Below are 230,686 nucleotides of genomic sequence, written 5' to 3' on the forward strand. Positions count from 1 at the left end.
AATTGTCGTCACGGCATTAATATGTCCCGACATTGAATGGCCACCAATTTCGTCACCAAACTTTGCAGCACGCTCAATATTTACGCTATTTCCAGCAATGAGTTCGCCAAGGTTTGTTACCGCTAGCGTCTCTTGCATTAGGTCGAAAGAAACATTGTCTCCTTCAAGTTTAGTTACCGTTAGACAGCAACCATTGTGGGCCACAGAGGCACCGACTTCTAGCCCATCACGCATCTTGCCGAACAAGCGGACAACGTGAGTTTGAAACGCTTCTTTTTTATTGATGGCAATAACTTCGGCTGTACCCTGAACAATTCCGGTAAACATAACAACTCCTGCTGGTAAGCTAACTTTCAGCATGTTAACAGCAAACTAACCCGGTAAAAAGCAAGCCAAATTGCACTCTTAGGTTTTACCCTATATCCTCAGCACATATTCCCCCATTTATTGCAGATCACATTGAGTTGGACTCAACATGCTTACACACCTAAGACAGAATCTTAATCGGCACATACAGGTGTTAATGGCAATGTTGGTTGTTCTAACGGCACTACCTATCGGTTATCTTTGGCATCAAAGTGCTGAACGTATTGTTCATCATACGATTGAAAATATTTACAAACATGCTAGCCAAGCAGTGATAAACCACCTTGATGATTTTTTTTCTGATGCATACAAAGTTTACGACCATCAGGAGCGGATTGAGTCTAAGCTCAGCGGTACCATCAATGATCGAGAAGCAATACTTGGTCACATTACCAATGTTCTCAATCACCACGACGAGATTGATTATTTTTACTTTGCCAACATTGATGGCGGGTTAATATCTGTCGGTCACCAAAGTAACGACCGTTTTTACCTAATCGAAACCGAAACGGGAAAAGCCGGAAACCTTACACGCTTTGTTTCCGATCATAACGGTATCAAGGGGCCGTTTGTTGAATCGACAGCTAACTTTGATGCTCGAAATAAAAAGTGGTTTCAAGACGCTGCAGCGGTTAACTACCCCGTATGGAGCCATATTTATGCTGGTGCATTTGACCCAACCCTGCTCGGTATTACCCTGTCAAAAGCGCAGCGCGATACCAATGGTGAATTATTAGGTGTTTGGGGATTGGATTTAACCTTAAATACAGTCATTCAAGAGCTCAATAAAAGCAAACTAAGTAGCCATGGTGATGTTGTCTTGTTTTACAAGAACAATGTCATCTTAGCCAGTACAGCAAAAAACCATACTCCACATACTGGGAAGCTGAAATCTATCAACTACGAGATGACCCCAGTGTTAGATGAGTTAATAAGTCTCGACAATAACCAAGGCAATAACCTGATCCTTGTCGATCATGAAGGAAAACAATGGGCTGGATTTATTACCGACTACAGCCTAGCGCAGGTTGATCACGTTAAGATCGCTTTCTATTCGCCTATGAGTGATTTTGCCCCAGAGCTCAAGATTGCACAGAATGTTGGTATCCTGCTTACCTTAATTTTGGTTTTTATTGCTATCATGCTTGGTAAAAAAGCCGCCCGCCAAATTAGTCAGCCGGTTCAAGAGCTGACTCAAGCTGCAGAACAAATCAGCAAAGGACGGTGGGGACGAAAAATTACTGTAACTCGTGACGACGAGTTAGGTACGCTTGCTGAATCCTTCAATAAAATGCAGCATAATCTTGAGCAAACGATATACAAGCTAGATAGCGAACAACAAGAAACTCAACGCCTCAATGCCCTCTTAGAACAGCAAAACCAAGAACTCGAAGTACGCGTTGAAGAAAGGACCCTGGCCTTAAGTAATGCAAATACCAAATTACATCAAATGGCCTATTACGATGGACTTACTGGTATCGCTAATAGACGTTATTTCTGGCAGCAACTCGACGAAAAGAGTGAAGAGGACAGCGGCTGGCTACTCATCTTAGATATCGATAACTTCAAACAAATCAACGATGCTTACGGCCATATCGAAGGTGATAATATCCTAATGCACTTTACGGCAACCTGTCAGGAAGTATTACCAAACAGTTGCCTCTTTGGCCGTATCGGCGGAGAAGAGTTTGCCATTTGGTTAGAAGAGATGCCAAGACCGAGTGTCGAGGAGATAACAAATAAGTTATTATCGACGCTTGCCTGTTCGCCTTACATCAATGGTGAAACAACCGTGACAATATCAACCAGTATTGGCGCCTGCCATTGCGCCTCTCACCCACAGAAGGCGTATGCCATCGCGGACAAATTGCTCTATGAGGCGAAGCTAAGTGGAAAAAGTAAAGCAGTTATCGAAACTTAATAGCAGTAGTAGCACTAAAAAGCCTATACAAGCTACTGACTTAAAAGCAAAAGAATAAAGTTGTTCATTTTCATTCAATGTGAATTGTGTCGGCTCCCTTAACCGTTATAATTCCCGCGTTACTTCCCTTCTTATACCTGGAGCGCATCTGTGCATAATTATCGGCGTGAGACACGTCATCTACTCAAACTCGCGATTCCCGTGCTGATTGCTTCTGTCGCCCAAACCTCAATGGGGTTCGTTGATACCGTTATGGCCGGTGGTGTCAGTGCCACAGATATGGCCGCCGTCTCTGTTGCTGCAAGTATCTGGCTACCTGCTATCCTATTTGGCGTCGGCTTGCTTATTGCGCTGGTACCTATTGTCGCGACACTGAACGGCTCAGGGAAGCGTGACAATATTCCTTTCGAGGTTCAGCACGGCTTTATACTTGCCGCTTTAATCTCTGTTCCTATCATATTGGTGCTCTACAATGCAGGAGCCCTCATCGATATGATGGACGTTGAAGAAGCCTTGGCAGAGAAAACCAATGGCTACCTTTTTGCTGTCCTTTTCGCCGTTCCGGGTTTTCTCTTCTTCCAGACTCTGAAGAGCTTTACGGAAGGAGTATCGATGACCGTTCCTGCCATGGTGATCGGCTTTATCGGCCTTGCTGCCAATATTCCGCTAAACTGGATCTTTGTATACGGCAAATTCGGCGCTCCTGCTTTAGGCGGTGTCGGTTGTGGTGTTGCGACCGCCATTGTCTATTGGCTGATGTTCTTCTCGATGCTGGTTTATATTCGATTGAACAAAAAACTACGTAACATCGGCATTTTCGATCAGTGGCACAAGCCGCAATTCAAGGCTGTTATTCGTCTTTTTCGCTTAGGCTTTCCTGTTGCCGCGTCGATTTTCTTTGAAGTATCTCTCTTTGCGGCTATCGCATTGCTGATCTCCCCGCTTGGCTCAACCATCGTGGCCGCTCATCAGGTCGCCAGTAACTTCTCATCGCTTATCTTTATGATTCCAATGAGTTTAGGGGCCGCATTAAGTATTCGAGTCGGTCATTTATTAGGGCAACAAGACTTCACCGAAGCCAAAATTGCCAGCCGCTGCGGCTTGATTGTGGCATTTATTGTCGCCGCCATGACAGCCGTACTGACCGTTATACTGCGTGAGCCGATCGCCCAGATGTACACCAATAACCGCGAAGTCATTTTCATTGCTGGTCAGTTGTTGTTCCTCGCGGCTATTTACCAATGCACAGACGCAATCCAAGTTGTTGCCGCTGGCGCACTAAGGGGCTACAAGGATATGCGTGCAATCTTTATTCGTACGTTCATTGCTTATTGGATCCTTGGCCTGCCAATTGGCTACGTCCTAGGCATGACTGATTGGATTGTGGATCCAATGGGCCCTCACGGCTTCTGGATCGGTAATATTGTTGGTCTGACCGCTGCTGCTATCATGCTGGCGTCCCGCATGCTCTGGGTACATAAGCAAGATGAAGACGCACAACTGCAAATGTCATTGCGATAACCAGTTATTTACTGCACATTCAATAATTAAAGGCGGCCAATGGTCGCCTTTTTGTTTTGCCGCGTATACTTATTATATTCTTGGTACTGAATGGTTAGCATGTTTACCCAGTCTATTCTTTCACACATATCACGGTCTTTTATCCTAGAGCAATATACTGTGCGCGCATTCAAACTGTGCTGGTTACTTGTCTTTATTTTTGGGGTTACAGGTTGCGAACCCAATACCGCAAAACGAAGCTTTGAGACCTATAACGAAAGGCTTGCCAATGTGCTTGAGACTAAACCGATAAAAATCAAAGAAGGTGAACTCGAAACATTTCCCGAACCCCGCGAGCTACTACTGCCTATCGAAGATATTCGAATTGATCTGCTCGATGCCTATGAGCTGAGAAAATGTGGGTTATTTAATTTAATTGCCGAGCGTAACTCTATCCTAGGCAAAGTGCAGGATAGAACGCGTCAACTTCGCTATGAACTGATTCTGCTCAACGGGCTCAACCATTGCCAAAAAGTACTCCCGGAAGACTCAGACGTCCTCCCTTTACTGGAAGGGTTTAAGCAACAAAAACAATCCCAGATCCATCGCTATCTTTGGAATATGCTGACCAGTGAAAAAGAATGGCGGCAGCAGCTAACGATACATAACCACCCCTTTGAGCTAGGGGGCTTTTACGGATTTGATGAAAGTCTGAATGCATTTAATTTTCTGACTTTTATCCAACAACATCTCCAAGCAGGTACCAGTATCGAAGAAAAACAAGCCGATAGGATTATTCATCATCAAGAACAGCTCCATACCCATCATTATTTTGGTCAACTGATTTACTCAATACACCTTTCCACCCTGTGGCTGGAAGCTATTACCAGCATGCTCGAACAACATGAAAACACACTTATCTGTGGACCTAGTCGCAATCAGCACAAAGCGGAAATCTTGAGCAATGTATTCTATAAGTTCTTCGTTAACGAACTTCAACCTTACCTTGCCGAACTCGACTCCCAATACCGGCAAATTTCTCCCACACTCATCGAGCTCCTAGGCCCTGGACGACCTGGAAGCCCTGCCGTCACCTCTTATTTCGAGCAATACCTAGGAGGTAATTTGCATAATGATTTTAGGCAGTCGACGCTTCAGCATGTCGAATTCTGGAAGCGAACTTTCAAACGCTGCAACATAAAAGTAGGAATTCGCTAGCTTACCATTCGTTTTTATATAAATTCACAGACTAAGTGCAAAAAATTGTCCAGTCTTGCTATAAATGCAAAGCGACAGGCTCTAAGATGAAACGATAAACATCTAAAGGAGCCTAACATGAAGAAAAACAAAAACGACCCAAAGCTTTTAAAAAAAGCGCTAGAGCTAGGTATGTCCTTTGCGAAAAAACAAGGGTTTGAGGATTTAGACAAATCTGTCTCATCGAAAGACAAAGTCGAATGTGTTTACCGTTTACTGGTTGAATTCAAACAAATCACACCACTCCCCGAAGACAAGGAAGATGGCCCGAACATGAAACATAAGCTCATCTTGTGGATTTCTCGGCTGTTACCGCCTGATCACGAGTTGCTACAATAAGCATTGCAGCTCATATAAGGCTAATGTATTCTTTTTTCAAATAGTTACCAAGGTAGGTTCAAGCATTATGCGTCGTGTTGTCTTCAATCAAAAAGGTGGGGTGGGAAAATCCAGTATTTCAGCCAACCTTGCTGCCATCAGTGCCGCTAAAGGCTATAAAACACTGCTGATCGACTTAGATGTTCAGGGAAATAGTAGCCATTACCTTGGCTTTGATATCAATGTCGACAACGACAAAAATGTTGCTGAATTGCTCAACCAAACCGTTGGATGGTTCTCTGTTTCAACGCCGATCAAATCCTATCCGCAACCTACCTCCTTCGAAAATTTAGATATTATTCCATCCAGTCCAAAGTTGGAAAAAATCGAATCTGAGCTGGAACGTCGCTACAAAATATACAAGCTGCGTGATGCCCTAGACGAATTGGAAAAGGAATATGACCGTATTTATATTGATACGCCACCAAATTTAAATTTCTTTAGTAAAGCCGCGTTGATTGGCTCCCATAAGTTGCTGATCCCGTTTGATTGCGACAGCTTCTCGCAGCAGGCTTTGATGACTTTGCTCAACAACGTGTCGGAACTACGTGACGATCATAACCCTAAGCTTGAGGTCGAAGGTGTTATTGTCAATATGTTCAATGCGCAAGCAAAGTTCCCTGCAAAAATCATTGAAGACCTGAAAGACATCGGTTTACCTATCCTTGAGCCTTACCTGCCGTTGTCGATTAAAATGAAAGAATCCCATTATCACCAACAGCCGTTAATTCATTTATTACCGAACCATAAACTCAGCCAATCATTTGTCGAACTTTTCGCCACTTTAGAGCATACCGAAACGGAAACAGCCACTTAGGTCCTTTGGCTTTCTCTAGCAAATTGAACATAAAGCCAGCAATAGTCACCTCATGACCTGCTGGCTTGATTGTATTTATTTGCTCAGAGTGGAAACAGCTATTAATAAAAAGTGATTGAAATCACACTTTTATTCACCTTTGCGGCGAGAATTAATCCGCCGCGCTCAAAGCATAAGCAAACAGTCACCATAACTTAAAAAAGCGAACTCAAATGCTTGCACGAGGGATCATCAGTCGCTAATATGCTCATCGTTCTCTGAGAGAACACAGTACGACCGTAGCTCAGCTGGTTAGAGCACCACCTTGACATGGTGGGGGTCGGTGGTTCGAATCCACTCGGTCGTACCAATTTCTAGCTTTTAACTAGAACAAAAATGCGCCTGTAGCTCAGCTGGTTAGAGCACCACCTTGACATGGTGGGGGTCGGTGGTTCGAATCCACTCAGACGCACCATCTTCTTTTGAAGATACAGTACGACCGTAGCTCAGCTGGTTAGAGCACCACCTTGACATGGTGGGGGTCGGTGGTTCGAATCCACTCGGTCGTACCAATTTCTAGCTTTTAACTAGAACAAAAATGCGCCTGTAGCTCAGCTGGTTAGAGCACCACCTTGACATGGTGGGGGTCGGTGGTTCGAATCCACTCAGACGCACCATCTTCTTTTGAAGATACAGTACGACCGTAGCTCAGCTGGTTAGAGCACCACCTTGACATGGTGGGGGTCGGTGGTTCGAATCCACTCGGTCGTACCAACTTCTTACTTAACCACTAAGAAGAACAAAATTTGGGTCCGTAGCTCAGTTGGTTAGAGTACTACCTTGACATGGTAGGGGTCGGCGATTCGAGTTCGCCCGGACCCACCAAATTCCAGTAAACGCACTACCTCATTTGAGGCTCCCTAGCGTTTATTCGGGCGATTAGCTCAGTTGGGAGAGCACCTCCCTTACAAGGAGGGGGTCACTGGTTCGAGCCCGGTATCTCCCACCATATTCTTTTCGTAAGAAGCAAAAGCCTGCTTATTGAGCAGGCTTTTTTGCGTTAGGCACTCACTCTCATCTGATTGATTGCAATCTCACGTCCATCACAGTCCCCTTTTAATCATTGCTGACAACGACACTGATTATGCTGGCCTAATCACTGCAAGAGCGGGATTTCATGCATATACTTATGCTACATAACCGCTGGTTTCGTTGTTCAAAGGAAGATTGTTCAACGTCTTGTTATCGCTAAAAGGAATTAGGCAAACAATGAATCATATTCTTGACGTTACCACCTCACTGCTGGCTTCTACTTACCGTTGCTGGCACGGTACAGTGGCTGACAAATTAACCGAGCAACCAGCACAAACCCTGATGTTGTTTGATCAAGAAAGCAATGCAGAATGCAGACTAGTACGTGAAGCACTGACCCAGCTGAACTTAGATATTCTCATTGTCCCCTGCCCCAAGGGTGGCAAAAACCTCAAAGCACTGAAAACCAAGTCAGGTAAGGGTGATGATATCCAGCCACCTGTTTTTGTCGATAACAACCAATCCAAAGCCATGTACGGTGCGAAAGCTATCCTTAAGCACCTTAACCAACATTATGGTGCGGTAAGTGTATCAACTTCCCTACTTGGTAAAGTCACCAACCAAGTGAGCTCAACACTGGCATCAACCGTTCGGTTAAATGCCGGTTATAAAGCGCAACCTTCACATCAACTTGAGCTACCTTTGATTTTATACAGCTTCGAATCCAGCCCCTTTGCTAGGCTAGTCCGTGAAAAGCTTTGTGAATTAGAGCTAACGTATATTTTAATCAACCTTGGCAAACAACAGATCTCTGACATGGGGCCAGCAAAATTACGTTGGAGCCTGAAACCCTATCAACCGCTTCCTAACACAAAACGAGAAGCCTTCTTCAAACAATACGGCAATGTGCAGGTGCCGTTCCTGATGGATCCCAACACCAATAAGGCCATGTTCGAGTCGGCAGATATTGTGGGATATCTTGAACAGAGATATGAGCAATAAAAGAGAAGCCGTGAAGGGAACTTCACGGCCTCATTGAAATAACTGGACTATGGCTTCTCATGGACAGTGGTTTACTTGCTACTGTGCTTTTTTCAGCTTTTGCTCAGTTACCGCTTTTTCCTTTTTGTCATCCGTCTTCGCTTTAGGAGTAAACTCGACAACATGCTGGGTTTCTGCCGGGAAAGTAGTACCAAAGAACTTACCACCACGATCAATACTCAAGTTATCACAGTAAATGCTGCCTGATACGACACCTTTATCCAAAATCTCGATGGAATTAGCATGGCAGATGCCTTCTACTTGACCATTAACGATAATCTTATCAGCCCACACCTCTCCTTTTATTCGACCAGTGCGGCTGACAACCAGGCTTTTTTCCAGCTTCATTGTGCCATCAATGATCCCGTCAACCTGCATATCACAACTTAGCTTGAGTTCGCCTTGGATATCACATCCCGCTGCGATGACAGTTGTAATTGTTTGCTGACCTGCTGCTCCACTTTCTTTATTAAAGATGCCCATTGAATATTTCTCTCTTTTTCAAAAATATGTTCAAAATTATCTAAGCTCCAATCGACGAATGGCCGAGGATTCAATGCCCGTCCAACGAAGCGTATTTCGTAATGCAAATGCGGCCCGGATGACAAACCTGAATTACCGGAGTACGCAATAAGATCACCTTTATTGACGAAGTCACCGGACTTCACAGCAAATTTTTGTAAATGGGAATAAGACGACGAAAAACCAAAAGTATGCTGAAGGCGAAGGAAGTTGCCTGAACCTTCATTACTTGGACGTATTGTTTCGACAACTCCGTCGGCCGGAGCATAAATCGGCGTACCGGTATTAACCGCAAAATCCAGCCCGCGGTGTAACGTTCGTCGACCCGTTATAGGGTGAGTCCGATAACCATACTGAGAGGACTGCCTCACATTCCCCACCGGAGACCCATTAGGCAAACCCTCAAGAATGGTAACCCGGACAGCTGAATTAATGGCTGCGACATCCAAACGCTGTTCAATCGCTTTGGTTTCAACGGTCACATCAACACCTAACAAGGTTTCGAGTTCGCGAAGCCTATCCGAAACCCCACTCAACCTGTTTTCACGGGCATCCAAATCCGCTTCGAGGTCAAATTTTAGCGAGTTCAGCTGATCAAGCTCTTCAGTCAACGAAGATGACCGGGCTTCCAATTCCATTTGTTTATATTTCGCATCATCGGCTTCAGATTTTAAATACATCATCCAACCAACCGTCGTCACAGTAATCGTCACAACAGTAATTGCTAACCAACGTAGATTACGTTGAGCCATATTACTAAGTTGAAAATGTTTAGACCCGTGGATCGAGGAAACCGATATCGTGATTTGTTCCTTCATAGAGAGACCGCTTTTGATAAATCACTTCTTTTGTAAGCGACCGACGTACGATTTTCATTAAGCGACCCAGTTCAAATTCTTCAAATTAACATTCAAGCCATTTATTGTTAGTATGCAATTAACTGTTGTTAAAGCACTTTTGGTTACCCATTTTTAACAATGTATACTGATAATTTGATTACTAGGGACAGTGACAGATGGTATCAATCAAGGCACTTTTTCAGCGTAAACCTTGGATAATCTCCGCATTGATTTTGATCGGATTAAGCCTTTGGTTATTCAGTGGACACCAGCCCCCCTCCGATGAAACACCGGAATCCCAAGCAGTCAAAAACAATGCATCGACTCCTCCACCATTGGCTAAGGTGGTCACCGAACAGTTTACGGTGCAGCCTGTAACTCGTACTCTTTCGCTATACGGGCGTAGCGCCCCTAACCGCAAGGCCACCCTAGGTGCAGAAGTTGCCGGAAAAGTTGATAAGTTATTAATACGTAAAGGACAGCGTGTTAAAACCGGTCAACCACTGATCCAACTCGATAAGGCAGACCGAGAGCTTCAACTTGCTCGTGCTAATGCCATTCTCAAGGTCAGAAAGCAGGAATTCAATGCGTCAAAATCACTGAAAAAGCGTGGCCTACAGGGGGAAGTCGCCTTTAGTCAGGCCGAAGCCAACCTGATTGAAGCCAAAGCACAAGTCAGAAGCTTGGAGCTTGCATTAGCCAATACCGAAATCTATGCCCCTTTTGATGGTGTTATCGAGTTGCTCTATATTGAAAAAGGCGACTACTTAGGTGTCGGTGATCCCATCATTTCTATTGTGGATTTGGATCCGCTGGTGATCAGCGCCGATGTCAGTGAGCGTCACATCGATAAGGTCTACAAAAGCCAGCAGGCTGAAATCAAACTGGTAACCGGTTTTTCCGCAACAGGTACCCTCAGTTTTCGCGGTGCAGTTGCCAACGAGTCAACCAATACCTACCCTATCGAGGTGGAGATCAGTAATCCCAATATGACGCTGACGGCAGGTACCAGTGCCAACCTCGAATTGATGTTAGCGACCGAGCCTGCAATAAAAATCACACCTTCCATGCTAGCGCTGGATGAAGCAGGTAATCTGGGGATCAAAACCTTGGCAACTGACGATAAAGTACATTTCGTGCCTATTTCAATCGTCAAAGTTGAGCCAGATGGTGTCTGGCTGGGCGGTACTGAGAATACCGTAGAAGTCATCACTACAGGCCAAGGTTTTGTCAGAGATGGCGATGTTGTCATACCGGTTCGACGCAATTCAGTTGACCTCGGCGGGAGTGAATAATGTTTGCCATTATTGACGCGGCGATAAATCGCTCACGCACCATGCTCACCCTGTTGGTTCTGATCTTATTAGCAGGTGCCATCACATACCGAATCATCCCCAAAGAGTCCAATCCAGACATCACGATTCCGGTGATTTACGTCTCTGTTGGCCATCAGGGGATCAGCCCGATTGATGCCGAGCGACTGTTGGTAAGGCCGTTGGAAAAGGAACTGCGCTCGATCGAAGGGGTCAAGGAGATGAGTGCCATCGCCGCCGAAGGCCATGCCTCAGTAACCCTTGAGTTTATTGTGGGCTCAGATATCAATGTTGCCCTAACGGATGTTCGCGAGGCAGTTGATCTCGCTAAAACCAAACTACCAGATGATGCCGATGAGCCGACTGTTCATGAAGTGACTCTAGCCAGTTATGAGCCAGTGCTGTCACTGGTGCTCTACGGCACCGTACCAGAACGGACCACGATTCAAATCGCACGTGAACTGCAAGACAAGCTAGAGAGCTTCAAACAAGTCCTTGAAGTAGATATCGCTGGGGATCGGGAAGACGTCGTCGAAGTGATTGTCGAGCCGCTATTGATGGAGAGCTACGGCCTTGACCAAGAAGATGTCTTTAACTTGGTTGCCCGTAATAACCGCGTGGTAGCTGCAGGGTTTGTTGATACCGGATATGGTCGTTTTTCGGTCAAGGTACCTTCGGTATTTGACTCGCTGAAAGATATTCTTGAACTGCCAATAAAGGTGGATGGCAACAAAGTTGTCACCTTCAGCGATGTCGCCACAATACGCCGTGCTTACCGCGATCCTGACAGCTTTGCTCGCCTCAATGGCGATACTGCCGTTGTGCTCGATGTCAAAAAACGCGCAGGCGAAAATATCATTGAGACCGTCAAGATCGTCAAGGCAGTTGTCGAAGAAGCGCAAAAGCTGGATGAATGGCCGGATAATCTGTTGGTGGAATACACCCTCGACCAATCTGAAGATGTAAATACCATGCTCAACGATCTTCAGAACAATATTTTGTCGGCCATTATCTTGGTCGTCATTGTCATACTGGCCATTTTAGGAACTCGTACCGCCTTTTTAGTCGGTGTGTCAATTCCCGGCGCTTTTCTAACCGGTTTATTGATGCTGGCCGTTAGTGGCGTCACGGTTAACATGATTGTTCTTTTCGCCCTTATTATGGCCGTTGGTATGCTGGTAGATGGGGCTATTGTCGTCACCGAGTATGCCGATAGAAAAATGCAGGAAGGAACCGGACGCAGGCAGGCTTACCGAGAAGCCGCCAAGCGCATGGCGTGGCCAATTACCGCCTCAACCGCCACTACCCTCGCCGCTTTTGCACCCTTGCTATTTTGGCCGGATACCACCGGTGAGTTCATGCGTTACTTACCACTTACACTGATTGCGACCTTGTCAGCATCGCTACTGATGGCGCTACTATTCGTCCCAGTTTTGGGGAGCGTTGTCGGTAAACCCCAGTACACCACAAAGGCTGAACAACAACGAAAAATCGCCTTAGAAAAAGGCGACTTCAGCCAAGCTAGGGGGATCACCAAGCTTTACCTTTCAAGCTTAGCGGTCGCCATTAAGCACCCGATTAAGATCCTGATCTCCGCATTTGTTTTTGCTATTGCCGTCGGGTTTGCCTACAGCAAAGCCGGACTGGGTGTCGTCTTCTTTCCTGAGGTTGATCCGCCCCACTTTACCATCAAAGCTCGCTCCCATGGTGACTTGTCTATCTATGAAAAAGATGTGCTAATGAGCCAAATAGAGCAACGGATTATGGGTACCGAGGGGATTAAAAGTGTCTATACCCGAACGGGAGGCAGCGATGAAATCGGCCAAATCCAGCTCAACCCGATGGATTGGCAAGACCGCCGCCCTATAAAAGACATCATTGCTGAAATGCGAGAAAGAACAGCCGATATTGCCGGTATCGAGCTCGAGTTCAAATTTCCGCAGGCCGGCCCGCCTAGCGAACATGATGTCGTCATTGAAGTATCAGGTAACAATACCGAAGACATGAATGATGCTGTTCGCCAAGTCCGTTACTGGCTGGAATCGCACCAAGCTTTCACCAATATTTCTGATTTGGCAGATAAAGAAGGGATCGATTGGGAAATCAATATCAATCGTGATGATGCCGCCCGCTTTGGTGGGGATGCAACCTTGGTTGGCAATACCGTACAGTTTGTGACCAACGGGCTCAAAATCGGTGACTTCCTGCCTGATGATACCGATGAAGAAGTCGACATTCTGGTTCGTTACCCAGAAGACAAACGGGATATTGGCCGCTTTGATGAACTGAGGGTCAAAACACAATATGGCATGGTTCCTATTACCAACTTTGCCAGTATTACCCCCTCTCCGAAACAAGGCACCATCAACCGCCTTGATGGTAAGCGGGTAACTGAGGTGATGGCCGATATGGCAACGGGCTACAACCTGAGCTTACAGTTGCCCATCATTAACTCGGCTATCACAGAGATGCCGCTCGCCAAGGGGACGCAGGTTATCGTCAGAGGTCAGAATGAAGATCAGGAAAAATCATCTGCCTTCCTGAAAAATGCCTTTTTGGTCGCCCTCGCCGTGATGGGACTCATATTGGTCACCCAGTTCAACAGTTTCTATCAAGCACTACTGATACTCAGCGCTGTGTTGTTCTCTACTGTCGGCGTTTTCCTGGGACTACTAATATTCCAGCGCCCCTTTGGCATCATCATGTCCGGTATCGGGGTGATCTCATTGGCAGGTATTGTGGTCAATAACAACATCGTATTGATTGACACCTATAACCAGCTGCGTCATAGCGGGTTGGATAAAGTCACTGCCATTATGCACACCGGCGCGCAACGTTTACGCCCTGTTATGCTAACCACAATTACCACCATCTTAGGCCTGTTACCTATGGTGCTTGAAATGAACATTGACTTGATAAACCGATTAGTCGAGTTTGGAGCGCCAAGTACCCAGTGGTGGTCACAGTTAGCAACTGCGGTATCAGGGGGGCTTGCTTTTGCCACCTTACTCACATTGATCCTAACCCCATGCCTACTCATGCTAGGGAGAGATCATAAACAGCAGTTAGATGAGCGAGACTCAATGCCAGTACAAAGAGGCAGCCAGCCGGTAATGGGCGATCCCGAGGATGTGGTCGAGCAGCATCTGGGCAAAGTTTTTTCTTCATCTTCAGTATCAGCAGCAAGTACAACGTCAGATGAGTTAGACAGGCAGAATTAAAGTATCATTGATGGTGAGTTAACTAGAAGCCGCCAAATTTGGCGGCTTTCGAGTGATAACGCTAACCTAATGCCCATTTGATCACAATTGCAAGCAAGCTAACGGCCAAGATGCCGCCAAGATAAAGCACCGTAAACCACAACCATCTTTTAAAGCACGGGTTGATCATTAGTGGTACCCCTCATCTTCTTTCAGTTTGCCTCTGAATACCCAGTATGAATAAGCCGTGTAAGCAATGATCAATGGCAACAAGAAAACCGCACCGCTGAGCAAGAATTTCAAACTGGTATCTGGCGCCGCTGCATCCGCATATGTTATTGCATGAGGAACAATGTACGGATAAGTGCTGACTCCAAATCCTAGGAATGCCAGAAAGAACAAGCCAAGCACCACCAAGTAAGCCTGCACGGGCTTATGCTCCATTAAGTCTTTAAATAATAAATAAACCAGAAAAGCTGAACAGCCTGGTATCAATAAAAATAACAGTGCTTGAGGGAAACTAAACCACCGGTCAGCAATGACCTCATTACCCAGCGGAAGCCATAAACTGAGGATCCCTACCATCACCACCATAATCAACGCACACCGCTTAGCAATCACGTAAAAACGCTGGTGCATGCCGTGTGGCATTTTAATCAATAACCAGCAAGCGCCCAACAACGTATATGCCGCAACAGTGACAAACCCGCAATACACGCTAAACGGCGTAAACCAATCAAACCAACCGCCGCTGTATGCTCGCCCCGTCACTTCGACACCCTGAAGTAAGGTTCCGAGGATCATTCCCTGGGTAAACGTCGCAATTAACGAACCGAGGAAAAATGAACTGTCCCACAAAAACTGAGCGCGCTTGGTTCTAAATCGGTATTCAAATGCGACGCCTCTGAAAATCAAACCAAGCAACATCATGATGAGCGGCGCATACAAAGCAGGCATAGCCACCGCATAGGCCAAAGGGAAAACAGCAAACAACCCTCCCCCGCCAAGGACAAGCCAAGTTTCGTTACCATCCCAAACCGGGGCGATGCTGTTCATCATCAAATCCCGCTCTTTGGTAGACTCCGCTGAGATAAACAGAATGCCGATACCCAAATCGAAACCGTCCAGAATGACATAAGCGAATACGGCAAACGCAATGAGGATGTACCAAATCAATGCATAATCCATAATCGATTCCTCACATTGTCAGTTTGTTAGAAGCAGCCAAAGATTGTTTTTCTTTACCCCCGCTACCTACATCAGGAAGATGAGATGTAGGAGGCATCACATATTTCGTCGGTGGTTTACGCATTAAGCGAAGCAGATAAAAGATACCTGCACCAAAGACCGAGAAATACACGACGACAAATGCGGCGACTGAGACACTTACCGCTGCCGCATCCACGGGGGAAATAGAATCAGCCGTTCTGAGTAAGCCATAGACCGTAAAGGGCTGCCGGCCAACTTCAGTGGTTATCCAGCCACACAACAGAGCGATAAAACCCGTCGGTGCCATCGCGACACAGCAACGATGGAACAAGCTATGGTGGTAAAGCTCTCCTTTCTTGCGTAGCCACAAGCTATAAAGCCCTATTGCCAACATCATGAAACCCAAACCGACCATGATCCTAAAGCTCCAGAACACAATAGAGACCGGCGGATGTTCATCGTCAGGGAAGGCATCCAACCCTTTCACTTCACCATTCCACTCATGAGTTAAAATCAGGCTGCCTAAATGTGGGATAGCAATCTTGTAATCTACTTCTTTCGTTTCTTCGTTAGGTAATCCAAACAAAATCAATGGCGCGCCTTGCTGGGTTTCAAAATGCCCTTCCATTGCCGCCACTTTTGCCGGCTGATGTTCTAACGTATTCAAACCGTGCAAATCACCCACCACAATCTGGATCGGCGTGACGATTGCCGCCATCCATAGCGCCATTGAAAACATGGTTCTGGCTAAATGATTATTTTGCGAACGCAGTAAATGGTATGCACCTACCCCACCGACCACAAAAGCGGTTGTTAGGAATGCCGCTAGAACCATGTGCACGAGGCGGTAAGGAAAGGAAGGGTTAAACACGACGGCCCACCAGTCTTCAGGAATAAACTGACCGAGTTCATTCATCGAATAGCCAGCTGGCGTCTGCATCCAGCTGTTAACCGACAGGATCCAAAATGCGGACATTAAGGTCCCGATAGCAACAATCACCGTCGCCATGAAATGCAATTTCTTGCCGACTCGGTTCATCCCGAACAGCATGACACCCAAGAACCCCGCTTCAAGGAAAAAAGCGGTGAACACTTCATAGCCCATCAGAGGTCCAAGTACTGGGCCGGTTTTGTCGGAAAAAACGCTCCAGTTGGTGCCAAATTGATAGCTCATGACGATACCGCTGACTACGCCCATACCAAAGCTGATGGCGAAGATTTTTATCCAGTATTGATAAAGCTCGATATATTTGTGCTTACCCGTCTTGAGATACAGCCCTTCAAGCACAGCGAGATAACTGGCGAGCCCGATAGTGAAAGCGGGAAAAATAATATGGAACGAGACGGTGAACGCAAACTGGAATCTAGCGAGATCGACCGCGAGTTCATTCATGGTTTCTCCTTAGTACCTATCCTGAAAGCCTTTTACCGAATAGGCATGGCTATGGAAATAATGAAAGGATTGCCTTTTGTTTTACGCGTTGCTTAACAGTATGGTTCATCTTGCTCAGCTCGAAAGGTACGTTATAGTTAGATCATTGCTAATCGAATTTCCCACTCAGCCCGTAGCAGTAGTTATGCTGGCATACACCTTGCCAGACATTCGTGAGGGCTAAACAATGAGTCTGAAATCGACATTAGAGAAATTTGAGCACGCCTTTGAGCCAGGAGGCAAATACCAAAAGTGGTTCCCGCTCTATGAAGCATTCGCTACCTTGCTTTACACACCGGGGCAAGTGACCCACCGCCTAACCCATGTCAGAGACGGTATCGACCTGAAACGGATCATGATTATGGTCTGGTTGGCTGTTTTTCCTGCCATGTTTTGGGGGCTTTACAATGTGGGACACCAAACGGTTATTGCCCTAAATACCTTATATTCCCCAGAAGATATTCAGCAACTGGTCAGTGAGAACTGGCAATATTCAGCAACAATTGCCCTTGGCGGAAGTCTTGCCGAGTCTGCCGGTTGGGCTAGTAAGATGCTTCTCGGGGCATTCTACTTTTTGCCACTTTATATCACTGTGTTCATCGTTGGTGGCTTCTGGGAAGTCTTGTTTGCCATCATACGAAAACATGAAATCAATGAAGGGTTCTTTGTCTCTTCCATCCTATTTGCACTGATATTACCGCCAACGTTACCCTTGTGGCAGGCTGCGTTGGGGATCACCTTCGGTATAGTCGTTGCCAAAGAAGTGTTCGGCGGCACTGGTCGAAACTTCCTCAACCCTGCACTTGCCGGGCGAGCTTTCTTGTATTTTGCATACCCGGCTGAGATCTCTGGGGGAATGGTCTGGACCGCAGCAGATGGTTACACAGGAGCAACCGCATTAAGCCAATGGGCCGAGAGTGGTTCAACCGCCATGGTGCACAATGCAACAGGGGAAGCGATCACTTGGATGGATGCGTTTGTCGGCAATATTCCAGGCTCCATCGGTGAGGTTTCGACTCTGTTCCTATTACTTGGCGGCTTGATGATCATGCTGATGGGGATTGCTTCTTGGCGTATCGTCACTGGGGTTATGCTGGGGATGATAGTCAGCGCAACGCTACTCAACCTGATCGGCTCCGACACTAATCCAATGTTTGCCATGCCGTTCTGGTGGCACCTAGTATTGGGTGGCTTCGCATTCGGGATGTTTTTCATGGCCACCGACCCCGTTTCGGCAGCATTTACTAATAATGGTAAATGGGCATACGGGATCCTCATTGGTGTCATGACGGTGTTTATCCGGGTTGTAAACCCCGCCTACCCAGAAGGCATCATGTTAGCTATTTTGTTTGCTAATCTGTTTGCCCCACTGTTTGATAATTTGGTTTCCCGATCCAATGCTAAACGAAGACTGAGTCGGCACAGTTAGTCATTAATTAAACCAGACAATCGACAAAGATCATGGGTTCCTGATAGCGTACAGGAACCCCCTCTTCGATCAAGTCGTCGATGACATCATCGGCCATTTCTACAAACGCCTCACTGAGTAAATCGCAAATCGCTTCACCACCTTGGGTGATTGCCAATGCTGAAAACCACAGCTTCAACTGAATCGAACGCTGTGCCAATTTGCGAAATAAACCATCACAATCGGTTCGGGCAATATTGATGATCATCTTACACAAACAAGAAGCAAGCCCTTGCTCCCGAAACGCCTTTTTCACATAAATAGTATGCAAGGTCATTTCATAGAACAGCTCTGTCGACTTACGAGGATTTCGATAGTCTTCCAGACACCGACTAAATGTTGCCACGGCAGCTATCTCACCGTCCGCATAGACTTCTAGGGCAACATCGCTTGCTTCATCCAATTGGCGGCTATGAGAAACAGCCATCTGATTATCGTCAATCACAGCCTGCACCTGATGATAATCATCATCGAGGCTTTCGACCTCTTCTGTCAGCTGAGACAACGGCTTAATGATTAACTGCCAATCTTGCTTAGGCAACGGCGGTGTAATACCTAACAATGCTAATTCAGCCGTAGTAAGCAGCGCTAAGTTCAAGGAGTCAGAATGGATTGGTGAAGATACGTTGCGTGAAAATTCCATATAGTAACTCCCTTACATTTTGCAAAACCGGAGTGTACCAAAGTGCAATGAAACCAAGGAAGTGGCTTCAAGCTTCTGTGAGCTGGGTTTTATTCTGTAGGCGTAGAGTGAGAATAATTTCGACAATATACTCACTTCATATAGACATGCTGCACAACAATCAGGTTGCGTCTGAACTTGTAGAAAACTGATAACCGTTTCGCCCTGATGCTTTCACTTGGTACAAGGCCCTATCAGCAGCGATCAATAAAGATACCCACTCCCGGCTAAGTTGTTCGGCGCTAGCTGTAAAAATCCCGCCCATAGAAACTGTGACACAATGCGTACCGCAACTTAACACAAAGTCAGCATCCGTAATTTGTTGCTGGATACGCTTGAGAACCCGCTCGCTCTCACTTTCTCTGCATGCCAAAACCATGATAAACTCTTCACCGCCCCAACGAACAACAACATCTTGCTGCCGCACTACTGATTTTAAACGCTTGGCCATTTCCACCAGCACCTCATCACCGACACTATGGCCAAATTCGTCATTAAACCGCTTGAAATAATCAATATCGATAACAACAACTAAACCACCATTACGATACTCAGCAGTCGGTATTTCCTTGAGCCAATGCTCCAAATAACGTCGATTGTGCAATGTGGTCAAAGGATCTCTGTTTGATTGGGTCATCAGGTGGGCATTGGACTGTTCAAGAACCTGTTTGTCTTTGTTCAGCATGCTATAGCGACGATAGAACCAGTAAAGCAAAATAATCACCAGTGCAGTGCCGAGCTTCAGCATATTCTCACTGGCTTTTTTTTCTGCCAGGCGCGAACGATTCAGAGCATTTTCAGCCTTGAGTAACTGGATTTCCTTTTCTTTGACATGCGTGTCATAGCGCTCTTGCATATCAAAAAGCTCTTTTCTTCGAATATCAAATAAGTAGTTTTTACCCAACCCCGAATACTTCTTGTAATACAACAAAGCCTGCTGGAAGTTCCCGCTACTTTCATAGATTTTTGCCAATAATTCATACATATAAATCATACGATGTTGGATACGGTTATCTTCATAAACAGACAACGCCAATTGAGCATAATACAAAGCTTGATCTATACGCTGCGAAGATAGAAATGCTTCAGAAAGACTTTCATGACAGTTCGCTTCTGTGATGCCATTTGTGCCACCAAAACGTCTCGCCATGGTCAAGCATTGCCCGGCTGTCGCCAACGCTGCTGGCTCATCACCATGATCCAAGTAGTAAGAAGAAAGGTTAACCAAAGCAATGGTCTTGATCCTCACTGAGCGTGTTTTGTCAGAAAGTTTTACCGCCTTGTCGACATGAAACTTTCGTTGCCTTTCATTCACTAAATACTTATCAATCACGCCAGCGTTAATATGAAGGATAGATTCAATATAAGCGTTATTCAGATCACTTTTTTCATACAATTCGAAAGCGCGCTGGATATACTGTGAGGCTGTATTCCATTCTTCCATATTGATATAAACCGATGAAATATTGGAAAGCAACCTTGCCAATTGCTGATTATCAGAGTGCACAGAAAAAATCTCGTAGGCTTCCTGATATTTATCTAGAGCCTCATTATAATTAGAAATATCAACATCAATATTCGCTAACCACTTTAAACTTCTAGCACGCAACAATTGATACTCTAGTTCCTCAGCAGTATGTTTAACGGACTCAAGTTTCACTTGAGCTAGAGCGTACTCACGCTTATCCATAAGCATAAGAGCATCAAGAAACATGATTTCAGCCTTTATCCATGCCTCTCCGGAGCGCTCTGCAACAATCTCCAAATGGTGAATAAAGGAGGTAATATCAACTTCTGCTCGGTCTTCAGCCTGTTCGATGTTATGTCGTCCCAACCAATACAAGGCTTCCTCATTATCTGTCACACCTTCTTCAATTCGCTTTTGTAAGTACACCGTTTGCTTATCAGCAAGATAAGGATTATCTAAAGAGAGGCTATGGTACTTAATAAATGCATTATCTTTACTGTCTACCTTGCTGAATAAATAACACTGTTTTGAAGCAATAAGACCTGCTGCATGCACCACTGGAGATAAAACAGCGCCAGAGATAACGAATAGTAGCCCAATAACGAGCGCTTTAAGTGGAAAAGAAATAGGCATAGAACTACAGGTATAAAAATTCAACATCTTCATAATCACGTCACATCGAACAGTGTTTTTAACAAAATTTCAGATAGAAATACAGCAAAGCTATGCCACTAATGAGATTAAAATGTAAACCCTCTTATGCACCACTGGAATCTTACGTTTCCCACACACTCACTCATGAGCATACCTCACATTACAATGTGATCTTGTTAACATTTTTCACTTTTTCCCATCAAAAATAACTATTCGCTTTTACTGATAAGCTATCTGAATTAAATGTGATAATAAAACAAAGATCTAAATAGCCTCGGATATTTACTCACTATTACATTCTAGATGTACGGTTACGTAAAATTAATAGAAATTTAATATTAGAGAGTTATCACATTTCACCATTGATAATTTCCTTAATCTACAGCTAACCAAGCAAATTTATCAGCTTGGAAATAAATAATTATTAAATACAAATAAATACATATAAATACAAACTCTTTAATGGAGATACGATCATGCGCATAGTTCTAGCACTCGGCGGTAATGCCCTATTGGCACGTGGCCAAGCCCTAACAGCAGAGAACCAAAGAGAAAATATCCAGAAAGCAGCAGCCAGCATTGCTGCTATTGCTACTGATCACGAAGTAGTCATTGTTCACGGCAACGGTCCTCAGGTTGGCTTGCTCATGGAGCAAAACAGCGCTTATCAGGAATACTCTCCTGAAACGACTCCCTACCCAATGGATGTACTGGGCTCTCAAACCTGCGGTATGGTAGGTTATATGCTGCAACAAGAGTTGCGTAATATCGATGCTAATTTATCTGTTGCTACTTTGGTCACCCAGACTGAAGTTAGCAAAGATGACCCTGCTTTTGCCAACCCGACTAAGTTTGTCGGCCCGGTTTATACCGAAGGGCGCGCCAAAGAGATCATGGCAGTCAGTGACAAGGAATTCAAAGCAGATGGCGATTACTTCCGTCGTGTTGTTCCATCTCCAATGCCGAAAGCTATCATCGAACAACAACAGATTGAAACCATGCTGACAAGCGGTAATGTCGTGATTGCATGCGGTGGTGGTGGTGTGCCTGTGTGTCGTGAACAAGGACGTCTGGAAGGTGTAGAGTGTGTTATCGACAAAGACCTAACTGCCGAACTTCTTGCTGAAACCATCAATGCCGATTTGTTTGTGATCCTGACTGACGGGTCTATTTACCGTAATTACGGTAAAGAAGATCAAGCCGAGATGAAAGTTGCGACACCTGAAGGACTGTCTCACTTCAACTTCCCAGCCGGCTCTATGGGACCAAAAGTGGATGCCGTATGTCAGTTCGTCAACAGTGGTCGTGGTAATGCCGCTATCGGCTCTCTGTTCGAGCTTGATAAGATCTTAACCAACGAAGCAGGTACCTTGGTTAAAGCTGGCGAAGGCGTCGAGTACTACTAAACCAAATAACATAAAGTAGCCTAAACTAAGCCTCTGATGAGGCTTAGTTTTTTATAGGTATCAATAATGTTACCTGCGAACCAGTACCTTAGCGGCGAACTAAACTCCTCGCATTGGCGGCAACAATCAGGCGGTTCACCAGCACTTTCTTCTTCGTCTCAGAGACCGATTGTAATTCCCTAACAATACGGTTTATCTCACCATCTAGGTATTTGGCATTTTTGGTTTTCACCATTGCCCTGATCACTTTTTCTGCGTTATCCGGCAAAGGTTGCTGCATAGCCCATTTGTAGCTGTAGTCACTACTGGCGCTTGACCCCACATCACTTTGCATACTACCGCTGATACTCACCGCTTTCGCAACAGGCTTTTTCTTTATCTTCTTTACTGGAGGCTCAGCAACATCTTGCGTCCGTCCCATACGACGACAGTATTCTTCGGCAACAGGGCTTGAGTAATACGGTAACTCACCTTGCTGGTATAGCTTGGCTCCCAAATCCTGCGCTATATTAATCTTTCCTTCCAATACAAAACGGCTGGCATTGGTTGCTTTAGCCGAAGGTTTATCTGGCGCGGTGTAATACACTATGGCTTTCTCTTTGGCTCGGGTTAAAGCCACATACGCCAATCGGCGCTCTTCTTCCAAATCTGCACCCACGGTACCGGACGAACGATTGACATACGGGAAAGCCTCTTTGTCCCAGAAAGGCAAGTGGACATGATGGTATTCGCAGCCCTTGGCACGAAAAATCGTTGTCAGCTGAATAGAGTCTTGTCCTTCACTCTCTGAAGATCTTGTCTTTGTATTGTCGTTTTTCTGACCGGATTGCTGGGTGTAATACTCGAAGTATTGCAACGCTTTTTCACAGCTCTGATCCATCGCTTCCAGTACAGTTGCCACACTGTCTAGTCGCTCAACCGCTTCTTCGATTTCTGATGCAGTCGCTTCGGTTTTCCAAATCCAGCTATCGAGGCCACTTTCATTACGGTATTGCTTGTAGACCTCGACCGCTTTAAAACTCCCCTTGCGCATAAATCGCTGCAGCAATTCTACACGCTCGATCAGATTATCCAGCTTGAGTGTCGCATTGGCCTTTTCATAGCGACCAATAAACGTTAACCACTGTGAAGGCTCCATACCAGCTAGTTGCTCGCAAAGCGGCTTCAATGATTTGTTGGGTACGTAACAGTGGGGGAAACACATCAGACTAAACAACAAACCCGATTTTTGCGCCACAGGGAGATCAGCGAAACGTGGAGTGACTAAAGTGGCTAACTCCATCAGCAGTTTCACTTCCCGGCTATGGGCAAGCACTGACGGTACAGGCATGTGATAAGGCAATTGCTTGCTCAGAAAAGCCAGCTCGAACAACAAAGTTTGCGACCAACGGCGTACCAAAATAGCCACATCTGAAGGTTGTCCACCATCAGCTAGATACTTGCCTATTGCATTGGCAATTTCACCAACCTGGCGTGAAGAACCGCACTCTATAACTTGAGTGTCTGAAACCCCTTCCCCCGAAACCGTCAAAAATTCACTGAATCGCTCTTTATTATTGGCAATCAAATGGCTTGCTGCCAATGCGAGACTATGACCAAAGCGAAATGTTTGTGACAGGGTGTAAGTCTTTGCTGGGGCAAAGTCCTGTTCAAAATTGAGCATAAACTGCGGTGCACTGCCCCGCCATTTATAGATGCATTGGTCAACATCGCCCACCGCCAGCAACTGAGTGTGTGGCCCCAGCAACTGTTTCAGCAAGCGGTACTGAGCAGTATTAATATCCTGGAACTCATCGACCACGACCAGTTTGCAATGCTGATGAAAGTGCTCACGAATCACATCATCATTTTCGAGTAGCTTGACCGTTTCCACCAGCCAATCATCAAAAAACAACAAGCGCTGCTTTTTTCTCAGCGTCTCGAACTGCTCATAGGCATCAATAATAAACAGATAGTCACGATTAATTTCAGCAATCTTGAAAACTTCATGCGGCGATAACATGTAGGCTTTTACCAAACCAATAAAACTCAGCAATAGCTCAATGGTTTTCGGGTCTTTGATCATCTGCTGGCGCTGGTAGGTCTTTTCCAATCCAGAAAGCTCTCTCAAGATACTCTTCACCAGCGCCTTATCGCTTTCTCCGCTTTGAAAGTTAACCCTATACCCCGTATTGCGGATAAACCCGGTTTGATTAAGAAACTTGAGGCAGAAACTGTGAAAAGTATGCACCGGAACCTGAACTTGGATGCCGGTATCGCGCAGTTTTGCCTGAAAATCAGTGCGAATATCGCGGTTGAACATCAGTACCAGCATTTCTTGCGCCGGTATTACCGCCATTTTTTGCTCGATCAACCCTACCAAGGTGGTGGTCTTACCCGTCCCGGCCCCGGCAATACAAAGGGCATTTCCGCTCTGGTGGTGAATAAATGCCAATTGTTCACTGGTATAACGGGTCATGATGGGCCTTGCATCGAAAAATGGAGACTGATTTTGCCATACTTATGCCCCGTCCCCTGAATAAAATATGACCACTTGAAATCGCTTCACAAAAAATCACTCTTAGAATGGAAAATAAATTTGCGCAAACGTTTGCTTTTCTAGCTGAAAGGCCATGCGAGTTCTGTTATTATCGCCCCCATTATAGGTCTTACGACCTTGGCATGAACAAGTATTCTTGTCATGTAACTACGGTTTACCTTCGTTTAACTTTTGAAATAGGAATTCGCCATGAGCCTTGCTGATCAAGTTCTCGCTGTAAATGATGACCTGCCAATCCGAACCGATAAACCCGTGCATAGCGGTAAAGTTCGTTCCGTCTACTGGTTAACCGAAGAAGATAGCCGTCGCTTGATCAAAGAGAAAGGCTACAACGTTCAGCCTGATGCACCACTGGCTATCATGGTGATCAGCGATCGCATTTCCGCTTTTGACTGCATCTGGCATGCCGAAGGGGGTTTAAAAGGCGTACCGGGTAAAGGCGCAGCTCTCAACGCCATTTCTAACCATTGGTTTAAACTGTTCCGCGAAAATGGCTTAGCCGACAGCCACATCCTTGATATTCCGCACCCGTTTGTGTGGATTGTACAAAAAGCCAAGCCTGTTATGGTTGAGGCAATCTGTCGCCAGTACATTACCGGTTCTATGTGGCGAGCCTACAGCCAGGGCGAACGCAACTTCTGCGGTATCGAGCTGCCAGAAGGGTTAGAGAAAGACCAGAAGCTACCTGCGCTATTGATGACGCCGTCGACCAAGGGGATTCTTACCGGTATTCCAGGCGTGCCTGAAGTCGACGATGTTAACGTCACACGTTCTGATCTTGTGAACAATTTTGAGGCATTCAACTTCCGCAGTACAGACGATATCAGCTGTTATGAGCAACTACTGAAGGAAGGTTTTGATGTGATCAGCAAAGAGCTGGCATCTCTGGATCAAATCTTCGTCGATACCAAGTTCGAATTTGGTTACGTGACAGATGCCGAAGGCACTGAAAAGCTGATTTACATGGATGAAGTCGGTACGCCGGACTCTTCACGAATTTGGGATGGTGAGGCATACCGCAACGGTGAAATCGTTGAGAACTCGAAAGAAGGCTTCCGCCAGATGTTGCTCAACCACTTCCCAGATCCGGACATCATGCTGAACAAAGATCGTATGGACGAGCGTTTCGCCCTAGCCCGCGACAATGAGCTACCAGTTGAAGCCCTAATGAACCTATCGAAAGTCTATACAGAGATTGCCGAGAAGATCACTGGCGAGAAAATTATACTGTCTGAAAACCCGAAAGCTGAAATCGTCTCAGTGCTTCGTGAACAGTACGATTTGATTGACTAATCATCCGTTCATTATCTTGATAATAAAGGCAGCCCCTCAAAGGCTGCTTTTTAATATCTGCTATATTGGCTCACGACAAACTGATTTTCCTTTTGAAATTGTATATGCTTGAAATTAATCTCAGTTTTTGGATAGGTGAACCATGGCCGCTTTACGGGTTAGTATACTCATAGCGACAGTATTGATGTCAGGTATAGTCGGCGCAGAGGTAAACAGCTACTGGCAATTTGATAGCGATAATAATGGGATTACTATCTACACACATAAGCACACAGATGGCTTGATTGAAATTCGTGCTCAGATGTTCACTCCAACCAGTTACAGTGCTTTTTTATCTCTATTGGAAGATAGTGAGAATGTGCCTAACTGGATTGATAAAGCTAGCCACAGCCGAGTTATAAATCAGATATCTGCCACTGAAAATATCGTATATACCCAATTCACCGCCCCATGGCCTGCAAGAGATCGTAATATGATCACTTACTCTAAGTATTGGCTTAATGAACTAGGGTTCACGATAAACATTAAAGACGCTTCTGACTACACTCTTGTTGAACAAAGTGACGATATTCGCATCCGCTCCGTTGATGCCAGTTGGACACTAAGAAAGCTCCCCCATGGCACAACTTTGATTGAGTACAAGGCATTTGCTGACCCAGGCGGTTTACTACCTGATTGGTTAATAAACAAGCTTTCTAAACAAAGCGCCCGAACAACATTTGGCAACTTACGAGACCAACTACCCAAGTACCAACAATACTCTCATCCACAGATAGAAGAATAGTTTCAGCGCATTTTTAGACATTTCTGATTTAGATTCATTTATCCATACGTAAGGGATTTTCCAAAATTACATCGTCAGCATACTAAACATGTAACTAACACACTCACCGTCAGGCATACTGACGACTCCAACATCAGTATTGTAAACGTGTTAAATAACTCATCAATTACATTGTTCATAGAACAAGCTTAAACTCTAGATATAGCCAACGGGATCTGCTGTTTACCTATTGGCTTCGAGAAAGCTCATATTGATTATGAGCGAGAGGAAGAGTGTGCTTTGACGTATTTCTTGACCTTTTTCATTGCCATTTGACGCTTAAGAGGCGAAAGATAGTCAATGAACAAGTTACCAGATAAGTGATCAATTTCGTGCTGCATGACAATAGCTAAAAATTCATTACTTTCAATGGTGATTGGCTTACCTTCGCGATCTAATGCAGATACTACGACCGACGTAAAACGCTCTACATCCGCATAGTAATCAGGTACAGACAGACAGCCTTCTTGTCCAAATGCTTTATCACTACCACTGATTACTTCAGGGTTAACCAAAATTAATGGTTCATCTCGATTCTCTGAAAGGTCGATAATAACAACCGCTTCTTTACGACCAACCTGAGTTGAAGCTAAACCTATACCATTGTCAGTCGCATACAACGTTTCCAACATATCGTCGATTAACGTTTGTATCGACTCCAGGTCTTGCACTTTCCCCGCTTTGACCTTAAGCCTTGGATCGGCTGCTGTTAGAATTTCTAAAACTGCCATATTCACCTTAAATTATTGGATGTTTATATATATATGTATTAGCCGTAAGCAATGATTAATAGCGAAAATAACACAGCGAAGTGTCATGTCAACAAAGCCACTGTAATCACTAAACTTAATCCAAACCAAAAATGCCGACTGTTATACCCAAGCTACTTCAAGAGGTAGGTTCAGCGAGAATTTATAAGCTTATAGACAAGGCATTGTTTTGAAGATCTAGTGGCTCTAAATCAAGAAACAATAACGCTGTATATGAGCTTAGAAAACTCGCCCTTCGGGAGGGTGTCAGCCCATTCACTCCATCGTTGAAGCTTTTTGAAAGGGACTGCCATTCCTGCAAACCTTCGCCTTGTATTGAATGCGCTGACAACCCTCTGAATCCTGCACCTTGAGGTAACTTGGGTATAGAATCACTCTTGAACAGTTTTTATGTGCGCGCTAATTGAGGTACTTTTGCCAATGTTGCTGACCTTTAAAAACGACTCTGTAGTCTTCGTAATCGCATGAACTATAGAGATTTTTAGCTGCAACATTGTCATCACCCACCTCTAGTGTGATTTTGAGGTAACCATTATCACGGCAATACTGTTCAATACCATTCAGTTGCGCCTTTCCGACACCTTTCCCTCGAAAACAATCCAAAACCATAAAGACTCAAATATGCCCTTTCCCTCAATGCTTTCTGTTTCGATACGCCTAATTGTGATTTCCATATACATTTCCACCAAAGCACATAACAGCCTCACACAAAGACAATTTCATCTTTACAATTCATCATATCAACCAATTTACTCACGCATCGCCACACTCATAAACATATTAAATAATTACTTAACACCCAAAAGAGACATAACCTGCAGATTAGTGAAGAAGGATTATTCATATCCAAATCATCATTTTGATAATATATCTGCGTCTAATTTCTTTGTCATTTTTGAAGCAATAAAGGCATGTTTGCTATCCTGTCATTCTTGATTTTATTGCCAACCTTTATGACACAGAAACCTTATCATTCTGTGGCATATAATTCTTCAATCTCACAATAAAAAAGCAAATAAATGCAACCACAGATCACAAAACAAGTTAATTAAGATTAACAATTCCATTACCACGCCGACATTATAACTACTCTAGTTTCTGTGCTTGTTGAGGGATCTAATGAAGTTCAGCCATAAAGTTGTCGCAACATCGTCGGCAATCCTGTTGGTGGCACTCGCGCTACTGTCTGCCAACCAATATTTCAATACTAAAAACCAAATCCAGTCTTTGGTTATGCAAAGCATGGAGGAAATCATTTCCGGCATGAGCAATACGGTTAATGCCGAATTATCCAGTAAAACATCACTGGCAGCTTATACCGCCAGTCTGGTAACCATTGATATGTCTCTGGACAATATCCACACCGTCATTGAGCAACCCACTATCAAACACTCTTTTTTGCTCACTGGGCTGGGATTTGAAAAAGATGGTAGCTTTACCAGCAATGATCCTAACTGGAACCCTGGGGAGTCTTGGGAGCCACGTGCTCGCCCTTGGTATATGGATAGCAAACAAACCAGAGACATTGTTATCACTGCACCTTATGCCGACTCTGTCACCAATGAAATATTGGTTTCCATCGCTAGCCCATTGATTTCAAATGGACAGTTCCAAGGTGCGATCTTTTTCGATATGAGTCTGTCGAGCTTAGCCGAACTGGTTAACCAAGTGTCTTTGTTTAATGCTGGTTACCTCTTCATCGTAGACGGAAATGGGACGACCATTGCCCACCCCGACACAAAATATAACGGTAAGCCAATGGCCGATTTTCTTGGCAACCACCCCATTTCAACAGACGCCGTGCACGCTGAGCTAGACGGTAAAGGCGTGACATTATCATTTACCCAAATCACTGGCCAAGAATGGTATATAGGGGCAGTACTGGATGAGAGTGTCGCCTTTGCGGCCGTCAATCAATTACGAACAGATGCGATTATTTACTCCCTGATCGCCTTGGTCGCTGGGGTTATAGCTCTATTGCTATTGATCAAGGTACTGATGCGTCCACTTACCGACCTCAATACCGCTATTCAAGATGTGGCTTCCGGTCAAGGTGATCTCACCCGCCGCTTGGACACAAATACCGATCAAGAATTTGCCGTATTAGCCAAAGGCTTCAATGCTTTCACTGAAAAGTTGCAAAACCTGATCCTGCAATCTAAATCACTCAGCAGCGATATCTTGTTAGGCACCGAACAAACGGCTGAAGGGGCTCAGCATTCGGCGCAAGCGATGTCGAATCAGTTGAAAGAGCTTGATCAGTTAGCGACGGCAATGCACGAAATGGCAGCAACCTCGGTAGAGGTCGCCAATAATGCGCAAGGTGCCGCAACGGCTGCGCAGCAGGCAGATGAAGCTGTGCAAGACGGTGGACATACCGTCTCCCAAACCGCCAGTGCTATCTCTGAACTTTCAGCACAAATAGACCAAGCAGTCGACGTGGTTAAACAGCTGGAAGTCTCTACCGGTAACATTGAGTCGATTCTTAAAGTGATCAATGAAATTGCGGATCAAACGAACCTACTAGCACTCAATGCCGCCATTGAAGCCGCTCGCGCCGGTGAATCAGGACGAGGCTTTGCCGTGGTAGCCGATGAGGTGCGGACTCTGGCGCAACGAACACAACAATCAACCACCGAAATTCGCCAGATGATAGAACAACTGCAATCTGGAGCCAGCTCAGCGGCCAACGTGATGGGCATGAGCAAAGCAACCGCAGTCTCCACCGTAGAAAAATCGCAAGAGGCCGACGAAGCGCTGGTCAGGATCAGCGGGGCGATTCAGCAAATCAACGACATGAACTTACAAATCGCTTCTGCCGCTGAAGAGCAAAGCCTCGTGGCTGAAGAAATCAATACCAACACGCTAAACATAAAGGAGTTGAGTGTTCAGGTGTCTGATGCCGCTTCGGGTGCAGATCAAGCTTTAGAAGAGCAAATAAATAAAGTTCGTGAGCAAGACTCAATCATGAGCAAATTTGTCGTTTAGTTGAGCCTAAGCAAGCAAGGCAGCCAGTAAGGCTGCCTTTTTTAGATGATAGAATGAAGCTCATTTAAAAATAAAGCTGTACAAAAAACATACAGGTGTTAATATCTCGCTCGCTCTATTGTTTAGATAGTTATTAAATGCAACATCAAGTACAAGTTAAGCCTTTAGCTACACTTACGTTATCGTTTGTACCTCAATGCTTCCCTTATATTTATCGTAACATTAAATAATTCAACCATTTAGCACATCGCATTCTGGCGGTTTATTTACTAATTAATTTTATAAGGGGCATCATATGTCTAATTCAAATACTGGTATCGTAAAGTGGTTCAACGAAGAGAAAGGTTTTGGTTTTATTACTCAAGATAACGGCGGTGCTGACGTATTCGTTCATTTCCGTGCTATCGCTTCAGAAGGTTTTAAAACTCTTTCTGAAGGCCAAAAAGTTTCCTTTGAAACTGAACAAGGTCAAAAAGGACTACAAGCAGCGAATGTAGTTGCTTTGTAAGTCAAAGAATCTTATTCAGAAAATGCCGGCTATCAGCCGGCATTTTTTTATATCAGAGTTTTCTGCCGAGGCGTTTTTCAATTTGACGCTTTTCCCACTCTGCGCCAAAAAAGTTGAACACTTCAAAAGCACTCAAACCGTGTGACACAATCCCAATCCCCCATCCCATGGCAGGCCACCACGCCCAGATATAACTCGGATCAGTCATGAAATTAATCACAAACAGCATGGCAATAACCAGCACATAAGTGATCAAGTGAGAGTAAAAGCCTTTGATCTCTCTCACCTGCTCAATCACTTTGCTTTCCTCTGATGTAATTTGTGTTTTCTCGTTCATCTCTGGCTCTCCCTGAAGATCGGTAACTGAAATTTCGAATACAGCAGCCAGTGATTTTAAAGACTCCAACCCGGCCTTTTGGCCTCTTTCTATCCGCTGGATAGTCCGTACACTCAAACCCGACAGTTGTGATAAGTGCTCTTGAGACCAACCACGCTGTAGCCTTAATTTCCTGACAATCATCGTAGATTCCTTTCTGCTGTTTGAGTTAACTGTACTTTCCTTCACGAAGAAGGAGAACGACACAAGCCCGACATACAGATGACACGATTACTTTTTAATAACTTACATTCTACTGTGTCAGGTAAATGGCATATGTCACTGACACGACAAAGCCTGAACCAATTACATGGTAATATTTTGCCATTAATCTCTACACTACTGTAAAACCTCTACTCATTACCCAGTACGGTTCACAAGTTCTCCATGGTATACAAAAGCAAAAAAGCCATCGGATACTATCCAATGGCCTTTTACTTATTTAAATATTACTCGATTAGATGGTTGTCTTCGCAGGCTCTGCGTCTTCAACTTCTTCCGATGTCACCTTTCCGTGGAGTTTCTTCTCCCAGAAGTCAGCGTTCTTGATACCAAGCTTAACAGGGTCAAACGTAAAGTCTGTCACGCCCGCTTTTTGCTGTTCTTCATAATCTTTTAGCGCTTTTAGAGCGGGTTTAGATAGGAAGAAAATAATCAAAATACCGACGATGTTCAACCATGCCATCAAACCCACGCCCACATCACCCATTGCCCAGGCGAGGTTGGCTGTCTTCACCGTACCGTAGAATACCGCAACAATCAGCACTGCTTTCAGGACAAACATCATGCCAGGCACTTTTACTGAGCGGCGAATATACGCGATGTTAGTTTCAGCAATGTAGTAGTAAGCAAGAATTGTCGTAAAGGCGAAGAAGAACAGAGCAAAGGCAATGAATGGTTTACCTATGCCTGGCATTGCGCTCTCAATAGCCATCTGGGTAAATACCGGGCCGTTAGCACCAATGTCCGCCGCCAAGTTCTGAACAAGGAACATGTCCTCTGCACCACCGTGTACGTTGTATGCACCAGTAATCAAAATCATGAATGCCGTTGCCGAACACACTAGCAAGGTATCGATATAGATAGAGAACGACTGTACCAAACCTTGCTGAGCTGGGTGCTGTACATCTGCTGCCGCTGCTGCATGGGGACCTGTACCTTGACCTGCTTCGTTCGAGTAAACGCCCCGCTTAACACCCCAACCGATTGCGGCACCAACCCCTGCCATTGGCGTAAAGGCATCACCTACAATCATCATAAAGATACTCGGTACCATGTTGATGTTCAGTAGGATGATAATAAAGGCAACCACAATGTAGGCCAGCGCCATGAAAGGTACAACTATCTGAGTGAAGTTAGCAATACGCTTTACACCACCAAAGATAATGAACGCTAGGATAATAGAAACAAACGTACCGGTAACAATTTTCGCAAGGCTAATTGTACCTATGGTCGTTTCAATCATCTGACCAGGGCCAAAGGCCGCTTCAACCGCATTACCAATACTGTTGGACTGGACACCCGGAAGAAGTACACCACAGGCAAAGATTGTCGCGATAGCGAACAGCCACGCGTACCATTTCTGACCCATTGCTTTTTCAATGTAGTAAGCCGGTCCACCACGGAACTGACCATCTTCATCTTCTTCTTTGTAAATCTGAGCCAACGCAGACTCACTATAAGCGGTTGCAGCACCAAGGAAAGCAACAACCCACATCCAGAACACCGCACCCGGACCACCAAAACCAATAGCCGCAGCAACACCTGCAATGTTACCTGTACCTACACGCCCAGAAAGTGAAACGGCTAGTGCCTGAAAAGAGGAGATACCCTGAGCGGAGCTTTTACCAGATAACAAAAGACGCCACATCTCGCGGAAGTGACGAAGCTGAACAAAACGCGTAGTAATGGAATAAAACAGACCTGCACCCAGACACAGATAAATCAGCACTGGGCTCCAAATTATTCCATTGAGAAAATCGACTAACGACTGCATTAAAAAACTCCCTGTATGATTGGTTAATGCTTCGTCAGTATAATAATCACATTGTAACCTGATTGTTAAATATTTTATTTCATCATTCAATTTAGCGTGATCTACAGCTCATAAATCGAGGGTTATAAGCAAGTAGCAGTTAAAGCCCCCACCTTGCAACGTGATCTAGGTCGATTAATCCAAACTTGTTGCTATAGAATTGTTACCCCACTGTTTAAAAACCGAGCAAACAAACTTAAAACCCTCCTTTGCTCACAATTTTTCTCTGTTGAACCGTCCAAAAATCATTTATCGATAAGATAAATTAGCAATTTGATCAAAACCAACAAAGCAACCAATTGCGTTAAAGAAAAAGCAGTGATTTGTCGTTCAAGTGATTCTAAATCCTATAACTCAAATCTCTGAGGCATAAAAAAGACACTGAATCATCAGTGCCGTTGTTCTTTGCTTCGCTCGAACTCTACAAGCTAAAGCTGTAATTTAACCCCAATGAAAATATATTGGCTGAACGGTCGGTGATATCTGACACTTGAGGCGGGGTGAAGCTACCGCGGCGATCTTCCTTGGCTTTGGTATAGTGCCACTCACCCACTGCCGCGAGGTTAGGTAATATGTCATAGCGTACACCTAAACTAACACTGTCAGAACCATCTTTACTTCGCCCTTCCCCACCACTACGTTTGCCGTAGACAACATATGGTGTCCAGTCGTTATAGTAATAGAGCAAAGAGATATATCCGCCCCAAGGGCCATCTTTACTGATTGTGCCTTCAAAAATAGTGGTGAAATCTTGCCATTCATATTGCAGGCCGTACGACCATGTTTGGCTATCGATGGGTACCGACAATTTTTCGAATCTTATAGGAACATTAAACTGATTAAATTCAACCGGAACTATTTCATCAACGGTTGTAATATCAAGTCGGCTCTCAAAATAGTTGAGATAAATACTCCACACATCACTTTCGAGATCCAATCGCAAACCATATAGTTCTTTTAAGTCGACATCGTAATAGACATGATTAATTTCATTGTCATCTATTGAAGTTTTAAAAGCCGCATAAGGTTGAACTTGGAGTAATAAGCTATCGCTTAGCGTCCAAGTGTAATAAGCGTCAATACCATCGTATCGCGTAAAACCACCCGTTGTATCGTAAACCTCAGCCGGTAGTCGTACCCAAGGGTAAGCTTGATTAACAAAGACAACTTGGGAGTACATAAAAGTCGGTGAGCGTAATCGCCCTGCGCGGATTTTCAAATCGGTAATAGGCTCAACGGAAATATACGCCCACTCAAGATCAGGATCGCTAAAATCATCCGCAGGCCGTTTAACAACTTGCACTGAAGCATGAAGCCAATCGGTAGGGAATACATCAGCCTGCAAACCAACGATTGTATCGCAGTCAAAACACCAATCATCGGTAATGTTTCGAGTGTAATAGTAAGGTGTTTCATTATCACTTTTTGCTGCGGCGACAGAGGCAAAGCCTGAGATGGCAAGCCAATCAGGTAACTCAACGGCCTTTACCGTAACTGAAGATAGCAGCATAAAAACAACACTAATGGATCTCAAGCAAAACATTAAGTCCTCCTATTTCGCTAAGAGGCAAATAACCAACCGCAAAGGGTTTTTGACGCAGCCACTGGTGAACCAATTCTATATCATCTGATTTCATCTCCACCGGTGGCTTAGCCCGCCCAGAAAATGCAATGGATGACCAAATCCTTTTCATTTGTCCTTCACTCTTCCTTAAGATTTTATTATAAAACTCTTTTCTGTATTCACTTCCTGAAGGGAAATCAATCAACTCTATTTTTCCTATCCCCGGGAGTGTTTGCACTTTTCCAGAAAATAACAACCTCGCCTTAACTTTTGTCAGCTTTTCTGCTGGAGGGATAGCCGTTGAAGTGACAATGGCATACCCTTCCGCCATTGCGAATGATGAGAATAAGGCAAGAATCATTACTATGTAAACAGCAGTTCTATGAAATAAAAATGTCACATTTCCCTACCCACGATAATTTATTATACAAATATCCTAGGCATAATTTATCAGTAAGATGAATTATTAATTATTGATTTTGAATATGGTCACAAAAAATCTATTTATTAATTTATAATTATAGTAATGACTATTATTTGACACGCCGAAGTGTTTTATTTTGACGCTAGAGGAAAATCAGGTAACGAAATTTTACTCCTATTTTCATGTGGCATAAAAAAGGCGCTGAATCATCAGCGCCTGACATTTACGTCATTCTTCTTTAGGTTACGAATTACACATCGTAGGTTGTTGAAGAAATATCACCACCAGTACCGGTCCAGTTGGTGTGGTAGAACTCACCACGTGGCTTGTCAGTACGCTCATAAGTATGAGCACCGAAGTAATCACGCTGTGCCTGCAGCATATTGGCTGGTAGACGAGCGGTGGTATAACCATTTAGGAACGTCAGCGCAGAAGACATACACGGCATTGGCAGGCCGGTCTCGAATGACTTAGCCACAACTTTACGCCATGCTGGCAGGCAGCTTTCTAGGATATCCTTGAAGTAATTATCCAAACCAAGGAAAGCCAGCTCTGGGTTTGCTTCAAACGCATCGCGGATATTGCCAAGGAATGCACTGCGGATGATACAGCCACCACGCCACATTAGAGCAACATTACCGTAGTTCAAATCCCAGTTGTTAGACTCAGATGCTTCGCGGATCAGCATAAAGCCCTGTGCGTAGGAAATGATCTTAGACGCAAGCAGTGCCTGACGAAGGGCATCTAACCACGCAGATTTATCACCTTCAACAGCAGTAATTGGGTTGTTGAATAGTGACGCTGCGTGCTCACGCTGCTCTTTCAGTGAAGACAGACAACGAGCAAACACAGAATCAGTGATCAGTGTTAGCGGAATACCGTGGTCTAGGGCGTTAATACCGGTCCATTTACCAGTACCCTTCTGTCCTGCAGTATCGAGGATTTTTTCAACGAGCGGCTCACCGTCTTCATCGCGATAGCCAAGAATATCTGCTGTTATTTCAATCAGGTAGCTGTCCAGCTCGGTTTTGTTCCAGTCAGCGAACGTCGCCTGCATCTCGTCATGCGACATGCCTAGACCTTCTTTCATGAAGTGGTAGGCTTCACTGATCAGCTGCATATCGCCATATTCGATACCGTTGTGAACCATCTTAACAAAATGGCCTGCACCTTCGTTACCGACCCAGTCACAGCACGCTTCACCTTCTTCGGTCTTAGCGGCAATCGCTTGGAAAATTGGCTTCACATGCGGCCATGCTTCTGGATCACCACCCGGCATGATAGACGGTCCGAAACGAGCCCCCTCTTCACCACCTGATACACCGGCACCGACATAACGAATGCCTTTCTCGCGAAGCGCTGCCACACGGCGGTTAGTATCTGGGTAGTTAGTGTTACCACCATCAATGATAATATCGCCTTTGTCTAGCAGTGGTACTAGGTTGTCGATAAACTGATCAACAACGTCACCGGCACGAACCATCAGCATCACCTTACGTGGTGATTCCAACTGGCTAACCAGATCTTCAAGAGAAGTCGCACCGACAATGTTGGTACCTTTCGCCGGACCTTGCAAAAACTCATCGACTTTCGCAACAGTACGGTTGTAAGCAACGACTTTAAACCCGTTGTCGTTCATGTTTAGGATCAGGTTCTGACCCATTACGGCCAACCCGATAACACCAATATCTGCTTTCATTTACTTCTCTCCTTATGCCAGCTCTTTGGCTGCCTCTGAATCTAAATACCACTCGGTCGTGCCAGCCGTTGAGCTGACTTTGGCTGCGGGATATGTTTGTGCAGCCGGTGCGTTGTCAGCGATTTCTTTAATGACTGACGCTTTACTTGCACCTAGAACCAAGTAAGTAATACGTTTAGCGTTTGCCAGCAGGTGCGCCGTTTTCGTCACGCGGAGCTGGCGAGTCTCTGGATGTGCTGCGATAGCAGCAACTTCAGTTGTTTCGTAGTCTGTTTGCCCTGGAAACAAAGAGGCGGTATGACCATCAGTCCCCATACCGAGCAAGATCCAATCAAACTCTGGGGTCCCATTGTGCTCAGGGATTTCCGAGATCATCTCTTCAGCAAAGCGAATCGCTTCCATTGCTGCAAAGTCTTCACCACGAATACGGTGGATATTCTCGGCCGGGATCGAAATATGGTCAAACAACAAGGCTTTGGCTTGTCCGTAGTTACTCTGCTCATTATCCGGAGCCACGCAACGTTCGTCCCCCCACCAAAAGTGAAGGTTCTGCCATTGGATGGATTGGGCAAATTCCGAGGATGCCAAATAGGCAAACAACTGAGATGGCGTACTGCCGCCGGACAGTGAAATATGGACTGGACGCCCAAGCTCACTGTATTCCTTCAAGCTGTTCGCCAAAGCCTGGACAACTAGCTCTGAGCTTTCAAATTCCTGATAATTCATGTTACTCATAGCTCACAATAGTCGGTATTAGTCAGGTTCTTACAAGGGAAGCGCCATTCGCGATCATCACGAGACAGTAGCTCATCAGCTTCTTTAGGGCCCCATGTACCTGCCGCGTAACCATATAGGTGCTCGGGGTTTTCTTTGTAATCAAGGATTGGCTGAACAAACTGCCAGCATGCTTTCACCGCATCGGTACGTGCAAACAGGGTTGCATCACCCTTCATAGAATCAAGCAGCAAACGCTCGTAAGCGGTTAGCATGTGCGTTTCTTCAAGGCTTTCGTAATGGAAGTCCATGCTCACTTCCTTGGCCTCAAATCCTGCGCCTGGCTGCTTAAGACCGAAGCTCATCAGAATCCCTTCATCCGGTTGGATACGGATGATCAGTTTGTTTTCAGGTGCATTGGCACCAAAGACAGGGTGCGGCGTCTTCTTGAAGTGGATGACAACTTCGGTAACACGGGTAGGCAAACGCTTACCGGTACGAACATAAAAAGGGACACCGTTCCAACGCCAGTTATCGATAAACATCTTCAACCCGACGTACGTTTCAGTACGTGAATCTTCTGCGACACCGGGTTCTTCACGGTAACCTTTAAGGTGGTTACCACGAACATCTGAATCAGTGTACTGACCCAGCACCAAATTATTCTGCAGGTCTTTATCTGATAGCGGTTGAAGGCTCTTAAAGACCTTCATTACCTCATCACGCATAGAATCGGCGTTTATTGCAGCCGGCGGCTCCATCCCCACCATTGCCAATACCTGTAGCAAATGGTTTTGGAACATATCACGAACAGCACCTGCGCCATCGTAATATCCACCACGCTCCTCAACGCCAAGAAATTCAGCGGCAGTGATCTCGACGTAGTCGATGAAGTTACGGTTCCACAGGGGTTCAAACATGGTATTAGCAAAACGGAACACCAGTAGGTTTTGAACCGTTTCTTTACCTAGGTAATGATCGATACGGTAGATTTGGTGCTCTTGGAAGTGTGCGTGTAGGTCTTTATCAAGCTGCTCGGCGGTTGCCAAATCATACCCAAAAGGCTTCTCGACAATCAGGCGTTTCCAGCCATTGGCTTCGTTGTTCAAACCATGCGCAGCAAGGCATTGTGGGATCACGCTGTACAAGCTCGGCGGTGTTGCCAAGTAGAAGGTGGTGTTACCTTTGGTTTGATACTTCTGCTCGATGTCATCCAAACGAGTTTTCAGCTTGGCATAATCTTCAACACTTTTGGTATCAATGGCTTGGTAATGAAGACGTTGGCAGAAAGCATCTAGTACCTGAGGGTCAACTTTTTCGTTGGCAGTCAGCGACTCTTTGAGCTTCTGCTGGAACTCAGCGTCAGAGTAATGAGTTCGGCTTACCCCTAAAATTGCGAATTCTTCTGAGAGTAGTCCATTCGCAAAGAGGTGGTAAAAGGCAGGGATCAACTTGCGATGGGTCAAGTCACCCGACGCCCCGAAGATGACGATACAATTATTTTCAGGCTTAACCATAATGCTTTCCCACTCGCCTGAATCAATCAGGACAAGTTATTCATTTTATTGTGTTGTGAATGTAATCAACACGACTCAAAAGCACCAGAAGGTTTTACCTATCGCAGCGATAGGCAAAACCGTCAACTGGTCACATTCTAGTCGATAATGAGAACCATACCTTTTGGGCGACTCATTATGTAGGAGAAGCACATCACATCCCAGCTACAATTATCTGGTACTACCAGACGGCTCTAAACAACTGAAAGGGATACTAATTGCTTGGTGTAGTCTTGTTGTGGCTCACTAAACAAGGTTTGAGTTTCACCTTGTTCGACTACCTGCCCTTGGCGAAGTACCAAGGTATAGTGACAGAGTGATTTCACCACATTAAGATCATGGCTAATGAAAAGGTAGGTTAAGTTATACTTCTGCTGCAAATGCTTAAGCAGTGTAAGCACTTGAAACTGAACCGTTCTGTCCAGTGATGATGTCGGTTCATCTAATAGAATGAATGACGGTTTTAGTACCAGCGCCCGCGCAATCGCAACACGCTGTCGCTGGCCACCGGAAAATTCATTGGGATAGCGGTGACGTGTTTCAGGGTCGAGTTCCACATCGCGCATCACATCACAAATCATTTTGTCTTCTTGCTCTGGCGTTAAATTTTGATGAACTCTTAACCCCTCACCAATGATTTGTGCCACTGACATTCTTGGATTCAAAGCAGAAAACGGATCTTGAAATACCACTTGAAACTTACTGCGTAGAGGTAACATCTGCTTACGATTAAATGCCGAAATGTCCTCACCGCAAAACACTATTTCCCCAGTACTTTCTAGGAGCTTAAGAATAGCCATACCCGTTGTCGACTTTCCCGACCCACTCTCCCCGACTAAACCTACACTGTGGCCAGTACGCAGTAGAAAACTCACATCAGTCACTGCCTTGATATGATCTTTTACTCGCTTGAGGATACCGCCCTTAATAGGAAACCATACCCTTAAATCCTTAACTTCAAACATCGGACTTGCCGCCATATCAACAGGCACCGGCTCGCCACTTGGATCCGAGTTGATCAGTTTAATGGTATAGGGATCTTGAGGGCGATCAAATACTTCGATCATTGTATTGGTTTCAACCAACCGCCCCATTTGCATAACGGCAACACGGTCGGCAATCTTACGGACAATACTGAGATCATGGGTAATAAACAGTATCGCCATCCCCATTTCCCGCTGTAGATCGTTAAGCAAATCCAAGATCTGCGCTTGAACCGAAACATCCAATGCGGTGGTCGGTTCATCGGCAATCAATAATTCAGGCTCGTTGATCAGCGCCATTGCGATCATCACCCGCTGCCGTTCGCCACCTGAAAGCTCGTGAGGGTATGACTCTAAGCGTTGTTCCGGGTTTCTTATCCCGACTTTTTTCAACCATTCGAGCGCTTTTTTCTGCGCTTCCCGCTGCCGGGTTCCACGGTGTATGGCCAGTGTTTCACAGAGCTGACGACCAACCTTATGCAGCGGATTGAGTGACATCATTGGCTCTTGGAATATCATACCAATTCGATTCCCCCTCAGGCCACGCATCTCACGCTCGCTACATCGCATCATATCAATGCCATCATAATGGATATGACCACTCAAATAGTGCGTGGAAGATTTAGGCAACAGACGCAAAATGGCATTAGCCGTCACAGACTTCCCAGAGCCACTTTCCCCCACCAGCGCCAGTGTTTCACCGCGTCGGATATCCAAACTCACGTTGTAAGTCACCTGATTGACAGCTTTTCCGCTTTGAAAGCCCACCGACAGATTTTCAATGGTAATAATAGGTTGCGACATGGTTACCTCTGATGGTGGGGATCAAATGCATCACGCACGGCTTCACCAACAAACACCAGCAAACTCAGCATGATTGAAAGAACGACAAAGGCAGACAAGCCTAACCATGGTGCCTGCAAATTGGTTTTACCTTGCGCCAGTAATTCCCCCAATGACGGCGAGCCGGCAGGCAAACCGAACCCAAGAAAGTCTAACGACGTTAATGTTGTCACCGAACCGCTGAGAATAAACGGCATCATGGTGAGTGACGCCACCATGGCATTCGGCAACATGTGACGTAGCATAATACGCCCATCACCGACTCCCATTGCTTGCGCAGCCCTCACATAATCAAGATTTCGACAACGGAGGAATTCAGCACGGACAACCCCCACCAATCCCATCCAGCTAAATAACACCATAATCCCCAGTAACCACCAGAAATTAGGCTCGACAAAACTCGACAGAATAATCAGCAAGAACAAGGTTGGCATACCTGACCACACTTCAATAAAGCGCTGTCCGAACAAGTCTACCCACCCGCCGTAATACCCTTGGCAAGCACCGACGATGACACCAATAACGGTAGAGATAACAGTAAGGGCAAAGCCAAATAGCACCGATATCCGAAATCCGTAGATGATCCGTGCCAAGACATCCCGCCCTTTGTCATCGGTACCCAACCAGTTAACACGGTCTGGCGGTGAAGGGGCAGGACCTGATAGATCATAATTGATGGTATCGTAACTAAAGCGGATGATCGGCCAGATCATAAATCCGTCAGCCTCGATCAAGTCAGCGACATAAGGATCGGTATAGTCGGCTTCGGCATCGAACTCACCGCCAAATTCAGTCTCGGCGTAGGGAGTCACAATCGGGAAATACCACTGTGAATCAAATTGGATCACCAGCGGTTTATCATTGGCAACAATTTCTGCAAACAAGCTGCAGAAAAACAATAATGAGAAGATCCATAGCGACCAATAGCCCCGCTTATGTGCTCGAAATCTTGCCCAACGTTCCTTTGTTAATGGGTTAAGTTTCACTAACGTGCCTCAAAATCTATCCGGGGATCGACCAATGTGTAGGTAATATCCGAAATAATATTCATCACTAGCCCCAACAGGGTCATGATATACAGGGAGCTAAATACCACAGGATAATCGCGCTGTATGGTCGACTCAAAACCCAGCAACCCTATCCCTTCTAAAGAGAACATCACCTCAATCAACATTGCTCCGGTAAAGAAGATACTAATAAATGCAGCCGGGAAGCCCGCAATAATTATCAGCATGGCATTACGGAAAACGTGACGGTACAAAATGCTGCTCTCATCCAGCCCTTTGGCACGAGCCGTTACAACATATTGTTTATTGATTTCATCAAGAAACGAGTTTTTGGTCAGCATGGTCAGGGTCGCAAAACCACCGATGACCATTGCCAGAATAGGCAACGCTAAATGCCAAAAGTAATCGATAATTTGCTGGTACCAGTTCAGTTGATCAAAATTCGATGACACTAATCCGCGCAGCGGGAACCAACTGAAGTAGTTACCGCTGGCAAAGAAAATGATCAACAAAATTGCGAATAGAAAACCGGGAATCGCATAACCCACGATCACCACAGCACTACTCCACACATCAAAGCGCGAACCATGCTTGATGGCTTTACTGATACCCAGTGGAATAGAGACCAAATAAATGATCAACGTACTCCACAGACCAAGTGAAATGGAAACAGGCAAACGATCGATGATCAGATCAATAACGTTACCGCCCTTGAATAAGCTCTCGCCAAAATTAAAGGTCGCGTAATCTTTGAGCATATCGAGATAACGTTCGAGCAATGGCTTATCAAAGCCAAATTGCTTCTTAATAGCGTCGACCACTTCAGGGTCTAGGCCACGGGAGCCACGATAACCCGAGCCATTATCCGAAGGTTCTAGCGAGCCGACTTCCTGCCCTCCGCCAGTAAAGCGCTCCATGATCCCGGAGCTATGACCTTCAAGCTGGGCAACTGCCTGCTCAACTGGCCCGCCGGGGGCAATTTGAATCACAAAGAAGTTGATGGTGATGATCGCCCACAAGGTGGGGATCACCAACAACAGACGCCGAATGATATATGCCGACATAATTACCGCCGTTTCTCAGGTAACTTGGCCGCTTTTTCAGTATCAAGCCACCACGTATCTTTACCTAACGTATATTTCGGTCGTAACTCGGGACGGGAAAACTTGTCCCAGCTCGACACCCGGAACATGCTGATATGCCACTGTGGGATCACATAAAAGTTCCACTGCAATACTCTATCAAGCGCCCTGCCAAGGCTTAATAACTTATCGGGATCTTCCTGATTTTCGGCAATTTGCTCGGTCAGGTAATCAACCGCCGGATCTTTTACACCAGCCGTATTGTAGGTGCTGTCTATAAAGTTACTGTTCCAGGCGATCATTAAATTCGGGCTTGGATATGGATTGGCACCGTAGCCTGCAGACACCATATCGAAATCTCTGTCTCTCAAACGCTTGATATATTGCGTGGTATCTACCGTACGTAAGCGCATATCAATACCCAGCAACTTCAGGTTCTTTTGCAGCGGAATCGCTAGACGCTCGGTGGTCGGGCTGTACATCAGCAATTCAAAGGCAAAGGTTTCGCCAGTCTCGACATGGGTCATTACCTTATTCTGCACTTCCCAACCCGCCTCTTTCATCAAAGCCAGCGCTTTTCGAAGTTGAACCCGGATACGACCAGAGCCATCAGACTTAGGGGGTTGATATTCTGTAGTAAACACTCGTTCTGGCACTTTGTCTTTTACTGGGGCCAATACCGCTGCTTCTTCTTCAGATGGTAGCCCCTTAGCTTCATAATCGGTGTTCTGAAAATAGCTGCGAGTGCGGGTATACTGGTTATAGAACAGACTTTTGTTCATCCATTCAAAGTCCATGGCATAAGACAAGGCTTCGCGGACTTTAGGATCACTGAAGTAGCTTCGCTCGGTATTAAATACAAACGCCTGCATTGATTGAGGTATTTGATGTGGGATTTCTTCTTTTACTATATAGCCTTTGTCAAAGTTGGTTCCTTGATACAAGGTCGCCCAAAACTTGGCCACATTCTCTTCCCTGATGTCATACTCGCCAGCCTTGAACGCTTCCAGCGTTACCGTTTCATCCCGATAGTAATCGTATTTGATGGTTTGGAAGTTATGTCTGCCAACATTTACCGGTAAATCTTTTGCCCAGTAGTCCTTAGCGAGAGAATAAGTCACACTTTGGCCGGGTTTATAATCGGAGATTTTGTACGCACTGCTGCCAACAGGTGGCGTATTGAGAGGCTCGCTCAAATTTTTGTCTTTCCAAAAGTGCTCAGGCAGTACATTCATTCCCTGCACTAACGCTAACAGTACCTCGCGATTTGGTTTTACCATTTCTATCCGCGCGGTGCGCTCAGACTTAGCCGTTACCGATTTAACATCCTTGAAGTACACCTTGTACTGGGCGACCCCTTCTTTCATAAATTTATCAAAGGTAAAGGCAACATCAGCGGCGGTGATTGGCTTACCATCATGGAATTTAGCATCTGGATTGATATCAATTTCCATCCAGGCGTAATCATCGGGATAACGAACCTTTTCGGCAATGAGTGGATAATAGCTGTCGATTTCATCTTCTGACGACACAAACAAAGTGTCATAGATAGCCTCACTGCCTGCGACCGAGACTCCCCGCGAGGCGAAACGGTTAAAGCTGTCGTATGTACCAACCTGAGCATAAGTAACCTGACCACCTTTGGGGGCATCAGGGTTTACATAGTCAAAATGGGAAAAGTCAGCAGGATATTTAGCACTGCCAAACCCGACTAACGAGCGACTTTCAATCACCTCGTTAGCAGAGACAGAACCAGCTATAACCATCGCCACCAATAACGATGAGACGCATTTGTACATCTAGGCCTCCATGCTTGAATCTATTTTCAGGTAGCGTTTGCTGTACGCTATCTTACTCGTTGAATTAGATATAATTATTTTATGGTATATGTTTACGATAGGACACTAATGACAAATGAACAACCACTCAATAGGTAATATGAAAAGCTGTGATCACTTGCGGCAAGCTGTTGAAGTCGTTAATATCGCCCGCTTTCATGCTTTCGAGCTTGAAACTATCTTATTTAAGCCAGGAGCATCATATGTCTAAGTTCTTCTTTAAAGGCCGCATTGAGAAAAAGCCTAAGCACGAAAGCTACGGCTTCAATACCAATCAGGCCAAAAAGTTGGGAACTGAAATTAACCCGCTACAACTTGTTGTGAATAGCGATGAGAAAAAAGCTGAGACTGAAGCTCTACTCAAGCAACACGAACTATTTGCTACGATAACAGTAAACAGTGAGGCAGAAGAAAACCTGGTTGAACTTGAGACGCTGATCAACAAGCCAAAAACGACTGTTTTTGAGAAGACACCGAATCGTAATGATCCGTGTTCATGCGGTAGCGGCAAAAAATTCAAGAAGTGCTGTGGCTAACGTGCTAGCCCAGCAAGCAGGGTGATTGAACCCGGTGCCCTCTTTGTGCCGGGTTGTCCCTCTTTCATACGCTTCTATACTTCATTAGCCTTCCCCCTGCCATTTTCCGTCAGAATCCGTATAATCTCGCGCTGTTGAAAATTTCGGAAAGATACGAGTTATGAGCAAAGGTTACGCCTGTGTTGGGCTATTTAATCCCAAAACCCCTGAAAATGTTGGTTCTGTCATGCGTGCCGCTGGCTGCTATGGCGTCAATAGTGTGTTTTACACAGGCACACGCTATGACCTTGCTAAGAAGTTTTGTACTGACACCAAAAATACCATTCTCGATATCCCGCTAATTGGCGTCGAAGATCTCAAAAACATTATTCCACACGATTGCGTCCCGGTTGCCGTTGATCTGGTTGAGGGAGCAAAACCGCTACCTGATTACAAACACCCACAGCGGGCTTTTTACATCTTTGGCCCTGAAGACGGGACGTTGAAAAAAGAAATCACCGAATTCTGCCGTGAAACTATCTACGTGCCAACTAAGGGTTGTATGAACCTGGCCGCAGCAGTCAATGTCATTCTTTATGATCGCATGGCTAAAGGTGAGGGGTTTTCTAACCACTAGCACTGCACATCAAAACGGAATATGGACAAGTCCTAATCTTGGGGGGTAATTTCTGCGCCCCATTTTTCAACCATTTCCCTAAGCTCGGTACTTTGATAAGGCTTGCACAGAATATCATCCATACCAGCAGTAAAACATTCTTCCCGCTCAGCTTTAGTCGTGCCTGCCGTGAGCGCTATGATCGGTTTAGTATATCCTGCACTGCGTAAACGCTCTGTGGTAGCATAACCGTCGAGTACAGGCATGCGGCAATCCATCAACACAATGTCGAAATCCTGCTGCTTTAAGATCTCAAGTGCCTTTTGTCCATTGTCTGCAATCGCAGGGGTGATACCAAACTTACCTAGCATCAATTTGATGATCATTTGATTGGTTTTTAAATCTTCCACTACCAAGATAGTCAAATCATCAATTGAAGTTATACCGCCTTGCTGGCCACCTTTCTCGTCAGCCGTTGAGAGACTCACGTCTAATGGAAGAGTAACGGTAAAAGTAGTACCTCGGCCATCTTCACTGTCTATTTCTATCCTGCCCTTCATCTGCTCAGCGAGCTTTTTACAAATAGCTAACCCCAAGCCAGTACCTTCATGCTGCCGATTACTAGAATTATCGACTTGAGTAAAAGGCTGGAACAAAGTCCCCACTTTTTCTTTGGGAATACCACACCCAGAATCTCTCACTACAAACTTAAGAGCTTCGTCTTGCCAACCAATAGTGACGGATACATACCCTTTCTGGGTGAACTTAATCGCATTACCTATAAGATTCACAAAGATCTGCTTGATCCTATCTTCATCGCCCAATAACCATTGCGGCGTATCAGGCAGAAAGTGAATAGAAAAATCGAGTTGCTTTTCATTTGCAGGATGCTGGAAGATATCTTTCAACATATTGGTCATCAAACGGCTGTCGAAAGATTTAACCGTTAATTCCATCATGCCAGCATTTATCTTACTGTAATCCAGCAAGTCATTGATGATGGCACGGAGCAGCTCTCCAGAATGATGCAAGGTAGATAACAGTCCCCTCTGATGACATCCCAGTTCAGTATCCGACAGCAACTCCGCGGTACCCAATAAGCCATTTAGCGGTGTTCTCAATTCATGATTTATCATCGCCAAAAAATCACGGGTCGACTTCTCCGACTCCTCAGCCGACTTCCTCGCCCTAATTGCTTCTTCCAGTTTCAGTTGACGGTCGATAGATGTACGAAGCATTTCACCAATCAAGTTCATATGCTTGCGTATCGTAGTGTGCCACTCTCTCCTTTCATCGATTCTCGTTACAAAATACCCTTTAACAACAGAGTTACTGAGTGAAAACCAATGCAATTGATGATGCTCATCCCAACACTCACCGATTGAAGTCAGCTTTGCTGGGGGGGCTAACTTTTCATCAATACCAGAAAAATAACTAATATTGAGTGCCGGAGTAGAATCACAACCTATGTTTATCCCACATGCACTGGCTGCGTTACTCGTAATCAATGTATCGAGAAGCTCTTTAATGATACCTAATGAAGGCTGATATTTTAGGAACGTATGACCAAAGCGGAGCAGTAGGTTGTCCATCTTCTGCTGATATGACAAAAAATCAGACCCACTGGCTACCTTGTCTCTCATCTGTTCAAGGTTTTGCTCAACCAACTGTTTAGTCTGAAAGAGCTCTAAGCTTTTTGACTCCAATAGCATTTCTGCCATTTTTCTGGCTTCTCGCTCACGGTCAATTTTCTTCTGCATTAATGCAACGTGACGTTCCAGATCCATGCGTTCAAGGCCCATAGTTACTCCGCGTTTAGCGTCAGCGTAAATCGTACATGACTCTGGTCCTGATTAACGGGTTCCATTTTAATATCCATTTCTTCGTTGAAATGATGGGTACAACCACGGATCAAACCCAGGCAAACATGGGAAAAGCAACGAGCTGAAATGTAGTCGAGCACCATTTGGGCGGATGTTTTTGAAATGAAGTCAAATTGTGGTGGATTGGCATTGGGGTATAGCTTTTTCACTTCAATATGAATATGGCGCTCAACCCGCTCAATAAAGCTAAAGGTACCATTTGGTTTTTCACCATTATCCATTGGCATGGTGGAAAGTAAACGAGCAAACAATGCCTCACCGTAAACTTCCTGAAGTGCTTCTGGGGACACACCCGTAATTTTGCTCAGGCAGACAATCAATTTCACCAAAACCCGGTGGTCATAACTACCTACTGCTGTGTAAATGCCGTCAACACCGGCATCATCGAGCATCTGCTGGCAAACCTCTAACCCAAAGCGGTTTTCTACAACATCTAGAAACTCAGCAAAAATAATTCCTTTCATACACTTAATCTCCCTTACCCGTTGATTTTAGTATGGGAAACGAATCTCTAATGGTCAAAATTATTGCAACCTATTTCATTTGCTAAAAAGGGACTTATTTATTGAGTACATACTTGTTAACGTCAGATTTTCGAAAGCCATTAACTAGCATTATTTTGAGGCTAAATAACACAATATTGTGCGAACAATGAATCGTACTTTTCTATTCACCCTCTTTTATATACTCAGCGTACTTATCAGTACCTCTTCATGGGCCAATTCCATGCCTCAAGGCAACAACGAATCTGGCAAAGTAAAATCATTCTCCTGCCAGTTCTGCCACAGACAAAATGGCATTGCCAAGAAAGATGACTATCCCCCACATCAATAACTAAAATGACTTGTACCTTTATAACTCGATGAAATCCTACCAAAATAGAGAACGTAGTGGGGTATATGGAGAAATAATGAAGCAGCAGTTATCCGTCCTCAATGAACAGGATTTGGCTGACATCACGATCTACTTTTCCGCGCAGCCCTAAGCCTCTGCTCAACGCCAAGTTCAAAGCAATTTGCAGCATGCCACTGGTAGCTTTTATCTATTGATACTAGAATTAAGCGGATTTAGTGGCTTGCTAGCTACTATGAATCCATTAACATCGTTCACTGTTAGTGAACAATGAACCGGCAAAAAGCCGTTATGACTGTTCCTACGTCACCTTTCAAAGCGTAATTTAACGGTGATTGACGAAACAGATTGTGTTATGACAGGCTTGTCTTGTGGGTTTATTGAGCGTTTGTGCCATAAAACCCCAAAAGACGGAGCAAAAACAAGCAAATGTTCATTTTATCTTAAATGACCTATGTAATGTTTGTTGGAATCAGTGATATACTCCCCCACCGAATAGTGACACTAATTGTTTATAGAGAAAAACAATGGCAGATTTATCTAAATACAGAAACATTGGTATTTTCGCGCACGTTGATGCGGGTAAAACCACTACTACAGAGCGTATCCTTAAGCTTACTGGTCAGATCCACAAGACTGGTGAAGTTCACGACGGCGAATCAACTACTGACTTCATGGAGCAGGAAGCTGAGCGTGGTATTACTATCCAGTCTGCAGCAGTTAGCTGTTTCTGGAACGACCACCGCCTAAACGTTATCGATACTCCTGGACACGTTGACTTCACAGTTGAAGTATACCGTTCTCTTAAAGTACTTGACGGTGGTATCGGTGTATTCTGTGGTTCTGGTGGTGTTGAGCCTCAGTCAGAAACTAACTGGCGTTACGCGAACGAATCAGAAGTATCTCGTCTGATCTTCGTTAACAAACTAGACCGCATGGGTGCAGACTTCTTCAACGTTGTTGATCAAGTTAAGAACGTTCTTGGTGCTACTCCTCTAATCATGGTTCTACCAATCGGTCGTGAAGACGACTTCGTTGGTGTTGTTGACCTACTAAGCCGTAAAGCTTACGTTTGGGACGAAACTGGTCTTCCAGAAAACTACGAAATCAAAGATGTTCCAGCGGACATGGTTGACGAAGTAGAACAGTACCGTGAAGAGCTAATCGAAACTGCTGTTGAGCAGGACGATGACCTGATGGAAGCTTACATGGAAGGTGAAGAGCCTTCTATCGAAGACATCAAGCGTTGTATCCGTAAAGGTACTCGTGACATCGCGTTCTTCCCAACATTCTGTGGTTCTGCGTTCAAAAACAAGGGTATGCAACTTATCCTTGATGCTGTTGTAGATTACCTACCTGCTCCAACAGAAGTAGATCCTCAGCCGCTAACAGATCCAGAAACTGGTGAGCCAACTGGTGAAGTTGCAACAGTATCTGTTGACGAGCCACTAAAAGCGCTTGCGTTCAAAATTATGGACGACCGTTTCGGTGCCCTAACGTTCATCCGTATCTACTCTGGCCGCATGAAGAAGGGTGACACCATCCTTAACTCTGCGACAGGTAAAACTGAGCGTATCGGCCGTATGGTTGAGATGCAGGCAGATGACCGTAACGAGCTAACTGAAGCACAAGCTGGTGACATCATCGCTGTTGTTGGTATGAAGAACGTTCAAACTGGTCACACTCTATGTGATGTTAAGCACGAGTGTACTCTTGAGCCAATGATCTTCCCAACTCCAGTAATCTCTATCGCAGTTACGCCGAAAGACAAAGGCGGTTCTGAGAAGATGGGTATCGCTATCGGTAAGATGGTTGCAGAAGATCCATCATTCCAGGTTGAAACTGACGAAGAAACTGGCGAAACCATCCTTAAAGGTATGGGTGAACTTCACCTAGACATCAAGGTTGATATCCTTAAGCGTACTTACGGTGTAGACCTAATCGTTGGTCAACCTCAGGTTGCTTACCGTGAAACTATCACTCAACCAATTGAAGATAGCTACACGCACAAGAAACAGTCTGGTGGTTCTGGTCAGTTCGGTAAGATCGACTACCGTATCAAGCCTGGCGAAGTTGGTTCTGGCTTCAAGTTCAGCTCTGTTGTAGTTGGCGGTAACGTTCCTAAAGAATTCTGGCCTGCAATCGAGAAAGGTTTTGCTGGCATGATGGACACTGGTGTTCTAGCTGGTTTCCCTGTTCTTGACGTTGAAGTTGAACTATTCGACGGTGGTTTCCACGCAGTCGATTCATCTGCAGTAGCATTCGAAATCGCAGCGAAAGGTGCATTCCGTCAGTCTATGCCTAAAGCAGGTGCACAGCTTCTTGAGCCTATCATGGCTGTAGACGTGTTCACTCCTGAAGATCACGTTGGTGATGTTATCGGTGACCTTAACCGTCGTCGCGGCATGATCAAAGATCAGATGGCTGGTTCTACTGGTGTTCGTATCAAAGCTGATGTTCCTCTATCAGAAATGTTCGGCTACATCGGTCACCTACGTACAATGACTTCTGGTCGTGGTCAGTTCTCTATGGAGTTCGCGCACTACTCACCATGTCCTGCAAACGTTGCAGAGCAGGTTATTGCTGACGTTAAAGCTGCTAACGAGAAGAAGTAATTCTTTCTTAAGCTTTAATGGCTGATAAAAACCCGGTAGCTTGGCTATCGGGTTTTTTTATACCTTTAATATCAGACAGAATCATCGCTCCCCCGCCGCCCTGCGTGACTTACCTGCTTATACTAATCTGGATCAGTAGTTGCTCAAGTACTTATGTTGGCTGATATTAGTATTAAGAGTGACGGCTACAGTTGGCTAGGTAGTTCATTAGTCCATATTGCTGAAGCCACTCTAATTGCTCAGCCTGCTTAACCAGAAAACGTCCTGAATAGTTTATCCCATTGGCAAAAATACCCTCGATATTATTTGTGCTTCGGGGAAACAATAACATCCAACGTTCGGTGAGTAAGAGGTTATAAGGGGTACAATCCCCACCCTCGGTATCAGCTAGAAGCCCCAACTGCTTCATCATCGCCAAGTAATGTTTATACAGTACCTCAGCATCCAGAGCCTGTAATGGAAGTAAGCAATGTACGAAAGGCAACTCCCCTTGTGAGATAACCTGCTCCAATGGTAAAGGCGATCGCACTAACTGCATATGGCGGTGAGTTTGGCTCGCCCCTGCCTGCGGACCACTGTTATAAAAGCCAAAGACGTCGGGATGGTCAAAACCTGTCAGCCAAGCGTGGAAATCACTTAAAGTTAAGCGAGATTGCTGTGGGATAAAGCTTTTAGAGCAGATGAGTAAGTGTGGAGACAAAACGGGAAACTTATTCAACAGACAAACATGCTCTTGACCGGCTTCATCAACATAAAGTGATTGCTCATAGGGCAAGAACGGATTGCCTTGGACCGAGGTTGCCTGGAACTTTTTCGTCGCGTTGGCTGTAACAACATGGGCAAAGTACGAAATCCCCTCTTCTTCTATTAGCTGAGCATCAGTGACTATTGGCATCAAGCTCCCCGTAGCTAATGCGCGTTCAGAAACACGACTCGCCTTATCCCAAAGTGTTTCAGTTTCACCAAACATATCTATCTCCTCACCAACGTCTTTTCTATACCTAAGCAACATCAAGTCGCTCATTACGAAAGCATTCTTTCGCCATATTACACCTTATGGACGCCGTTATATTTGGTGTACACTATAGTTTACAATAATCGCCCTTTTCGGCATAAGTAGGATGAAGGCTAGATATAGCTGCCAACCACGAAAGTTTGTATTATCAATGCCATTGGAAAACACTGCTTTATCCTATTCCCAATAGTACTCCATAAAGCAGTTAGAAGTTTTTGTTTGGTCGCTAAAACTTCAACAGGTAGTTTTGTTTGGTCGCATCCTGCCTATCCAGCCTGCTTGCCTTGTGCATAAAACAGGTAGAAACAAAAAGGGCGTTTACTTAGTAAACGCCCCTCTTCTTATATTGTTTATTTATTGTTATTCACTGCGCTTAAATCAACTCAGCCGCAAGCAAGAAGCATCCGAACAGGAAGCTAAACCCCATCGCCAATTGACCACCAGATGCTTGATACAACACGCCCGAGGCATCAACTTCAAACGCGCTATCATCTTCTTCGCGAAGCTTTATAGTCATCGCCATTGGAATGAACACCGCAAGGAATACCAAGATAATACCTGCGTACCCTAATACTGACAGGAATTGATCGGCAGCGAACAAAGCACCAGCAAGTGGCAAAATAAAAGTGAGTACATAAGTGACAGCACGGTTTTGGCGGAATGTATCAACGTTCTGGTCAAACAACGCCATTGCAACACCCAAGAAAGAGGTCAGTAGCGCCAGACCAGTAAATACTGACAAGATAAGGTTAATCATACTGTGGTTTGAACCCAGCACAGCGATTAGCTCAGACACATTCTGGAAATCGACCATCTGCTCGGCACTTAGGTTACCCATTGCTGCATATAACCATAGTAAGTAGCTAAACAGTGGGACAAGAGAGCCAATCACAACCATATTCCGCAGTTGCTGGTGTGTGGCTTCTTTGTTGTATGTCACCAACGATGGGATCACTACCATAAAGCCGAAGCTGGTGAACAACACCGAACTGGTTTTGATCAGGTCAATCTTACTGTCGCTGGTGGCGACCATTAGATTGTCGATTGAAATGGTAGGAACCAAAGAAAGCAATGTCAGCACAAGCATGACGACCATCACTGCAAATAGCGCACGGTTTAGTTTATCAATAACTGCCGTCCCCGCAGCAACTACACCGCCCGCAAGCAGAGTAAAGGCTATTTGGCTTTGCATTAGGCTCAGGTCTAGGCCGATACTGGATAAGAGTTTCATAACCAAGTCACCTGCCCCAATGATGTACGCCATTAGTAGGCAAACCAATAGCGCGTAAAGTAGACCGTTAGTCACCAACTGGCCCCCCTTTCCAAGGGTTTTACGGGCTATCGTGTTCATGCCTAGACCGCCACCGGCCTTAATACTGGCTTCTAGCAACAACAGTGCCGCATACGTCGTACCCAGCCAGATCACTAGCATCAACAACGTCCCCCAGAGTAGGCCAAACTGGGCCAATACCATAGGAATAGCCAACATACCGGCACCCAGTGCCGTACCCGCAATAATGAGAGAACTACCAAGCAGTTTTAAATTCACAATTTTGTCTCGAAATAATGTGTATCCGCCACGTTTGAGGGCAGAAAACGAAAAGGTTTAAATAATCTATATATCAATGCGCTGCAGACGAAAAAGCAGCAATAGAGATTAGTGACTAAATCGGAATGCGGCAAAATAGCCGTAAAACTGAATGTTTGCGGAAGGTGCAGCGGGATAGGAATGGCAGGCACAAGCGTGCGTCAAGGTATCAGCAGAGGATAGATGGATCTTCCCCGTGGTTTTATGGTTCATTAATCGTACTCCAACAACGATAAATCCCTATAATCAAGGCAACCATCCATTGATTACCCTAGTTTTGTTTGGTCAGTTAGCAACTTATATGGTCGTTAGGAGCACTTCAACACTCGCAACTGAAATCTTACTTTCCAAAAATGGAACGCTTGGTTTTAAGTAAATAAAAACCCTTTGGACATTGGCCCAAAGGGTTCATTTTCACTCTGAAAGAGGGCTTAGGCTGACACAGCGACGCCAGACTTAGCAGCAATTAGCGTGAGTTTGTTAAAAGATGCTGGATAAACGCTGATGGTACTGCCATCGTCAAATAGAAGGCCATCATAAAAGTTACCACTCCATTTCACACGGGTAAAACGTGCATAGCGAGCTTTACTGTAAACCTCTTCGAGGGCATTAATGGCACCTTGTTTTTTCACTTGCTCCAAAATTGCCGAACTTAGTAACTTTTCTGCCACTGACTTGGCTGATTCGTTCATCCCTGTTTCTCTGTATCACTCAAATATACTTTCGTTTTACCAAAATCATGCCGAGTTGCAAGGGGCAATCACTCACATGGTTGCCCCATGGCTATTTACTCATCACTTTTGGTGAATATTGTGATTAGTGCACAATGGCGCTGTCTTCAATTTCAACTGTTTTACCACCAGACTCAATGAAGCTAACAATCGCTTGCTGTTGCATCGACATCGAAGCCTCAATATCACCAATATGCTCCATAAAGCCTCGATCACCTAGCGTCATAGGTCGGCCTTCAGGGTATAGTGGATCTGTGTAGATGACAGGCCCTTCATAAGGGAACAGGTACGTACCATGACCGCCATGCTTGGCTCTTACGACACCGCGAATAACTGCATCTTCAGATACCGTCGTATCGTCTGAAATAGCGGTCAGCTCTAAATGTCTAATCAATGGCTCAGTACCTACCAGTGGTTTACCCGGTACATTGTTTACGACAACATTATCAGGTATGTAGTCCACTCCTTCTACACAGGTCTCTGGCTTGTAGTAATCACAAGTCCCTGCGGCTTCAATTAACAAAATCGGCTGCTGTTTGTTTTCACGCTGGCGCCTGATAAAGTTAGCTGGGTCGCCTGCATCCACTGCCGCCTGCACCCCTGGGAACATATCTTTCGTCACCATAGAATAAACCGTATCTTCTATACTGGCAGCTTTATCAGCGTTTTCTGTACTCTCCGCCTTGTACACTTCCAAAGCATCTAAGCCTTCAACCTTGGTTTGCGTCTCTTCATCATACACCCCGACCATCGCAGCAACAGCTAGCTGAATATCACTTGAGCTTCGGATCTCTCCTTCAACTTCACCGCCAAGCAAAGGTGAATTCATTACAAGATCAGTTAGATGCATACCCGGCACTGCAAGAGTGGCCGTGCTAAAATTAAGCTCTGGATAATCCTGAGATAAATCACTCACCATGGTTGAGATAATGCCACCTAAAGAGTGACCGATTAAGCTCACATCCGATGAATCTACAAAATCAGTACGATTCAGGGCTCTCCTCAAGGTAAGCTGATCAAGTACAGCTTGACGCTGGTTATCACGTAAAGTTAAAGCACTAAGTAAGTTGAGATAGACTGATTTTTCTTGGTTTACTTCGCCACTTGAAGCCGTGATTTCCGGTTCAGGGTCTTCATCTAGGTTCACACCTCGCTCACCATGCAATGGCTGGTCGATAGCAAAGACTAGGCGATTGGTTTCTGTTACTCGCTTTGTCATAGTTTGCGCTGACTCTTTTTTGCCAGTAATACCATGAACGAAAATAGTGGCAGGCAAAGCAGTGATCTGAGAAGGTTGCCAGCCGTTTGGAGCATAGATAATAACCGGGATTTCCAGTGCTTCAATTGTCGCAGCAGGCTCTGGATTGCCACCATGTACAAATTCTCCATTACCCCCCTTCCACCAACTATACAGTGATTCACAGTGGCTAATTTTGTCAGCAGCAACCGTTTTATACTCGATACTTTCAGTGTCATCGTATAATTGTGGCACTTCACAGGTACCGTTCTCACCATTTATCTCTGGTAGCTCAAGATAGTAAGGAACCTTAATCGTCGCCGAATATGTCCATACGTCTGCGTTATCTGACTGATCGATCGGACTAACATTTATTACAGCCTGATCTGGAATATTGTTAATCGCAGCATCCATTACTGGATAGGCACTCAGAGTTGTAAAGCGTGCACTATAGACAATGCTGTCTTGAACACCTGCTGCTACTAAATCGTTGTGGTTACTTTGAATCTGACTCGCAAAAGCATCGCCTTTAGCATGATCTAAATTGTCACCTTCAACTAGGCTTTGATAAAAGTTAGACCGTCTTAATGTATTACCAGAAATGTCAGTAATACCATCCGAAAGCGCAAGAACGAAGGTTGTCGATTCTGGCAGCACAACTTTCGGCATCACCTGAATATCACCCGACTCGGTGACCTCAACGACATAGTCCTGATTGGGTTTGAGTAGCTCGCCAGTTGCAACATTCAAGATATAGGTTTTCTCAGTCAACGTCGTCGTATCAAGCGCATCCTCAGGGCCAGAAAGTGGCAGCAGAATGGGATAGCCGGTTGACCAACCATCGAGAGCACCGTAGACATTTTCGTAGTTCCTATAATCGACTTCGCCGCCATTCGCTTCTTGTTCTAGCTCTAAGGTACCATCACTATCGGTTAGTAGAATGTCGTTCGGATAGATCACCTGATCCAGGTTATAAGGCACATACTGCCGAGGATCTTCTGAGGTATCAATTTCATTACAGGCTGTGAGCGTAGCTGCAATGGCCAGAGCCAAGCATAGAGGTTGTGTATTTTTTATCATTATCGGTTCCATGAGTTTATTAAACTACTTTCAGACGCTCGGCTATCCTAAATGAAAATCTCATTCCCTCTGACGATAAACCCCGATTAAACGATTGATTTAATAAAATATTTATGTTTTTTATATGTTTTTTTGCCAAGTTATCATTACATAACCACACCAATTAAAGACCGGCGTCACATAGAATTATTTTTCTGTCACACAAGCTTCATAATCTGTAAGAAAACAACACAACTACAACGCTATCTCTTTCATATTTATTGTTTAAATCCCCCATATTTATTCTTGTAATACAATATTATATTAGTTAAATCATTGATTTACAAAAGGGTACCTCTTTAGGGTTATTCAAAACTGTAATTGATTTACGTCATATTTATTCACACTCTGTCTCATTAAGATTCCATTCAGAATTTATGACTTTGTAGTAGAGGATCTTATGAGCAAAGTGAGATTGGCCATCATCGGCAACGGAATGGTGGGCCATCGCTTTATCGAGGAATTAGTCGATAAAGCCAATATGGACAATTACGAGGTAACGGTATTTTGCGAAGAACCTCGTGTCGCCTATGATCGGGTTCACCTTTCATCGTACTTCTCCCACCATACCGCCGAAGAACTTTCGCTCGTTAAAGAAGGCTTCTACCAGAAACACTCCATCAATATTCTCCTCGGTGAACGTGCCATTAACATCAACCGAGAAAAACGCATCGTCCACTCCAGCACTGGTCGTGAAGTTCAATACGACAAGTTAATCCTCGCAACTGGCTCCTTCCCGTTTGTTCCACCTATCAAAGGCAATGAAAGCAAAGACTGTTTTGTCTACCGTACTATCGAAGATCTTAAATCGATTGAAGCGTCAGCAAAAAATAGCAAAGTCGGTGTTGTTGTCGGTGGTGGCCTACTTGGCCTTGAAGCCGCTGGTGCTCTAAAGGCACTAGGTGTACAAACCCACGTTGTTGAATTTGCGCCAAAGCTAATGGCTGAACAGCTAGACATGGCAGGTGGTAATCAGCTTCGCCAGAAGATTGAACGTATGGGCGTAAATGTCCACACCAGAAAAAACACGCTGGAAATCGCTCCGGAAGGTACTAATGCCCGTAACGTAATGCGTTTTGCTGATGGTACTGAGCTAGAGACTGATTTCATTGTTTTCTCAGCAGGTATCCGTCCACAAGACAAGCTAGCTCGTCAAATGGAGCTTGATGTTGCTCCTCGTGGCGGTATCGCTATCAATAACACCTGCCAGACGTCAGACGACAACATCTATGCTATTGGTGAATGTGCCTCTTGGAATGAAATGTTCTATGGCCTAGTTGCACCGGGTTACAAAATGGCACAGGTCGCTGTTTCACATATTATTGGTGAAGATAACCAATTTGAAGGCGCTGATATGAGCGCCAAGCTGAAACTGCTTGGGGTAAAAGTTGGCTCAATTGGTGATGCCAATGGTCGCACACCTGGCTGTAAAAGCTTTGTATACCAGAACGAAGAGCAAGAAGTTTACAAGCGCATCATTGTCTCCGAGGACAACAAGAAGCTACTCGGTGCTGTAATGGTGGGTGATACCTCTGACTATGGCGACCTACTTCAGTTAATGCTCAACGAAATCGACCTGCCAGAGCATCCGGACACATTGATCCTGCCTGCCCACGCCGGTGCTGAAAAACCCGCGTTAGGTGCAGATTCGCTACCTGATACTGCCGTGATCTGTTCTTGCTTCGATGTGACCAAGGCAAAAATTGCCCAAGCTGTCACTGACGGCAACCATACTCTAGCTGATATCAAAGCCGTTACCGGTGCCGGTACTGGCTGTGGTGGTTGTATTCCGCTGGTCACCTCAGTGCTCAATGCTGAATTGGCTAAATCAGGTATCGAAGTGAAAAACGATGTGTGTGAGCACTTCGCCTATTCACGCCAGGAGCTTTTCCATCTGATCCGCATCGAAGAAATCAAAACCTTTGATGAGCTCCTAGAGAAATACGGTAAAGGCTACGGCTGTGAAGTTTGTAAACCACTAGCAGGCTCTCTTCTGGCTTCGTGCTGGGGTGAACATATCCTCAAACCTCAATTGGTTAAGCTGCACGATACCAACGATAACTTCCTTGGTAACATCCAAAAAGACGGTACTTATTCGGTTATTCCACGTATGGCCGGTGGTGAAGTTACCCCACAAGCCCTTGGTGCACTTGCTGCGGTTGCCGAAGAATACAACCTGTACACCAAAGTAACCGGTGCTCAGCGTATCGGCTTATTTGGTGCTCAGAAAGATGATCTTCCAGTGATCTGGCGCAAGCTAATTGACGCTGGTTTCGAAACAGGCCAAGCCTACGCAAAAGCACTGCGTATGGCGAAAACTTGTGTGGGTTCGACGTGGTGTCGATACGGTGTTCAAGACTCTGTCGGTCTGGGCTCTTACATTGAGAACCGCTACAAAGGGATCCGTACTCCTCACAAGATGAAGTTTGGAGTCTCAGGCTGTACCCGTGAATGTGCAGAAGCACAGGGTAAAGATCTTGGCATAATTGCAACCGACGCCGGCTGGAACATGTACGTATGCGGCAACGGTGGTATGAAACCTCGCCACGCCGATCTACTGGCCAGCGACTTAGACCAAGAAACGCTCATCAAGTACATCGACCGCTTCATGATGTTTTACATCCGCACAGCTGCGCCACTGCAGCGTACCTCTGTATGGATGGACAACATGGAAGGTGGCGTTGACTACCTGCGAGAAGTGATTATTGATGACAAACTTGGCATCAACACCCAACTAGAACTGGACGTTGCCAAGTTAGTTGATGAGTATGAGTGTGAGTGGACAGCCACGATCAACGACGAATCGCAACTAACGCGTTTTGCCCACTTCATCAACGCTGATCTTCGTGATGACAACGTGGTATTTGTTGCCGAGCGTGACCAGCACCGACCTGCGACGTTCACCGAAAAACACCCCGATGCCGTTGGCGATATCCTGCACGTTGAATTGGAGAATTAATCATGGCTTTTGAGCTAATTTGCGATATCCAAGATATCACCCCAGGGACAGGCGTTTGTGCGCTATTCAACGGCCAGCAAGTTGCCATTTTCCGCCCCAGTGTTGCCGAAGAAGTGTTCGCTATCAGCAATATGGATCCGTTTGCCCGTTCAAACGTACTTTCTCGCGGCCTAATTTGTCAGCACCAAGACGCGCTTTGGGTTGCTAGCCCGCTGAAAAAGCAGCGCTTCAATCTATCTACCGGTGTGTGCATGGAAGATGAACGTTTCAACATTAAAGTATTTAATGCCCGAGTCACTAACGGCAAGGTTGAAATCGCAGCGTAAATCAAGAAAAAGTTAAGCCGCAAAAAAATTAAATAGCAAAAAGGCTCACTGCCCGACACTGGTATGCGAGCCTTTGACTATTCAATTTTAACTTTAACTTTTTGGAGTGACATGATGTCCTATTCAAAACCGATGGAATTCGTTCAGACAATGATTGACACTGGCGAAGCGAAAATGCGCACCTCTACACGTGACCTGATATTACGTGGCACGATGGCGGGTATTATTCTCTCGTTAGCCGTTGTGGTGGCGATCACCGCTATCACACAAACTGGGATTGGCATTGTCGGCGCGCTAGTCTTCCCTGTTGGCTTCTGTATTTTAAGCCTAATGGGCTATGACCTGGTTACCGGTGTATTTGGTCTTGCCCCACTGGCAAAATTCGACAACCGCAAAGGCATTACTTGGCGTCACGTTCTGCGTTGCTGGGGACTGGTTGGCCTTGGTAACCTGGTCGGCTCACTGATCGTTGCTTTCCTTATCGCTCTCTCATTCACCATGAACTTCAGTGTTGAACCTGGTGCAGTAGGACAAACTTTTATTAAGGCAGCAACAGCACGTACCGTTGGTTTCGAAGAACTTGGCGCAAATGGCTGGATCACCTGTTTTGTTCGCGGCATTCTTTGTAACTTAATGGTTTGTTTGGGCGTAATTGGTAACATGACGGCCCGTAGCGTAGCCGGTAAAATTGCAGCAATGTGGCTACCTATCTTTATTTTCTTCGCATTAGTATTTGAGCACGCAGTGGTGAACATGTTCCTGTTCCCACTCGGTATGATGCTGGGTGCAGATTTTGGTATTGCAACTTGGTTGAACTTCAACCTTATCCCAACCATCCTAGGTAACCTTGTTGGTGGCCTGCTATTTACGTGTATTCCGTTATACCTAACGCACGCAAAAACAGCGCCGGCAATTAACGTAGAAAATGATTCAGCGGTTAATGCAGAGCCTGCACTAAGCATTAAGTAATCCTTGCAACAGGCCCTGAATAGAATGTTCGGGGCCTGTATCTAACTTACACCACGTATTGTATTGTTTTGGCTATAAAAAGTAATAACTCCTTAAGGTGAATTTAGCCGGACGAGTGCTACTTTTTATATCCAAATTTTAAAAAGGCGTTGCTTATGACCACCAACCGCGCATTACCAAACAGCGGCTTTGTCTCCCTTGTCGGTGCCGGACCGGGTGATCCAGATCTACTGACAGTAAAGGGCCTAAAGGTTATCCAAGCTGCAGACGTCGTGGTGTACGACCGTCTGGTTTCAACAGATATCCTTGCACTGGCAGATGCATCAGCAGAGATGATTTACGTCGGTAAAAAACTCGATTTCCATTGTGTCCCACAAGATCAAATCAACCAGATTTTGGTTCAAAAAGCGCAAGAAGGTAAGCGTGTTGTCCGCCTGAAAGGTGGTGACTCATTCATCTTTGGCCGTGGTGGTGAAGAACTCGAAGAGTTAGCCAAATTTGGTATCAAATATGAAGTCGTACCGGGGATCACTGCCGCAGCAGGTGCTACCGCCTATGCAGGTATCCCGCTGACCCATCGAGACCACGCTCAAAGCGTCCAGTTCATCACAGGTCATGTCCAGAAAGACGGCCGCGAGATTAAGTGGGGCTCACTGGCACAGTCCAACAACACCCTAGTCTTCTATATGGGTTTGAAACAGAGCGGCCATATTTGCGACAAGCTGATCACCCATGGCCTTGCCGCAGAAACACCTTGTGCCATTATTGAAAACGGCACACGCCATGACCAACGCGTGCTTACCGGTACACTTGCAACGTTGCCAGAACTGGCAAAAGACGCTGTTAGTCCCGCATTAATTGTTATTGGCAGTGTGACGTCATTGAGTGAAACCTTGCAATGGTTCAATCAAGAATAATGTAGCCAGCCCAAAAAGGGCACTTATAGGTGCCCTCCCTTTAATCTGTCCCCACCCTTGTGCTCATTAGCGTTTGACCAGAGCAGCACCAGCCCCCATCCCTATCAACATCATCACAATAAAGACTAACATCGACGGGTTAAGCCCAAAGGTCGAAGTCACTGCCGGGCCGGGACAAATACCGGCAATCCCCCACCCTAAACCAAACAATACCGCGCCACCGACAAGCTTTTTATCAATCACTTTGTTGTTTGAGATCTCGAACGTCTCAGCACATACCGGAGCTGAACGTTTTTTTATCACCAATAGATATACCGGCAGAAAAACAGCGAGTGCGCCACCCATCACAAACATCAAACTCGGATCCCAAGCGCCAGCAATGTCTAAAAAGCCCAGTACACGATGGGGATCGACCATGCCAGATATCATCATCCCCAAGCCAAACAGTAGCCCTGTCAATAAAGCCACTAATTGAGATAACCCTTTCATCTTTGAGCTCCTGTTACAGCACATGCAAGCGAACAAAAACAGTGGCTACCGCCACGCCCATGAAAATGCAGGTTGCGACGATTGAACGTTTGGATAACCGTCCCATTCCGCAGATACCATGGCCACTAGTACAACCGTTACCGATTTTGGTACCAACGCCAACCAATAAACCGGCTATCCCAACCCACAAGAATGAAGATACCGGCAAGGTTTCAGGCAAAGAAAACCCTAATGCTGGTGCCAATAAGCCGCTGGCCAGCATGCCAATAACGAACAATAGCCGCCACGACACCTCACCTTCTTTAGGAGCCAATAAACCCGAGACAATACCGCTGATGCCTGCAATCCGGCCATTCAGCAATAACAACATTGAGGCAGATACCCCTAGCAATATTCCCCCGGCCAATGCATCCCATGGGATTTCAAATGCCATATCTTCTCCTAGCAGTTCACCTACATCATTTAATTAGAGAATACTAAAGTATAGGTTTCAGTCAACACTAATTTAGCACAAATTAAATTAGCTTTTTCTAATTTAATTATTTATATTGGAAGCCATCATGAATCGAGATACTGTAGCCCCCTAATTTTAGGGCAGACGGAGAATGCAATGACCAAGATTTTGATTGTGGGCGGTGTCGCTGGTGGCGCATCAGCAGCCGCACGTGCTCGCCGATTGAGTGAAGATGCTGAAATCATCATGTTTGAGCGAGGCGAGTTTGTCTCTTTTGCTAACTGCGGCCTGCCCTACCATATTGGTGGTGATATTACAGACCGCAGTAAGCTGTTGCTTCAAACACCAGAAAGCTTTCTTGCCCGCTTCAATGTCGATGTCAGAGTGATGAATGAAGTGGTCGCAATCGATCGTAAAGCCAAAAGTGTTACGATAAAGAATCTGTTCGATGGCTCAGAATACAACGAAACGTATGATTTTCTCCTGTTAAGCCCAGGGGCTGCGCCCGTGATTCCGCCAATTCAGGGCATTGATAATCCGCTGACACACTCTCTGCGCAACATCCCTGATATGGATAAGATCCTTAAAACGATCGAAATGAACAAGCCTGAACATGCGACTGTTGTTGGTGGTGGCTTTATTGGCCTTGAAATGATGGAAGCCTTCCACCAGCTAGGGATCAAAACCACACTGGTTGAAATGGCAGATCAAGTCATGACGCCCGTTGATCGTGAGATGGCCGGTTTTGTTCATCAGGAAATCCGAGACAAGGGCGTTGATCTTCGCTTAGGGGTTGCGCTTGAATCAGTCGAATACCGCCCTAGTACCTCTATCGCCAACGAAGATGCAGGCGAAAGCGCCGACCACCAGCACCTATGCGGTGAACTTAGCCTCCACCTCAATAATGGCGAGACGTTGAATACCGATATCCTGATTATGGCCATTGGCGTCCGCCCTGAAACAACGCTGGCTGCTGAAGCCGGCCTACAAATTGGCGAGCTTGGCGGCATCTACACCAACGCAAGTATGCAAACCAGCGACCCGTCGATTTACGCGGTCGGTGATGCTATCGAAGAAACTGATTTCGTCACTGGTAATCAAACATTTGTTCCTCTTGCCGGCCCAGCGAACCGTCAAGGGCGCATGGCTGCAGACAACATGCTTGGCCGCAGCGAAACCTATCAAGGTACTCAAGGTACCGCGATTTGCAAAGTCTTCGATCTGGCCGTTGCCTCAACAGGTAAGAACGAAAAGCAGCTAAAACACGAGGCTGTCGAGTACGAGAAAGTCTATGTTCATACGGCAAGCCACGCTAGCTACTACCCTGGCGCAGAAACGGTTTCACTGAAGCTCTTGTTTTCGCCAAGTTCTGGCAAGATTTTTGGCGCACAGGCTGTAGGTAAAGATGGAGTAGACAAGCGAATAGATGTACTTGCTGTCGCCCAGCGTGCAGGCATGACCGTTGAACAACTTCAGCACCTTGAACTAACCTATGCACCACCATATGGCAGTGCCAAGGATGTGATCAACCAAGCAGCATTTGTAGCGAACAACATCATCAAAGGTGATGCTACACCGATTCACTACGATGAAATTGGTACTCTTACTGATAACCAACTGCTGCTAGATGTTCGCAACCCAGGCGAGCTTAAGAATGTTGGTTATTTGGAAGGCGCGGTGAATATTCCTGTCGATCAACTTCGCCAGCGTTTAGGCGAATTGCCTAAGGACAAAGAGATCATCATCTATTGTGCTGTCGGCCTGCGAGGCAATGTGGCTTATCGCCAGTTGGTTAATAACGGCTACAAAGCTCGCAACTTAATAGGTGGATACCGCACCTACACGTTTGCTCAAAAATAGTGATGAATACATCTACGAAATAGAGTTGTTATAACAGTGAAGCCTGACGGTAACGTCAGGCTTCACTGTTTTCAATGTTCAATTCTATGATTTAATAAGATTTATTTCCTCGACCGCTGCTGTTGTCATAACGATCTTTGCCATATTGATGGCCATTGTTATAGCTATTATCTTTATCGCTCTTCTCGTAGCTGTCATCAGAACCATAGCTGTTATATGAGTAATCATTGTCATCATGACCGCTATCATCATGCTTACCATAATAGTTATCACTCTGATGCTCTTCATAATAACTATTATGTTCATAGCGATAGCGATATCTATCATACCAAGAGTTAAACTTCGGCTGATACTCTTCTAGTTCAATGATAAACAAGCAGTCAAAAAAGATTGGTGAGCCTTCCGAGCCGTCAAAGTTTGATAGGTCAACCATACCTGATAGGCGGGCAGTACCTTTGTGCCACTGATATTCACCGGAGGCTTTGATTACCGCATTTTCATCGCTAGAAGCACCGGTAATATGGGAAATAGATTTACCTTCGGGTGTCACTATCGTTGTCAGCACTGGCCGGACCGTGGTATCCCCTCTGGTCACTATCAACCCATCGGGTAGATAAAAAAACGTGGTACCAACTAATTGAAGCCCAACTCCAGGATCCCCGATAATTTCAGATAAACAATCCGTCGCCCAACCAATGTGCTCTCCATCGTGAATATTCTTCAACTCGACATCAAAGCATTCTGCATCCAATGGTGGCCCATATTTTTCTAAAGGGGGGACTGTCGTTGTGTACTTTTCACCAGTACCGACAAGATTCAACGCCAAGCGCTTTTTAGTATCATCACCATCGTCTTTGTCGTCACCCGAATCACCGCTATTGGAGTAGCCATCGCCATTAGAATAACCACCATCATTGGAATAGCCACCACTAGAATGACCTCCTCCACTGTTTGACTGATAGCTTGATGTGTAGCTATCACTGTCACTTTTCGAATATGAATCATCATCTTTTTTACTTGAATAGGACGAAGAATCATCACTGTCATCATATTTTCCTGACGCTAAGGTCCCCGCAGAGAACCCAACACAAACCGCCAATACCGAGAGTGCTATCTTGTTCATTCTCATCATGCTACTCCACGTAACGCTGTGGTTTTACTTAAATTAATAGCCAACCAATATGTCGTAAAAGATTTACCACCATCTGTAAAAAACATGCAATCCAGATGAAATCTCTAAATATTGGATTTAATTGTAGAGGATTTGGAGGATTGCTTTGGAAGGGCATTTAAAAGCCATAAAGGGCTAAACTATTAAATGAATTGGGTTTAGTCGGAAATACCGCATATTTCAAATAAGAGAAATCTGTGTCAGTTCTTAAAAATAATACAGTCCCATAAGATTGTGGCAGCCTGGAATGCTTATCCAGCTGCCACTCAAAACTTAGATCGAAAGGTTTATCGAGGAAGGATCTTTCGGGTTCGGACCGTATTCGTTGACCACGGGTTGGCTGTCTTGCACAAAGAAATACATCAATACCAACACACCGATTAGCGGGATCAAACCGAGCAGCATCCACCAGCCAGTTCGACCAGTATCATGCAGACGGCGCACACCAACCGCGATACTCGGAATAAGTATAGCAAGAGAATAAATTGTACCGATAAGCCCTGCACCTTCACCGGCCCCAGGGTTCCCCAGAGCTGAATCAATCATTGATAATGCGATGCTGATGATGATGTTAAACAAGAAGAAATACCAATATTCTTGGCGTCTAGCCCGACCTTTAAAGACGGCATATTTTTTTAATACGTGGATATACCAGTTCATAGCTGACCTTAGTAGAAACAGATTGAGATTATAATATTGTGTTAAAAATCAATTTTCTGCCAACCATCGCAAAAATATGGCCAAGAAAATTGTATGGCTTTGTAATAAAAATAAATTACTTGAGAATACACACTGCAACTTGGGAATTGGTCACATCTGAGCAATACTAGTTGAAACCCATTTCGGCAAGGTGCCCGTCATGAAACCGCTCCTGCTTTCACTCAGTTTATTGCTCGCTAGCCAATCATCACTTGGGGAACAACATACTATACACGAGCCGATCTTCTCCCCAGATAAAGGCGTACTCTGCGATCGACAAGCTGGGTTCTGTGTCGATAACTACGGGATCTCGATGGCCTTTACCAAAGAGTTCTTGGGTCAAGAAGCCCAAGACAACATGATGGAATTGATCAATAGAGTTGGCACCAATAACTTCGATACCACCCGCTATTCGTTCAGCAATAAGGTGTATTGTGACTCTGAACAAAAAGCCTGTTTTGTCGACCGGTTCTCTGAAGAGCAATTGGCTGATTATACCAGCATCTTATTTGACTAAACTCATCTCTTCATTTGAGCAAGTAGCTTTCTAGAAGACGTGCTGAATATCGAGATAGCGGGCTCTGATATGCTCTATCAGCAGCTTTATTTTTTGCGAAGGCTGGCGAGTATAGGGGTATACCGCATAAATACCTAAGCGCTTGCCCACCAACTCAGGAAAAAGATCAACGAGCTTCCCTTCCATGAGATCGTGATAAACCAAGCAACGCGGCACATAGGCTATTCCATACCCACCCAATGCCGCTTTTCTTAAAGCCGTTGCGTTATCGGTTGAAAAATTACCGCTAACACGAAGAATATAGTTACCCTGCTTACCGATAAATTGCCACTCCGAAGCCCCTGTCGTTTGATAGGCATACTGCAGGCAGTTATGATCGACCAGATCTTGTGGTACATCCGGCTTTCCGTTTCGGGAAATATATTTCGGCGCAGCACAAATCACCCACTGTGAGTCGAGGATATGCCTAGCAATCAGACTAGAGTCTTCCAAATACCCAGTACGGATCACCAAATCGTAACCGTCTTCAATGAGATTAACAAAACGGTTATCAAGTGACATATCGACCGTAAAGCCGGGGTGGTCGGTACAAAACTCTGCAACCGCATCTGCCAGCAGCAAGTCGCCCGAGATGGTTGGTACAGACATCTTGACATGACCGCTGACTTTTTCACCAAACCCACTAACCGCATCCAAGGCTTCCATCGCGGCTTGCTTCACATTTTTTGAACCCTGATATAACACTTTCCCAGCCTCACTGACCGTAAGTTTACGGGTAGTTCGGTAAAGTAGTTGTACCCCGAGATCATCCTCCAGACGGGCAATTCTCTTGCTAACCACGGAGTTTGTAAGGGAATTCAACTCTGCAACCTTACTGAAAGAGCCATGCTCTACTACCTGAGCAAACAAGATCAGGTCATCTGCTTTCGCCATTATTTATCCATTTTTGGAAGAAATGTTTTTCATTATTTCCCTATACCAAATAAAAATAAAGCTATATCGTCACACTCAGTTAACAAAACAAATATAAATCAAAAACAAATATGTTCATTGATGCATAGGTTATGCATTACAAAACAGCACTCCGAAGGATTGAAAATCATGAACGACACCCTACTTGCACTCGTTGCATTCTCACCGATAGTGGTTGCCGCTATCTTACTGGTTGGGCTGAACTGGCCCGCCAAGAAAGCAATGCCTGTTGCTTTCTTGCTAACCGTTGCCATCGCCCTGTTTTGCTGGGACATGTCTGCAAACCGTGTTTTGGCTTCTTCTTTACAAGGTCTCACCATTACCGTCTCAGTATTGTGGATTGTATTTGGTGCGATTTTTCTCCTCAATACGCTGAAACACACCGGAGCCATTACTACCATACGTAACGGCTTCACAGACATCTCCAGTGATCGCAGGATACAAGCCATCATCATTGCTTGGTGTTTTGGCTCGTTTATTGAAGGGGCATCCGGCTTCGGTACCCCAGCAGCAATTGCAGCCCCACTTTTGGTCGCTATCGGTTTTCCTGCACTTGCCGCTGTACTGATGGGCATGATGATCCAGTCTACCCCGGTTTCATTTGGCGCGGTCGGTACCCCTATTATTGTCGGTGTTAACAAGGGCCTTGATACTCACAACATCAGTGAAACCCTGATCAGCCAAGGTTCAAACTGGGATATTTACCTGCAGCAGATCACCACCAACGTGGCATTAATCCACGCCACTATCGGTACTATGATACCGGTGCTAATGGCAATGATGCTGACTCGCTTTTTCGGTAAGAACAAAAGCTGGACTGAAGGCTTGGACATCTTACCTTTCGCCCTGTTTGCTGGTGTCGCCTTCACCGTACCATACGCCTTGACCGGTATGCTGCTTGGACCTGAGTTCCCATCATTGATTGGCGGCTTGTTAGGTTTGGCTATTGTGGTTTCAGCCGCGAAGAAAGGCTTCCTTGTACCGAAAAAGCAATGGGACTTTGAAAGCGAAGATAAATGGCCTGAAGAGTGGCTAGGTTCACTGAAAATTGACCTTAAAGCGACCGATAAACCAATGAATCTAGTCATGGCTTGGACACCGTATGTCTTGCTTGCTGTTGTCTTGGTTGCAAGCCGGGTCAGCGCAGACTTTAAAGCCTTTTTAGTCAGTGTCAGTCTTTCATTTTCGAATATTCTGGGCGAAACAGGGATCAGTGCTTCTATCCAACCTCTATACCTACCGGGTGGCATTTTGGTGTTTGTTGCGATTGTGGCGGTATTGATGCAATCACGCCAGCTCAGCCCATTATCCGAAGCGTTCAAAGAGTCGAGCAAAACATTAATTGGAGCCGGTTTCGTCTTGGTCTTCACCATCCCGATGGTGCGTATCTTTATCAACTCAGGAGTCAATGCGGCTGACTTGGCCAGTATGCCAGTCACAACAGCAAACTTTGTATCTGATTTGGTCGGTGATTTCTTCCCGGCATTGAGTGCCACTATCGGGGCTCTAGGGGCTTTCATCGCGGGCTCGAACACCGTTTCCAACATGATGTTCAGCCAGTTCCAGTTCGAAGTAGCACAAACCTTGACGGTCTCGAGTGCAGCGATTGTCGCCCTACAAGCCGTTGGCGCTGCAGCAGGGAACATGATTGCAATTCATAACGTGGTTGCCGCATCCGCTACGGTTGGCTTACTTGGCCGTGAAGGTGCAACACTACGCAAGACCGTGATCCCTACGTTCTACTACCTCGTTATGAGCGGTATTATCGGCCTTTTCCTCATCTATGGCCTGCATATTACCGATGTACTTATGGGTTAAATGTCCCTAATCAATAAAACGTATCAGGCCAGCTAATTTCTGGCCTGCATCGCCAAACAACTACAGCAAGTACATTAAGTACGGCAAGTACATCAAGTACATCAAGTACATCAAACAAAATTTATAGCCCTAACTCTCAATCCCAACCAAACATTCCAACAATAGTGATTGATAACAGTAAGATAAATACAGCATTCAACCATTCAGTAACACTGACTGATGCAGGATCAGCAATGGAAAACAAATATCAACAGCTAGAAACCCTACTCGCGACCAAGATCGATCAAGAGCGGATCATCACAGAAGAAGCCAAGCGGCTTGCTTACGGCACTGACGCCAGTTTCTACCGACTCATCCCTGAGCTTGTTCTGCGCCTGAATCATTTAGATGAAGTCATTTTCACCATTCAAACCTGCCGTCAACTGGATGTGCCTTTCACTTTTCGAGCTGCAGGAACCAGCTTATCTGGCCAAGCCGTGTCAGATTCTGTGCTCATTACCCTGACTGATGACTGGCGCGGACATACCATTCTTGAACAAGGTGACAAAATACGCCTTCAACCCGGTGTTATTGGTGCCGATGCCAATCGCTATCTTGCCCCATACCAACGGAAAATAGGCCCAGATCCAGCGTCAATCAACACCTGTAAGATCGGCGGTATCGCCGCCAATAATGCCAGTGGCATGTGCTGTGGTACCGCACAGAATTCCTATAAAACCGTCGATAGTATGACCATCATCTTTACTGACGGCACTGTGCTCGATACGGGCAACGAAGATAGCATTGGCGCTTTCAAAGCCAACCGGCCAGATCTAATTGATGGTTTAACGCAGCTTGTACTGGCCACCCAACACAATACCGAACTGTCAGAAAAAATCCGTCACAAATACCGACTTAAAAATACCACCGGTTATGCCCTCAACGCCTTAGTTGACTATCACGACCCAATTGAGGTGCTTGAGCACCTAATGATTGGGTCAGAAGGTACCTTGGGCTTTATTGCCGACATCACCTATAACACCGTTATTGAACATCCGCACAAAGCTTCTGCTTTATTAGTTTTCCAAGATATCGAAACGGCCAGCCAGGCAGTGTCAGTGATTGCCAAAACCAATGTCTCAGCTGTTGAGATGATGGATGGCAGAGCATTGCAATCCGTCGCAGATAAACCGGGAATGCCGGACTATATTCAAGCTCTTGATCTGGAATCGGCCGCACTGCTGGTGGAAACCCGAGCCAGTTGCAGCCATCAACTAGAACAGCAATGTCTTGAGGTAATGACGGCGCTAGAAGGCTTCACCATTACGCATTCCACACCGTTTACCATCGATGCTAATACCGTTGCGAGTCTATGGGCTATCCGAAAGGGAATGTTTCCTGCCGTCGGCGCTGTTCGGGAAACAGGGACAACGGTGATCATTGAAGATGTCGCATTTCCTGTCGAGCACCTTGCAATGGGCGTACGGGAGCTGCAGCAACTGTTTGACAAATACCACTACAGCGAAGCGATTATTTTCGGCCATGCCCTAGAAGGAAACCTGCATTTCGTTTTCACCCAAGGGTTTGATGACGAATCAGAGATCAATCGTTACGGCAACTTTATGGATGACGTTGCCGAGCTTGTGGCGGTCAAATACCAAGGGTCACTCAAAGCGGAGCACGGAACAGGCCGTAACATGGCTCCATATGTTGAACTGGAATGGGGCAATGACGGCTATTCCTTGATGAAGCAAATTAAAACCCTGTTCGACCCAGAAGGGCTATTGAACCCGGGCGTAATCATCAATGATGATGAGCGAGCACATGTTTCCAACCTCAAGCCTATGCCTGCAGCTGACGAACTGGTTGATCGTTGTATAGAATGCGGGTTTTGTGAGCCGGTCTGCCCATCACGAGCACTCACCTTGTCACCACGCCAACGAATCGTCCTTTACCGCGAACTGCAACACCGAGAACGTCAATACCTAGCGGGTAACATCAAGCGACCACCGGTCGATGAATTAAAAGAAGTCTTTGAATACCAAGGCGTCGATACCTGTGCAGCAACGGGGCTTTGCGCTGATCGTTGTCCGGTAGGCATCAATACTGGGGATCTTGTTAAAAAGCTCCGTATCGAAAAATACCAGCGCTTTACCCCTATCGCTCGTTGGACTGCCGATCATTTTGGCACTACGACGACCTTGGTGAAAGCTGGACTTAGGAGCAACCAGATTGCCCGTAAAATTGTCGGTGATAATGCAGTAGGAGCGATGACCAATGGCTTTCGTAAAATCACGGGTGGTAAGATACCGGTCTGGATGCCAGAAATCCCGCAATCCAATACACATACAATCAACAGCGAGCGGTCTATAACATCAAGCAACAAAGTGGTGTATATGCCCTCTTGTGCCAGTCGCACCATGGGGCAGCAGGATTCCGCCAAAGACCAACGTCCGTTAACGGAAGTGACGCTGTCCTTACTTGAAAAAGCGGGCTTTGAGGTGATCACCCCAGAAAAACTCAACAGCCAATGCTGCGGCATGCCCTATGACAGCAAAGGCATGAATGATATTGCTACACAAAAAGTACAAGAGTTAGAAACCCTGTTGTGGCAAGCCAGCGAACAAGGCAAATATCCAGTGTTGATGGATACCAGTCCTTGTGCCAAACGCAGCATTGAAAACTTTACCAAACCATTGGAAGTACTCGAACCCGTTGGTTTTGTGTCGCGCTATTTGCTGCCGCACCTCACTCTATCTCCTATTCAGGAAACCGTTATGTTACACGTCACCTGTAGCTCACGCAGGATGGGGCTTGAAGCGGAGATGTTAACGCTGGCAAAAGCTTGCGCTGAAAATGTAGTGTTACCAGAGCATATCCAGTGCTGTGGATGGGCTGGTGACAAGGGGTTCACTACCCCAGAACTCAATGAAGCCGCTGTTTCACCGTTAAAAGAGCAAGTACCGACAAACTGTTCCCGAGGCTTTAGCAACAGCCGGACCTGTGAAATCGGCTTGTCGCACCATAGTGGTATTACGTACCAATCAATCCTCTACCTTGTCGACGAGGCAGCTGCCTAACTTACGGTTTCCAAAAAAGCCCATTCAGCTAATGCCGTTTGGGCTTTATTATTACGCTTATTTATTTACCCATTAGAGAAATTATAAAATACCTTCCAAGGCGGCTTGCTTTTGTTCCACTAGCCAATGTTCAATTTCTCGCGGAGCAAAAATCAGCGGATCACCGATGTCAACATCTTCAATATCCTTAAGTTGCTCAGGCAGAATATCGATAATCAACTCAAGATCTTCATGACTACGAATATGCTCCTCAAAAATCCTGACCATCTCATGGTTATGATCAATATCTCGCGCTTTAGCCGCGGTCGCCAAACCACTTAGCAATGTATACCAAGTGGTCATTGGCCCCTGTGTTATTGACGCAGATTCAGCATCAGAATCAATAAAGGCAAATGGTACTGTCAATAATGGATATTCACCTTTCATCGAGGCAAAGATCCAATCGGTATCAAATGAAAAATCATATACTGATGGCTTGATGAGAATATCTTTTATCACATCACGATCATATAACTTAAATGCAGCCTGAGTATCTTTAATATTATTACTAAAAATTGCCCGACCAATCATTCTCTGCATATGGCGCAACGTTTTAATGCCTACCCCCCAGCGCTCTTCTTGCTTCACCAAAATAGAATCCGGATGCTTACGGTTACCTAAGACGACTTTAGCGTTTTCTGATACATAAGGTTTAAGCAATAAGCCCAACTGGCCTAAATGCACCGAATTATCCGCATCGGTATACATGACACAATCTGCTTTATCAGCCATCGCTTGCTGACAGCCCAGAATAATTGCTCCACCTTTACGGGAGTCATCCGCCGATGCCAAGTTCTTCAATGGGCCAGTAGAAGCAGGTAATGCATCAGTAAGCCTTAATACCGTAACTTTCTCTTTATCCGGATTATTTTCGAGAATATTCTCTGCAATACCCGCACTATCATGTGGACATCCATCGTCGACCGGATACAAATGCCAGTCCACGACAGAGCCTTGGGCAATCCAGTTGAGCTGGTCCATTTTCATCCGTAGCGAATCTTCACCATTCGGATTCATCGATGTTTTTTCATTTAAGCGGTTATGCTCCCCCCACATGGCGAAAACCACGCCAACCATCAATGGCCGTTTTAATTTGAGAACATAACGCTTGGACTCCACTAATTTAACGGCTAATCGAAACTCAAGAGGGCAATTATCTGAAGATGCTAGCTGTTGATAGTAGTGAGTAGTGATATCAGTTAAACAATATAATGTATTGGCAAGTTGTAATAATCGTTTTTGATGTTGTTTTTCGGTCAAATCAAAAAAGTCGCTGGCGCCATTAAAAGCTTGTTGTACTATTATTTCTGATGCTGTCATTGCTTATCCCTCTTCGTTACTCCTTAAATACTCACCCACAACGACAACAGGGCTTAAATAAAGCTTAGTAACGGTAATAACAATGACAAATTTTTTACGCAATCAATTGCATTTAAGCGTGATTTTAAGGTGCTTTATATCACAGAGTGAACATTTACTTGTATCTATACCCCTATAGCTTCAATCGACAGGTTGGGAGACCACTCGTCCTTAAGTGTGCTAACCTGTTTTCGGGAACATTATGCTGGAAATATTTACTGAGAAATAGGAGCAAAACTTCTACGCTGTAAAGGGATAACCGTGTGTTTGTCAGGTTGTTCGAAGTGTCCAGAGGGAAGAGTAATTTGTTCCGACTCAATGCCTAACTGGTTATTATTACTCTGTTTTTTCGGCATAGCCATTTGCTTTAAGTCTTGCTCCTCGTACTCAATTGCTTCAAGAGGAGTAACGATCACCCTATCTGAGGCATCAACAGGAGGGGGGACTTCAGGTTTTTTTATTTCTATAACAGGCTCAGTGAGCGGCACAGTAATAGGGACTGACTCAGATAACGTTTGAGTTTTTTGGGGATCAGAGGATTGCGTCACTTTTACTGGGGTTGACCCTGATATATCGATCCCTTTGCTCATCACCGGCGCAGTTTCCAGCTTAACTTCGGTATCTGAGACAACCAAGTGTCGGCTTACCGATGACTCTGTAGGTACTAGAGCCTTCTTGCTACCTGGGTCAATTCCACTTCCTTCACGACTATGACCGCGGTCAGCTTCTACCACTTGGGGTGTGGTTGCTTCTGAGACACTCACTGAAGGGGCTGTGGATGACAGAGCTTGTTCTCCCGTTGGGATAACATGAAGCTCTTTGCTGTGTGACGTATTCAATCCGCTTAACTTCTTGCCACCCTGCGGCGGTTGATAAACAGGGCTCACTTTAGGTTGGATGCTCGTTGCCTGATTGAGAATGTCCCTCTCTTGTCGATCGGCTAAACCCAACTTAGGGCTTTCAAAGCTGAATATCGATAGTTTCTCATCCCAGCTTTGCAATACTGCTAACTCTTTTTCCCACTCGCTATCAATACTAGACGCTAAATCAGCGACCTGAAGCTGGGTGGAAAGTAAGGTGTTAGCATGCTCATAGCGCCGATGGAGCTTCTTCTTCATCTGCTTCCAGTTAGTCCCTCCTGTCATCAAATACCGGGTGCTATCAGCCCAATACTGGTAAGCCATGGCATCATTATCTTTGTCTGCCGATATGGCCGCTAATGCTTCTGAAAGCCCAGCATATTGCCACATCCGCTTACGCCCCAATTTTGCTTCTGAACTCAAAAACAGAATGGTCAACCGATGCCACTGTACTGATGCCTGCTGGTAACGGCCAGCGTTAACCAAATGGCTTGCTTTAGAGTAGTAGTTTAGTTCTACATCAACCGCAGAAGCCATGGCCTTGATTGGCATGAAAGCAACTAAACACGCTGTAATAACAAGTTGAAATAACCTACTCATCTAAATGTCTCCACCAAGCATTTTTGTGGGTGGTAAAAACGAGACTCAAACTGGACATCACGGTATTCACGCGCTTTTGTCGGTTGATACAACTTGCCATTGGCTTTGTAGAGCAATGCTTCAAGTACACCAGCATTGGTTTGCAGGGAAATGCTCTTTTCATAACTACTGGTTAATTCATATCGCCCTTCATACCAGCCACGCTCGGGATCATAAAGCTCACGAACAAGTGTCAACAAGCGATCGGTATAATCAGTCTTCCAAAGTGCCCACATTTGAAAAGCAACTCGGGTAGACACCAGCGCTTTTTCATCATGATCACTGCCGTCTTCCGCCACCGAAATCCACGGCGTACCCAGCGCATAGATAGCGTCGTAGACAAAATAAGGTTCGCCACTGACGACATGCTCTCCCCGAGCGGTATAGATACGATCAACATCCCAGCGAGACTCCTGAATACGGTAAACAGAATCTGCCATGGTGGCCAAGACCTCGTTGGTGTGATCAGAGTCGGATGATCGTCCATCGTCAATATCATCCCAGTTAAATTCCAACCCCAATAATAGGTACGGTGTACTATAGACCGGACGTAGAACATCGTAATCACGGGGATCACGGCCATCGAACAACAAATCGATACCGTTTATCGTCACCACTTCGTATGGATCTAGCATCATTGCCTTTTCAGGTACGATTTGCCAATCAAGATAACCATAGGCGGTATACTCTTCGATACCCAGTCGCCCTTCTTTATAACGGTGGACATTACCGTCATTGATCGCCGCCCCATAGAGTTCACCCTCTTCGGTCACTAATTCACAGAAGTTCCAGCGCAGCACCGCTTTATCTACATACTCAGAAAACTCAGGATTACGCTGCTTGACCATCGCCAGAGCGATAAGCAATCGACCAATATCGATTGAGGACCAGCCGAGTTCACCCGGCTGATTAGCATAATCGACCATCATTCTGGTGCTAGTGCTATAGACCTTATTCGGTACACCCGTCAGCCCCAAGGGCATTTCATTAAGAAACGAGAGCACTAATGTTAATCGCTCATCGTGCTCCTTACTGGTGATAAACCCAAATTCCCGTGCAGCTATCAAGGCGATAAGGTAATCGGCCAAATTCGAAAGATTAGTCGTTGGGTAGTTATCCAGCGCATTCACCAACCCGGTAGTGAGGTTGGTATTGTTTTCAACATAGGTCCAAGCAATTTGCGCCCATTCAAGTTCTTGCTCGGTTAATGAGCCGTAACGGCCCTGACGCAGCATCTGCGACTCATTAACCGAAGTCATCCCACTTTGAACTCCTTGGTACACCACCCCACAAGAAGTAAGGCAGAACAAAGAGGCCGCAATCACCATATTTCTCAACATCTATTTCCTTTCAACGGCAGTTAGAGCTTACTATTAAAAGCCCCTTTACGAGGTAAGCACTGCCCCTCATAGCCAAACGGTGATTCAAGCGCTTTTTCCCACAGACTTGGTGCAACATTATCTTTATACTTCAGCAGCTTTCCTTCTTGTTTATAAAGAAGGATCTCTAAGGTGATACCATTGTTGTTAGACGTGAATGTATTTATCAAGCCAGTCCCATTCTCAAAGATCCCTTCATAGAAACCTTTTTCACGATCATATAAATGAGCGATATGGTCAAACAACAAATCGGTGTACTCGGTATCCCATAACACCCACATCCCCATCGCACCTTTAATAGCGACCGCGGAATATTGAGGAAGATACTCACCGGCTTCCGAAATGGTATTCCACGCAAAGCCATCGGTATAAATGGTGTCATAGACAAAATACGGAGGCCCAGCCAACTGATGTTCAGTACGTGCAGTGATAATACCCGTTTGCTTATAACGCTCTTCTTGAACGCGATAAATCTGCAAGGCGAATTCCGCAATCCAGTCATTAGAATAGTTATAGTCATGGCCAGAACGGTCTTCGACCAAATCCCAACCTAACTCGATACCATCCAATACATAGCTTTCCGTTACCACATAACTGTGAGCTTTCAGCTTACGAGGATCACGGGTATCGTAAGGGACATCATAGCCATAAAGGTTAATCGTGCTGTAGGGTTCAGCCATAGAGGCTTGAGTGGTATCAAAGCCCCATAGCTGGAAGCCTTTGGCGGCATACTCTTCGTAGCCTAAACGCCCTTCTTGCAGATACTGCACAGGCTTGTCTTTCTCCAGCAGAGCGCCAAACATGGTGCCGTTTTCGTCGACAACGTTACAGAAGTTCCAGCGTAAAACCGCGGAATCTACACTGGTTGCATATTCTGGATAACGGTGCTTGATGATATGTAACCAAATCAACAAACGACCAAGGTCAAGAGCCGAATAACCAATCTCACCAGGTTGGTTACCGTAATCAACCTTAGCCGCAGTTTGGGTGTTGTAAGCCTTATTCGGTAACTCATTCATGAACAGATCTAGCGTGTTCAAGGTTGTCAATATACGAATAAGGCGACGGTTAAATTCCTCTTTTTCAATGATCCCTAACTCATATGCACTTACCATACCCGCCATATAAGACGCTGAATCCCACCATGTTACTGAGGGGTAATTATTTACCGCATTAACAAGCCCGGTTGGTTCCTGGTAGTTATTTTCAAAATACTTCCAGGCAATACGAGCCATATCCATTTCTTGCTCCGTCAGCGTGCCCTGACGCGCCTTTGGAACACTCCAGTGACTTTTCCTGTCTACGACATCTTCAGAAAAACTATTGTATTTGTTACCGCAACCGGTAGCCAAAACCCCTAAAAGGCCAACAATGATATAACGCATTCGATACTCCCTATCATAGTTGCGGTTTACTTCACGCCTACGCTCAACAAGGCTCCATTTTCGATATAAGCAAGTGATTCCAAAACAATCCCATTGGTGTTAGCGGTAATTGCTTTATTAACACGGCCATCGACTTCATAACGGCCTGAATACCAGCCTTTCTCATCCGAGAATAATTCTTTCGCATCTTCAATCAGCAAATTGGTATAAGCCGTTTCATACAAGGCATACCACCCAAACGCCGCTTTTGTTGATAGCGTTTTAAGGTGTGAGGCATCATCACCTTGGTCGGTGATCGCATTCCACTCTTTACCGTCAGAAAATACGGTGTTGTAGACAAAGTACGGTGCCTCATCGACATTATCCTCACTGACCGCCGTCAGAATACCAGTACGTTCGTAACGGTTTTCCTGCGCTTTATATACACGATGGGCAAAAATCTTCGACACACTGTCGGCACCAAATTCCAAACTATCAAGAATATAAGATTCACTCACCACATAGTTGTGAGCATGGAATTTCGCAGGATCACGCAAGTCAGTTGGGATCTCGACACCATCGATATTTCGCATCTCAAGGTAGTCGATATATTTCATTGCATTGAAAACATCTCGCCCCATCAATGACATCGCTTTCGAAGCATATTCTTCGTAACCGATACGCCCTTCCTGAACCAATTCCATCTCAGTCCCACCATCTTTGTGGGGACGAGAGCCATACAGGTAGCCGTCTTTAATCATCACACCAACATCCCAGTGATTGAGCACTGCATTCACATGGGAATTAAATGCCGGGTACTGCCATACCATAATATTCAATGGTACAAGAATTCGGCCGATATCAATGGCTGACCAACCAATGCCATTTTCAACTGGGTTGTTCTGGTAATCCACCATTTGAACCGTTTGGGTGTTATACGCTTTATTAGGCAGTTTTCCATCAATCAACGGAAGGCGCGCAAGGGTGTGCAACACTTTTTCCATGCGCAATTCAAATGTGCTCTGACTGATTATATTCAGCTTTTCCGCCGCCAGTAGGCCCATTAGATAAGAAGCTGTATCCCACATTGTGGTCGACGGATAACCATCAACTGAATTCACCAAACCGGTATTTTCCTGATAGTTATTCTCAAAGTAAGTCCACGCCGTATTGGCCCAAGCAAATTCTTCTTCAGAAAGCACGCGGCTTTCTCGCACCGGGATCTCTTCAGTTGCTTCGAAAGTAATGTTGCCCAAAATATGCCCGTAGTCACGAGTTTCAATATTGAACGCAATGACCAGAGCCGTTAAAAGTCCGAATAAAAAGACAATATGATGCCGTGCATTTACGACTGCTTGCTTAAATTCCATATTCTAATTCCTCAGATTCCTGTTCTTGCTTCTTATCTGCTGGTGGTGGCGTCCAATAAGCGGCAGCAATCATTCCCCACATCGCCATCATGTTGTTAATGGTCCAAAAACTATTGAATACCAGCCCGCCGATAGAATAACTGCCAAACATGCCGGTGAAATAACTAAACCAAGCAAAGCACATGCTAAAGAAGCTCAAGCCAAAGACGAGTATCTGCGGTATAACCAAGTGGCCAAAAAAGCCATCCTGCCTTTCTTTTGGTGTCGCTGGAAAACTGATCTTACGACCACGTAGTACCGTCCACAATGCCCTCATATTGACTGGAAAAAAGGAGAGGAAGTTGGTTTTCCCTTTGTAGCCTGCGACTCCCCAGGTACCAACCATCATGGCAAGTTCAGCCGTTAATACGAACGGAATAAAGTGCAAGTAGAAAGTAACGTCATAAGCACTTACTGGTGCGATACTGGTTAGGAAATAAATGATCGGGCAAGTAAGGAAAATGATATTCCACACTGCCGACAAATTTGACCAGAAACTGGCACCGTACATCATCTTTTGTTTCAGGTTCATCCCCTTTCTAAACAGAGGATTATCATTCATGAATATATCAATTGAGCCACCGGAATACTTGAAACGCTGCACTGTCCAAGTCTGGAGATCCTGTGGTGACAACATTTTACTTTCCACCTCAGGGTGCTGAACCGAACGCCAATTTCTTTCGGTATCAGAATGCAAAACAATAGAGGTATAAATATCTTCTGATACATGGAATTTATACGGGGTAAATTCGGTATCGAAGATAATTTCTTGGCGAAGGTTATCAGAGACATCTCGATCAACGGCTTTCTCTTTGGTGATCTTACGGATCTGCTTTTCTATTTCATTATGCTCTTTGCTGATTTGCTCACTGTAACTACGAAGCGCCGCTTCCATTACTGCCTCACGTCGGTGGATCGAGCCTGCTCCACAACAGAAAGAAGCATTTACCCAGTTTCGACGACGCTGAATAACGTCATAGAACATTTGTGGATCATTTACATAAGGATCTTCACCAATTTTCACCGGCCCGTAGAATTTCTCGAACCCACGACCAAGCGGTGCTGCCCATTTACCCAGTTTACGCTGCAACCAATTCGGTAAACGTTCGCCTTCAGGTAAGTCAAAGAACCATTGTGGTGTTTGAACCCAAGCAACATCAGGATCGCGGAAGTAACCCATGGTATGTTCAAGAATGGTTGGGAATGGACGGGTATCAGCATCACAGATGACAATAAAGTCACCATAAGTCTGCTCTAGGGCGTTACGCAGGTTACCAGCCTTAAAGCCAATATTATTTTCCCGGGTTATGTACTCAACGCCCATCGCTTCCGCCAGCGCCTTCATTGCCGGACGCTTGCCATCATCTAGAATGAATATCTTAATTTCTATGTCATGGGGATAACGAATTTTCTGAGCATCTTCAATACTCAATCGTACCAATTCCGGCTCTTCGTCATAGCTTGGGAAGAAGACATCGATGCTGATAGGTCTTGTTTCATTACCCTCAGGACTGTCTTTAGCGACGCATTCATTAATCGTATGTGGCGGCGCTTTTTTCGGCTCGTCCTTGGTCTTCCATAAGTTGAAGGTAAATAACACCGAGCCAATAAAAGCACAGGACTCAGCGAAGACTAACGGGAATGAAAACCACATCGCGTCATAATTCAGTGCAAAAGACCAGCGCCACCACAGGTACCAAATACCCAACGTGAGATTACAAGTTGCAAGGTACTGGTAGAGTAATTCTCTCGGCATACTATGAGGCACCGGCTCCGGTGGCTTACGATGTTCGAATTCCTTGAAATAAAAATCCATGAGCTTTCACTCCGGTTAATAATGATTAAAGTAAGCGTGATGCACGGCAATCAAACCAATCAGACTGGCGTTGTAGTCAATAGCGAATTCATTTACTGCATACGACTTCTCACTATCTACGTAACTCAGCATCCCCATATTTTTCGGTGCTACTCCGGCTTGCGCCATTTCATTAGGCCCACCGACTAAGTAGCCAGGCAAGCTAACTCCAGTCGCAATGCGGTACAAATGGTGAAGGTTACGAACCGAGTAAGTACCACTGTTAGTGACAAAACTCATATCAAAGGCATTTGCCCCTAATAGATAATCTATTTGAGACTGAACAGACGAGCGGTTGTCCAATCGTCCTTTGGCAAAATCAGCCCACGCAATTAAAATCCCAGCTTCTGCCGTCATCTTATTTGAGCCCCAGATGAAACGCTGGTTAGCTACCCGAAATGGAGACTGATGGGCCTGCCGGGCATATTGCGAAGCCACTTGGTCCAAGTCACTGGCAAGTTGCTCCCTAAATTCACCTTTTTCTTCAGCCAGGATAAGGTGCCAAACCCCCATTACTGCAGGGTTTTTCCATTCAAAAATGTCTATCCATTGCGAGTCATAGTTTTCTTGGAAGGCGTGTTTAAACTTCTCTTGTCCTGTCGTGATATAGAGTTCTGCGTAAGCCCACAGACGATCATCAACATCAGTATCCAATGACGCTTCCGTATCGAATTTGTTCGCCATATAAGGGCCAGAGCCAGAGTCATCACCTTCCTGCCAATCAAAGTACTGACCATCCTGGCTTTCAAGGTAGTTCGCCGCATGGATAGCAGCACTAAGATATTGTCGGGACAGATCAGTATCGAATGGCTTTACTGTTCTTGCCGCAAAAGCCATGGTCGCAGCAAATTTTGCTGTCTCTGGTGTACTCACACCGTAGATATAACGAACCTGGTTGTCTTGCCATGGGCCAATTTTTGCCGGCCAACTCGCACCTGAGACTTTACGATACACAGCCCCATCTTCACGCTGCATTTTCAGCAGCCAATCCAGAGCATAAATAGATTCATCAATGATGGCTGGCTTGTCACTACCCGGTTGCTTGGTATCAGAATACAGCTGAGGGGTTTGTCGATAAGCTTCCAACAACCTCGCCACTGTTATCGTTGTTGTGGCAACATATTTGCCGAAGTCGCCGGCATCATACCAACCCCCGACGACATCCAAGTGGGTGCCGACTTTATGGAAGGCATCCGTTCGGTAAATTTTGCCATCTTGTATATGGCTTTGTGGACGATTCATACCTGTCGAACTATCTTTAACCGCCATACCTGAGCGTTGTAGATATAGAGCATGGACCAAACGTTTATTCAACGGCTCATAAGCGCCCACTTCGATGGGAAACGGAACGGATCGTCCGCTATCAGTCACCAACTGATACCAGCCCGATGCCTTTATCTGGCTGAAATCAACAGAGGCAACTTTGCGCTCATCGGGCAATGAAACAATATCAACGCTATCTAGCTTTGCTACTAAGCTTCCATCGGCTATGGCAACCAAGTTAACTTTGGAAGGCTCTTCTGCCAAGACATAGGCATATTTATCCCCACTCGGCAGATATCCCATTTGATTGACCATGATGTCGGCACAATGTACAGAAAACGATACACTTACAGCCAAAAGATAGCCAAATATCTTTGTCATAATTAACCTTCCAAGTCCTTAGCAAGGTAATGGTTCACGCTCAACGTCTCACCTTTGCTATCCTTCACTTCAAGTGACAGGTACGACCCAAGACCACTTAGAGGTTGATCAGTAGCCACAACCAATTTCGAGTTTGCTTCTATCAACAAGTCATTAAACTCCCAGTTAGCTTGGTTATAGCGGTTCGTAACAACCAAAGTGGCATCTTCAAATTGGTTTAGGGAGTCATTAATGATCGTCAGGGTCACTGATGAACGTCCTGAAAATAACTTTGCCTCGGCTACCGCCAACAAAGGCTGATATGACATCTTTAACGCCTGGTAGCCCGGCTTAGGGGTACGTTCTACATCCAATACAGACCAAGTAACCGATGGCCAACTATCAACAAACATAAATTGATAAATTGCAGCGACCCCTTCACCTTTATTCAACCTTAGATGCTCAGCTGCAAATTTGGTTACTAACCTTTGATATTCCTGAGAATTATTCCAAAAATGTGATAGAGATTCACCTTGTTGCACATGGGCGATATTCAGTGTTTCATGATGCTGGTAATTGTGATAATCGAGTGTGTTTAAAACATCTTCTCTCAGGGGCCACCCCATCTGACCTTGTAGGATCTCATCCATCAAGGCCCAACTCGGCATGGCCTGAGCCCCGAATTCACTGACAATCATTGAGGGCTGGTAAGTGCGGTAATCTTTATATGAACCTGAATACCAGCCCAACCATGGATGCTCGTGGGTGTATGAAGCTTTGCGCACCACCCTTCCGTCTCCTGCTCTGGTAAGTGCTTGATAGACGCTATCAGTTAAATGTTTGTTTTGATTCAGCTGGTATGAAGGGTATTTATACTGCATCCATGATGCATCCCAAGGCGGTTCATTATGCCCAGACCAGAATGCTATTGACGGATGGTTATACAATAAGTCAGTCATTGCTTTGGCTTGACGAACCGCTTCCAAGGCAAAACTCGGTGTATCGCTATAGCCCCACTGCAAAGGAAAATCTTGCCAGACAACCAAACCCGCTTTATCGGCTAAATCATAAAACACTTTGCCTGCAACGTGAGCATGTACCCGAACACTGTTGATATTGGCTTCTTTCATCAAGGTAAGATCTTGCTGGTATTGCTCAGTGGTTACTTCGCCAAGCCATTGGCTAGCAATATAATTGGTTCCCCTGACAAAGTAGGGCTGCCCGTTTACCAGAAACTGTTTATTCTCACTATCAAGTTTCGTCTCCCTAAAGCCGACAGACACTGTTTTCTGATCGGTCAGTTGACCATCAATAAAAACAGAAATTGAAAGATCGTACAGATTTGGTTTGCCCCAATCCCAGGGCCACCACAGCGCTCGAGGCGCTTGAGGTAAAGCAAGTTCAAGCGAAGTTTGGCCTGACTTAATGTGTTCATCAATAACGTAATGCTCAGAATCGTGGCCGTCTTGGTGCTGTAGCTCCATCTCTATGGTTGCCGGCACGTCACGGACGGAGTCCACGTCGAGCTGGATGCCTGCAGACGTGATACTTTTTTCAAAATCATTCACTTGGGAGCGTACTTTCACTGCCTGTAAAGCAATCGGGCCAGTCTGCCTGATAGTTACATCTCCCCATATCCCCCCAGAGTTCCAATCTTGGCCTTTATCGGACCAAGCCCCACCAGGGCGGGTATCATGATGATTCAATACACCTTTTATAAGTGTTTTATGCAGTGACCAGTCGTCTGTTTGTTGTTCATTGGGGCTATTAACCCACACATTTAATGAATTATCGCCAGACTCAATTAGGTCGGTGACTTCCATCTGGTGCGGGATAAAATAGCCAACTTGACGTGAAGTATATTTGCCGTTGAGAGTTACAGCAGATTCATAATCTACACCAGCAAGTTCAAGCCAATAACGTCCATGGCTACTTAGGTCGTCAAGCTCGAATTGGGTGTCATAATAAACAGCGCCCGCATAATTGATGCCCGACGTTTTCCAATGCCCGGGAACAGTGACATTATATTGTCCAGCCCAACTATCATTTTCATCAATTATCTCTAGGCGCCATTTCCCATTCAATGATTGCATATTAACAATCCAATCATTATTACCTGAAAAAGAAGCACAAGAAGATAATGAGAATAACGTCAACAAAATTATTATTCTCATATTTCCCTTTTGAAAGTTCTACTTTGCGCGCTTTAAAATTTTAAAAGTGTTTTTATTACCACTTTGAATATATTCAAGATCATCAGTCAACTGCACCACGATAATGAACCCTCGTCCCGATGTCGTCCACGTTTCCGGGTCTTCAGGGTCAGGTTCAATAAACTCGCCATTAACAACTCGGTTAAACTCATCTTTGGTCATCGATTTTCCATAATCAGATACTTCGAAGACCAATTCGTTATCCGAGTTAAAAAAGCATGAGCATTCTATCGGCAATTTATCCGAATATTGATAAGCATGCTCATACGCATTATTGACCACTTCCACAAGACATAGCTCAACTTGATCTATGATCTCTTGTGAGACTTGATTACTCCGCAGGTATTGCTGCATATCATCAGCAATATCACGGGATACATCTGGAGAACTGCTGTACTGCTTACTAAACCGCTCAGTGACTAAATCCATCAGGTAAGCCCCACTTAACTAGTTGAGAATCTGTTCCTCTTTATCAGGTGCAGAAGGCACATACGTAGAAATACTGCCTATCGCCCCCATCATTGACTGCACTTGACGTCGATCATTGAGCATGTTTACAGCATTCAGCTCACTTAAAGATTGTGTGTACCCATCATGGCTAATGAAATAGTCACCAAACACGGTTTTCTCTTCAACAAAGGCTGCTGAAGCGACATGAATGTATTCACTCACCAAGCTCTGTTTGATAATTGCGCCCGATTCCACTTTACTATTTGCCCCAATAACAACTGGACCTTCTATAGTTGCTCCAGGTTGAATTTCACACCCGCTGCTAATAATGATTGGAGGCGTAATATTGCAGCTGTCAAAATCAAAAACTGTATTAATACCGACCCATACTCCCGGCTTGACTTGTGTCCCCGGTATTGGATACCCCGGCACTTTGCCTTTCATTATGTCACTGGTTACCGTCCATATATCACTGATATTACCGACATCCAGCCACTGAAATTCCATACTGGTTGCAAAGAAATCTACATTGTTTTCGACCAATTTGGGGAACAGCTCACTACCAATATCGTACTCTTGTTCAGTAGGAATAAAATCAAATATGGCTGGCTCAAAGATATAGATACCCGTATTAATTTGCGTCGATAGCGCTTCTTCTACTGAAGGTTTTTCTTGGAAGCTCGTGACCTTTCCGTAATTATCGGTAACAACCACACCATACTTAGGCACCTCCTCCAAATCGACATCGCGCGTCACGATGGTCGCAATACCGCCGTTTTGCTTATGGCGTCTTACCGCTTCGGTCAAATCAAGATCTATCCATGCGTCCCCACACACAACCACGAAGGTTTCATCAAAAAAGCCAGAAAAGTCCTGAATCTTTCTCATGCCACCAGCTGAACCCAGCGCCTTACTGACAAAATTGCCATCCACAATTTCACCTTCATAGGAAAATGAAAGTTGAACATTAAAATGATGTCCATCACCAAAGTAATTCTCGATCACTTCAGCTAAGTGACTGGTATTGACAACAATTTTATCAATCCCGTGGGCAGAAAAAAGCTGGATCATAGACTCCATGACCGGCTTACCCAGTATGGGAATCATCGGCTTGGGGATTATCTGAGTTATCGGCCTAACTCGTGTTCCTTTCCCTGCGGCGAGGATCATACCTTTCATGCCATACTCCTTTACGCCATGGTTGCGACTGCATCTTCAATGGTATCGTAACTGGTGATCAGCTTATCCATACGCGTTAACTTCAATAACTCTTTAACGGCACGTTGTGGGTTAACCACACTGATTTTTTTACCTCGCAGCATTTTATAAACAGCCATTACAGAGCCCAAGCCACTGCTATCCATAAAACGAACTTCGGATAAATCAAGCACGAGATGACTACCAATATCCTCCGACAGTTTCTCGACCACTTCTCTGAAACTTGGTGCTAACTTCGCATCAAAGCGCTCTTCTTTTATTTGAAGAATTGTGCATTGACCTTGGTTGATAGTTTCATATTGCATAGCTGCTCCCTTTCTGGATTGCCTTTCCATTCAACAACAAGCACGCTGACATCATCATCAAACTGCTCAGCCTGCTGCCAATCTCTTACACTGTTGACTAACAACTCTGTTTGTAACGTTGTTGGTTGTTCATTTAATTGAACCACCGCTTTTCGGAAACCTTCTTCCGAAAACATTTCACTGCCTTTTTCTGCTTCCGTGATCCCGTCGGAGTACATCCACACTTTATCGCCCGGCTCTAGCTGAATATAAGACGTTTCATACTCAACGAAATCAAAAGCCCCAACCACAAAGCTTTCCTGGCCAATAAATTCAGCATCTCCACGCAAAGAATGCAGCCACACCAAAGGTGGATGGCCAGCACTAGAAAACGCCACCTTTCCGGTTTTAATATTCAGCACGGCATAGACCATGGTGAAATACAGTAAATTCTGATCATTACTTAGGTATTGCTCATTCAGATGCTTTAATACCTCATGGGGCTGGTTTATCCGGTAATATGGCGGCTCATCAATAACTGTTTTCACTATCGAGCTGTGCCCAGAGCTCACAGCAATACTCTGCTGCACTGAAAATGATAACAGAGCCGATGAAACCCCATGCCCTGCAACATCCAGCAGATATATAGCCACATGTTCTTCGTCCAGATTCATGTAACCCAACATATCCCCACCGATTTGCGCACTGGGTATAGAGACATAACTCAGCTCAACACCTGACATGGACTTTTCTGTCGGCAGTAGCCTCTTCAATAGCTCGCCGGCCGATTCCAAATCTTTTTTAATGGTGGCGTAAGCATTATCTAGAGCATCATTCTTCGTCGTTATTTCATTATGCAATGCTAGCGTTCGAAACCCGGCCTGAATGCGAGCAACCAACTCATCAACATGAGTATCTTTCACAACAAAGTCATCAGCACCGGCATTAATACCACTGACAATAGACTCTTTGTCGTCTTTGCCAGACAGCAGCATGAAAAAAAGATATCGTCCATAATCTGCCGACTTCACCCTTGAGCACAATTCAATACCGTCCATTTCGGGCATCATCCAGTCACTCAGAACAAACTGAATATCTGGACGCTCCTCCAACACTTGCAAAGCATGCATACCATCACTGGCCGTAATGACGGTAAATCCTCGCTTGGATAAGACTTTCTCCATAAATAAAAGCATGGTTTTGCTGTCATCAACCAGTAAGATTTTTTTCATTACGTCACCCGCAAACCATGCTACTCAGGTATAAACTCATTGTTGCACAACAATTTTTTTTTCATCAACTGATATGCAATCACTTTTATGTACAACTACATTCTAGTAAGGTTTATTAGACACAACAAAAAATTGTTCTTTTTCTGTTCGTTACCTCAAACATTTACTCGCAATCGATTTACTTTGCATATGAAAAGAGCCACTAATAGTGGTTGATACACCTCAGCACACAAGGATGATGGGCTTGCGTTGTTTCTGTATTGTTTTTTCGCTTCTATTCTTTTGTGTGCCCTGCGTGGCAGATGAGTTTATGAGTGAAACGCGCAAGCACGCTCCTGAGCCCAGCTCTCCTTCACTGACACCGTCAAGTCAGATCCCTGTTATAGGAAAAGACGAAGAACCAACAGAAGCGGATTTGATTTGGAAAGGCGTATCCAGTTCATTTTACCTGCCCTTCGAGGAATGGGGTGAGAATGAAGATAAGTCTTTTTTACATGGCTTAAGTGGCAACCTCGGCTTTGGGTACCCTTTACTGGAGACACCAGCAGCCAATATACCGGCCAACGCAACCAATGGGCCGGCCAATACCAATATGACCACTACCCTTTCCCTCAAATACACCATTCTAGGCAACTGGTTTGTCTCTGGAACCCTCTATTATTATTGGGATCATGACCAACAGCAGCCTTGGAACCCTGACTTCACTTATGTGTTCGGTTACAGCGACTGGCGCCCTTATACCTTCAGCCTAATGTATGCCAATTACGGGGGTAACCGTTTCAAAGCAACAGACGAGCAACCTGTCACCAATTTTAATCAGGGGACATGGTCATTGGGTTGGAAGTTTCCGGTGGTCGACCCGATCAAAAGCTGGCTAACGTTTACTGATGAAGGAGCCATTGGCTGTCAAGTTGACTTTAATTACACGCCTGAGTATTTCGACCTTGCCAGCACCTCTTATATGTCAGGCCACCAAACCCTTAGCCTTGGGTGTAAGTACTCCATTTTTGGTAATTGGTATGTCAACGGTACTGCCTTTTATTACTTTGACAGCTCCCAGAAACAACCATGGAACCCTGATTACACCTATGGCTTTGGCTACTTTGACTGGCGGCCTGGAACTATAACCATTCAATACAACAACTATTCTGGTAACCGTTGGAATTCATCTGATCGGGCCGAGGGAACCGGACGCTTTAAAGATGGTTCTATCTCTATAGCCTACTCTTTCTCTTTCTAAATCACATTTCGCAATCTGCAGCTGCAGATTGCAAAAAATCCATATAGCAATGCCTATAAATCCGTCTATTCTTGATGTTACAGCAACATATAAACTTCATTGCATAATGATTTGATTTTATCATTTAAGATAAATGTTTAAAAACAAAAAGTTAACTACAAATAATTTCTTTGCCACCACCATAAAATTAATTGGCATGCAATGTGCTGTATATCTAGTAACCATTACCGAGTTACCAACATTCACAGTGAGGTCAATATGGAAGGGACTAAGTACGACGACAAAGTAACCGGAACAGAAAACGATGATAGCATCGATGTCCTTTCTGGTAGTGATGCAGTGGAAGCAAAAGGCGGTGACGACTTTGTTGTTGGTGGTGAAGGTAGCGATAAACTATCCGGTAACGAAGGCTCTGACACCATCTTTGGTGATCTGCAGTACGGAGAGGAACCACCTGCTGAACCCGCTCCAGATGATAATTGGGGAAATGCACAATCTGTTTACCAGTATACCGCATCAGATGAACCAGAAGAGACCATCACTCACAGTGTCCGTTTAGGTAACTATTTAGTTGATAACACAGGCTCAATCAACGCCAAGTTCACCACCAACCAAACCTATGATGCAATTTTTGTACAGCTTGTAGACAGCAATGGGAATGTGGTTGATAAGGTTCCTGCTACAGTCACCGAATCCGGTGAGTTTGTCTTGGAATACTCCTATAACAGTGACAAATTCAGCTCTGACGAATTGATTTCTTTTGAGCTTGTCGATCCCGATGGTAACCCTGTTTCTGACATCGACTCGGTCGAAGTGATCGCCAACAATATCTACGACGACACCATTAGCGGTGGTAGCGGCAACGATATCCTTTTCGGCCAACAGGGCTCTGACACCATCTACGGTGGCGAAGGCAACGACTTTATTGATGGAGACATCAACGACGATACCCTGCATGGCGGCACTGGCGGTGATGTATTAGTCGGCGGCAACGGTGATGACGTCCTTTATGGTGATTCAGGCAACGACACACTACTTGGGAGTGACGGCGACGATACGCTATATGGTGGTGACGGAGACGACACCCTACTCGGCGAACTGGGTGATGACACCATCGAGGGCGGAGCCGGTGCTGATATCCTTGTCGGTGATGATGGCAATGACACCTTATCTGGCGGTACCGGAGACGACAAACTGTTCGGCGGCTTAGGTGACGATGTCATCTCAGGCGATGAAGGAAAAGATGAAATCCACGGTGATGCAGGTATTGATAACCTCTCTGGAGGGGCCGGTGATGACTTTATTATGGGTGGCACCGGTGACGACATTATCAATGGTGGTGCGGATAATGACCTCCTGCTCGGTGGGGATGATAACGATACTCTTACTGGCGGTGAAGGTAATGACCAACTATTTGGTGAAGTCGGAGACGACAATCTTGATGGCGGCACTGGTGACGATGAAATCTATGGCGGGATAGGCAATGACGTACTGGCTGGTGGTAATGGCCATGACAGTCTATTTGGTGGTGAAGGCAGTGACGTATTAGATGGCGGAGCTGGCAGTGATAACCTCCATGCCAATGAAGGCGATGACATCATAAAAGCCGGTGCGGGTGATGACTTCGTTTATGCCGGAGACGGTAATGACATCATCGATGGTGGCGAAGGTAACGACACTATTTTTGGTGAAACCGGTAATAACCAGATCACCGCTGGAACAGACGATGATACCGTTTATACCGATGCGGGTAACGACACCATCGACACCGGTGATGGCCACGATACGGTGTATGCCGGTGCTGGTGACAATGTCATTAGCACGGGAGCGGATAATGACACGGTCTACGCCGAAGGCGGTAATGACCAAATTGATGCTGGCGAAGGACATAATATTGTCTACGCCGGTGATGGCGACAACACGGTAACAGCAGGCAGCGGTGATGATGATATTTTCGCAGGAGCTGGCATCGACAACATTCAGGCCGGTGCGGGCAATGATGAGATATTTACCGGGGCTGGCAACGATATTATTGATGCCGGTACAGGTAGCGATAAGGTCTACGCTGGAGACGGTGACGATGTCATTCAAGGCATCAGTGGCAATAATGATCTATTCGGTGAAGCGGGTAATGACACCATCAATGCCGGCCTTAATGCCTCTACCCTTTATGGTGGTCAGGGCGAAGATACACTAACTGGTTCTGATGAAAATGATTACCTTCACGGCGGCACAGACAACGATGTGTTAATCGGCAATAAAGGTGACGACACCCTTGAAGGTGCAGCAGGTAATGATGAGCTTTCAGGTGGTGAAGGTCATGACGTTTTGCTAGCTGGTGCCGGAGACGACAACCTCTCTGGCGGTACAGGCGACGACACCTTAATCGGTGGCACCGGTAATGACACCCTACTGGGCGAAGACGGTAAAGATATATTAGTCGGCGGCGCAGGTAATGATGTGCTTGATGGCGGTACAGGTGTTTCGGAACTATACGGTGAAGATGGTGACGACACCCTAATCAGCTCGGGTGACAATGACTTACTCAGTGGTGGTGCAGGTAATGACACCATTAACTCTAATGCTGGAAACGATACCGTTTTTGCTGGAGCTGGTAATGATGTAATCGATACAGGTACAGGTGACGATACGGTCTACGGTGAGTCTGGAGCCAACACCATCAATACCGGTGAAGGCAATGATATGGTCTACGGTGGTATTGATACCGACACAATCACCACAGGCACTGGCGATGATCAAATCTTCGCTGGTGCGGGTGCTGATACCATTCGTGCGGGCAGTGGCACTGACCACATCGATGCTGGTGCGGGTAACGATGTCATACATGCCGGGGACGGAGATGATAGTGTCTTCGGCGGTGCTGGCAACGATACCCTTATCGGTGGTGTGGGTGCAGACTACCTAGCCGGTGGTGATGGTGACGATACCATTACCGACGATGGGGCCGATACAGTTCTGGGTGAAGGCGGCAACGATACGCTTACCGCTGCGGTTGGTGGTAGCCATCAAATTTATGGTGGCGAAGGTGACGATACCTTAATCGGTAGCGAAGCCAGCGATACCCTTTATGGCGGTGCCGACAACGATACCATCACTGGTGGCGGTGGGGCGGATATCCTTTACGCCGGTGAAGGCAACGACCAAATTGACGCAGGTGAAGGTGACGACACCGTATACGGTGAAAATGGCAATAACACTATCACCTTGGGTGAAGGCACCAATACCTTGTTCGGTGGTGCAGGCAATGACACAGCTACCGCAGGAAGCGGCAACGACACCATGTATGGTGCGGCGGGTAATGACAATCTATCCGGTGGTGCGGGTGACGACCTTCTCGAAGGTGGTGAGGGCAAAGATACCCTATCCGGTGGTGAAGGTGTTGATACCTTGGTGGGTGGCGCTGGAAATGACCAAATCAGTGGTGGCCTAGGTAATGACAAGCTGTTTGCCGGTGAAGGTGATGATACCTTGTCAGGCGGAGAAGGTGACGATGAACTTCACGGCACGGCAGGTAGCAATACCCTATTTGGCGGTATAGGCCAAGATACCATCTACGGCGGCACCGGTAACGATACCGTCGATGGCGGTGAAGGTGATGACAAAATTGAAACCTTTGCTGGTAATGACAATATCCAGGGTAATACGGGTAATGACACGATAGATGCTGGTGAAGGCAACAATATTATCGATGGTGGTGAAGGTGATGATGTTATCGTGGCAGGCGACGGCAACAATACTGTCAACGAACTCTCCGGTGGTAATGACAGCATTAACCTAGGCAGCGGTAACAACACGGTTGCTGCTGGCGCAGGTGCAGATATCATTACAACGGGATCGGGCCATGATGTCATTGATGGCGGCCTAGGTAATGACACCATTAATGCCGGTGATGGTCACAACCAAATTACTGCAGGTGACGGTAACGACAATATCACATCAGGCAGCGGTAATGACCAGATTGATGCAACTCTGGGTAGCAACACCATCAATGCAGGCGATGGTGACAACACCGTTAGCGCAGGCGCTGGCGATGACAAAATTACCGCAGGTAGCGGCAATGACCAAATCGATGCCGGTGACGGTGACGACACCATATCTGCTGACAACGGTATCAACACGATTCTTGCTGGTGCTGGTAATGACACGGTCACTGCAGGTACGGGGAATGATTCTATCGATGGTGGTGAAGGTAACGATACCATCAAAGCCGGTAGTGGTGATGACGTCCTAAAAGGCGGGCTAGGCAACGACAAGCTTTATGGTGAATCCGGCAACGACAGCCTTGAAGGTGGCGAAGGTAATGACTCGATGTACGGCGGCTCTGGCAATGACTTACTGCGCGGGGAAGCCGGTAATGACTTTATCAAAGGTGACGGTGGTGATGATACCCTCTATGGTGGTGGCGGTGCTGATACCCTAAGGGGCGGTGGTAACAACGATACCCTTTTCGGTGAAGCCGGTAATGATACCCTAGACGGTGATGGGGGTAACGATACCTTATTCGGTGCCGAAGGTGACGATAAGCTCATCGGTGACGGCGGTAACGATACTCTGTCTGGCGGTGTAGGCAACGACACCCTGCTAGGTGGCAGCAACAACGATAACCTCGATGGTGGTATCGGCAACGATAGCCTTGATGGCGGCAGTGGCGACGATATCCTGTTTGGTCAAGAAGGTAATGATATCTTGGATGGCGGTACGGGCCTTGACCAACTCTACGCAGGTAGTGGTAATGACATTTTGGTCTTCGATAAAGAAGATATCGACAATACCGACGGTGTCAGCGTCCACTTCAGCGGTGGTGAAGGCTTTGACTTGCTGCAAGTCGGTAACGCGGGTGATGGCCAGATCATCGATATGACAGCCACAGCCTACCAAGAGCTGGAAGCCGTTGTTATCGATGCCACTGACGCAGAGCTTAAAGTGGGCCTCGATAAGATCCTTGCCAATAATACGGCAGATGATACCAGCAACGGCCAGTTTGTCTGTACAGGTGCAGGTAAATTAGATCTTGAAGGGTACGGTTGGGAAATGGCCACCGAGGCGCCTGAAATGTCAGCAGATCTCCGTGCGGCCTACGAAGCCAGCAATATCGAGACGGCGTCACTTCAGGGCTATACCTTCTCCAATGACGAGGGTAAAGAGGTCACTATCTGGAGTGACAATGAGAGCGACCAAATCAGCTTCAATGGCTCTGAACTCTAGGATCTTAAGCGACTAATCATTCCAACAATGCTTAATCTAAACCCCGGTATTGCCGGGGTTTTCTTTTATCCCCCCGACATAAGCTGTCTATTTCATGAAGCAATTTGTCTCTTCTTACAGGCTTAGGGACATAAGCATCCATACCAGCATCGAAACATGCTTGAATATCATCGTCGACCACACTGGCCGTTAGAGCGATGATCGGTATTTTCGGCAGTTGGCTTTGACCTCGAACTCTCTGATCTCTTTCGTTGCTTCAAAGCCATCTTTTATCGGCATCATGCAATCCATTAGAATCAGTGAGAAAGTACGGTCAGATGAAAACATTTCGACAGCTTCCTGACCATTATTCGCAATGTCGTAATCATAACCCGCCTTCTTTAGATGAAGTGATGCCACTTTCTGGTTTACCAGGTTATCTTCCACCAGCAACACATGCGGTATTTGATTCTGGTCGCTAGATGCATCTAGCTTGACGTTGACTACCGACCGTCAGTTCATAGAAATGTTGGAAAGCTTTCAACAAACGATTGCCAAGTAATGGGTAAGTGAGTAGCGAATCGATACTGTTACCAAAATCAACTGCCTCGCTATTCATGTTCCTAATTAGGCACAGTGTCCGATGCTCACTTTTAAGCCCTTCAACTAACTCGATAAGTGTACTCAAAGGCGTAAGGCTATTCTCACTGACTATCACAACTTGCTTGTTATTTTCTGCAGCCAGTGCAAGTTGTGATGACGCATCAAGCCGAGTATTTATACCGATGCCAAATAGCGCCCCAACATCATTACGTAAATCACTTGCAAGGCTATAATTGCTTTGTTCTTTATTTTCCACAATAGCAAGTCGGTTTGAGAAGTGATACTGAGACAAGTCTTCTAAAAACTTAACAGCATGTTGAGCTTTTTCAAGAGAAGCAACCTGAAGAATAATGTGTGTAAGTTGGCGATTAACCAACAAAAAGCGAAAGGCACAATGGCATCCCAACCAGAAAAAACAATTTATGCTTTATAAGTAACCTATTCCAAAACTGACTAAACACGGTTTTCATCCTGAATTATTGATAAATTCAGTAATTTTTTTCGCCACTTGCCCTGTTGTATGAGGGGACAAAATATCCCCCACTAAAACATGTTGAAGCTTGTCACCACTACCAGAAATAACAACTGATTGGCGATAATTTTCAGGTAAGCGTTCAAGCATAGCTTGTGTTTTTGCTATATCCACAATACGGTCTTGCTCTGAGTAGAAGGTCAAAACCGGCGTTTCGATTTGCTCAAGAGGTTGATTGCGCGTTACCTCAACCACCCCCATCATGGTCACCAATGCCTCAACAGGATAACGTGTCGTCCAGTACCGAGCTTGCGCGTCATTCACAGGCTTCCATTCACGGTAGTCACCGATAACTAACTTGGCAATTTCATTTCCCATCGGCATCAGCAGTAGCTCGGCGTTGCTATCGGCAGGCCCCATATTAGGAGAAATCAAAACGGTGTGGCTGAGTTTTAACAATTCAGGTTGAGACGCTAACCATAAAGCAAGTGTCGCACCGGTTGATAAGCCTATAACAATAACCTTATCCCCGAGCAACTCTCCTATCTCATAGGCATGTCGAGCATCATTGAGCCAATCATTCACCGTTACCTGCTTCATGCTATCAGCTGGGCGACCATGTCCTCTCAAGCGCGTTTCAAATAAGTTCGCGCCAAGCTCACTGGCGACCAATTGCGCTAATGGCGCTGTATCTTGCCGTGACGATGAAAATCCATGTAAGTAAACAACCGCATACTCTGTCGAACGATTCAGTTCACCAGCCCAAGTGATCTTTTTTTCCGTACCTGGAGTGATATCAGAAAACTGCTGCTCCTTCGTAACAATAAAATGATCAACTTGTTGAGGAATCGAAACCTCAACATAAGTATATGAAGTATCAACCCGAGGGCTAAATACATAAAGAGCAGCAATGACCGCAAAACAAATGATAACCCACTGCGATTTTTTCATTCGGTCCCTCGTACTTCATACACCTTCAATACGCTTATTAGGTATAACTAAAGTAAGCCTACCTAATCAACCACACATAACTTACGATTTTGTGAGTTAATCATGCTGTCGTTGGAAATCACGTAATAATAAAACTCTTCACGCATTTCGTACTTTTGAATAAATGTTCTTATATGGTTGAGCAAGCTTTTTGCTTCATTGTAACGGTACAAGTAATCTTTATCGCATTCATTGACCACGCCCAGATCAACACGCAGCTCATTAAATTGATCCATTAAGTTATTCACCCGCTCTTCATTCTGCTTTTCAAGCGCTGAACTTGCATACAGTTTCTCAAACTCTGCACGTTTTCTTTCCCACTCATCGACATCAGAAATCTTGGCACTGATTTCAGCCTCTTGAGATTGGAGTTGAGCAAGCTCTTGGTCCACCATCAATTGAGATTCCGTCAACTGCCGGCGCTCTTTTGCAATAGCACTGTTCACGTCTCGCTCAAAACGCCGCTGTACACTATAAAGCTGTGAGCTTTTCTTCTTCAGCGCTTGTTGAGAATCAGCATACTTTTGTTCAAGGACTGCAATTTCACTGTTCTTGTCAACCAGAATGGTACTGACAGTACTAATCTCCTGCTTTAAAGACACATATTTTTCATCCAGCACGATTAAACGTTCATCGAGCTCATCTATCACTATCTGCTGCTCTTCTAGCTGCGCTTGCTTAGATACTAGTTGCTGCTGAAAATCATCAATCAGCCGCTGCTTATCCAATAATTGTTGCTCATACTCATCAAACTGCCTTTGCACAGACTGATAATCAACCAACCCTTGGTTATATTGCCAATAGAAGTAACCGACTTGAGCGAGCAACACCGTCACTATAATGCCTGCAAAAGCCACTACTCTACGCTGGGAAAACATTGATGTTATCTCAGTCTGAACCAATGGAGATAACGATGTAGTCAATCTTTGCTTGGTTCTTTGCTTTCCTCTGTTCATATCATCCTTCTTGCACAGTTGTTGCATTGACACCAACTTTTACATGGCACTTTGGACAGATATATGACCGCTTGTTAATCTCAGCATGACATGATGGGCAGGTAACATGCCTTCGATCCTTACTCAGATACATCAGCAGTGCGCCAATGGGACCTAAGACATATCCCAATAAAATACCTGCGATCAAATTGCCTTTTTGATAGCCCAAGTAGGTGGATAAACAGAAAAAAGACAAATAAAAAAAGAACCAAAATACGATATCAAATTCCATATGCTCACCACTGATTATGACTCTCTGAATGCCCGGTAATAGGAGTTGAATAACGGTGCCGTGAAGTAATCCCACATCGTTTGTGCTTCCAACAAAATAAACACTTCTGTAGGCATACCCGGATATAGCTCTATGTGGCCAAGGGAGGCCACTTCGTCTTTATTCAGTTTTACCCGAACCAGGTATCCTGTGGGGTGCTGTTGTGATTTAGGCTGCAATCGGTCAGCCGCAACATAAATCACCTCGCCCTGAACTGGCGGAGTACGTCGCACATTGTAAGCACTAAGCCTTACTCTTGCTTCTAGACCATTGTGTACCACATCGATATCTTCCGGTTTGACCAAAGCTTCGACGATCAGCTCATCGCTGTCTGGTACGATTTCCAAAATAACGTCACCAGGATTAATAACACCACCAATACTGTGTACGTTTAACCCCACCACCGTACCGGTATGCTCGCTGCGGATTGTCACCCTAGAACGAATATCACTGGCAGCGTTCAAAGACTGGGCCACATCCCGCCATTCCCGCTCGACAGTAGCTAGTTCAACCGCACGCTGTTGCTCCCACTCTACCTTTTCTGACTTGTAATCCTGCTCAAGGGAACGTAGCTGTCCCTCTAGCACATCAATTTGAGCCGTGAGCTCTGCTACTTGGGCCTCAATACCGGCTTGATGCCGTTGAAGTTCCAGCATACGAGTCTTCGACACATACCCTTTCTCCAATAGCCCTGCTGTCATAGCTATCTCTTGGGTAACAAGGGATAGCTGCCGATTAATGGCTTTAAGTTGAAAACTGGCCCCGCGCAGTTGCTCTTCCAATACCAAGTTTTTCTGCTGATACTGCCCTTCAGAAAGATCGCGACGCAGTATTGACTGTTGAAACTGCAACTGCTGAGTATTAATGATATTGGCCAGCTCTGTTTCATCGACATCATGGCGCCCCTGATAGGTCCAATTGATCTTACGCTCCTGGGCTAGCTCAGCATTCAAACGATCATGGCGTGCATTGAGGGTTGCAGAGCGAAGCACCAAGCGTCGATAATCCGATTCAGCCTTGGTATTCGACAGCTCTAATAGCACATCGCCAGCTTTTACGTGCTGACCTTCCTGTACATAAATCGCCTTTACCCAACCGCCTCGCAAATGCTGAACCTTTTTCCGTTGCGACTCAACGACCAGCGTACCTTGGGCAATAGAAGCCGAATCAAGCGGGGCTGTTAACGCCCACCCCAAGAAGCTGCCAACAGTTAAAAATAAAAAAATACAGCCAAAAAGTATGATGCTCCGGGTATCAAAGCGTTGTTTATCCATGTTGTACTCCTTGCCCTGAAGCTTTTGTGGCCGTTTTCACTGCAGCTTCAGCACTATTGTCAACACCAGACATCGCTCCCAAAAACTTGTCGCATGTCCCTGCTTTTTCTATTTTCCCGTCCTTAAGAACGATGACCCAATCCATCTGTCTCAGAAAGCCAGGGCGATGACTGATCATCACCACCGTGATCTGATTCTCCTTGCAGTACTGAAGTACAATGGCTAAAGCCACCTCCCCTTCCGGGTCGAGGTTGGAGTTAGGCTCATCAAGCACCAGTACACTCGGATTGGAAAAAATCGCTCTCGCCAAACCTATTCGTTGCTTCTGCCCGCCTGAGAGTTGTACCCCACCTTCCCCCAAATAGGTGTCATAGCCTTGCGGCAGAGAAATAATAAGTTCGTGGATACACGCTAAGCGAGCGGCATGAATAATATCTTTAGCGGGTGCTTCTGAAAAACGACAAATATTCTCGGCCACCGTGCCCGCCAACAAGCCCACCTCTTGCGGTAAATAACCGATATGCTTGCCGAATTGCTCTTCCGGCCAAAGATCGATGGCAGCACCATCGATCTTGATGCTGCCCATACTGGGTTTATGGATCCCCATGATCAAAGCAGCCAGGGTTGATTTACCCGACCCACTATTGCCCATAATGGCCAAGGCATTACCCGCACCAAGTTTGAAGCTGATATTCTGCAGGACAGGCTGACCTTGGTGCTGGAATTTAAGCCCGATATTATGGAGTAAGAGCTCTCCTTTAGGGTCTGGTAGCTCTGTCTGCGGCTCAGACTGTTGACTGTCTTCGTATTGGTTAAGCCGTTTATACGCCTGCAAAGCACTGAACCAACTCTTCCAACCACTAACAGCCTGCTCAAAAGGTGACAATACCCGTGCCATAATAATTGAGCTGGCAATAATAGCCCCGGCTCCTATCTGGTTTTGTAATACCAAGACCACACCTGCGGTTAAAATAATGGCTTGAAGCAAGGTTCTAAAGTAGCGGCTGATTGACAGCAACTGACCTGTACGGGCATTGAGTCGCCATTGCAAATCCAATAGCTTGACGTTACGGCGATTCCACAGCGTACCAACACTATCAGCCATGCCCATCGCCCTCAATGTTGGAGCATTTCGCAAAAAGTCATTCAACTCCATGCTGGTTTTGATACTTAAGTCATGGGCTTGCTCACTGGGTTTCTTCGCCGAGAGCATCATGATTACAGCCAGTACGCAAAAGACAAAACACCCAACTAGCGCAATAGTGCCAAGCAACGGATGTAATACAAATAAGATAAGTAAGAACAGAGGCACCCAAGGGATATCGAAAATCGCGGAAGTCGAAGGGGTCACCAAGAACTGGCGAATTTCAGTCAAATCTTGCAGCCCTTGCTTTTCAATCCGGTTCATTTTGGAAGAACGGCGAATACTATCAGCTAGCAATGATGAACTCAGAGAGACATCCAGTTTTAATCCGGAGCGCTGTAGCAGTAGTGTTCTGACATGTTCAATCACCGCTTGAGCAGTCAACAAACCAACCGCGACGACCATCAAGGCCATAAGGGTATCTAAGCTTGCACTACTAAGCACCCGATCGAATAATTGCAAGCTATATACAGGCAGCGTCAATACCAGAAAGTTAATCGCCAGACTAAACAAAGCGACAAAAAACAAATCCTTTTTACACGCTGTCAACGCAGTTGCTAACGTTTCCTTAAGCAAGATCCTTCCCCATACGCCACTTGTGGTATATGAATTATAGGACAAGTAAAAAATTTACAATAAAGAATTTTCAGATAATTAATTAAACATCAAACAGTTATCTCCGAGAGCAGCGTCACAGTTTTGCTCTGCATCCATAGCAAACTATCCCAACGCATGGATTAAACCGATATAACTTATTAAGTTGTCACAAAAAGGAAAGAAGAGGTAATGCTGAAAGCGATGCTACAACACAAAAGCCTGCTGAAAATAACACCAGTATTGACTGCATTACTGATGCCGCTGTTTGTGTTCGCTGCTTTCAACACTGAAACAGAAGAAGCCGAGCCCAGCTTTTATGGTGGTCGCAGCGTAACCCATAACAATACGGATGTAGCGTCGAGCGATATAGAGTTTCAGCGCCGAACAATTGCTCCCCCTATTATCATTAAAGAAACTGAACTCGAAGAGAATCTCTCAGAGATTGAAACCGCTTCTCCAGCCATGGCGGCGACATCAGGCACAGAAATATCCACAGACATACAAGCCCCTGTCGAACTCACCCGCAACGAAAAGTTGTTAGCCAAAAAAGCTTATTACTATGTTGAGCAAAATTGGAACGATGAAACTGGCCTCATTAACTCAGTACAAGGCTACCATCACAGTACGATGTGGGATGTGGCCAGTGGAATAGCAGCGATTCTCGCCGCTGAGGGCCTTGAGCTGATCTCATCCGAAGAAGCTAACAGCAAACTGCAAAAAACACTCAATACCCTATTGGGTTTACCTCTCTATCGTAACGCCCTGCCAAACCGCGAGTACAATACTCATACCGCTGACCCCTCTGGCCGGTTCAGTTCTAGCCGTTCCAACGGCAATGGCTGGTCTGCTTTAGATATCGGCCGGCTCTTAATTTGGTTAGAGATTACCCAACGGAAAAAACCAGAGTTCGAAGCCTCTGTTGTACGTATCTTAGAGCATTGGCAATTGGATAAATCAGTATACCAAGGTACATTGTACGGCGAGCTTAAAACGTCCAAGAAAAAAGATTATCGCCAAGAAGGTCGGTTAGGATATTTGCAATATGCCGCCTACGGATTCGATCTCGCCGGATTTAACGTTTCTGCGGCCTATGAACAACAAGATATAGAAAAAGTCTTAGTGGATGGGATCCCACTGTTAGTTGATAAGCGTAACTTACCGTATTTCACGACGGATCCCTATGTTCTTGCTGGTATAGAAATTGGTGCTGAAGATCAATGGTGGAACCAACTGGACACCTTATACCGGTTACAAAAAAACAAATCCTCGCAGCAAAAAGTCCCATGGATTTTTGCTGAAGATGCCATGAGCCGTTCGCCTTGGTTTTCGTACAACAATATCTATATTTATGGCAGTGCTTGGCTGAGTATCGCGCCTGGTGGTAAGCCAGTGGAGAATCCTCAAATTTTTAGCAATAAAGTCGCTTTTGGCTTGAGCGTCTTATTTAATGATGATGACTTCAGTCAACAACTTGCTGACAGAGTCATAAATAACAGCCTCACACACCGTTCTATCCCTACCGGTATTTATTTAAACGAAGGCCCGAACAGTGCTTATAACATCAACACTAACTCACTCATTTTAAGTGCACTATGGTACAAAAAACGGAATTTTGTCCCACTTATTAGACCTGATTAATTTGCATTCTAGACACAACATTACAAACTGCGTCGCATAATTTAATTATACGTCTCAGAACCAATACAGCTTTACAGCTCTAGGGCAAAAAAATCCTGCTAATTTAATAATACCCAAGAGACTTCATGTTACGTGGGCATTGTGCTGGCTCTATTTTCCTAAGGATCTGTATTTATGTTGTTGCGATCACTCACCCAAACGGCAGGCTTTATCACCATGCTATCGTTTACCCCTCTCGTGCTTGCCGATACCTCTATAGAAGACCCCTTTACCGAACTCAATTCTGAACTTTGGTGGAAATCCGACGGCTGGAGTAACGGCTTTCCTTTCTTCAACCGCTGGGAAGGAGAAGCGATTTCGCATTCCACTGACGGCATGGCAATAACATTAAGCCATGCACCTAATGGAGCGGATGACTTTGAATTTCAATCTGGTGAGTTAAGAAGCCATGGATATTATGGCTATGGATGCTATGAAGTGGAAATGAAGCCTATTGCCGAACCCGGAGTCATCAGTTCATTCTTCTTATTTTCCGGCCCTTATGACAAGCCTGAAGATGGCAATGGTATGCACAACGAAATTGATGTTGAATTTCTAGGTCACAACACCAATGTCATGCAGGTAAACTTCTGGACCAATGATGACCGCTATACTCGTAGTCATGAGCAACTTATTTATTTGAATTTCGATGCATCACAAGACTTCCACCGTTACGGCATCAAATGGACCAAAGGCGCGATCAAATGGTATATCGACGGCAAGATGGTTTATAAAGTGAAAAACACGAACAATGATCCCATCCCGTCAGTCACCGACAGTCGTCTGCGAATCATGGCCAATGTCTGGGCAACGGATGAGCGGATCTCAAATTGGGCGGGAGATTTTAGCAAAGATCCAACCACCTCAGTCACCGCCGAATACAAAAACTTCCGCTTTATCCCTGGGCGGAAGTGTTCGTTAAGGAACTAGAGCAGGCTTATGCCCGCTTAATTCGCACGACCTTCATCACTTCAAAGCTCAATCCAGCCACAACCTCCGTGGCTGGATAATAGGTCAAGTTCACCTTCGCTCCAGCGAGCGATTGATACTTTTTCTTGCGCTTGAATTTAAATGGGACATCGTAGCCTTCGAGCATTATGGAGTGCATAACCCAATCCTCAGCCTCACGTTGGGTATGTGATGCGACCTTCTTATCTTCAGAATGAACAAGCTTGTTATGTTGATTGAGCAACTTATCAACGTCAGATTTCATCTCATCGCCTATATCTGAATTTATATCACTTGTGAGACAGACACTACCGGATTGGCTACATATACTCAAATGGTCCTTAGGTCTTATATCGCAGTACAAGTGATCGTAGTGTGGATTCACTACTGATACATACAAAAACAGAGTGCATTGCACTCTGTTTTTTTGTTCGAGGTATTATTTTGCCACCGTTAAAAAGACAAGAAGACACCAGCAATTGTTGCGCTCATCAAGTTTGCCAAGGTCGCAGCAAAAATGGCCTTGAAGCCTAAGCGAGCTATGTCAGGGCGTCGGCTAGGGACAACACCGCCCAAGCCGCCCATTAGCATGGCAATGGATGTAAGGTTTGCAAATCCACACAGAGCAAATGTCACAATCGCCTGCGAGTGGCTGCTCAGTTGATCTTTCACCGCCATCAAATCGGCAAATGCAACAAATTCATTAACTGCGATCTTCTTACCAATCAAACTCGCAGCAACGGTAGCTTCAGACCAAGGCACGCCAATCAACCATGCCACAGGGGCAAAGAGATAACCGAAGATAAATTCCAGGCTTAGATTGTCAATACCGGTCCAATCACCGACATGCGCTAGGCCGCCGTTGATCATTGCAATCAAACTGATGATGGCCAATAAACTCGCACCGACAGCCATGACGATCTGCAAACCGCTCAATGCACCCTGTGTCGCCGCATCGATAATATTAACGGGTTCATCATCGCCACCATCATCGATAGCGTCATCTTCATTGATCGTTTCAGTCTGAGGTACCAGGATTTTAGCCATCATCAAACCAGCAGGAGCAGACATAAAACTGGCTGCTATCAAGTAACTAATATCTACCCCTAAACCTGCGTAGCCCACCAAGGTACCACCAGCGACAGAAGCTAGACCACCAACCATAACGGCAAACAATTCAGAGCGGCTCATTTTTGCCAAATAGGGACGTACAACCAGTGGTGCCTCAACAGACCCCACAAAAATATTCGCTGTTGCCGACATCGATTCGGTGCGGCTAGTACCCAGAAAACGCTGTAGCAAACCACCAATACTGCGGATGATAAAACCCATCACGCCCAAATAATAAAGCACAGATATTAATGCAGAGAAGAACACGATCGTCGGTAGAACGTTAACCGCAAAAATGAAACCTAGTTTGAACTGAGCCAGTTCACCAAACAGGAATTCAGTGCCAACACGGCCATAGTCAATAATGCCTGAAACTGCCGATGAAACAGAGTTGAGGATCTCACGCCCTACAGGCACATATAAGATAAAGCCTGCAAAAACTAGCTGAATGGCAAATGCGCCACCCACGGTACGCCAGTTAATTTCACGACGATTTTCAGAGAATAGAACTGCAACCGCAAAAAGCGTAATAACGCCTAGTGCACTGACCAGATAGCTCATGGTCAAACTCCACAAATTTGTTAGTAAACGATTGCGGAGGCATTCTATTGAGAAATAAAACTGTGACAAGGATCAACTTGTTACACATATTTACACTTTTGACACATAGAACAGAGATTTTGCTTATATAAACGCCAATTCATGCCAGCTATCCATGATTGGTGCACCAGGGGGATACTATTGTCACCATAGTTGACAATATTCCCCCCTAATACCGACATAAAACGAAAACGATTTCGTGCACTGAGGTTAGTTTGGTGATTAAAGCACCTTGTCCCAGTACACCGGCTCACCAATTTTGTCTCGGATGAAGCTGAGAAAGGCTTGTACCTTCTTGGGCAAATACTGATAACGAGGATAGATTGCATATAAAGGCATATACTGTGTCAGCTGCCAGTCCGGCAATAAGCGAACCAACCGTCCTTCCTGAAACTCCTTATCAAGTAGATAAGTGGCCAGATAACCGATCCCATGGCCTGATAAGGTGGCATCAAGGATCGCATCCGCCGAGTCTACCCGGTAATTCCCTGCTACCTTTATATTTTGCTGCTCGCCATTTTGCTGGAAACTCCATACATTATCTTTTCGCTCACGACTGTAATAAGTAATGCAGTTATGGATATCAAGATCTTTAGGCTTATAAGGCACACCACAGCGCGCAAGGTAATCCGGGCTAGCGGCGAGGACAAAATGACAGTCAGCTAAATGACGGGCAACAAACCCTTCAGGAGGAGAGTCTGTCATCCCTATCCACAAGTCCAATTGCTCAGCGATGAGGTCGACCTTGTGATCAAACAAGCTCATCTCTACATCCAACTGAGGATATAGCTGATGGAAAGAGGCAAGATAAGGGGCGATATGGTGACGGGCAAATGACTGGGCGCTGCCCACCCTCAAGATCCCCTGCATGCTATCACTATTCTGCAAGAGCTCACTTTCTGCTTCGTTCATTTCAGCAACGATATTGGCGCAATGTGCAGCAAACCGCTCTCCCGCTTCGGTCAATGCAAATGAACGCGTTGTGCGCTGCACCAACTGTACACCTAGCCTTTGTTCCAATTGCTTAACCAGTTTACTGACTTGGGTGCGTGAAATATCAAGCAGCTGTGCTGCTTTGGTAAAACTGCGCTGATGGGTCAGCGCGTTGAACACCACCATCTGTTGGGCTTTCTTAATCATTCTTTGTGTGTTTCTACGAACTCTGTGGAGTAATTGTACCAGAGCCAAGGCCAAGTATTGCTCTCACAATGCTTTTCTGTCTCGGCCACTCTCTATGATGTTTCTCATACCTGGCCACTGTCATAAAACGACAGAAGCACTCATCGCTTGGTGACAAAAGCAGCAAATGAAGCAATCAAGCACTGCTCTTGAAAATAATTAAGAAAAAATCAGCAATAAATTTTTTAATAATTAAAAACTGCAACTTTTATCAAGGATTGCAGCCTTGTAACATTACCTTCATGTACTAGCATTTCCGCAGACCAAATCAAACAGAAAAACAACGCCAGACAATTAAACCAACAAAGAATAACAACTAAGCATTAAACACCGCAAACCATCGTCACCGACACTCCAAATCGACCTTATAACTACCCAAAATAAAAAAGATATGCACAATGACGCACCAAGCGAGAAAGCCACTATATACCCATTCGCTATACATGTGATTCCTTTGGGAATTGCCAGGTTATAGCAATACGCACAAAATAAAGAAGTGGAATCAAGATCAAATTGGACACTTATTAAACATTTATGAATAGCGTCATAGAGTGTTCAAACTACTGAAACATTACTGTCATACTTCTTCCCTAATCTTTGCCTCGTTCATTCAAAACCTATTGGCAATCAGGCCAGCTTTTTAAGGATTAGGAAAATGAAAACAAAGGTTATTGGTGCTCTAGCCCTAGCAGGTTCAATGGTATTCAACACTGCAGTAGCAAATGAAACTATTTCAGTTGTAGGTTCTAGCTCCGTATCACCAATCATGGAAGTTCTCGGTGAAACCTACGCACAGTCAAACAGTGTGACAGTCGAAGTTCAGGGCCCTGGCTCTTCTGCGGGTGTTCGTGCTGCTCACGATGGTTCTTCTGACCTTGGTATGAGCTCTCGTGATCTTAAAGATTCAGAGAAAGCTAACAACATTCAAGAAATTGTTATCGCTCGTGACGGTATCGCAGTCGTCGTACACAACAACAACACAGTTGATGACCTATCTATCGAAGAAGTTTCTAAAATCTATAAAGGCGAAATCACTAACTGGAAAGAAGTGGGTGGTGAAGACAAGCCAATCGTAGTTGCGACTCGTGATACAGCTTCTGGTACTCGTGGTGCTTTCGAAGACATCATGGACCTAAAAATGAAAGTTAACGATATTTCAGTTTCTGCCATTTCACAGCGTGCACAAGTTGCAAGCGGTAACGGCCAGCTGAAAACGATTGTCGCGAACAACCCATTTGCAATCGGCTATATCTCTCTAGGTTCTGTAGACGAGTCTGTTAAGCCTCTATCTATCGACAACCATCAGCCATCTGTTGAAGCTATTCAGGCTGGTGATTACGGTGTACAGCGTCCATTCCTAGTTGTTTACAAAGATGGCCGCCCTTCAACTGCCGCTCTGGACTTCCTTAAGTGGGTAAAAGGTCCTGAAGGCCAGAAGATTGTTGCTGACAACGGCTTCATCGCTGTTAAGTAAGTTATAAGTTTAATTTACCGGTCGTCATCAGTTGATGACGACCGGGTTTTTGTTGATTCCTTGGTATTCGGATAAACCTTGTTTAACCAATATCTGGAGTAAGAATATGACCATCGCAAATAACATTGAAAGTTCAGCTAAGCGCTCTTCGCTAAAAGCGAAAGATAAAGTCGACTGGCGTGAACTGTTTTTTAAATATCTATTTTTATCGAGTGCTGCACTTGGCATTCTTTCGCTAATTTTAATTGGCTATTTTATCTTCCGTGAAGGTTACGCTGCCTTTGCCGAAGCTGGTGTTGGCGGTATTGTTCTAGGTACAAACTGGCTACCACCCGCGCTATACGGTATTGCCCCAATGATTGTGGCATCGGTGGTATCAACCGCTGGCGCAGTTGTTATCGGTGTGCCAATTGGCGTACTAACTGCAATTTTCATTTCGGAAGTTGCACCGAAACGCCTTGCAGATATCATTCGTCCGATGATCGAACTACTTGCTGGTATTCCGTCTGTTGTTTACGGTTTCTTCGGCTTAGTTATCATCGTACCTCTAATTCAAGATGTATTTGCTGTACCAGCAGGTAACACCATCTTAGCTGGTATCATCGTACTTTCGGTGATGATTCTGCCAACCGTTATTACGGTATCAGAAACATCCATTCGTGCTGTACCGCGTACTTACAAAGAAGGTTCGTACGCACTGGGTGCATCGCAAATGTTCACAATCTTTAAGCTGCTTGTACCTGCAGCACGCTCAGGCATCATGACCGGCGTTATCTTGGGTGTTGCCCGTGCGCTTGGTGAAACCATGGCGATTATCATGGTCATGGGTAACTCACCGGCCATGCCGCGAGGTATCTTGGACTCAGCCCGTACGCTAACGGCAAACATTGCGATTGAGATGTCATATGCAACTGGCCTCCACGCAAGTGCACTATACGCAACGGGTATCGTTCTTCTGGTGTTCATTATGGTACTAAACGGCGCGCTTCTTTACTTGAACCGTGAGCGTGCGAGGTAATTACGATGGCTTTACAAGGTACAAATACACAAAAGCAGCAGATGAAAGATAAAATTTCACTCGTGCTTATCTGGTCAGCCGCATCTATCACTGTCGGCTTTCTACTCTGGGTTGTTTGGTACATTCTGAGCAACGGCCTTTCACATGTTGATTGGACGTTCATTTCCAGCGACTACACCACCATCGGCCAAGAGTCAGGTATCTGGCCAATGATTGTTTCCACCCTGTACATGGTTGCCGCTTCAATTGGTGTGGCAGCCCCACTGGGTATTATGACCGCTATCTACCTAACCGAATACGCAAAGGTAGGTAGTAAGCTAGTAAAAGTGATTCGTTTCTGTACAGAATCACTGGCCGGTATTCCGTCGATTATCTACGGTCTATTCGGTATGACTTTCTTCGTTGTTGTTATGGGCTTTGGTTACTCTATCCTGTCAGGTGCCCTGACCCTGAGTATCCTCATCCTGCCGGTTATTATCCGTACAACTGAAGAAGCACTAATGGCTGTACCTCAGACTTACCGCGAAGGTTCATATGGTCTGGGTGCATCTAAAATTTACACCATCTGGAGACTGATTCTACCAAGCGCAATGCCAGGTATTGTTACCTCCATCATCCTCAGTGTAGGTCGTGTTATCGGTGAATCAGCACCGGTCTTCATGACTGCAGGTATGGTTGCCCGTATTCCAGAGAGCATGTTCGACTCTGGCCGTACGCTAACCGTTCACCTGTACAAACTAACGCAGGAGCTATACACGATTCACGAATGGAACCAGGCGTACGCAACAGCCACCATTCTGATCATTATCGTTCTTGTTATTAACTTGTTAACAAAGCTTATCGCTAGCCGATTCAATACTGCGACTTACTAATCTTTGAGGAAGAGAACCATGAATAAATTTAATATTGAAAATCTAGACCTATACTACGGCGAAAACCAAGCACTTAAGCAAATTAACCTGCCGATTCCAAACCGTCAGGTAACCGCACTCATTGGTCCGTCAGGCTGTGGTAAATCAACGCTTTTACGTTGCCTTAACCGTATGAACGACCTAATTGAAGGCGTAAAAATCGAAGGTCACCTTTCGATGGATGGGGAAGATGTTTACGGCAACATTGACGTTGCTCAGCTTCGCATCAAAGTCGGCATGGTATTCCAGAAGCCAAACCCGTTCCCAATGAGCATCTACGAAAACATCGCTTATGGTCTTCGTGCTCAGGGCGTTAAAGACAAGAAAATCCTAGACGAAGTTGTAGAGAGATCACTTCGCGGCGCAGCACTCTGGGATGAAGTAAAAGACCGTTTGAAATCACACGCATTCGGTCTGTCGGGTGGTCAGCAGCAGCGTCTGTGTATTGCCCGTACAATTGCAATGGAGCCAGAAGTGATCCTGATGGACGAACCAACATCAGCACTTGACCCTATTGCCACCAAAAAAATTGAAGATTTGATGGAGACTCTGAAAAAAGACTTCACCATCGTTATCGTTACCCACTCAATGCAGCAGGCACGTCGTATCTCTGACCGTACTGCTTTCTTCCTAATGGGTGAACTGGTTGAGCACGATTCAACAAGCGTGCTATTCAACCAGCCTGCTGACGACCGTACACGCGGTTATGTAAACGGTGACTTTGGTTAATAGACTCTTTAATCGCTTCCTCAAATCGTATGCAGAATTTTGACGAATAATAACAGCGATGGTAAATATTGCCCCCTCATGTAGGGGGCCTTTTTTTGCCTGGCTTTCACATAACAAATCTTGTCGAGTTAAACTAAACTGTTGAGTAATATTTTGGAGTATTAGTGGTCTCACCCGCCCATTCGGTACCAAATTATTTAAAATTCGATCATATTTTGGTTGATTGGCCTTAACAGGAGCCTCGACATGCAGATCGCTATAGCAATAAGAATACACACTTACCTGATTTTGCTATTTGCTGCCATGGGGTGTTTCGCCAAGGACGATACCCGTTCCGAACGGGTACAGTTCCAACCTGGCACCAACAATGCGGTTATTGAATCTTCTATCACAGGCTATGAGACAGTAGATTACCTGTTAGGGGCGCAGGCCGGTCAGATAATGAATGTCAGCCTCGCCACACAACATAGCGCGACCTACTTTAATATTCTCGCTCCTGGCGAAAATGAAACTGCCATGTTCAATGGCTCTATCAATGGAAATCAATTCGAAGGCACCCTGCCCTCAAGCGGTGACTACAAAATTCGAGTCTATATGATGCGCTCAGCTGCGCGCCGCAACGAAGTCGCTCAATACCGGTTAGAGGTGATCATTGATGGCGAAGGAGCCAAAGAGTGATTTGTCCCCTGCACCTTGTTAACACTGGCACATGACCATTCAACTTTCAGCCATCTCGAACCTTTGGCTTTATCTCTTTTCTTCCAACATTTAAGCCACCTTCACCCCAAATCATCTCTATGTTTATTGTTAGGTAGTTACATCTCGGAGTCCGTTCTCTATGCGCTGGCTAGTCATCATTACTCTTTTCTTCTCACTGTTTTCCTTTGCCGAGGAAGCCGAACAAGTACCTGAACCCAAGCCAGATGAATTTGCTCAGATAGAGCAAATGGAAGTGGAAATGGCGGAGCTCTATAAAGACTCACAGGGTAAAACCGGCACTGCTAAAAATATCATCGATATGCAGATGCTGAAGAAAAATGAGGATATCCGTGCAGAACTGCAGAAACTCATCAGCAAGCGTACAGAGGAAAACACACCAAGAGTCATTGGGTTTGTGCATGATCAAATCGAATACCTCACCCTGGCCATTGACTTTTTAGCCGATCAAATCACCAAGCTACAAACTGATTTAGACAGTGCCGATCAAGAGCAAAAGCTTATCATCCAAAAAACGCTCCATGAAACAACCGCTTTCTATCATACGATTCTCAAAGAGCAGTGGGTGAACTTTGGCTGGTTGGAATTGCTCGATAAACCTGATGATGAAAAAAAGAAAAGTTTGATCAAAGACGTCGTTCAAAGACTAGACTTCCTTTCTGCCAAGCTTTCATTCGATAACCAACAAGAAAGCATGTTAGCAGGCCAAATCAAGTCTGCTACCGAGGAGGAAAAAGCCTCCTTGCAACTGCAATATATCCTTGCCCAGCGACAAGTTGTCGGTGATATCGAAGGACTGCAGTTTATCGTCGACCTTGCCAGCAAAATGGGGATCGACACCACTGGCTACACCAAACAACTATTCGTCGTATCGGGCAACCTCACCAATGAAATCCTCAATATCAAAGTACTCTGGTCATTGCTCTCAGATGGCCTGAAGGACTTCCGTGACTGGCTGGTACAAAACACCCCAGCAGCCCTGTTCAAGCTCTTCATCTTTCTCGTTATTATATTTATCTTCAAGATTTTCAAGAATATCACCCGACGTATTGTCACCCGTGCGGTCTCCTCACCTACCTTGCGCATGTCACAGCTGATGAAAGACTTCTTCATCTCAATCAGTGGCAATACCATCTTGTGCATCGGTATATTGATTGCCCTGTCGCAAATTGGGCTTAACTTAGCACCTGTCCTAACCGGTTTCGGGGTTGCGGGTGTGATCATTGGCTTTGCTCTACAAGACACCCTATCTAACTTTGCTTCCGGTATGATGTTGCTGATCTACCGTCCATTTGATGTCGACGATTTTGTCGAAGCCGGCGGTACCTCGGGAAAGGTCAGCCATATGAGCTTGGTCAGCACCACGATCAAGACCTTTGATAATCAAATCTTGATCGTGCCCAACAGTAAGATTTGGGGAGACACCATCAAAAATATCACCCATGAAAGGGTACGTCGGGTCGATATGGTGTTTGGCATTGGCTATGGTGATGACATTGAAAAAACCGAAAAGGTCTTGGAGGCCATTTTGGCGGATCACTCGATGGTGCTTCGCTCACCTGAACCAACCATCAAACTTCATGTCCTCAATTCATCCTCCGTTGATTTTATTGTTCGCCCCTGGGTCAAAACCGAGGATTATTGGGATGTTTATTGGGATGTCACCCGAGAAGTGAAAATGCGCTTTGACCGTGAAGGTATTTCTATCCCATTCCCGCAACAAGATGTCCATTTACATATGATAAATAAGGAAGACATACCCAAGTAACGTCAAACTGCAAGATTCAGAGCCTCATCAGTGGCGAATATACTTGGGTATAGATAAAATGACGTAGGCTTAACATTTTTTCTTTTTGTCTCGATTAAACTACTCTTTGTTCTGGGTAAAACCAAATCGAACCTGAATTTTGCAGTGTAAGTGAGTTTTAGATATTCCTTCACACCAAAATCTGATATATATTGTAAAATAACATAAAAAACAACGTACAATTAATTACCCAACCCTAAGTATTCAGGGTAGTAATACTTTATTGGGTAATTATCACGACTTCTGGGAATTTATAATGATGAAGAAACGTATTCTTGCTGCATTGGCCGTACCTGTCATTCTGGCCGCTTGTGCATCTAACACTGAAAGCGAGCCAACGACCGCTATGCTCACCAATACTGACCTTGCTTCTTTCAACTGGGTACTTAACAAAGTTGACGGGAACGCTCTTGAGATCACAGAACCGTTCCAAGCACCAAACCTACAACTCTCTGCAGATCTAGCTGCCAATGGCCATGCCGGCTGTAATCGTTACTTCGGCCAAGCCGAACTTAACGAAAATAAACTGCGCATTGAGAAAATGGGGATGACCATGATGGCATGTCCTGAGCCAGCGATGGAACTAGAGCGCGTAATGAGCGCGACCCTTATGGATTGGAGTGCAGCGACTATCGCAGGCAACCAACTAACTCTGACTGGTGCTGAACACACGCTAACCTTTACGCGTACAGAAGCGAATTAAGACCTCTTACTGAGTATAATACTCCTGCTTTTTGCGGGAGTATTTATGCCCCCAGATGCAGGGGGGTATATATCAATATCCTTAATTCACAAAACTTTCATGTTTTGTCAGATAAGTTATCTCTAGCCAATATCCCCTTCCTTGATTGTGACCAACTCGACACTTTTTACTATTTTTTCAATTGGTTATATATTTTTAATACTGAGCCTAAAAATATATAACATGTTATATACCAGCTCTTATTGATAGATTTTTAAATTAAAGTTTTGTAAATCATGCCATTCGCGTTTTTTTATCATCTAAGCTTACTATGTCCAAGTCAATTGGGCATATACAACTCGGTAAACATTTCACTTTTGCTAAGGTAGGCTGCCATGAAAAATATCGCATTAATTATTGTAGGGCTATTTGTTGCCAATTCAGCTGTCGCTTACGAGCTCCAAGGCCGCAATGACAACAGTGAAGTATCACCACAAAAAGTAATATATCAACCATCCAATTTTGTCCCAGCAAGTAATGAATTACAGGGACAAAACGATAGAACGCATTTCCCTAAGTTAAAAACCAAATATACCAAATCAGAGTACAAACCTAGCTTTGATGACATTAAAGGGCGTTCTTAATAGCTAAAAAGTCCTGGAGTTAACCCTCCAGGGCTTTACACTTATCAAATATCACGAGTTGGCATTATTTCTACACTACTTTCGCTTTATACTGCTCACGTAGTGTTTTCGCCGCTTCAACCATGTTCGTCAGGGCTGCCTCTGTTTCTTCCCAACTTCTTGTTTTTAGTCCGCAATCAGGGTTGATCCATAACCTTTCAGCCGGAATTTGCGCTTCAGCCTTTTCGACCAAATCAATAACCTGTTCAACTGTTGGGATATTCGGTGAGTGGATATCATATACACCCGGACCGATCTCATTGGGATAGTCAAATTCTTCAAAAGCTTTAAGCAACTCCATATCAGAACGAGATGTCTCAATGGTGATCACATCAGCATCCAGCGCAGCCACGGATTCAATCATATCGTTGAACTCGCTATAGCACATATGGGTATGAATCTGTGTTTTGGGCTCGGCACTGGCCGCTGATATCTTGAACGCTTTCACCGCCCAATCTAAGTACGCTTGCCATTGGCTGGCTTTGATCGGCATCCCCTCGCGAATGGCTGGCTCATCAATCTGGATGATCTTAATTCCCTTGTCTTGCAAATCTTCCACTTCATCCCGTAATGCCAGTGCTATCTGATTGGCGATGACTTCACGGCTAAGATCTTCACGTGGGAACGTCCACCCCAAAATCGTCACAGGACCGGTAAGCATCCCCTTCACAGGCTTGTCCGTTAACGACTGGGCATATTGCGCCCAAGCAACCGTCATTGGTGCCGAGCGATAAATATCAGAGACAATAACGGCAGGTTTTACGCACCGCGAACCATAACTCTGCACCCAGCCAAAGCGGGTAGCAGCAAAGCCTTCAAGCAGCTCTGCAAAATATTCTACCATGTCATTACGTTCTGCTTCGCCATGCACCAATACGTCAAGGTCTAGCTTGTTCTGGCGCTCAATCGCATCACCTATATGGCCCTTCATCGCCGCGATATAATCTTGTTCATTCAGGCGACCAGCTTTGAAATCTCGGCGCTGGGCTCTGATTTCATTGGTTTGCGGAAATGAGCCAATGGTTGTTGTCGGCAGCAAAGGTAATCCCAAAGATTGACGCTGCTGACGGGCACGCTCTTCATAAGGCTGCTTTCGCTCTGCCAATGCATCCGTGATTGTTGCGCTGCGTTGACGCACCTGTTCATTATTTACCAAAGAGCTGGTTGCGCGGGCTTTGATCGGAGCACTGTAGTGGGCACACTCTTCAATGGCGATTTCGTTGCCATCAATAGCTTGGGCCAACAGGGTTAGTTCACGACACTTTTGCTTGGCAAAGGCTAACCACTGTCGTATTTCTGGGTCCACATCCGTTTCTAAGTCCAAGTCCATTGGACTGTGAAGAAGTGAACACGACGAGGCTAACCACAGTCGCTCTCCTAGTTTCGCTTTGACAGGTTTAAGGCACTCCAACAGCGCGCTCAGATCAGCACGCCATACATTACGCCCATTGACGACACCTGCGGATAGCACCCAATGCTCAGGTAAACGATCTACCACTTCATCCAGCTGCTCAGGAGCCGCTGAGATGTCCACATGCAAACCATCAACTTTGAGTTTGGTGATGGTATCCAGTTGATGAGTAATATTGTCAAAATACGCGGTCAGTAACAGCTTAGGTGCACCATGCAGTACTTGGTAAGCAATGTTGAATGCGTCAGCCCACTCTGTTGGTAGCTCTAATGCTAGGGACGGCTCATCAATTTGTACCCACTCAACGCCTAGTGCCGCTAATTTATTAAGGATTTGCTGATAAGCCGCCAGTAGTCTTGGCAGTAAAGACAGCCTATCGAAATCCGATTCTTTTTCCTTGCCAAGCCATAAGTAAGAGATCGGCCCCAACAGCACAGGTTTCACCTTGTGGCCTGCTTTTTTTGCCTCGGCGATTTCCTCAAACAGTTGCGGCCAGCTAACAGTGAATTCATCATCGGCGCTAAATTCCGGCACAATGTAGTGATAGTTAGTGTTAAACCACTTGGTCATATCGGATGCTGCACACGCACACCCTGTTGGTGCTTTACCTCTAGCGACACGAAACAAGGTATCTAGGTCAGGGAAACCGTTACGGTGACGCTTGGGTAAATGACCCAGCAACATACTGGTGCCCAATACATGATCGTACCAAGCAAAATCACCGACAGTGACGACATCCAGCCCCGCTCCTGATTGCTCTCCCCAATGGCGGTGGCGCAGCAAACTCCCCACTTCCTTCAGTTCAGCTTGTGAAATTTCACCTCGCCAGTATTTTTCTTGGGCAAACTTCAGCTCACGCTGGCTGCCAATACGCGGGTAACCCAAAATATGTGTTGTTGTTTTTACCGTCATTGCTGTTCCGTCCCTGCATTCTTTGTCGTTGTTGTCATCACAATGACCTAGCCTCTGAGCATGAGCAATTTCTTATCACTAATGTTTATCTTGAATAAAATTCATATGACAAGCTATGCTTAAAACCCTATTTAGACGTCTAGATGTTTACACCGCCATGTTTTACAGATACAGTAAAACCAGCATGTTAAGGAAAGCATGGCCACAAAATGGTAGAGGAAAAGATTTGATTGAGATTAAGCACTTAAGAACACTCACTGTATTACGGGATACCGGTTCACTGACAGCAACCGCCAACACGTTGTGCCTAACGCAATCAGCCCTGTCTCACCAGCTGAAAGATTTGGAGCAACGGCTGGGCAGCCAGCTTTTCCTGCGCAAAACCCGCCCGGTAAAATTCACTGCAGAGGGTGATATTTTACTACGGCTAGCCGATGACCTCTTCCCTCGCCTTGCCCAGGCTGAGCATGAACTTGCCAGCCTCAAAGAAGATACCAATGGCCGACTCCATATGGCTATCGAATGTCACTCATGCTTCCAATGGCTAATGCCAGCATTGAAAGAATACCAACATCATTGGCCTAATGTGACATTGGATTTTTCATCCGGCTTTGGCTTCGAGCCTTTACCTGCACTCGGTGCTGGTGAGCTGGATCTCGTCATTACTTCAGACATCCAAGCTCGCAGTGAAATTCACTTCGAACCTCTGTTTGATTTTGAAATGCGCTTGATCGTTGCCCCTCAATCTCCATTGGCATCTAAAGACATTATCTCCCCAGAAGATTTAGCCCATGAAACCATGCTCAGCTATCCCGTTCAGCGAAACAGGCTGGATGTCGTGAAGCATTTCATGCAACCCGCTGGTGTAGAGCCCGCCAATTGGAAGCAAGCAGACAATACTCTCATGCTGATCCAAATGGTGTCAGCGGGCTTAGGTGTTGCAGCACTACCTAACTGGGCGGTATTTGATTTTGCTCGTCAAGGACTTATTGTCAGCAAACCATTAGGTGATGGTCTTTGGCGACGTTTGTTTGCAGCAATAAGGGCTCAAGAGCGTGAAAGGCATTATTTATCGGCGTTTTTTGCGACAGCAAAACAGCAGTGCCAAACTCACTTAGAAGGGATCAAGGCTGCATAAAAGGCCATTTACGCCAAAAATGCAGCCGGTAAGATAATCAGAAGGGATTATTATTACTTGAATTGATTATTGATAGGATCGTAGTGATAACCTAACGATTCCATTTTTTGGTTCAGCTCATTGAAGTCGAGTTCATATCGGCTGACCAACTCTTCGACCGTCGAACACTCAAGGCGTAATCGCTCATTCACGATACCGAGAACGATGTTGCCATCCATGTTCAAAAGGTTACTAATCTCCATACTGCCTGCCCCTCGGTAAGTATTTACTCATGAATAAGCATAGACAGAATGAGGCGGAAAGAAAAAGCGCCGCCTCACATTTCGATAATAGTGTCGCAGCTTAAATCAATGCCACCTGCATGTTGACAGACAGAACTAAAATTCCCGCCGCAATCACTAACTGCCAACGATTGACAGTTTTTCCTGTCAATAAGTGCATTGACCACACCAATAGGCCTGCAACCAGCAAGACCAGTGACGCCACAATGTTGGTTGTTAGCAAGGCCAATTGGCTTTCATCGAACTGGTAAGCAAGCCATAACAGACAAAGCACGCTCACCATCGCGCTGACAAAACCAGCAAAAGGCAACAGCCGGTGGAAAGCCTGAAGACGCGTTCTAGCTTGGGTGAGGAGAAGGTGCGCGAGTAATGAGCCAAACAGCGCAACACTTACCAAGCTCATCACTGCCACGGGCAATGTCAGGGTAAGTAGCATTGAAAACCATACGAAGAAAGCCAGGACATTAGCCACATAGAAAACGTTTAGGGGGCCTGCATCACGTGTTTTGCCCGTCTTGACCTTAAGAGTGAAATACCCCAAAGCCGCTAGTGGTAAAAACGCATATGGCTGGAATAGTGCAACCACCAACCACCCTACAAGCAATACAGGTAGGGTTTTATGTACCCTTCCCCGCTGCCCCGGACAAATATCTCCCTTGGTGAGTACCAGTGTTAACACCAGCTGGGCGCCGAGCAAAGCTGGGATCAGATAAATTAAAGCTGTGTTCATAGGATAATCTTGATAAGGCAAAACAAAGTGCGGGGATGATAGCAATTACCCGGTTCGATACCAACAATGAAAAAACCAAAGTCACTAAGCGGCTTTTTTATGTCACTGGATTTGTTAGCTCGACTAGGCACAATCGCCTTATTTTTTGGATCAACATCACTGAATAGCAAGTGCCACCATGGCATAATGACAACTTATAGCAACCAAGAATCGATAGCGGTTTAGATCTGTGACTAACGGGAATTAGCAAGGGCAAACGCTATTATGATGTCTTCATTGCACTCACTACTGAAAAAGCTCAAGCTTTACATCCCTGATCTTTGGAGCGCCAGCGCCCATTCCACCAGTTTTAAAAATACCCGCAGTGGCTACCTTCGCAGTCGAATCACTATGCTGTCTTCAGTATGGGGGGGCTTGGTGATCTTATGGTTACCATTTGACTTATTGTTTCTAGATCAAACGTATACTCTCCCAATCGCCTGCGCCCGACTGCTATTAGGCGGATTGCTTCTCTCCCTTGCATGGCAGAACCATCGGCATACTACCCTTCAGCGTGCTCAATGGTATATGGGCTTAATGGTTGCCAGTATTAATCTGTTCTACCTGTATACCTCTTGGGTTCTTAATTTCCCAACGGTATATAGCGGCTTTATCTATGGCTATACCCTGTTGCCTATTATCCATGTCGCTATTTTGACCATTCTTCCTGTCACGCTGAAAGAAAGCCTTGGTATGCTGGCTGTTACTGCTCTGACACAGCTTTTAGTCGATTATCTGGCAGGCCGTCTGATGAGCCCAGAGAATATTGCCAGTTATTGGCTACAAAACGTCTTGGCACTGATGGTCATTTGGTCTCAATTGTCAAAGCTGCACATGCTTATGCGACTTTACCGCCAAGCCACGCTAGATCCCCTTACCGGTATCTATAACCGAAGGATGCTATTGCAGCTCGCCGATAAACACTTGGTCGCCTGTGTACAAAAAAGACAACCTTTCTCAGTGATGTTGTTCGATATTGACCGCTTCAAGCGGATTAACGATGCCTGGGGACACGGAGTTGGCGATAAGGTATTGAAGGAATTTGCCAACTTCATGCAAGAGCGTATTCGCAAAACTGACCTTTTCGGTCGTTTCGGCGGCGAAGAGTTTATTCTTTTTTTACCCAACTGTACTGCTAGCGATACCGAACATATTGCTGAACGAATGCTATCGCGCATTCGCGCCTTGGAAGTAGCGACCGGTATTGATAACACCGCCATCTCATTTACCACCAGCATTGGGATAGCCAACTATAGTGACAGTGACTCACTATCATCACTCATCGAACGGGCCGACAGAGCGCTCTATGACTGCAAAGACGCAGGTCGAGACTGCTTCCGTTTCCATCCTATCGACTACCTTCCCAACCTCAGCGAAAGGCGAAAAGCCATCGCCTAGCTAATCGGTCCCCAAAAACGGGATATATATCCGCTTTCGTTTATCCACATCTTCACTGATTTACGGCCTATCCAGCACTGCAAGTGACTTCCTTTCTGTAAAGGTGTTCCTTTTTTAATCAAACAACCACATTTGAGCGCATTCGAATGCGCGAACGCTCATAATTGTGTAGCCGATCAAGTATTACCCTTATAAAAAGTGGCATATTACAAGGTATAAAGTAGAAGGAATTTCCCATTTCCTGATCCACGGACCAAAACAATAAGCGAAAACGAACATGAATAGTTGGTTTGAAACAGATGTTGTGATCATTGGCGGCGGCGCAACCGGTACTGGTATTATGCGTGACTGTGCCTTGCGCGGAATCCCATGCATCCTCGTTGAAAAAGATGATCTTGCATCAGGGACAACAGGAAGAAACCATGGCCTCCTCCACTCCGGTGCAAGGTATGCCGTTACCGATCAGGAATCGGCCAAAGAGTGTATACAGGAAAACCGTATCCTGAAAAACATTGCCCGCCATTGTGTAGAAGACACTCAAGGGCTGTTTATCTCTCTGCCAGATGATGATCTCGATTTTCAAAAAACCTTTATTTCATCTTGTCAGACAGCAGACATCGATGTTGAACAACTGTCCCCCAAAGACGCACTTCGTCTTGAACCAAACTGCAACCCTGCAATGATTGGAGCCGTGAAAGTCCCTGATGGCACCTTAGATCCATTCCGTCTATCGGCTTCAAATGTCTTGGACGCTGTCGAGCATGGTGCTCGCTTATTTAATCACACGCATGTCACCGGATTGATCAGAGACGGAGCGACAGTTCGTGGGGTGTATTGCCTGGATATGAAAACCGGGAAGTCATTCGAAATCCGCGCCAAGCAAGTGATTAATGCAGCGGGTATTTGGGGACAGCAAATTTGTGAATATGGCGATCTATCCATCAAGATGTTCCCAGCCAAAGGATCACTATTGATCCTTGATTATCGGATTAACAACTTGGTGATCAACCGCTGTCGTAAGCCTTCCGATGCCGATATTCTTGTTCCCGGCGATACCATTTCACTGATCGGCACCACATCCGAGCGGATCGATTACGACAAGATTGATGATCTTCATGTTAGCAGCAAAGAAATCGATATCTTGTTGGAAGAAGGCACCAAGCTGGCGCCTATCATGGCTAATACACGTGTATTACGTGCCTACGCCGGTGTCAGACCCTTGGTTGCGGTCGATGGCGATACCAGCGGTCGAAATATTAGCCGCGGTATCGTACTACTTGATCACGCCGAGCGTGACGGCCTAGACGGCTTTGTCACGATTACCGGCGGCAAGCTGATGACCTACCGAATGATGGCCGAGTGGACGACTGACCTAGTCGCGAAAAAACTGGGCAATACCGCACCGTGTATTACTCACGAAAAGCCATTACCTGGTTCCGAGCAGACAAAACCGAAAAAACAGGCGACAGCCAGTCTTGCCAAGCCCGTTTACCAATCCGCTTTCTATCGCCATGGCGAACGAGCAGAGAAGTTCCTCGGTAACGACAAGAAAAGCCAAGCGGTGATCTGTGAGTGTGAAATGGTGACCTGTGGCGAAGTGGAATATGCCATTAAAGATCTGGACGTCCATAACCTCGTCGATCTTCGTCGCCGCACCCGTATTGGTATGGGTCCTTGCCAAGGTGAACTTTGTTCCTACCGCGCAGCAGGGCTGTTCTCTGAATTTGGTAAAACCTCAGGCACGGAAGCGAGCCATTTACTGGAAGAGTTTCTTGAAGAACGCTGGAAAGGGATCAAGCCCGTTTTCTGGGGCGATGCGTTACGTGAAGGCGAATTCACCTATTGGATCTACGAAGGACTTTTCGGCGTCAGCGATCTCCCTGAGCAACAAGCAAAAAACACCGAACTCCCACTCCAAACAAGCGGACAAGCTGTACCGACAACGACTCACTCAAAGCCTGCTGACGAGGTAACACAATGAAATTTGATAGTATTATCATCGGCGGCGGTGTCGCAGGCCTGAGCTGCGCGATTCGCTGTGCTGAAGCGGGAATGAAAACCGCAGTGATTGCAGCCGGACAAAGCGCCCTGCACTTCTCTTCAGGCTCAGTGGATGTTCTCAGTCGCTTACCAAATGGTGAGCAGGTTAGCGCACCGTTCTCATCATTTAACGACCTAAAAGATCAGTGCCCTTCACACCCATACAGCAAGCTGGGTGAACTGCAATGTCGCGAAGCTATCAACTGGTATCAGGATGTAATGGCTAGCTGTGGGGTTTACTTAACCGCACAAGCAGATGAAAAGAACCATTACCGAGTCACCCCAATGGGGACCTTTCGTTCTACATGGCTATCACAACAAACCGTACACCAATTCCCGCAAGACAGATTAGCTGAAGGGTTCACAGAGATCGCCTTGGTCACCGTTGATGGCTTCCGTGATTTCCAGCCTCAACTGGCTGCGGATAACTTGTCAAAGCTCAGCGCTTTCGAAGGGGTCAACATCAAAACAGCGGCCGTCGAACTGCCTGATTTTGACAACATGCAGCGCAATCCATGTGAATTCCGCTCAATCGATATTTCACGGGTTCTGCGTGATGAAACCAAACTGCACGCCTTTGCCAAATCCATGATACAGCAGGTAGGCAAAGCCGACCTCGTCGTACTGCCAGCCGTCTTTGGCAATGGCGACGGTGCAGCAACCATTAAACTGCTTGAAGGTCTCACCGGTTTCAAAATTTGTGAACTGCCAACCATGCCGCCGTCACTGCTGGGGATCCGCCTTGAAGAGGCGATGAAGTCTCACTACAAACGTTTAGGTGGGTTGATACTGGCAGGCGATGAAGCACTCAACGGCGAATTCGACAATCAGCGCTTGGTGAAGATATTTACCCGCAACCATGAAGATATCCCATTGATTGCAGATCATTACCTGCTTGCAAGCGGCAGTTTCTTCAGCAAGGGTTTATCTGCTCAGCGTCATGAAGTCCACGAGCCCATTTTTGGCTTGGACATGGCCGGCAGTACCCATCGTGATCATTGGTATCAACCACAGTTTTTCACCCCGCAAAGCCATCCGTTCATGAAAATGGGGATTGACTGTAATAACCAACTGAACCCGTCAATCAACAATAAGGTGATCAACAACCTGTATTGCGCCGGTGCCATTTTGGCCCATTATGATCCGGTACAGGAAGGTTCGGGCTCAGGTGTAGCCATTTCAACCGGCTACTATGTCGCCCAACAGATGATCAACGCACATCAGCACCAACAACAACACCCAAAAGATACACAGCCAAAACAAGAAAGGACTACCGCATGAGCCTTCTTCAAAAAGACACCAGTTTCGACCAATGCATCAAATGCACAGTCTGTACTGTCTATTGCCCGGTTGCCAAGGCTAATCCAGAATATCCAGGCCCTAAACAATGTGGGCCTGACGGTGAACGCCTGCGGATCAAAAGCCCTGACTTTTATGATGAAACACTAAAGCTATGTACTAACTGTAAGCGTTGTGAAACAGCCTGTCCGTCGGGCGTTAAAATCGGTGATATGATTGCCGTTGCCCGTGATGAACACGCCAAGTTGCCGATGAATATCAAAACCATCCGTGACTTTGTACTCAGCCATACCGACTTGATGGGCTCGGCCGCCACGCCATTTGCACCGATCGTCAATACCATTACTGGGCTAAAACCGGTTAAGAAGATCATGCACAAGACCATTGGGGTGCACGATCACAAGAGCTTGCCAAAATATTCTCACGGCACGTTCCGCCGCTGGTACAAACAAAATTGCACCAGCCAGGCTCTATACCCTAAACAAGTACATTATTTCCACGGTTGCTTTGTCAATTACAACCACCCGCAGTTGGGTAAAGACTTTGTTAGCGTGATGAATGCGATGAGTATCGGTGTACAACTGATGGACAAGGAGAAATGCTGCGGCGTTCCTCTTATCGCTAATGGCTTTTTCGACAAAGCAAAAAAGAATGCCAAGCTGAACATTCAGAACTTTTCCGCGGCAGTCGAAAAGCATGACGCCCCAATTCTCTCCACGTCATCGACTTGCTCTTTCACCCTAAAGGAAGAGTATCCAAACGTATTGAAAGTCGATAATAGCAAGGTAGCGAATAAAATTGAGTACGTTACCCGCTTCTTGCTAAAAGAGTTCATGAACGGGCGTGCACCGAAGATGAAGCCAATCAATAAGAAAGTGGTCTACCACACTCCATGCCACCTAGAAAAAACCGGCGGTAGTTTGTACACCATCGAATTGCTGAAAATGATCCCAGGCCTTGAGGTTGAAGTGCTTGACAGTCAGTGCTGTGGTCTAGCTGGAACCTATGGCTTCAAAACCGAAAACTATGACACATCTATGGCCATAGGCAGTAATTTGTTCAATCAAATCAAACGTTCTAAAGCCGACTTTGCTATTACGGACTGTGAAACCTGTAAATGGCAGATTGAAGAAAATACCAGTCTAGAGACCATTCACCCAGTATCACTATTGGCCATGGCCTTAGCATAAGAATAAGCGTCAACATAACCCTCGGTCCCGAAATTTGCCTGTTCCCCACAGTTAACGCAATTTTCGGGATTTTTTCATTTCTGATCCTATAGTTATAGACAGCAAAGCAGACTTGTATGTCTGCTTTTACTGACAGGCCTCGGTAGTTATTGGCAATAACAGGGAGAGTGAAATGCAGCCCCATTTGTTCAGGACGATTAAAGCTAAGCTCTATCTCACCAGCCTATTCTTGATTAGTGCAATGGTGGCGTTTGGTATTTTTGAAAGTCTTTCATTTATGAAGTTGGATAACCTCCAGCTTGCTGCCCAAGAAACGGCTCATAGCAATACCGACCTACTCACCTTGCGTCGTCATGAAAAGGACTTCCTTACCCGTCTTGATGCTGACTATGTTGAAAAATTCAATCACAAGCAAATTGAGCTAAACGCACGGTTAAAAAAAATAAAAGAAACATTAGCCCAGTATAGCGACGCCAACAACGCTGAATTTGAGCAAGTAATGGTATCGCTTAACAGCTACGCTAACCAATTCAACATCATTGCCGATCAAACGATTCTGTTAGGCCTAACCCCTTCGGAAGGCTTACGAGGCAACATCCGCTCAGCCGCTAACGATACCGAAGAGTTACTTCTCACCAGCAACGACGAAAAACTCTACCGGTTATTACTGACCCTGCGCCGAAATGAAAAAGATTTCCTGATCACCAAAGATCTCAACCATGTAGCAGCCTTTAACAACAATCTAGATTCCTTTTTATCAACGTTAACCACTAGCGAACTGACCTCATCACAACAACGAGCGTTGAGGCGAAGCTTGACTATTTATCAAATGATGTTTGATGAACTTGTCCAAGGCTATACTGACATTGGGCTTAAATACTCTGATGGGTTATATGGCAAGCTCAGAGTCAATGTGCAGCTTGTTGAAAGCCAGATCAACCAATTAGAACAATCGATCACCCACAGCATTGATACCATGCAGTCACAGGAAAAAACTATTCTACTTATTGGTGGTGGTGCGATAACCCTGATCATGACGCTGGTTCTGTTTGTGATAAGCCGCACCATCAGCCATCGTCTAAAAGCGGTCAACGACATGATGCAGGACATCGCAGAGGGGAACGGCGATTTAACCGTGAGGATGAATGACCAAGGTGATGATGAACTGGCACAATTGAGCCGTTCATTTGATCTTTTCACCAGCAAGCTCCAAGCCATCATCAATAATATTGCCGATATTTCCCAGCAGCTATCTCGAGCCGCCAATGAGTCAAAATCTGCAGCCTCGGGCAGCCTGGCCAATGCAGAGCAGCAGCAAGGTGAATCAGCCAATGTTGCAACATCCGTCAATGAATTGCTGGCTACCAGTAGTGAAATAGCCAGTAATATCAACGACACTGCCACCGCGGCACGTAACGGGCAGGATAATGCGGTAAGAAGTTTGGAAATCAGCCAGCAAGCCGCTGTGTCTATCGATACACTAGCCAATGAAATAAAGACAGCCCAAAACCACATTTTGACCCTTCAGACTCAAAGCCAAAATATCAACAAAGTGACATCGGTAATCAGAGATATTACCGATCAAACCAACCTACTCGCCCTCAACGCCGCGATTGAAGCAGCTCGAGCAGGCGAACAAGGCCGCGGATTTGCCGTCGTCGCTGACGAGGTCCGTCAGCTGGCACAGCGTACCCATAGTTCGACACAAGAAATCGAGCAAACTATCGAGCACTTACTCGAAACAGTTAGCCAAAGCGTGTCTGCTATGCAACACAGCCAAACATTGGCAAGCGATACTGTGGCGCACACCAAGCAGGCAAAAGAATCCGCAGATTTAATTGTGGCGGCTATTACCGATATTTCAGACAGAAGCCTGCAGATTGCCTCAGCATCCGAGCAACAAGCGGCGGTGTCGGCAGAAATCGATCAAAACATCCACCGGATTGCTGAGCTGGCAACCCATACCGCAGCGGCAGTCAGCCAAACCAGCACTAGCAGCCAAGACGTTGCCAATATGGCCGACCAACTCGATACCGTGGTCAGTCAGTTCAAATACAAGTGATATCTTCGTATACCCATGTAACGTCAAGGTGCTTGGGGATATCTATCGAAGCGTTGTAAAAATTAGCGGGGTTCAGATGGCAAAGCAGTGGCTGAACTCCCTATTATTCTGGCGTATAGCCGGTAGCACAGCCCCCCCATCACTATATATAAGACAGAGCCCCCAGCTATAACCCCGGTCCAACCGAAATACTGCCAGCAGCCAATCAAATAGAAACCGCCTAGACTCCCGCCAGCGTAGTAGTGCACCAAATACAAAGCCGTTGCTGTCGCCTTCGCCGTTGTGGCCCTTTGGCTGACCCAGCCATAAGCCAAGGAATGCGTAAAAAAAGAGCCAGAACTGATCAGTAACAACCCTAGTACCATAGCGTAAACAGACTCGTACCATGCGACCCACATCCCCATCGCACTGATACACGTACCCAGTACCATGCCAAGGACTGCCGAAAAACGCTGGGTCCAGCGCCCACTCAATTTTGCTGATATCGTACCGCTGAGGTAACACAGGAATATCATCGATGCCCAACTGACCGGGACAAAATACGGTTCAGCGACTAACCGGAACCCCATAACAGAATACAGATTAACGAATAACGCAAAGTTCACACCACCAATCATCATCGCTTGCCACAACTCTGGTGTACGAAGGTGAACCAATACGCTGTAGCTTTGTTGCCGCAACTGCCCTTTTGCTGGCTTGAAATTTCGTTGCTCAGGTAAAAGAAAATAGATAGCAATGGCAACCACAAGGCTGAAAATCGCCATGCAAATAACCGCACCTTGCCAGCCATAACGCTCGGATAGAAAGCCGCCGGAGATCCTACCAACAATACCGCCCAACGAATTGGCACTGATATAGCCGCCCACCGCCAGCATTAATGCCCTCGATGTAAACTCCTCGGCCATATAAGCCACGGCCACGGCAGCAAACCCTGCCAGCGCAGCCCCCATCAATGCCCGGCTCAAGCTGAGCATGAGCAAGCTCTCTGCAGTCAGCATCAGAAAACCAATGATTGGCAATAAAGTCAGGCTGATTAACATCACCGGTCGTCGACCAATGCGTTCAGACCACACCGCCCAAGGAACAAGGGTGACTGCCAGCGCCAAGGTAGCCGCAGCCACCAGCCAATTCACTTTGGTGGCTGAAACGGCGAAATTCTCTGCCATTAAAGGCAGCATTGGCTGGAATAAGTACAAATTGCAGAAAATCAGAAAAGAGCCTAAACACAAGGCGAAACTGGCTCTTCGATACTCGGTCGTTTGAATGTCTATCATGTCGGTTATCAGCAAAGAAATCTGATCCAACCGTAGCAATTCAATAGGAATAGTGAAAATATATTAAAACTATAGAAGCTATAAAGGAATGATATAGCATATGGATATTCGCCAACTCAATTACTTCGTTACGTTGGCCGAGACGGCCAATTTTACCCGGGCAGCAGCTAAGCTTCATATTGCCCAACCGGCGCTGAGCATCGCCATTAAAAAGTTTGAAGATCAGCTCGGTATCGTCCTGTTCGATCGCAACGAGCGCCGTGTCTCCCTCACGCCGGAAGGCGAAGTATTACTGCGTCATGCGCGCTTGATCTTACAAAGTGTCCACGACGCTACTATTGCGATGGAAGAATTGAAAGGGCTAACCAAAGGGGAAGTCAAACTCGGAGTGCCAAGCTCGCTGGGATCGTACTATTTACCTGATATTTTGATGGGCTTTAAAAGCCAATACCCTGAACTCAAATTGACCATTGTCGAAGCAGGTACTGAGACCATCCGGCAAATGCTGCTGGAAAAAGAACTCGACTTAGGCATTATCCACTGCGATCACATACCCGACAGGCTCGCTACAGAGCACCTACTCACCACCCACATGGTCGCTGCCGTTCACCCAGAAAATGACTTAGCCACTCTCGATGTAATCGACTTCAAGACATTCTTTGAACAGGACCTTGTGATGTTCAAGCCGGGCTATTTTCACCGCGAATACATCGATAGGATTTGCCAGGAAAATAGCTTCGAGCCCAACATCGCTTTCGAAACTAACTTGCTGCCAATGATCTTAAAGATTGTCCGCAATGATTTTGCGGTTACGGCATTGCTGGATATGGTTACAGAAAATGAGTCCGGTTTAGTTCCTATCCCATTCGAACAGCCTGTGATTTTGAATATTGCCATTGCATGGCGAAAAGACGGTTATTTATCCGTCGCCGATAAAGCCTTCATGGAGTATGTAAAAAACAATCGCTAAATGTAATTAAATTTACATTCTGTAACACGGTAAATCAGTTATTAACAAGCATAAGCAATACATTCTCTGTGTTTAAGCAAAGGCGCTTAAAAGACAAGCACAATATAATCATTAACCTCATTCAAACAATTGATACCGAGCAGCTTTTCATGTTTGTAGCGCAATATTAACACATTACTTTAAATTCTGTTTCAGATCATAAACTGCTCCAATTATTGTCGTTCCTCCACCACTTTTTAGGTAAATTTAGTGCAAATAATGTGTAAGTAAATTTAATCAATTGACACATTATTTCTTAATTTTGTGGTTTAAGAGGATTTTTTCCATGTTGGAGCTATTGATTGGCTTGGCAGTTACGGTTGCTGTTGGCTATTTCATTATTAAAGGATACAAACCTGCGGGCGTTCTACTAACAGCAGGTTTACTGTTGCTGCTCATTACCGGCGTTTTGGGATATAACGTACTGCCTGAGAAGATTCAGGCTACCGGTAACTTCGTCACCGATTCATTAGAGTATGTAAAATACATGCTGCAGTACCGTGGTGGCGGCCTAGGTATGCAGATCATGCTGCTTTGTGGCTTTGCGTCCTACATGACGCACATTGGCGCCAACAACGTGGTGGTAAAACAATTCTCTAAACCACTTTCTGTGATTAAATCACCTTATATCCTACTCGTAGCGGCTTACATCGTTGCTTGTTTGATGTCGCTGGCTGTAAGTTCAGCAACAGGTCTGGGTGTACTATTGATGGCCACCCTATTCCCAATGATGACCGCTATGGGTATCTCCCGTCCTGCAGCGGTTGCTATCTGTGCATCGCCAGCGGCGATCATTCTGTCGCCAACATCGGGTGACGTAATTGTTGCAGCAGAAAAATCAGGTCTACCACTGCACGTATTTGCGGTTGAAACTGTACTTCCTGTATCTATCTGCGCCATTATCGTCATGGCAGCTGCGGCGTTCTTCTGGAACAAGTACTTGGATAAGAAAGAAAATATCGTCATGGAAAAAGTCGATATTTCTGAAATCGAAGTCAAAGCGCCAGCTTACTACGCTATCTTGCCATTCCTACCAATCATTGGCGTATTTGCTTTCAACGGTGAAACGATTCCAGGCTTAACACTGGATATCTACACCATCGTAGTCATGTCCATCTTTATCGGCGCTATTGTTGATTTCGTCACTAAGCGCTTCAAAGGTAAAGAAACACTGGAAGATCTAGAAGCGTGCTACCAAGGTATGGCTGACGCATTCAAAGGCGTTGTAATGCTTCTTGTTGCGGCAGGTGTATTTGCACAGGGCCTAATGTCTATTGGTGCCATCGACAACCTTATCGGCCTTGCTGAAGCAGCCGGTGCCGGCGGCTTCGCGCTAATGTTGCTACTGACTGGCCTGACGGTTGCGGCTGCTATTGCAACGGGTTCTGGTAACGCACCGTTCTACGCATTTGTTGAACTAGCGCCAGCACTAGCGGGCAAAATGGGCCTAAGCCCTGCTTTCCTTATTATCCCGATGCTACAAGCGTCTAACCTAGGTCGTACGATTTCTCCGGTATCAGGCGTAATCGTTGCAACATCTGGTATGGGTAATGTAAGCCCATTCGAAGTAGTTAAACGTACTTCAGTACCTGTCCTATTTGGCTTACTGACTGTTATTATCGGTACCGTTGTGTTGGTCCCAATGTATAGCTAATTTAGAACACTTTGTATGATCAAATAAAATCCCGGTATGGCGAACGTCATGCCGGGATTTTTCATTATCAGTTGCATAGATAAAGCGAATGTAAACACCGAGCTCATCACCCCATTTTATCCAGCCTAAAAATGCGTAGTATACTTGTAATTATTTGCTTAAGATCTGGCCGTTATTGACAGAAAACTAACGGTAGGCCCTCGCTTTTGCTCTATATTGGTTAGAGCCTGATGACCTTTTGATTCACTACAATTACTCAAAAATATGCAAAATAACCAGCAACCTAGCTCGCCCTATATCTCGTTGCAGACGTTGGAAGTCTCTGTCAATGAGCTAACGATCAAGCACTCTCAAACCGGTGCGCTCAACAAGCTCCGCATCAAGGAAATGGATCTACTTAAAATCCTTTGCCAGAACTACCCTGAAGTCACCCTGCGGAAAGAATTGGCAGAAACGATCTGGGCGGGAACTTACGCCTCTGACTTCACGATCAACCAGACAGTTAACGGCCTTAGATCGAAATTGTTTGATTTGGGTAAAGCCTACATTGTGACAGTACCGAAACGAGGATATAAATTAACAATCGAACCTGAATATCACGACGCAGAGCCTAACTCTTCAGGTATTCAAGATTCTCCGGCTGATACACCTCTCTCTGGACAACCTACAATTTCATCCGTTGATACATCAGCAGATGAAAACTCGAGCCAAGCAATACCAAATAGTGATGCACAACAAAACGAAAACTCGTTCGCTCACCTCAAGTCTATCCGCTTTTACCTGTCTGCTTTGTGTATCAGCTTGATCATTGTGGCCATGTTGCATTGGTTACTTCCTACCGATACGGCATATACCATGGGTGACACAACTGTTCTGTTCATCCCTGATGACAATGAAATCGAAATACTTGAAGATGTAGTTGAGCAAAATACCTTCCAATATATCGACAAGGTAAAAGAAACACTCTATGGCTGTGACGAGAATCTAGTATGTTCAAAAATAAAACAGTAATCATTCATTTCTTCATTACTATACTGATTCTTTCTGCTGCCTTGATCACAGCAAAAGAAAGGTTACAGCCAACATTCAATCAGCATGAAGGGATGTGGTATACAACGACAGAGAATGGCTTGCGCTTCTACGTTGAATTAAACGGTAACCAGATGAATGTATACGGACAGGACAGCCAAGATCAGAAATTTGAGGTCAAGTACCTTAGCCACTACCAAAAAGACATCGACGGTCGAATTGTGATCCGTCAAATTGATGCCAATGCTGATGATTCGATATTAAAAGACAATCTTGATAAAAACACCAACGTCGTTAGTTCGGTACGTTTGATCTCCGGAGAAAACAGATTGCTCACTAGCTTTTATAATGGATACGAACTCAAATTATATAAACTGAAACCGGTTCAATAGTATGCCTCCAACCTGTAGAGCTACACGATTGCGTAGCTCTACAGCTATCAATATCGCTTAATCCAGTACTTCTTCAACAAACTCTTCGCGCCGCTCCTCCTTTCTCTCTTCACGGCGTTCTTCTTGTCGATCATCACGCCTGTCTTCGCGGCGTTCTTCACGACGTTCTTCCCTGCGTTCCTCTACACGCTCTTCATGCCAATCTTCTAAGTCGGCCACCACTATAGGAGAAAAGCTCAATGATGCCATTAGGCCGCCAAAAACTAACAATTTTCTCATGGAATAGTTCTCCAACAATTTCTCGATATCTTTCAAGGTATGGTTCGTTGGAAAACAGTGTGCAGTTTTTAGCGGAGGGAAAGATAATTCAAAATTTATATTTTATATCAATCATATAATTGATATTTAACATGATATAAAAAATAAGGAGGCCTAAGCCTCCTTATTCTGTAATGCGGAAAACGTTTCTCTTAGGTAATACCCATCGCCAGTTCCATTGCTCTGTAAATCAACCCCTTCAACTAAATGGATGACTACAGTTGAATGCAACACGATCATTGTGATGGCATTCAAGGTCATTTGTTTCCATTTTAAAAAAGTTGATTCCTGGATACGTCCAGTCTTGACCAAGTAAATCAAGACTACCCATTTGAGTAACGAAAAAATCGTGTACATAGTATCCTAAATTATTACGCTTTAACCCATTCAGGTTATCAATGAAAGCAAGCATCTGCAACCACGTTAACGGCTGTAATTTTTCTAACATTTTAGCTTTCAATGAGTTACTGAGAATAACTCATGACTAGCAATGTGACAAATATCTCACAAGGCGTCATGGATCACATTTGTCAAAGCGGCAATCGCTGGCAACGGTGTACTTCTAATCCAAGTACTTGATACCGGCTGTTAAGTATATATCGATACAAACAGCCGCCCTTTTAAAAGAGCGGCTGTCATCATTGAAACAGCGAAAACTATTGGCAGGCAACAATGTCTAATGTGTAACTCTCATCTTTACTGCTCGGATGAAGATAGCGTAAATAACAGCTATTATTTTTCAGCGTCGGAACTCGAGTAGTATCACTGTAATCAAGGTTTACTGTATCCGTAATAATTAATGCACCATCGCCATCAAATTTCGTGATACCCCAGTCTTTTTCCTGCTCATAGTCTCTATTGATACCATCAACCAAGGTGGTAATCGTGTAAAAGTTTGACTCAGGGTAACCATATCTAAAAATGCAACGATCACGTTTATTTTCGTTTAACTCACACCCAGTAATCGGGATCGATTCCCCTACATACTTGCCAGTATCATTTTCTGCTGAGTTTAGGTTTGTAATATGGGCTCTACTTTCTAGCCCTGCCATCGCCATTTTGCCATAACCAATCTCTAGCCCAGACTCCACAGCGCCTTTTAGCCCTTCTAACGCAGAGTTACGGGCATCGACTTGCAAGTTTAAGAAACGAGGGGCAGCTGTGACGGCGAGAATACCGAGGATGACGATCACGACCACTAACTCTATCAATGTAAATCCATTTTTTTTCATTATAAAACCCATTGAGTATTAACTCTAATGGCGTCAATTTAATGGCGAACACTCAATGAGTCAATGTCCTTATCACTTTAATGAGCATATTTTTATTTGAATTTAGCATACAACCAAATTTTATTAGATACCGCACAGCCATTTCATTATTGAGCCGGTTGAAATATATCCGCCACTTATGACTAAATATTCACGCTTAACTTGTACATATTTTATCCATCATTTGAATTCTACTCCTCCAAATGACTCTTCCTAGGTAATTGATGAATTAACCAATATCCGACACTCATACTCAGTACAACAGCAGCAATGCCATATAGATAAGCAACTTCCATTTCTTCAACATCAATAATAATCACCTTCCTTGCGATTGCCATTAAAGCTGTTGCCATGACAATTTTCACATGAATAACATTCTCCCGGAGATAAATAGTGATATTAATGAATATTTCGATTGCAATTAATACGGCCATGAAAGCGCCAAATGTAGCCAACATGTCAGAGATAGTTAAAATATACCGAGGTGGACTAACAAGCCGCTGGTACAATATCCATGCAACATCTAATACCCCCATTACAATGACGAAAACCATAATCAGAGAAAGAGTTCTTACTGACCAATGAATGACAACTTGTAACTTTGCCGATAGAGTGTCATTGCTATCAATTTTCATCACTACCTCCTAGTTGATCATTTATCACCCCAACACTGGCGATTTAAAGTCATCCGGTTTGAGTGTAATAACTGAACAATTTATTTCGTTAAGCAGTGACTCTGCCGTATTACCCATAAAAAAACCAGCAACACCCGTACGAGATAAAGACCCCAACACAACTAAATCAATGCCTTCATTATTTACAAATTTTGGCAGTATATGCCGAGTTTCCCCTTCGAGTACTTTAATTGAAGTCCCAATCGGCGTGTTTTCATATGGCATAAGCAACGATCTCAATCTATCTAATCTCTCCTCTCGCATCTTTTTAGACAGTAGTGCGATATCCAGATCATCATAAGCACTCCATTTCCTTAAAAACCCTTCAGAATCAAGGCGCCATGCATGGCAAAGCGTTAGTGATGCGCCTGTGACAGAACAAACCTCCACTGCCAAGGCAAGGATCTGCTCATTAAAGTCATGGTAGTCTTGGTTTGAGATGTCTAATGCGGCAACAATATTTCTAATTGGTCGAACATCAGTACTCATAGACCAAATTGGTATCTCAGACTTACGCATAATATGTAAGGTTGTACTACCTCGCTGACAAACCTTTTGCTTCTCCTCTCTATGCGTATCGAGGAACACCATGGTTGCATGACTATCTTTAGCTTCTTTAATGATTTCAATAAACGGTATCCCAATTCGGATTTTCGTTTTGAACTTAATATTTGAATACTCTTTCTTCAGCGATTGGACCCACTCTTTAAGCAGCCCATGGTATATTTTGGTTGCTTTATCAAGAACATCCAAGGTCGTACATGAGTATCGAGATATCTCCTTCAATTCAGCTAAGTCTTCTATCACCGTAAGAAGAGTCACTTGTGCCGATATGTTATTAGCAAACTTAAATGCTTGATGAAATGACTCATCAATTTTTTGTTCAGGTGCGATTGGGATAAGTAACTGATTTAAAATCATATTGCCTCCGTAATAGCAGGAACAAAGACTGTACTCTTGCTTGGAGACAAATATGCAGGATTAAATGTATAAAGTATAATTAATAATAAACATGGCTATCATAGGTTTTTATCTATATATGACACAAAACTTACGGTCTCGAATTAACAATATTAGAAACTTACGTGTTTTTTTAGCCGTGTACGAATTAGGCTCGATCACCATCGCTGCTCAGTCATTGAATTTGACCCAGCCGACGGTGTCTATTCAACTGCGTCAACTCACCGAGTTAATCGGCATGCCTCTTTATCATGTCATTGGTAAAAAGATAGTTTTCACCCAAGCTGCTGATATATTAGCTAAATATTGCAACGAACTATTTGAGACTATCGACAGGTTAGAAATCGATTTAGCCGATATCAATGAAATAAAAGCCGGGACATTAAAAGTCGCTGTCGTTACCTCGGCAAAATATTTCATTCCACACTTACTCGGTAGTTTTTGCCGCACATACCCATTGGTCGATATCGTTTTAAAAGTGGGTAACAGGCAATCTATTCTGCAGCGATATCACCAAGGGTTGGATGACATCTACTTATTTAGCCATTTAGAACCGCAAATGGAAACACATTCTATCCAGTTTCTGCCAAATCGCCTCTACCCCATCGCCCCCAAAGATCATCCACTTGCTAGCCAATCGGACATAGAGCCCAAAGAGCTACTGAACTACCCTTGGCTATCGAGAGAGCCAGGCTCAGGTACACGCTATGCCATAGATGCCCATTTCGCAAAAAGAAACCTCCCGTTCAAACCAAAGTTGGTCATTGAGAGCAACGAAGCGATTAAACACTGTGTAATCGCGGGTATGGGGGTAGCTATATTGTCTGAATATGCTTTGGAGGACGAACCCAGTTCACAGCTAGTCAGGCTAGCAATTGCTGACTTCCCAATTGTCACCAATTGGCACATAGTAAAAGCCCCCTTAAAACACCAGACACCACTTAGTGAAGCCTTCATCCACCATGCGACCCAAAAAGCAACACTCGGTGAAAGCCTAAACAGCCCCTCTCCGTTAGATAACATCCGATAACCCAACCTCCTTTCTCCCTATAAAGCCAGGCTACAACTGCTGATTATGCAAAAAAGATGTAATACACAGCGAACGTGGTAAACTGCTTTCCTTTTATACGCCCTATACTACTCTCTAGCGCTGGATATGACTCCGGCGCTGTTTAGTTGGTATAAATAAAAGATACAAATGATCAAAAAGGTTGGTCATCTGTATGCCCAGCAATGCCTAATTTTGAGGAAGAGTTGTAAATAGCCTGGCTAAATATGCATACAATTTATTTATGTATAATAAAGATAAAGTACTTTTTCATAGGCTCGATAACATACTTTCTAGGTAAGAATGTTTGCGATTCAATTATTGAACGTAATGAAAGATAGCCCTTTTTTTCATGCTTTATTAATGTTTGAGTAACTTGCTTATCATGTTTTCTATATAATGTTCGATTATCGCATGGTATAATACTTACCTTTATATTGCATTAATTCATAATTCAACTAACAGAATAAAGTGAAACATAAACTAGAAAAACAAGACAAAAACAATTTAAATAATACCGCAATAGCACTTTATTTTTAATTAAGAGCATCTATAAATTCAACCTCACAATGGAAAATTTATAGAGAAATGAATATAGAAAAGCAAATTTTTGTTTCATCCTCCTGAAGTTATAACTCCGAAAGCCAAATTATATTATTTTCTAAAATTCACTTAGGTAAGTGAAAATCAATGTTAACAGTAAAAAATCCCTTATAATGTTCGAAACAAACTGTATATTAAAATAGTATATTTGATATATATAATGATTATATATTGAGCCTGGTATAATCTAACAAAAAAGTCCTTTACACTCAGGAAGAGAGAACGTCCCCTTGACAGAATGAAACTCACCAATACCAAGTGTTACAGCAATTGAATCAGGGAATTGCTTATCATGCCCCCACTGCAGAAGACCAACACTACCAGAAGAAAACAGAATTAAAGTACGTTTTTATTTTCCAGGTTATACTAAATTTGGATTTAAATGAGTAACCCCTGTAGCACTTACGCCCCAACTATCATGAAGTACTGCTTTTAACTTTAGTTTGTCATCATACGCTATACCATCAAAACCACACACTAGATCAAGTCTCCAACATACTGAAAAAACTAAGTAAAAATATGACCACATCGGCCAATCATCATTTTCATTAAAAATAAAAACTGTCTTCTGCCCATTCACCCCAATTAACAAATTTTTTCTCTACTTCTTGATCAAATACTGAACTTACAATCTCACTATGACTAGCATCAACGTCATTGACCCGTATAGTATATGCATTACCATACTGAATATTTAACTGCCAGTCCTCTGATAGCGTTTGATAGCCTTGATTATTAATATTTATTTTAACCATTTTAGGATTATTTTGATTGCTTGAAATACTAGAGTGCCTATCGATAGCATAATATTTATCCTCCTCCACTAAAGACATTGATTTAGAGGCTAAAGATAAAGAAGTGTATAATAAGCTACTAGTGATAAAAGCAGTGTAAAATTGGTTATTCATAGATTACATCCCAATTATATAGAATGGATATGCTATAAAATCAGTTTTAAAACGAGCACAAATTATAATTAAAGATTGTATCAGAACATATAAGGTTGATTATTGATGCTGATTTCAACATGTTCAGAAAAATCCTTGTTACTTGAAGTGAAGAGATGTCTATCTACAGCATAGGCTTTCATTCCCTCTTCTACTGAAATTGAACTATAAGCAAATAACACTGGTGTGTATGAGATTATAGTGGCGATAAAACAGTATACTATTTCCACACCAGTATTAATGACAAATGGAGGGCCGTATGCAAGCGTGCAGGTGTAACATACCGCAAACCATACCAAACCCGTCATACCTATGCATGCTGGATGCTTTCAAACGGTGCGAACCCTACATTCATAGCTCGTCAGATGGGAGATTAAAGCGCAAAAAAAACATACATAACATATAGTTACTTGCTGCCTGATTTTACCCAAAGTGAAATTGATAAGCTTAATCAACGTTTTGAATAGTCGTTACAACTGCATATCAATCAAATATTAATATCAATACACTTCAAGGTATACCATTTATTCATGAGTTATAAACCCCAAATCGGCTTTCTAATAAAGCCGATTATAATCAATACGATAAAGAGAAATTATCATTGTTACCCTACACTACAACTCCTTGCCTTGTAAGTTCTGACCTAACTGGCAAGTACTTTGTCTTTCTCAATGAAGCTCCCTCATCAATAGACATAGCCGCACATACACCAGCACCTTGCCCAATGTTCAAACAAATTGCCATTGCCCGGAAGTTTGAGTGAGCAACGTGAGTACCACCAATAGAACGTCCGGCAAGTAGTAAGTTTTCAATTTCGAGTGGAATTAAGGCTCTCATAGGCAAAGTATACTTTTGTGTCTGGGTAAACTCATTCTGTTTACCGTTTTCATCAAGGCCTGCTCCCTCAATATTGTGAATATCGAAATTGAAATAGCACCGCGTAGCAATCCAGTCATCGAAGATCCTAGCCTCGGCGATATCTTCTTCTGTCACTGTGTATTCGCACTCAAAGTGCCTTGTCTCCCTCACTCCAATCATTGATGCAGTTCGATATAAATAGCACTTTTCATATCCAGGAGCATACTCTTGAAGGAAAGGAACGATTCTTTCAATTTGCAATCTTAATTCTGCTTCTGAATTTGATATTTGATCAATGTCAGTCCCATCTACCCCCGTCAAATTGGTCATGTTTACCGTAACAACCCCTTTGGTCGTAGATGGGTAAAGTAATACATGCCCCATGGGATTATCAAAGTAGTCATGAGCCAGATCCTGGATATAGCCTTTAGGCACTTTGACATTATCTTCAAATTCACCAGGGAAAATTGCCCGATCGTAATCAACTCCTGCAACTTGCATCATTAATGTGACAGGTTGCATGGCACTATCACTTTCTCGACCAATATAAAAAGGTGCACCAGCTTTAGCAGCAACATCACCGTCACCAGTAGCATCGATGATGCGTTTGGCCAAAATAGCTTGTCGACCTGACTTACTTTCGATGATAACACCTTCAATATGGTTTTCCGCCATGATGACATCGCTAACTAAGGTGTAGAACATGACATCAACACCGGCTTCCTTAAGCATCTTTATCATGGTCAGACTTAGTTTCTCATGGTCAATAATAAACTTAGCCTTCAATACCTTGTCGCCGAAATAATTGTAATCGTTTTCCGCGGTTTGAGCTCGCTCCAGTAGCTCATTCAGCACTGGTCCTTCAGTATTGCCAGTCCAGTGACTCATCAAACCGGCTGTAGCCATACCGCCTAACACGTTGTTTCTTTCAATCAGGACAACTTTTTTCCCTGCTTTTGCTGCCCCCATCGCGGCACCAAAACCAGCCGGCCCACCGCCACAGATCAATATATCGCACTCTTTATTTACAGGAATTTTCACTTCAGGCTGTGTAACAAATCTCATATTAGGTCCTATCAGCATCATCATAGCTCAATATTAATGTATCTATAATAGTTACACTTTGAATTAGAAATGATCAATCAGTAGAATTATGAATGTTCTGAAAATGTGACCGATGTTTGTAATCGGCATAACAAATAAAAGTACAAAAAAGCCATGTATAAAGGGGTTGAGGACTAGATCACGTCACGAGAGAATATTTAAGCCAAAGTCATGCGAAGGTCACACTTTTGTTAATAACCACATTAACAGGGTTGAAAACAGACGAGCCGAATGGGAGTGTATCTATTATAGATTCATTTAGGTGGTAACGCAGGATGAAAAACCAACAGGTCGAAGTGATCACAATACGCCACACTTCAGGCGTACATGCGTCAATTTGTACCTACGGTGCTCGACTGCATGCATTGGGATATTCAAAAGATAGCAATGTTATTGTTGCCCCTAATGAAACAGAAAAATATTACCAATTATCTGGTTATGTAGGTGCGACAATCGGCCCTCTGGCAAACCTCATTCGAGATGGAAAAATTGAAACCTCATATGAGACACAAATTTTGGATGAAAACTACGGACGGCACCACCTTCACGGTGGCAGGCTTGGGTTAGACAAGCAGCACTGGTCGGTCGCCTTGCTGTCAGAAGAATGTGTTTGCCTAACGTGGGAAGAGCAAAGCCTTGGCCGATTCTCCGTGGAGTTTCAAATATTAGAAAATGGGCTTGCTATCTGTTATCGCGTTGAAGCTTTTAGGGATCTCGTAGTGAACATGACAAATCATGCTTACTTCAATCTAGCTACAGATAGAACAATATACAGGCATGGTTTGCACTTAAACGCAAAGCAAGTAGTTTCCACAGATACCCTCAATATTCCTTTAGATAAAGTGGAAAATATTGAAGGCAGTGAGATCGACTTTAGCCAACCTAAACGATTGGATTTTTTACAGTCAGCAACTTCTTTCCGTAAGTTGTCGAACTGCCGTGGCTTGAACCATTGCTTTTTGTTCGAACAAGGGGCGCAAGAGGTTACCCTTATCTCCCCTGAAAATAGTTCACCTAACCTGACAGTAAAAACGACTAAGCCGGCAGTTCAACTTTATTCAGCGAACAATGAGTTATCAATCAATCAAGAAAGAAATGAAACTCATGGCGCGTTATGTATCGAGCCTATGTATTCAACGGCTGATCAATTCCAAGGAGATCACATGTGCTCCCTAATTAAACGGGGAGAAAAGTATTCTGAACAAGATCATTACTTATTTACTTATTAAAAAGAAAACAAATGAATAAGAGGTATATAGCGTGAAACTGAAATTAGAAGGAAAAAATGTCGTTGTGACTGGAGGAGCACAAGGTATTGGCCAAGCTATTGCGGAAACCTTCCTTGCTGAGGGGGCTACAGTCATTATCACCGACATACAACCTAGACCTGAAGACTTGCCTAGCGAAGTACACTACTTTCAAGTCGACCTCACACAAGAAGAAAGTATTTTGTCACTCGCTGAAAACTGCCTAGCCACAGTTGGAAATGTCGATGTGCTAGTGAACAACGCTGGTATAACCGAACCAGCGGCCTTGGAAGAGCTTACATCTGAGAGTTGGCAGAAAGTAATGAAAGTAAATACGGATGCTGTCTATATGGTATCTAGAGCTTTTTATCCTCAATTAAAAGAATCGCAAGGTAATGTAGTTACCCTTGCGTCCTTTGCCGGAAAGCGAGGAACGCTATTTGGCAACAATGCCTCTTACTCCACGTCGAAGGCAGCAGTTATTGGCTTTACTCGAGCGATGTCTGTTGAAGCAGCGAAATTTGGCGTTCGATTTAATGCAGTGGCCCCAGGGGCAGTTTCCACAGATTTAATAAAAGCATTAACTCCAGAACAACAGCAAAAAGTGACCGACTTAGTCCCTCTTGCTCGGTACGCTGAAGTTAACGAGGTAGCTGATCTAGTGACCTTTATGGCTAGTAAACGCTGCGCCTATATGACTGGAGAGGTAGTCAATCTCAACGGTGGTTTGTATCTCGATTAATACATGAATGGAAGCTCATTAATTATGAAAAAAACATTACTTACTACTGCATTGCTATCAGTTATGTTATCTGGTGCTGCCAATGCCCAAACACTCGTTGTTGCCGGTTCTGAAGCTGTTGGATCTTTGCTTGATAGAATGTCCGTGAAGTTTGCCGATAATGTAAAGGAATATTCAAGCAATGAAATCAAGGTGAACCTAATTCGCGGAAATGCAATGGGAACTGCTCCGCAAGTTATTCAGCAACATATGATGGGCACCGTTGATATTAACTTTACAAGACCTGAGTATTTTAGCGAATACGTTCCTGAATTTGGCATTTTAAGTTGGGGCTTGGCTTTTGAAGATAATGCTCACATGGAACAGTTTTTTTCTAGTGACGCGTTTGCGCAATGGAATGCATCTCTTATCGAAAGCGCAAACGTAAGAATTTTAGCGGCTGGACCTGACCAAGCTAGGGTGCTGTTTTCCACCAAGCCTATTGAAAATGTTGAACAAATTGAGAAGCTAAAAATCAGGGTACCACAAATAACCAGTTATTTGCGTTTCTGGCAAAGTACTCAAGCTCAGCCGACACAAGTTGATTGGTCAGAAGTATTCTTGTCATTAAATAGCGGCTTGGTAGAAGCTGCCGAAGCTGATTATAGCGGAGCCTATTCTCAAAAATTCCATATTGCTGCCCCACATATCACAGAAACTGATCACATTTTCTCGGCGGTTGATATTTCTATTAATGAGATGAAATACCAATCATTAAGCGAGCCTCAACGGGAAATAGTGCAAAGAGCCGCACAAGATGCTGTGAATTGGTTAACGGCAGAAGCCGTGACTGATAGCGAAAAAATGAAGCAAGCAATGATTTCTGAGGGTGCAAAAGTCTATAGAATCGACCGCACCCCGTTAATTAAGCTAGCTGCAGAAGAAGCGGCAACAATGGAAAAAGATGGCTATTGGCCAAAAGGCACATGGGACACGGTGAAATCGGTACTTTGATGGACTATAGCGGCTGGCGTACCTAAGCTAGCCGCTAATTGGTGAAACTATGAATTCGACCATTTTAGATAAGTTTTTACAGCGCGTTGGCATGATAGAGTGCTCTATCGCAGTTTCGCTGCTGGCATTTACTGTGTTAGGGATATTAACTCAAGTTGTTTTAAGAACTGTTTTCAATAGCCCAATAGCATGGATAGAAGAAGCACTGACGTATGCATTTATTTGGCTTGTTTTTATATCTGCTTCCTACGCGTGGAAGAAAAAGTCACATATACGTATAGATGCTATCTTTATTTTATTAAGTAAATATAAAAAAGTAACCCTGATATTAGAAATTTTTATCAGCGTACTTATGATAAGCCTGCTGACAATTATGGCAACTCACCTTCTGGATATCATACCTCTTGAATCTAGAATGAAAACAATTGCATTACCAGTAAGATTACCCAAATCATACTTTTATTCTATTCCCTTATTTATATCAACAATCTCTATGTTGATTACCAGCATGATATATCTAATTCAGGACTGCCAAAAGCTCTTTCAACGAGAAGATAAGGAGTTGCTATCATGTCAATAATTCTCTTGTTTGGTATTCTTCTTGTTCTAGGAGTGTTGGGAATGCCCATCGCATTCGCATTGCCCCTATCTGCCATTATTTTTATATCCATTGAACCTTCACTACCACTGTCGATTGTCGTTCAGCGTATGAGTGTAGGTATAGACAGCTATGTACTGCTCGCTATCCCTTTGTTTATTTTCGCCGGTAATTTACTCAACGTTGGTGGACTGGCAGAGCGGATATTTAAGTTTGCGTTAGCACTCGTTGGCCATATAAAAGGAAGCCTTGCGCATGTTAATGTCATCGCTAGTGTGATTTTTTCAGGTATGTCTGGGGTTGCTCAAGCTGATGCAGCTGGGCTTGGCACCGTTGAAGTAAAGGCGATGACTAAATCAGGCTTTTCACCCGAGTTCAGCGCGGCTATCACCGCAGCCTCGTCAATCATTGGCCCGATCATTCCTCCAAGCGGTATCATGATCATTTACTCCGTATTGTCCGGCACCTCGATACCTGAGCTTTTTGTTGCTGGTATCATTCCTGGACTATCGATGGCGTTAGTATTGATGCTGACCGTCTATTATCTAGCCAAGACAGGTAAGGTTCCGTGCCCAGAATTTGAACGTCAGCCAGTTACTGATATCTGGCAGGCTTTCAAAGAAGGTTTCTTGCCTTTGATGGCACCTGTGCTGCTAATTGCAGGGATCTTAACCGGTGTTGCGACTCCAACAGAGCTAGGCGCATTGACGGTTGCCTACTCAATTATCTTAGGATTAGTCTATAAAGAACTGAATACCACCAAGCTGTTACAAGCTGCAAAAGACACATGCTCTACATGTGGTGCGCTGGTCTTCATTATTGCAGCAGCTGTGCCTTTTAGTGCAATTCTAGCTCTATTGGGCGTACCGCACATGCTAGCAACATACTTAACAGGTATTAGTGATAACCCGCTGGTGATCTTGTTAATCATCAATATAGCGTTACTGATATTGGGATGCCTGCTGGATACAACCGCTATTATGCTGATCACCGTACCAATTTTAATGCCTGTTGTTATGGCGCTCGGTATCGATCCAGTTCACTTTGGTTTGATTGTGATCATTAACCTTTTGATTGGTACAATTACACCGCCATTTGGTGTATTACTATTTGTCATGATGGGTGTGGCTAAAGTCAGTTACAATAAGATGTTTTCGGGAATTAAGCTGTTTTATTTACCTTTATTCCTATTCCTTATCGTATTAACATACTTTCCAGCCTTTTCCCTTTGGCTCCCAGGTTTGATATTTTAATGTTACGGCAGCCTCTTGGTTGCCGTTAGTAGAGAGGTTTTGAATAACAGTGTCTTCCCAACCGAATAAAAGTATTATCGATGGAATTACCTGTCTTCAGGCTTTAGCATCCAGTGACCGCCCAATAGGTTGCCGTGAGTTAAGCCGACTATTGAACCTTCAGCCAATGAAAGTTAATCGAATCTTACAAACGCTGATGTCCATGGGGATAGCAATTCAAGATGATAAAAAGGCTTACTTGCCAGGGCCAGGTATCCATGTCTTGGCGGCACAAGCGATGCATGGCTCATCTTTGCTAAGCCAAACACTTCCTGCCGTTGAGGCAAAACTACCTTGTGAATATATCATTTCAGTAGGCGTGCTATGGCAGGATAAAGTCAACTACCTTGTACATGCAGAGCCAAATAAATCATTCTCTGAAAGCATCACGCATAATCATTTATATGATGCAACCAAATCGACTATAGGTATCCAACTTCTTGCAAGTAAAAGTGATGAAGAGATTATAGATATTATTGGTCAGGATAGGTTTCTATTAATAAAGGATAAAATAGCCTTTTCTCGCAATCATGGTTACAGCAAGCAACATCATGAAGACCCGAAAGAAGTGACTATTGCCATTACACTGGATAACAACAGTAGTGCAGCAATAGCTTTTTCTCGTTTTCAGGATGAAGGGGATGCAATTATAGATAAACTAGCGGAGTTGAAAGCTCTGGCCATTAAGATATCAGGTAAAGTTTAAGTATTTAGTCAATAACACGCTCACTTATATCTTTTGTCTCTGTAAGTGAGCATTTCTAATCCCAACGCTCCCTCACGCTGGACACCTCCCCACTATAAGTCCTGACATTGCCTTTCAGCATCTTAGTTAAAGTCAGCCTGCAAGCACAACATCATCTACAGCCATAAAATTACTTGGCCATCGTACAGAAATTACTGTAATACAGCGTGATCATGTTAAACTCCCCTCCCTTTATAGCCCTATACTAGAATCGAGTGCTTCTATGAAAGCCTTAATTGTACGGGGCGAAGTACATTTATATCTAAAGCTGGGGCATATGAGTGCAAGTGAAGCCCACTGAACATAACGGGCCTTGGGACCAACATTTAGACCAAGGCACTTTGCATATAGAATGTCCCCTATATGCCCCCTTTTAGACTTAGCTTAATGTAAGAGCATGATTTCAGACAAAATTAACGAATATCCAAAGTACTGGGCAGAATGCTACGGTACTGCACCATTCCTACCTACTAGCCGCGCTGAAATGGACGCGCTGGGTTGGGATAGCTGTGACATTATTATCGTTACCGGTGATGCCTACGTTGACCACCCAAGTTTTGGGATGGCCGTCATCGGACGTTTGCTTGAAGCGCAAGGTTTCCGTGTTGGTATCATCGCGCAGCCGGAGTGGAACAACAAGGATGCCTTCATGGCACTCGGTCAACCGAACCTGTTTTTCGGCATCACTGCCGGCAACATGGACTCTATGATCAACCGCTATACTGCTGATCGTAAATTGCGCCATGATGATGCCTACACGCCAAATAACGAAGGGGGCAAGCGCCCTGACCGCGCGGTTTTAGTTTACTCCCAACGCTGTCGTGAAGCCTACAAAGAAACCCCTATCGTACTGGGTGGTATTGAGGCCAGCCTACGACGCCTTGCCCACTACGATTACTGGTCGGATAAAGTGCGCCGTTCGGTACTGCAGGATGCCAAAGGCGATATCCTGCTATTTGGTAACGCAGAGCGTGCCTTGGTGGAAGTTGCCCATCGCCTTGCGAATGGCCAAAATATTTCCGAGCTGACGAACATCGCGGGTACAGCTGTGATGATGCGCGAATGCCCAGAGCATTATAGAGAAATTGACTCTAGTCGCATTGAAAAACCGGGCAAGGCAATGCCAATGCTAAACCCGTATGCAACAGAAGAAACCTGCGTTACCAATAAAGATGAAAAAGCACAAGAGCCTGTTGCACAGCCAGTTCAAATCCAGCCTTCTCGTCATGACCCAGAAACGACAGTTATTCGTTTACCTTCTTTCGAAAAGCTGCGTAACGACCGTATTCTGTATGCCCACGCCAGCCGTGTCATGCACCTTGAGACTAACCCGTACTCAGCCCGCGCCTTGGTCCAGAAGCACGGTGATCGCGAGCTGTGGATAAACCGACCGCCAATCCCTCTTACCACAGAAGAGATGGATTTTGTGTTCGGTTTGCCTTATGCCCGTGTACCACACCCAGCCTATGGCAAAGCTAAAATTCCTGCTTATGACATGATCAAGACCAGTGTCAATATCATGCGAGGTTGTTTTGGTGGCTGTTCTTTCTGTTCCATCACCGAGCATGAAGGCCGTATCATTCAAAACCGTTCACAAGAGTCAATTCTTAGTGAGCTAGAAGAGATCCGTGACAAGGTACCGGGATTCACCGGAACAATTTCTGACTTGGGCGGCCCGACAGCGAACATGTACCGATTGGGGTGCTCTGATCCTCGTGCCGAAAAGAACTGCCGTCGTCCGTCATGTATCTTCCCTGAGATCTGTAAGAAGCTAGATACCGATCATAAACACACCATCGATCTCTACCGCAAAGCGCGAAATGTTGATGGTATCAAGAAGATCATGATCGCCTCCGGCGTACGTTACGATCTCGCGGTTGAATCCCCAGAATACGTCAAAGAGCTGGTAACTCATCACGTGGGTGGTTATCTGAAGATTGCCCCTGAGCACACAGAGAAAGGCACGCTAGATCTGATGATGAAGCCGGGCATGGGTACATATGACCGCTTTAAAGATATGTTCGAAAAGTACAGCAAAGAAGCAGGTAAGAAACAGTACCTGATCCCTTACTTCATCTCGGCCCACCCGGGTTCAACGGATGATGACATGCTGAACTTGGCATTGTGGCTGAAGAAAAACGAATTCGAGTGTGATCAGGTTCAGAACTTCTATCCATCACCGATGTGTAATGCCACAGCGATGTACCACTCTGAAACTAATCCGCTGAAGCGTGTTAAATACAAAAAACGTGAAGACCTGTTTGTTGCCAAAGGAGAGCGTCAACGCCGCTTACACAAAGCAATGTTGCGCTACCACGATCCATTGAACTGGCCACTGATCCGTGAAGCTCTGATCAATATGGGCAAGAAACACTTAATTGGTGATAGAGCTAACTGTTTGGTGCCAGAAGAAGGCAGCGAAGCAGAAATGACACCAGCGCAACGTCGTGGCTCTGGTCGCCACGGTGCCAAACGCTTTGCAACCAAGCACCCCAACCAGCCTGATATCCGTAAGGATGGCAAGCGTGGTGGTCAGCGTAAGAATGGTAGCCAAACAGGCGGTAATGCCAACGGCGGCAAAAATAATGGCTCTACTCCCGCGTCGCGTAACGGTAAAAACACCAAGGGATCAACAAACGGATCCAAGCCACAGACAAGACAAGGCGGTAATGGGAGCGGAAACGGCCCACGCAATGGAAAACCTAGTCAATCCCGTGCTGGTGGTAAACCAAACCGCTCTCGCGCACGTTAATAGCGACAAGCGACACATCCTTACATAAACCAAAAAGCCCGCAAAAGCGGGCTTTTTATTGAAAAAATTCTGTCTAACGCATCAACTCGGATGCCATCAGCCCAACAACGGCAAGTGCCACCAGCACACCTAAGCCAATCAAAATTTTCTGTTGCGATTTTTCATCAAGATACTTAGTCGCTAATGCACCCAGCAACAAGAGTATGATGATTACAGCAAGCTTAAGCATCTCAATACCACAATATAAATTGGCTAATAAATCAACCATATCAGACGAATGAAACATGAACTGTCTAGCCAGTCATGTTTTAGCTATTCTACTCAGGCTGTTTGTAACATACTGTTTAAACAGTAAATGACTACCTGATCTTTACCATTTTCCTTAGCCTGGTACAAAGCTTTATCAGCTCTGGCTATCGACTGCTCCATATTGTCTATGACTTCAGTCACACCGATACTCACTCTAACGGAGCAACTCTGACCTCTAAACTCGATTTGCATTGCAGAGACCTTCTCGCGGATATTTTCTAACCTTTCTTTGGCTTCCACTATATCTCCTGCTGGCAGCAGTATCGCGTACTCCTCACCACCATAACGGGAAACGACAGCATGTCGATCACTTTCCCCTCTTAGGCAATCTGCAACCTCGTTAATCACTTTGTCACCGAATAAGTGACCACGAGTGTCATTTATCACTTTGAAGTCATCAATATCAATCATGGCAACGAAATATGAAGCCCTTGCCTTTACTTGTTTTTCAATCTGAGCCTGCAGGTAGTTTTTGCTTCTCAGCCCAGTCATTGCATCAGTTTGTTGTATACGCAGCGCCAACATGACATGGCCAAGGGCACTTTGGGCGTAGGTACGCAGCATATTAATAAGAAAGAACAAACCTAAACTGGGAGACGTGATATACAGCAAACCGATCAATTGCTTATTTTTAGTCAGAGGGATACGGATACACCTTTTACCCGGCGCAATAAACGCAGAAACCATATCAGGTTGTTTAGCCGAAAGCTTGGCAAACCTACCGAGTTGAGTGGTCAAATGGCCAATAAGCTCTTTCTCAGAGATACAGTGTTTACATTGTGCCGATTCAAAATCACCAGAATAAACATTTCGCATATACAGATGAATTGACTGACAACCAATCACGCCTTCCACCATCTGTTTCAAAGCAATGTTTAGTTCATGGATACTTTCAACTTCACTCAACTGTCTGCCATAAATATGAACTCGATGAATAATATAAATAGAAAGACCAATAATAAGAATAAATACCAGTAGAGATAAGGTCACAGCACTGACACTTAGCGTATGCATAATAATTTCTGACTTGGCTGCTCCTGAGAGTACGACCCAACCATGGAGCGAGTGCGCGTCGTAAACACTGAATTTTTCCTCATCATTATATTCGTAAGACGCAATGACACCTGCGGATTCGCCATCTGCGATTTGTACCAACAAATCGCTCGAAACACTGACCGACGGCGTGCCTATTCGGCTGGGATCAGGGTGCATGAGAATATTGCCAGTTTTACTTTCTACAGCATATACGTAACCATTATCCAGAGTCTTAAGCAGTGACAGGTTCTCATACAAGCTAGCCACATTTATTTCAAGGATGATTCGTACTTCCTGTTGTTGCAGTGGCTCCAGCACAGATACCAATGCGACAGTCCACTTCCCAGTACTACCACTGAGATAAATTGGCGTGATGTAACTCTGACCCGAAACGGCGGGTTGATACCATGGCCTTTTGGCTATATTTTCAGAAACGGCGGCTTTGTAAAAGCCATCAGTGCCATAGTAATTACCATAAGCCAGTAGACCGACTTCCAAATATTTACTCTTTGCACTCACTATGGCCTGCGCCGCTTCCATCACACCCGACATACTATTTTTTTCTTCCCACAACTGTTCAAGAAGATAGAGGTGGCTTTCAGCAGAAACAAAGTGGTGTTCCAAATATTCCCTTACGATGCGTACATTTGACGTTGCTTGGTCTATCGCCGTATTTTGGTTACTTTTATATTCGCTATAGCCGACATACACTAATAAGCTAAGAATGAAAAATACCAATGGAAATATAATGGATATCAATAATCGAGGCTGTACTTTCATGTACTTCAATAACCTTTGAAGTTTATTCTTATTGCTCAGTCAAAAATTTGACCAAGGTTCAGTGCAACATTATCCATATGTGGAGAAAAAGCGCTTTTAGTTATAGGAATCAAAGCGCTATTTAGTGATGTGTTGCACAAAACGTTACATAGCCAATGACTTTATGCACAAAATTTAGAGTCATCTCCAACAAAAAACCCTGCAACTGCAGGGCCTTATTACATTCTGATATTGTACAATGCTGATATGCGGTAAAATTAAATATAAAACATTGGGTAGTCTTTCATCTCAGGAATGATCTGCTGCAGTTGTTCCTCTTCTTCAGCCAACCCTTCAATAGACTCACAAACATTGCCTGCCTGCTCAGCGACTTCGCCAGAACGTTGACGGATTGTTTCCTGTAAGCTTTTTTTCAGTTCTGATAGCTGGGTTTGGAAGTCAGAAAAGCTCAGTTCGCCACTTTTCATGTCGGCCGATAGAGAAGCTATAACGCCAGAAATAGATTCAACACTGATGTGTTTCAGTGCCTCTTCGAATTCTTGTTTCCAGTCTGAATCCATCGACTCGAAAACATCAGCAGGCATCACAAACTCGCCGTCAGGATAGAATTTTTTCTTGGCTTTCTCGCTATATTCATCAACCAGCAACTCAGCACTAGAGAAAGCATCACTGCCGCCAAAATGGGTGGATAGCTCATCAATAATATCTTGGGCAATGCTGGCACCATCATCGGCTAAATCCGCCATTTGAGGCAGGTAGGACTTCACATGCTCACTATATGACTGCAAAGCTTGTGTTTGTGGCTCAGAGAGCGCAACTTGCTTGCCTTCAATAAAGAGCTGGTTATCACCATCAATCATTAATTTGGCTTGCCCGCCCTGATAAACTGAGACTTCATTGCCAACAATGTGAATATCATTGGGTACATTCACCGGACAGCTTTGCGCATAGCTGCCTGCCGATAACGTAAGAAGTGAAAGTGTAATGAGTGTTTTTTTCATAGCTGACTTCGTTTTATCAATATCTTGATACTACTTTATACTCAACTAGCACCTGAATACTAGGGGGCTATTTTATCCCTCGCCTCAATCTTCTGAATCCTAAGTAATTAATACCGCTTGGAGAATGCAACTTAGTATGGCTTAGGGTTATACTACCCTTTGGCCCAACCAATGAAGAGATATCGTGGATAAAGTCGCTATTTTTGTCGATGTGCAAAACATCTATTACACCGTCAAAGACACCTATGCTTGTAACTTTGATTATAATGCCTTTTGGGCTGAAGCAACCCAAGGCAGAGAGGTTGTGGCGGCTTATGCGTATGCGATTCACCGCGGTGATGAGAAACAACGTCAGTTCCAGAATATCCTTCGTGGGATAGGTTTTGACGTTAAACTCAAGCCATTCATTCAACGCAGTGATGGCTCAGCTAAAGGAGATTGGGATGTCGGTATCACACTTGATGTGATGGAACATGCACCAGATGTTGATCGCGTTATTCTGCTATCAGGTGATGGGGACTTTGACCTCTTGGTTGACAAGGTCCAAAGCAAATTCGGTGTTGATGTCGAAATCTACGGTGTGCCGGGGTTGACCGCAGCCTCTCTCATGAATACAGCCCACTTCTTCCGTGAAATAGAAGAAACACTGCTGTTAAAACGTTAAAGATCCACACCCAAAAAGGTAGGAGCCAAGCTCCTACCTGAAAATCTCTTGCTCATTCTCACAACCCATCATCTATCAATTTTCTAAACCATAAAGATTAACGCAGATCAGTGAGTGTTTTGTAATCATCGATACCTCGCAACTCCTTTAGCGCTCCTAGCATCATCTTCAACGGTACAATCACAAAGTACACAGATGCCACCACTACCATGACTGGGTCGGCATACACAGAATAAGCTTCTAGACCGATATGCTTCATCAACAAAGCTAAAATAAAACCAATCATCACAGCACCACTGATCACCGTGTCCATCATCCATTGCTTGGATTCTGCCACTACGAGGTTGGAACCGGATTCTTCACCGTACTTTTTCATCACTAGATAAGTTGCTAAACAACCTGCCACGTTAATCACACCAAAAATCAGTGCCAAACCAGCATCAATATCACGGCCACCATCCAGTATTGCCAAAATAGCTGAGCTGAATGAAATACAACACATCATGGTGATCACCAGTCCTTTAAAGGCAATGACTAGAGGTTCAATTTTATGTGTACTTTCAGCATCTTTTCGTGATGGTGAACGGATATATGCTGCTGCGACTAGGGACAATACAGTTAATGCCAAACTCACCAGTGAATAAGCCCCGTCGAAAATAATAACGAGAGACCCCATCCAAAGCCCGAAGCCGATCCCTAATAGGGCAAACAACAGTGCAGAAAAAGTTGAAAATTGTAAAAGCTTACGCTCCAGTGCCACATTGCATTGCATCATTACCTCAGTGCAAGGCCTACCGCCCCGCTCGTATTCATTTTGTGTGCTCACCTATGATCATACCTAGGTAAGCAAGAATACGATAATCACTGACCGTCAATTTTTTTGGCGCTGACGCAGACATTCAGTACTGAATACAGGATAATGAAAATACCTCTACCCTGACTAAGGGATACATAATTGAATGAAAATCAGACAATTAGCCCTCTTTCTTGAAACCTGCGAGTCTGGCTCGATCACGGAAGCGGCAAAAAAGTGTGGAAAAAATCGCACGACTGTCAGCTCCGCACTTAGCACACTGGAAGATGAATTGGGCGTATCACTACTCCAACGCAGCGGAAACCAAGTACAGCTGACAGAGATCGGTGAAGCCATAAAAAATGACGCTGAGCGGATCATCATGATTGCCAATGATATCCATGCCAAATGCCAACAACATCTCGAAGGCGTTGAGTCAGCCTTGCGGATTGCCAGAGATGATGCACTGCCAGAATCATTTTGGCGCCAGTTGGTTAACGATTTGAGTGTCAATTATCCCAATAGTAGTATCTCTATCTATGTCGCCCCGCCTCCCGAGCTCGATGAAATGGTAGAGCAGAACATGGTCGATATGGCCTTTTGCCTGCTACCAACGACCGATAACCTGCCCAATAACCAATATACGCAGCTTGGCCAGATCCGCATGATGGCTGTAGCTCGTGCCGATCACCCTCTTAACCAACTCAGTGATGTAGTCAGCGACGACTTGGCACACGCCACGGAATTTGTTTTGGCTGCCATCAAAGATCAGAGCCTAACCGCCATTTCGCCAACGTCTAGCAACTATATCGCTCTCACCTTTTACGAACACCTGCGCAATGCGGTGCTCGATGGTAATGGTTGGTCAACCGTGCCATCGGTACTGATCAACAGCTATTTGAGAGACGGTACGTTGAAAGTACTCAACCATTACCAGTCAATGCGCTGGCAGCCTTATGGGGTGATCTACGGCAAGCATATCCAACTGGGTCGAATATCCAGATGGCTTTCAACGCAACTAGAAGCTTATATAGATAAAGAAGCTCACTAAGTGCAGCTGACATAAGGATGTCACGATAACTAAAACAAAAGGTCATGTTTTCTGTCTAGCGTTAAATAAACCCAATATATTCAAGGTAGAAACATGTCAGTCACATACCACCGTACGATTTGGCTATCAGATATCCACCTCGGCAACAAAGACTGCAAAACAGATTATTTATTGGATTTCCTTAACAGAAACAAAGCCGATACCCTTATTCTCGTTGGCGACATCATTGATTTATGGTCGCTGAAAAACAAACACTACTGGCCCGAAAGCCATAACCAAATCATTCGCCTATTACTAGAGCAAGCTAGCGCTGGGACTCGTATTATTTATATTCCGGGTAACCACGACAGTTCAGTCAGGAAGTTTGTGCAGTACAATTTCGGCCATGTCGAACTACACGATTCATATATTCACACTACCGCCAGCGGTAAACGCATATTGGCAATACACGGCGATCAGTTTGACAGTGTGGTTTGCCATAACCGTATGCACGCTGTCATTGGTGATGCAGGTTACGACTTTTTGTTATTCATTAATCGTTGGTGGCACCTTATCCAAAAACTCCGCAACAAGCCTTACTGGTCTTTGGCCTCTTACCTAAAAAGCAAGGTCGAAAAAGCCAATCAAGCTATTGATCGCTTTACCGAAGCCGCGATCAATCACGCCCGCCATCAAGGTGTTGATGCCATTGTTTGTGGTCATATCCATCAGCCATCAATCATCGATGACAAAGATATTATCTATCTCAATGACGGGGACTGGATTGAAAACTGCACCTGTATCGCTGAGGCCTTTGACGGTGAGCTGTCTTTGATCAGCTGGACTGACCGCTTTCAAGAAATTGCCCGTAGTCACTCATTGAAAGTGATTGCTGACAATACTGGTTCGGAAGTTTCAACAGATAGAGTTGCTTAATGATACGCCGCTGAAAGCCACCTGTGTCACTGTTGAGCCAGTTGTCTTATTGCAGAATCCCTATACTCAATGAAGTTTTGTGGCTCTTCAGAGGCAGGCCTAAATGATAAAAAAATTAGTGGCCGAGTTTATCGGTACGTTCTGGTTAGTGCTTGGTGGATGTGGCAGTGCAGTACTTGCCGCTGCTTTTCCTGATGTGGGGATTGGTTTACTTGGGGTATCGCTGGCGTTTGGTCTTACTGTCGTCACCATGGCCTACGCTATTGGCCATATCTCGGGATGCCATCTTAACCCAGCGGTTACCGTTGGCCTCTGGTCTGGTGGGCGATTCCCTACCAGCGAAGTGATACCTTACATTGTCTTTCAAGTACTTGGGGCGATAGCTGGTGCGTTTGTGCTCTATCTCATTGCCAGCGGACAAGCCGGGTTCAGCCTAGCTGGAGGACTCGCTTCCAACGGTTATGGTGACCATTCACCGGGCAATTACTCCATGGTTTCTGGGTTTATTTCCGAGTTTGTAATGACCTTCATGTTCTTGATAGTGATCCTCGGTGCTACCCACAAACTTGCAACTCCTGCCATGGCTGGACTCGCTATTGGATTGGCGTTAACACTAATCCACCTGATCAGTATTCCGGTGACCAACACTTCGGTCAACCCTGCCCGCAGTACGGGTCCTGCCATTATGGTCGGCGACTGGGCAATGAGCCAACTATGGTTGTTCTGGCTAGCACCACTACTCGGAGCGCTGGTTGCAGGCCTCGTTTACCGTTGGCTGTCTCCAGATGAATAATTAACGCTCTAAATTAAAAATGCGGCTTGAAGCCGCATTTTTAATCTTGATTTACAGAACCATTGAATACTTTACCGACTACTCAATATCCGTAACAACACCTGTACCGGGTGTTTCATTTTAATATGCTCAAAGCGCTTGGCCTGACTACGACAAGAATAACCGGTTGCTAAACAACGATCGACATCCAAATTGGCAAGATTCGGCTGCCAACTCAAAGCATAAACACCCTTTGATGTCTCTAGCTTGTCTTTTTCATGGCCGAATGTGCCAGCCATACCACAGCAGCCTACAGAGACCGGGATCAGGTTCGCACCAAAGTGATGGAAAATAGTCCCCCACTCTTTTTCAGCATTGGGTAACTTTGTCTTTTCGGTGCAGTGCGCGAACAAGTACCAGTCATCGCCTTCAACTTTTGGCGATATCGGCTTATCGTTCAGTGCAGGTAACAACCACTCATGGGCAGTTAGGACATTGAAATCACCGCGTTTATTCCCCAACACTTCGTCGTATTCATCACGATAGCAAAGCACGAGTGCCGGATCGACTCCCACCATCGGAATATCAAGCTGTGCCAGCTGATTGAGAAATTCTGCGGTGCTCTTGGCTGTTTTGGCAAACTGACGCAAGAAGCCTTTCACGTGCTGAGCTTTACCATTGGGCTTGAACGGCACCAACATCGGTTTCTTACCTAACCTTTCAGCCAGGAAAACCAAATCACGGACCACTTCAGCATCGTAATAGCTGGTAAACGGGTCTTGCACGATCAAAACATAATCTTGCCGCTCCCGCTCTGATAGAGCCTGTAGCCACTGTAAGTCAAAACGGGTGGCATGATGACCATCCAAACTTTCAAATAATGTCGGCACAGACAACGCCGGCATATCAACATAACCAATCGCTTTTGCCGTTAAGCTCTTCGACCACTGAGGCCGCATTATGGCATTAAAAGTTGCAGGAGCTTTGGCCATAATAGGCAAATAATTTTCGACATAAGCGACAAGGTAATCTTTCGCCGGGCGTTGGTAGCGACTGTAATACATATTCATGAAACGTGAACGGAAGCTAGGTACATCCACCTTGATCGGACATTGGCTAGCGCAGGCTTTACACGCCAAACAACCATTCATCGCTTCCATGACTTCATGGGAAAAGTCATACTCATTGCGTTTGGCACCAAAGGTGTTTCTGAAACGGTCGATGATTTGCTTCACTGACGGCGAACTATCCATCAGGGTTTTCTCTAGCACAACAGGATCAATCCCTTGCTCAGAAAGTAACCGTAGCCATTCACGAACTAGGCCTGCTCGCCCCTTCGGCGAATGTCGCCGATCTGCACTTATCTTCATCGACGGGCACATCGGTGAACTGGTGTCGTAGTTAAAGCATAGGCCGTTACCGTTACACTCCATCGCCTGCTTGAAACTATCCCGTACCTTCACCGGGATCTGCCGGTCATAATAGCCCCGCTTCACCCCGTCAACCTTCACGAGCTCGTCGCCATTTTCAAGAGGTATACAGATCTTGCCGGGGTTCATCCGATTATCGGGATCAAACGCCGCCTTAATTCTACGCAACTCGGTATACAGCTCTTCACCAAAGAACGCTGGCCCATATTCAGAGCGATAACCTTTACCGTGCTCGCCCCACATTAAACCGCCATATTTCGCCACCAAGGCGACAACCTGATCGGATATCTGCTTCATTAAGCGTTCTTGCTCAGGATCGCACATGTCTAGTGCGGGCCTTACATGCAGTACCCCCGCGTCAACGTGACCAAACATGCCGTAATCTAGTTGGTACTCATCTAACAACTGACGGAACTCAGCAATAAAGTCAGCCAAGTTCTCCGGTGGTACGCAGGTATCTTCAGCGAAAGGAACCGGCTTCTTGCTGCCTTTGGCCGCTCCAAGTAACCCCACCGCTTTTTTACGCATGTTATAGATTTTCTGGATATCAGGGAGTTCATTACACACCTGATAGCCAATAATACCGTGCTGTTTTTTCGCCAACATCTCATCAATTTGTTGGCACAAATCGGTAACTTGCTGCTGGTTCTCTTGGGGATCGTTACTGGCATACTCGACAATATTGATACCCAGCATTTCTTGGTTAGGTACATCAGTAATCAAGTCACTAACCGTATGCCAGACAATATCCTGCTTGGCCAAATTCAATACACGGGAGTCCACCGTTTCCACGGATAAGGCTTTTGCCTCGACCATCATAGGGGCATTACGCAACGCCGAATCGAAACTGTCGTACTTGATATTGACCAAGGTGCGGGATTTCGGAATGGAAGTGAGATTGAGCTTAGCCTCAGTAATAAAAGCCAATGAACCTTCCGAGCCACAGAGCAGGCGAGTAATATCAAACTGACTTAGCCCATCATCGAACACATTCTTTAAATCGTAACCAGTGAGGAAGCGGTTAAGTGGGGGGAATTTATCGACAATTTGCTCGCGCTTTTCTCGACAAACGTGCTCCGACACCTTCAGCGCCCGAGTTGCCAGTTCACCGATGTCAGCCAATGACTGAATCTCTTTGCTCTGCTGTGGCTCGGTATCCAGTACCGAACCATCGACTAACACAGCCTTGAGCCCCAACACATGATCGGATGTCTTGCCGTACTTAAGCGACCCCTGACCTGACGCATCAGTGTTGATCATGCCACCGATCGTTGCCCGGTTACTGGTCGATAAATCCGGCGAGAAAAAGAAGCCATGAGGACGCAAGGCATCATTGAGTTGATCTTTAATTACCCCGGTTTGAACCCGAGCCCACCCTTCATCAACATTAATTTCCAGCACCTTGTTCATGTGGCGAGATAAATCAACCACAATTCCCGGCGTTAACGACTGACCATTAGTTCCCGTTCCCCCTCCCCGAGCAGAGAACGTAATGGTTTTATAGGCATCAGATTGGGCCAACTGGCCAAGCACGATCAGATCTTTATTTTGGGTAGGGAATACCACAGCCTGAGGCAACTGCTGATAGACGCTATTATCCGTTGCCACGGCAAGGCGACTGGCGTATGCGCTTTCAATGTCCCCACAAAAGCCTGATTTCTCGAGCTCTTGCAGAAACGACAGTACGACATCTTCAGTACCACTTTGGTGTGTCAGTGCAGGTAACATTGCTCTCCTTCTCCAGTATCACGCCGTATCCTACGACGACTGGCCTCTGTATGCGTAATTATTTGGTTATCGTCACACTTTACCTTACCGCTATCGGGAAAAAAAGTGCCTTAACCAAGCAGATCCAGCCAGCAACCATGTCCCAAGCACAAGGTAACCGACACCTTTGATTCCCAGCACAATTAAACTAATGGTTTGCATTGATGATAAAGCGAGTATGGTGCTATTAATGATAAATGCCCCCGCTAAAACAAAAACACAGGCTTTAATTTGACGAGTGAATGGCTGGGCTGGAATGCTTTGATCAACATGCACTGCATAGTCAATGGTCAAGAAAATCCCGAGCAAAACAGCAAACAAGTAAGCTTGCCCAGGGACCAGAGAAAAGCCAGCCGATATGCCGACTATCACACTAAAACCAAGCCAGAACCAGCGATTAGTGAGTTGGCGCTGAAAAACAGTAAACTCGTAATTTCGCCAAACGATAAATACCGCCACGATAACGATACCGAGCATCAAACTTAATATTACATCGCTGATAAAGTGGACACCAAACCACACTCTCGCTAGACATTGGCCCAGAATCAATAGTGCAATCCCCCCAGTAATCAACCGCTTTTGTCCTGCCGAGCAGAAGCGTCGCTGTAGAAAATAGCCCCAGATCCCAAGCATCAAAGTCGTCATTAAAATATGTCCGCTCGGGAAGCCAAAGCCGTACGCATTTACTTTTTGCAGCTCGGGGACAATAAAAAATGGACGAGGCAACGCCAGCCCATGTTTTAGCAAGGAAGCACAAAACAAAGAGACCACCATCAAAAAGGCCACTTCAAGAAATAATGGTGTACGGAAATATCCGGCAAAAGCAGCAGCCATAAGAAAGATAAACCATGGCTCTCCTATGACACTTATACCGCGCATCAACCCAGTGAATATCCACTGTGCTTGTGCTGACCAGGTCGAAGAATAAAACTGAATCTGTTCAATCAATCCCAACTCGTACTGATGCAACAAGTTGAACTCAGTGTCAAAACGTTCATAGATGATGACGTCGCTTTCTGGTGTTGCAGCTAGCCACTGCGGCAATAACGCTGCATCTTCTGCGTAGCGGTATTCCTGTTGATCAATAGATTTAGGATCAATCAGATAGGTACGTTCAACTTCTGTAGCAAAGTGCTTGGAAAACCATGATGCGACAATCGGATACCCTCTATTGTCTTTGAACGATGATACTTGAATCGGTGATATTGCCTGGCAAGCATATATTGCCGCCCGGCCCCGGTATTGAATAAGGTGCTTCACCTCCACCTCAATGCCCGCTTCTTCGAGCGCTTCACGTGCAGCAGCTTGCTGAAGGGTATCACCTTTGTCAATATAACCGCCGGGCAGTGAAAACTTCTTGGTGATCACTTCAGATAGCAGCACCAAGTTATCACCATTTCGGATCACGCAAACAGCCCCCACTATATTATCAGGCATGGTATCCTCAGAAACCGGGCGTTGCTCTGCCACAGCATTTAAACTCAAGAACGATAATATAAGGTATCCTAAATATAGGATGATTGGGTTTGTTTTCACCGAATAGCCAACTTATGTTTAAAGGGGGATTAATGCCAAGCCTATCAACAAAAACAGAGATAAGCCATTGAAATCAAATGATGATATATTTCCAATCTTGGCTATTAGCTTTCCTTAATAAGAGCATTGCATAATGGCAACCTTTATACCAATAGCCCATGATTTAATATGAATAAACAAGCTGAATTACCAGAGACTTATTATCGAGATAATTTCCTTTGTTTGATCAATACCGTCAATAATTTGTACGGCGATCTTCTGAGTCAAAAGGAAAAAAACTGGTATCATTCCTTCTGCGAGCTCAGTGCAGCATCGCAATGTCTGTATATCCGCCTCCTCACCCGTAAAGGGCCTTATTTTCGCAGCGATAAGATCCATTACCCTGAAATTGACTCACTCTCTGCTGCTTTTATAGAATTAGAGCAAGCTAAAATGATTAGCTCTTCACCAACAGATATTAGCTATAATGCCTTTTGCGCTCTCTACACCAAACCAGAACTGGTTCAATCTTTTGATTTCCTGGCTACTGATAAACAGGCTAAGAAACCTGATATTGTCAATCGGGTGATCAACGACAAGCCAGACATCAGCGCGCACTTAACGCAGTTGATAGAGGTTTACCATAATCACCATCTCGACGTCTTTTTCTTGTTGTTTTTTGGTAATAGCCATCAAGATCTTAGCCAATTTGTATTGGCTGATCTTGGCATGCAACAGTTTGAGAGCTATGTAATAGATCCAAATTACAGGCTGTTCCAGCACCGCCAGGATATTGAACAATGGCTAAAACTATCAGTCCTCAATGAACAATATTGGCAATACAAAGAAGCTAAGAATATCACGGCTATTACGGCTATGGTTGAGTCCTTACCCACGCGTTTTGACTGGCAACCACTAGAACGAAAAAGGCAACGGCTTATCAATCACATTGGCCGTGATATAGAAAGACTGGGCAGCAGAAATCTTGAAAAACTGGAACAGGCTCGCATACTCTATCAGCAAAGTGAGCGGCCACCGTCAAGAGAGAGACAAGTCAGGATCCTAGATAAACAGGGCTGGACTCAGCAAGCACTGTCATTAGCTCAAGTGATGCAGGCTTCCCCTTGCAATGAAGAAGAAGCGGATGTAGCAGGCGTCCTCACCCATCGTCTACTCAATAAACTTGGAGACAAGCAGCCACCTCGAAGAAAACCCAAATTCGATAGCGAAACTCTCCCACTTATCCAACAGCATGCTTGTGTTGAACTGGATGTTTGTGCTTACTATCAACAGCAAGGCTGGCAAGCTTATTTCCTTGAAAATACACTACTCTGTAGCTTATTCGGCCTCGCGTTGTGGGACATCATCTTTTCAGCCCAACAAGGCGCTTTTCTCAACCCATTCCAACGCTCGCCAAAAGATATGTTTTCCCGTAGCTTCTACCAAAAACGCCAACAGCAGATCGAACGTCGTTTAGCTGAATTGGAGGCGGGTGAATGGCAAAGCTGGTCAGATGTATTCAATACCAAGCAAAGTATTAGCAATGACTGGGTCAACTGGGGAATGTTAACTGAAGCAATTCTCCATCAGGCCGTTTCGACGATTCCAGTTTCGGCTCTAGTTGCAGTATTCAGACGGATTTTGTTCGATCCACGGAACAACAGAAATGGTTTCCCCGATTTGATTCTATTCAAAGATGGGCATTATTGTTTTGCCGAAGTAAAAGGGCCCGGCGACACACTGCAAAATAACCAAATTCGTTGGCTGAAGATGTTCCAGCAACACCAGATCACCGCCAAAGTAGTATATGTAGAGTGGATGTAAGGCTACCTTTTTGAATACAGATCACGGTGTAGGGAGAGGTTCAAAGCATAATGCAGCAATAGTAATAAATAGAAGCAAACTAATTTGTAATAAATTATTATTTACGGATGGTTAGATCGTGTGAAAAACCGACAAAGCAAAGCAGTTAAACGCAGGAAGATAACAATAGAAGAACAGAAAAAATAATTATATCAAAGTAACATTCAATAAGTTAGGTGATTACAATTCATGTAGAACACTGAAAATAACAACAAGTGAAAACAGCAAAATACAAACAATAAGCATAACAGCACATTACCTTCACCACTCAAGTACGCAAACATAAAATCACATAATAACAATAAGTTAAAAAACGGCACAGTGTTAGTTTATTTCCGACCTAATTATTATAGAGTATTTACTTTATTTTTCAATTCATAAAGTATCGAATAAATACCTATATTGCTTTACACTGAACCTTCTCGAATATATTTAATAATTCCAACACCTTTACAACAAATAATAATTAACTGGTCAGATTTGTTGTCTTTAAACTCCCACCTAGAATCTCCACGAATTTATGCACATGCATTTATCGCTATAAAACTAATTACATAAATACAAAAGAATTCTATATGTTCAAGAAGCGTTTGTTATCCAGTGCCGTTCTTACTGCACTTTCTCTTGCGTCTGCGCAAAGCATGGCAGCAGGTTTCCAACTCAATAGTCAATCTGCAACCGGCCTTGGTCGCGCATTTGCTGGTGATGCTGTTATTGCCGATAACGCATCTTCAATGGCCCGTAATCCGGCGACCATGGCAATGTTTAAAGAAACCAGCATGTCGCTGGGCTTTACTGTTATTGCTACCGACGTTCGTATTAAAGACGGTACCTACAACCAAATGAAACTCCTTGAAGGCCTGCCAATTGGCACCAATGAGTTTGATATTTCAGGTACTGACGATCTAGGTGGTACATCTGTTGTGCCAAACTTCTTCTTAGTTGTACCGGTAAACGATCAATGGTCATGGGGTGTCTCCGCTTATTCTAACTTTGGTACTGGTACTGAGTTTAAAGATGACTTTGCCGCTTCTGTATTTGGCGGTACAACCGACATTAAGAGCATGAATTTAGGTGCAAGCGTTTCTTACCGTCTGAATGAGCAGTGGAGTTTCGGTGCCGGCCTAGATCTTATCTACGGGATGGGTAAGCTAAAGCGCGATATTGATTTTGAATACTGTCAAAATGTAAGTAGTGGTTTGATTCCAAACATTCAATGTAGCGATCAAAAATTCAACGCTCTTGATGTTGATGCTTCTGGCTTTGCGGTCGGTGGTAATATCGGTGTTGTTTATGAGCTAAACGACAATCACCGATTTGGCCTATCTTACCGCTATAGCCCTACAGTAACAGCCAAAGGTGATGTCGATACCGTTGCTGGAAGCACTGATAAACTGGATATGCCGCTACCGGACATGGCTGAGTTTTCAGGTTATCACCGCCTAGCTGACAAGTTTGCCGCTCACTATAGTGTGCAATGGGTACAATGGAGCGCGTTTGATTCACTGCAAATTGCAGGTATTGAGAAAGAATATGCATGGAAAGATGCTGGCCATATCTCAGTTGGTGGTACTTATTACCTAAACAATGACTGGACATTACGCGCCGGTTACATGTACGACGTTGCCGCAACGGATGAGCTGAAATCAATTTCCATTCCAGATTCAGATCGCCAGTGGCTATCTGCTGGTTTTACCTACCACATTGACTCGCGCTCAAATATCGACTTTGGCGCTACTTACCTCATAGGTAAAGACACTGAAGTAGATGAGTTCATGGGGGTTGAAACACCAGTAGGAGACATCGGAACCAGCGTCTCTGCCACGACCCGCTCTGATGCAATTCTCGTCGGCCTACAATACAGCCGCAGCTTCTAATTGCTAAGCTTGAATTCAAAAATGACAAAAGCGGAAACCGTATTGGTTTCCGCTTTTTTGTTCAAGCCTCTTACTTGGCTAATGGCTTACTTAGGAAAATAATCAAACAGAATCTCTTCACCAATAAGTCCATCACAAGTGCCACCGTAGTTGCTTAGGCCTGCATCTTGCGCTGGGTTGTACGTCCTATCCCAATCCGCCTGCTCTACAAACTCACCCTCAGCATTGATCATCAATACCCTGTCAGTATTGTCAGCACTGTTGCGCTGGTATTCCTCGAACAGCGCATCGGTAAACCATACCCGTGACATAGTGTTCATTAATTTACGATCTTGCTTGTTTGGATAAATCGTCTCGCCAGCAATATTCACCGCCTTATTGAATACAAACGGCAACTCCGAAGCATGGCACGCTTTACCTGTACCGTCTGTATTGCTACAACTCAGTGCCGCCAAATCCCCCATAGTGCCATGACCAAATGGCCAGATGTTGATGCTTGATGTGTAATCGTAATGGTATAAGGTCGTATTTTTATCAGTCGAAATTTGATTATCAACGACATTACGTGCAGCGCAGGTAAACAATAGGTCATTAGCGAGCTTACGAATTTGGCCAATATTGCCCAAAGCGCCTTTGTCTTCATCAACACCATTACCAGTTAACGTTTTGTCATCGAACGGGGCATAATCCGTAAACTGAAGTGCGTTATTTGCCGTTTGATTCTGCAACCCCAAGAACAAGCGGGTAATGATCGGATATAGGTTCTGGCGGGTAATAACCTCATCCGGCATAGCTTCAAGCTCTTTTTGAATCGCTTTCATTTTAGCCGCCAACTCTCGGTCAACAGCCCAGACTGGTACATAGTATTTTTGGATTAGCGCTATCACTTCTTTTTTCGGCGCGCTGATATCAGTTAAGTCACTCTGAGAAAGACCCGGCATGATCAAAGGAACTCGTTCACCTGTCACCGGGTCAGTTGTCGTGATGTTATACAAGAACAGCCAATCCAGCATTGAGGTAAAGATATTCGCTTCATCAGTGTTAAAGCCTACTACCGTTGGAACATTAAACTGGGTATGAATCGGTTGCTCAACGACGTGGTAACCTTCAATTTCTCCCCCACCGATAATGCTCTTTTCTCTACTTTCAATATAAGGCGCAAACGGTAAGAAGCCTGTTGTCGCAGGGAAAGAAGTAACAAGCCCTGTTACCAATTGCATCGGTTCTTTGGCATAGGCCTGAATTGTCTTTAATTCATCCAAGCTAAGATCCACCAAAGGCTTACCAAATTGAACGAAGGCTTGTTCTTCAAGTTGCTTCTGCAAACGCTCTGCCGAACCGTAGTCTTTATAGGCAATGCCATACGGATTACTCTGCATAATCGCACGTTGGTAGAGAGGACCCGCAATTTCTGTATCCTGCTGCAAGATCCCAATCGACATTGCACCGGCACTCTCACCGAATACGGTCACATTGGTATCATCACCACCAAATTGGGATATATATTTATGTACCCACTCAAGTGCCTTTTTCTGATCACCAATACCGAAATTACCACCTTGTGGCTGATCTTCTACGTTGACCCACTTACTACCCAGCAAGCCAACGCGGTAGTTGAGTGACACGGCGATAAACGGCTTCTCTCGCTCACCAAGGGCGGTATCAGAAATACTCTGCGCAACAATGGTATCAGCTTGGTTCAAAGCCGAAGAGCCGGCACCGCTTTCAAATGAGCCGCCATGAATAAACACATAAACAGGTAAATTGGCTTGTTTTTCGACACCAGCAGGACGCCAGATATTCAGGCTCAAACACTCTTCTGACTGTTCGGTTTCAGTATTACCAAGCTGCGGACAAATGGCGCCAAACTGTGAGGCATCAACATCCCCTACCGGATTAGTTAGCTTACTGTGTTCGAAGCGTTCAGCACTCGCAAAACGAATACCTTTAAATGTTTCGACCTCAACAGTTTCGGTCTGACCTGACAGACTGCTAATGGCACTTTTTTCAACCAAACCTGTAATCTGGGCCTCGCCCACCTCGACAGTCACATTTGACGGCAAAACATTCTCTTTGCCTGATACTGATGTATCGTTGTTACAAGCAACTAAGGCCAACGCGATGCCCGTTGCAATTATAGAGCGGGAATAAATTTTCATAATTATAGTCTTTATATGCTTCTTGTTTTTATTAATAAACACCTTTGGCAAAGAGAATTTATCTCAGAGCTTATAAATAAGGATGTTTGTATATATTTATTATAATTAATTTACTGTGAAATTAAATCGAATATTAAACTGGTCTGACGTTTTAATAAGAACAAGAAAATGAAACCAAACAGTTAAATCCAAAACCTAAAGGAATGCAAATAGCCAACCTATACCAACCATGAATAGCAACTTTAAATAAATATAATAAAAATAGACATATAAGTACCACACATGATAAAAAATAGATACATCAACCCTAATATCGATGGTTAGTTTGCCGCATATCACAACCAAAACATTGCATATTTAAATGTTATAATAAACCGTATTTAATCTCATAATAATTAACCAACTCACATTAACATCGCTCACAACAATATTAAAACAAACACCTTATTAATAACTGGTCAGAGTTGTTTAAATAATTACTCACTCTAGAATCGCAACATCTTTTATGGCGATATTAAAATGCCAAAACCAATAATTAAAAAGATATATACACATGTTCAAGAAGCGCCTTTTAACAAGTGCTGTAGTTTCGGCTATTGCACTATTTTCGACTCCCTCGCTAGCTGCAGGGTTCCAATTAAATAGTCAATCAGCAACAGGTCTTGGCCGTGCCTTTGCCGGTGACGCAGTGATTGCAGACAATGCCTCGGTCGCTGCCCGAAATCCCGCTGCTATGGCTTTATTCAAAGAAGCTAATTTTTCCCTTGGTTTCAATGTCATCGCCACTGACGTCCAAGTAAAATCTGGCACTTACCACCAACCCAAAGTGATCGCCAATACCAGTGGTGAAATTTTAGGTTTAGAGTCAAACAGCTACGACATTTCAGGCACTGATGACATTGGTGGCACCTCATTGGTACCTAACCTGCACCTAGTCATACCAATAAACGAAGAATGGGCATGGGGCTTATCCCTATACTCAAACTTTGGTACCGCGACTGAGTTTGAGGACGACTTTGCTGCCTCCATCTTCGGCGGTAAAACAAGCGTTAAGAGCATGAACTTAGGGACGAGCCTATCCTATCGCCTCAATGAGCACCTAAGCATTGGTGCTGGCCTAGACATTATCTACGGTGTCGGTGAGCTTTCCCGTGATTTTGATGCAGAGGTCTGCCCTGCAGTCATGGGTAGCCCGCTCTTTTGTACCGAGCTGAAGCAAAATGTCTTGGACGTTGATGCATCTGGTACAGCACTTGGCTGGAATGCCGGTTTAGTTTACGAGATTAATGAAAATCACCGCTTTGGCCTAAGCTACCGCTATAGCCCGACAGTGGAAGCGAAAGGCGACGTCATGGGGGGCTTTCAAACCGCCAGCTCGATGGATTTACCCCTACCAGATATTGCAGAGTTTTCTGGCTATCACCGCCTCAACGACAAATTCGCTGCCCACTACAGCCTACAATGGGTTGAATGGAGCGCATTCGATACACTGCATATCGGCGCCATTGAAAAAGATTACCAATGGAAAGATGCCGGACATATTTCTATCGGTGGTACCTATTACCTGAATAACGACTGGACACTTCGCGCTGGTTACATGTACGACATCGCGGCAACTGATGAGCTAAAATCGATCTCAATTCCAGACTCTGATCGCCAGTGGTTCTCTGCAGGCTTTAGCTACCACCTCAGCCAAAAAGAAACCATCGACTTTGGTTTAACCTACCTCGTCGGCCAAGATGTCACTTTTGACGAAAAATTAAGCCCGGAACTGGATGCTCCTTCAATAACCGGAGCAACGACACGTGCCGATGCTATCTTGTTCGGCTTGCAATATAGCCGTTCGTTTTAAGTCGTAATTCGTATTGCTCGACACACTAAGCGGAAACCCTCGCAGGTTTTCGCTTTTTTATATCTCAATGTTTTTGTTTTTTTTCATAAATTAGCATGGTGAAGCCCCTGTCTTGGGTCTAAGATTTATTGTATCAATTTCATGATTGCAGCATGCTTCTTAGACTTGGCTTTTTGGTTTGATTCCATGCTCATCGTCTCATCACGATCTTGGTCAACGCCATGAGAAAAACAAGAACCGTACATAAAGTTCGTTTTGGTACAAAGCGTGGCATTCAGACCACTTTTATCAAACCGTCAGAACTTAAAGAACTCAACCCGTTTGTACAATGGGATCATTTCACCGCCAAAGCGTTGCTTCATGCCAAGCGACTCGACTATCAAAGCCATTCAGGTATAGATGCTGTTAGTTATCCTGTTATTGGCAAACTCAGCCACCATGACTCTACTGGTAACCATGTCACATTAGCCAGCGGTGATGTTCATATCATGACGTCAGGTGACGGTGTCATTCACAAAGAGGTCATGACCCCACAAAACGGGCAAGTCGAATCTTTCTGCTTAGGAACTGTTCTGCCAGCAGGGAAAATCGAGATGGCACCGGCTAGCTGTATAAACTTGCACGCTCAGCAGATGCCGTTGATTGAGGAGCACGATTCAACCACAAAAGTTATTATCGGACAGTACAAAGGTGCAGCCAGCCCAGTAAAATACAATATTCCAATGACCTTCCTCGATATCATCATCGCTCCCTATGGATGTTGGTCCTTTGAAACTGATCCAAGGCAACTTGCCGGATTTGTTTACTTACGCTCCGGTAGCGTCTATATCAGTGGCAGCCAACTTCACCGCCAGCAAATGGCTACATTTGTCCCCTCATCTTTACCGATAGAAATAAGAACGAGCAAACTTGGTGCCAGAGTATTTATCGCTACAGGCAAACCCCAACAGCAACCTCTTTTTTCAAATCAACACTCAGTACACTCGTCACCACAAAACATGACAAAAGCGACACAAAACATCGATCAGTTACTCACAACAAGAAAGTGATCTTGCTTCACTGCATTGCCATTAAGTGATCAAGTTCACAAAAATTTCCACTCAATTTTTTGACGCTTTTGGTTAGATATCGACTTTCCCCCCAAAGAAACTGGGTTGTATTTGACTCATTCAGGCCAAAGTACGTTCAGCAAGCAGCATAAATCTGTTTTCGTGAGAAAACATGACAATTTCCTGCCTCCTTGTATTCCAAAGGCAAATACTGCTCATACCTACTCCTCGCCAAGCATCCCTATAGGTAATAAAACCAACCAAGCATAAAATCACATAAACCTTTAAATTTAAACGCTTTATTTTATTATCTTACTATCTCACCCCCTCTTATTGACAGGTCGCGATATGATGCCAGTACCCTTTTCACACTTAGACTTGTTTATGGTGGCCCGAAACAAAGTTTTACCACTAATATTGGTAGGCCTATGTAGTGCAAAAGGACAGGCAAACGATCTCGAGCAATTAATGTCCATGAGTCTCGAAGAGCTCACAATGGTCGATATCCATGTCACGTCAGCCGCAAAAAAACCGCAATCTTTGAAAGATATTCCAGCCGCTGTTTATGTTATTAGCAATGAACAGATCCGCAGAAGTGGAGTTCGCTCGGTAGCCGAAGCGCTCGCTTTGGCACCAGGTGTACAGGTTACCCGTATTTCCGAGTTCAACTGGCAGGTGTCGCTACGTGGACTCAATGAGGTGTTATTCAACAAATTACTTGTCCTGATCGATGGTCGAACCGTCTACAGTCCCCTAATGTCAGGTACATTTTGGCACACTATCGATACTCTGCTTGAGGATATTGATCGGATTGAAATTATTCGGGGGGCCGCTGGCACTATGTGGGGAGGTAATGCCGCCAATGGGGTGGTCAATATCATCACAAAAGACAGCCAATATACGCTTGGTCACTATGGGGAAATAGCTGGTGGCGACTATGGATACAAAGAGTTGAATTACCGTTATGGTACCCAGTTCAATGACAGCCTCAGCGCCCGGGCGTTTGTAAAAGGGGTAAAAGGGGATTACTACATTGATAATGATGATACCTGGCGCAACCTGCACGGCGGAATAAGAGCCGATATCAGCCAAGACGATCGTAAAGTCACCCTTCAGCTCGGTGGTTATCAAACAAAATCTGAACATCTTTGGTTTTATGCCGATTTTTCATCGAGCAAGTATGGCCTCTACCATGAAACAGATCTCGACGTCTATTCAGAAGGGGCATACATCAGTGCCAATTGGCAAGAGCAACACGGCAACGACTTTTATGAATTAAATCTGTGGGCCGATACCAATTCGACTAATGAGCCATCTGCGGCAGGAAAGTTCCATACGTTGGATCTGGAAGCTCTTGTTCATAAAAAACTCAACTCCGACCACCAACTCACTTGGGGTGGTGGTTCTCGCGTTATCCATCGTCGAACGGCACCCTACCCCGATGACCGCTACAGCCATATTGAGCCTTGGGGGCGATACAGTCATGACCCAATTGGCACTGATACCATTTTGAATACCTATTTTCAGCTGGAATCCGAATTGACCGATACACTAAGCTCAACGTTGGGCCTAAAGGTGGAGCACTTCAGCCTCAATAACGCTACCGAACTTCAACCGCAAGCCCGACTATTATACAAGCCTTACAAAAACCAACAATTTTGGCTCGGTGCCGCGCGCGCCGTGGTCACCCCTTCTTTTGTCGCCAACGAAACCGATGGCTACTTTTTGACCTCTGTATGCCTAAGCGCTGACTGTCAGGATAACCGCCCAGCCTTGATCTACACGGCGGCTAACGAAGATCTCGATACTGAATCGGTGATTACCTTTGATTTGGGTCATCGCTATTTTGCTTCCAATAACTTAACGATTGATAGCACAATTTTTTACAGCCAATACGATAACGTATTGATGGAGAGTGGCAGCCAATGGCTTTGTATTTATGGTCAGTGCATGGACGGTACACAGCTGCCCAGCGAGATGTTTACGCTAGTGCAGACCTACAGTGATAACTTGAAGCTTGAGAACTATGGGTTTGAAACGGCTATCAACTGGTCCCCCCTGCCATCGATCACTGTCAACACCAGCTATAGTTATATTCAGACCTCTGCATCTTGTTCAGGCCATGTCAACTGTGAACCTGACGCTACGACTGGTAGCAAGCTGTTAAATGAACATCAAGCATCGCACTTGCTCTCCTTGCAAACCCTGTGGCAAATCACACCAGCCTGGCAGTTCGACCTATGGTTCAGGCATAAAAGTGCCGTGTCGACATACCATACCCTATTGCAAGCCCCATCCATCAGCACACTTGATGCCAGAGTTGCATGGCATGAAAAAACTCATTGGCCCCGTATTGAATTAATTGCAGATGCGCTTGGAAAGGATCCCTATGAAGATATGCCAGGCAAAGCTCGTATAAATCAAACGGTATTTCTCAAGGCAAGTTGGGGGTTCCAGTAATGCTCCGTCAATGGTATCCGACTTTACTTTCCACGTTAGCTTGCTTGGCTCTGCCAATAAGTTGGGCTGCGCAAGCAAAAAACGAGCACAGCCAGAGCTTTTCTGAACACGATATTAAGGCTGTTTATGTCTATCGCCTAGCCAGTTTTATTCGCTGGCCACAGGGGAAAATAAATAACATAAAATACTGTACCCTTGGTCAAGATAAGACAACCCGAAGTTTACAGGCCTTGTTTGCACAACCAGGTTCAAAAGGTGAACTTAAAGCAACCTCTTCGCTAACAGATGCAGCTTTGCATTGCGACCTTCTTTTTATCACCGATGATGCTATTCAGCCTATTTCGCCCCTACCGCAGTATAACGGCCTACTCACTATTAGCGATTCACCCAACGTGCTCTCCGAGGGGGGGATGATCGAACTACGGACTCTGAAACATCAGATCAAGCCAGTTCTTCATCGGGACAACATACAGAATGGCCAGTTAACGGTGAGTTCACAGCTATTACGTATAGCCTTACTTATCACAGATTCCGATGAGGAAAATGGAGGTACCCATGAATAATTGGCTCAAAAACCTCACCCTCAACCAACGCTTATCGTTTCCGATTATGAGTTTTAACTTACTGGTATTGATCGGGTTTCAGTTTATCAGCTACCAAAGCTATCTAACTATAGAGCGTGAAAACCTCATATCGAGAACCCAAGTGCTTGCCAAAGGCGTAGGTAGCAACTTGTCGGCACCCGTTTTGTTTCATGATACTTTTGCTGCAAAAGAAATCCTGTCAGCCCTGAAGGCCGATAATCTAATCGCAAGAGCTCGGCTCGAGTTACCTGATCACTCTTTGTTTACTGAATTTGAAAACACACAACTAGCTTATGTTGCCCCGAGTGACATACAGCAACAAAGCATCCGTCAAAATGGATACTATTTTGGCAAGGACAACCTTTACCTTGTCGTGCCCGTCACGATTGACGGTGAGGAGATTGCCCATATCCATCTCGCAGTTTCTCTGCATAAAATCAATGAGATCCAGATAACCCACCTAAAAGTCAGCTTGTTCCTGTTCCTCATATTAATCATTACTAGTATGTATTTTATCAACCGGATCCAGCATTGGGTGGTTACGCCGATCACCGAGCTCAACAAAGGCATTCGTCGGCTTATTAAAGGGGACAAACACCAGCCTATACCCAACAGCCAATTAACCAATGATGAGCTTAATGAGTTAACTCTAGGGTTCAACAACATGGTAAATACCATCAACGAGCGTAACATAGAGCTTCGAAATGCCATGCAAAAGCTTGCGATAGAAAAAGCGTTTGCCGATGAGGTGATCGAAACGGTGCAACACGCCCTAATTGTTGTCGACAGCAAAGGAGTGATCACACTAGCCAATGAAGCCTGTCAAAACATGTTCGAATTATCATCCTTTCAGCTGTTCAATAAACCACTGATCGATATTCTGCAGCCCATCGAACGAGACGCTTTCCAACTGTTACTTAATAACAATCTTGCTAAACACACAGAAATTGAACACTTGGTAATCGAAAGCCGCGCCCATTATCAAGAAATGCGAGTATTTCAGCTGGTAAGCCGGCCACTTCGCAATAAGCAACAAGCGCTGTTTGCCATCGAAGATGTAACTGAGCGCCAGCGTGCCGATAGACAACAAAAACTCGTTACCAAAGTTTTCGACAACAGTCAGGATGCCATTCTACTGTTTGACCGTGATGCTAAGATCACTATGGTCAATACGACCTTCGTTCGTCTGTCGGGTTTCAGTGAGGACGATATTTTGGGTCAGCATTACCATTGTATTATCGACGAGGATAAATTTTCCCCCGTTGTCCCTTTGATAAAACAAGCACTAGCCACCCAAACGCAATGGCACGGCGAAATCAACCTCCTGACTAACGATGGCCAGGAGCTTCCCCTGTATATCCGGATCAGCCAAATCAACGAAACCCATAGCCAGGATCAGCAAACCGTCGTTATTGGCTCAGATCTACGCTCCATGAAAAAAATGAAGCAACTCGAATATCAAGCCAACCATGACATACTGACGAACTTGCCGAATCGCGGTAAATTATACCAAACCCTTTACGACAAGCTTCGTGAACAACAACTGTCAGGGCATTCCTTCTGCGTACTGTTTCTGGATTTGGACGGATTTAAAAACGTCAACGACAACTTTGGTCATGACATTGGTGATCAAGTACTGATCACTATTGCCAATCGACTCACCCAAGCCGTCAATGACCATGATGTTGTCGCTCGCATCGCCGGTGATGAGTTCGTGATTGTTTTATCAGAAGGCCAAGGCCCTTCGACAATACAGTGCACCTGTCAAAAAATCATGCAGTCTATTTCTATGCCGATAAAGATTGAAAATTATCATCTGAACATAGGAGCGAGTATTGGAAGCTACCTCGTTCAGAGTAATGAGTATCAGAATATCAATGATATTTTGAGGCGGGCAGATAAGGCGATGTATAAAGCAAAACTGAAAGGGAAAGGCCAGCTCATTCACTATCTGCCTTCTCAGCATCTGGAACCAGAAACAATGGCAGACAGTAAATGAGTGTATACCCAAGTGATGAGTATACTGTGAATTGGGTATACGGTAGCTTGCTAGCACCTCAGTGCCTTACAATTACGGTGGTGTTATTTCGTCACGAAACAGTAATCTGAACGTCTAGCGGTTAGCCAATCGGAAGGTTCCTTTAGAGCTAAACCAAACAACGTGTGTTTTTTTACGGCCTAGCAGCATTGGGCCATCATCAAAGAACAGGAAATTTTTCCAGTTACGTTTGAATACGCCCCACTTGGTTTCGATTACATTGTATTTTTCGTAGCAGAAATACACCGTGGTGTTATCTTCCCAATCCAGAAACGCCAACATCTCTTCTGGCAACTCAGGTTCATCGCTATCCCAAGCAGCTTGCCAGTCAATGTTTTCCGACCAAATCTTGTCATTGTGTGCCCAATCACCTTTCTCGAAATGATCGGCATCAGGACTGTGGCGACTAACATGCTCGCCCCAAATCTGAGAAGATCGTGCCTGAGTATATGGCTTGATTAACGCCAGATCTGATTCGGCAACAGGCATGGAGGCGTGGGTAAAAATCCACTTTCGGGAATAGTTATCTAACTCTACGTAGTTCATGGGACGACCTGACAATTTAAGACGAGAGAAATGTACCTGAGTCGTTCCCTTTGTACCAGAAAATATCCGAATTAAAGACTAATTACTGTACTCAACACATTAATCGAGCGGTCGCATGCCGCTCGATGGTTATCTGATTTATCAAACTATTTTTCCTGCTCCCACAAGTTACTCACCCAGCCACCGGCCGAATCATCGTAATGACAGTCTGTATAGTGTCTATCGACTATCGTGGGCTCTTGTTTGTTGGATTCAATCAACCGAGATATGTGGCATGCCATTGGGTCACCACCAGTTGTCAAGCGGCGACGAGTAGCAACCTCTTTAATGATTTGTAAGCGATAAGCCGAGTTCATTTTCTTCATTTTCACACACCTCTATTGACTGAGCCCAAATAAAAATAGGAGGCGTTAAGAAAATCGTCAAATAACGGACTCATAACGTTCATAAATACGCGCTATGAACGTATTTTAAATAGCCATATATATCAATACGTTATTATCCAGCACCAGATCACACGCTTGCGACTTTGAATACACTGAGCATAAACACATGAATTAAAAAGGATAATTACATCACTAAAATTTAACCCAAATGACAAAAAAGATTCACCGCCAATGAGTTGGCTAATGGTGACAAACACATCTAACTTCTTAGATACTTCAGCGTCAGCCTGCGCAAGCTCTAATTATCCCAAGTATTTTATTCGCGTCTGTAGCCGAAGCTGTGATGAAGACTTACAATAAAAACAAATCCCTATACCCAAGTCACTTCATAGCGCTCATCAATGCGCTCACTTCAGTGTCAAACAACCTCGAAATAGGCTGGAACAATTAACATATGTACAATTTAGCTACCAACCTTGAACGCAATGCCGAATTCCGCGGAAACGACACTGCACTGATATTCAACGACGAAAAGATTAATTTCAGGGCACTGGAGCAAATGGTGAATGCCATTGCCAACCATCTTTGCAAAATCGGTATCAAGCCCGACGATAAAGTCGCTATCTCTTGCCCTAATATGCCCGCCTTTGTCATCGGTTATTATGCAATCCAAAAAATAGGTGCCGTTACCGTCCCGCTTAATATTATGCTCAAGGGGCCCGAGGTGGCTTACCACTTAAATGACTCCGATGCTGTTGCCATCATCAGCTTCCAAGGCAACAGCGTTTTACCCAGCGGTGAATATTGCTACGAGGGATTTAGCCAAACACCAAGCTGCCAACACTTTATTTCCATTGAGTCAGGAAATGGTGACCCGCTTCCTGACGGTGCCCATAGCTTTAACCAATGGCTAGAGTCAGGCAGCCAACAATTTGAAGCCGTTTACCGTCGGGCAGAAGATACCTGTGTGATCCTTTACACCTCGGGCACCACAGGACGAGCGAAAGGAGCAGAGCTGAGCCAGAGCAACATGCTGTGTAATGCCCAAGCCTGCCAAGCACTGACTAACCAAAAAGGTTCAGATGTCAGCATAGCGATATTGCCGCTTTTCCATACTTTCGGTCAATCACTGATCATGAACACCTCGATACTTGCAGGTAGCGCACTCGTGCTGATCCCGCGTTTTGTCCCGAAACACGTGTTACAACAGATGCATTCCCACAAAGTAACCCATATGGCTGGGGTGCCGACGATGTTTATGGGCTTACTCGCCTTTACCGAAAAGCACGGCTGTGACGATCTCGATGAAGTTGCAGCCAACCTGAAAGTGGCTATTTCAGGAGGCGCCTCTATGCCCGTCGAGATCCTCAAGCAGTTCGAGGAAAAGCTCAAAGTACCGGTCATCGAAGGTTATGGTTTATCAGAATCATCACCGGTTGCTGCATTTAACCATTTGGAATATGAACGCAAGCCAGGCAGTATTGGCCAACCTTTGCCAGGCGTGGCAATGAAGGTGGTAGATGACAAGGGACAAGAGCGGCCTCGCGGTAAAGAAGGGGAACTACTGATCCGTGGTCATAATGTTATGAAAGGCTATTATAAAAAACCGGAGGAAACCTCGAAGACAGTCGTGGATGGATGGCTACACACCGGTGATATCGTCCGGATGGATGATGACGGTTATGTATATGTTGTCGACCGTTTGAAAGAAGTCATTATCCGCGGCGGATTCAATATTTACCCGCGTGATATTGAAGAGACCTTTATGACCCATCCAGATGTTCAAATGATTGCTGTTATTGGAGTTCCTCATAAAACCTATGGTGAAGAAGCCAAGGCATTTGTGATCTTGAAAGATAGTGCCTCCACAACCAATAAAGAATTGGTGACGTGGGGTAAAGAGCGCTTGGCCGATTACAAATATCCCCGCCTGATTGAGGTTGTCGAAAACCTACCAATGACGGCGACAGGTAAAATCCTCAAACGCTTACTAAAGTAATCCTTGCCTCTTGCTTTGAACAAAATCATTGGCCTGTTGATGAGACAGGCCAATTTGGCATATTGCCGCCAGCCCTGCTAATTTAAGTACATAGTCCAACGTCTTGTCTCTTGAAGGTGTCAGTGTGCAGGTTAACCATTTTTTTCTTTTATTGGCTTACCTTGGCATTGTCGCCTCACCCCAAACGCATGCAGAGCCGGCGCCAGTATTTCACCAGTGCACAAAAACACTCACCTACCAGCTTTTTTTCAATAATCTAAGAGTTGGCCAGATGACCCGGGTGTTACGCTGGCAGGATAAACAAGCCCAAATTAACGCCTACAGCAATATCGAAGTACTGGCGACAAAAACCCGGTTCAATCAGCAAAGCAAAGTGTTCTGGTCAGAAGAGCAGCAAAGCTTTTTGTCTAAAGGTTTCCGGCGTGAAGTCAAAGGCTTGTTGGGCGGTAAGACTGAGGTATCGTTTAACGATAACGGAACCTCATCCAAAGTCACTGTCGACGGGAAAAACTCTTCTTTTTCCAGTGATTCCCTCCCCCTACTTGATGCCGATGCAATCGGAAGTCAAATGAGGCTGGGTTTGATCGAGGGGAAAACGCAGTTTGAATACAACCTACAAGACACGGACGACGTTAACCGTTACTACTTTCAGGTCAAAGGTAAAGAGAGGATCAACTCAAACTTCGGTAATATTAACGCCATCAGAGTTGAACAAGTAAGGAAAAGCGACAGGCAGTTTGTCATGTGGTTCTCACCGGACGTGGATTACCAACTGGTCCGTGCAACTTATAAGCGCAAGATATTGGATCTTAAAGCCGTCTTACTTAGTAATAAAAAGGCTTGTCCCCCGACAAGTCAATTCTCAATGAACGCAACACCGAGTACGCCCTAACCCCATTCGATTATTCCACCATGTAAATCAAGCTACTTCATTGTGACTTTGCCACCGATCATTTTCAAGGCCGGAGCACCGCGTATCAGAGTGTCTCTGGCAAAGGCGTATTCACAGTTTGGACATATGCCTTCTTGCTGAGTGAAGTCTTTGACTATCCGCTCCTTGAAGCACTTCACCAGTGCACCCTTGCCTCCTTTGCGGTATTTATACAACTGGGTTTTACAACCTGCGCAATAAATATCGACGGTTTTAGTTGGGCCTTTCTTGTTAGGTTTTGCCATGGTGATGCTTTGTTCTTACCTGTTCTAGAAGTTGGTCGATCCGCGCTAAATGCTCATCACGGACACCCGCATGATTACCATATTTCGGCTCGTGGCGATCATTTTCCAAAGGATGATGCCAGCCTTGGGTGGTATCGACAAATGTTTTGGCAAATGAGCTCGATATTGAAAGACAGCCAGCGAGCACAGTATCCACATACGTTTGCATGATCGGCTGGATATGACAGGGAGGCTCATGGTCCGTCTTGGTATACACCCACACCGGTAAATGGCCCTCTATCGGCTGGAAACTCTCTAACTGAGTAGGATCCAGCTCTATACGGCGATAGCCTTTTTCTCGATGGTCAAATTGCTGCAGTGCTTTTTCATCCACCCTGACCAAAACACCATTACAGACCCCTTCACCGGGCGCAGCCACAAGTGGAGAAATATGGTAAGTACTATCGACTTTTCCCCAATACCGCTGCAAACCATTAACAGTAGCCGGTTGTGCTTCTTTCGCCTGCCCGGTGAGCAACCGAGAAGCGTGGTTAATTAAACTTCCATAACCAAAGATATACATAAACCTGCCTATACCTCTCTAATGATGACTCAAAGGGATAAACCAAAAAAACGCGAAAATCGCAGCCATTGGTCAGTAACCTCATCCAATGTAGCACGTTTGAACACCACTTCGGTACCCGGCCTTGCTTGAGCCAACCGAGGCAAATCAATACGAGCGACGCAGCCCAATTTGGGATACCCTCCGAGGGTTTGTCTGTCATTCAGCAAAACTATGGGCTGCCCATTTGGAGGGATCTGAATCGCACCAAGTGCAATCCCTTCAGAAACAATGCCTTCGATATCAGCATGGATAGCATCGCCTGATAGCCTACACCCCATACGATCGGTTTCCTGACTAACAGTATAGCGACCAGCATAAAACCGCTGCTTTTCACTGTCGGAAAAGCTCTCCTGCTGATAGGACTCAATCATTCGGAGCTCAATAGGCTTATTGTAATCAGGAATGAATCGAGCTGAGGTTTGCCTACTGACAGCCTGCTCATTCAGACTTTTTAGCAACCCCATCGAAACCTGCTTGGCAGGTAACAAATCGCCTTTTTCGAGCCCCTTCCCTTGGTAAAATCCACCTAATTGGTTACGAGGTACCGCTGAAGCACTTCCCATTATCAAGGGCACATCAAAACCACCTTGTAGTGCCAAATATGCCCGTAAGCCTGAACGAGCAAAACCAAATACAAGGCGTTGCCCTTTTTTTACCGCAACTCTTTGCCACATAGGTAAAGTGCTACCGTCTAAGGTAGGCTGCATATCAGCGCCAGTGACAGCAATTTGGCCGTCTTGTAATACCTGAAATTCAGCCTGACCTAAGGTAATTTCTAGCATTGCACTATTCGGTTGATTGGCTAACAAATAATTGGCCCAGCAATAAGCATGTAAATCAACCGCTCCACCTTGGCTCAGTCCCTGCTCCCCAGCACCGTATCGCCCGATATCTTGAACCAGTGTTAGCATTCCCGGGCGGATCACTTCCATTGCGACCATACTTTCCCTCCTTGCTGTAAAAACACTTCCTTGGTGATAGGTGTAAATTGCACCTGATCCCCAACTTGAAATGGAGACATGGGCGTTTGACCAGGCTGGAATAGCATTAACGGGCAATTTCCGATGATTTGCCAGCCACCGGGAGATTCATTGGGATATACCGCCGTCTGCTGATTGGCAATGCCAACACTACCTGCCGGTATCCATTTTCTTGGCTCATCATGGCGAGGAGTTGCAATGGTTTCATCAACCGAGGCGAGAAAAGCGAACCCCGGTGCGAAGCCGATAGCACAAACAGTATAAGTATGTTGAGAGTGGAGATGAATTACCTCTTCGACGGTTAGATCTTGGGCCTTAGCTATCTCTGCTAAATCAGGCGCAACCTCCACTCCGTAATACACCGGCAAGGTAATTAGCTTGGTTTGATAGCCACCGTCCTTCTCAATAGTTTCAATATGTCCGTCTTCAAGCTGAGTAAGGTAGCCCACCAGCAAGCTATATAACTGTTCATAGCTCAACACATCAGGACGATACTGAATAAGCACCGAGGTATAAGACGGGATAACTTCTACTACGGCAGAATGATCCAAAGACTGAAGATGGGTAACGAACAGGCTGATCCTTGGCGTCAGCATAAGATCAATCTGATCACCGAAGTACACAATGGCGTTACATTCCGACACCGCTTCAATCTTGAACATGACTCAGATCCTCAGCAAGTTGCCGGACGATCGCGATGGATTCATCGTTGTCACCGTGAACACAAACCGTATCAACATCTAGTGCCAGCGTCTTTCCATCTATGGTAGTGACTTTTCCTGCGGCCAGTTCAGCAACTTGCTGGCGGATGCGGTGGCTGTCATGGTATACCGAACCAGCCTGAGATCTGGGTACCAGCAAGCCTTCGCTATTGTAAGCCCTATCCGCAAAGCCTTCGAACAGTAACTCGACGTTACGCTGTGCTGATAGCTCTATATATTGCTGATTATCGCATCGAGCTAAGATCATTAGCTTCAACGGCGAGGAACGGTATTGGTTTAAATCAGAGACTGCGCTTAGAATCGCTTCGAAGATCCACGGCTGTACCATCATATCGTTGTACAGGGCACCGTGAGGTTTAACATAGCGAACAACACCGCCGTATAACTGGCACAGCGCATCGAGCGCACCGATTTGATAGGCCACCAATCGGGTTATGGCTTCAGCGCTATGAGGGATGGAGCGACGTCCGAAACCACTTTTGTCGTCATAACCCGGGTGGGCACCAATCTCGACATTATCTTCTACAGCCAGTTGAATGGTTCTGGCCATATGATCCGGATCGGAGGCGTGAAAGCCACAGGCAATATTCGCCATATCAACATAAGGCATCACGTCGGGATCCTTCCCCATACTCCAACTGCCAAAGCTTTCACCCATATCACAATTGAGTTTCATATCTGCTCCCTGCTTAAACCAAAGTTAGCTTGTTAGACCCCAAACTAAGTGGTTGATATTAAATCGACTCAAGTAAGTATAACAAGTGGGATAACAAATGGGATGAGGAGCGAACAGAAAGGTAACGAGAGCGGAGGGGAACTTAAAACGAAAAAGCCCCAGCATTTCTGCTAGGGCTTGTTCTTAATTTGGAGAGACGTGGCTGACTAGGTACACGAGATTCCTCGTGTTAGCACATCTTCCTTAAATTTGGAGCGACACACGAGGTTCGAACTCGTGACCTCAACCTTGGCAAGGTTGCGCTCTACCAGCTGAGCTAGTGTCGCAAGTGGAGGCGCGTCCCGGAGTCGAACCGAGGTCCACGGATTTGCAATCCGCTGCATAGCCACTCTGCCAACGCGCCTTCAATACCTACGAGGTGTACCCCGTTTCGGTATGGGGTGCATTCTACGCATTGGAGCAAACGAGTCAACAAGAAATTAATCCAAACATCATCAACTGGTCACTTTGCATTCAAGCCCCGCGTCAAAGGTGATATTTCCACCACAATCATTGGATTGCGCTAACTGGCCTCGGCAGCATAGACACCATAAGCCCTATAAATTGTCATACTAGAGCGCTTGTAAATCAGTCCTGCATCTTGGAAAATAGTGAGCTTCATCACATTTAATCATCCAGAACATAATGACTACCCTGCGCCGTATTGGCTTTATCACTGTTGCTGTCAGCCTTTTATCTGCCTGCACACCAAAACAACACCAGCCTATCACGACCGGGATCAGCTTTATCACTCAAGCGCCTGAATACTTGCTCGAGGCATCAAGCGGCCAAATATCAAGGGAAAAAAAACCGCAAAAATATGCACCGAGAAAAACAGTAAACTGGCTCAATCACCAGTACCGCATTGCTGCGAGAAAAGCGGCAGAAAACAATGCCGCCTACATTGCTTTCTACTCCGCTCAGCAACACGACAAGCCAATCCTCACGCCTGCTTTTTCGTATGTGACGGCTATCTTCTCCAATCAAGATCGACACGAAGGTATTGATGCTGACGCCATGGCAAACCAAGCCATTCTTGCCAGCAATATTGACTTTGGTATCGCGCAATCAGGCAACGACATCTTTGCCTACAACCCAAACAAAGCCCGTGCCGAAGCTTACATCCAAAAGGAAAACACCGAATCTATCGCCTATCTGTCTTTGATTCGGCAAACGCACTCAGACCAAGACGCACCGCTTGCCCACGATCTCGCGGTACTGGGTCATTCTGTTGATAGATTGGCGACTCAGGGGCAGAATAAAATCGTCCTACTCAGCCAATATGACGCTCAGTACAACTCACTGATAGCCAATAAAGTGAAGGGACTGGACGTCATTATTAGTGCTGGCGCGTCCAGTGATATTGAAATGGAAAACCACACCTGCCTAGCAACATTTGAACATACCCAGATAAACTGGCAGACCTTGTTTATGACATTTGATTCTGAAGGGAATATTTTGCAGTGTCGGTTTTGATCAAACTCCAATATTGAAAGGAGGCTTTATCGCCTCCCCAATTTTTCGTTAATCTGCCGTGAAGCTATCCACTCAAGATCAGAATCGACTTTAGACCAGCACCACGCCATGCTTTCTAAGCATCTCTATCGTTTTTATGGGGATAGAACCATCCGTTATCACACTATCAAACTCTGGAAGTTTAGCTACGTGATGAAATGAGAACTTGTTAAACTTCTGGCCTTCCGCGATAAGGTACCGCCTTTTGGCCTGTTTCATTACCGTACGTTTTATCATGGCGTTGATTGCATGGGGCGCTGTTACCCCGTGAACCAAATCAAAGCAATTTGTCGAAATGAAGGCGACATCAAAACGGTATTCCATCAATTGTGACATAGCAATATCACCAGTCGTGAATTCACAGCTACTCGTCATTTCACCGCCAATCAGGGTGGTATTGCAACGCTGGAAGTCCTTCAAATAGAAAGCAATATTAATATCAATGGTTACGACATTAATATCCATCTCACACAGGGATTTGGCGACAGACAACGCTGTCTGACCACTATCAAGATAGACAGTATCCCCTGGGTTAATCATTGCTGTCGCATTACTCACCAAATCAGCAGGAACGAGGCTCTTCCTCCCCCCTCTTGCGCTAACAAAAGCATCTATCGTGACGCCACCGTGGGTCCTTGTGATATTAGGATACATATCTGACATTGCAGCTACATTTCGACGCACTGTACTTGGTGAGATATACAGCAACTCACTCAACTCTTGAATGCTAATGGAAGAGCGCTCATTTAAGATTCTATGTATCTCTTCCCGATGTTTTAATGTCTGTGTATGTGACGGCATATAGATCCTAAATTAGTAACGGTTAGGCGCTTTGGTAAAGAACTCCATAACCTTAACCAAAGTATCTTCATCACCATGACTTCCGGCTTTAGTGGCAATCAATGTTCCCTCAATACCTTCCAAAAATCCAACAGGGATACAGGGTAAAATTTCACCTTTGATTGAATAGCACTTGCTACCAAGCGATGCTGCACACGATATTGCGATATCTCCCCCGGTGAATAAGATCCCTGACAAGTTGATACGATGCGCAATTGCTGAAGCCAAATTGCCCAAAAAGCCTGAAATGAAGCTCCCAAACTCTGAGCGGGAAAGGCCATATAATGCACAGTTTGCATCAACATCAAAACGATCTTGCTCTGATCTTGCCGACTGGATTATACAGTTTCGCCCATCATCTAAGATTGACATAATCCCATCAAGGCATTGATCTAAGTAATCCTGCTCTGTCATGATCTTATGGATATTCACAAAATATGTACTTGCCGCATCTTGCTCGACTGCATATCTCGCCTGATTGATAGTTACAGGACTCATGGTTCCTGCGATAACGAGGCTTGGCTTTACAAACTCTGAAAGGTAGACCGTTGGAGGAAGGTGAGATGCGAGCCCTGAAGAGCCAATTAAGATCCCGCCATCCATCGCTTCAGCTATTGTCTGACCGATATAGGATAAATCTTCGTTTGTTTTGGCATCAACAACAATGATAGCTAATTCACTATCCTCTTTTTGTGCCGCTGAAATAGCATTTCGTAAATCATATTTATTAATCGAATGGACAGTAATATCGGTTTGTACCGCAATGATTTCACTAATTATATCGCTCTTCACGGGTGTCTTTGGATCTGTGGCAAATTCACTTTCTGTTACCCCTCGCCCTCTATACAAACATTTGCCCCCCTCAATGGTCCGAGACTTACTAGGCAATGCATTACAAAGCACTGCAAAGTTAAACTGCGTGGCCTCAAGAAGCGCTTCAATCTCCGTCCCTATATTCCCGCGAAAGGTTGCATCAATCTTCTTATATATATACGTATCTTTAGAAATTTCACTATGCTCGACCACCTTCTTGATCGCTCGCTTTGCCGCTACAGTGCACATACTACGGCTGTCGGTGTTATGCACCACAATATCGCTGTCAAACAGCACTTTACTGTCCGTTAGGGAAACGTCAACGCTGCAACCTTGATTATAAAATTGCATACCCGTGTCGTTTGCACCGGTAAAATCATCTGCAATAACAATAAATGAATCCATATTTAGCTCCCAGGGTAGTGGCAGGTATTACCTGCCTCACGTAATTAGTTTGAAATTTATAAGTGAGAAAGACCTTTGACCGTAATAATTATGCCGAGAATAAGAATCGTGAAATTCATTATTTTCTTAACATCAAATTTATTTCGTTGAACATAATCAAATAATCGCATTCCTATCAGGCCACCCGCTAACATTGCAGGAATAGACCAAGCAGTAATAACCCCTACTTCATGAGTAATTACACCATTTGAAAATAGCTTGAAGATCACAGTGAGCATCGCCATAAAAAAGTAAAAGTTTGTGGTTGCCTTTATTTTCTCTGCACTCACTTTCAAACAGTTCATATAGGTAACAATCGGTGGTCCTGACTCGCCAGCCCCAGCACCCAGCACACCCGATAGCAAGCCACAAACAATTGCCGAAAATGTATTGTCTTTCACTCGTATAGGGCGATTAATCAAGGTTGAACCACCAACAAAGATTAGAATAAGCCCCATCGCCAAAAGAATATATCCAGACTCGACATTTTTGAGCAACTCGCCACCGAACTGGATACCAACGATTGCTGGGATATAAAGAATAAACGCCAATTTAAAGTTGATGTGCTGGCGCATTTTAAGACAAACAGGAATAGTAATTAGCCAGCCAAACACTGTGGCGATAGGTATTGCTAATTTGACATCCAAGAACAAGGAAAGAAGTGGGACTGAAACCATTCCTAATCCAAAACCGACCATACCCTGAACAAAACTACCCAGGAATAATGTTCCGGCAGCTAACGCAATGATATAGGGCACCATATTTGGCTCCGTTATTAATTAAGGTGAGTTGATATCTTAATTAACCGGAATACTGATGTAGTTGATCGAACCAGCCCGATATGAGCAGATAGAGTCAGCAGTGATCAAGGGCATGAAAACTGGCTTTAGTTAGGGCCTCGATGTGATACAGATCACGAAAAATTTCATTTATTTAATAAGAGGCGCATAAAACATTTGCATGAAAAATACATAAACAACTATAGATTCATCAAGCATCTAGCCAAATGCGCAAATAGATATTCATCTGGTCACTTAATAAAAAAAGGCCGTCTAACAGACGGCCCTAAAGATTATTTCAATATTGCTGGCAGCTTTAGTTAACCGACCATTGCGACAGCGAACGTTTGAAGTCGTCGTAACCAAACTCGTTGAGCATTTGAATGTCGCCATTGCTGCGCTCACAGTAGATAGAAGGCATCTTCAGACCGTTGAACCAGTTCAGTTTCACCATGGTGTAGCCTGCACTATCCATGATGTGAAGCTTCTGGCCAATTTCCAATGGCTGATCAAAATTAGCGACACAGAACTGATCACCCGCCAAGCATGAACATGAACCAATCACGTACTCGTGCTCACCATTTTCTGATGCTTCAAATACTGAGGCTGGCTCGTCGTAGATAAGCGTATCTAAGCGATGTGCTTCTGTCGCTGAGTCAACGATAGCGGTCTTCTTAACGTTTTCGACAATATCTACAACGGTTACCACAAGGTCTGTGGTTTTGGTGATGATCGCTTCACCCGGCTCAAGGTAGAGCTGAACACCGTGTTTTTCTGAGAAGGCTTTCAGTGCTTGTGCCAACTTCTCGATATCATAGCCCGGCCAAGTAAAGAACACGCCGCCGCCAAGGCTTACCCAGTCAAGCTTGTCTAGGTGGCTACCGAACTGCTCAGAGATTGCATCAAGCAGGCCAATGAAAGCATCGACATCTTTATTCTCACAGTTCATGTGGAACATCACACCATCAAGGCTTTCAAAAACCTCTGGTTTGATATGATCAGCCTGTACACCCAAGCGTGAGTACTGACGAGCTGGATTGGCCAAATCTTGTCCAGCATAGCTAACGCCCGGGTTAAGACGCAGCCCTAACGATGCTTTACCTTCTACAATGTGGCGGTGAGCAGCTAGTTGGCTCTGCGAGTTGAAGATGAGCTTGTCGCAGATTTCAGCTACTTCACGGACGTCATCTTCGCTGTAACCCACGCTATAAGCATGTGTTTCACCACCGAATGTTTCGTAACCTAATTTGACTTCAAACGGGCCACTGCTGGTTGTGCCGTCAAGGTATGGCTTGATGATGTCAAACACGCCCCAGGTTGAGAAGCACTTCAGGGCCAATACCAATTTTACCCCTGAAAGCTCTTTAAGCAGCTTGGCTTTTTCCAAGTTGGCAACCAACTTATCTTCATCAATCATGAAGTAAGGTGTTTTCAATTCTTCTTTCTTTAATGTCATTGTTCTGTTCCGCGTTCAGGTTTGTCTGCCTGATAGTTGCTTGGGATATTTCTCTGCTTTGTCCTGTTTGAACACAGTGAGTTACCAAGCAGATAAATATCCCAAGCAACAACCAATCTATGTACCCAAACCTAATCAATCGCACGAAGAAGGGAGCAGTAGTCGCTCCCTTCTGATATTACTCTGTAGACAAGGCTGATAAGCATCGTTACTCAACAACCTTCTTTATCTATTTTGAATAAAATTCGCAGGAATTTGAGACAAGACTTCATCATCTCTAATTCACGACAAATAAGGTATTGAGCGCCGGTGTTTCTCTTCAGGGCCTTATTTCAGGATTTTGATGTCAGGCTGACCAACCTCTAATTCCTGAACATGCCAATCAAGACCGATTTCAGGCATTGTATCTAGGAACGGATCTGGGTCTAGCTGTTCCATGTTGAACACGCCTTTGTCTGCCCACTTGCCACGGAAGAACTGAAGTGCTGCAGTGATCGCTGGAACACCTGTGGTGTAAGAGATTGCCTGGTGCTCAACGTCTTCGTAAGCGACTTCGTGGTCTGCATTGTTGTAGATAAATACAGAGCGTTCTTTGCCGTCTTTCTTACCTTGAACCCAAGTACCGATACACGTTAGACCTGTGTAGCCCGGCGCTAGTGATGTTGGATCCGGTAGAAGTGCTTTAAGAACGTGCAGTGGCTGAACAACAGTGCCGTCGTGCAGTGTTAGCGGATCAGGGCTTAGTAGGCCGATATCGCGCATGCAGTTGAAGTAGTTCAGGTATTTGTCACCAAAGCCCATCCAGAATTCAATACGCTTGGCTGGAATGAACTCTTTCATTGAACGAACTTCATCGTGCGCCATTGAGTAAACTTTGTGTGTACCACAGTTCGGGAAGTCAAACTCAAGCATACGTGAGTGACACGGTACTTGTTTCCATTCTTCGTTTTCCCAGTAGAACGAGTCACCCTGGATTTCCAGCATGTTGGTTTCAGGATCGAAGTTGGTTGCGAACTTCTTGCCGTGGTCACCAGCATTAACATCCATGACGTCAATGGTGTCGATTTCATCGAACAGGTGCTTAACGGCATAGGCAGCGAACACCGAGACTACGCCTGGATCGAAGCCTGCACCTAGGATACCTGTAATGCCCGCTTCTGCGAACTTCTCACGGTAACCCCACTGCCAGTCGTACGCTTGTGGTACTTGCTGGCCTTCAGAGCACAGATCTACAGCTACTGATGTATCTAGGTAAGAGACTTTTGCTTGGTAACATGCTTCCATGATGGTCATGTTTACCCAAGGAGGACCAGCATTGATCACAAGATCAGGCTGAACTTCTTTGATAAGTGCTACTAGCGCGTCAACGTCATCTGCATTAACAGCACGAGCTTCGAGTTTCTTCGATGGGTCTTTCAAGTTGTTTTTTTTGTTGATTGACTCAATGATTTTCTCACACTTACCAATAGTGCGAGATGCAATCGTGATGTCACCAAGAACTTCGTTATTCTGAGCCGCTTTGTGCGCAACTACCCAGCCAACACCACCAGCACCAATCTGTAGAATTGCCATTTCTTCTTATTCCATAATTAAATGAGTAAGTGTTCCGGCACAGCCACTTTGCCAGCTGTGCCGTACCTGTTTGTTAACCTAGTTTGCACTCAGCCTGAGCTGCAACAAGGTTGATTTCTGTTAGTAATGATTCAAAGTCAGACATGGTCAAACATGGGTTTAGAATCGTGAACTTCAAAGCAACCTTGCCCTCTACCACGGTTTCACCCAGTACTGCCTTGCCTTCAACAAGTGCATCAATGCGTAGTTGTTTGTTAATTCCATCTAATGCCGACTCAGCGTTGTTACCGATATAACGGAACAACACCGTTGATAGAGCCGGATCAGCCAACAGTTCAAATTCTGCCGACTGGTTTATCATGTCTGCGACCAACTGCGTCTGGTTCAGAAGGTGGTCATACATCGCACCCAATGCCTGAGGACCCACACATTGCATTGTCATCAATACCTTCAAGGCATCGAAGCGTTTTGTGGTCGCAATTGACTTATCCACCAAGTTTGGCAGCAGATCGTCCTCACGGTTAAGGTAATCTGCATGGTGAAGCAAGTACTTGAAGTTTTCTTTGTCTTTAACCAGCACAGCGCCACAGCTGATTGGCTGATAAAACAGTTTGTGGAAGTCGACACTGACCGAGTCAGCCTTCTCTATACCGTGCAGGCGAGTCTTATGTCGGCTCAAAATCAATGCACCGCCATAAGCACCATCAACATGCAGCCATAGGTTATGCTGCTGGGCAACATCTGCCATACCGGTTAGATCATCAATCGCACCGTGGTCAGTCGTACCAGCCGTACCTACCATAGCAAAGGGTAGCAGACCTTCGCTTTTCAGTGTTTCAATGGTATTAACCAGTGAAGCTAGCTTGATCGTTCCGTCGGGGTTGGTGTCCACAGTGACTACTGCATTTTCACCTAACCCCATCAGCGACGCTGACTTTTGAACCGTAAAATGAGATTTCTTCGAGCACATAATGCGAAGCTTGGCTGCGTAATCAGGAAGACCTTGCTTCTGGATGTTATGGCCAGAAATCGTATCAGCCGCCCAGTCACGCGCCAGCAACAAGCCCATAAGGTTTGACTGCGTACCACCACTGGTGAACACACCGTCAGCTAGGTTGCCAAGCTGGTATAACTCACATAGCCAATCGACAACTTTCTGCTCAACAAAAGTGGCTGCACTTGCCTGATCCCAAGAGTCCATCGACTGGTTCAAGGCTGCAATAAAGGCTTCTGCCGCGACCGCTGGTAGCAATGGTGGTGTATGCAGGTGAGCAATACAATGTGGGTGCTGAACCATAATAGAGTTCTTGGCGATAAGCTCACCAGTTTGCTCTATCACTAAATCCAATGGCATTTGCTGGTTATCAAGGTCAATATTGTTGATCTTCGATTTCAGCTGCTGAGGATCCATGCCCGAATAAGGTGCATCTGCGCTCTCAAATACATTCTTAAGTACTTGCGTGGTTTGGTTCAATGCCGCTTCGAACTTCTCTGCACCGCCTTTGCCGGTGTGGATGAAATGCTGACGCCAATCAGCAGCTTCAGTAACAACGGGCTCTTTGATTTTGGCTGGACCTGCCGTTGCCATTATCGCTTTGCTCATTGTGTCAATAGCAAAATCCAACTGCTCATAAGAGATAATCAGTGGCGGAAGAAAACGCAACACAGAGCCTTGGCGGCCACCTTTTTCGATGATCAGGCCACGTTCTAGCGCGGCGCGCTGAATCGCGATGGTCAGTTCTGGATCAGCCTCTGGCTCGCCGAACTTGTTCTTCGAACCGTCGGTCTTACAGATCTCCATACCCAACATTAAGCCTTTGCCGCGTACTTCTGCGATACAGTCTGTATATTGGGCAATACGCTCCAGGCCTTCACGTAAGTATTGACCTGCTTTTTGAGCGTGCTCAACCAGATTATCACGCTGGATAATCTCAAGCGCTTTAGCACCTGTCGCCATCGCTAGTTGGTTACCACGGAAGGTACCGGTATGCTCACCCGGCTTCCAGGTGTCGATAGACTTATCAAAAATAAGTACCGACATTGGCAGGCCGCCCCCCACCGCTTTAGATAGACACAGAATATCAGGGGTAATGCCTGATTCTTCAAAGGCAAAATTAGAGCCGGTCTTACCAATACCACACTGGATCTCATCAAAGATCAGTAGGATGCCGTGCTCTTGAGTAATCCGACGAAGTTCACGCAGCCAGAACGCAGGGGCTGGGATCACCCCACCCTCACCTTGAACAGGTTCAACAATGATTGCCGCAGGTTTTTGAACACCACTCTCGTCATCATTTAGCATCCGCTCGATATAACGAAGCGTTTGCTTGGCACCCTCATCACCGTGGATACCAAACGGGCAGCGTAGGCTGTAAGGGAATGGAAGGAAATGGACGTCAGCCATCAAACCTTGACGACGCTCTTTAGTGCCAAGATTGCCCATCATCGCCATGGTGCCATTGGTCATACCATGATATGCACCATGGAATGCTGCCATGGTATTGCGGCCAGTTGTTTGCTTGGCAAGTTTAATAGCGGCTTCAACGGCATCAGCACCTGATGGGCCACAAAACTGAATACGGGCATTTTTCGCAAATTCATCAGGAAGGAAGTTCATTAACTCCTTGATGAATTTATCTTTAACTGGCGTAGTAATATCCAGCGTTTGGTACGGCAGGCCAGCGTGTAGCTGATCAATAATGGCTTGGTTAATTTCAGGGTGGTTATATCCCATGGACAACGTACCAGCACCAGCTAGGCAGTCGAGGAACAATTGACCACGGCTGTCTTCGACCAGTGCACCTGCAGCCTTGGCAATAGCCAGCGGCAAGCGACGTGGATACGAGCGTACTTCGGATTCATAATGCTCTTGACTAAGCAGTAGCTCATCTGGCGTTAAATCATAAACATCATGTACAACAGGTACATTCGAAGCGAGTTTTAGCTCATCAAGGTCAAACACATTACTCATGTTCTTTTCCATTTGAAACACCACACCCCTTGCTATCCTCTCCATTGATATCAATGTCAAAAGTAATTTTTGCTCAGCACTACAAGCATCACCTGAATTATGGTGATGTGCTTGGTGCGAACTGGAGAAAGTATCAAGGCTCGGTGCAGTTGCATCTTTCATCGATGCATTGACTATAAACAACCGATTGCATTAGCTCTCGGCGTGACCGAAACAAACTGATTACCAAGACAAACGTTTGCCTAAATGCCTACCGACAAAAGCGACAGCATGTGATCAGAAAGTTAAATACCAGTGATTGTGATCGGGACGATCAAGGCTCAGTAATAATACTGCAATTGGGTAAGACAAAGCTGATTAGAGTAATAAGCGTAAAAGTATTCACTGTTGGGTTCCTTCAATATGCGCCTGCGTTATGCCTACAGGTCCGCACTATTAATGCCCTTCTACTAACCCCAAGAGGTTAGTACCTACGGCGCATCAAGTGGCAATCAGCCCGAATACCGCTTGATACAATGTGCCTCAGAAATGTGCTGCTGAGATTGCGCAGAAAAGTAACACACCAGAAATGTGGATACCAGAAATATTTAATTGAATTATGTGTCAAAATCTAACTTCGGGATCGCCCACCAGAAAATGGCCAAGAACAGAACAAAGCACCCATATTTACATCAAAGATTAGTGGAATATGAAGTGGTTCACCAAAATATCCAGTTTCATATGCTACTGTTTGAGCGAATTTTTGCTGCTACTAAGGATGACTTATGAGGCACATCGTTCGATTATACCCACCAGCAGGAGCCCAGCCCTGATCGTTGACAGCTGCTAACGGTCTGTTCAGCTTTTACTTTTCAACCATTAAACATCACCAACTCCTTTCTATTCCCGATCCCGGCCTGCTGCTGATTTCTGTTTACCGTTCTCCAATATAGTATTGAAAATACAAGGAATGATTATGGAAATCTTATTGGGTGTTGCAGCCCTTCTGGCTGCACTTTGTCTATTTTCCCTATTTAGCTTTAAAGCCCCTAACGGCAGTGCTGCGATGAGTGGCCTCGCTGATGCGGCAATTGCCACTTTTCTGGTTGAGGCTATCCATAAATACGTGATGGGTAACCTATTAGGCTTTAGCTATCTTGCTGAATTTGGCAACATGGTTGGCGGAATGGGAGGGATCGCTGCGGCGACACTGGTCATGCTGCGTATGGGGATCCAGCCCGTCTATGCCATAGTAACCGGCCTTGCCATGGCAAACCTGGGAATCCTTGAAGGTTTCATTGTCGGTTATTTATTCTCGTTTGCCGCTCCACTGTTCAAGAAGTACCTCCCAGAAGGAGTTGATGTGATATTAGGTGTGCTCACGCTTGCACCGCTAGCACGCTTGCTTGGGGTTTTTATTAGTCCAGGATTAGAAGTGTTGATGGGAACACTAGCCACTATGATCACTGAAGCGACACTTCTTTCACCAATCGCTATGGGCTTCCTATTAGGCGGCTTGATCAAAATGGTGTGTACTTCACCGCTAAGTTCAATGGCATTGACGGCAATGTTGGGGCTAACTGGCTTACCAATGGGGATCGCTGCAATTGCCTGTGTTGGTGGCTCATTTACCAATGGCTATATTTTTCACTCCCTGAAACTCGGTAAATCGAGCAATACCATCAGCGTCATGCTTGAGCCGCTGACCCAAGCCCATATAGTGACAAGAAATCCTGTCCCTATCTTTATGTCTAACTTTATTGGAGGTGCTTTGGCTGGTGTCATTGCCGCCTATTTCGGCATCGTTAACGACGCACCGGGTAGTGCAGCACCAATCCCTGGGTTGTTAGCATCCATTGCCTTCAATGAGCCCCATACCTTACTGATGGCGACTTTTGCTGCCGCTATTGCTGGCTTGGTGGGGGGGATAATCGGTAACCGCATTTATCAAAAGCTACTGGCTGATCGTGTCCCGCTCCAGAAGTTTGCAAACGGATAATACGGGAATCCCGCTGGCGAACAATTATTTATGTCGCTAGCGGTTTTTTGTGGAAAAAGGGAAGCCGTCAACAGTGTTTGACTGAGGTTTTCGAGTATTCATAGGAGGGTTATTTTTGGCTACTTGCAACTATGAGCCCAATGCTGTCATAAATGTCGATATTCCTAGCCCCCTGCTCTTTCTCTGTAGCAGGGATACCTAACATGTCTGCAATTTCACATTTTAAGCAATTACAAATCCGGTAAAGCGTTGATAGCTTTAGATCTGACTTACTTGACTCTATATCAATATAGGTTCTTCTCGAAACGTTAATACACTTAGCAACTTGAATTTGTGTTTTTCCACGAAACTCTCTGAGGGTCTTGATTCTGTGGGCCAAGAAGTCAGGTTCATAATTATTAAGCTGCATCTGTCCTTACCGATCTATTAAGCATACTTCCAACCTCACTGTTAGAAGTAACAAAAAGTTACCATCACACTTATTAAATGACATAAAAGCACAAAAGTAACCAACAATTGACAATTGTACATTCATTATAAATGCATGTAAATTATTCAACCAATATCACACTTTATACCACTAGTTTCATACCATTCTCAATAGAGTGTTAAGAGAGCAGCTTAATCCCCACTTGAAGATTTATTTATCAAAAAAACAAATGGTATCATTTTTATTGATACTTGTGGTTTTTATGCCATAATAGCCTCATCTTGATGATTTAAGCCTTATCAAGAGTTCTACATTCTTTTACCGTCGCACCCTCTTTTGTGCGACGGTTTTTTCTTTTAGTACCAATCACTACTACCTCCACTAGCAACCACAAATCATTTTCTCCTCCCCCTATTTAAGTCGTCACAAAACAATATTATGCCAACTCTTTCTGTTTTCTGTTGATCAGGAAAGCCTCGCTCATACAAACGATTCCTTTTCTGACAAGAAAAAGCAGTTAATAGATCTAAATTGAGTCCACCCCCATATATCAGAGCAGAACGAATATTGAGTATTTTTAGGCTGGGAGAAAATTTTACAGCGACATGATGGTGCTAAGTGCAGCGATACGTGTTTCAAATTTCACATAATAAAAAAGCCCACAAGCTAAGCTTGTGGGCTTAAATAGATGGTGCCCCGGGCCGGACTTGAACCGGCACAACGCGAACGTCGAGGGATTTTAAATCCCTTGTGTCTACCAATTCCACCACCAGGGCACGCAATTCTTTGCGATGCGCCAACTGAAAAGTTAAACACCATCTTTGTCTTACCGCTGTTGCCGTAAGAATTATATTTGGAGCGACACACGAGGTTCGAACTCGTGACCTCAACCTTGGCAAGGTTGCGCTCTACCAGCTGAGCTAGTGTCGCAAATGGAGGCGCGTCCCGGAGTCGAACCGAGGTCCACGGATTTGCAATCCGCTGCATAGCCACTCTGCCAACGCGCCTCAACGTTAATCTAACTTGATTAACCAACCGCTTCGGTGTGTTCCGTTGCGGTATGTGGTGCATTCTACGCAATACAGCGTTTGAGTCAACAGTAAAATTCATCACTTTTCACTAAGTGGTGAATTTGCATTCAATAAGCATCGTTTTACAGGTTTTTCATACTTTCTCTTTCGTAGAGTGCTCAATTTTAAAGCAAAAAGTAAGAGTAAAGAAAGGTTCTTTTCATTACTCTTAACTCAATACAGCATTAAAATGAGAAGTTAACAGTACTGAATATGAGAAATGGTTAAAAAAACATCTTTACCTTCTGAATTTTCAAATTCACTCAGTAGGTCATGTTTTAAAATATAAAAAAAGCGGCGTATTCGCCGCTTCTTAATGATTTTATCAACACTGTATTCTTAGAGATGCTCGGAGTTCAGCAAGTCATGCTTGGCTGCTTTAAGATAGATGTACATTGACCAGTACGTTAGGAACATAGCTACGTACAGTGCAATGTAGCCAATCCATACCATCCATTCGTTCGGGTGCCACAGCAATACGATTAACGCGACCATCTGAGCCCCGGTTTTCACCTTACCAACCCAAGAAACGGCAACACTTGAACGTTTGCCAAGCTCGGCCATCCACTCGCGTAATGCCGAAATGATGATCTCACGCCCGATCATAGTAATCGCCGGAATCGTTACCCATACCGATTCATAGTGCTCGACGACCAGGACCATCGCCGCAGCCACCATTACCTTATCGGCCACTGGGTCAATGAAGGCACCAAAGCGCGTTGTCTGGTTGAGCTTACGAGCCAAGTAACCATCAAACCAATCTGTTACGCCAGCAATCAAGAAAATCAATGCAGTCGCAAAAGGTGACCAGCTATACGGTAAGTAAAAGGTGACCACGAAAAATGGAATCAAAATTAACCGTATGAAGCTTAGAATGTTCGGAATTGTTAAACGCATAATTCTTCGTTCTTATTGTGTAGATGTACTGCGCTGGGCTAATGATTCAGCGCGTCATAAATTTTTTCTGCCATAGCACGACTGATGCCCGGCACCTTTGCGATTTCTTCTCTGCTAGCTTTCTTCAGTTCCTGTAGGCCACCCATATACTTGAGCAATGCTTGCCGGCGTTTCGGGCCAATACCCTCTATGTCTTCCAAAGCACTGCGTTTTCTTACTTTTGCACGTTGGGCACGGTGACCACTAATTGCATGATTGTGACTTTCATCCCTGATATGTTGAATTAAATGCAACGCTGGGGAATCTGCAGGCATCGAAAACTCTTCACCTGTTGTCAAAAGCAAAGTTTCCAGCCCTGGCTTTCGGGTGGTTCCTTTGGCTACACCCACGAGCATTGAGCGCTTAGGCCACTCCTTCATCAATGGGTTAACTACATCATACGCTCTTGACAGCTGACCTCTACCCCCATCGATAAAAATAATATCAGGAATTCTATCCGGATCGACTTGTGAGCCATACCTACGCTCTAAAGCTTGTGCCATAGCTGCATAATCATCACCGCCAGTGATACCCGAAATGTTATAGCGACGATACTCTTGCTTCAGAGGGCCATCTTGATTGAACACCACACAGGAAGCAACCGTCTTCTCCCCCATGGTATGGCTGATATCAAAACACTCCATCCGCTCTAGCCTATTAAGCTCAAGCGCTTCACGCAAGGCAGAGAAACGTTGATGAACCGTCATACGATGACTGAGCTTACTCGTCAACGCTGTTCTGGCATTCGTTTGGGCCAATCTCTGGTACTTGGCTTTATTCCCCCGGGTGCTGGATTTAATGGCAATTTTACGTCCAGCCAGCTCGGTCAAAGTTTCCGCGATAACCGCTTGCTCATCGCCAAGTGCCTCACCCAGTAGAATCTCACTTGGAATCACCCTTCCCTCTGCTTGATTGAGGTAAAACTGGGTCACAAAGCTAGAAAGTACCTCGGTGATCTCGGCATCAACTGGCATTTTCGGGAAATAGCTGCGGCTGCCAAGTATCTTGCCTTGGCGGATATAAAGCGCGTGGATACAAGCCATGCCGTTTTCGTAGGCAATACCAACAACATCAAGATCATCGTCATTATCATGACTGACAAACTGCTGTTCCTGCACACGCCTTAGCGCCTGGATCTGATCGCGATAGGTTGCCGCCTTCTCGAACGCCAGTTGCTGGCTGGCTTGCTCCATTTTCTCTACCATCGAAGTAATAACCTGACGATCTTTGCCCCGCAAGAACATCCGGACATAGTTGGCCTGCTCACTGTAATCGTCGTCACTCACCAGTCCTTTGACACAAGGACCAAGGCAGCGTCCGATCTGGTACATCAGGCAAGGCCGGCTACGGTTAGCATAGACCGAGTCTTCGCATTGGCGGATAGGAAAAATTTTCTGCAGCAGATGCAAGCTCTCTCTGACAGCACCGCCATCAGGATAAGGACCGAAATATTCACCTTTACGTTTCTTGGCACCACGATGCATCGACAGGCGAGGATGCGCTGAGGCACTGAGGAAAATATAAGGATATGATTTATCATCCCGGAGTAGGACATTGTATTTCGGCAGGTAGAGCTTGATGTAGTTGTGCTCAAGGATCAGTGCTTCCGTTTCGGTATGCGTAACGGTGACATCAACCTTAGCAATATTTTTGACCAGTGCTCGGGTTTTTTCCCCGACCACATTAGCCCGGAAGTAGCTGGAAAGGCGTTTTTTGAGATCTTTCGCCTTACCAACATAAATGACCTCATCGGCCAGATCATACATCCTGTATACACCTGGCTGATGAGTAACGGTTTTTAGAAAACTCTTTGCGTCAAACTGTTCCGACACTACAACGTCTCTGTGTCTAACATTCCATGGCGGATAGCGAGGTGAGTAAGCTCAACATCACCGTTGATGTCTAGCTTGTTGAACAGACGGTAACGATAGCTGTTTACTGTCTTTGGACTCAGATTCAGTTGTTCTGAAATATCGGTCACTTTCTGTCCCTTCGTGATCATCATCATGATCTGAAGTTCACGTTCTGAAAGATCTTTGAAAGGGTTTTCCGAATCTGGTGCAAATTGGCTCAATGCCATCTGTTGTGCAATTTCCGGTGAAATGTAACGTTGACCGCTGTTGACCATACGAATTGCATTAATCATTTCGTCAGGGCCGGCACCTTTAGTCAGGTAGCCTGCTGCACCAGCCTGCATCACTTTCGTCGGGAACGGATTTTCTGTATGAATCGTTAGAACGATAATTTTGACATCAGGACTAAAGCGCAAGATTTTACGTGTCGCTTCAAGGCCACCGATACCTGGCATATTCATATCCATAAGAATGATATCCGCATGCGAGTTACGGCACCATTTTACGGCTTCTTCACCACTGTCGGCTTCCCCTACCACTTTTATACCACGGACATCTTCAAGCAGACGTCGGATCCCTGTGCGAACCAGTTCGTGATCATCTACAAGGAATACATTAATCAAGCTGTATCTCCAATATGATTTGGCTCTGCACCCAGCCGAATTGGCGGGATAGCTGTTACTGATATTACCCAATTCTACCTTAACTTCACATCTGATCTCATGCCGTTTCTGTGTAACAGCGCATGTTTTCGCAGTAAGTTAAGGCTTGACAAAACAATGATTTGTCTGTTTTTACAAGCTTCAAAATAAATGAGCTCGGACAGCAGTATTTACTATATTTCGAAAAAAATAAAGTGAAATATTCAAGATATCCAATTAGTTAGATTTATCTCAAAAATATAGCTCTAAGCTGTAATATTATTGTGACAATCAATACGTTAAATCAATTATCCATAAGTGGTGTCTGTGAAGGCTTTCCTTACCAAAGCCTAAAAAAAGCAACTACTTACTGTAATCCTCTTTCTTTCTGGCTAGCTACAAATAAACATTGGAAAGAATACTGCAAGTGCACCCTCTGCGAAGGATTAGCCAAAACCCATCAAGTCGAAGTTTGATTGGCTCATCTTCAGCTAAACCCATCTTGTATGAAGTATGACTCACCATTGACTGTTAAAAAAGGCAACCTGTTAATTTAGCCTATGCCCCTACAATACGGTTCAACCTGGGGCAATGTTCAACTCAGCAGCAAGGAAATACAATTCTGACTAAGAGTTAGACGTCTAGATGTAGAGGTTTCCCTTCTGTTTGATGTTCATGTATTATGTCGCGTCCTTATGCCTGCCGGCATAACTGCTCTTGCTTAAATATGGATATTTGCAGCGTCTAACCCAATAAATTAATGCGGGTTTTCTTTCGCCGTTGGCGAGCAGACTGTAGTCGGTAATGTGCAAGCAAATCCCCAAGAGCTTTAAAAGGTTATGTCATGAATCTCTCTGCCAAGACAGTTGTGCTCATCGCAATCGGTGCAGCCTTATATGGTATTGGTGGTTTACCTATGTTTGGTATTCCTGTCTTTGCAAATACCACTCTCAAACCCGCCATGGCCGTACTTGCCTTGTTTGGTGTGCTATTCGGACCTCTCGTTGGATTTCTTGTTGGGTTCATAGGCCACTGGGTTACCGACCTGTTTGCCGGTTGGGGCGTGTGGGTCACTTGGGTACTCGGTTCTGGGATTGTCGGCCTTGTCATTGGCCTATACCCAAAGCTCACCAAAGAACGCATTGAAAAAGGGCTATTTTCCAAGTTCGACTTCAGCCTATTTGTGATCCTTGCCTTTATCGGCAATGTGGTTGGCTATGGTTGTTCTGCCTATCTAGACGCCGTTTTATATGCCGAACCTTTTACCAAGGTCTTGGCACAGCTAACCATCATTGCTGCTGGTAACACCGTCCTAATAGCCATTGTCGGCCACTTCATCCTTACCGCTGTTGCAAAGCGCAAACAACAAAGCTACAACCTGATAGAGGCCGAATAAGCTATGTCCATTCAGTTTACTGACTTCTCATTCAAATACTGGGCCCTGCAAAAACCAACCCTAAAGAACATCAACCTGACTATCGAGCAAGGTGAAAAGGTTATCATTGTTGGTCCGAGTGGTAGCGGAAAATCGACCCTAGGCCAATGTTTGAATGGTTTGATCCCTTTTTCGGTCAAAGGTGATATTACCGGTAGCCTTAAAATCAAAGGCAAAGAAACCCGGAAAATGAACCTTCACCAGTGCACCGGCATGGTAGGAACGGTACTGCAGGATACCGATGGTCAGTTTGTCGGTTTGAGCGTCGGCGAAGACATTGCTTTTGCTCTTGAAAACCAGATGATTGCACCAGGCCCTATGCGCCAAGTGGTTAAAGAAACCGCCGCGATGCTAGAGCTGGACGACATGCTACAGCTGTCTCCTTTCGACCTCAGTGGTGGCCAAAAACAACGTGTCTCACTGGCTGGCGTCATGGTCGATGAGGTCGATATCCTGCTGTTTGACGAACCCCTAGCAAGCCTAGATCCGAAAACAGGCAAATCAACCATCGAGATTATTGATCGCCTTCACCGTGAAACGGATAAAACCGTTGTTATCATCGAACACCGTCTCGAAGATGTCCTACACTGCCACGCTGACCGTATTATCCTGATGGAACGCGGTGAAATCGTTGCTAACATGACACCTGATGAACTGCTGGCCAGTCCACTATTGACCAAGTACGGGATCCGCGAACCTCTTTATTTATCAGCATTGAAGGCGGCGGGTTGCGAAGTTCACCAATCAGACAAGCCAGCCTATTTGTCGACTATCGATATCGAGCGCTTCAAACCACAAGTGCTCGACTGGTTCCAACAAGGTGACATGATCACAACAGAGTCAGACGCCGCTCCTCTGCTTGAGGTCAGCAGCCTCAGCTATTCGTATGACGGTGAGCGCCAGACATTAGACGATGTTAGCTTTACCGTCCACCAAGGCGAATTTGTTTCTATCTTGGGTAAGAACGGTTCGGGCAAGTCGACAATCACCCGTTTGATCATGGGCGTATTGGAACCGGATGCCGGTACCATTTGTTTTGAAAGCATTGACTTGGCAACACGTTCGATTTTCGAGCGCAGCCAAGATATCGGTATTGTGCTGCAAAATCCGAACCACATGATTTCTCACCATATGATTTTCGACGAAGTTGCTTCGGGTCTGCGTAACCGCGGGATATCCGAAAACGAAGTCGAAACCAAGGTGCTGGAAACATTAAAATTGTGTGGGCTGGAGCGCTATCGACATTGGCCAATCGATGCTTTGAGTTACGGTCAGAAAAAGCGCGTAACCATTGCCACTATTTTGGTGTTAGAGCCTAAATTGCTGATCCTTGATGAGCCGACAGCGGGTCAAGATTACCATCACTACACTGTGATGATGAGCTTTATCAAAGAGCTGAACCAAAAACTGGGGATCACTATTTTGATCATTTCCCATGATATGCATTTGGTTCTGGAGTATACCCAGCGCGCCATTGTCATTGCTGACAGCAAACTGCTGGCCGACTCAGCCGTTAACGAAGTGTTCAGCCAGCCAGCATTGCTGGAGCAGGCCAACCTAACAGTCACCAGTTTGTATACACTTGCTACTCGCTTGGGTATCGAACGCATCGATCACTTTATCCATTGCTTCATTAACCATGAGGCAGGCTCACACTAATGAAAACCAATAAAATTAAATTCGGTATTAGTTATATCAATACCGACTCTCCCCTGCATGCACTAAACGGGATCACCAAGTTCATTCTATTTATGGCTTGGGTCACCATGGTACTGATGACATTCGATGTCCGCGTCATTGTTGCGATGATTCTGGTTGGCTTTGGTTTACTGCACCTTTCACGCGTCCCTTTTGCCAATTACAAAACCTTGATGACAGGGACAGTAACAGTATTGCTGCTAAACGCTCTATTCATGTTCCTGATCGCTCCTCAGCAGGGTAAAGAATACATGGGTAGTCAAACCGTACTGTTAGCATTTCCGGGGAACTACTCCCTAACTCAGGAAACGCTGTTTTACTTGGTAACCGTGACACTCAAATACTTCAGCATGTTCCCGGTTGCCTTGTTGTTTGTGTTTACGACTCATCCGACTGAGTTTTCGGCCAGTCTAAATAAACTGGGCGTGCCATATCGCATTGCCTATGCGGTAAGTCTGACATTGCGCTACCTGCCAGAAGTGACTAAAGACTTCATCAACATCATGCATGCCCAGCAAGCACGTGGCGTTGATATCTCGAAAAATGCGCCTGTATTTACACGCATCAAGAATGTGGCAAAAATCCTTGGACCGTTGATTTTCTCCAGCCTTGATCGTGCTGAAGTGATCTCCAATGCCATGACCTTACGTGGTTTTGGCCAGCACAAGCGCCGCAGTTGGTACAGTCTAAAACCGATGACCAAGGCCGATTTTGCTGTCTTGTTCACTATCGTTGTCGTCTTGGCTCTGGGCTTTGCCAACCGCTATCAGGCAGAACAACTTTTCTGGTATCCGTTCTGATGAGTTACACATAATCCCAGCGCACAAAGTTCCTTCGATGGTCGATGCTATAAAGCAATTAGAAACTAAAGCTTCTTTAGTGCTTCTATGTCATCTCAAACACGAAACAATTGTCGTTATAGGTAAGTCTTCATTAAGGCTACAATTGATAAGATTAATAGCAAATTGAATTGATTGACATGGTGACTTGGTACTTGCATAAATCGTAGTCTTCACCATCTGATTTAGTGCCCAAATGAGCATGGTCACATAGGATTGGACTGTTAATTTTGAATACCAAACAGCTTAAATGGAATAATTTGTAACTGCTTGGTAACTAGGATCTGTTGATCTTTCGAGTTGGTTTTTGCAGCTATTTTAAGGTTTTTATACAAGTCAGAGGGTTTGAAACTTAATCATTCATCTGATATATCAATAACGCTGTAAAAGAATTACAAGCGCTGCCTGAAGGGACGGCAAAAAGCGTTTTATTGATAATCACTAAGCGGTACACCTCTTGACACGATTAAACGCTTTAACTAAACGTCCCAGTTTGAACAAAAATCAACCATTAAAGATAAACAGCCCCTAAACCCACTAAAATTTAAAGTTAGAGGTGATATCATATGTATTGCTGCGCTTTTTGTTAGTGATCAACTTTGAATATGGTGTGTTTAGTTTGGATATAGTAAGAGTATGAAAGTAGCTATCGCGATTGATCGGTTATCTAAAGGCGGAGCGCCGAAGGTGATGCTATCACTGGCAAACGAGTTGTTGACACTTGGTCATGAGCCACATTTTCTTGTGATGTCAGAGGAAAATATTTACGATTTACCTAACGGAATCAATGCTCATTTCCTCTTTAAGAATGATGACAAAAGACTTAACAGATTATTCAACCTCGATAAGATAGCTAATGAACTTAGTGCAAAGATTGCGAAAGTCGAGTCTGAGGTCGGTCAATTTGACCTATTTTTGTCTAACTTAGACAAAACAAATTTATTGATGGCCAAAACAGCAGTTAAGCCTTTATTTTTTGTCTTGCACGCATCAGTGGAAGAAGAGCTGAAAAGACACGCAATGTTGGGACCGTTAAAGTATGTAAAAAAAATAAGGTCAAAACAAGCACTTAATGGGAAGCATTTAGTCACTGTCTCAAAAGGTATTGAAGAAGAGATTAGAACTAAGGGAAGAATTAAACCCGCATCGCTCACCACTATATACAACCCTTTTGACATTAAGGATATTGTATCTAAGTCACTCGAGTCTAATCCAGAGATTCCTACCGGTGATTATTGGATTCATATTGGGCGTTTTGTACAACAAAAGAGACACGACATCCTATTCGCATCTTTATCAAAGATGGAAAACAATCTTCCTATTGTTTTGTTATGCCATAAACCCAAGCAAGCAAGAAAACTGGCGAGAAAATATGGCGTTGAAGACCGCTTGATTATCCCAGAATTTCAGTATAACCCCTACCCATGGATTAGAGCGGCTAAAGGGATGTTATTGAGCTCCGATTTTGAGGGGCTTCCAACTGTTTTAATTGAGTCCCTGATATGCGGTACTCCCGTTGTGAGCACTGATTGTCCGCATGGTCCAAAGGAAATCTTATTGGATAGTTTGGCTGAGTATTTGGTTCCGAGACGTGACCCACAAAAACTTGCCCAAAAAGCCGATCTATTGTTGTCAAGAACGATAGACTTGACTGATTGTGACATTGAAAGCAAAGTGGCATCAGAAGTGGTGGCTAAGCAATATCTGAGGTTGATGGGTTAATTTTTATGTCTTTTTTACCAACCAAGAAAAAAATCGTTTTCGAAAATACCTATTTTAGTTTGTTCATTTATGTGCTTCTAGATGATGACTGGCAAAATAGTGATTATATCTTTTGGGGAAATCGATTTACGTTGAACTGCGTGAAGCGAATGGCAAACACTGTAAACGTGCTAGAGTGCTCCTACCATTATTTGCCTAGGATTATACCTAAATTGAACAAGGCGCCTGTTCAGTACTTTAAGAGAAAAATTGAGCAAAAGCAGATTTTTCGAAGCTATGATATTTGTGTTGGCAATGCACGTGAAATAAACAACCCTTTGATAAACATAGACCGAGTTCAAATTGATGACGGCGTGGGAACAACTCATGTGGAGCTTACTAAAGGTCCAAAGAATAAAAGCGTGTTAAGTCGCTTTCTTAGTTTACTCGTTCTCAAAGAAGCCACGAAAATTTCTAAAATTGGTAAGTTTTATCTCAGCCAAGACATTGAAGTTAAAGCAGAGTTCAAAGAGAAGATCGAAGTTCTTGATCTTAATGCTTTGTGGGGAGAAAAAACTGATGAGCAGCGGGCCCAGATACTTGAATTGTTTGATGTTGATGCTAATGAGTTTGAATGCTTCGACAGTAGTTACAGTGTACTCTTCACGCAACCTTTGAATGAAGTGATTTCGGGATATTCTGAGCAAAGTAAGGTTGATGGCTATAAGACTCTACTTAAAAACTTAGACATAGATGAGTCCAAATTGATTATCAAACCTCATCCAGCGGATCAAACGGACTACACTGTGCACTTTCCTCATGCATCGGTTCTTCGCCCAAGCTTTCCTGCGGAAATTATGTCTTTATTAGGCATGGAAGCTGATAAGGTTATAACATTAACTTCGACAGCCGTTGAGCTTTTTCGACATAGCAGTCGAGAGGTTGTCTACGCTAAAGCTCCTGATTATTTTAAATTGCCTGAAAAGCGTGCAAAAGCATTCAATGCTCTTGATTTTAAAAAGTAGTGTAAGACTTGCAGCACCTTTCGCGCTTACCTAGAAAAATGCCATGACACTACGTGGCTGGGCGTTTTCTAGGTTTTAGTGTAAAGACTCGATGGCCAAGACTCATAGGCCAGCAAGCTTTCAGTAAGCGTTGCTGGCGTTTTTTCATATCCGTTGCATTACCTAAGAATACGGCACTTTCCCCTCTTACTAACATCATCATGTTCTTTACTTCCTCATTGTTCTCGATAATCTTTTTTTATGAACTAACAGCTAAAGCTACACGTAAATTCATTAACTAGATTTTACGAGTAGTTCATTATGAAACCGGAGACAATTATCAACAAGGATAAACAAGGTACTGCAAGAGAGTATGCCAAAGTGCCCAAAGGGCGTCTCTCACGCCTGGGTCAGCTCGGCTCATTAGCAACACGTGTTGCTGGCAGCATGGTCACCGAAGGGGTCAAGCAACTCGCCCAGGGGAACCGTCCCAAGGCCAGTGAGTTATTACTTACCCCAAGCAATGCCAAACGGGTCGCTGAGCAGTTAGCTCAACTTCGGGGCGCTGCAATGAAGGTAGGGCAGCTTCTTTCTATGGATGCTGGCGACCTTTTACCTCCCGAACTGACCGAGCTACTCGCACGGTTGCGGGCTGAAGCTAAAGCCATGCCTATCAGTCAACTCAACGCTGTTTTACAGGACGAATGGGAAATCGACTGGCAAGATAGGTTTCAAACCTTCTCCTTCTACCCTGTCGCAGCTGCTTCCATTGGCCAGGTGCATTCCGCCACCAACTTCGATGGCGAAAAGATAGCGCTGAAAATCCAGTATCCAGGTATAAAAGAAAGTATTGATAGTGATGTCGATAATGTCGCGACATTATTACGGGTATCAGGTCTCTTACCCAAGGATGTCGATTATCAAGATTTGTTAGAAGAGGCAAAAAAGCAACTACATGCTGAAGCTGATTATCTACTCGAAGCCTCACTGCTCAAGCAATACCAGCAACACCTCGCTCCAGACTCCCGCTACCTCATTCCCTATGTTTTCGATAAGTTGACGACTGAAAACATCCTTGCCATGCAATTTGTCGATGGCCTACCGGTTGAGTCGCTGACTGATCATCCGCAGCATGTGCGTGATCTCGTCATGGATCTTGCCTTTGAGTTATTGTTCAAAGAAATTTTTGAGTTCAAGCTCGTACAAACCGACCCCAATTTTGCTAACTTTCAGTTCAATGAACAGACCCAACAATTGGTATTGTTAGATTTTGGCGCAACACGCGCCTACCCCGCCCACGTTGCCGATGGTTATCAGCAACTGCTCAGCGCTGCTCTCTATCATGACAAAACGTCTATGAATGATGCACTGCGACAGATCGGCTTTTTCAGTCAGCCAATCACCCCTCCACAACAAGACGCCGTAATTGAGCTTTGCTTGGAAGCCTGCGAGCCGATTATGACTGATGGTAAATTTGATTTTGGCCAAACTGACTTAGCCCGAAGAATTCGTGATGCAGGCACCACGCTGAGCATGAAGGAAAATTACTGGCACACCCCACCAGCTGATGCGATATTCTTCCACCGTAAATTAGGTGGGCTTTACCTTCTGGCTGCTCGACTTAAAGCAAGGGTCAATGTCAGGGAGATCTTTTCTCCTTATTTATTGTCACCAGCAAGTACATAACGCATTGTTCTACGAAGAAGGGCTCAGGTAATGAGCCCGCCAATAACCTGCGTCATCAAATAGTTCTTCATTGAGAGCAATAGCATTTTCGATCGACAAGAACAGCTCAGAGTTTTCTTCGCCTAACGACTGAAGCTTTTCACGTGCCCTGTATAGTTCGGCTATATAATCCTGTTGGATTTGCACTGACGGGTTTTGAGACTGACTCTGAGCAGCATAACTTTGACTACCTTCACCGGCTTGCGGTCCATCTTGTTCCAAACTGACAACCAGTAAAGAGCAGCCTAGAGCTATACCTAACAAACTTGTCTTCATTACACTATTCATCATCATGCAACCTCAAACCTGAACATTGATATAATAATGACAACCAATTAAACAATGTTCAATTGATACAGGCTGAACGAGTAAAATTTATTCCACACCACACATAAGATCGATATTTCGCTCGCTCTCATATACATAGAACTGAATTTGCTTACATATATGGGTTTAGGGAGGTGTATGGCACCTCCTTCACATTAGGAAGCCGATTTAGCAGACGTTGAATATGCATCCGACTTTATTAATTTCGGTTTTCGGGTAACAAGGAACACAGCAACGGCGGCTAAAATAAACCCGACAGCACCCAACTCATCAAAACTTTCACCAAAAATCAGCCAAGCTTGAAAAGCGGTCATTGGTGGCACCAAGTAAAAAGTCGAGGCAACTTTGGATGACTCACCATGCTTGACCATGTACAACAGCAACAGAATTGCAACGACCGACAACACCAGTACCAACCAACTCAAGGCGAATACAAATGCCGGGGTCCAGTTAACTTCCATTGTCTCGGTAGTCAATGCCACCGGTAAGAACAATAAGGCCGCCGCGCTGTATTGCCACACCGCACTACCCACCATATCGATCCCCTGACAGAATTTTTTCTGATATAAGGTACCAAAGGTGATCCCCACCAAAGCCAAGAAGGTGAAGATATATGCAGCCTCACGGCTACCGTCCTGGTGCCAAGCCATATTGCCTTGTAAGACAAGATTAATCCCGATAAAACCAATGACGAGTCCAATCCACTGCGATGCCCGCATCCGCTCTCCGGCACAACCAAACATCACCACGGCGGTCACTATCGGCTGTAACCCGACCAACAGCGAACACAACCCTGCGGGCATACCTAAACCAATAGCAACATAAGTCCCCCCCAGATAAAAACCGTGGATCAGTAACCCTGCGACCATACAGTGGGCTATCGCCTTCCCGGTGGGGATTCGGGATCTAAGAATTACAACCAACAACAAGAACACGGCAATATTCGCCACCATCCTCAACAGCAAGAATGTCGCCGGCTCGGCATAGGGTAAACCCAACCTTGCGCCAATAAAGCCGGAACTCCACAGCACAACAAACAAAAATGGGATAAAACGCGTCATCATGACCCTCTCACTTTCTTTTTCCCTCAATAGCTTTTACTTTATAGGGGTACAAAAAACTTGGTAGGGACAGATTTGTGTATTTTTTAGGGTACAGTTAAATGGACGATAGCCACAGCCAATTAAAAACAAAATACCACTATGTATATCGATGGATTGCAGAGCGCATTGATAAACAAAGTTTTCAACCCGGAGAGCGCTTGCCATCTATTCGGGAGCTGAGTCAACAATTGTCAGTGAGCAAAAATACGGTGATCCGTGCCTACCAGCAGCTGGAAGCCAACCAGAAAATCACCGCTCTGGCTCGTTCTGGCTACCGAGTCAATGCACCCACGGTGGATTCAATCAGCATCGAGCCAGTACCAGAGCCCGGTTTTGTTGATTTAATGGCCTTGAGCAAGAAAATTATGGGGCTACCAATATCCCGTGAGGTACTTCCGATGGGCTCAGCTCACCCAGATACAGACTTCCCTGCTATCAATAGTCTATATGCAGAGATTGGCCGTCATAGTCGCTATCAAAGCCATATCCCCAGTCACTACCAACTCCCCCCCGGCAACGATTTACTATTACAGCAATTAGTCGGAATAAACCGAGAGCTGGGTATTACCACCTCCAAACAATCATTGCTGGTGACCCACGGTGCCCAACAAGCAATCAGCCTAAGCTTGCAAGCTATCACCTCTGCTGGTGATATTGTATTGGTCGAATCTGCCAGTTACTTTGGTAATTTGATGTTGTTGGAATCTCTTGGCCTGAGAGTTATCGAAATTCCAGCTAGCCCAGTAACGGGGATCCACCTTGATGCCCTAGAACAAGCTCTTAAAGAGTGGTCAGTCAAAGCTATCTTAATCAATCCCAGCTTTAATAACCCTACCGGGTATGTCATGTCGACGGCCGATCGGCTTCGCTTTCTGGCGATGACCAGTGAGATCCCGATCATCGAAGATGATGTCTTTGGTGGGCTAGCTTATCAGGAACGTCCCCTGCCACTGAAAACCCTCGACCAAGACAACCGGGTGATCTATTGCAACTCTTTATCAAAAACCTTGGATTCTCGGCTTCGTATCGGCTGGGTTATTGCCGGCAAATACCAATCTGTGATTGAAAAACGCTTACTGACTGACAACATGGGCAGCCCCAATCTCATCCATTCTGCCGTTGCCCAATTCCTTGAAGGGGGGAAATACCGCCAGCACCTAGGGAAGATCCGACGTAGTTATGCTAAAAAACAGCAACTGTTTACCCAGCAGCTAAGCCAGGCCTTGGATCAATATCCTCAACTACAAGATCAGTACTACCTGACTCAGCCGAAAGGTGGATTCTTGTGTTGGCTCACTTTACCCGAGAAGACAGACAGCCAAACCATCTATCAAGAAACGTTAAAGCAAGGGATAAGCGTACTGCCCGGTAGCATGTTCAGCACAAATAAACGCTATGCCCACTGTCTGCGCTTGAGCTTTGCCAATTTTCGCGAAAACGACACCTGGCAACGAGGCTTAAAGCAACTAGCAGCCATCATTGCGAAGCAAATCATCCCATAGTCCTGAGACACCAGAACCAAACTGCTACACTACTTGTACCCTACTGAACCAAGGAAGGAGCCTTCATGATTTCGGGTCATACTTTATCTACCACGATAAATTCTGTATTCATCACACTGCTATGCTTTATCGGCTTAACATCAGCACCTAAGGTTCTGTCAGCCCCTGCAGTTGTACTTCAAGGTAGCAGTCAGGGAATGGACTACGTCGTCGAAAAAATCGCGCAAACCAACGGCGTACCCTGGGGAATGGTATTCACACCCGATAATCAACTGCTAATCACCTACCGTGATGGCATTGTTCGTCTGCTTGATCCAGCCAGCGGCAAAACACAGGATGTTTCAGGACACCCTGCTATCAGCGAATACGGCCAAGGTGGGTTGCTAGATGTGGCAATATTGGATGTTGGGGGGCTAGATAGTTCGAACCTAGAAAGTGGCAGAAATATCACCGCAACGTGGTATTACTTTACCTACAGCAAGGCCAAGGGCGGAGAGGCGGCAACTACCCTCGCCCGCGCCCAACTTGAAGGTAGTCGGTTAACACAATGGCAAGATTTATTAATTACCCAATCTCTCAGCGATGCCTCCCGCCACTTCGGTAGCCGTATCGCCTTTGATAACAAAGGGCATATCTTTTTTTCTATCGGTGACCGGGCACACCGCCCTAACGGGCAAGATCTCTCTACCCATGCCGGTAGTATCCTCAGGCTCAACCTCGATGGCTCTGTGCCCAAAGACAATCCTTTTATCGATACCGCCAACGCCTTACCGGAAATATGGAGCTACGGCCACCGCAATCCACAAGGATTGCAGTTCGACCCTGTAACCAACCGCCTTTGGTCCAACGAACACGGACCTCGTGGCGGAGATGAAATTAATTTAATCTCCGCAGGTGCAAACTATGGCTGGCCCGAGATTTCCCATGGCAAAGAATACTGGGGGCCTATTGCTGTCGGGGAAGGCACAGAGAAAGAAGGCATCATCTCACCACTCAAGGTATACACCCCCTCTATCGCTCCGGGTAGCCTGTTACTATACAGAGGTACAGCATTTCCCAACTGGCAGGGTCACTTATTCAGTGGTGCACTGAAACTTCGCCATTTAAACCGTGTTAGCGTTACTGACACTGAAAAGCTAGTAAATGAAGAGCGGTTACTTGAAGAATTGGACGTGCGGATCAGAGCACTGGTGTTAGACGCTCAGGGCTGGCTATATTTCTCGGCCGACTCTGGTACCATTTACCGACTAAAGCCTCATCCAAGCGAATAAGCTCAATCCATTATCATCGCTAAACTGCGTTCCAGTTTGTCCTGTTGAAACAATAACATCAACCTCACAACCCAATGAGGCTCTGGGCAAGTATTGCATGCATATTACGCATAGTATCTTTGTTGTTTTCTCATTTGAGTCATAGGTTGAATTCCACTACTATCCCCGCTCTTTTTTGCACTTTGAGGCACTGATGTTTTCACAATCACTCTCAGCCCAGCTAATGCGTATGGTGCTCCTGCTTGCTCTGACTCTAGTCGCTGTTCATCATTGCCAGCCTTTGTTGGACTCGCTGGCTGAGCATGCCATGAGCGGCGGTTGCCATCAGCAAAACTCAAATGACCACACTTTGACCGGACTTTAACAATGAGTATTTTCCGCTTTCCACTACTTGTATGGATGGGCATTGGAACACTAATTATCAGCCTAGGGATCAGGCAGTCTTTTGGCATCTTCATGATGCCTATTTCTATGCATTTTGATACAGGGCGCGAGTTTTTTAGTCTGGCTATCGCAGTTCAAAACTTATTGTTCGGTGTATTCCAACCGTTTGTCGGCATGGCTTCCGACCGCTGGGGCCCGCAAAGAGTCATTTGGACAGGTGCTATTGCCTATGGGTTAGGCCTATACTTAACCTCAATCGCGGTTGAACCTAACTGGTTGTTTGTTTCTTTGGGGGCTTTAGTTGGCCTTGGCTTGAGTGCGACCAGCTACGTTATCGTTCTGGGCGCGGTTGCACGAGTCGTCCCAGCAGAACATACCGCGAAAGCCTTTGGCCTAACCACAGCAGCTGGCTCTTTCGGTATGTTCGCCGTGATCCCTGGTGCTCAATACATGCTAAGTGAATTCGATTGGCAAACCGCTTTGCAAGTGTTCGCTATGCTGTGTGCACTGATGATGGCTTTTTCCTTCTTTATGAAGACTAACGAGAAGTCATCCACTTCGGTTTTAGCAGAAAATGAGCAAACACTAAAAGAGGCTTTAAGAGAAGCATTCCGCCACCGTGGGTACTGGCTCATTCACATGGGCTTTTTCGTATGTGGCTTCCACGTTATGTTCATTGCTACCCACTTGCCAAGTTACCTAGCTGATAAAGGCTTACCGGGCACCACTGCCGCCATGGCATTGGCCTATGTCGGTATTTTCAATATCTTCGGTAGCTACTTCTGGGGTGTAATGGGTGACAAGTTCAACAAGCGCTATGTGATGTCTGCCCTGTACATTATGCGTACCTTGGTTATTGCTGCCTTTGTTACTTTACCTGTAACAACAGAAACGGCGGCGATTTTCGGGGGTGCTATTGGTTTTTGTTGGCTAGGTACCGTGCCATTAACCTCTGGCTTAGTTCGCCAAATCTTTGGCCCTCGTTACCTATCTACCCTATACGGATTGGTTTTCTTCACCCACCAAGTAGGTAGTTTCCTTGGTGCTTGGTTCGGTGGTCGTATCTACGATTACTACGGCAGCTATGAGCCAATCTGGTGGTCAACGGTTGTGTTTGCCCTCATTGCCGCGCTTTTGCATATACCGATCAACGACAAGCCAATTGTGCGCCAAGCGGCTATCGCGTAACAATTTGAAGTCTTACCAATAAACAAAAAGCCCCCGGTTCACAGAACCGAGGGCTTTTTTATCATTGAAGCAACGCTATTTAGCGGCTACAAAATTTCAGAGCTTACAGATGCTCACCTCGGCGCAGCGCATCAATACGCTTATCCAATGGTGGGTGCGTCATGAACAACTCAGAAAGTGATTTCTTGCCATTGATACCAAACGCCATCATTGAACCTTCAAGCTGAGGCTCATGACTCATTTTAAGGCGCTCAAGCGCAGCAATCATCTTCTCTTTACCCACAAGGTGCGCAGAGCCCGCATCGGCCTTGAACTCGCGGTGACGGCTGTACCACATAGTCAGGATGCTCGCCAGGAAGCCGAATAGCACTTCCATGATAGAAGAAACAATGAAGTAAGTCATGTAGCTACCGCCACCGCCTTCTTCATCATTGCTATTCACACCACTGATAGCGCCTGCCACCAAGCGAGACACAAAAATCACAAAGGTATTCACCACGCCCTGCATTAGGGTCATGGTTACCATGTCGCCATTAGAAATGTGGCTAACTTCATGTGCTAATACCGCCTCGGCTTCGTCGCGGGTCATGTTGTGCAGCAAACCTGTCGACACTGCCACCAGCGAATCATCACGCTTAGCACCGGTAGCAAATGCATTAATATCCCCAGAATCGTAAACCGCGACCGTTGGCATACCGATACCAGCCTGCTGTGCCTGACGGGAAACCGTTTCCATTAACCAGTGCTCAGTCTCATTACGCGGGTGCTCGATAACCATCCCGCCTACAGAGCGTAGGGCCATTGACTTCGACATGAACAAGGAAATCAATGAACCACCAAAACCAAACAAGGCTGCCATCACCAATAGCCCTGAAAGGCTACCTGGTTGCATGCCTGTCACCGCATAAACGACGTTCAAGACAACACTGAAAACCAGCATTACAGCTAGGTTAGTTGCCAAAAACAATGCAATACGCTTCATAAAATACTCTTTCTCCAGAAAAGAAGGTGCTGTACCCCCATTAACCGCCACTGTTGGGGCCATGGAAGCATCATCCATTTGTTATTGATATGTATAGTATGGTCGTTGAAACAGAAAACAAGTGGAAGTGAAAAATTGTTACGTTTCATTTTTGTTAGTAAACAATCAAATACTATTAATCAATCTTTCTTATAATAATAGAAACAGCTTTAATTGGGGCTTAACACAAGGTATGTATCCGCCGCTAATCAATCATCGCAACTGATTGCTATATGTAGCCTAATTACAAATAATCCCAAGCAAGCTTGCACAGATATCCGAGTGATTTTTTCCCGCAAGGTATACTCCTGCGCATAGTCCATTTCATTTTTCCTTTATCCGCAGAGGCAACAGGCTCTTTTATCCAAGGTAAACCGTGATTCCTAGATCAGGTCAAAATAATATGTTCAAAGCACGTTGCATCCACTTCATATCTTCCTTCCCACGATTGAGTTCACCGTTTAGAAAATCCCTTGTGTAATAAATCAATCTCATAATAAGGCATCACTCGAATATCTTTGTTAAGCAAGGTGTTAGGTAGTATTTTCACAAGCAGTGGTCCAACCACCGCCTATCTAAGATACGCAAAATGGCAAATATGCAACAGAATGAAATGGTAAGACTAGACAGGTTTAGACTTTAGTCTTATTGTATCTACGACTGATATATTCTATTGTCGTATTTCGTTAGTGATGATGCATGGTATTCAATTATCAAGGAGGAATGATGGCCGATCACGAAAACTACCAGGTAGCGATTGACATCTTACGTTGTCATCTTGGTCTGTCTGCAGATGAAGCACGCAAAGAGCTAGGGTTAGACGGAAATAACAAAAAGCTTACTGATACCCAAGAGGCGCTTATTGGTCTAACTGGCAATAACTAAGCACTTCTGTTTATAACCAGATTTACCAAAAACCTCTCTGCAAAGAGAGGTTTTTTCATATATAGCGAGATCAAGATCACAATTCAGCTGTTATTCAGCTAGCAAGCATAGACTGTGCTCCCTTCGAGACCATTTACAGCACACAGGTACGCTATGCCGTCAACCACAACTTCTGCCTCTCAACCTATGCAGGCAAACTCACTTTACCAACCACTGATTAAAAGCGTATCCCTGTTCATTTTGCTTGCGCTACTGTTGGCGCTATCCGCTTTCACCATCCATTTTGATGTACTTACGCTCCAAAATAATATTGGAGAAAATTCCTGGACGGAATTTTTGCAAGAAACCTACCTCTTCATCACATCCAGTCTGTTTGCTATCGTTGCCGTGCGTCAGTCGAAGCAACGCGGATTTGCTATTCTGGTCTCTGCATTCTTTGCCGTGATGTTTGTGCGTGAAATGGACTCAGTACTCGATCAAATTGTCCACGGCTTCTGGAAGTACCCGGCTTGGCTTATCGCATCGTCGGCGATTGGCTACGCTATCATGCACCGCAAGACGACTGTTGAGCCATTGATGGAGTATATGAAGCACAACAGTTTCAGCTTGATGCTTGGCGCCATGGTGACACTGCTTGTTTTCGCCCGTATCTTTGGTATGGGGGGATTATGGCAAGGGATCATGCAAGGGCATTATGTCCGCGGTGTAAAGAACTTGGCCGAAGAAGGGGTCGAACTACTTGCCTATAGCCTGATCCTATTTTCCGCTGCGTGGTATTGCCTACCGAAACTTAAACCTGCTCAGAACAAACTTTCAGTAAAGTAACTCTCGGTGAAAATACGCGAAAAAAAACCTGCCAGACGGCAGGTTTTTTTATCTCTCAATACTGAATAAAAAAGCGAACAACGTGGCTTGTTATAGACCAAGCGGTGACAAGTTGATATAGCTCGACAAGTTTCGCTTTTTAATACCCGGCATATATGGGATTTCACCCAATTTTTTACCCGGCAGGTTTTCTTCCAACATACGGATAATGTCCGCGTAGTTCTCAGTACCTGGATTGATTCGGTTTGCTACCCAGCCAACCACTTCCAAGCCATCATGTTGAATCGCTTCAGCTGTTAGAATAGCATGGCTCAAACAGCCAAGTTTAACCCCAACGACTAAGATAACAGGCAGTTTTTCCTGCTTAACCCAAGTAGACAGGTAGTCATTCCAAGAAACAGGGACACGCCAGCCACCAGCACCTTCTACCAATACAGCCTCAGATTTATGCTTTAGGCTCTCTAATCCTTGTGATAGGACATCAAACTCAATAACACGCTTTTCCTGTTCAGCGGCCAAATGCGGAGAAATGGCAGCTTCAAAAGCGTATGGGTTAACTTCATCGTACTCTAGCTCAACAACCGATGCGTCTTGAATATAAAGGGCATCTGAATTACGCATACCATTGGCTGTCAGTGCGCTTCCGGATGCGACCGGCTTATAACCCGCCATCTTGATATTCGCGCTAGCTGCAGCATGAAGAATGGCGCGAGAGGCTACAGTTTTACCTACTTCAGTATCTGTACCTGTTACAAAGAAAGCGTTAGTCATTAATAATTACTCCAAAACAGACTTGGTATGTTGCCGGCAGCTGGTTACCCTCATGTCGAAACTCATCATAAGCGCTCTCTAATGCCTTAAATGTCTTTCGACTGGCCAAGCCTGCTTTTCGCCCCTGATGAATATGTGTTGCCCCTATACCTTTCAAATCTTTCATAAGGTCAACTGCCGAACGGTAATACATGGTGATTGGCTCGAATTCTAGGTCAACCTCTGTACACCCCGCTTGCGCCAGCGCAAGTTTTATGGCCTTTTGCGAAAGAAACTGGTTCACATGTTGATATTGATCAACCTGCTCCCATGCACGAGTGAGCTCATACAGTGAGCCTTCGGCCAAGGTGGAAAATACGATTTTTCCCCCAGGCTTTACCACGCGTCGCAGTTCACGAAGCGGTACAGACAGATCATCACACCACTGCAAGGCCAAGCTGGTGAAAGCAAAATCAAATTGATTGTCCGGCAATGGCAAGCATTCCGCATCACCTTCTACGTAGCTGATTCCCTCGCCACAGCGCAACCTGGCTTGCTCAAGCATCAGGCTAGACAGATCTGTCGCGCACACTTGCATACCTCGCTGTTGCAATTGTTGGCTGAAATAACCTGTCCCGCAACCGAGGTCTAGCACTTGGCTACCCGCGACATTAAGAACAGGAAGCTTAGCCAATAAATGATGGCCAACCTGACGCTGAAAAGCCGCTGATTGATCATAATGTTTCGCGGCCTTGCCAAATGCATCGGCGATAGCTTGCTTATCGGTAACAACAGCGTCATTCAGATTTGGGGCTGCCGTTTCTGCATTACTCTTCATGCAATACCTCATTGATAGCCTGTGCCAACAAACGAATATCTGCGTCTTGGTGGACAGCGGTCAAAGTTACCCGCAGCCTAGCGGCATTAGCAGGGACTGTCGGCGGCCGGATAGCACTGACCCATAGCCCTCGCTGTCGCAATTTATCGGCAACGTTAACCGCTCGCTCGCTACTCCCCACCATTAAGGGTTTAATCGGCGTTTGGGTTTCGAGCATGTCGACATCAGGTGATAAGTGTTCCGACAAGGTTTCTCCAAGCGCGCTGAGTCTCTCACGGCGCCATTCGTCACGCTGAATGATATCGCACGCCTTAGAAAGTGCATGCGCCTGGGCGGGTGGCATCGCGGTTGAATAAATAAAATGACGTGCAAACTGCACAAGATATTCTGCCATCGTTTGGCTGCACAATATGGCAGCTCCTTGCAGACCAAAAGCCTTACCAAAGGTCACGACTAAAATATCCGGCTTGATGCCTGCATGATCACAACTGCCACGGCCTGACTCCCCAAGTACTCCGCAGCCATGAGCATCATCAACCACCAGCATGCTCTGGGTTCGCTGGCAAACATTCGCGATTTCACTGAGTGGAGAAAGATCCCCGTCCATACTGAAGACCCCCTCGGTTACTACCAACCTGGGAGACTCTTCAGGAAGGCGAGATACCAAGCGAGACAACGCAGATGGATCATTATGGGCAAAGCGACGCATCGTTGCAGGTGAAAGCATCCCTGCTTCAATCAAAGATGCGTGATTGAGCTTATCTTGCAACAAGTAATCGCCCTCTTGCAGCAGGGCAAACAACAGCGCTTGGTTGGCACTGAACCCACTGCTGAATAGCAATGCGCACTCATAGCCCAACCACTCAGAGAGCTGCGCCTGTAAGTTCTGGTGGGGAGAGTGGAACCCCGTAACCAGTGGACTCGCACCACTCCCTGCACCGAAGCGAGATAGGCCGTCTTGCCAAGCTCTAACCAGTTCAGGTTCTTGTGCTAGACCTAGGTAGTCGTTGCTTGAAAAATTTAGCAGCGAATGACCTTCATGCTGCACTGACATGGCCTGCCTGCGCCCTAGGCAATTCAGTTTTCGGTACAGCCCTTGTGCATGTCGCTCTTCAAGGGCTGAAGTTATCCGCTGGTTAAACCGATGCATCGTAGAACAGATCATCCTTGGTCGGTCGCGCTGCGACCCGCTGGGCAACTTGTCCCAATAGCTCCTGTGCCTGTACTTCATCAGGCTTGGCACTTTGTTCCTGGCGGTTGATACCCAGCTTGGTAAACAACTGCATGTCTTTGTCTTCGCCAGGGTTCGGTGTCGTTAATAATTTACAGCCATAGAACACCGAATTAGCACCGGCTATAAAACACAGCGCCTGCATTTGCTCGTTCATGTCCTCACGGCCCGCAGATAAGCGAACAGCTGATTGCGGCATGATGATACGGGCGACCGCGATGATACGGACAAAGTCGAACGGGTCAACATCATCGACAGACTCCAACGGCGTGCCTTTAACCTTGACCAACATGTTGATAGGTACACTTTCTGGATGTATCGGCAAGTTAGCTAACTCTACCAGTAACCCTGCACGGTCACGGGAGCTTTCACCCATACCTATAATCCCGCCAGAACAAATTTTCATCCCCGCTTCACGCACATGGCTCAAGGTATCAAGGCGATCCTGGTAAGTACGGGTGGTAATAATATTGCCGTAGAATTCCGGTGAGGTATCGAGGTTATGGTTATAGTAATCCAAGCCGGCTTCAGCCAGCTCATTGGCTTGATCACCAGTGATCATACCGAGGGTCATACAGGTTTCGAGCCCCATAGACTTCACCCCGCGCACCATATCAAGCAGATAAGGCATATCGCGCTCTTTCGGGTTTTTCCATGCAGCCCCCATACAAAATCGTGTTGCACCCGAAGTTTTGGCTTTTTCCGCTGCGTCGAGCACACGCTCAACCTCCAGCAGGCGCTCGCGATCAACATCGGTGCGGTAATGCGCACTTTGCGGACAGTACTTACAATCTTCCGGGCAAGCGCCCGTTTTAATTGAAAGCAGAGTACTCACCTGTACCTTGTTGGGATCGTGGTACTGGCGATGTACCTGCTGCGCTGCAAACACCAGATCCATAAATGGCTGGTCAAAAAGCGCTTGAACTTCCTCGACTGTCCAGTCGTGACGTACTTCCACGTGTAATCACCTCTTATTAATTGTCCAGCAAGCCCTTTTATAGCTGCTGGAACTATGTATTCATTGCTTCTTGTTACTTGGCTAGTCTACTTTGAGACGGTAGACTGTCAACCATCAATAAGGATCAAGGTTTACAACTGTGCAAAAAGCAAACAACTCGGTCGATTTGGATTTTGACCAGCAGCATGTCTGGCATCCATACACATCAACACTCAACCCACTGCCATGCTATCCGGTTGTTAGTGCCAGCGGGGTATATTTACAACTTGAGGACGGCAGGGAAATTATTGACGGAATGTCGTCTTGGTGGTCAACAATTCATGGCTACAACCACCCAGCTCTGACAGAAGCAGCCAAAGCCCAACTCGACAAGATGTCACATGTTATGTTTGGCGGCATTACCCATCAGCCAGCAGTTGAGCTCTGCCGCAAGCTGGTCGATATTACGCCGGATCCTCTCCAACATGTCTTTCTGGCTGACTCAGGTTCAGTCGCAGTGGAAGTCTCCCTCAAAATGGCATTGCAGTACTGGCATGCCAAAGGCGAGCGCCGCCCGAAGTTCCTAACCGTCAAACATGGCTACCACGGTGACACCTTTGCCGCTATGTCGGTCACCGATCCCGACAACTCCATGCACAGTCTGTATAAGGGATTCTTGCCAGAACATATTTTCGCCCTGTCACCGGAGTGTGGTTTTTTCGAACCATGGCAAGAATCTGATATCGACGATTTCCGCCATCAGCTAGAGCAACACCAGAAAGAGGTTGCTGCCGTCATTATCGAGCCTATCGTACAAGGTGCGGGCGGGATGCGGATCTATCATCCAACCTTCCTCAAGCGAGTACGTCAGTTATGCGACAAATACGGGATCTTGCTTATCGCAGATGAAATTGCGACCGGTTTTGGCCGCACAGGAAAATTATTTGCCTGTGAACATGCCAGTATCAGTCCTGATATTATGTGTGTTGGCAAGGCTCTAACTGGTGGCTACATGACCCTTTCTGCCACCCTTACCAGTACCCATGTCGCAAATACGGTATGTAACGGAGAAGCCGGATGCTTCATGCACGGCCCGACGTTTATGGGCAATCCGCTGGCCTGTGCCGTCGCCAATGCTAGCTTAGATATCCTCGCTCAAGGCCATTGGCAGGAGCAAGTAAAAGCCATTGAAAAACAACTATCTGAGTCGCTTCCAGAGATAGAAAAATTGGACAAGGTCAAGGCTGTTCGTTGGCTGGGGGCTATTGGTGTTGTGGAGCTGCATGAGCCTGTTGATATGGCCAAAATTCAGGAAACATTTGTAGACAGTGGCGTCTGGATTCGCCCTTTTGGCACACTTGTCTACATAATGCCTCCATTTATCATTAATCAACAACAACTTAGCCAGCTCACTTCGGCTATCAAGCTAGCACTTAAGTAGTATCGAAAAGCAGACAACATCTAATGATTGTCTGCTTATACTTTTCCTGAACGTTATAGCAATCCCAACTTATGGTTGGCTCGTATTTATAATGAATAACGTCAGTAAGGCTAGAACTATGCAATTACCACTATTTCCGTTACAGATATACCTACTACCTGGTGGGATTAGTAAACTGAAGATCTTCGAACCGCGCTATACCCGGTTAGTCAAGCTGGCTATGGGTGACGGCAACGGTTTCGGACTCTGTATGAAAGATGAAACGACACTCTGCCATTTCGGAACCCGAGCGATCATTACGGATTTTGAGCAACTCCCCGATGGACTACTCGGTGTAACCGTAAGAGGAGTTGAAAAGTTTTTAATCAACAAACATTGGCAGGAAGAAGATGGCTTACGGTTTGGCGATGTCACACCGATGAGCAATTGGACCCCGAGCCAGATCAAGTTTGTCGATCGGGATATTTCAAATAGCTTAAAAGCACTATTTGAAGAATACCCTGAACATGCAGAGAACTATCCTCTACCCGATTACAATGATATGACTTGGGTATGCCAACGCTGGCTTGAATTGTTGCCTCTGGAAACCAATCAGAAGCAATGGTTCATGAGTCGCAATGACCACCGTGCAGCACTGTCATTTCTGCACAATGTCATTGACGAACAACTGAATAGAGACTGCTAGGCTAATAACAATATGTAAGCACATGTCTGTGGATGTGAATTTTTACAAAGACATGATGACTTCACCCGAAGCAATTAACCTTCAATCAACTTCATCAGCAAGTGGCCATCATACATCGCCTGTTTGACCAAGGCCGCACCTGGCATTGTCGCCTGGGTATAAAACGAGCTTTGCTCGATAACTAAATCACGGTTGTAAACCGGTAATGACTGATTACGGACACACTCCATAATCGCCGGATACAGAATGTCTTTCGCCCGGTTGAATTCACCGCCGAGAAGGATCTTTTCCGGGTTAAACAAATTCACCATAATGGCAATGGCCTGCCCCAAATGATGCCCCAATTCAACAATCACTTGCCTTGCCAAGGTATCTCCTGCCATCGCAGCATCACAAATGCGTTCAATTGTCAGGGTCTTACCATGCAGTGATGAAGGGTGGCCCTCACGCAAACGCTGTTCGACTTGCTCGATAACGGCCTTTAGGCTCGCCACCGTTTCCAAACAACCATGGTTACCGCAGTAACAGCGTTTACCGTAAGGTTTAATTTGAATATGGCCAAGTTCACCGACATTACCGATCCTTCCTTTCAAGACCACATTATCAAGTACGATCCCTGCACCTACGCCGTGATGAATAGAAATCAAAATGGAATTAGCGACATCACGCGAATTACCAAACAACTTTTCAGCGAGCGCCCACGAGCGGGTGTCATTACCGATAAAGACCGGTAATCCCGTCGCTTGATGTATCGCCGGCCCTAGTTCAAGGTTATGGACATCATAGTGCGGCATCTGAATAATCGTACCGGTCGAAGAATTCACCAGCCCCGGCAAGGTCACCGCGATAGCAGTAATGCGATCGAGTTCACTCACATGGTTGGCGAAAAAGGTATGAATTTCAGCGATGAGCTTTTTCATTACTTCATCTTGATGAAGTACATCTATATCTTGACGCTCTTCAACCAAGATATCTCCACCCAACTCATGTAGCGCAATAGTCAGGTAGCCCCGTCCTAAACGAAGAGACATAAACTGCCAACCTTCATTGGACGGCACCAAGCCTACGGCAGGCCGACCTCGGCTGGACGATTCCTGAATCGCAGTTTCTTTGATCAGGTGAGCTTCAATCAACTCACGAGTGATTTTGGTTATACTTGCAGGCGCTAATTGGCTACGCTTGGAAAGCTCAATGCGGGAGATTGGGCCAAACAAGTCAATAAGCTTGTAAACGCTGCCGGCATTATTTCTTTTGATATGGTCGATATGACCTGGCTGAGCGACATACATGCCTAAACTCCCGAAAAAATCTGTCATTATTTAATATACATTTTAATTTTTTTACTTTGCGAAGTAATTGTGAAGTCGAATATGTTAAGTCCGTGACAACGGTCACGGCGAATTATGAAAAACACCGCAATTTTTGCCCTAGCTCTCATTATACCGCAAAAATATTACCTTTTTTTTAACTGCAAAAATTAACCTATTTAAAGACAGCCCGCTGCAATTTTGCGATAATTACCGGTCGCGAAAATCCCCCACCATGAGGTTAACGGTGTACAAAATTAACGAAGTCTTTGAAACTATCCAAGGTGAAGGCGTATTTACCGGTGTGCCAGCCATTTTTGTTAGGCTCCAGATCTGCCCTGTCGGCTGTGCCTGGTGTGACACCAAACAAACTTGGAGTGCTGAGCCTCAAGATCATGGCTCTGTTGCCGACGTCATGGCAAAGACGGGGGATTCACCTATCTGGACTGAGCTAGATGCCCAGGGCATCGTCAATTTGCTCACAGAGCAACAGTACACCGCCAAGCATGTAGTCATCACCGGTGGTGAGCCTTGTATCTATGACTTGCTGCCGCTAACCACAGCGCTGGAACAAGCTGGCTTCCGTTGCCAAATTGAAACCAGCGGTACATCCGAAGTACAAGTAACGGAAAACACTTGGGTCACCGTATCTCCGAAGATTAACATGAAAGCCAAGCTTCCTGTTATTGCGAGTGCGCTTGAGCGAGCCAATGAAATCAAGCATCCCGTCGGAACCCAAAAAGATATTGAGCAACTTGATGAACTGCTTGTCGGCAAGCAACTCAAAACCGGTGTAGAAATTGCGTTGCAACCGATCAGCCAGAAGCCAAGAGCGACGGAGCTATGCATCGATACTTGTATCAAACGCAACTGGCGCCTATCGATCCAAACCCACAAATACTTAGCTATTGCATAACTCGCACTAAACTACCTCACATTTTAGCTCCACGAGCGGCTGTCTTATTTTCAGGACAACCGCTCAATATCCGAGACCCATCTCCTTTCTTAACTTTGCACCTTTTTGTCCTATCTATACTCAGCAGAAAACAAATACCAATAAAAGATTCATGACCTGTTGGGGAATTTAATATGCGCAGTTATATGGGATATACCCTGCTGTTTATCAGCAGTCTGCTGCTTGTCGCCTGTGGAGGCGGCAGTGATACCGCTCAGCCTGTCGCAGGTACACCGGCTCCAGTATCAAACACCTTTACCGTCTCGGTCGATGCTCCTGACGGTATGGAGCTCGCCTACCAACAAAGTTTTTCTTTAATTCAGCCGGCCTATGCCAATGCTGTCCAGAACTTAACAGAGCAAAATTTTGCCGCCATTTGGTTGGACGACAAAGGCAAAATTTTTGATTCTATCGAAATAACCCGGTTCGAGGACAAAGGTGATGGTATATACGAACTTGATGCTGGCACTTCATTTCGGATCAACGCCGTTTTGTTGATCGATCTAGACGGTGTACCAGAGTTTACGGTTGGTGAAACGATTCCTGAAGGACTTTTCCTTACACCACTTGCCGTTGAACGGCTCGCGGTTTCGCTGGAATCCACCCTCACCTTCTTCGCTTTTGCTAAACGTGTCGCCGCAGACGAAAGCTGGGGAATTTTCACCGAGGTATTTCAAGACGCCCCACAAGGTAAAGTTTCCCTCGCTTTAGAAGACATCAATAAATTATCCATCGATATCCGTGATACCTTACTACCCAAAATTGGGGTACAAGGACTATCGCTGAAAGACTTGATGAGCCTAACTATCGTTAAGACCATGACTGACGGTCGTATTGAACGTTTTATTACTGAACAGTCAGCAGCTCTTGCCAACATCATGGCCATTCTCGATGACGGCTACTGGACCATTAATACTTTTGAAGGAAACACTGGCAAAGGGATTTTGACCAACAATACGTCCTACGATGGCAGCGAAACACAAATCAATGAATTTAGATGGAAAAAAGATGGCGGCGAAGATATCGCCCTCGATATCATCTTCTCTTACCTCAGTAACTCGACCAGCTTCGGTTCTGAAGATATCCGCTCACAGGTTTTAACCAACCAAGGCTGGGTAGGACTATTCAGTTATCTAAAAGTGCAGTTTGCCACTGACCGCAATGCACTGATGACTGATGCGGCCCTAAACATTGATGATAAGTTAGGCGTCACACTGGAGGCACAAGTTTACTCGCTAGCAGACAAAAAAATGCATGATTTTTTGTCGAGCCGAGAAAACCATTTTCTGACCCGATATATCAAATCCGAAGCCACGTTCTCTGATGGCGCTTCTGGGTTTTATTTCTCCTGGCGACCTGAAAGTGAAACCTATTTACTGTGTGACAACACCAACGACAAAAACACCTGTCGCGTATACCCAGTACTGACACCTGATGCGGCTTTCACAGCACTGAGTGACGTCAGAACGCCAGTATTCGACATTGCCCTATCCTCGGATCAAATCAACGGCTTCAATCTCACTGAAAATATCATTGCTGAATTTATCGAAGATGACTTTTTCACGGTACGTTACTGGAGCAGAATTGCCGCCAACGAATGGACAATCCAAGACACCGGGGTATGGGCACCGACAACGGTTTCTGGAAAGTCAGTCATTCGCTTTGATATTCCTGATGTGATTAAGCAAGTCGCAGATAACTATCCCTTCTCGGGTGACAAGCTGTTCTTGGTTGAAGACAGAGGTTATGTCAACATCGGGGAGGTATTGCTAGAACTGGAAGAGTTTAACTTCTCTGGTTTTGACAATGATGCCAAGGCGCAAATTTTTGATGCCGCAACCCGTGACAACCTTCCTCCATTTGCTGAATGTGACTTTGGTGATACCGAATTCGGTAACGAAGGGCTGTTCCTCAATGCTATTACAGAGTGTGGCGGTGATGAACGTTTCACCACCCAATCCGTTAATGATTTAGTCGATAAGAACTTGGTGCAAATCAGCGATGATGGTGAAATCACTACGCACATTTTGCGCAATGACAACACATGGGAGTTTTACCGCAATACCAGCGCAGAAACAGGTTCCCGAAACTGGTCACTGACTGACGACGGCTACCTAAAGCTAATTGGTAACACCAACCTCGAAGACGAATTCGATTTCTGGTCTCTGACAAATTACGAATACCAGCAAAACCTACTGGCGATTAAGGTATTCAGCCAACAGGGGCAAGAAGCACAGATTTCCAGCTTAATGGCCCGTGAGTATGCACCTGATTCATTAGCGGCTTGCCTTGATAGCGATTCCGGCTGGGACCAAACCACCACAACACCTGTGGTCAAGGAAAGCTTAAGCAACTACAACAACCAAGTTCAGCAATGTAAACAAATCTGGTTTGGTCGCGACCCTGTTTTCACTGAAGCGCTGCTGGTTGGCCAGACTGGTAACAATAGTGATGATAAGGCCCTGATATTTGCTAGTGACCCTGGAGGTGACAGTGGCGATCACAGTAATGATGATACCGCTCGTTACCTAAAATTAAGTGATGACTTTGATGGTGATTTTTTCAAGGGAAGTTATGTTGATGGAAGTGGCTGTGGTTTCAATTTTGCCATCCGCTGGAAGATAGAAGAAGACGGCACGCTGTATTACGAGTCAGTCGACGAGTCGCACCCGATGAATGAGCGGATCCAAATCACCGATACCGACGGTTTGAAATTGGCGATTAAAGCCTTTAACCACCAGACCCGCTGGGAAACCGATGAGACTTTGAACTATGGCAGTGATGAAGGAGAGATCTGGAGTGACATCGTCACCCTGATCGATGCCAGCTTGGTACCGAATGTTGAACCTGTTGAGCCGCCACCGCCAACACCACCGGCTGAGGGAGAGGAGCCACCAGTGGAGGAAGAACCAGCAGGCCCTCCAGGGGGAACCATCCTTAACGATGGCCAGACTTGTGCCTATCTGGAAGTCCCAGAGGATCCGGCGCCATAATTTAGCGATACCACGATACAGAAAGCCCGGGAAATGAACTGCCCCCCAATAGTTGGACACCAATTATTGGGGGTCTTTTTATGTCCAAAGCTCGAAACCAACGAATTTTGGCAGTGAATGAATTAGAATATCCGAGAAAGAGAAAATCGATGCGTCAACGAAAAGGTAGTGTGAATGATCACTTGGAAGCAGCCACTTAAAGGCTATGAATGGCTAATCCACCAGATCTGGTATCTAGAATTAGAACAAGATGACATTATTGATCAACTACCACAGCTCATTCCTAACCCTAGAGCGCACCTTCTCTTTACTCCGGAGGACCAAGGCTATTGCTATCAAAAAGGTGATGAGCAGATTGCCGGTCATGGGAGCCACCTGCTTGCAGCCAGTGAACAACTACTTACGCTGGTTGATAACGCGCCGCTCAAGCGCATTGGTATTACCTTTCGCCCCGAAGGGCTCTATCTTCTGAATAGAACAACCGAGGGGCTAGTTAATCAGTGTGCTTGGTTTGACTGGCTGACACCGATGTTTGATAGCCACTTTCAGAGTGTCTTATGGCAATGCAACACGAGGCAAAACATCATCGATTGTGTTAATTACCAAATTGAAACATTAAGTTTGACCAATAATATCGACAAGCCCTTCACCGTCACACAAAAGATCATTGCACTTCTGGATCAACAACAAAGCGGTTTGGATCAAGGCAATTCCGCTCAAAACCAATTGACTGAGAACAATTTAGATATTAATCATCTAGCAAAGCAATGCGCGTGTTCTAGACGCACTCTGGAGCGTAGCTTTCGGCAAGTCACGGGGTTAAGCATCAAGAAATACCAGCTAATGATGAAACTGGAGCAAATGATTGTAGCTCTCTACAATCAACAGGGAGATATCGATTGGACCGCGTTTTCCCAACAGTTTGGCTTTAGTGACCAGTCCCACCTGATCAGACAACTAAAACAACAGCTCAAACGTACACCTTCCCATTACCTAGAAAACCGAGATCTGACTATCGACATCTATGGTGATTTTGAATAACCCCCCTTTTATTTATTTTTTGTCGCAAAAATCCAATTACTACCAATTCAGGTTCGCTATTATGGCCGCCTGAAAACGAGGTAATCATGTCATATTTAAAAGAAAATTCAGGATCATATTCAAAATTAAAACAAGGCGAGTCAGTTGCGTTTCACGAAGCATTGACCATCCGACTTATCCAGCCATCGGATTTAAGCGATATCATCACCATGCTTGGCGATGACAAGGTAAACCAATACCTATTTTTTGCTCCCGCAGATGAGAGTTTATACCAAGGCTTCTTCACGCCAATTATTGAAAATACCCAAGAAGCCATTGCCAACAGGGAGTGGCCTGACAGCCCGACCTTCATCATTCAAGATCAGCAAGGGCGTTACATGGGTATGGCAGCTATCACCCAAGTGATGTTCTGTGAAGGCAATTATGAAGTCGGTTACCAGCTTCCGGCTCACGCTTGGGGGCAGGGCATTGCCACTAGCGCCTGCCAACTGATGACAAGAATTGGCTTTGCCGAATTAGGTAGCCATAAGATCAGCGCCGACTGCTACGGGGCGAATGTTGGTTCATACAAAACGTTGGAAAAGTGTGGCTACCAACGTGAAGGGTGTCAAAAGGACTATTACAAACTCGATCAAGGGTTTGATGACAAAGTTTATTACGGTATTACAGCAGCACAATTTTCAGCTCAGGCATAACATCAACATACAGGTGTAATTCTCAATCTGTTAACGAAATATTATGCAAGGTAGAAATTCACCTCCTTGCATAGATCACATACAGATAATCTTCATCTGCAGATTATTTACTCACCATCACACCCACCTCATCCAACCACCTCTTAACATTTCAGACGCATTACATAGAGCAACGCACAACCGAATCAGCAACATTAAGCCATCAATCCACCGGTGATATCCAAACCATTATTGAAACCCTTCACAATGACTGCGACGCCTCAGCTAACGTCATCGATACGACTAGCCAAACAGCCTACACCAAGGTCGATACGATCAAGGAGCTATCAGCTGCTTTATCGGCAATGGGCGATCAGATCCAGGTCGTGAAGACCCATGCCATCAATATCCAGCAACAG

Annotated in this window: 183 protein-coding genes, 12 tRNA genes and 2 pseudogenes (2 of these 197 only partly in view); 96 read left to right on the forward strand and 101 right to left on the reverse strand. The window is 45.2% G+C overall.

The features are described from left to right. Nucleotides 1–327: the 5' portion of a riboflavin synthase subunit alpha gene (locus tag ACVA58_RS00255; protein WP_446508478.1), read on the reverse strand. The gene continues 288 nt to the left of window position 1, outside the view; the window shows 327 of its 615 coding nt (coding positions 1–327); its start codon is at nt 325–327; the stop codon falls past the left edge of the window. A gap of 202 nt (nt 328–529) precedes the next feature. Here ACVA58_RS00255 and ACVA58_RS00260 point away from each other — a divergent pair, with 202 nt between their 5' ends. From ACVA58_RS00260 to ACVA58_RS00320, 13 genes are all read left to right on the forward strand, one after another. Then, nucleotides 530–2,287, forward strand: a complete 1,758-nt coding sequence (locus tag ACVA58_RS00260; protein WP_446508479.1) for a diguanylate cyclase domain-containing protein — start codon at nt 530–532, stop codon at nt 2,285–2,287. A gap of 150 nt (nt 2,288–2,437) precedes the next feature. Then, a complete protein-coding gene (locus ACVA58_RS00265; RefSeq protein ID WP_446508480.1) occupies nt 2,438–3,808 on the forward strand; it encodes an MATE family efflux transporter in 1,371 nt (456 codons plus the stop codon). A 159-nt stretch (nt 3,809–3,967) separates the two neighbouring features. Then, complete coding sequence (locus ACVA58_RS00270; protein ID WP_446508481.1) at nt 3,968–5,005, forward strand: DUF3080 domain-containing protein; 1,038 nt, start codon at nt 3,968–3,970, stop codon at nt 5,003–5,005. 117 nt (nt 5,006–5,122) lie between these two features. Further along, nucleotides 5,123–5,383 carry a DUF5062 family protein gene (locus ACVA58_RS00275; RefSeq protein ID WP_446508482.1) on the forward strand — a complete coding sequence of 87 codons (261 nt, stop codon included), beginning with the start codon at nt 5,123–5,125 and terminating at the stop codon, nt 5,381–5,383. Between the two features lie 67 nt (nt 5,384–5,450). Beyond that, complete coding sequence (locus tag ACVA58_RS00280) at nt 5,451–6,239, forward strand: ParA family protein (RefSeq protein WP_446508483.1); 789 nt, start codon at nt 5,451–5,453, stop codon at nt 6,237–6,239. Nucleotides 6,240–6,511: 272 nt separating this feature from the next. Then, nucleotides 6,512–6,588 (forward strand) — tRNA-Val (locus ACVA58_RS00285). Between the two features lie 28 nt (nt 6,589–6,616). Next, nucleotides 6,617–6,693: transfer RNA gene (locus ACVA58_RS00290), tRNA-Val, on the forward strand. Between the two features lie 20 nt (nt 6,694–6,713). Then, nucleotides 6,714–6,790 (forward strand) — tRNA-Val (locus ACVA58_RS00295). A gap of 28 nt (nt 6,791–6,818) precedes the next feature. Then, a tRNA-Val gene (locus ACVA58_RS00300) sits at nt 6,819–6,895 on the forward strand. 20 nt (nt 6,896–6,915) lie between these two features. Beyond that, nucleotides 6,916–6,992: transfer RNA gene (locus ACVA58_RS00305), tRNA-Val, on the forward strand. Between the two features lie 34 nt (nt 6,993–7,026). Beyond that, a tRNA-Val gene (locus ACVA58_RS00310) sits at nt 7,027–7,103 on the forward strand. Between the two features lie 48 nt (nt 7,104–7,151). After that, nucleotides 7,152–7,227: transfer RNA gene (locus ACVA58_RS00315), tRNA-Val, on the forward strand. Nucleotides 7,228–7,487: 260 nt separating this feature from the next. Next, nucleotides 7,488–8,252 carry a glutathione S-transferase N-terminal domain-containing protein gene (locus ACVA58_RS00320; protein ID WP_446508484.1) on the forward strand — a complete coding sequence of 255 codons (765 nt, stop codon included), beginning with the start codon at nt 7,488–7,490 and terminating at the stop codon, nt 8,250–8,252. 78 nt (nt 8,253–8,330) lie between these two features. On the opposite strand, the gene ACVA58_RS00325 is transcribed toward ACVA58_RS00320, so the two are convergent. Both ACVA58_RS00325 and ACVA58_RS00330 read right to left on the reverse strand, forming a co-directional pair. Next, nucleotides 8,331–8,669 carry a bactofilin family protein gene (locus tag ACVA58_RS00325; RefSeq protein ID WP_446508485.1) on the reverse strand — a complete coding sequence of 113 codons (339 nt, stop codon included), beginning with the start codon at nt 8,667–8,669 and terminating at the stop codon, nt 8,331–8,333. A gap of 8 nt (nt 8,670–8,677) precedes the next feature. Further along, nucleotides 8,678–9,631: a M23 family metallopeptidase gene (locus ACVA58_RS00330; protein WP_446508486.1), complete on the reverse strand. Its 954-nt coding sequence runs from the start codon at nt 9,629–9,631 to the stop codon at nt 8,678–8,680. 197 nt (nt 9,632–9,828) lie between these two features. Here ACVA58_RS00330 and ACVA58_RS00335 point away from each other — a divergent pair, with 197 nt between their 5' ends. Together ACVA58_RS00335 and ACVA58_RS00340 are read left to right on the forward strand one after the other, a co-directional pair. Then, the gene (locus ACVA58_RS00335; RefSeq protein WP_446508487.1) at nt 9,829–10,947 is read left to right on the forward strand and encodes an efflux RND transporter periplasmic adaptor subunit; all 1,119 of its coding nucleotides are present in this window, start codon (nt 9,829–9,831) and stop codon (nt 10,945–10,947) included. Beyond that, on the forward strand, nt 10,947–14,186 hold the full coding sequence (locus ACVA58_RS00340) for an efflux RND transporter permease subunit (RefSeq protein WP_446508488.1): 3,240 nt from the start codon (nt 10,947–10,949) through the stop codon (nt 14,184–14,186). Before ACVA58_RS00335 ends, ACVA58_RS00340 begins: the two co-directional genes overlap by 1 nt. Nucleotides 14,187–14,354: 168 nt before the next feature. On the opposite strand, the gene cydB is transcribed toward ACVA58_RS00340, so the two are convergent. Then, nucleotides 14,355–15,353, reverse strand: coding sequence for a cytochrome d ubiquinol oxidase subunit II (gene cydB / locus ACVA58_RS00345; protein ID WP_446508489.1), 999 nt, complete (start codon nt 15,351–15,353; stop codon nt 14,355–14,357). Between the two features lie 10 nt (nt 15,354–15,363). After that, nucleotides 15,364–16,767 carry a cytochrome ubiquinol oxidase subunit I gene (locus ACVA58_RS00350; RefSeq protein WP_446508490.1) on the reverse strand — a complete coding sequence of 468 codons (1,404 nt, stop codon included), beginning with the start codon at nt 16,765–16,767 and terminating at the stop codon, nt 15,364–15,366. Nucleotides 16,768–16,993: 226 nt separating this feature from the next. Here ACVA58_RS00350 and ACVA58_RS00355 point away from each other — a divergent pair, with 226 nt between their 5' ends. Next, nucleotides 16,994–18,235 (forward strand): NADH:ubiquinone reductase (Na(+)-transporting) subunit B, encoded by a 1,242-nt coding sequence (locus ACVA58_RS00355; protein WP_446508491.1) that lies wholly within the window; start codon nt 16,994–16,996, stop codon nt 18,233–18,235. 7 nt (nt 18,236–18,242) lie between these two features. On the opposite strand, the gene ACVA58_RS00360 is transcribed toward ACVA58_RS00355, so the two are convergent. Both ACVA58_RS00360 and ACVA58_RS00365 read right to left on the reverse strand, forming a co-directional pair. Then, nucleotides 18,243–18,917 (reverse strand): GNAT family N-acetyltransferase, encoded by a 675-nt coding sequence (locus ACVA58_RS00360; protein WP_446508492.1) that lies wholly within the window; start codon nt 18,915–18,917, stop codon nt 18,243–18,245. Nucleotides 18,918–19,077: 160 nt separating this feature from the next. Beyond that, complete coding sequence (locus ACVA58_RS00365; protein ID WP_446508493.1) at nt 19,078–21,090, reverse strand: diguanylate cyclase; 2,013 nt, start codon at nt 21,088–21,090, stop codon at nt 19,078–19,080. Nucleotides 21,091–21,554: 464 nt separating this feature from the next. Here ACVA58_RS00365 and ACVA58_RS00370 point away from each other — a divergent pair, with 464 nt between their 5' ends. Continuing rightward, nucleotides 21,555–22,484 carry a carbamate kinase gene (locus tag ACVA58_RS00370; RefSeq protein WP_446508494.1) on the forward strand — a complete coding sequence of 310 codons (930 nt, stop codon included), beginning with the start codon at nt 21,555–21,557 and terminating at the stop codon, nt 22,482–22,484. Nucleotides 22,485–22,572: 88 nt separating this feature from the next. On the opposite strand, the gene ACVA58_RS00375 is transcribed toward ACVA58_RS00370, so the two are convergent. After that, nucleotides 22,573–24,942 (reverse strand): ATP-dependent helicase, encoded by a 2,370-nt coding sequence (locus ACVA58_RS00375; protein ID WP_446508495.1) that lies wholly within the window; start codon nt 24,940–24,942, stop codon nt 22,573–22,575. A 270-nt stretch (nt 24,943–25,212) separates the two neighbouring features. Between ACVA58_RS00375 and ACVA58_RS00380 the strand changes: the two genes are divergently transcribed. Both ACVA58_RS00380 and ACVA58_RS00385 read left to right on the forward strand, forming a co-directional pair. Further along, entirely contained in the window at nt 25,213–26,316 is a 1,104-nt protein-coding gene (locus ACVA58_RS00380) for a phosphoribosylaminoimidazolesuccinocarboxamide synthase (protein ID WP_446508496.1), read from the forward strand. A 142-nt stretch (nt 26,317–26,458) separates the two neighbouring features. Further along, entirely contained in the window at nt 26,459–27,100 is a 642-nt protein-coding gene (locus tag ACVA58_RS00385) for an START domain-containing protein (RefSeq protein ID WP_446508497.1), read from the forward strand. Between the two features lie 254 nt (nt 27,101–27,354). On the opposite strand, the gene def is transcribed toward ACVA58_RS00385, so the two are convergent. Continuing rightward, entirely contained in the window at nt 27,355–27,870 is a 516-nt protein-coding gene (gene def / locus ACVA58_RS00390) for a peptide deformylase (RefSeq protein WP_446508498.1), read from the reverse strand. 438 nt (nt 27,871–28,308) lie between these two features. Further along, nucleotides 28,309–28,521, reverse strand: a pseudogene (locus tag ACVA58_RS00395) (GNAT family N-acetyltransferase); the annotation flags it as partial. A gap of 507 nt (nt 28,522–29,028) precedes the next feature. Between ACVA58_RS00395 and ACVA58_RS00400 the strand changes: the two are divergent. Both ACVA58_RS00400 and cspE read left to right on the forward strand, forming a co-directional pair. Next, nucleotides 29,029–30,897 (forward strand): methyl-accepting chemotaxis protein, encoded by a 1,869-nt coding sequence (locus tag ACVA58_RS00400; protein WP_446508499.1) that lies wholly within the window; start codon nt 29,029–29,031, stop codon nt 30,895–30,897. 295 nt (nt 30,898–31,192) lie between these two features. After that, nucleotides 31,193–31,405 carry a transcription antiterminator/RNA stability regulator CspE gene (cspE, locus tag ACVA58_RS00405; RefSeq protein ID WP_446508500.1) on the forward strand — a complete coding sequence of 71 codons (213 nt, stop codon included), beginning with the start codon at nt 31,193–31,195 and terminating at the stop codon, nt 31,403–31,405. A 52-nt stretch (nt 31,406–31,457) separates the two neighbouring features. Here cspE and ACVA58_RS00410 read toward each other — a convergent pair whose 3' ends face one another. The 11 genes from ACVA58_RS00410 to ACVA58_RS00460 form a co-directional block, all read right to left on the reverse strand. Next, the gene (locus ACVA58_RS00410; protein WP_446508501.1) at nt 31,458–31,925 is read right to left on the reverse strand and encodes a 2TM domain-containing protein; all 468 of its coding nucleotides are present in this window, start codon (nt 31,923–31,925) and stop codon (nt 31,458–31,460) included. A gap of 313 nt (nt 31,926–32,238) precedes the next feature. Next, nucleotides 32,239–33,777 (reverse strand): alanine/glycine:cation symporter family protein, encoded by a 1,539-nt coding sequence (locus tag ACVA58_RS00415; RefSeq protein ID WP_446508502.1) that lies wholly within the window; start codon nt 33,775–33,777, stop codon nt 32,239–32,241. 460 nt (nt 33,778–34,237) lie between these two features. Continuing rightward, a complete protein-coding gene (locus ACVA58_RS00420; protein WP_446508503.1) occupies nt 34,238–35,359 on the reverse strand; it encodes a hypothetical protein in 1,122 nt (373 codons plus the stop codon). Next, nucleotides 35,337–35,780 (reverse strand): hypothetical protein, encoded by a 444-nt coding sequence (locus ACVA58_RS00425; protein WP_446508504.1) that lies wholly within the window; start codon nt 35,778–35,780, stop codon nt 35,337–35,339. The genes ACVA58_RS00420 and ACVA58_RS00425 overlap by 23 nt, the downstream gene beginning before the upstream one ends. Before the next feature lie 274 nt (nt 35,781–36,054). Then, nucleotides 36,055–37,503 (reverse strand): decarboxylating NADP(+)-dependent phosphogluconate dehydrogenase, encoded by a 1,449-nt coding sequence (gene gnd, locus ACVA58_RS00430; RefSeq protein ID WP_446508505.1) that lies wholly within the window; start codon nt 37,501–37,503, stop codon nt 36,055–36,057. Between the two features lie 12 nt (nt 37,504–37,515). Further along, the gene (gene pgl / locus ACVA58_RS00435) at nt 37,516–38,238 is read right to left on the reverse strand and encodes a 6-phosphogluconolactonase (RefSeq protein ID WP_446508506.1); all 723 of its coding nucleotides are present in this window, start codon (nt 38,236–38,238) and stop codon (nt 37,516–37,518) included. Next, nucleotides 38,235–39,734 carry a glucose-6-phosphate dehydrogenase gene (gene zwf, locus ACVA58_RS00440; RefSeq protein ID WP_446508507.1) on the reverse strand — a complete coding sequence of 500 codons (1,500 nt, stop codon included), beginning with the start codon at nt 39,732–39,734 and terminating at the stop codon, nt 38,235–38,237. Before zwf ends, pgl begins: the two co-directional genes overlap by 4 nt. Nucleotides 39,735–39,967: 233 nt before the next feature. Continuing rightward, nucleotides 39,968–41,560, reverse strand: a complete 1,593-nt coding sequence (locus tag ACVA58_RS00445; RefSeq protein ID WP_446508508.1) for an ABC transporter ATP-binding protein — start codon at nt 41,558–41,560, stop codon at nt 39,968–39,970. A 2-nt stretch (nt 41,561–41,562) separates the two neighbouring features. After that, entirely contained in the window at nt 41,563–42,585 is a 1,023-nt protein-coding gene (locus ACVA58_RS00450) for an ABC transporter permease (RefSeq protein ID WP_446508509.1), read from the reverse strand. After that, the gene (locus ACVA58_RS00455) at nt 42,585–43,670 is read right to left on the reverse strand and encodes a microcin C ABC transporter permease YejB (protein ID WP_255041485.1); all 1,086 of its coding nucleotides are present in this window, start codon (nt 43,668–43,670) and stop codon (nt 42,585–42,587) included. The genes ACVA58_RS00450 and ACVA58_RS00455 overlap by 1 nt, the downstream gene beginning before the upstream one ends. Before the next feature lie 2 nt (nt 43,671–43,672). After that, nucleotides 43,673–45,487, reverse strand: a complete 1,815-nt coding sequence (locus ACVA58_RS00460; RefSeq protein ID WP_446508510.1) for an extracellular solute-binding protein — start codon at nt 45,485–45,487, stop codon at nt 43,673–43,675. Between the two features lie 242 nt (nt 45,488–45,729). Here ACVA58_RS00460 and ACVA58_RS00465 point away from each other — a divergent pair, with 242 nt between their 5' ends. Then, nucleotides 45,730–46,062: a PBPRA1643 family SWIM/SEC-C metal-binding motif protein gene (locus ACVA58_RS00465; RefSeq protein WP_107348259.1), complete on the forward strand. Its 333-nt coding sequence runs from the start codon at nt 45,730–45,732 to the stop codon at nt 46,060–46,062. Between the two features lie 160 nt (nt 46,063–46,222). Beyond that, nucleotides 46,223–46,678, forward strand: coding sequence for an RNA methyltransferase (locus ACVA58_RS00470; protein ID WP_107348260.1), 456 nt, complete (start codon nt 46,223–46,225; stop codon nt 46,676–46,678). A gap of 32 nt (nt 46,679–46,710) precedes the next feature. Here the strand turns inward: ACVA58_RS00470 and ACVA58_RS00475 are convergent, their stop codons facing one another. Together ACVA58_RS00475 and ACVA58_RS00480 are read right to left on the reverse strand one after the other, a co-directional pair. Continuing rightward, nucleotides 46,711–48,459, reverse strand: a complete 1,749-nt coding sequence (locus ACVA58_RS00475) for an ATP-binding protein (RefSeq protein ID WP_446508511.1) — start codon at nt 48,457–48,459, stop codon at nt 46,711–46,713. 2 nt (nt 48,460–48,461) lie between these two features. Then, entirely contained in the window at nt 48,462–49,004 is a 543-nt protein-coding gene (locus ACVA58_RS00480) for a heme NO-binding domain-containing protein (protein ID WP_446508512.1), read from the reverse strand. A gap of 915 nt (nt 49,005–49,919) precedes the next feature. On the opposite strand from ACVA58_RS00480, the gene fusA reads away from it, so the two are divergent. Then, a complete protein-coding gene (gene fusA, locus ACVA58_RS00485; protein WP_446508513.1) occupies nt 49,920–52,007 on the forward strand; it encodes an elongation factor G in 2,088 nt (695 codons plus the stop codon). Between the two features lie 172 nt (nt 52,008–52,179). Here fusA and ACVA58_RS00490 read toward each other — a convergent pair whose 3' ends face one another. The 4 genes from ACVA58_RS00490 to ACVA58_RS00505 form a co-directional block, all read right to left on the reverse strand. Beyond that, entirely contained in the window at nt 52,180–52,977 is a 798-nt protein-coding gene (locus ACVA58_RS00490; RefSeq protein WP_446508514.1) for a DUF4922 domain-containing protein, read from the reverse strand. A 418-nt stretch (nt 52,978–53,395) separates the two neighbouring features. Further along, the gene (locus ACVA58_RS00495; protein WP_446508515.1) at nt 53,396–54,571 is read right to left on the reverse strand and encodes an amino acid permease; all 1,176 of its coding nucleotides are present in this window, start codon (nt 54,569–54,571) and stop codon (nt 53,396–53,398) included. 470 nt (nt 54,572–55,041) lie between these two features. Further along, complete coding sequence (locus ACVA58_RS00500) at nt 55,042–55,302, reverse strand: hypothetical protein (protein WP_446508516.1); 261 nt, start codon at nt 55,300–55,302, stop codon at nt 55,042–55,044. A gap of 124 nt (nt 55,303–55,426) precedes the next feature. Beyond that, nucleotides 55,427–57,658: a hypothetical protein gene (locus tag ACVA58_RS00505; protein ID WP_446508517.1), complete on the reverse strand. Its 2,232-nt coding sequence runs from the start codon at nt 57,656–57,658 to the stop codon at nt 55,427–55,429. 439 nt (nt 57,659–58,097) lie between these two features. Between ACVA58_RS00505 and nirB the strand changes: the two genes are divergently transcribed. The 4 genes from nirB (at nt 58,098) to cobA (ending at nt 62,868) form a co-directional block, all read left to right on the forward strand. Beyond that, a complete protein-coding gene (gene nirB / locus ACVA58_RS00510; protein ID WP_446508518.1) occupies nt 58,098–60,656 on the forward strand; it encodes a nitrite reductase large subunit NirB in 2,559 nt (852 codons plus the stop codon). Nucleotides 60,657–60,658: 2 nt separating this feature from the next. Beyond that, nucleotides 60,659–60,982, forward strand: coding sequence for a nitrite reductase small subunit NirD (gene nirD, locus ACVA58_RS00515; RefSeq protein WP_446508519.1), 324 nt, complete (start codon nt 60,659–60,661; stop codon nt 60,980–60,982). A gap of 114 nt (nt 60,983–61,096) precedes the next feature. Further along, nucleotides 61,097–61,951 (forward strand): formate/nitrite transporter family protein, encoded by an 855-nt coding sequence (locus ACVA58_RS00520; RefSeq protein ID WP_446508977.1) that lies wholly within the window; start codon nt 61,097–61,099, stop codon nt 61,949–61,951. Between the two features lie 155 nt (nt 61,952–62,106). Then, nucleotides 62,107–62,868, forward strand: coding sequence for a uroporphyrinogen-III C-methyltransferase (gene cobA / locus ACVA58_RS00525; protein ID WP_446508520.1), 762 nt, complete (start codon nt 62,107–62,109; stop codon nt 62,866–62,868). Nucleotides 62,869–62,934: 66 nt separating this feature from the next. Here the strand turns inward: cobA and ACVA58_RS00530 are convergent, their stop codons facing one another. Together ACVA58_RS00530 and ACVA58_RS00535 are read right to left on the reverse strand one after the other, a co-directional pair. Further along, entirely contained in the window at nt 62,935–63,357 is a 423-nt protein-coding gene (locus ACVA58_RS00530; protein ID WP_446508521.1) for a DUF6691 family protein, read from the reverse strand. A 13-nt stretch (nt 63,358–63,370) separates the two neighbouring features. After that, complete coding sequence (locus ACVA58_RS00535; RefSeq protein WP_446508522.1) at nt 63,371–63,790, reverse strand: YeeE/YedE family protein; 420 nt, start codon at nt 63,788–63,790, stop codon at nt 63,371–63,373. 177 nt (nt 63,791–63,967) lie between these two features. Between ACVA58_RS00535 and ACVA58_RS00540 the strand changes: the two genes are divergently transcribed. Beyond that, the gene (locus tag ACVA58_RS00540; RefSeq protein WP_446508523.1) at nt 63,968–65,671 is read left to right on the forward strand and encodes an FAD-dependent oxidoreductase; all 1,704 of its coding nucleotides are present in this window, start codon (nt 63,968–63,970) and stop codon (nt 65,669–65,671) included. A gap of 91 nt (nt 65,672–65,762) precedes the next feature. Here ACVA58_RS00540 and ACVA58_RS00545 read toward each other — a convergent pair whose 3' ends face one another. Both ACVA58_RS00545 and ACVA58_RS00550 read right to left on the reverse strand, forming a co-directional pair. Beyond that, complete coding sequence (locus tag ACVA58_RS00545; protein ID WP_446508524.1) at nt 65,763–66,803, reverse strand: hypothetical protein; 1,041 nt, start codon at nt 66,801–66,803, stop codon at nt 65,763–65,765. 312 nt (nt 66,804–67,115) lie between these two features. Beyond that, nucleotides 67,116–67,502 (reverse strand): DUF805 domain-containing protein, encoded by a 387-nt coding sequence (locus ACVA58_RS00550; protein ID WP_446508525.1) that lies wholly within the window; start codon nt 67,500–67,502, stop codon nt 67,116–67,118. A gap of 199 nt (nt 67,503–67,701) precedes the next feature. On the opposite strand from ACVA58_RS00550, the gene ACVA58_RS00555 reads away from it, so the two are divergent. Further along, on the forward strand, nt 67,702–68,058 hold the full coding sequence (locus tag ACVA58_RS00555) for a YcgJ family protein (protein WP_446508526.1): 357 nt from the start codon (nt 67,702–67,704) through the stop codon (nt 68,056–68,058). 30 nt (nt 68,059–68,088) lie between these two features. Here the strand turns inward: ACVA58_RS00555 and ACVA58_RS00560 are convergent, their stop codons facing one another. Further along, nucleotides 68,089–68,991, reverse strand: a complete 903-nt coding sequence (locus tag ACVA58_RS00560) for a LysR family transcriptional regulator (RefSeq protein WP_446508527.1) — start codon at nt 68,989–68,991, stop codon at nt 68,089–68,091. Nucleotides 68,992–69,159: 168 nt separating this feature from the next. On the opposite strand from ACVA58_RS00560, the gene ACVA58_RS00565 reads away from it, so the two are divergent. Both ACVA58_RS00565 and ACVA58_RS00570 read left to right on the forward strand, forming a co-directional pair. After that, a complete protein-coding gene (locus ACVA58_RS00565) occupies nt 69,160–70,848 on the forward strand; it encodes an L-lactate permease (RefSeq protein WP_446508528.1) in 1,689 nt (562 codons plus the stop codon). A 233-nt stretch (nt 70,849–71,081) separates the two neighbouring features. Then, nucleotides 71,082–73,907 (forward strand): FAD-binding and (Fe-S)-binding domain-containing protein, encoded by a 2,826-nt coding sequence (locus tag ACVA58_RS00570; RefSeq protein ID WP_446508529.1) that lies wholly within the window; start codon nt 71,082–71,084, stop codon nt 73,905–73,907. 81 nt (nt 73,908–73,988) lie between these two features. Here ACVA58_RS00570 and ACVA58_RS00575 read toward each other — a convergent pair whose 3' ends face one another. From ACVA58_RS00575 to ACVA58_RS00630, 12 genes are all read right to left on the reverse strand, one after another. After that, nucleotides 73,989–75,266 carry a glycosyltransferase gene (locus ACVA58_RS00575; protein ID WP_446508530.1) on the reverse strand — a complete coding sequence of 426 codons (1,278 nt, stop codon included), beginning with the start codon at nt 75,264–75,266 and terminating at the stop codon, nt 73,989–73,991. Between the two features lie 254 nt (nt 75,267–75,520). Then, nucleotides 75,521–76,765 (reverse strand): hypothetical protein, encoded by a 1,245-nt coding sequence (locus ACVA58_RS00580; protein WP_446508531.1) that lies wholly within the window; start codon nt 76,763–76,765, stop codon nt 75,521–75,523. Continuing rightward, nucleotides 76,762–78,144: a DUF3131 domain-containing protein gene (locus ACVA58_RS00585; protein ID WP_446508532.1), complete on the reverse strand. Its 1,383-nt coding sequence runs from the start codon at nt 78,142–78,144 to the stop codon at nt 76,762–76,764. The genes ACVA58_RS00580 and ACVA58_RS00585 overlap by 4 nt, the downstream gene beginning before the upstream one ends. A gap of 20 nt (nt 78,145–78,164) precedes the next feature. Then, nucleotides 78,165–79,568 carry a DUF3131 domain-containing protein gene (locus tag ACVA58_RS00590; RefSeq protein ID WP_446508533.1) on the reverse strand — a complete coding sequence of 468 codons (1,404 nt, stop codon included), beginning with the start codon at nt 79,566–79,568 and terminating at the stop codon, nt 78,165–78,167. Nucleotides 79,569–79,594: 26 nt separating this feature from the next. Further along, entirely contained in the window at nt 79,595–80,917 is a 1,323-nt protein-coding gene (locus ACVA58_RS00595) for a DUF3131 domain-containing protein (RefSeq protein ID WP_446508534.1), read from the reverse strand. Then, nucleotides 80,907–82,772, reverse strand: a complete 1,866-nt coding sequence (locus tag ACVA58_RS00600) for a glycosyltransferase family 2 protein (RefSeq protein WP_446508535.1) — start codon at nt 82,770–82,772, stop codon at nt 80,907–80,909. Before ACVA58_RS00600 ends, ACVA58_RS00595 begins: the two co-directional genes overlap by 11 nt. Nucleotides 82,773–82,787: 15 nt before the next feature. Beyond that, nucleotides 82,788–84,455, reverse strand: a complete 1,668-nt coding sequence (locus tag ACVA58_RS00605; protein ID WP_446508536.1) for a glycoside hydrolase family 9 protein — start codon at nt 84,453–84,455, stop codon at nt 82,788–82,790. A gap of 2 nt (nt 84,456–84,457) precedes the next feature. After that, on the reverse strand, nt 84,458–86,527 hold the full coding sequence (locus tag ACVA58_RS00610; RefSeq protein ID WP_446508537.1) for a glycoside hydrolase family 2 protein: 2,070 nt from the start codon (nt 86,525–86,527) through the stop codon (nt 84,458–84,460). A 99-nt stretch (nt 86,528–86,626) separates the two neighbouring features. Further along, nucleotides 86,627–87,076: an ATP-binding protein gene (locus ACVA58_RS00615; protein WP_446508538.1), complete on the reverse strand. Its 450-nt coding sequence runs from the start codon at nt 87,074–87,076 to the stop codon at nt 86,627–86,629. Between the two features lie 18 nt (nt 87,077–87,094). Next, entirely contained in the window at nt 87,095–88,276 is a 1,182-nt protein-coding gene (locus ACVA58_RS00620) for a sugar phosphate nucleotidyltransferase (RefSeq protein ID WP_446508539.1), read from the reverse strand. Nucleotides 88,277–88,287: 11 nt separating this feature from the next. After that, entirely contained in the window at nt 88,288–88,620 is a 333-nt protein-coding gene (locus ACVA58_RS00625; protein ID WP_446508540.1) for an STAS domain-containing protein, read from the reverse strand. Then, nucleotides 88,572–89,831, reverse strand: a complete 1,260-nt coding sequence (locus tag ACVA58_RS00630) for a PP2C family protein-serine/threonine phosphatase (protein WP_446508541.1) — start codon at nt 89,829–89,831, stop codon at nt 88,572–88,574. The genes ACVA58_RS00625 and ACVA58_RS00630 overlap by 49 nt, the downstream gene beginning before the upstream one ends. A 310-nt stretch (nt 89,832–90,141) precedes the next feature. Here ACVA58_RS00630 and ACVA58_RS00635 point away from each other — a divergent pair, with 310 nt between their 5' ends. Further along, entirely contained in the window at nt 90,142–91,071 is a 930-nt protein-coding gene (locus ACVA58_RS00635) for a hypothetical protein (protein ID WP_446508542.1), read from the forward strand. Between the two features lie 258 nt (nt 91,072–91,329). Then, a complete protein-coding gene (locus ACVA58_RS00640) occupies nt 91,330–96,297 on the forward strand; it encodes a beta strand repeat-containing protein (RefSeq protein WP_446508543.1) in 4,968 nt (1,655 codons plus the stop codon). Nucleotides 96,298–96,328: 31 nt separating this feature from the next. Here ACVA58_RS00640 and ACVA58_RS00645 read toward each other — a convergent pair. The 6 genes and pseudogenes from ACVA58_RS00645 to ACVA58_RS00670 form a co-directional block, all read right to left on the reverse strand. Next, a pseudogene (locus ACVA58_RS00645) lies at nt 96,329–96,753 on the reverse strand (response regulator); the annotation flags it as partial. A gap of 1 nt (nt 96,754) precedes the next feature. Continuing rightward, entirely contained in the window at nt 96,755–97,258 is a 504-nt protein-coding gene (locus tag ACVA58_RS00650) for a hypothetical protein (protein ID WP_446508544.1), read from the reverse strand. Nucleotides 97,259–97,345: 87 nt separating this feature from the next. After that, nucleotides 97,346–98,302 carry an alpha/beta hydrolase gene (locus ACVA58_RS00655; protein ID WP_446508545.1) on the reverse strand — a complete coding sequence of 319 codons (957 nt, stop codon included), beginning with the start codon at nt 98,300–98,302 and terminating at the stop codon, nt 97,346–97,348. Nucleotides 98,303–98,364: 62 nt separating this feature from the next. Then, on the reverse strand, nt 98,365–99,219 hold the full coding sequence (locus tag ACVA58_RS00660; RefSeq protein ID WP_446508546.1) for a hypothetical protein: 855 nt from the start codon (nt 99,217–99,219) through the stop codon (nt 98,365–98,367). A gap of 363 nt (nt 99,220–99,582) precedes the next feature. Beyond that, nucleotides 99,583–100,881, reverse strand: coding sequence for an HlyD family type I secretion periplasmic adaptor subunit (locus tag ACVA58_RS00665; protein WP_446508547.1), 1,299 nt, complete (start codon nt 100,879–100,881; stop codon nt 99,583–99,585). After that, nucleotides 100,874–102,601, reverse strand: coding sequence for a type I secretion system permease/ATPase (locus tag ACVA58_RS00670; protein WP_446508548.1), 1,728 nt, complete (start codon nt 102,599–102,601; stop codon nt 100,874–100,876). The genes ACVA58_RS00665 and ACVA58_RS00670 overlap by 8 nt, the downstream gene beginning before the upstream one ends. Before the next feature lie 210 nt (nt 102,602–102,811). Here ACVA58_RS00670 and ACVA58_RS00675 point away from each other — a divergent pair, with 210 nt between their 5' ends. Both ACVA58_RS00675 and ACVA58_RS00680 read left to right on the forward strand, forming a co-directional pair. Further along, nucleotides 102,812–104,260, forward strand: coding sequence for a DUF3131 domain-containing protein (locus tag ACVA58_RS00675; RefSeq protein ID WP_446508549.1), 1,449 nt, complete (start codon nt 102,812–102,814; stop codon nt 104,258–104,260). A 174-nt stretch (nt 104,261–104,434) separates the two neighbouring features. Beyond that, nucleotides 104,435–105,229 (forward strand): family 16 glycosylhydrolase, encoded by a 795-nt coding sequence (locus ACVA58_RS00680; protein ID WP_446508550.1) that lies wholly within the window; start codon nt 104,435–104,437, stop codon nt 105,227–105,229. Nucleotides 105,230–105,236: 7 nt separating this feature from the next. Here the strand turns inward: ACVA58_RS00680 and ACVA58_RS00685 are convergent, their stop codons facing one another. The 3 genes from ACVA58_RS00685 to ACVA58_RS00695 all read right to left on the reverse strand — a co-directional run bounded on the left by ACVA58_RS00685 (nt 105,237) and on the right by ACVA58_RS00695 (nt 108,097). Continuing rightward, complete coding sequence (locus ACVA58_RS00685) at nt 105,237–105,512, reverse strand: hypothetical protein (protein ID WP_446508551.1); 276 nt, start codon at nt 105,510–105,512, stop codon at nt 105,237–105,239. A gap of 188 nt (nt 105,513–105,700) precedes the next feature. After that, nucleotides 105,701–106,918 carry a NupC/NupG family nucleoside CNT transporter gene (locus ACVA58_RS00690; protein ID WP_446508552.1) on the reverse strand — a complete coding sequence of 406 codons (1,218 nt, stop codon included), beginning with the start codon at nt 106,916–106,918 and terminating at the stop codon, nt 105,701–105,703. A gap of 261 nt (nt 106,919–107,179) precedes the next feature. Then, nucleotides 107,180–108,097: a LysR substrate-binding domain-containing protein gene (locus ACVA58_RS00695; protein ID WP_446508553.1), complete on the reverse strand. Its 918-nt coding sequence runs from the start codon at nt 108,095–108,097 to the stop codon at nt 107,180–107,182. Nucleotides 108,098–108,791: 694 nt separating this feature from the next. On the opposite strand from ACVA58_RS00695, the gene ACVA58_RS00700 reads away from it, so the two are divergent. From ACVA58_RS00700 to ACVA58_RS00735, 8 genes are all read left to right on the forward strand, one after another. Next, nucleotides 108,792–109,610, forward strand: a complete 819-nt coding sequence (locus ACVA58_RS00700) for a phosphate ABC transporter substrate-binding protein (RefSeq protein WP_446508554.1) — start codon at nt 108,792–108,794, stop codon at nt 109,608–109,610. A 106-nt stretch (nt 109,611–109,716) separates the two neighbouring features. Next, nucleotides 109,717–110,628 (forward strand): phosphate ABC transporter permease subunit PstC, encoded by a 912-nt coding sequence (pstC, locus tag ACVA58_RS00705; RefSeq protein WP_446508555.1) that lies wholly within the window; start codon nt 109,717–109,719, stop codon nt 110,626–110,628. A 5-nt stretch (nt 110,629–110,633) separates the two neighbouring features. Beyond that, nucleotides 110,634–111,500 (forward strand): phosphate ABC transporter permease PstA, encoded by an 867-nt coding sequence (gene pstA, locus ACVA58_RS00710; protein ID WP_446508556.1) that lies wholly within the window; start codon nt 110,634–110,636, stop codon nt 111,498–111,500. Nucleotides 111,501–111,518: 18 nt separating this feature from the next. Beyond that, nucleotides 111,519–112,268, forward strand: coding sequence for a phosphate ABC transporter ATP-binding protein PstB (gene pstB / locus ACVA58_RS00715; protein WP_446508557.1), 750 nt, complete (start codon nt 111,519–111,521; stop codon nt 112,266–112,268). A 246-nt stretch (nt 112,269–112,514) separates the two neighbouring features. Beyond that, on the forward strand, nt 112,515–112,946 hold the full coding sequence (locus ACVA58_RS00720) for a hypothetical protein (protein ID WP_446508558.1): 432 nt from the start codon (nt 112,515–112,517) through the stop codon (nt 112,944–112,946). Nucleotides 112,947–113,106: 160 nt separating this feature from the next. Beyond that, nucleotides 113,107–114,753, forward strand: a complete 1,647-nt coding sequence (locus ACVA58_RS00725) for a mechanosensitive ion channel domain-containing protein (RefSeq protein WP_446508559.1) — start codon at nt 113,107–113,109, stop codon at nt 114,751–114,753. Between the two features lie 295 nt (nt 114,754–115,048). Continuing rightward, nucleotides 115,049–115,495 (forward strand): META domain-containing protein, encoded by a 447-nt coding sequence (locus ACVA58_RS00730; RefSeq protein WP_446508560.1) that lies wholly within the window; start codon nt 115,049–115,051, stop codon nt 115,493–115,495. A 374-nt stretch (nt 115,496–115,869) separates the two neighbouring features. After that, a complete protein-coding gene (locus ACVA58_RS00735) occupies nt 115,870–116,118 on the forward strand; it encodes a hypothetical protein (protein WP_446508561.1) in 249 nt (82 codons plus the stop codon). A gap of 70 nt (nt 116,119–116,188) precedes the next feature. On the opposite strand, the gene metE is transcribed toward ACVA58_RS00735, so the two are convergent. Then, nucleotides 116,189–118,480 carry a 5-methyltetrahydropteroyltriglutamate--homocysteine S-methyltransferase gene (gene metE / locus ACVA58_RS00740; protein WP_446508562.1) on the reverse strand — a complete coding sequence of 764 codons (2,292 nt, stop codon included), beginning with the start codon at nt 118,478–118,480 and terminating at the stop codon, nt 116,189–116,191. Between the two features lie 226 nt (nt 118,481–118,706). Between metE and metR the strand changes: the two genes are divergently transcribed. After that, the gene (metR, locus tag ACVA58_RS00745; protein ID WP_446508563.1) at nt 118,707–119,618 is read left to right on the forward strand and encodes an HTH-type transcriptional regulator MetR; all 912 of its coding nucleotides are present in this window, start codon (nt 118,707–118,709) and stop codon (nt 119,616–119,618) included. A gap of 53 nt (nt 119,619–119,671) precedes the next feature. Here the strand turns inward: metR and ACVA58_RS00750 are convergent, their stop codons facing one another. Both ACVA58_RS00750 and ACVA58_RS00755 read right to left on the reverse strand, forming a co-directional pair. After that, a complete protein-coding gene (locus tag ACVA58_RS00750) occupies nt 119,672–119,860 on the reverse strand; it encodes a DUF4250 domain-containing protein (protein ID WP_446508564.1) in 189 nt (62 codons plus the stop codon). A 100-nt stretch (nt 119,861–119,960) separates the two neighbouring features. Beyond that, complete coding sequence (locus ACVA58_RS00755; RefSeq protein WP_446508565.1) at nt 119,961–120,629, reverse strand: hypothetical protein; 669 nt, start codon at nt 120,627–120,629, stop codon at nt 119,961–119,963. Between the two features lie 264 nt (nt 120,630–120,893). On the opposite strand from ACVA58_RS00755, the gene ACVA58_RS00760 reads away from it, so the two are divergent. From ACVA58_RS00760 to ACVA58_RS00780, 5 genes are all read left to right on the forward strand, one after another. Continuing rightward, nucleotides 120,894–122,066, forward strand: coding sequence for a GGDEF domain-containing protein (locus ACVA58_RS00760; protein ID WP_446508566.1), 1,173 nt, complete (start codon nt 120,894–120,896; stop codon nt 122,064–122,066). 277 nt (nt 122,067–122,343) lie between these two features. After that, a complete protein-coding gene (glpA, locus tag ACVA58_RS00765) occupies nt 122,344–124,047 on the forward strand; it encodes an anaerobic glycerol-3-phosphate dehydrogenase subunit A (RefSeq protein WP_446508567.1) in 1,704 nt (567 codons plus the stop codon). Beyond that, nucleotides 124,044–125,387, forward strand: coding sequence for a glycerol-3-phosphate dehydrogenase subunit GlpB (gene glpB / locus ACVA58_RS00770; RefSeq protein ID WP_446508568.1), 1,344 nt, complete (start codon nt 124,044–124,046; stop codon nt 125,385–125,387). The genes glpA and glpB overlap by 4 nt, the downstream gene beginning before the upstream one ends. Next, entirely contained in the window at nt 125,384–126,595 is a 1,212-nt protein-coding gene (gene glpC / locus ACVA58_RS00775) for an anaerobic glycerol-3-phosphate dehydrogenase subunit GlpC (RefSeq protein WP_446508569.1), read from the forward strand. Before glpB ends, glpC begins: the two co-directional genes overlap by 4 nt. Nucleotides 126,596–126,767: 172 nt before the next feature. Next, nucleotides 126,768–128,657: a methyl-accepting chemotaxis protein gene (locus ACVA58_RS00780; protein ID WP_446508570.1), complete on the forward strand. Its 1,890-nt coding sequence runs from the start codon at nt 126,768–126,770 to the stop codon at nt 128,655–128,657. A 62-nt stretch (nt 128,658–128,719) separates the two neighbouring features. On the opposite strand, the gene ACVA58_RS00785 is transcribed toward ACVA58_RS00780, so the two are convergent. Further along, nucleotides 128,720–129,931: an MFS transporter gene (locus ACVA58_RS00785; RefSeq protein ID WP_446508571.1), complete on the reverse strand. Its 1,212-nt coding sequence runs from the start codon at nt 129,929–129,931 to the stop codon at nt 128,720–128,722. A gap of 100 nt (nt 129,932–130,031) precedes the next feature. On the opposite strand from ACVA58_RS00785, the gene ACVA58_RS00790 reads away from it, so the two are divergent. From ACVA58_RS00790 to ACVA58_RS00805, 4 genes are all read left to right on the forward strand, one after another. Then, a complete protein-coding gene (locus ACVA58_RS00790; RefSeq protein WP_446508572.1) occupies nt 130,032–130,901 on the forward strand; it encodes a LysR family transcriptional regulator in 870 nt (289 codons plus the stop codon). Nucleotides 130,902–131,226: 325 nt separating this feature from the next. Continuing rightward, nucleotides 131,227–132,594, forward strand: coding sequence for an anaerobic C4-dicarboxylate transporter DcuC (gene dcuC, locus ACVA58_RS00795; protein WP_446508573.1), 1,368 nt, complete (start codon nt 131,227–131,229; stop codon nt 132,592–132,594). A gap of 264 nt (nt 132,595–132,858) precedes the next feature. After that, nucleotides 132,859–133,605 (forward strand): winged helix-turn-helix domain-containing protein, encoded by a 747-nt coding sequence (locus tag ACVA58_RS00800; protein WP_446508574.1) that lies wholly within the window; start codon nt 132,859–132,861, stop codon nt 133,603–133,605. Next, nucleotides 133,584–134,015, forward strand: a complete 432-nt coding sequence (locus ACVA58_RS00805; RefSeq protein WP_446508575.1) for a hypothetical protein — start codon at nt 133,584–133,586, stop codon at nt 134,013–134,015. The genes ACVA58_RS00800 and ACVA58_RS00805 overlap by 22 nt, the downstream gene beginning before the upstream one ends. Nucleotides 134,016–134,072: 57 nt before the next feature. Here ACVA58_RS00805 and ACVA58_RS00810 read toward each other — a convergent pair whose 3' ends face one another. From ACVA58_RS00810 to ACVA58_RS00825, 4 genes are all read right to left on the reverse strand, one after another. After that, nucleotides 134,073–134,294 (reverse strand): hypothetical protein, encoded by a 222-nt coding sequence (locus ACVA58_RS00810; protein ID WP_446508576.1) that lies wholly within the window; start codon nt 134,292–134,294, stop codon nt 134,073–134,075. Nucleotides 134,295–134,989: 695 nt separating this feature from the next. Then, on the reverse strand, nt 134,990–135,565 hold the full coding sequence (locus tag ACVA58_RS00815; RefSeq protein ID WP_446508577.1) for a type II secretion system protein: 576 nt from the start codon (nt 135,563–135,565) through the stop codon (nt 134,990–134,992). 230 nt (nt 135,566–135,795) lie between these two features. Continuing rightward, nucleotides 135,796–136,239 (reverse strand): phosphate-starvation-inducible PsiE family protein, encoded by a 444-nt coding sequence (locus ACVA58_RS00820; protein ID WP_446508578.1) that lies wholly within the window; start codon nt 136,237–136,239, stop codon nt 135,796–135,798. Nucleotides 136,240–136,263: 24 nt separating this feature from the next. After that, on the reverse strand, nt 136,264–137,199 hold the full coding sequence (locus ACVA58_RS00825) for a universal stress protein (protein WP_446508579.1): 936 nt from the start codon (nt 137,197–137,199) through the stop codon (nt 136,264–136,266). A 118-nt stretch (nt 137,200–137,317) separates the two neighbouring features. Here ACVA58_RS00825 and ACVA58_RS00830 point away from each other — a divergent pair, with 118 nt between their 5' ends. Further along, entirely contained in the window at nt 137,318–138,268 is a 951-nt protein-coding gene (locus tag ACVA58_RS00830; RefSeq protein ID WP_446508580.1) for a LysR family transcriptional regulator, read from the forward strand. Nucleotides 138,269–139,437: 1,169 nt separating this feature from the next. Here ACVA58_RS00830 and ACVA58_RS00835 read toward each other — a convergent pair. Continuing rightward, nucleotides 139,438–139,797, reverse strand: a complete 360-nt coding sequence (locus tag ACVA58_RS00835; RefSeq protein ID WP_446508581.1) for a hypothetical protein — start codon at nt 139,795–139,797, stop codon at nt 139,438–139,440. A 648-nt stretch (nt 139,798–140,445) separates the two neighbouring features. Beyond that, complete coding sequence (locus ACVA58_RS00840; RefSeq protein WP_446508582.1) at nt 140,446–141,759, reverse strand: FAD-dependent oxidoreductase; 1,314 nt, start codon at nt 141,757–141,759, stop codon at nt 140,446–140,448. A gap of 314 nt (nt 141,760–142,073) precedes the next feature. Here ACVA58_RS00840 and ACVA58_RS00845 point away from each other — a divergent pair, with 314 nt between their 5' ends. The 7 genes from ACVA58_RS00845 (at nt 142,074) to ACVA58_RS00875 (ending at nt 150,167) form a co-directional block, all read left to right on the forward strand. Continuing rightward, entirely contained in the window at nt 142,074–143,027 is a 954-nt protein-coding gene (locus tag ACVA58_RS00845; RefSeq protein WP_446508583.1) for an aldose epimerase family protein, read from the forward strand. 31 nt (nt 143,028–143,058) lie between these two features. Beyond that, complete coding sequence (locus ACVA58_RS00850; RefSeq protein WP_446508584.1) at nt 143,059–143,787, forward strand: SDR family NAD(P)-dependent oxidoreductase; 729 nt, start codon at nt 143,059–143,061, stop codon at nt 143,785–143,787. 24 nt (nt 143,788–143,811) lie between these two features. Further along, nucleotides 143,812–144,780 carry a TRAP transporter substrate-binding protein gene (locus ACVA58_RS00855; RefSeq protein WP_446508585.1) on the forward strand — a complete coding sequence of 323 codons (969 nt, stop codon included), beginning with the start codon at nt 143,812–143,814 and terminating at the stop codon, nt 144,778–144,780. A gap of 49 nt (nt 144,781–144,829) precedes the next feature. Then, on the forward strand, nt 144,830–145,360 hold the full coding sequence (locus ACVA58_RS00860) for a TRAP transporter small permease (RefSeq protein ID WP_446508586.1): 531 nt from the start codon (nt 144,830–144,832) through the stop codon (nt 145,358–145,360). Next, nucleotides 145,351–146,631, forward strand: coding sequence for a TRAP transporter large permease (locus ACVA58_RS00865; RefSeq protein ID WP_446508587.1), 1,281 nt, complete (start codon nt 145,351–145,353; stop codon nt 146,629–146,631). Before ACVA58_RS00860 ends, ACVA58_RS00865 begins: the two co-directional genes overlap by 10 nt. Nucleotides 146,632–146,680: 49 nt before the next feature. Next, a complete protein-coding gene (locus tag ACVA58_RS00870; protein ID WP_446508588.1) occupies nt 146,681–147,376 on the forward strand; it encodes a helix-turn-helix domain-containing protein in 696 nt (231 codons plus the stop codon). Nucleotides 147,377–147,812: 436 nt separating this feature from the next. Beyond that, complete coding sequence (locus ACVA58_RS00875; protein WP_446508589.1) at nt 147,813–150,167, forward strand: YgiQ family radical SAM protein; 2,355 nt, start codon at nt 147,813–147,815, stop codon at nt 150,165–150,167. 73 nt (nt 150,168–150,240) lie between these two features. Here the strand turns inward: ACVA58_RS00875 and ACVA58_RS00880 are convergent, their stop codons facing one another. From ACVA58_RS00880 to ACVA58_RS00890, 3 genes are all read right to left on the reverse strand, one after another. Continuing rightward, entirely contained in the window at nt 150,241–150,453 is a 213-nt protein-coding gene (locus ACVA58_RS00880) for a hypothetical protein (RefSeq protein WP_446508590.1), read from the reverse strand. A 35-nt stretch (nt 150,454–150,488) separates the two neighbouring features. Further along, on the reverse strand, nt 150,489–152,291 hold the full coding sequence (locus ACVA58_RS00885) for a diguanylate cyclase (protein ID WP_446508591.1): 1,803 nt from the start codon (nt 152,289–152,291) through the stop codon (nt 150,489–150,491). 257 nt (nt 152,292–152,548) lie between these two features. Next, nucleotides 152,549–153,292, reverse strand: a complete 744-nt coding sequence (locus ACVA58_RS00890) for a DUF2884 family protein (protein ID WP_446508592.1) — start codon at nt 153,290–153,292, stop codon at nt 152,549–152,551. Between the two features lie 184 nt (nt 153,293–153,476). Between ACVA58_RS00890 and ACVA58_RS00895 the strand changes: the two genes are divergently transcribed. Further along, nucleotides 153,477–153,956, forward strand: coding sequence for a LabA-like NYN domain-containing protein (locus ACVA58_RS00895; RefSeq protein WP_446505767.1), 480 nt, complete (start codon nt 153,477–153,479; stop codon nt 153,954–153,956). Between the two features lie 97 nt (nt 153,957–154,053). On the opposite strand, the gene ACVA58_RS00900 is transcribed toward ACVA58_RS00895, so the two are convergent. Then, nucleotides 154,054–154,728: a cation transporter gene (locus ACVA58_RS00900; protein WP_446508978.1), complete on the reverse strand. Its 675-nt coding sequence runs from the start codon at nt 154,726–154,728 to the stop codon at nt 154,054–154,056. Between the two features lie 187 nt (nt 154,729–154,915). On the opposite strand from ACVA58_RS00900, the gene ACVA58_RS00905 reads away from it, so the two are divergent. The 3 genes from ACVA58_RS00905 (at nt 154,916) to aqpZ (ending at nt 157,508) form a co-directional block, all read left to right on the forward strand. Then, on the forward strand, nt 154,916–155,800 hold the full coding sequence (locus tag ACVA58_RS00905) for a LysR family transcriptional regulator (protein ID WP_446508593.1): 885 nt from the start codon (nt 154,916–154,918) through the stop codon (nt 155,798–155,800). Nucleotides 155,801–155,893: 93 nt separating this feature from the next. After that, a complete protein-coding gene (locus tag ACVA58_RS00910; RefSeq protein ID WP_446508594.1) occupies nt 155,894–156,715 on the forward strand; it encodes a UDP-2,3-diacylglucosamine diphosphatase in 822 nt (273 codons plus the stop codon). Nucleotides 156,716–156,821: 106 nt separating this feature from the next. Continuing rightward, nucleotides 156,822–157,508 (forward strand): aquaporin Z, encoded by a 687-nt coding sequence (aqpZ, locus tag ACVA58_RS00915; RefSeq protein WP_446508979.1) that lies wholly within the window; start codon nt 156,822–156,824, stop codon nt 157,506–157,508. A gap of 71 nt (nt 157,509–157,579) precedes the next feature. Here aqpZ and ydiJ read toward each other — a convergent pair whose 3' ends face one another. Both ydiJ and ACVA58_RS00925 read right to left on the reverse strand, forming a co-directional pair. After that, nucleotides 157,580–160,645, reverse strand: coding sequence for a D-2-hydroxyglutarate dehydrogenase YdiJ (gene ydiJ, locus ACVA58_RS00920; protein ID WP_446508595.1), 3,066 nt, complete (start codon nt 160,643–160,645; stop codon nt 157,580–157,582). Nucleotides 160,646–160,735: 90 nt separating this feature from the next. Next, on the reverse strand, nt 160,736–162,121 hold the full coding sequence (locus ACVA58_RS00925; RefSeq protein WP_446508596.1) for a phosphatase PAP2 family protein: 1,386 nt from the start codon (nt 162,119–162,121) through the stop codon (nt 160,736–160,738). Between the two features lie 267 nt (nt 162,122–162,388). On the opposite strand from ACVA58_RS00925, the gene ACVA58_RS00930 reads away from it, so the two are divergent. Together ACVA58_RS00930 and ACVA58_RS00935 are read left to right on the forward strand one after the other, a co-directional pair. After that, on the forward strand, nt 162,389–164,023 hold the full coding sequence (locus ACVA58_RS00930) for a VRR-NUC domain-containing protein (RefSeq protein WP_446508597.1): 1,635 nt from the start codon (nt 162,389–162,391) through the stop codon (nt 164,021–164,023). 614 nt (nt 164,024–164,637) lie between these two features. Continuing rightward, entirely contained in the window at nt 164,638–165,939 is a 1,302-nt protein-coding gene (locus ACVA58_RS00935) for an outer membrane protein transport protein (protein ID WP_446508598.1), read from the forward strand. Between the two features lie 86 nt (nt 165,940–166,025). Here ACVA58_RS00935 and ACVA58_RS00940 read toward each other — a convergent pair whose 3' ends face one another. Next, nucleotides 166,026–168,098, reverse strand: a complete 2,073-nt coding sequence (locus ACVA58_RS00940) for a carboxylesterase family protein (RefSeq protein ID WP_446508599.1) — start codon at nt 168,096–168,098, stop codon at nt 166,026–166,028. Between the two features lie 553 nt (nt 168,099–168,651). Here ACVA58_RS00940 and ACVA58_RS00945 point away from each other — a divergent pair. From ACVA58_RS00945 to ACVA58_RS00965, 5 genes are all read left to right on the forward strand, one after another. After that, nucleotides 168,652–169,950, forward strand: coding sequence for an outer membrane protein transport protein (locus ACVA58_RS00945; RefSeq protein WP_446508600.1), 1,299 nt, complete (start codon nt 168,652–168,654; stop codon nt 169,948–169,950). Between the two features lie 221 nt (nt 169,951–170,171). Then, on the forward strand, nt 170,172–170,999 hold the full coding sequence (locus tag ACVA58_RS00950; RefSeq protein WP_446508601.1) for a pirin family protein: 828 nt from the start codon (nt 170,172–170,174) through the stop codon (nt 170,997–170,999). Nucleotides 171,000–171,467: 468 nt separating this feature from the next. Next, a complete protein-coding gene (locus ACVA58_RS00955; RefSeq protein WP_446508602.1) occupies nt 171,468–173,459 on the forward strand; it encodes a TonB-dependent receptor plug domain-containing protein in 1,992 nt (663 codons plus the stop codon). Next, nucleotides 173,459–174,022, forward strand: coding sequence for a YfiR family protein (locus ACVA58_RS00960; protein WP_446508603.1), 564 nt, complete (start codon nt 173,459–173,461; stop codon nt 174,020–174,022). The genes ACVA58_RS00955 and ACVA58_RS00960 overlap by 1 nt, the downstream gene beginning before the upstream one ends. After that, a complete protein-coding gene (locus ACVA58_RS00965) occupies nt 174,015–176,042 on the forward strand; it encodes a diguanylate cyclase domain-containing protein (RefSeq protein WP_446508604.1) in 2,028 nt (675 codons plus the stop codon). The genes ACVA58_RS00960 and ACVA58_RS00965 overlap by 8 nt, the downstream gene beginning before the upstream one ends. Nucleotides 176,043–176,156: 114 nt before the next feature. Here ACVA58_RS00965 and ACVA58_RS00970 read toward each other — a convergent pair whose 3' ends face one another. Together ACVA58_RS00970 and ACVA58_RS00975 are read right to left on the reverse strand one after the other, a co-directional pair. Then, nucleotides 176,157–176,627 (reverse strand): DUF2947 domain-containing protein, encoded by a 471-nt coding sequence (locus ACVA58_RS00970; protein WP_446508605.1) that lies wholly within the window; start codon nt 176,625–176,627, stop codon nt 176,157–176,159. Between the two features lie 146 nt (nt 176,628–176,773). Continuing rightward, a complete protein-coding gene (locus tag ACVA58_RS00975; protein ID WP_446508606.1) occupies nt 176,774–176,992 on the reverse strand; it encodes a hypothetical protein in 219 nt (72 codons plus the stop codon). 475 nt (nt 176,993–177,467) lie between these two features. On the opposite strand from ACVA58_RS00975, the gene ACVA58_RS00980 reads away from it, so the two are divergent. Together ACVA58_RS00980 and ACVA58_RS00985 are read left to right on the forward strand one after the other, a co-directional pair. Further along, nucleotides 177,468–179,012, forward strand: a complete 1,545-nt coding sequence (locus ACVA58_RS00980) for a long-chain-fatty-acid--CoA ligase (protein ID WP_446508607.1) — start codon at nt 177,468–177,470, stop codon at nt 179,010–179,012. 124 nt (nt 179,013–179,136) lie between these two features. Then, the gene (locus ACVA58_RS00985) at nt 179,137–179,904 is read left to right on the forward strand and encodes a DUF3108 domain-containing protein (protein WP_446508608.1); all 768 of its coding nucleotides are present in this window, start codon (nt 179,137–179,139) and stop codon (nt 179,902–179,904) included. Nucleotides 179,905–179,936: 32 nt separating this feature from the next. Here ACVA58_RS00985 and ACVA58_RS00990 read toward each other — a convergent pair whose 3' ends face one another. The 7 genes from ACVA58_RS00990 to ACVA58_RS01020 all read right to left on the reverse strand — a co-directional run bounded on the left by ACVA58_RS00990 (nt 179,937) and on the right by ACVA58_RS01020 (nt 183,573). Then, complete coding sequence (locus ACVA58_RS00990; protein ID WP_446508609.1) at nt 179,937–180,188, reverse strand: hypothetical protein; 252 nt, start codon at nt 180,186–180,188, stop codon at nt 179,937–179,939. Beyond that, nucleotides 180,175–180,750, reverse strand: coding sequence for a gamma-glutamylcyclotransferase family protein (locus ACVA58_RS00995; RefSeq protein ID WP_446508610.1), 576 nt, complete (start codon nt 180,748–180,750; stop codon nt 180,175–180,177). Before ACVA58_RS00995 ends, ACVA58_RS00990 begins: the two co-directional genes overlap by 14 nt. Before the next feature lie 29 nt (nt 180,751–180,779). After that, nucleotides 180,780–181,733, reverse strand: a complete 954-nt coding sequence (locus ACVA58_RS01000) for a 5-oxoprolinase subunit C family protein (RefSeq protein WP_446508611.1) — start codon at nt 181,731–181,733, stop codon at nt 180,780–180,782. After that, entirely contained in the window at nt 181,715–182,434 is a 720-nt protein-coding gene (gene pxpB / locus ACVA58_RS01005; RefSeq protein WP_446508612.1) for a 5-oxoprolinase subunit PxpB, read from the reverse strand. The genes ACVA58_RS01000 and pxpB overlap by 19 nt, the downstream gene beginning before the upstream one ends. Then, a complete protein-coding gene (locus ACVA58_RS01010; RefSeq protein WP_446508613.1) occupies nt 182,421–183,170 on the reverse strand; it encodes a 5-oxoprolinase subunit PxpA in 750 nt (249 codons plus the stop codon). Before ACVA58_RS01010 ends, pxpB begins: the two co-directional genes overlap by 14 nt. 250 nt (nt 183,171–183,420) lie before the next feature. After that, nucleotides 183,421–183,496, reverse strand: a tRNA-Gly gene (locus ACVA58_RS01015). A gap of 3 nt (nt 183,497–183,499) precedes the next feature. Next, nucleotides 183,500–183,573 (reverse strand) — tRNA-Cys (locus tag ACVA58_RS01020). A 281-nt stretch (nt 183,574–183,854) separates the two neighbouring features. Between ACVA58_RS01020 and ACVA58_RS01025 the strand changes: the two genes are divergently transcribed. Continuing rightward, the gene (locus ACVA58_RS01025; protein WP_446508614.1) at nt 183,855–184,685 is read left to right on the forward strand and encodes a hypothetical protein; all 831 of its coding nucleotides are present in this window, start codon (nt 183,855–183,857) and stop codon (nt 184,683–184,685) included. A 90-nt stretch (nt 184,686–184,775) separates the two neighbouring features. Here ACVA58_RS01025 and ACVA58_RS01030 read toward each other — a convergent pair whose 3' ends face one another. The 6 genes from ACVA58_RS01030 to ACVA58_RS01055 all read right to left on the reverse strand — a co-directional run bounded on the left by ACVA58_RS01030 (nt 184,776) and on the right by ACVA58_RS01055 (nt 193,611). Then, on the reverse strand, nt 184,776–185,525 hold the full coding sequence (locus ACVA58_RS01030; RefSeq protein WP_446508615.1) for a DeoR/GlpR family DNA-binding transcription regulator: 750 nt from the start codon (nt 185,523–185,525) through the stop codon (nt 184,776–184,778). Between the two features lie 12 nt (nt 185,526–185,537). After that, complete coding sequence (locus ACVA58_RS01035; protein ID WP_446508616.1) at nt 185,538–186,782, reverse strand: four-carbon acid sugar kinase family protein; 1,245 nt, start codon at nt 186,780–186,782, stop codon at nt 185,538–185,540. 56 nt (nt 186,783–186,838) lie between these two features. Then, nucleotides 186,839–187,582 carry a sulfite exporter TauE/SafE family protein gene (locus tag ACVA58_RS01040; protein WP_446508617.1) on the reverse strand — a complete coding sequence of 248 codons (744 nt, stop codon included), beginning with the start codon at nt 187,580–187,582 and terminating at the stop codon, nt 186,839–186,841. 334 nt (nt 187,583–187,916) lie between these two features. Continuing rightward, complete coding sequence (gene nspC / locus ACVA58_RS01045) at nt 187,917–189,056, reverse strand: carboxynorspermidine decarboxylase (protein WP_446508618.1); 1,140 nt, start codon at nt 189,054–189,056, stop codon at nt 187,917–187,919. Between the two features lie 327 nt (nt 189,057–189,383). Next, on the reverse strand, nt 189,384–190,628 hold the full coding sequence (locus ACVA58_RS01050; RefSeq protein WP_446508619.1) for a carboxynorspermidine synthase: 1,245 nt from the start codon (nt 190,626–190,628) through the stop codon (nt 189,384–189,386). Between the two features lie 73 nt (nt 190,629–190,701). Then, nucleotides 190,702–193,611: a diaminobutyrate--2-oxoglutarate transaminase family protein gene (locus ACVA58_RS01055; protein ID WP_446508620.1), complete on the reverse strand. Its 2,910-nt coding sequence runs from the start codon at nt 193,609–193,611 to the stop codon at nt 190,702–190,704. 943 nt (nt 193,612–194,554) lie between these two features. On the opposite strand from ACVA58_RS01055, the gene ACVA58_RS01060 reads away from it, so the two are divergent. Beyond that, nucleotides 194,555–195,577, forward strand: coding sequence for a PTS sugar transporter subunit IIC (locus ACVA58_RS01060; protein WP_446508621.1), 1,023 nt, complete (start codon nt 194,555–194,557; stop codon nt 195,575–195,577). A 109-nt stretch (nt 195,578–195,686) separates the two neighbouring features. On the opposite strand, the gene ACVA58_RS01065 is transcribed toward ACVA58_RS01060, so the two are convergent. The 7 genes from ACVA58_RS01065 to uvrY form a co-directional block, all read right to left on the reverse strand. After that, nucleotides 195,687–195,986, reverse strand: coding sequence for a helix-turn-helix transcriptional regulator (locus tag ACVA58_RS01065; protein ID WP_446508622.1), 300 nt, complete (start codon nt 195,984–195,986; stop codon nt 195,687–195,689). 710 nt (nt 195,987–196,696) lie between these two features. Next, nucleotides 196,697–196,783: transfer RNA gene (locus tag ACVA58_RS01070), tRNA-Leu, on the reverse strand. 78 nt (nt 196,784–196,861) lie between these two features. Beyond that, nucleotides 196,862–196,937 (reverse strand) — tRNA-Gly (locus ACVA58_RS01075). A gap of 3 nt (nt 196,938–196,940) precedes the next feature. Next, nucleotides 196,941–197,014: transfer RNA gene (locus ACVA58_RS01080), tRNA-Cys, on the reverse strand. Nucleotides 197,015–197,416: 402 nt separating this feature from the next. Next, complete coding sequence (gene pgsA / locus ACVA58_RS01085; RefSeq protein ID WP_446508623.1) at nt 197,417–197,974, reverse strand: CDP-diacylglycerol--glycerol-3-phosphate 3-phosphatidyltransferase; 558 nt, start codon at nt 197,972–197,974, stop codon at nt 197,417–197,419. Between the two features lie 38 nt (nt 197,975–198,012). After that, the gene (gene uvrC, locus ACVA58_RS01090) at nt 198,013–199,845 is read right to left on the reverse strand and encodes an excinuclease ABC subunit UvrC (RefSeq protein ID WP_446508624.1); all 1,833 of its coding nucleotides are present in this window, start codon (nt 199,843–199,845) and stop codon (nt 198,013–198,015) included. Further along, nucleotides 199,845–200,489: a UvrY/SirA/GacA family response regulator transcription factor gene (uvrY, locus tag ACVA58_RS01095; protein WP_039468571.1), complete on the reverse strand. Its 645-nt coding sequence runs from the start codon at nt 200,487–200,489 to the stop codon at nt 199,845–199,847. Before uvrY ends, uvrC begins: the two co-directional genes overlap by 1 nt. Before the next feature lie 862 nt (nt 200,490–201,351). Between uvrY and ACVA58_RS01100 the strand changes: the two genes are divergently transcribed. The 5 genes from ACVA58_RS01100 (at nt 201,352) to ACVA58_RS01120 (ending at nt 207,205) form a co-directional block, all read left to right on the forward strand. Beyond that, the gene (locus ACVA58_RS01100) at nt 201,352–201,903 is read left to right on the forward strand and encodes an ECF-type riboflavin transporter substrate-binding protein (protein ID WP_446508625.1); all 552 of its coding nucleotides are present in this window, start codon (nt 201,352–201,354) and stop codon (nt 201,901–201,903) included. 3 nt (nt 201,904–201,906) lie between these two features. Further along, entirely contained in the window at nt 201,907–203,601 is a 1,695-nt protein-coding gene (locus tag ACVA58_RS01105) for an ABC transporter ATP-binding protein (RefSeq protein WP_446508626.1), read from the forward strand. Beyond that, nucleotides 203,601–204,440 carry an energy-coupling factor transporter transmembrane component T family protein gene (locus ACVA58_RS01110; RefSeq protein WP_446508627.1) on the forward strand — a complete coding sequence of 280 codons (840 nt, stop codon included), beginning with the start codon at nt 203,601–203,603 and terminating at the stop codon, nt 204,438–204,440. Before ACVA58_RS01105 ends, ACVA58_RS01110 begins: the two co-directional genes overlap by 1 nt. A gap of 675 nt (nt 204,441–205,115) precedes the next feature. After that, nucleotides 205,116–206,201: a glycosyltransferase gene (locus ACVA58_RS01115; protein WP_446508628.1), complete on the forward strand. Its 1,086-nt coding sequence runs from the start codon at nt 205,116–205,118 to the stop codon at nt 206,199–206,201. A gap of 5 nt (nt 206,202–206,206) precedes the next feature. Then, on the forward strand, nt 206,207–207,205 hold the full coding sequence (locus ACVA58_RS01120; RefSeq protein ID WP_446508629.1) for a glycosyltransferase family 52: 999 nt from the start codon (nt 206,207–206,209) through the stop codon (nt 207,203–207,205). Between the two features lie 49 nt (nt 207,206–207,254). On the opposite strand, the gene ACVA58_RS01125 is transcribed toward ACVA58_RS01120, so the two are convergent. After that, the gene (locus tag ACVA58_RS01125) at nt 207,255–207,407 is read right to left on the reverse strand and encodes a hypothetical protein (protein WP_446508630.1); all 153 of its coding nucleotides are present in this window, start codon (nt 207,405–207,407) and stop codon (nt 207,255–207,257) included. A 98-nt stretch (nt 207,408–207,505) separates the two neighbouring features. Between ACVA58_RS01125 and ACVA58_RS01130 the strand changes: the two genes are divergently transcribed. Further along, nucleotides 207,506–208,870 carry an ABC1 kinase family protein gene (locus ACVA58_RS01130; protein WP_446508631.1) on the forward strand — a complete coding sequence of 455 codons (1,365 nt, stop codon included), beginning with the start codon at nt 207,506–207,508 and terminating at the stop codon, nt 208,868–208,870. A 9-nt stretch (nt 208,871–208,879) separates the two neighbouring features. Here the strand turns inward: ACVA58_RS01130 and ACVA58_RS01135 are convergent, their stop codons facing one another. Continuing rightward, nucleotides 208,880–209,203, reverse strand: a complete 324-nt coding sequence (locus ACVA58_RS01135) for a hypothetical protein (protein WP_446508632.1) — start codon at nt 209,201–209,203, stop codon at nt 208,880–208,882. Nucleotides 209,204–209,391: 188 nt separating this feature from the next. Then, entirely contained in the window at nt 209,392–210,300 is a 909-nt protein-coding gene (locus ACVA58_RS01140; RefSeq protein WP_446508633.1) for a DMT family transporter, read from the reverse strand. Between the two features lie 98 nt (nt 210,301–210,398). On the opposite strand from ACVA58_RS01140, the gene ACVA58_RS01145 reads away from it, so the two are divergent. The 4 genes from ACVA58_RS01145 to ACVA58_RS01160 all read left to right on the forward strand — a co-directional run bounded on the left by ACVA58_RS01145 (nt 210,399) and on the right by ACVA58_RS01160 (nt 214,684). Further along, nucleotides 210,399–211,841 (forward strand): aminotransferase-like domain-containing protein, encoded by a 1,443-nt coding sequence (locus ACVA58_RS01145; protein WP_446508634.1) that lies wholly within the window; start codon nt 210,399–210,401, stop codon nt 211,839–211,841. Nucleotides 211,842–211,906: 65 nt separating this feature from the next. Beyond that, entirely contained in the window at nt 211,907–213,112 is a 1,206-nt protein-coding gene (locus ACVA58_RS01150) for a PQQ-dependent sugar dehydrogenase (protein ID WP_446508635.1), read from the forward strand. Nucleotides 213,113–213,305: 193 nt separating this feature from the next. Further along, complete coding sequence (locus tag ACVA58_RS01155; RefSeq protein ID WP_446508636.1) at nt 213,306–213,476, forward strand: hypothetical protein; 171 nt, start codon at nt 213,306–213,308, stop codon at nt 213,474–213,476. 2 nt (nt 213,477–213,478) lie between these two features. Continuing rightward, complete coding sequence (locus ACVA58_RS01160) at nt 213,479–214,684, forward strand: MFS transporter (RefSeq protein ID WP_446508637.1); 1,206 nt, start codon at nt 213,479–213,481, stop codon at nt 214,682–214,684. A 103-nt stretch (nt 214,685–214,787) separates the two neighbouring features. Here the strand turns inward: ACVA58_RS01160 and htpX are convergent, their stop codons facing one another. Further along, the gene (gene htpX / locus ACVA58_RS01165) at nt 214,788–215,666 is read right to left on the reverse strand and encodes a protease HtpX (protein WP_446508638.1); all 879 of its coding nucleotides are present in this window, start codon (nt 215,664–215,666) and stop codon (nt 214,788–214,790) included. Between the two features lie 762 nt (nt 215,667–216,428). On the opposite strand from htpX, the gene ACVA58_RS01170 reads away from it, so the two are divergent. Both ACVA58_RS01170 and ACVA58_RS01175 read left to right on the forward strand, forming a co-directional pair. Next, a complete protein-coding gene (locus ACVA58_RS01170; RefSeq protein WP_255040957.1) occupies nt 216,429–216,590 on the forward strand; it encodes a hypothetical protein in 162 nt (53 codons plus the stop codon). 153 nt (nt 216,591–216,743) lie between these two features. Next, nucleotides 216,744–217,415, forward strand: coding sequence for a hypothetical protein (locus ACVA58_RS01175; RefSeq protein WP_446508639.1), 672 nt, complete (start codon nt 216,744–216,746; stop codon nt 217,413–217,415). A 90-nt stretch (nt 217,416–217,505) separates the two neighbouring features. On the opposite strand, the gene bioD is transcribed toward ACVA58_RS01175, so the two are convergent. Genes bioD through bioB form a run of 4 tightly spaced genes read right to left on the reverse strand, consistent with a single transcriptional unit; the run spans nt 217,506 to nt 221,192 of the window. Further along, complete coding sequence (gene bioD / locus ACVA58_RS01180) at nt 217,506–218,186, reverse strand: dethiobiotin synthase (RefSeq protein ID WP_446508640.1); 681 nt, start codon at nt 218,184–218,186, stop codon at nt 217,506–217,508. Next, on the reverse strand, nt 218,179–219,003 hold the full coding sequence (gene bioC / locus ACVA58_RS01185; RefSeq protein ID WP_446508641.1) for a malonyl-ACP O-methyltransferase BioC: 825 nt from the start codon (nt 219,001–219,003) through the stop codon (nt 218,179–218,181). Before bioC ends, bioD begins: the two co-directional genes overlap by 8 nt. Further along, the gene (gene bioF / locus ACVA58_RS01190; protein WP_446508642.1) at nt 218,993–220,153 is read right to left on the reverse strand and encodes an 8-amino-7-oxononanoate synthase; all 1,161 of its coding nucleotides are present in this window, start codon (nt 220,151–220,153) and stop codon (nt 218,993–218,995) included. The genes bioC and bioF overlap by 11 nt, the downstream gene beginning before the upstream one ends. Further along, the gene (gene bioB, locus ACVA58_RS01195) at nt 220,140–221,192 is read right to left on the reverse strand and encodes a biotin synthase BioB (RefSeq protein ID WP_446508643.1); all 1,053 of its coding nucleotides are present in this window, start codon (nt 221,190–221,192) and stop codon (nt 220,140–220,142) included. The genes bioF and bioB overlap by 14 nt, the downstream gene beginning before the upstream one ends. A 139-nt stretch (nt 221,193–221,331) precedes the next feature. Between bioB and bioA the strand changes: the two genes are divergently transcribed. Both bioA and ACVA58_RS01205 read left to right on the forward strand, forming a co-directional pair. Then, a complete protein-coding gene (bioA, locus tag ACVA58_RS01200) occupies nt 221,332–222,612 on the forward strand; it encodes an adenosylmethionine--8-amino-7-oxononanoate transaminase (RefSeq protein WP_446508644.1) in 1,281 nt (426 codons plus the stop codon). Nucleotides 222,613–222,730: 118 nt separating this feature from the next. Next, on the forward strand, nt 222,731–223,297 hold the full coding sequence (locus tag ACVA58_RS01205; RefSeq protein ID WP_446508645.1) for an LON peptidase substrate-binding domain-containing protein: 567 nt from the start codon (nt 222,731–222,733) through the stop codon (nt 223,295–223,297). Between the two features lie 74 nt (nt 223,298–223,371). On the opposite strand, the gene mlc is transcribed toward ACVA58_RS01205, so the two are convergent. Next, nucleotides 223,372–224,586 carry a sugar metabolism global transcriptional regulator Mlc gene (gene mlc, locus ACVA58_RS01210; RefSeq protein WP_446508980.1) on the reverse strand — a complete coding sequence of 405 codons (1,215 nt, stop codon included), beginning with the start codon at nt 224,584–224,586 and terminating at the stop codon, nt 223,372–223,374. 253 nt (nt 224,587–224,839) lie between these two features. Between mlc and queE the strand changes: the two genes are divergently transcribed. The 5 genes from queE to ACVA58_RS01235 form a co-directional block, all read left to right on the forward strand. Further along, the gene (queE, locus tag ACVA58_RS01215) at nt 224,840–225,520 is read left to right on the forward strand and encodes a 7-carboxy-7-deazaguanine synthase QueE (protein ID WP_446508646.1); all 681 of its coding nucleotides are present in this window, start codon (nt 224,840–224,842) and stop codon (nt 225,518–225,520) included. Between the two features lie 173 nt (nt 225,521–225,693). Next, nucleotides 225,694–228,552, forward strand: a complete 2,859-nt coding sequence (locus tag ACVA58_RS01220) for a hydrogenase expression protein HypA (protein WP_446508647.1) — start codon at nt 225,694–225,696, stop codon at nt 228,550–228,552. 174 nt (nt 228,553–228,726) lie between these two features. Beyond that, nucleotides 228,727–229,593: a helix-turn-helix domain-containing protein gene (locus tag ACVA58_RS01225; protein WP_446508648.1), complete on the forward strand. Its 867-nt coding sequence runs from the start codon at nt 228,727–228,729 to the stop codon at nt 229,591–229,593. A gap of 86 nt (nt 229,594–229,679) precedes the next feature. Next, nucleotides 229,680–230,288, forward strand: coding sequence for a GNAT family N-acetyltransferase (locus ACVA58_RS01230; RefSeq protein WP_446508649.1), 609 nt, complete (start codon nt 229,680–229,682; stop codon nt 230,286–230,288). A gap of 344 nt (nt 230,289–230,632) precedes the next feature. Further along, a protein-coding gene (locus tag ACVA58_RS01235) for a hypothetical protein (RefSeq protein ID WP_446508650.1) crosses the window boundary here: on the forward strand, nt 230,633–230,686 show its 5' end (the start). It continues 186 nt past the right edge of the window; 54 of the gene's 240 nt are visible here — the first part of the coding sequence; the start codon lies at nt 230,633–230,635; its stop codon lies beyond the right edge, outside the window.

This window comes from Photobacterium sp. DNB22_13_2 (assembly GCF_052873915.1).

Excerpts from the sequence above, each read along its gene's own strand:
- nirB (WP_446508518.1), top strand. The coding sequence starts at position 58,098 with ATGAGCAAAGTGAGATTGGCCATCATCGGCAACGGAATGGTGGGCCAT.
- ACVA58_RS00950 (WP_446508601.1), top strand. The coding sequence starts at position 170,172 with ATGAGAAAAACAAGAACCGTACATAAAGTTCGTTTTGGTACAAAGCGT.
- ACVA58_RS01155 (WP_446508636.1), top strand. The coding sequence starts at position 213,306 with ATGTTTTCACAATCACTCTCAGCCCAGCTAATGCGTATGGTGCTCCTG.
- ACVA58_RS01025 (WP_446508614.1), top strand. The coding sequence starts at position 183,855 with ATGACTACCCTGCGCCGTATTGGCTTTATCACTGTTGCTGTCAGCCTT.
- ACVA58_RS00855 (WP_446508585.1), top strand. The coding sequence starts at position 143,812 with ATGAAAAAAACATTACTTACTACTGCATTGCTATCAGTTATGTTATCT.
- ACVA58_RS00865 (WP_446508587.1), top strand. The coding sequence starts at position 145,351 with ATGTCAATAATTCTCTTGTTTGGTATTCTTCTTGTTCTAGGAGTGTTG.
- ACVA58_RS00860 (WP_446508586.1), top strand. The coding sequence starts at position 144,830 with ATGAATTCGACCATTTTAGATAAGTTTTTACAGCGCGTTGGCATGATA.
- ACVA58_RS00630 (WP_446508541.1), bottom strand. The coding sequence starts at position 89,831 with ATGAAAAAAATCTTACTGGTTGATGACAGCAAAACCATGCTTTTATTT.
- ACVA58_RS00475 (WP_446508511.1), bottom strand. The coding sequence starts at position 48,459 with ATGGGCCTTGAACGCATGGATCTGGAACGTCACGTTGCATTAATGCAG.
- ACVA58_RS00835 (WP_446508581.1), bottom strand. The coding sequence starts at position 139,797 with ATGAATAACCAATTTTACACTGCTTTTATCACTAGTAGCTTATTATAC.
- ACVA58_RS00350 (WP_446508490.1), bottom strand. The coding sequence starts at position 16,767 with ATGAATGAACTCGCGGTCGATCTCGCTAGATTCCAGTTTGCGTTCACC.
- ACVA58_RS00260 (WP_446508479.1), top strand. The coding sequence starts at position 530 with ATGTTGGTTGTTCTAACGGCACTACCTATCGGTTATCTTTGGCATCAA.
- pstA (WP_446508556.1), top strand. The coding sequence starts at position 110,634 with ATGGCTTTACAAGGTACAAATACACAAAAGCAGCAGATGAAAGATAAA.
- ACVA58_RS01035 (WP_446508616.1), bottom strand. The coding sequence starts at position 186,782 with ATGGATTCATTTATTGTTATTGCAGATGATTTTACCGGTGCAAACGAC.
- ACVA58_RS00675 (WP_446508549.1), top strand. The coding sequence starts at position 102,812 with ATGCTGAAAGCGATGCTACAACACAAAAGCCTGCTGAAAATAACACCA.
- htpX (WP_446508638.1), bottom strand. The coding sequence starts at position 215,666 with ATGAAGCGTATTGCATTGTTTTTGGCAACTAACCTAGCTGTAATGCTG.
- ACVA58_RS00530 (WP_446508521.1), bottom strand. The coding sequence starts at position 63,357 with ATGAAAGGGTTATCTCAATTAGTGGCTTTATTGACAGGGCTACTGTTT.
- ACVA58_RS00955 (WP_446508602.1), top strand. The coding sequence starts at position 171,468 with ATGTCCATGAGTCTCGAAGAGCTCACAATGGTCGATATCCATGTCACG.
- ACVA58_RS00685 (WP_446508551.1), bottom strand. The coding sequence starts at position 105,512 with ATGAAATCTGACGTTGATAAGTTGCTCAATCAACATAACAAGCTTGTT.
- pstB (WP_446508557.1), top strand. The coding sequence starts at position 111,519 with ATGAATAAATTTAATATTGAAAATCTAGACCTATACTACGGCGAAAAC.
- ACVA58_RS00735 (WP_446508561.1), top strand. The coding sequence starts at position 115,870 with ATGAAAAATATCGCATTAATTATTGTAGGGCTATTTGTTGCCAATTCA.
- ACVA58_RS00975 (WP_446508606.1), bottom strand. The coding sequence starts at position 176,992 with ATGAAGAAAATGAACTCGGCTTATCGCTTACAAATCATTAAAGAGGTT.
- ACVA58_RS01115 (WP_446508628.1), top strand. The coding sequence starts at position 205,116 with ATGAAAGTAGCTATCGCGATTGATCGGTTATCTAAAGGCGGAGCGCCG.
- ACVA58_RS00360 (WP_446508492.1), bottom strand. The coding sequence starts at position 18,917 with ATGGAATTTTCACGCAACGTATCTTCACCAATCCATTCTGACTCCTTG.
- ACVA58_RS00560 (WP_446508527.1), bottom strand. The coding sequence starts at position 68,991 with ATGGCGAAAGCAGATGACCTGATCTTGTTTGCTCAGGTAGTAGAGCAT.
- ACVA58_RS00655 (WP_446508545.1), bottom strand. The coding sequence starts at position 98,302 with ATGAAAAAATCGCAGTGGGTTATCATTTGTTTTGCGGTCATTGCTGCT.
- ACVA58_RS00900 (WP_446508978.1), bottom strand. The coding sequence starts at position 154,728 with ATGCAATGCAATGTGGCACTGGAGCGTAAGCTTTTACAATTTTCAACT.
- ACVA58_RS00500 (WP_446508516.1), bottom strand. The coding sequence starts at position 55,302 with ATGAACGAATCAGCCAAGTCAGTGGCAGAAAAGTTACTAAGTTCGGCA.
- ACVA58_RS00830 (WP_446508580.1), top strand. The coding sequence starts at position 137,318 with ATGACACAAAACTTACGGTCTCGAATTAACAATATTAGAAACTTACGT.
- ACVA58_RS00825 (WP_446508579.1), bottom strand. The coding sequence starts at position 137,199 with ATGATTTTAAATCAGTTACTTATCCCAATCGCACCTGAACAAAAAATT.
- glpA (WP_446508567.1), top strand. The coding sequence starts at position 122,344 with ATGAATAGTTGGTTTGAAACAGATGTTGTGATCATTGGCGGCGGCGCA.
- ACVA58_RS00805 (WP_446508575.1), top strand. The coding sequence starts at position 133,584 with ATGTTCAAAAATAAAACAGTAATCATTCATTTCTTCATTACTATACTG.
- ACVA58_RS01105 (WP_446508626.1), top strand. The coding sequence starts at position 201,907 with ATGTCCATTCAGTTTACTGACTTCTCATTCAAATACTGGGCCCTGCAA.
- ACVA58_RS00780 (WP_446508570.1), top strand. The coding sequence starts at position 126,768 with ATGCAGCCCCATTTGTTCAGGACGATTAAAGCTAAGCTCTATCTCACC.
- ACVA58_RS00280 (WP_446508483.1), top strand. The coding sequence starts at position 5,451 with ATGCGTCGTGTTGTCTTCAATCAAAAAGGTGGGGTGGGAAAATCCAGT.
- ACVA58_RS01000 (WP_446508611.1), bottom strand. The coding sequence starts at position 181,733 with ATGGTCGCAATGGAAGTGATCCGCCCGGGAATGCTAACACTGGTTCAA.
- ACVA58_RS00970 (WP_446508605.1), bottom strand. The coding sequence starts at position 176,627 with ATGAACTACGTAGAGTTAGATAACTATTCCCGAAAGTGGATTTTTACC.
- ACVA58_RS00755 (WP_446508565.1), bottom strand. The coding sequence starts at position 120,629 with ATGAACACAGCTTTAATTTATCTGATCCCAGCTTTGCTCGGCGCCCAG.
- ACVA58_RS00875 (WP_446508589.1), top strand. The coding sequence starts at position 147,813 with ATGATTTCAGACAAAATTAACGAATATCCAAAGTACTGGGCAGAATGC.
- ACVA58_RS01225 (WP_446508648.1), top strand. The coding sequence starts at position 228,727 with ATGATCACTTGGAAGCAGCCACTTAAAGGCTATGAATGGCTAATCCAC.
- ACVA58_RS00445 (WP_446508508.1), bottom strand. The coding sequence starts at position 41,560 with ATGTCGCAACCTATTATTACCATTGAAAATCTGTCGGTGGGCTTTCAA.
- ACVA58_RS00600 (WP_446508535.1), bottom strand. The coding sequence starts at position 82,772 with ATGGATTTTTATTTCAAGGAATTCGAACATCGTAAGCCACCGGAGCCG.
- ACVA58_RS00760 (WP_446508566.1), top strand. The coding sequence starts at position 120,894 with ATGATGTCTTCATTGCACTCACTACTGAAAAAGCTCAAGCTTTACATC.
- ACVA58_RS00700 (WP_446508554.1), top strand. The coding sequence starts at position 108,792 with ATGAAAACAAAGGTTATTGGTGCTCTAGCCCTAGCAGGTTCAATGGTA.
- ACVA58_RS00520 (WP_446508977.1), top strand. The coding sequence starts at position 61,097 with ATGTCCTATTCAAAACCGATGGAATTCGTTCAGACAATGATTGACACT.
- ACVA58_RS00470 (WP_107348260.1), top strand. The coding sequence starts at position 46,223 with ATGAGCAAAGGTTACGCCTGTGTTGGGCTATTTAATCCCAAAACCCCT.
- ACVA58_RS00730 (WP_446508560.1), top strand. The coding sequence starts at position 115,049 with ATGATGAAGAAACGTATTCTTGCTGCATTGGCCGTACCTGTCATTCTG.
- pxpB (WP_446508612.1), bottom strand. The coding sequence starts at position 182,434 with ATGTTCAAGATTGAAGCGGTGTCGGAATGTAACGCCATTGTGTACTTC.
- ACVA58_RS00605 (WP_446508536.1), bottom strand. The coding sequence starts at position 84,455 with ATGACAAAGATATTTGGCTATCTTTTGGCTGTAAGTGTATCGTTTTCT.
- ACVA58_RS00335 (WP_446508487.1), top strand. The coding sequence starts at position 9,829 with ATGGTATCAATCAAGGCACTTTTTCAGCGTAAACCTTGGATAATCTCC.
- ACVA58_RS01100 (WP_446508625.1), top strand. The coding sequence starts at position 201,352 with ATGAATCTCTCTGCCAAGACAGTTGTGCTCATCGCAATCGGTGCAGCC.
- bioD (WP_446508640.1), bottom strand. The coding sequence starts at position 218,186 with ATGACTAACGCTTTCTTTGTAACAGGTACAGATACTGAAGTAGGTAAA.
- ACVA58_RS01050 (WP_446508619.1), bottom strand. The coding sequence starts at position 190,628 with ATGGCAATTCTACAGATTGGTGCTGGTGGTGTTGGCTGGGTAGTTGCG.
- ACVA58_RS00550 (WP_446508525.1), bottom strand. The coding sequence starts at position 67,502 with ATGAACTGGTATATCCACGTATTAAAAAAATATGCCGTCTTTAAAGGT.
- ACVA58_RS00570 (WP_446508529.1), top strand. The coding sequence starts at position 71,082 with ATGGAAAACAAATATCAACAGCTAGAAACCCTACTCGCGACCAAGATC.
- ACVA58_RS00460 (WP_446508510.1), bottom strand. The coding sequence starts at position 45,487 with ATGTACAAATGCGTCTCATCGTTATTGGTGGCGATGGTTATAGCTGGT.
- ACVA58_RS00330 (WP_446508486.1), bottom strand. The coding sequence starts at position 9,631 with ATGAAGGAACAAATCACGATATCGGTTTCCTCGATCCACGGGTCTAAA.
- ACVA58_RS00750 (WP_446508564.1), bottom strand. The coding sequence starts at position 119,860 with ATGGAGATTAGTAACCTTTTGAACATGGATGGCAACATCGTTCTCGGT.
- bioC (WP_446508641.1), bottom strand. The coding sequence starts at position 219,003 with ATGAAGAGTAATGCAGAAACGGCAGCCCCAAATCTGAATGACGCTGTT.
- ACVA58_RS01160 (WP_446508637.1), top strand. The coding sequence starts at position 213,479 with ATGAGTATTTTCCGCTTTCCACTACTTGTATGGATGGGCATTGGAACA.
- ACVA58_RS00820 (WP_446508578.1), bottom strand. The coding sequence starts at position 136,239 with ATGAAAATTGATAGCAATGACACTCTATCGGCAAAGTTACAAGTTGTC.
- ACVA58_RS01030 (WP_446508615.1), bottom strand. The coding sequence starts at position 185,525 with ATGCCGTCACATACACAGACATTAAAACATCGGGAAGAGATACATAGA.
- nirD (WP_446508519.1), top strand. The coding sequence starts at position 60,659 with ATGGCTTTTGAGCTAATTTGCGATATCCAAGATATCACCCCAGGGACA.
- ACVA58_RS00815 (WP_446508577.1), bottom strand. The coding sequence starts at position 135,565 with ATGAAAAAAAATGGATTTACATTGATAGAGTTAGTGGTCGTGATCGTC.
- cydB (WP_446508489.1), bottom strand. The coding sequence starts at position 15,353 with ATGGATTATGCATTGATTTGGTACATCCTCATTGCGTTTGCCGTATTC.
- ACVA58_RS00945 (WP_446508600.1), top strand. The coding sequence starts at position 168,652 with ATGTTCAAGAAGCGCCTTTTAACAAGTGCTGTAGTTTCGGCTATTGCA.
- ACVA58_RS00505 (WP_446508517.1), bottom strand. The coding sequence starts at position 57,658 with ATGATAAAAAATACACAACCTCTATGCTTGGCTCTGGCCATTGCAGCT.
- dcuC (WP_446508573.1), top strand. The coding sequence starts at position 131,227 with ATGTTGGAGCTATTGATTGGCTTGGCAGTTACGGTTGCTGTTGGCTAT.
- ACVA58_RS01130 (WP_446508631.1), top strand. The coding sequence starts at position 207,506 with ATGAAACCGGAGACAATTATCAACAAGGATAAACAAGGTACTGCAAGA.
- ACVA58_RS01065 (WP_446508622.1), bottom strand. The coding sequence starts at position 195,986 with ATGCAGCTTAATAATTATGAACCTGACTTCTTGGCCCACAGAATCAAG.
- ACVA58_RS00615 (WP_446508538.1), bottom strand. The coding sequence starts at position 87,076 with ATGGATTTAGTCACTGAGCGGTTTAGTAAGCAGTACAGCAGTTCTCCA.
- ACVA58_RS00545 (WP_446508524.1), bottom strand. The coding sequence starts at position 66,803 with ATGATGAGAATGAACAAGATAGCACTCTCGGTATTGGCGGTTTGTGTT.
- cspE (WP_446508500.1), top strand. The coding sequence starts at position 31,193 with ATGTCTAATTCAAATACTGGTATCGTAAAGTGGTTCAACGAAGAGAAA.
- ACVA58_RS01120 (WP_446508629.1), top strand. The coding sequence starts at position 206,207 with ATGTCTTTTTTACCAACCAAGAAAAAAATCGTTTTCGAAAATACCTAT.
- ACVA58_RS00340 (WP_446508488.1), top strand. The coding sequence starts at position 10,947 with ATGTTTGCCATTATTGACGCGGCGATAAATCGCTCACGCACCATGCTC.
- ACVA58_RS00380 (WP_446508496.1), top strand. The coding sequence starts at position 25,213 with ATGAGCCTTGCTGATCAAGTTCTCGCTGTAAATGATGACCTGCCAATC.
- glpC (WP_446508569.1), top strand. The coding sequence starts at position 125,384 with ATGAGCCTTCTTCAAAAAGACACCAGTTTCGACCAATGCATCAAATGC.
- ACVA58_RS00720 (WP_446508558.1), top strand. The coding sequence starts at position 112,515 with ATGCAGATCGCTATAGCAATAAGAATACACACTTACCTGATTTTGCTA.
- glpB (WP_446508568.1), top strand. The coding sequence starts at position 124,044 with ATGAAATTTGATAGTATTATCATCGGCGGCGGTGTCGCAGGCCTGAGC.
- ACVA58_RS00535 (WP_446508522.1), bottom strand. The coding sequence starts at position 63,790 with ATGGCATTTGAAATCCCATGGGATGCATTGGCCGGGGGAATATTGCTA.
- ACVA58_RS00935 (WP_446508598.1), top strand. The coding sequence starts at position 164,638 with ATGTTCAAGAAGCGTTTGTTATCCAGTGCCGTTCTTACTGCACTTTCT.
- ACVA58_RS00325 (WP_446508485.1), bottom strand. The coding sequence starts at position 8,669 with ATGCAGGTTGACGGGATCATTGATGGCACAATGAAGCTGGAAAAAAGC.
- ACVA58_RS00725 (WP_446508559.1), top strand. The coding sequence starts at position 113,107 with ATGCGCTGGCTAGTCATCATTACTCTTTTCTTCTCACTGTTTTCCTTT.
- ACVA58_RS01170 (WP_255040957.1), top strand. The coding sequence starts at position 216,429 with ATGATGGCCGATCACGAAAACTACCAGGTAGCGATTGACATCTTACGT.
- ACVA58_RS01125 (WP_446508630.1), bottom strand. The coding sequence starts at position 207,407 with ATGATGATGTTAGTAAGAGGGGAAAGTGCCGTATTCTTAGGTAATGCA.
- ACVA58_RS00610 (WP_446508537.1), bottom strand. The coding sequence starts at position 86,527 with ATGCAATCATTGAATGGGAAATGGCGCCTAGAGATAATTGATGAAAAT.
- ACVA58_RS00930 (WP_446508597.1), top strand. The coding sequence starts at position 162,389 with ATGAATAAACAAGCTGAATTACCAGAGACTTATTATCGAGATAATTTC.
- ACVA58_RS00690 (WP_446508552.1), bottom strand. The coding sequence starts at position 106,918 with ATGAGCTATCTGGTCAGTGCACTAGGCGTTATTACGCTTTTTGCGGTT.
- ydiJ (WP_446508595.1), bottom strand. The coding sequence starts at position 160,645 with ATGTTACCTGCACTGACACACCAAAGTGGTACTGAAGATGTCGTACTG.
- ACVA58_RS00400 (WP_446508499.1), top strand. The coding sequence starts at position 29,029 with ATGAAGTTCAGCCATAAAGTTGTCGCAACATCGTCGGCAATCCTGTTG.
- ACVA58_RS00925 (WP_446508596.1), bottom strand. The coding sequence starts at position 162,121 with ATGCCTGATAATATAGTGGGGGCTGTTTGCGTGATCCGAAATGGTGAT.
- ACVA58_RS00355 (WP_446508491.1), top strand. The coding sequence starts at position 16,994 with ATGAGTCTGAAATCGACATTAGAGAAATTTGAGCACGCCTTTGAGCCA.
- ACVA58_RS00995 (WP_446508610.1), bottom strand. The coding sequence starts at position 180,750 with ATGTATATCTTTGGTTATGGAAGTTTAATTAACCACGCTTCTCGGTTG.
- ACVA58_RS00540 (WP_446508523.1), top strand. The coding sequence starts at position 63,968 with ATGACCAAGATTTTGATTGTGGGCGGTGTCGCTGGTGGCGCATCAGCA.
- def (WP_446508498.1), bottom strand. The coding sequence starts at position 27,870 with ATGGCAGTTTTAGAAATTCTAACAGCAGCCGATCCAAGGCTTAAGGTC.
- ACVA58_RS00790 (WP_446508572.1), top strand. The coding sequence starts at position 130,032 with ATGGATATTCGCCAACTCAATTACTTCGTTACGTTGGCCGAGACGGCC.
- ACVA58_RS00410 (WP_446508501.1), bottom strand. The coding sequence starts at position 31,925 with ATGATTGTCAGGAAATTAAGGCTACAGCGTGGTTGGTCTCAAGAGCAC.
- ACVA58_RS01040 (WP_446508617.1), bottom strand. The coding sequence starts at position 187,582 with ATGGTGCCCTATATCATTGCGTTAGCTGCCGGAACATTATTCCTGGGT.
- ACVA58_RS01010 (WP_446508613.1), bottom strand. The coding sequence starts at position 183,170 with ATGAAACTCAATTGTGATATGGGTGAAAGCTTTGGCAGTTGGAGTATG.
- ACVA58_RS00890 (WP_446508592.1), bottom strand. The coding sequence starts at position 153,292 with ATGAAAAAAACACTCATTACACTTTCACTTCTTACGTTATCGGCAGGC.
- ACVA58_RS00590 (WP_446508533.1), bottom strand. The coding sequence starts at position 79,568 with ATGCGTTATATCATTGTTGGCCTTTTAGGGGTTTTGGCTACCGGTTGC.
- ACVA58_RS00680 (WP_446508550.1), top strand. The coding sequence starts at position 104,435 with ATGTTGTTGCGATCACTCACCCAAACGGCAGGCTTTATCACCATGCTA.
- nspC (WP_446508618.1), bottom strand. The coding sequence starts at position 189,056 with ATGACATTAAAGAAAGAAGAATTGAAAACACCTTACTTCATGATTGAT.
- pstC (WP_446508555.1), top strand. The coding sequence starts at position 109,717 with ATGACCATCGCAAATAACATTGAAAGTTCAGCTAAGCGCTCTTCGCTA.
- ACVA58_RS00905 (WP_446508593.1), top strand. The coding sequence starts at position 154,916 with ATGAAAATCAGACAATTAGCCCTCTTTCTTGAAACCTGCGAGTCTGGC.
- gnd (WP_446508505.1), bottom strand. The coding sequence starts at position 37,503 with ATGAAAGCAGATATTGGTGTTATCGGGTTGGCCGTAATGGGTCAGAAC.
- ACVA58_RS00480 (WP_446508512.1), bottom strand. The coding sequence starts at position 49,004 with ATGAAAGGAATTATTTTTGCTGAGTTTCTAGATGTTGTAGAAAACCGC.
- ACVA58_RS00575 (WP_446508530.1), bottom strand. The coding sequence starts at position 75,266 with ATGACAGCATCAGAAATAATAGTACAACAAGCTTTTAATGGCGCCAGC.
- cobA (WP_446508520.1), top strand. The coding sequence starts at position 62,107 with ATGACCACCAACCGCGCATTACCAAACAGCGGCTTTGTCTCCCTTGTC.
- ACVA58_RS00800 (WP_446508574.1), top strand. The coding sequence starts at position 132,859 with ATGCAAAATAACCAGCAACCTAGCTCGCCCTATATCTCGTTGCAGACG.
- ACVA58_RS00580 (WP_446508531.1), bottom strand. The coding sequence starts at position 76,765 with ATGAGTAGGTTATTTCAACTTGTTATTACAGCGTGTTTAGTTGCTTTC.
- ACVA58_RS00370 (WP_446508494.1), top strand. The coding sequence starts at position 21,555 with ATGCGCATAGTTCTAGCACTCGGCGGTAATGCCCTATTGGCACGTGGC.
- ACVA58_RS00565 (WP_446508528.1), top strand. The coding sequence starts at position 69,160 with ATGAACGACACCCTACTTGCACTCGTTGCATTCTCACCGATAGTGGTT.
- ACVA58_RS00465 (WP_107348259.1), top strand. The coding sequence starts at position 45,730 with ATGTCTAAGTTCTTCTTTAAAGGCCGCATTGAGAAAAAGCCTAAGCAC.
- ACVA58_RS01230 (WP_446508649.1), top strand. The coding sequence starts at position 229,680 with ATGTCATATTTAAAAGAAAATTCAGGATCATATTCAAAATTAAAACAA.
- ACVA58_RS00910 (WP_446508594.1), top strand. The coding sequence starts at position 155,894 with ATGTCAGTCACATACCACCGTACGATTTGGCTATCAGATATCCACCTC.
- ACVA58_RS00585 (WP_446508532.1), bottom strand. The coding sequence starts at position 78,144 with ATGTTGAGAAATATGGTGATTGCGGCCTCTTTGTTCTGCCTTACTTCT.
- ACVA58_RS00880 (WP_446508590.1), bottom strand. The coding sequence starts at position 150,453 with ATGTTTCATTCGTCTGATATGGTTGATTTATTAGCCAATTTATATTGT.
- ACVA58_RS00785 (WP_446508571.1), bottom strand. The coding sequence starts at position 129,931 with ATGATAGACATTCAAACGACCGAGTATCGAAGAGCCAGTTTCGCCTTG.
- ACVA58_RS00665 (WP_446508547.1), bottom strand. The coding sequence starts at position 100,881 with ATGGATAAACAACGCTTTGATACCCGGAGCATCATACTTTTTGGCTGT.
- ACVA58_RS00840 (WP_446508582.1), bottom strand. The coding sequence starts at position 141,759 with ATGAGATTTGTTACACAGCCTGAAGTGAAAATTCCTGTAAATAAAGAG.
- mlc (WP_446508980.1), bottom strand. The coding sequence starts at position 224,586 with ATGTATGTCGCTCAGCCAGGTCATATCGACCATATCAAAAGAAATAAT.
- ACVA58_RS00635 (WP_446508542.1), top strand. The coding sequence starts at position 90,142 with ATGAGTGAAACGCGCAAGCACGCTCCTGAGCCCAGCTCTCCTTCACTG.
- ACVA58_RS00320 (WP_446508484.1), top strand. The coding sequence starts at position 7,488 with ATGAATCATATTCTTGACGTTACCACCTCACTGCTGGCTTCTACTTAC.
- ACVA58_RS01205 (WP_446508645.1), top strand. The coding sequence starts at position 222,731 with ATGCAATTACCACTATTTCCGTTACAGATATACCTACTACCTGGTGGG.
- ACVA58_RS01110 (WP_446508627.1), top strand. The coding sequence starts at position 203,601 with ATGAAAACCAATAAAATTAAATTCGGTATTAGTTATATCAATACCGAC.
- ACVA58_RS00275 (WP_446508482.1), top strand. The coding sequence starts at position 5,123 with ATGAAGAAAAACAAAAACGACCCAAAGCTTTTAAAAAAAGCGCTAGAG.
- ACVA58_RS00365 (WP_446508493.1), bottom strand. The coding sequence starts at position 21,090 with ATGAAGATGTTGAATTTTTATACCTGTAGTTCTATGCCTATTTCTTTT.
- ACVA58_RS00555 (WP_446508526.1), top strand. The coding sequence starts at position 67,702 with ATGAAACCGCTCCTGCTTTCACTCAGTTTATTGCTCGCTAGCCAATCA.
- ACVA58_RS01060 (WP_446508621.1), top strand. The coding sequence starts at position 194,555 with ATGGAAATCTTATTGGGTGTTGCAGCCCTTCTGGCTGCACTTTGTCTA.
- ACVA58_RS00960 (WP_446508603.1), top strand. The coding sequence starts at position 173,459 with ATGCTCCGTCAATGGTATCCGACTTTACTTTCCACGTTAGCTTGCTTG.
- pgl (WP_446508506.1), bottom strand. The coding sequence starts at position 38,238 with ATGAGTAACATGAATTATCAGGAATTTGAAAGCTCAGAGCTAGTTGTC.
- ACVA58_RS00940 (WP_446508599.1), bottom strand. The coding sequence starts at position 168,098 with ATGAAAATTTATTCCCGCTCTATAATTGCAACGGGCATCGCGTTGGCC.
- ACVA58_RS00595 (WP_446508534.1), bottom strand. The coding sequence starts at position 80,917 with ATGGAATTTAAGCAAGCAGTCGTAAATGCACGGCATCATATTGTCTTT.
- queE (WP_446508646.1), top strand. The coding sequence starts at position 224,840 with ATGAGGTTAACGGTGTACAAAATTAACGAAGTCTTTGAAACTATCCAA.
- ACVA58_RS00455 (WP_255041485.1), bottom strand. The coding sequence starts at position 43,670 with ATGTCGGCATATATCATTCGGCGTCTGTTGTTGGTGATCCCCACCTTG.
- ACVA58_RS01055 (WP_446508620.1), bottom strand. The coding sequence starts at position 193,611 with ATGGAAAAGAACATGAGTAATGTGTTTGACCTTGATGAGCTAAAACTC.
- ACVA58_RS00990 (WP_446508609.1), bottom strand. The coding sequence starts at position 180,188 with ATGGCAAAACCTAACAAGAAAGGCCCAACTAAAACCGTCGATATTTAT.
- ACVA58_RS00385 (WP_446508497.1), top strand. The coding sequence starts at position 26,459 with ATGGCCGCTTTACGGGTTAGTATACTCATAGCGACAGTATTGATGTCA.
- ACVA58_RS01140 (WP_446508633.1), bottom strand. The coding sequence starts at position 210,300 with ATGATGACGCGTTTTATCCCATTTTTGTTTGTTGTGCTGTGGAGTTCC.
- ACVA58_RS00375 (WP_446508495.1), bottom strand. The coding sequence starts at position 24,942 with ATGACCCGTTATACCAGTGAACAATTGGCATTTATTCACCACCAGAGC.
- ACVA58_RS00695 (WP_446508553.1), bottom strand. The coding sequence starts at position 108,097 with ATGATTAAGAAAGCCCAACAGATGGTGGTGTTCAACGCGCTGACCCAT.
- ACVA58_RS00845 (WP_446508583.1), top strand. The coding sequence starts at position 142,074 with ATGAAAAACCAACAGGTCGAAGTGATCACAATACGCCACACTTCAGGC.
- ACVA58_RS01150 (WP_446508635.1), top strand. The coding sequence starts at position 211,907 with ATGATTTCGGGTCATACTTTATCTACCACGATAAATTCTGTATTCATC.
- ACVA58_RS00620 (WP_446508539.1), bottom strand. The coding sequence starts at position 88,276 with ATGAAAGGTATGATCCTCGCCGCAGGGAAAGGAACACGAGTTAGGCCG.
- fusA (WP_446508513.1), top strand. The coding sequence starts at position 49,920 with ATGGCAGATTTATCTAAATACAGAAACATTGGTATTTTCGCGCACGTT.
- ACVA58_RS00420 (WP_446508503.1), bottom strand. The coding sequence starts at position 35,359 with ATGTTTTGCTTGAGATCCATTAGTGTTGTTTTTATGCTGCTATCTTCA.
- ACVA58_RS00490 (WP_446508514.1), bottom strand. The coding sequence starts at position 52,977 with ATGTTTGGTGAAACTGAAACACTTTGGGATAAGGCGAGTCGTGTTTCT.
- ACVA58_RS01220 (WP_446508647.1), top strand. The coding sequence starts at position 225,694 with ATGCGCAGTTATATGGGATATACCCTGCTGTTTATCAGCAGTCTGCTG.
- ACVA58_RS00810 (WP_446508576.1), bottom strand. The coding sequence starts at position 134,294 with ATGAGAAAATTGTTAGTTTTTGGCGGCCTAATGGCATCATTGAGCTTT.
- ACVA58_RS00640 (WP_446508543.1), top strand. The coding sequence starts at position 91,330 with ATGGAAGGGACTAAGTACGACGACAAAGTAACCGGAACAGAAAACGAT.
- ACVA58_RS00660 (WP_446508546.1), bottom strand. The coding sequence starts at position 99,219 with ATGTTTTCCCAGCGTAGAGTAGTGGCTTTTGCAGGCATTATAGTGACG.
- ACVA58_RS01135 (WP_446508632.1), bottom strand. The coding sequence starts at position 209,203 with ATGATGATGAATAGTGTAATGAAGACAAGTTTGTTAGGTATAGCTCTA.
- pgsA (WP_446508623.1), bottom strand. The coding sequence starts at position 197,974 with ATGCGTTTAACAATTCCGAACATTCTAAGCTTCATACGGTTAATTTTG.
- zwf (WP_446508507.1), bottom strand. The coding sequence starts at position 39,734 with ATGGTTAAGCCTGAAAATAATTGTATCGTCATCTTCGGGGCGTCGGGT.
- ACVA58_RS01145 (WP_446508634.1), top strand. The coding sequence starts at position 210,399 with ATGGACGATAGCCACAGCCAATTAAAAACAAAATACCACTATGTATAT.
- metE (WP_446508562.1), bottom strand. The coding sequence starts at position 118,480 with ATGACGGTAAAAACAACAACACATATTTTGGGTTACCCGCGTATTGGC.
- ACVA58_RS01175 (WP_446508639.1), top strand. The coding sequence starts at position 216,744 with ATGCCGTCAACCACAACTTCTGCCTCTCAACCTATGCAGGCAAACTCA.
- ACVA58_RS00980 (WP_446508607.1), top strand. The coding sequence starts at position 177,468 with ATGTACAATTTAGCTACCAACCTTGAACGCAATGCCGAATTCCGCGGA.
- ACVA58_RS00885 (WP_446508591.1), bottom strand. The coding sequence starts at position 152,291 with ATGAAAGTACAGCCTCGATTATTGATATCCATTATATTTCCATTGGTA.
- ACVA58_RS00415 (WP_446508502.1), bottom strand. The coding sequence starts at position 33,777 with ATGCAGTCGTTAGTCGATTTTCTCAATGGAATAATTTGGAGCCCAGTG.
- ACVA58_RS00965 (WP_446508604.1), top strand. The coding sequence starts at position 174,015 with ATGAATAATTGGCTCAAAAACCTCACCCTCAACCAACGCTTATCGTTT.
- bioF (WP_446508642.1), bottom strand. The coding sequence starts at position 220,153 with ATGCATCGGTTTAACCAGCGGATAACTTCAGCCCTTGAAGAGCGACAT.
- ACVA58_RS00625 (WP_446508540.1), bottom strand. The coding sequence starts at position 88,620 with ATGCAATATGAAACTATCAACCAAGGTCAATGCACAATTCTTCAAATA.